Source organism: Hymenobacter pini (genome assembly GCF_020421205.1).
GTDB lineage: Bacteria > Bacteroidota > Bacteroidia > Cytophagales > Hymenobacteraceae > Hymenobacter > Hymenobacter pini.
This window is the reverse complement of the sequence record NZ_JAIZZH010000001.1, coordinates 571,711-802,396: the sequence shown is the minus strand read 5'-3', so window position 1 is coordinate 802,396 and position 230,686 is coordinate 571,711. Positions and strand designations below refer to the sequence as shown.

Sequence of the window (230,686 nt, the reverse complement as noted above, 5' to 3'; positions counted from 1 at the left end):
TGTTGTAGTTCACGGCCCGGCCCAGGCGCAGCGCGTACTCGTACAGCAGGTGGCGCAGGTGGTCGGGCAGGTGCAGGGACGGGGCCACTTCCACCACTTTCTGGTAGCGGCGCTGCACCGAGCAGTCACGCTCGTAGAGGTGGGTGAGGCCACCGTAGTTGTCGGCCACCAGCTGCACCTCAATGTGCTTGGGCCGCTCCACAAACTTCTCCAGGAACACGGTATCGTCGCCAAAGGCTTTCAGGGCCTCGTTGCGGGCCTCAAAGAAGCCTTTTTCCAGCTGTTCATCGTCGCGGATTACGCGCATGCCCCGGCCCCCGCCCCCGCTGGCCGCTTTCAGCATCACGGGGTAGCCAATGCGGTGAGCTTCCGCCAGAGCCACGTCGAGGTCCGTCAAATCCTGCTCGCTGCTTTCGATGATGGGCACCTGGCACTCCACGGCTACCCGCTTGGCGGCTACCTTATCGCCGAGGGCTTCCATCACTTCCGGCCGCGGGCCCACGAAGATGATGCCTTCCTCGCGGCAGCGCCGGGCCAGGGTGGCGTTTTCGCTCAGGAAGCCGTAGCCGGGGTGAATGGCGTCGGCCCCGTTCTCCTTGGCCACGCGCAGGATGGCCTCAATATCGAGGTAGGGCTTCAGCGGCTCATCGTCGCGGCCCACCTGGTAGGCCTCATCGGCCTTGTAACGGTGCAGGGAGTAGCGGTCCTCGTAGGTGTAGATGGCAACGGTCTGGATGCCCAGCTCGGTGGCGGCGCGCAGCACGCGAATGGCAATTTCGCCCCGGTTGGCGACCAGCAGTTTGCGGATGTTCATCGGTTTCAGGAGAAGGTGAAAGGTGGAACAGGGAAGCGGTGCAAGCTACGCAACGGGGCGGTAATCGTTAGCGAATTTTTGCTGAAAGTTTATTTTTCGCAATAGTAAGTACAGTGAAATGTTAGCTGGATAAACGCGGCAATTCACGTATCTGCGTTGTGGATGTTGTTTAGGCTGAGTAGATTGGGTCGTTCAGTGTGAGAGGCACGCGAAGTGTCGCGTTTCTACAGCGCGTCGTTAGTTTTCCTGATTGATAAGATTGACTACCAGCTTCACCATCACATCCTTGTCCTCCGGCTTACTTTCGGCAATGAGCAGGGTCAGGGCCACCAGGGCATTGTCGGCGAGGCGGCGGGAGCCGTCGGGTTTGTAGAGGCAGTGGTTCTTATCCATGAACCACACGAACAGGAAGGCCGCGATGCGCTTATTGCCATCGGAAAAGGAATGGTTTTTCACCACAAAATAGAGCAGGTGAGCCGCTTTTTCCTCCACGCTGGGGTACAGCTCTACGCCGTCAAAACTCTGGTAAATCGTGCGCACGGAACTTTGGAACGACTCGTCCTTTTCCCGCCCGAACAGCACGCTGCCACCGAACTGCTGGCGCAGGCCATCCACAGCCTGCAGGGCGGCTTCGTAAGTCAGCTCGAAGGGTGTATCGGGCGAGGTGGCCGTGATGCGCAGGCGCTGGTGGTCGTACTGGTCGAGCACGTCGAGGGCCCGGGCGTAGTCGCTGAGCACCCGCAGCAGGGCCGTGGTCTGGTCGGGCGTCAGTTCCTGGTTTTCCAGCAGCTCGCCCTGCAGCCGCAGCAGCCGCTTGAGTTCGGTAAGCTGACGGGCGTTTTCGCGCAGGCGCTTCTCGTTCAGCACGAAGCCCTGCACCAAGTACTGCCGCAGCACCTGCGTGGCCCACTGCCGGAACTGCGTACCCTGCCGGGAGTTCACCCGGTACCCGACGGAGATGATAACGTCGAGGTTGTAGTAGGTCACGGGCTTGTCGGAAAAAGCAATGTGCATTTTTTGCACATTGCTTTCTTCGTCCAGTTCACCAGTCTGAAAAACAGTGCGCAAGTGCTTGGTAATCACACTTCGCTCCCGGCCAAATAGCTCCGCCATCTGGGCCTGGGTGAGCCAGACGGTTTCGTTCTGTAGGTGCACTTCCAGCCGGGCGTGGCCGTCGGCCGATTGATAGAGGAGGATATCCGGAGTGGGCTCCATAGCGAGGATACGAACGTAAAACAGGCAGCAACTCAGCAATATGCAGAATCAGCGGCGGGAAGCCAAGCCGGCGGCCACCGCGGCTACGAAAGCCAGCGTCCAAAACTTTCCTGCCACGGTTCAGTTCTGAACCCACTTCCCTACCTCTGACTTTATCCGCATGCAATTCTCCGGCAAGAACATCCTTATCGTGGGCGCTTCCTCGGGCATCGGGCTGGCTACGGCCCGACTGCTGCACGGCCTGGGTGCCAGCCTCTACACGGCTTCCCGCCACCAGTCGGCCGAGCTGGCCGAGCTCAGCACCACCTTTTTGCCCCTTGACGTGACGCAACCCTTCGGTACGGCGCTGGATGCGCTGCCGGAGATGCTGCACGGGGTGGTGTATTGCCCCGGCAACATCAAGCTGCGGCCCTTCGAGCGGATTCCGGTGGAGGATTTTCGCGGAGATTTTGAGTTGAACGTGCTGGGTGCGGTGCAGGTGCTGCAGGCCAGCATAAAGCGGCTGAAGAAGGCCGGCGGGGCCTCGGTAGTACTGTTCAGTACCGTGGCGGCCGATACGGGCATGGCCTTTCATGCCAGCATTGCTACCGCCAAAGCGGCCGTGGAGGGCCTCACCCGCGCCCTGGCCGCCGAGTACGCCGCCAGCAATATCCGGGTGAATGCCGTGGCTCCCTCTCTCACTAATACGCCCCTGGCCGCCGCTCTGCTCAACACCCCTGAAAAGGTCGAAGCCAGCGCCAAGCGCCACCCCTTGCAGCGCATTGGCGAGCCCCAGGATTTGGCCTACATGGCCTCCTTCCTCCTCTCCGACCACAGTTCCTTTATCACCGGCCAAGTGCTGCCCGTGGATGGAGGTATGGGCCGGTTGAAGTAGGGCGTAGCAGATTACAGCAAGCTGCCTGAGTAACCGTAAAAGGCCTCGTCTACTCTTAAGCGAGCAGAGACGAGGCCTTTTACGGTTATCCGGGAAACCTGCTACTCAATCTGCAGCCGCTTGTTCACGTGCAGGCCGTTACCGCGGAACTGCACGAAGTACAATCCAGCCGGCAGCCGATGCGTGTCCAGCGTGGTTTTGAGGCCGGTGCTGCTCATCGTGAGCGTGCGTTGCTGTACCACTTGGCCCAGCCCGTTCACAATGTCACACCGAATAACGCCGCCGGCTCCTATTAAGGGCATTGATACGTGCACATTTTCGCGGGCGGGGTTCGGCACCAGCTCTACCTGCCCAGCCAAAGCGGCTGAGGCACTTGTGGTAACCGTTTGAATAGTCACTGTAATGGTATTGCTGATATTGAATGCCTGACAGGCCCCCGATACCACCAGACGGCGGAAGTAAGTCGTCTGGCTCAGCAAAGGCGGGTCGTAGCTTTGGCTCACGGCTCCCGCAATGGAAATGAACGTGCTGTTATCAGCCGAGCTTTGCCACTGGTAGCTGTATTGGTTGTTGCCACCGGTGGGCTGGCTTCCAGAAATAGCCCCTGGATCAGCGGGGCCGGTAAATACGGCCGGCTGAGGTGCCGTCAGCGAGTTTCCAGCCAGTACGGGCTGCACTGCTACCGTTACCGTGTTACTGGTGGAAGTCTGCCCACCCGAGCTTACCGTGCGCCGGTAGTAGGTAGTCTGGCTGAGGGTTGGCGGGTCGTAGCTGGCAGCGGTTGCCCCGGCAAGGTTTGCGAAGGCAGTATTATCAGAGGAAGACTGCCACTGGTAGGTGTAGGTACCGTCGCCGCCGGCGGGGACCTGCCCGGTTATTACGCCAGGGTCGCCGCTACCGCAGAAGGCATCGAGCGAGGGGCCGGCAATAGTATTGTTGCTGATGGCGGCTACTGTTACCACAAAACTACCCGACGATGAGGCGGTACCACTGGGCGTGGTAACAGTAACCGGGCCGGTAGTAGCGCCGGCCGGTACCACCGCAGTAATGGAGCTTGATGATATAACGGTAAATGAAGCCGCATCCTTACCATTGAATTTTACAGCCGTAGCGCCCGTAAACTCGCTCCCCGTAATGGTAACGGTGGTGCCTGGGCTACCACTGGCCGGGGCTACCGAAGCAACGGTAGCGGCAGCAGCATTCTGGTAGCGAAAAATCTGCAGGGCGGAACCATCCGTCAGCACGTAGGCGTAATTGCCTACCCCGGCAATGTCATAGGCGGTACCCGTACCGGTTAGGGTTCCTTTTACCGTGGGAGTTCCCGGGTTACTTACATCAAAGGCCTGCAGGGTGAAACTAGACGCGCCGCCGCTGGCAGCAAAATAGCCGTATACCATCGTGCCACTCACGGCAATGTCGCTGAGGGTAGTACCGCTGGGAATGGCTACTGAGCCCTGCGCAACCGGAATTTCGGGCGTGCTCAGGTCGTACACCTGCAGAACTCCGTTCAATACCCCATATCCTTTGTTGCCATTGATGGCTTGGATGTACCCGGTAGTTGACTGGCGAAGGATGGGTTGCTGCGGGTTGCTTACGTCAAACACTTTCAGCACGCTTCCGTCCCGCACGTACGCAATGTTTCCATTCACGGCGGGTTTGCTGATTTGATAAGCATCGAGCGTAACTTTTGCGCCGGGAGTCAGATCGGGGGAAAACGGCTGGAAGTACGTAACGGGTGGCGTACTGGTGGTGCTGGTGGTAATGCACACCACCGTGGCGCTGGCCCCCACATTCAGCGGGTTGCCGGTAATGGTGGTACCCGCCGGAGCACCCGGGGTAGCGGGGTTCTGCAGGCTGAACCCAGTGAGCTGACTGCTGTTGCTGGAGCCAATCCCAAAATTCGTACCGTACAGCCTGTCCCCACCGACTGCTACCTGCCGAATTCGGCTGAACGCGGCGGAGACCGTGCTTTTGGATACCGGCGACTCCGGGCTGGTTATATCTAGCGTTTCGAGGGTATTCGAGCTGAAATTGGCCAGGTACAGGTAGTTGGCTTTGCTGTCCAGGCCGGAGGCCCCGCCACTGGTGGCAATGCTGGTGACCTTCTGTAGGCTTTGCGCACTGGCTGTTTCGGCACTGCACAACGCAATAAGAGCCAGCTGCAGCACGGCTATTCGGTGTAGGTATGTCTTCATAATGAATTAGGAATGAGTATTCGAGTCAGGCTACTTGTAACAGGCCGGCAAAGTTGTCGACTGGCTGGTTAGCCCACGAAATTTTGCATTATTTTTCTATAGCCTGACATTTTAATTTACCGGTTTCCATCCGCAACGTCAGCGGCCGGGTTATACAACTTAATGCCGGATATCCGGGTTATGCTACTATGGAACCGCAACCTACTTCTACCGCCGAATCGGCCGCCGGGCTAAAAGCCCGCATCAAGCAAGCTTACCTGGAATACGTGCAGCGCAAGGGTACGCCCCCAGCCTCCGTGTTTAAGCTTACCGATAAGCTGGGCCTGCCGGAGCAGGAATTCTACCGTTTCTACGCCAATTTCGAGGGCATTGACCGGGAAATCTGGGCCGACTTTGGGCGGGATGCGCGGGCCCTGGCGGCTCAGGAACCCGTGTGGGAGCAGTACGGTAGCCGTGAGAAGCTGCTGGGCTTCTACTACACGCTCCTGGAGTTGCTGAAACGCAACCGCAGCTACGCTCTGCAAAGCCTGCACCGCTCCCTGCACACCATGCCCGGCCTCACGCCCCGCGTGCTCGATGATTTCCGCCAGGAGTTTGAGCTGTTCGTGGGCGAAATTCTGCGGGAAGGCCGCCGCACCGAGGAGGTAGCCAGCCGCCCCCTGGTGCAGGACCAGTATCCGCGCGCCTTCTGGCAGCAGATGCTGTTCGTACTCGGCTTCTTCGCCAAAGATGACACCGTGGATTTTGCCCGCACCGATGCCGCCGTGGAGAAGGCCGTAACCCTGAGCTTCGACCTGGTAGGCCGCAATACCCTGGATTCGGCCATTGATTTCGTGCGGTTTCTGGTGCGGCGGTAAGCCAGAACATTGCTCCGGGCACACATTGCCAGTTGCCATCCTGAGCATGTGGCGAATCAATTGCCTCGTTAATATCCCCATGGACGATATTCCCAATCAACTTTCCTCCCTGCCTACTTCCAAAGTGGCGCGGGCGGCGCGTTTTGCCAAGACCGGCCTGAATGTGGGGGCCAACTATGTGAAGCACTACGCCAAGCGGGCCGTGGGGGCTGAAAGCACCACCGACGACCTGCACGCCGCCAACGCCGCCGAGCTATACGGCACCCTCAGCGAGATGAAAGGCTCGGTGCTGAAGGTGGCCCAGATGCTGGCCATGGAGAAAAACCTGCTGCCCACGGCCTACGCCGACCAGTTTGCCCAAGCCCAGTACCAAACGCCGCCGTTGTCGGGCCCGCTGGTGGTGAAGGCGTTTCGGGATGCGTTTGGAAAGTCGCCGTTTGAGGTATTTGAGGAATTCGACATCAACGCCCGGCAGGCGGCCAGCATTGGGCAGGTGCATTTTGCCCGGAAAGCCGGCCAGCAACTGGCCGTGAAAGTGCAGTACCCCGGCGTGGCCGACAGCATCCGTTCCGATATCCGGCTGGTGAAGCCTATTGCCTTGCGCGTGCTGGGCCTCGACGAAGCCACCGTGCGGCCCTACATGCAGGAGGTGGAAACCCGCCTGCTGGAAGAGACCGACTACGCCTTGGAGCTGCGCCGGGGCCAGCAAATTGCCGCCGCCTGCGCCCACTTGCCCCACCTGCAGTTTCCGCAGTATTACCCGGAACTGTCGTCCAGCCGCATTCTGACGATGGATTGGCTGCCGGGCCAGCACCTCAAGGAGTTGTTAGCTACCAGTCCTAGCCAGACAACGCGCAATCAACTGGGTCAGGCCCTATGGGACTTCTACATGTTTCAGCTGCACGAGCTGCGCCAAGTACACGCCGACCCCCACCCCGGCAATTTCCTCTTGACGGATAATGACGGCGGCACGGTGGGCGTGCTGGATTTTGGGTGCGTGAAGGAAATTCCGGCCGATGTGCACCACCTGTTCACGGCGCTATTGGCCCCCGAAACCCTGGCGGATTCAGCCCGCCTCACCCAGTTGCTTACCGAGGCTGGTGTAGTGCGTCCCGAGGATACGCCCACCCGACAGGAGTTCTACGTAAGCACTATGCATGCCTCTTTGGAGCTAGTGGGCCGCCCATTCCGCCAAGCCACCTTCAATTTCGGCGACCCTGCCTACATGCAGCAACTGTACGCCCTCGGCGACGACCTGATGCAGCAGCCGGAGTTGCGCCAGCAGCGGGAGCCCCGCGGCTCGGAGCATTTCATTTATCTAAACCGCACCTACGTGGGCTTGTACGCGCTGCTCACTGAGCTGAAAGCAGAAGTTACCACCCATTTCTAGGTTGACTTTGCCAATGGAAAATTTGGCGCCTCGACAACCAAGTACAGCCTGACTGGTTATATCAGCCGATTACGACTAATTCCGTAATCGGCTGATTCATTTTCTCCCACCTCATCTCCCCTATTCATGAAAAAACTCTGGACCCTCTGCGCCCTGCTGCTGGGCCTGGCTTCAGGTGCCACCGCTCAAACAGCCCTGAGTTGCTGCGCCAAACCCACGGCGGGCCAGAATGCAACCGAAGTGTTTGCCATGCTGGCTTCTAACGAAGATTTCTCCGGCGGCCACGATGCGCCGCTGCCTTTCACCTACGCCGGCGAAGGCAGCATGATTGAATTCAAAACCACCGACGGCCAACCGGGCAAAGCGTTTGAAATCAAGAGCAAAACCAAGTCAGACAAGTACCTGCTGGTGATTCACGAGTGGTGGGGTCTGAACGACTACATCAAGCAGGAAGCCGCTCGTTTTGCTGAGGAGCTGCCCGGCGTGAACGTGCTGGCCCTTGACCTGTACGACGGCCAGGTAGCCACCGACGCCGACCAAGCCGGTAAACTGATGCAGGGCGTAAAAACCGAGCGGGCCCAGGCCATCATCAAAGGAGCCCTGCAATACGCCGGCCCCAGCGCCCAGATTGCCAGCATCGGTTGGTGCTTCGGCGGGGGTTGGAGCATTCAGACGGCTTTGCTGGCCGGGCCCAAGGCCAAAGCCTGCGTGGCTTACTACGGCATGCCCGAGAAGAATGTAGCCAAGCTCAAGATGCTGAACACCGACGTGCTATTCATTTTCGCCAAGCAGGACAAGTGGATCAACCAGGAAGTGGTAGACCAGTTCCGCAAAGACATGGCGGTAGCCAAGAAGGGCCTCACTGTGAAAACCTACGACGCTGATCACGCCTTCGCCAACCCCTCCAACCCTAAGTACAATAAGCAATTTGCCGCCGATGCCCACGCGGCGTCAGTTGCCTATCTTAAGAAAAATCTGAAGCTGAAATAAGCGCCTCATCTGCGCTGCGGCCGTGCACACAGGCCATCCTCCCGGCGAGGATGGCCTGTTGTTTTTGGTACCAACTTCAGCCATCAAGCAGGCAGTTTTTGAAGTATTCCGGAAACTGGTATCTTTTAGCTCCCACACAACCTGCTACTATGACCTCCGCCCTGATTTCGCCCGTTCAGCGTCTATTGAATGAGTACGCCGAAAGCCACCAGAACCCCACTAACAAGCTGGTGCATTGGGTATGCGTGCCGCTTATCATGTTTGCCATTCTGGGGCTGTTGTGGTCGGTGCCGGTGCCGGCCGGGCTGCGGGCCAGCACACCTTGGCTGAACTGGGCCACCGTAGCAATGGTACTGGCCGTCTTGTACTACCTACGCCTGTCGGGCCGGCTGGCAATGGGCATGGTGCTGGTATGGGCGGTAATGGCCCTGGTCCTGCGCGTAGTGGATGCTACGGCCGTTCTGCCCCTGTGGGCCGTGTGCCTGATTATTTTCGTGCTGGCCTGGGTTGGGCAATTTTGGGGGCACAAGGTGGAGGGCAAAAAACCTAGCTTCCTGAAAGACCTGCAATTCCTACTGATTGGCCCGCTGTGGCTGCTGCATTTCGTGTACCGCCGCTTGGGGTGGCGCTATTAGTCTGCCACTTTATCACGTCCGGCTATTCTTATTCTACACTTCTAAGCCCCTTTTGCACCGTGCGGCTCCTCCCCTGCCTGCTGACCAGCTTGGGTTGCCTGGTTGGCCATTTCTGCTTCGCGCAGCCAACGTCTCTACTTGATAGCCTGCAACGCTTGGTACAAACCAGTACTCGGCCCGATACCGTGCGGGCTAACCGGCTGGATGAGCTAGGCTGGGCCCGCATGCAGGCGGGCCAATATCCGGCCGCCGAGCAGGCTTTCCAGGAGTCGTTGCAGTTGGCCCGGCAATTGCGTTTTGTACCGGGGCAGATTCGGGCTCAGCTGCACCTGGGGGAAAACTTCTGGCAGCAGGCCCGCATGCCGGAAGCGCGCCAGGCCGTGCAGCGCGGCAGCGAACTGGCCCGCACCGCCGGCCGCGCCACCGACCAGCTAAAGGCTCTGCACCGGCTGGCTACCATCGACAACGCCGAGGGCCGCTACGCCCAGGCCGTGGAAACCGCCATGCAGGGGCTACGTTTGGCTGAGCGCACGCGCGACACCCTCCGCTCTACCAAGTTCCTCAGCGACTTAGGCGACACCTATTCTGCGCAGGGCGACTTTCCGCGCGCCCTGCGGAGCTACCTGGAATCGGTGCGGCGGCTGAAACTGATTGGGAATGACACCGGCCTGGGCAGTGACTATGCCAGCATCGGCAACGTGTACCAAAGTCAGGAGCAGTACCGCCGCTCTTTGCCGTATTATGACCTCGCCATTCAGACGTTGCGCCGGGCCGGCGACTCCAGTTCAGTGGCCCGCTGCTACGTGAATGCCGGGGTTGCCCTCCGTAACCTGCGCGAATACGACCAGGCCGCCCGCCTGTTTCGCAAGGCCGAAGCCAACTTCACGGCGCTGCACCAGCCCGTTAACGTGGCCGCAGTGCTCGAAAATCTGGCCATCCTGTATCTGCGCCAAAACCAGCCGGCCCGGGTAATTCCGCTCATGGATCATTCGTTGCGGCTACTGCGGCCGGGCGGCGACCAAACCCTGATAGTATCGGCCCTGTTCAACCAGGCCCAGGCCTATTACCTGCTGCGCAACTGGGCGCAGGCGGAGCGCTACGCCCAGGAGTGTTTGCAGCTGACCCAGAAAATCGGCATTCTGCCCGACCAGTACAACGCCGCCGACCTGCTAAGCAAACTGGCCCGCCAGCGGGGTGACTTCCGGGAGGCGCTGCGGTTCCGCGAGGTGGCCGTAGCGGCCAAGGACTCCACCTTCAACCACGAAAAATCGGAGGCGCTGGGCCGGCTGCAGGGTGATTTTGACCTGAGCCAGGAGCGCCACCGGGTGCAACTGCTGCGCAAAGACCAGCAACTGCAGGAGCAGCGGCTCCGGCAACAGCGCTGGGTAGTGCTGGGCCTGACTGGCGGGCTGTTGCTGGTGCTGGGCGCCGGCATTGGGCTGTGGCGCGTGAACCGGCTGCTCGATCAGAAAAACCGTAAGATTGAGGAGCAACGGGCCCTGCTGGAACAACTTAACCGCACCAAAGACCGGCTGTTTAGTATCATCGGCCACGATTTGCGCGGGCCACTCCATTCGCTCCACGCGTTTGTTGCGCTGCTCAACCTCAAGCAGTTGCCGCAGGAAAAGCTGGCCCAATACTCTCAGCGTCTCGACCAGACGCTTAACCAAGTGCTTGGCCTCATCGACAACTTACTCAGCTGGGCCGCCGTGCAAATGCAGGCCTCCGACAGGGTAAGTCCCTCGGCGTTTCCTTTGCAGGAGTCAGTGGAGGAGAACTTCCGGCTGCTGCGTACGGCGGCCGAAAACAAGGACCTCACCCTCAGCAGTACCCTCACCGGCGAAGAAACCGTGTGGGCCGACGCCGACATGGTGCGCCTGATTCTGCGTAACCTGCTCAGCAATGCCATCAAGTTCACTCCCGCCGGGGGCACCATCCAGGTGGGTGCTACCGAAACGGCGGCCGGCGACTGGCAGGTGGCCGTAACCGACTCGGGCGTGGGCCTCACGGCAGAACAGCTGCATGCCCTGAGCCAGCCCACCCCGCCACGTAGTACAGTGGGCACAGCCCAGGAACGGGGTACCGGCCTGGGCCTGGTGCTGGTGCGCGACTTTGTAGAGCGTAACGGAGGCCGCCTGCGGGTGGAAAGCGCCGGGCCCCAGCAGGGCACTACGGTAGTGTTCAGCCTGCCCCGCGCGGCGAAGCTTAGCGTAGTGGCCTAACGCCGCCGGGTTATCAGCCGGTTTTGCACCACCCGCTCCGTTACCGCATCCCGGTACGACAGGCTCAGGGGCACCAGCTTTTTCTGCACCTGCACATCCTGGCCGGTAATGACGTCAATCTTGTCGGCGTTGACCAAGAACGACCGGTGGGTGCGCATGAAATGGCGGGCGGGCAGCTGTTCCTCCAGGTGTTTTAGGTTCACCAGAGTAATGTGCACGGTACCATCTACCAAGTGAAGCTTGGTGAAGTCGCGCATAGCTTCCACGTACAGCACATCGGCGTAGCGCAGGCGCACGTACTGCAGCTCCGTCCGGATAAAGAAGTCTTCCGGGTGCGTTTCCAGGGCGGGCGGGCCAGCCTCCGTTGGCTGCTGCCATTGCTGCCGCGCCCGAAACATCAGCAGGGCTTTATCCACGGCCCGCAGGAAACGCTGGAAAGCCAATGGCTTCGGCAGAAAATCTACGGCGTCCAGGTCATACGTTTGGGCGGCGTAGTGCGCGTGCGAGGTAATGAAGATGACCAGCGGGGGCTGCCGCAAGGAGCGCACTAGCTCCAGCCCGCTCAGACCGGGCAGTTCAATATCGGAAATCAGCAAGTCAACGGGGTGCTGGCTCAGGTAGTCGAAAGCCGCCACGGGGTGCTCGAAGGCTGCGGCCAGTTGCAGACCGGGCACTTGCTCCACAAATCCCACTACCAGCTCCCGAATCAGCAGGTCATCTTCCAGGATTACGCAGGTCAGCGGTTTTTCAGTGGTGGTGGGCTGCATGGTGAGCAGAAGCAAAGCGAAAAGTCAGGTGCAAATTTTACTTGGTATACCACAATCAAGATTCAACGATTTTTCGTCTGGCCTCATCGATTTGCGGAGAGCGTCTCAGGCAGCAGCCGATACATTCAACCCAGAAAACGCGACTGAATGTACGCATTTGCTGCTTTTATTCTTCACTCTTCCCCCCCACTACCATGTACCTCACCACTACCCGCCGTTTCCGTTCTGTAGCTGCCGCCGGGCTGCTGTCGGCTACCGCCCTGGCCAGCACTAGCTGCGACAAGATCAAGGATGCTGTGAAGATCAACTTCGCCTACAACGTGGCCGATGTTGATTTCACCATCAACCCTACCAACCAAACTACCTTTAGTACCACGGCCAGCAAAACCTCCACGCTGCAGGCGGAGCTGGACAAGAACAAAGCCGCCGTACAAGCCGTGAAGCTGAAGTCATTGCAGTTCACACTGCTCTCTACCAACAGCAACAACTTCGGGCTGATTTCCAGCGGCGAGGCCTACCTGTCGGCCAACGGCAGCTCCGTGAAGCTGGGCGAGTTTCAGAACCCGGCTACCAACACGCAAACCATTACGGTACCCGTTCAGAACAGCGACGACCTGAAGCAGTACCTACAGGCCTCGCAGTTTACGGTAGAACTGCGCGGTACTACTCGCCAGCCTATCACCCAGCCCATGCAGGTGCGGGCGGCCATCGGCTTCGATGTGACAGGCAAGGCCAAGTAATTCCCCGAATGTGCCCTGCCTGGCCGGCTGCCCACCCGCGTGGGCAGCCGGTTTGCATAGCGGGCAGTGCCTGCGTCAGGTGGTGGCTTACTTTACCGGTTGCAGCTCCCAGCCCGACGACAGCAGAGCCGCCAGCTCGGCCACACTTTCAGTGAGCTGCTCCCAGCTACTGAGTATAAAATACTGCTCCTGTAGGTGCGCCTCGCTGTAGGGAGTGCCCAGCACCGTGGCCAGATCGAACGGGAAGCGGCGGGTTACGTCGCCAATGCAGTGGTGAATTTCGCCGGACGACGACAGCAACCCCGCACCGTACATCCGTGTGTGGCCCTGCTCCTCTACCAAGCCAAACTGCACCGTGAAGCCGTACAGGCGCTCCAACCGGGCCAGCGCTACGGCATCGTGCAGGTGCTGGGCGGCTACTTGGCCCAGAAAATGCAGAAAATCGGCAAAAGCCGGGTCCATCAGCAGCGGCACATGCCCAAATACCCCGTGAAACAGGTCGGGCTCCTCGATGAAGTCGAACTGCTCCATTTTCCGGATCCACACCGTAGCGGGAAATTTACGCTGGGCCAGCAGCCCAAAAAACTCCGCATCATTCAGCATGCCCAGCACGGGCTCCAGCTGCCAACCAGTGGCCTTTTGCAGGCGTTGACTCACCTCCTGAAAATCGGGAATAGCATTGCGGTGGAAGCCCACGGCTTCCAGCCCCTTTCCGAACGCCGAGCAGGCCCGCTTGTGCAGCAGGGCGGTTTGGCGGTCAAACAATACTTTCCAAACCAGCTGGTCCTGGGCCGTGTACCGGTCGTAATGTTGCTGAATCATAGCATACAGGCAGAAAAAAAGCCCGGCTCCTGGTGGGAGTCGGGCTCTTGAGTAGATTTCAGAGTAGGAGAAACATGCCGTGTTTTACCCATCATATCCGCAAAAGCGCCCGACCTTGCCCTGGACGGGGCAATTAATGGTCATAAAGCGTTTCGCGTTTAGGGTCAGCATGCTGCAAATATAGCACTACTCATTATTAATCCTAATTCACACAACACATTATTTTTCAGGGGCTACTCGACTGTTTTACATCTATTTTCACAGCACCCCCTTTATAACTACCCTGATTTCTCCTAAAACACACGGTTTATATATGAAAATGACCTCAAAAACTACCCCATTTTGGCAGTATGCCAGCATTCCTGCCAGTTGGGTAATTCAACACCTAACGACCATCCTAATGCAGATTAACAGGCGCTGACCTACGGCAGCGCTAGATCTTCCTATTTGGCTCATAGGTCATGCTCAACCGCGTGTCGCTAGTAATCCGGAGGTCTACTCTGGCTTGCTGGCCTGATGGATTAAGCAACAGAGCCGTGGAGCCGGCCTTAAACCGCAGCGTAGCCCGTGCCCCAGGTGCTAGCGTCGTCTTGCCGAAAATACCAACGCCCCGTGGGCGCTCCTTGAACTCCACTGGCAGCTTACCCACGTTGTGAGCCTCTACCCTGAAGCTGCCCGGCTGCCCACCGCCCAGCACAAATTGCTTCCCCAATTCAATGAGCAGATTGGATGTAATGCCCGCCCAGTAGGCAGTAACGACCAGGAACACGGCAACGAAAATGGCCGCAGCCGCCGAGTGGGCAGGAAGAAAAGCACGCATAATAATTGCGGATTGAGGTGACACGATGCCTCAAAAAAACCATCCTCATCACTCCCAACCGCCCCAGCTTAGAGTCTGAGACACCCCACTGTATAGTTTGACACCCGGCAGATGTATACCAGTCAGGCAATGATGAAACGCAACCATGCAACGCTACAGCTGCCGGGCGGCTTCGCTGGGTGTCTGGCCGCGCAGCTTTTTGAAGACGCGGTTAAACGTGGATTTAGAATTGAAGCCGGCTTCCAGCGCCACAGCCAGCAGGGTGTAGTGCCGGAACTGCGGGTCGCGGAGGAGACGCTCGGCCTCGCGCACCCGGTACTCGTTCACGAAGTCGTTGAAATTCTGACCGCAACCGGTGTTGATGACCCTAGACAGCCAGGACGTGTTGGTGCGCAGCTGGGTGGCCAGCTCGCCCAGCGTCAGCTCGGGGCCCAGGTAAGGCCGGGCAGCTTGCATGTGAGCCAGCAGGCGGGTAGTCCAGCGACTAAGCTCCGCATCAGGCTCGGCCACCGGGGCTGCTTCCGGGACAACTCCGCCCAGCGGCTCCCGGCCGGCCGCAGCCAGGGTTTCAGACTCCACTGGCAGCCTCTGACTCCCGGCCGCTTCGGCCAGCATGGGCATAGCCGGAGCGGCAGCTGATTCAACAGGCGGCAGAGTAGCCGGCGGAGCCGTAGCAGGCAGCTGGAAGCGTAGGGCGGCCAGGCGGTAGCCCGTCAGCAGCCCCGAGATGCTGAGGTAGTAAATCAGCAGCCCTGTGAACAAGTAATCGTACCAGTTCTGCACGTAGTTGAGAGGCGTAACGAAGTAATTTACCAACCCGAACACCAGCGTGACGCCGGTGCCCACTACCACGGCTACCAGCACGTTCCGCAGCCACCGGAACCGAAGCTGCTCGGTGTCGGAGAAGTTGTCGTTGAGGTAGCGGGCGTAGGCACGGTAGGCGCGCAGCGTGTGCACCGCGTAGGCCAGCACGGAGCAGTAGCCCAGGATATCGGCCAGCAGCCCGATGGGATGATGGGCGGCCCAGCTGGCCAGGGGGCCTTTGGTGCCGAAGTGGGCGGGCAGCGGCTGGCCCTGCAGCCCATGCCACCAGCCAATATCGTAACCGAATACCACCACTAGCCACGCCAACATCGCCAGCGCGGGCGCAAGGTGCCACCAATGCCGCCGCTGCAGCCGGAACTCCTGGTTGGTGAGGCTGCGGAAGTAGAAGTACAACGCGGGTCCCACCATCAGCCAGTTACTGAACGGCCAGTAGAACATGAACGTCGAACGGGCGTCGTGCGAGTCGTACCAGCCGGCGAAGCCCAGCATCCACTGGGCCAGCCGCAGGGTAAACAGCAGCAGCAGCAGGGCCAGCCAGCCGTCGGCAGCCGTATCCTCGCGCCGCCGACGCGCCCACAACACAGCCGCCACAATGATGCCTTGCAGGAAAAACGGCAACAACAGGCCGCTATAAGTGTTGAAGCCAAAGAACATGAGGCTGCTTTTCGTGGTTGGTTTTTCGTTTTTCTAGTGGATGCCGGGACAAGTAAGCAAGGTTTTAAAAAGCACAACGCCCCCTGCTGGTCAGTAGCAGAGGGCATTGCACTTTCGAATGAATTACGGCCGGGTATCAAGCGAAAAACCAGCCACTAAAAATCAAAAAACGGGCTTCAAAAACCACCTTACTCCAGTTCCTGCCTTACCTGATACACCTTGCGCAGATTGCGAATCAGGCGTTCCGATTCCTGGAAGTTCAGCGTCTGGGCTCCGTCCGAGGCGGCTTCCTCAGGTTTCTCGTGGGCTTCGTAGATGATGCCGTCGGCCCCGGCCATCACGCCGGCCAGCGCCATAGTGGCCACATGGTCGCGGATGCCGATGCCGTGCGAGGGGTCAACGATAACTGGGAGGTGAGTTTTCTCCTTTAGGATGGGCACCGCATTCAGGTCCAGCGTATTGCGGGAGGCTGTTTCGAAAGTGCGGATGCCCCGCTCGCAGAGAATCAGCTTCTCGTTTCCGCCCGAAAACACGTATTCCGCCGATGACAGCAGCTCTTCCAGGGTGCCCGAAATGCCGCGCTTGATCATCACCGGTTTGTCTACGCCGCCCAGTGCATCCAGCAGGTTGAAGTTCTGGGTGTTGCGGGCCCCTACCTGGAACACGTCCACGTAGTCGTGCATTTCCTCCACCTGCGACACCTGCATTACCTCCGTTACGATTTTGATACCTCGCTCCCGGGCCATCTGGTGGAACAGCTTCAGGCCTTCCATCCCCAGCCCCCGGAACGAGTACGGCGACGAACGAGGCTTAAATACGCCCCCGCGCATAATGCGCACGTCATTGTCTAGGAGATGCTGCATAATGCGCTCCATTTGCGCCTCGCTCTCGATGCTGCACGGGCCGGCGGCCAGCGTGAGGGTGCCTTCCCCGATACGCACGCCGTCGCCGAGGTCGAGCACGGTAGGGCGTACCCGCCACTTGCGGCTCACCAGCTTGTACTCGTCCGACACGCGGTGAATATCCAGAATGCCAGGTAGCTGGCCAATGCTGCGCAGGTCGATGTCGGCTTTGCCGATGGCAACCAGGTAGTGGGCACGCTGGGTTTTTACTTCGGTGGTTTTGTATTTGAGGCCGTTAATGCGGGCCAGGATATCCGCTTTGGCGGCTTCAGAAATGGTGGGTTCGAGCTGAATAATCATGTGCTGGTGGGGTTCCCGCAGAGGACGCATAGAAAGCAGAAGAACGACCTCCACGTCCTCTGCGGGAAATTTTACTAAAGGATAGAAGAAACAAACCGCTTCGCCGCGGCCGGGGCATCGTCGGCGTCCTCCAGAGCCCGAATGAAAGCCGTACCGATAATGGCACCCTCAGCATACTGGCAGGCCCGCTGGAAAGAGGCTCTGTCGCCGATACCGAACCCGATGAGGCGCGGGTTGCGCAGTTGCATGTTCTCGATGCGCTGAAAGTAGGCTTCCTGGGCACCCGCATCCTGGCCGGTGTTAGAGCCCGTGGTGCCAGGGCCCGATACTAGGTACAGAAACGAATCCGTCAGCTCGTCGATGCGGCGGATGCGCTCCGGGGCCGTTTGCGGGGTAATCAGAAACACCGGGCGCAGGTTGTGGCGGCGGAAGATTTCCTGGTACTCAGTAACGTAGTCGTCTAGGGGCAGATCGGGTAGAATCACGCCATCTACCCCAGCTGCGGCGGCTTCCCGGCAGAAATTCTCCACCCCAAACTGCATTACGGGGTTGAGGTAACCCATCAGCAATACCGGCGTGTTGGGCACGGCTTGGCGGAAATCCTGCAGCTGACCGAACAGCACCCGCAGGTTCATGCCGTTTTGCAGGGCCACCGTGCTGCTTTGCTGAATCACCGGGCCATCGGCCAGGGGGTCAGAAAACGGCATACCGATTTCGATAAGGTCGGCGCCGGCTTGGGCTAGGCTCTGTAGCAGGGGCACGGTATCGTGCAGGCGGGGGTAACCGGCCGTGAAGTACACGTTGAGCAGGTTGCGGCCTTTCCGTTGGAAGGCCTCTTGAATCCGATTCTGCATGATTACTGCTGATTTTTCGTCGGGGCCAGGGTTTCGGCGTGTTTCATATAGGTGTCCAGATCTTTGTCGCCACGGCCTGATAGGTTAATCACCACAACGTCATCGGGGCCGGCACCCAGCTGCTCCAGGGCCGCTAGGGCGTGGGCCGTTTCCAAGGCCGGAATAATGCCTTCCAGCCGGCTCAGCTCGGCTACGGCTGCCAAGGCCTGCTCATCCTCAATGCTGATAAAGCGGGCCCGACCCGAATCGGCCAGAAACGCGTGTAACGGCCCGATGCCCGGATAATCCAGCCCCGCCGACAACGAGTACGGCTCCGTAATCTGGCCGTCTTCATCCTGCATGAGCAGGGTGCGGCTGCCGTGGATAATGCCCGGCTTGCCCAGCACCGACGTAGCCGCCGAATGCCCCGAATTAACGCCGTGGCCGGCCGCTTCCACGGCCACCAGTTTCACCGCAGGTTCCTCCAGGAAATGGTAAAAAGCGCCGGCTGCGTTGGAGCCACCGCCCACGCAGGCCACCACGTAATCGGGCAGCTCAGAACCGGTTTTTTCCAGCAGTTGCTTGCGCATTTCCTCGCTGATAACGGCCTGCAAGCGGGCCACCAGGTCGGGGTACGGGTGGGGTCCTACTACCGAGCCGATGATGTAGTGCGTATCCACGGGGTTGCTGATCCAGTCCCGAATGGCCTCGTTGGTGGCGTCTTTGAGGGTGCGGCTACCGCTCAGGGCGGCCCGTACCTCGGCTCCCAGCAGGCGCATGCGGTACACGTTGGGTTTCTGCCGCTCCATATCCACCTCGCCCATGTACACGATGCACTGCATGCCCATGAGGGCACACACGGTGGCCGTGGCCACCCCGTGCTGCCCGGCACCGGTTTCGGCAATAATGCGCGTTTTGCCCAGGCGCTTAGCCAACAGAATCTGGCCCACGGTGTTGTTTACCTTGTGGGCACCGGTGTGGCACAAATCCTCGCGCTTGAGGAACACCCGCGTATTGTAGCGCGCCGACAACCGCTTGGCCTCAAACAGCGGTGTGGGGCGGCCTACATAGTCGCGCAGCAACTGCTGGTACTCCTGCTGAAACTCGGGGTCGGCCAGGATGGACAAGTATTGCTGGCGTAGCTCCTCCACGTTGGGGTAGAGCATTTCGGGAATGAAAGCGCCGCCGAACTGGCCGTAGTAGCCGCGCTCCGTGGGTTGTTGGTAGGTCGGGGTCATGGTAGTAAAAAGCTGAGAACAGCTAATTGTTAGTCGTTGGCTTGTGGAGAACTGTTGCCGGTTGAGGCCGTCGGGCGAATAGCCTCGAACATCTGCCGGAGCTTGTGTACGTCTTTTTGGCCCGGAGCAACCTCAAACCGGCTGTTGAGGTCCAGCGCAAACAGGCCGGGCAACTGCTCACTGTCCAGTGTAGCCGCGTGTTCGGGGCCAATACCGCCTGCCAAGAAGTAGGGTACCGGCAGCGTATACTGCTTCAGCAGCTGCCAGTTGAATGCCGTACCGTTGCCGCCGGGTTGTGGGCCTTTGGTGTCAAAGAGAAAATAGTCAACGTCGGCGGCGTAGGTTTGCAGTTCCGCTTCGGGCAGCTCCTCGCCTACCGCAACGGCTTTTATAACCGTGACGCCCGCCGCGCGTAACGCGCGGCACTGCTCTGGCGGCTCGGTCCCGTGCAGTTGCACCGCATGCAAGCCCAGCTCGGCTACCCGGGCCAGAATCTCAGCGGTGGACGCATCCACAAACACACCTACTTTCTGGGTGCTGGCAGGCAAGTGGGCTACGGCATCCGGCGTGAGGTGCGAACCGGCGTAGCGCCCCGATTTCGGGTAGAAGATGAAGCCCATGAAATCGGGCTGCAGAGCGGCTACGGCGGCTATGTTGGCGGGCTCACGCATACCGCACACTTTCAGGCGCAACCCGGCAACTGGCGTTTGCATTGACACGGCGGGCTTAGAGCAGCGTAATGGCTTCGGTGGCGCGGAGCTGTTGCACCAGCGCCGCGCAGGCTTTTTCGGGGCGGGCGTGGCGCATAAACGTTTCACCCATCAGGAAGCCCCGGTAGCCCACGGCGCGCAGGGCTTCGATGTCGGCGGCAGTAGTCAGGCCACTTTCGGTCACTTTCACAAACTCATCGGGGATGCGCTGGGCCAGTTCGCCGGAGATGTCCAGGCTCACTGAGAAGTCGTGCAGGTTGCGGTTGTTCACGCCCACCAGGCTTACCGCGTCAGGGTGCAAGGTGTTGTCCAGCTCCTCGGCGTTATGGATTTCGAGTAGCACTTCCAGGCCCAGGCTTTTGGCCAGCCGGCCCAAGCGCAGCACTTCCTCCCCGCTCAGTACGGCGGCAATCAGCAGTACGGCGTCGGCCCCAATGCTTTTGGCTTCCAGAATCTGGTATTCGTCCACTACAAAATCCTTGCGCAGAATGGGGCAGAAATTAAAGCGCCGGGCGGTAATCAGGTCCTCGTTTTTACCGCCGAAAAATTCGGTATCCGTGAGTACCGACAAAGCTGAAGCGCCGGCCTGCATGTAACCCAGGGTGGTGCGCTCCACGGGGGCATGCGCATTAATGACGCCCTTGCTGGGTGATTTGCGCTTGAACTCGGCAATAATGCCGCTCAAATCGTCGCGCAGCAAGTAGCGGCGCAGGCTGAGCGGCTGTGAGTTCATGTACAGGCTTTTTTCCAGCAGCTTAACCGGCACCAAGCTTTGGCGTTCGGCTACTTCCTGGCGTTTATGGGCAATGATTTTATCGAGAATGGTCATCTTATAAGCTGTTTGGTGTTGCGAACTGCCGCAAGCCATTGTTGAGTGTGTCCTACTGGTGGTTATCAACCGAGAAATCCTGTCGCCGTTTGTTAGTAACAAGCCACCAGCTCCCGCAGTGTCTGCCGGGCCCGGCCCGAATCCAACGATTCCTGAGCAGCGGCCAGGGCCTCGGCGAAACTGAAGCCGGGTTCCATGCAGCGGATGGCCAGGGCGGCGTTGGCCGTTACTACGTTGCGCTGAGCCGTAGTAGCCTGCCCGTCGAGCACCGCCAGAAACAGCTTGGCCGATTCGGCGGGGGTGCGGCCACCGGCCAGCTCCTCCGGCGTAGTGGCGGCCAAGCCCAGGTCGGCGGCCGTTACCAGCTGCTCGCCGGCGGCGGTGGCTACTTTGGCCGCCGCGGTTAGCGAGAGTTCATCGTAGCCATCGAGGGCGTGCACCACAGCGTAGCGCGTATCCGTTTGCTGCAACAGATAATGATACAGGCGCAGCAGCTCTAAGCTAAAGGTACCGGCCACTTGGTAGCGTGGGCGGGCGGGGTTTACGAGCGGGCCCAGAATATTGAAAAAGGTGCGCACGCCCAGTTCCCGCCGCACCGGGCCGGCGTGGCGCATGGCCGGGTGAAAGGCGGGGGCGTGCAGAAAGCAAATATTAGCCTTCTCTAGCTGCCGCTGCAGCACCTCGTTGCTCGCGCCAAACTCCACACCCAGCTGCGCCAGCACATCTGAGGAGCCACAGGCCGACGATACGCCAATGTTGCCGTGCTTGGTAACCTTGTATCCGGCCCCGGCCACCACAAAGCAGGCCAGCGTGCTGATGTTGAGCGTGTCCTTGCCGTCGCCGCCGGTACCCACAATATCCACGGTGTCGTGGGTAGCCAGCTCGGGGCTGCGGCTCAGGCTCAGCAGGGCTTCGCGAAACCCAGCCAACTCCGGCACCGAAATGGGCCGCATCCGATACACGGCCATAAAGGCGGCAATTTCGGCCGGGTTAGCCTCGCCTTGGCCGATGCGCAACATGGCTTCCCGGGCTTCGGCATGATTGAGGAGCTGCTGCTCAAACAACTGATTCAGTAAGTGTTTCACTGCGTGGGCTGGCTGTCAGCCATTGGGCGGCCAGCCAGTAGTTAGAATGCGGGGTGAATGAATGGGTGGGCGGAACCAGAGAGCTAATCAGCCAGCCAGTTCCGCAGCATCTGGTGGCCGTGCTCCGTCAGGATGGACTCGGGATGGAACTGCACGCCGCGCACGTCGTACTCGCGGTGCCTGAAAGCCAACACTTCGCCGTTGGCGTCGCGGGCAGTTACTTCCAGGTCAGCCGGCACACTCTCGGGGCGGATACTCCAGGAGTGGTAGCGCCCCACCCGAAACTGGCCGGGCAGGCCGGCAAACAACCGGTCATCGGCTACCACTTCCGCGTCGGTGGCCACGCCGTGCAGCACCGCGGGCAGGTTGTACAGCTCTCCGCCGAAGCTCTCCGCCAGCCCCTGGTGGCCCAGGCACACGCCCAGAATGCGCTTGGTGGGGGCGTATTGCCGAATAATTTCGGGCATCAGGCCGGCCTCGGCCGGTACGCCCGGTCCGGGCGAGAGCAACACGGCATCGTAGGCCGCCACGTCTTCCACGGCTAGCTTATCATTCCGGATAACCGTCACGGCATCCCCGTGGCCCAGCTCCCGCAGCAGGTGTACCAGGTTGAAGGTGAAGGAGTCGTAGTTGTCGAGAACCAGAATTTTCATTTCGAAGAGTTGTCAGTTGTCAACGGCCTAGTATCAACGGTGGCTGCAGTTATACTTGTTCGGCCTCTTGCAGGGCTTTGCGCAGGGCCGCCAGCTTGTGGTGCACCTCGTTCAGCTCCGAGTCTAGGTTGGAAGCGGCCACCACCCCGGCCCCGGCCTGGAAGTACAGCTGCCCCCCCGTGCTCAGCATCGAGCGAATCATAATGGCGTGGTTGAAGTCGCCGTTGAAGCCCAGGTAACCGATGGCCCCGCCGTAGTACCCCCGGGCAGTAGGCTCCAGTTCGTCGATGAGCTGCATGGCCCGGTGCTTGGGCGCGCCCGAAAGCGTACCGGCCGGGAAAGTATCGGCCACTACCTGTAGAGGGCTGGCTTTATCGGCTAATCGGGCCGTTACTTCGCTTACCAGGTGAATTACGTGCGAGTAAAACTGCACCTCCCGGAACACCTTCACCTGCACCTGGTCGCCGTGGCGGGCCAGGTCGTTGCGGGCTAGGTCTACCAGCATCACGTGCTCGGCGTTTTCTTTGGGGTCATCGGCCAGCTTCTGGGCCAGGGCCGCATCCTCGGCATCGTGGCCAGTGCGCCGGAAGGTGCCCGCAATGGGGTACAGGCTGGCTTGGCGGTCTTTGATGAGCAACTGCGTTTCGGGCGAGGAGCCGAAGATCTTAAAAGAACCGTAGTCGAAATAAAACAGGTACGGCGACGGGTTAATGGAGCGCAGGGCCCGGTACACGTTGAACTCGTCGCCGCTGAAACCTTGCTGAAACCGCCGCGACAATACAATCTGGAATACATTGCCGCGCAGGCAATGCTGCTGCCCAGCTGTGAGCACCCGCATAAATTCCTCGTCGGTTTGGTTGGTTTGCTCCTCTCCCACCCGCTGAAACTTGAAATCAGGCAACGAGGGGTTCCGAATCAGGTTTACCAGCCGCTGCAGGCCCTGCTCGTCCACCGGGTCGCCGGCGGGCGTGTGCTCAAACACAAACAGCTCGTTGCGGAAGTGGTTGATGGCAATAACGTAGCGGTAGGTGCAATACAGAATATCCGGAATCTGGCCGGCCGCCTGCTTGGCCGCGTCCAGCGTCAAATCCTCAAACGCCTGCACCGCCTCGTAACCCATGTACCCGAACAGGCCGCCCGTAATAAAATCGTGGCCGGTTGGCTCGGTCTGGAAAGCGGCGGCAAACTCCTGCAGCCGCGTCAGGGCCTCGCGCGGGTTGGCCAGGGTTTCCTCGTGCCGGCTGTCGTCGGGCAGCTCCAGGGTAAGCTCTTTGCCACGCAGTTCAAACCGGGCCAGGGGGTCGAAAGCCAAGTAGCTGAAGGCATTCTGCTGGCCGTGGTAGTCGGAGCTTTCCAGCAGCAGGCAGTTGGGGTACCGGTCGCGCAGGCGGAGGTACAGGCCCACGGGGGTTACCGTATCGGCCAGAACGCGCAGAAAGCGGGTGGTGAGCTGGAAGGTTTGCATAAGGCTACTGGTTGTGGAAGAAGGGGCCAGTGCCGGGCAACAAAAAAGCCCGGCTGCTCGGCCGGGCTTTCTGGTGAGGTATTGCGAAAAAGGTATTCAGATGACCTTAGCGCGCACACAGGTTGTCCCGTCCGGATTCTCCGTAGGGCCACCACCATGCTTGCAGGTTCATCGAAAGGGTCATGCGTTGAGTAGATCAGGTTTCAGGGCCTGAATGACGCAAAGGTACTAGCTGAACTGAAACCTGCAACAGGCTACCGCTTTTTTTTCGGGTTACTCCTTCATCAGCACTTGTGAGCCTTGGCGGGTTCCGGCCGTTAGCTGCAGCAGGTAGCTTCCCTTTTTCAGCTCGCTGATGCGCAGCGTGGCCCCGGCTTTCACCTTTTCCCGCAGCACCACGCGGCCCGCCATGTCCAGCACTTCTGCCCGGGCCTCCCGCACGTCGGCCGGCAGTTGCACCGTCAGGTGGTCCTTCGCCGGGTTCGGGTACGCACTAAAGGCCAGGGCCTGCAGCTTGCGGTTGCTCGTTACTGTGGCCGGCTGCATCAGCCACTGGTACGCCGCCGAAAACTCCCGTTTCCAGAACCACTCCGCGTGCTGGCCGTCGGCTTTGGCGTTGAAGCTTAGATTGGCGGTCGGCACGCCGCCCTTGGCCAGCGAGTCGCGCATGGCCTGCATCAGGGGCACCATCGTCTGGCTTTCCTGAGTACCGCTCACGAAGTAAAACCGGGTGGCAGGGTTGGCCGGATGCTGGCGCAGATACTGAAACAACGGCTTATCGGCAAACCAGAACGCGGGCGAGAAAACCCCCACTTTGCTGAACACCAGCGGGTATTTCAGGGCCGCGTAAGTGGAAATGAGCCCGCCCATGCTGCTGCCGGCAATGCCAGTAAACTCCCGGCCCGTGAGCGTGCGGTAGTTTTGGTCGATGTAGGGCTTGAGGGTCTGCACCAGAAAATCCACGTACTGGTCGCCCTGCCCGCCGCCGTATTGCGCATTATTCCAGGGAGAATATTCGTTGAGCCGGTCGGAGCCGCCGTTGTCAATGGCCACCACAATGGAGCCGGTAGCATCTATGCCCTGCTGCTGCAACTGGCTGAGGGTTTCATCCACGCTCCACTCCCCCGAAAAGCTGGTGCAGGTATCAAACACGTTCTGCCCATCGTGCAGGTACAGCACCGGGTAGCGCTTGGTTGAGGCTGCGGCGTAATCGTTGGGCAGGTAAATCCACACCTTGCGCGTGCGGCCAAGCTGGGGTATCTGAAACGCCGTATTTACTACTTGCACGTTGGGCTGCAACGCAGTGCTCTGGCAACTCCCACCCCCATTGCCCAAATCCTTCCACCTCACCACCTGCAGGTCCACAGTAGCCGGGCTGCTACCAATGGTGTAGCGTCGGTTACTGATGTCGTTGTTTTGCGCATCCGTTTCCACGGTAGCCCACGAGCCCCGGGTGAATTTAAACTCCACCGTGCCCGTTACGGTGGCCGGCAGTGTTACCTGATAAGTACCATCGGCGGCTTTGGTGAGGGCATATGGCGTGCTCCCGGGGTTCCAAGCGTTAAAGGAGCCAGCCAGGTAGAGCGTAGCGTTACCCGGCGTGGAAGCGGGCACGGCCGTCAGGCGTAAAGTTGTCTGAGCCTGGGCGTCAAGAACTACAGCCCCCAGTGCGAGCCCCAATAGAAAACGAGTCATAAAGTGGGTGGAAAGTGAGAAGAAGCAGCAAGCTACCAAACAAAACAGGTCGCGCCGCCTTCTTCCCGCTGAACCCATCTTATCGAGCAGTAAGAATTGTGATTATTAGATAAAGTCAACCTGTATTTTTCCGGGAAAATGCAGGCATCGTCAATAACATTCCGGTAACAGAATGCAGTAAGTAAGCCCTTACGGCCCGTCGTCTCACCAGCCCATCTCTGTCAAGCTGCTCAGCCTATAGGACAGAACTTCCAGACTAATATGCTATCCTCAGATTTATACAAAACACTTAGCTTCACCTAGTCAATTTTCCATCAATTAGAATGGTTCTTTGTTTACCTAAGCTATTGCTGCATTTGCAATACCGTTTAACCATTAGACTAACCCTATGCATAGCCGGGTACGCCAAAAACGCCTAAATTCTGCTGATACACTGTTTTTTCATATCAATACAATATCAACTACTGGTTTTAAGCCAATCTAGGAGCCCGCTATATTTTTTCCCGGGCAATTATCAATAAACAGCACAATACATCAATGCAGCATCAAAAAAAATCAATAAGGCCCTACGTTCTTCATGCAAATTTCAGCTGACAAAAAAGCTGTTCACCCTGCTTTGGGGCCTGTTTCTTACCATTCGGAGCCTGCCTGCAGCGCTGCTTTTTAGTCGCGCAGGTTGGTCTATTTACCGAGCGGTTCCGGGCAGCCGCCGAAAATGCAATTAGTACGAAACCTTCTTAGCTTCCTTCGCCCATTGTTTTTGTGTCTGCGAACCTTTTAACTTGCGCTGTTTCCTCATGATTTGGTGACGTTGAACCCGGGCGGTTTACACTGGTACAGAATGAATCACTCACCCCGTACCCCGCATTCCTCCGGGCCCCAGGACCACTAAATTCCCACTCCGGTTTGTCCGGAAAAATCCATTTCAACCCCTAACTCTTTTTCAATGAAACACCCCTATCTAGCGAAACTGGCGCTGCCCCTCCTCTGCGCAGGTGTGAGCGTGAGCAGCGCATACGCACAGGGTACTGGAACGGTGAGCGGCCGCGTACTCGACGAGAAGGGCGAAGGCATGCCGGGCGTGACCGTACTTATTGAAGGTACGAACCTGGGCGGCTCTACCAATTCGGATGGCACCTTCTCCATCCAGAACGTACCCTCGGGCCCCCATACCCTGGTCATGTCGTTTGTGGGATATACCACCCAGCGGCAGAGCATTACCGTAACTACCGGTCAGAACACGACCGTTAGTAACCTGACTCTTTCGGAAAACACGACGCTGCTGAATGAGGCCGTTGTTATTGGTTACGGTACCCAGCGCAAGCAGGATGTAACCGGTGCCGTTGAGCAGGTTTCGTCCAAGCAGTTCGTTCAGGGCCAGATTACGAACCCCGAGCAGCTGGTGCAGGGCAAAGTAGCCGGTCTGCAGATTACGACCAACAGCGGTGCCCCCGGCGCCGGCTCCAACATCCGGATTCGTGGTGGTGCTTCGCTGAACGCCTCCAACGACCCGCTGATTGTAATTGACGGTGTACCGGTTGATAACCGGGGCCTGTCGGGCACTTCCAACCCCCTGTCGTTGATTAACCCCAACGATATCGAGAGTGTAACCGTCCTGAAAGACGCATCGTCAACGGCTATTTACGGTTCGCGGGCATCAAACGGGGTTATCCTCGTTACTACCAAGCGGGGCCTGCAGGGCGAGAAGCTGCGCGTAAACGTAAGCTCCCAGAACTCCGTATCGGAAGCGCGCAACTACGTAGACGTGCTGAATGGATCAGAGTTCCGGGCGGTAGTTAACGCCATCGGCAACACCAGCCAGAAAGCTCTGTTGGGCAATTCCAGCACCGACTGGCAGCGCGCCATTTACCGCACTGCCCAAACCACTGACAATAACGTGAGCCTGACCGGCTCCGTTGGGTCGGTGCCCTACCGCCTGTCGGGCGGCTACCTCGACCAGGAAGGTCTGCTGCTGAAAAACGACCTGAAGCGCTATACTTCGTCGCTGAGCCTGACGCCCGTTCTGCTGAACGGTAACCTGAAGGTGGACGTGAACGTGAAGGGCTCGTGGGTGGATAACAACTTCTCGGGCCAGGGTGCCATCGGCTCCGCCGTGAATGCCAACCCCACGGTGCCCGTATACAACGGCAGCCCCTTTGGTGGGTACACCGAAGTATTGGCCACCGACGGTTCGGGCCAGCTCAACACGCTGGGGGTGCGCAACCCGCTGGGCCTCATCAACCAGCGCCGGGACCGGAGCACTGTAAAGCGGGGCATTGGTAACATCCAGCTGGATTACAAGCTGCCTTTCCTGGAAGGCCTACGCGCCAACCTGAACCTGGGCGCTGACTTGCAACAAGGCCGTGGTACTGTATTCGTGCCTAACTACGCAGCCTCCGACTACTTCCGGCAGGTACAAATCAACGGCACTACGTATCGGGGCGGTATCAACAACCAATACGGTCAGGATAAAATCAACAAGCTGATGGAGGTGTACCTTGCCTACGACCGTCAGTTGGGCATTGGCCGCTTCAACCTGATTGCCGGTCACTCCTACCAGAGCTTCCGCGACAAGAACTACGTTTTCTCGGATAATCTGGCCGATGGCAACGTGCTGACGCCGGCTCCAGCCCTGCTCAACAACGAGAACTTCCGGGACCCCCGCTACGTGCTGGTGTCGTTCTTCGGCCGGGCCAACTACAATATCAACGACAAATACCTGCTGACGGCTACGTTCCGGGCCGACGGTTCTTCTCGTTTCGCCAAAGACAACCGTTGGGGATACTTCCCGTCGGCCTCAGCCGCGTGGCGCATCAAGGGCGAAGACTTCCTGAAAAACAGCACCGCCATTTCGGAGCTGAAGCTGCGCGTGGGCTATGGCCAGACCGGCCAGCAGGATATTGGTGACCTGTACCCCTACCTAGCCCGCTACACCTACTCAGAAAACACGGCCCAGTATCAGTTTGGTAACGCATACATCAACACGCTGCGCGCCGCAGCCTATGATGCCGGTATTAAATGGGAAACGACGGCCACGTACAACGCCGGTCTGGACTACGGCTTCCTGGATGGCCGCGTGTATGGTGCCGTGGACGTGTACAAGCGTAAAACCACTGACCTGCTAAATACCGTACCTCTACCGGCACTGGCCAACCTCTCCAACGTACTGACTACCAACGTCGGCTCGCTGGAAAACAAGGGGGTTGAAGCCTCGCTGAATGTAGACGTGGTCCGCTCTGAAAAATTCAACTGGACGCTGAACGCCAACGTAACGGCGTACCGCATCAAAATCACCCAGCTCTCCAACGCCACCAACCCCGAGTATGTGGGTGACTTGACCGGTGGTATTTCTGGGGGGGTTGGTAACAACATCCAGGTAAACTCGGTGGGCTACACGCCCTACAGCTTCTTCGTGTATCAGCAGGTATACGGAGCCGATGGCAAGCCGCTGGAAGGCGTATATGTTGACCGCAACGGTGACGGAACTGTTGACTCGAAAGACTTGTATCGGTATAAGTCCCGGACCCCCACGGCTAGTTTGGGCTTCGGTTCTAACCTGACCTACGGCAAGGCTAGCTTAGCCTTCACGCTGCGCTCCAATATTGGTAACTACGTGTACAACAACGTTCGGTCGCAGTCCTTCTTCCCGGCTGGTGGCTCCAACGGGGTAATTAGCAACCTGAACCGTGACTTCCTGACCACGGGCTTTACTACGGCGCAGTACTTCTCTGACTACTACGTGGAAAATGCCTCCTTCCTGCGCATGGAAAACCTGACGCTGGGCTACAACTTTGGTAACGTCTACAAAGACAAGGCAAACGTTCGTTTGACGCTGGCAGCGCAAAACCTGTTTGTGATTACCAAATACAAAGGCCTTGATCCGGAAGTGTTCAGCGGTATCGATAACATCATTTATCCGCGTCCGCGCACCATTACGCTCGGTCTGAACATCGGCTTCTAAATCCCACCCCCCATGAAAAATAAATTCACTCGCACTCTGGCTACTGCCTTGTTTGCGGCAAGCCTGTTACCGTTCAGCTCGTGCGTAAAAGACCTGGATCAGACCCCGTCTTACGAACTGACCACGGACAACGTATACAAAGACCCGGCGCGCGTAAAAGAGGTCTTGGCCCGTTTGTACGCCACGCTGGCCGTGAGCGGCCAGGCCGGCCCCGCTGGTCAGCCTGATATTTCGGGTATCGACGAAGGCTTCTCCAACTATATGCGTCAGTATTGGATGGCGCAGGAGCTGACCACCGATGAAGCACTCATTGGCTGGGCCGACGGTAACTTGCCGGATTATAATAAACTCACCTGGAATGCTAACAACGAGTTCGTACGGGCTATGTACGACCGTGTTTTCTACCAGATTTCGCTTTGCAACGAGTTCATCCGCCAGACTACCGACAGCAAGCTGGCCGACTACGGTTACAGCGGCGCTGAGCAAGGCAACGTGAAGCAGTATCGTGCTGAAGCGCGGTTCCTGCGGGCACTGAGCTACTACCACGCACTGGATATGTTCGGGAACGTGCCCTTCGCTACCGAAACTTCCGAGGTAGGTAAAGACAAGCCGCAGCGTATTGAGCGCGCCGCGCTGTTCAGCTACATCGAAAGTGAGCTGAAGGCTATTGAAGGTGACCTAGCTGCTCCGCGCACCAACGAATTCGGCCGGGCCGACCAAGGTGCTGCCTGGACACTGCTCACCAAACTGTACCTGAACTCTAAAGTGTACAACGGCACCGACCACAATACGGACGCCATTACGTACGCCAACAAAGTGCTGGGTGCCGGCTACACGCTGACTTCCAACTACGCCAACCTGTTCAAAACCGACAACAGCAGCACGGCTGCCTCGGAAATTATCTTCCCGGTTCGCTTCGATGGCGTGCACACCAAGTCGTTCGGCGGCATGACGTTCATCATCCACGCGGCAGTGGGTGGCTCGATGCCAGCTACCGACTTCGGTATTGATGGTGGCTGGGGTGGTACCCGCACCAAGAAAAACCTGGTGTCTTTGTTCCCCAACGGCGAAACCGGCACCAGCACCGACAAGCGGGCTATGTTCTACACGGCTGGCCAGTCGTTGGAAATTAACGATGTTGCTACTTTCACCGATGGCTTTGCCATTTCGAAGTTCAAAAACGTTTCGTCTACCAACGTACCCGGCTCTAACCCCACTTTCCCGGATACCGACTTCCCGATGTTCCGCCTGGCCGACGTGCAGCTGATGTACGCGGAAGCAGTGGTACGCGGTGGCGCGGGTGGCAGCACTGCCACCGCCGTGAATTACATCAACGCACTGCGCCAGCGGGCTTATGGTAACACCAGCGGCAACATCACCGCCGGCGACCTGAACCTGAATCTGATTCTGGATGAGCGGGCTCGGGAACTGTACTGGGAAGGTCACCGCCGTACCGACCTGATCCGCTTTGGTAAATACACTACGGGCTATAATTGGCCCTTCAAAGCAGGTGTGCGTGCAGGTGCCGATGTACCCGCAACTCGGGCGCTGTTCCCCATTCCGACTACGGATTTGACGGCTAACCCCAACTTGCAGCAAAACCCTGGCTATTAAGCTGGATTTCTTTCCCAGACCGGGAACTAACGGAGGTTGGTTCCCGGTCTGAGGAGAAGTGTTTCACACCAAATTCCCATCTACACATGAATAATCTTTTTACTAAGCTGGCAGGCCTTGGCTTAGCAACTACTGTGTTGCTGGCTTCCTGCGAAAAAGAAGAGGACAAAATCACCATTGCTCCTGCTTCAGCTTCAGGCCTGACCGCCAGCACGGCTACTACTGTTTTGCTGCAGGCCAATGCTAATCAGAACGCTGTTACCTACACGTGGGCTCCCACTTCATACGGGTACCAGGCAGCGGTAAGCTACACGCTGCAGTTCGATAAAAAGGGCGGTACTTTTGCCTCGCCCATCGAAGTGGAAGCAGGTACTGCCACCAGCAAAACCCTGACCAACGCCGAGTTAAACAACGTATTGTTGAAGCTCAAAATGCAGCCCGGCTCTGCTGGTCAAGTAGATGTTCGGGTGAAATCGAGCGTAGGCAAACCGGTGAATGCCGCCTATTCCGCCGCTACTACGCTTACCGCTACCCCCTACTCCGAGTTCGTTACCTATCCGCAGATCTACGTACCTGGCAGCTACCAGGGCTGGGCTCCCGATAAGGCTCCCTTCTTGGCTTCGATGAACAGCAACCAGAAGTACGAAGGATACGTGAACTTCACGGACGCTTCCACCATGTTCAAGTTCACCCCGGCCCGTAACTGGGACAATGACTTTGGGGATGATGGCTCGAAAACGGGTAAACTGAAAGCCAAAGGTTCGGACATTTCGGTAACCGGCCCCGGCTACTACCGCTTCAATGTGGATCTGAACTCCTCGGCCATGACGTACACCTACACCAAAACAGCTTGGGCAGTAATTGGCTCGGCAACTCCTGGAGGGTGGAACACGGAAACGCCCCTGGTATACGATGCTACCAAAGGCACATGGTCGGTTACGCTGCCGCTAGTTGCTGGTGACTTCAAGTTCCGGGCTAACAATGCCTGGGATATTGACATGGGTGACAACGAGCCCGATGGCAAGCCCGACTACAAAGGCAAGGATATCAAAGGCCCTGGTGCTGGTACCTACACTATTACTCTGGACCTGAGCAAAGGTGAAGGCAACTACTCCTACACCGTGAATAAATAATTCACCCTGCCAGGCAACAAAAAAGGCCGGCTTCCTGAGGAAGCCGGCCTTTTTTGTTGCTGCAAATAGCAGGCTACAATACCGATATTTGCTGCGTAGTGGTTTGGTCACCAACGCGCAGCTTCACGAAGTAAGCACCTGCTTTCAAATTAGATAACGGCTGCACTTGTACCCCGCTACGACGGCCCAACGACAGGTTCTGTACGCGCTGGCCCAGAGCATTCAATACTTCTACCTGAACGTCCTGCTGGCCAGAAGGCACTTGATAGGTTACCTGAGCCCCACCAACACCGGGGTTAGGATACACATTGAATTGCAGGGCAGATGCAATAGCGCTGCGGTTTGCCAGTACCCCAGTACTCAGGTTATAGGTAACGTTCTGCCGGCCGGCCAGCGTAGAGAAGTTCGGGGAAGAGCCAAGATCAGTAGTTTGGCCAACTACCTGAGGCAGTACATCCGATGTAAAGGCGCCACCATCCTTCACGTAGCCAACCATCAGGTTGATCTGGCTGGTTGACGTCAGGCCCATAGCGGCCAGGTCAAACTCCATTTCTACACCAGAGCCAGCGGCCGTGGCAGCGGTTAGATCAGTAGATTTTAGCAGGGCAACCCGTGCACCCTGAAACGGACCAGTAGTTGCGGTAAAAGTTGAAACCGAACCATCTTTCTTACCTGAACCTTGGTAGCTATCAGGTACTGGTGCCGCATTACCGTTGGTGTAGTCCACAAAGCTGTAATACACATCGGTCATGGTGGAAGGCGACAACGTAGCCCGCACGCCGTAATCCGTTTCCATATCCATGGTGGGAGTGTGCTTGAGGGGGCTGTCACCGGCTGCCCCACCTTTCAGCTGGGTACCAGCCGCTACGCCCGTTTTGCCGGGCACGTTCAGGTATACTACATAACCGGGGTAATCCGTGGCCGTCTCAGCCGAGCCCACTATCATGACATACAGCTTGGTGCTGCTTGCCCCAATGTATAGGGCCTGCAGGCCTTTGCCGCTTACGGAGTGGGTACCGGTATAAGTGCTGGCCAGTTGGTAGCGGTTGGTGCCAGTACCAATTTCAGTGGCTGACACTTTGCCATCCAGTACAATTTGGGCGTTGGCCGAAAACGATGCGGCCGTCAGGAGGCCAAGGCAAGCCAGGGTAAAAGGTTTTTTCATGGGAAATAAAAAAATAGGAAGGGTGAAAACTGCTGCCAAATACCCGCAGGCTCGGCAGTTGGCTTAAAGTACAGAAGATACGTCGCTTATTATATATTAGTTATGAATATATTAAGCACTCACTCATACCCGGTTTCGCGGAAGCCGAAGTGAGGTGGCAGAATGCTAGACTATCTGATGAATACTATTTCCAGGCACCGTAATATTTTTCGTGTTTCGTTGCCGATAACTACGGAACTTGCGCATTCCGGCACCTCTGTGGCTGGCCGGCAAGTTCATTTTTTACCTACCTGACCCGATATGATTCTAATTGCCGACGGTGGCTCCACAAAAACCAACTGGTGCCAGCTGACTGACAACGGCCAACGCGTGTATTTCAATACCGAGGGCTACAACCCGTATTTCATCGATACGCCCGGCATTGCGGCCTCGATGGACAAGAACCTGCCCGACGATTTGCCACGGGAGGAAGTACAGGAAGTGTACTTCTATGGTGCGGGGGTTTCGGGTCCGGAAAAGGCTGGCGTTATCGCCGCCGCCATGCGCGAAATTTTCCCCAACGCGACGCGCGTGGAAGTAACCGAAGACCTGCTGGCGGCGGCTCGGGCCCTGCTTGGCAACTCGGCCGGCTTTGCGGCCATCCTCGGTACTGGCACCAACTCCTGCCTGTACGATGGTGAGAAGATTATTCACAACGTGGATTCGCTGGCCTATTTCTTGGGCGACGAAGGTAGCGGCGCGTACCTGGGTAAAATGTTGCTGCGTGATTTCCTGCGGGGCAGCATGCCCGAGGAGTTGCAGGAGGCCATGCGCACGGAGTACCACGCCGGTAACCGGGAAGAAGTATTGGACCGTCTCTACAACCAGCCCCTGCCCAACCGGTACCTGGCCAGCTTCGCCAAGTTTGCCTACGACCACAACAATACCAGCTACTGCCGGAGCCTGGTGGTGGAGAGCTTCCAGGCGTTCTTCCGGCACCTGGTTACACAATACCCCAACTACCAGGAGTATTCCTTCAACTGCGTGGGCTCGGTGGGCTACAACTTCCGCGACGCCCTCACGCAGGTGGCCCGCGAAAACGGGATGGAAGTGGGCAAAATCATCCGCTCCCCTATCGATGACCTGGTTTCCTACCACGAACAGAACCGCTCGTAGCGGCTGAATCACTCACGAAAAAAGGGCTGCCCCGCAATGGAGCAGCCCTTTTTGTATGGCCAGATGGTAGGCAGCTTAGTGCTGCACTACCAACCGGATGGTTTGCTGCTGTTCACCGGCAGTCAAGCGCACGAGGTAGACGCCGTTGCTCAGACTGCTCAGGGGCAGATCTACTTGCTTGTCGCCGGCAGCCTGTCGGGTGGCGGGCAGGGTCTGCACGGTGGCACCCAGCAGGTTCGTTACCGAAATCTGCACGTTGCCGGCCTGAGGCAGGGTGTAGCGCAATTGGGCTACGGTGGCGGCGGGGTTCGGCGCGGCAATCAGCTGCAGAGCCAAGGCGTCGCGGCGGGCTTTGCTGCTCAGTACCGTACCGGCCGGAATGGCAATGCGGCGCGAGGTGTACACGGCGTACTGACCGGGAGCCAGCGTAAGCGGGGCAGCGGGGTCGGTTACGGTAAGCATCTGGCCGGTCAGGTAATCATACCACGTGCCGGCGGCCTGGAAGTTAGGTACTACCGTGGCCGTTTGCACGCCGAAGTTGCCCACGATGGTTACGTTCAGGCGGGGGTCGGTAAGCTGCATGGTTTTCACGGCGCCGCCCAGGTTCTGGGTGAAGCTGGCCGGATTCTCAAATGCGGGCTCCTGGGTTTTGAGGGCAATCAGGCTGCGGTACACGTCGTAGAGGCGGCGACGGCTGGCGTTCTGGTAGTAGCTCCACTCGGGGGCCTTGTTGCTCAGCTTGCAGTCATCCTTCGGGTACGGCTGCGGAACGGTGCCATCGGGGCAGGAGAAAATGGACTTGTCGTAGCCCACTTCGCCAAATTGCCAGATCATTTTGGGGCCGGGCACCGGGAAGAAGAAGGCGGCGGCCAACTCCTGCCGGGCCAGGGCCGTGGGCAGATTTTTCACCGAGTAATTGCCGGAAATGTTGCCGTACGCCAGGTTTTTATACATCAGCCGCTCCTCGTCGTGGCTTTCCATATAGGTAATCAGGTTCGGAGCGCTCCAGCCGCGGCCACCCTGGGCCGTAGTGCCATAGTAGCCGTAGCTGAAGTTCGATTTGCCGTTCTCGTTGTAACCCATGGTGCCTTCGTTGTAGGCATCCGTCATCTTGCCCCACAGCATCAGGCCCATATCAGACAGGGCTTTTTCCTCGTCGTTGTTGCCCAGGTGTTCCAGAATGGAGTACGCCGTGGCATCGGTGCTCACCAGGAAGTCCCGATAGTCTTTCCAGATGTTCACGCGTGACTGGTCGTACTGGCTCCAGGAGCCGGCATCGGTGGTTACTTTCTGGGTGAAGCCTTTGCTCAGGTCGAAGCGGTAGCCGTCGATGTTGTATTCCTTCAGCCAAAACTCCATCACGCGCTTGCTGAAGTAGCGGGTGAAGGCGCTTTCGTGGTTGAAATCGTACCCTACATTGAAGGGGTGGGTAGCGGTGCGGTTAAACCAGGGATTGGAGGTGGAGGGGTTGCCATCCTCGAAGTACATCTGCACCATGGGGCTCTGCCCGAATGACTGGTTCAGCACCATGTCCAGCACCACGGCCATGCCGCGGCGGTGGCACTCATCAATGAAGCGCTTCAGCTCGTTTTTGGGGCCGTAGTACTTGTCTGGGGCGAAGTAGAACGAGGTGTTGTAGCCCCAGCTCTCGTTACCCTCAAACTCGTTCACCGGCATCAGCTCAATAACGTTCACGCCCAGGCGCTGCAGGTAGGCCAGCGTGTCCACCAGCGTCTGGTAGTCGTGGCGCGCAATAAAGTCGCGTGGGAGCAGTTCGTACACTACCATGTCCTCTTTCTTGGGACGCTGGAAGTTGGTGGTCTGGAACGTGTAGCCGGGGGCGTTACTTTGCAGCACCGATACAATACCGGTGGTCTGACCGGAGGGATAGGCCTTCAGGTTGGGATACGTAGCTGCCGAAATGTACCGGTCGTTGTTGGGGTCGAGCACCTTTTCGGTGAAGGGGTCGGGCACGCGCAGGCCGCCGTCTACCTGAAACTGGTAGGCGTACTCCTGGCCGGGCGTCAGGCCGTCAATCTGAATCCACCAGCGGCCATTCACCGAGTTATCGGCGGCACCGTTGGCGTCGGGGGTGCGCTTCATGTACGAAGCATCATTGGCCGTCCAGTTGTTGAACTCCCCGATGGCGTGGATAAACTGCTTGTTCGGGGCCGTAAGGCTCAGAATGGCTGAAGTACCGTTGTTGATGTAGGTAACCCCGTCGCGCTTGGCCCCGGCGGGCAAAGCGGCCAGCGTTACGGCCGGGCGGGTTTGCAGCACGAGGTCGGCGGAAGCCGTAGCGGTGCCGTTGGTAGCCGTCAGGCGCACCGTGTTGGTACCAGCCTGGGTGAGCGTTACGCTGGTGCTGATGCTGGTGGTATTGCTTTGCTGGGCAATTTGGGTACCGTTCAACGACAGCGTGAGCGTGGCGGGCACGGCCGAAGTTCCGGTAACCGTGGTGGGCGTATTCAGGGCCACAAACGTGGCACCGGGGCCCGTTGGAGCCGTAAAGCGTAGGTCGAACTGGTTTTGGGCGACGTCCACGTAGATGTCGCCGTTGGGGCCGCGGCCCACCAAGCTACCATCGGCATTCTTGAAAATCATGGCCAGCCGGTAGATGTTTGTGCCGGCCGGGATGGGGTAATACGTGTTAGGCGTGAACGTGATGGTGTACACGTTGGCGCTTACCCGGGTCATTTTGGCGGCGGGGTCGGGCTGGTTGAAGCTGGGGCTTTTCACGCTGGTCCACTGGGTACCGGTGGGGCTGTCAACCACCACGCCCGTCCAGATGTACACGTCGCCGGTGAAGTTGGCTAATGCTGCGTTGCCCTGGTTGGCATTGAAGGTGATGGTAACGGGCTGACTAGCCAGAAATGGCGAGGGCTGCGTTGTGACCACCTGTGCCCGCAAAACCGGCATTGCAGCCAGCATTGCCACCAGACTCAGTATAAGTCGAAGTGCTTTCATGAAAAAAGGAGTTGGGAATTTGAAAAATGGATGCTCATCTTTGATACCCTATTGACCATATCAAAAGCATCAGCAGACTCAATGGCGCAAGAGGGCATTAAAGATACGGTAAGTACTCACGTACTGCCAAGTCAATAGCGGCTTTTCTTGTAGATTTAAGCGCTTTTTAATTTCATTGAGCTACCCGCATGATAGTGTCGTCTGCCCCCAATTTTTCCGCACGGCAACCCGGGTTGCGAACTTGCTTTTTAGGAGTCGCGCTACTGGCCGCGCTAACGGTGCAGGCCCAGGCCCCAACCGTGGCCTTAGCCACTGTGCGGCAACCCGTAGCCCCTATTCTTGCCCACCCCGACACACTGCCGCCGCAGTCCATTTCCCGCCTCAACCAGCGGCTGCCCATCCTGGCGGGGGGCTTGGCGGTGTCGTACTCAGCCAGCATGTATCTGCTCAGCAAGGGCTGGTACACGGGCGAGCGGACGCGCTTCCACTGGTTCAACGATTTACCCGAGTGGAAGCAGATGGACAAGGCCGGCCACTTCTGGGGGGCTTTCCACGAAAGCCGGGGCGCGGTGGATATGCTACGCTGGGCCGGCGTGCCCGACCGGCGCGCCACGTGGTACGGGGGCTTCGTGGGGTTTCTGCTCCAGAGCCCCATCGAGTTGCTCGATGGCCGGGACCCGGAATACGGGGCATCGGCCACCGACTTGGCCGCCAACTTTCTGGGCTCGGCCGGCCTAATTGGACAGCAGCTGGCCTGGAACGAGGTGCGCATCATGCCTAAATACTCCTTCCACACTACCCGCTACTCCGCCCTACGCCCCAACGTGCTGGGCCGCAGCTTGGCTGAGAAACATCTCAAGGACTATAACGGCCAAACCTACTGGCTCTGCGCCGACGTGGGTGCTTGGCTGCCAAGCACCTCACGCTGGCCTCGGTGGCTGCAACCCGCGGTAGGCTACGGGGCCCAGCAAATGGTGTACAACGACGACGGTACCAACGCCGCCCTGGGCCTACGCCCCTACCGGCAATACTACCTCAGCCTCGACGTGGACTTGCGCCACATTCCGACCCGCAGCAAGCTGCTAAAACGGGTATTCTACGTGGCCAGCATCTTCCACCTGCCCGCCCCGGCCCTGGAATGGAACGCCCGGCGCGGCTTGGTGGCGCACGGATTGTATTACTAATCCAGCCGCCAGCAAACCACGTACAGCCTTTTCAACGCGGCCTGAATTTGCCCGCTACCTTTGCTTTCCTTTCCACCCGCATTTTTTAGTTAGTTGATATGAACGTTGGAGACCGTGTACGCCTGCTTACCGGGCGCGAAGAAGGTATTGTAACCCGTCTGCTCAGCGACGAGTTGGTGGAAGTTGCCATTGATAACGACTTTACCATTCCGGTACTGCGCCGCGAAGTAGTAGTGGTGGCCGCCGAAGAAACGAAAGCCTTCGGGCAGAGTGCCGCTGCGCTGGCCTCCGAGAAAAAGGCCGCCGCCACCGGCGCGGCCCACGCCGCCCGCGCCGCTAAAGCCTCGGGCAAGCTCGCACCCAGCCCCGCCCCGGTCAAAACTGAAGGCCCCGCCCCGGTGAAAGCCGACAAAACCGTAGCGCCACCCGTGCAGAAAGGCTTGTACCTGGCCCTCACGCACCAGTCGCCGGAGCTGCTGGCCCTGCACCTGGTCAACCACACCGACCGGGACGTGCTGTATACCTTCGGGGAGGAGCGCCAGGGCAAGTACCGGGCGTTGAAAGGCGAAAAGCTGGCTGCCAAAACGGCCAGCCCGGCCTTGGGCCACTGGCACCTCAAGGATTTTGATCAGTGGCCGGCGGCGGTAGTGCAACTGTTGCCCTTCCAGTTCAATGGCACGGAGGCGTACGAGCTGCTCACCAAACGTCTGCAGTTTAAGGCCGCCAGCTTCTACACCAGCCGCCAGCCCAACGTGCCGGTACTGCAGCGCGAGGCCTACCTGTTTCAGTTGGATGAGAAGCCCGCCGCCCCGGTAGCCATTGCCCCCGAGAAGCTGGCTGAGACGCTGAAAGCCCAGCTCAGCGGCAACGCGCCTGCTAAGCCCGCCGCCGTGGTCCCCACGCCCGAGCCCGCCAAAGCCATTGTGGCTCCGCCCCACGAGGTAGATCTGCACTTGGAAGCCCTGATGCCGGAAGGCGCCGAGGGCCTGAGCAACACGGCCATCCTCAAGCTCCAGCTCGAAGCCTTCGAGGATACTCTCAGCCGCGCTTTGGCTACCAACATGCACGAAATTATCTTCATCCACGGTTCCGGCAACGGCACCCTGCGCAAGGAGCTGCACAAGCTGCTCAGCCGCAACCGGGACATCAAGTTCTTCGAGGATTCGCGCAAGGAGAAATTCGGCTACGGCGCTACGCTGGTACGACTGAAGTAGCGAAATAATCAAGCCAATACATAAAACGGCCTGTCACCTTCTGCTTTATGCAGAACGACAGGCCGTTTTGTTGAATAATGACGCAGCCCCCCAGTTCTAACAAGCTACTTTAGCCCCTGAAATCAGTTCTACCGCATGAAATTTCCCGCGCTTCTCGCCGCTTCTCTCCTCCCCTTTTCCCTAACGGCCCAGCAACTCCCCGTGCCGCGCAACCTGCAGGCTACGTACGCTAAAGGCACCCGCGCCGAGAGCGGGCAGCCCGGCCCTAACTATTGGCAGAACTCTGCTGACTACAAGCTCAAGGTCAACTTTGATCCTGGCACGCGCCGCGTAATGGGCACCGTGGATATTGCTTATCACAACCAAAGCCCCGACTCCCTGCGGCAGCTGTGGTTTAAGCTCTACCCGAACTACTACCAGAAAGGGGCTCCGCGGGCCAGCGGCATCAAGGCCGAGGATGAGGGCGAAGGCATGAAGATTGAAAAACTGACTATCAATGGTCAGGCCGTAGATGCGGATAAATTACGGGCCGATTTTACGAACCTGACGGTACCAGTGCGCCGGGCTATTGGGTCCCGGCAAACCGCGCAAATTTCGGTTACCTACAGCTACACCCTCAACAAAGGCTCGCACACCCGTACCGGGGAAGTGGAGCCGGGTGCTGATTTTGTGGCCTACTTCTTCCCCCGCGTGGCGGTGTATGACGACATTGACGGCTGGAACCGCAACCCCTACATCGGCAGCCAGGAGTTCTACAACGACTTCGCCAACTTCTCCGCCGATATTACCGTGCCCCGCAACTTTGTGGTGTGGGCTACCGGCGACCTGACCAACGCTGACCAGGCACTGGGCAAGAAGTACGCCCAGCGCCTGCGCGAAGCCGAAACCAAGGACGGCATCACCTCCATCATTTCCGCCGCCGACCTTAAGGCCAAGGACTTCACCGCCCCGGCTGCCCAAAACACCTGGCACTTCGAGGCCAAGAACGTGACGGACTTCGTGTTTGCCACCTCCGACCATTACGTGTGGCAGGCCAGCAGCCTGGTGGTGGACCCCGCTACCAAGCGCCGCACCCGCGTGGATGCCGTGTACAACCCCGCCCACAAGGATTACGAGGAAGTGATACACTTCGCCCGCAAGACGGTGGAAGCCATGAGCTACACCTTCCCCAAATGGCCCTTCCCCTACGCCCACGAAACCATCTTCGATGGGCTGGACCAGATGGAGTACCCGATGATGGTGAACGACAACCCCACCAGCACCCGCGAGGACGCCATTACCCTCACCGACCACGAAATCTTCCACACGATGTTCCCGTTCTATATGGGCATCAACGAGACCAAGTACGGCTGGATGGATGAGGGCTGGGCCACCATTGGCGAGTGGCTGATTTCCAAAGAAATTGACCCCAAGCTAGACGACGACTACGGCATTGCTCCCTACGCCGCCGCCGCCGCTACCGAGGTAGATGTGCCCATCACCACACTCAGCACCCAGCAAACCGGTACTGCCTTCTTCCTCAACTCCTACCCCAAACCAGGCCTGGGCTACCTGTACGTGAAGGACCTGCTGGGCGATGAGCTGTTCACCAAGACCCTGCACACCTACATCCGCCAGTGGAACGGTAAGCACCCCATGCCCTACGACTTCTTCAACTCGATGAACGCCGGGGCCGGCCGCAACCTCAACTGGTTCTGGCAACGCTGGTTCTTCGACGGCGGCTACCCCGACCTGGCTATTCAAAAGGTGCAGAAAACCGCCACCGGTTATGATGTAGTAGTGGATTCCAAAGGGACTAAGCCCGTGCCCGTGGACCTAACAGTAGTGTACCAGGACAACACCACCGAGAAGCTGCACCGCACCATTGGCGTATGGGAGCAAGGCGCAAAGACCGTAACTGTGCCTCTTGCCACCACCAAGGCGGTAAAAGTAGTACGGCTAGGTGCCACCCTAGTGCCCGACAGCTACCCCAAGGATAATGTGTGGGAAGCACAGTAAGTCTGCTTCAGTATAAACGAACAGCCCCGCCCATATTCTGAATAGGCGGGGCTGTTCGTTTATATGACCTGACTCTGGCAATAGAATTTATTCGCGCACCACCTTGACAGTGCCGAACTGCCGGCCTTGCCGAACGCCGAACACGTAGGTTCCTACCGGCCAGGTCGCAACCTGCGGCAGCTGTAGCTGGCTATTGCCTTTCGTCAGAACAAGCGTCTGCTGCCAAACCGTGCGGCCTACGGCGTCCACCACGTGTAAGGAAGCAGGTCCAGATTCAGCAGCCTGTATCAGCACAGTGGCCTGGATTGAGAAGGGTGATGGATACACCTGCATGGTTAGTAGCTGGGCTTGGCTGGGCACCGATACGGTTTGCACCGGCGAAATGGCCACCGCCCCGTTCTGGTCTATCTGCCGCAGCCGGTAGTACACCAGTGGCACCTGGTAGCGTGCCAGATTCAAGTCCGTCAACTGATACTCATGGCGCTGGGTAGTGGTACCATGGCCCGCTACCCGGCCCAGCAGCTGAAAGGTACGGCCATCGGCACTACCTTCTACCTCAAACCACGCATTATTGAGTTCCTGAGCCGTCGTCCAGCGCAGCACCGCATCGGCTCCTACCCGCTGAGCCGTAAAGCTGACCAGCTGCATGGGCAGCGGGTTCTGAGCGTTGCTCACCGTGAAGCGCGACAACGCCGGTGTATTGACCGTAATGCTGCGGGCTGAGGCATCGGTGCGCGTACCAACCGGCTGCCACGCAGTCTGGTTATCGGGCAAGCGCCACACGTGCGCCTGCGCAAAATCCGTTAGCCCATTGTCATCGTCGGGCAGCCAGGACAGCGTGAGGGTGACCGGGACTGTAGGCTCCTGGTCCGCCGTTACGCGCCAGATTCGGTCGATGCTGCGCTGGTTGGCGTTGGCGGGGTTTTGGCCAAAGCTTACGTTGGCTTGCTGCAGGCCAGCAGTCCGCAGGATGCGCACTGTCCCCAGGCCGCTCCCGTTAGGATTTACCTGAGCTCCGAGGCCAAAATCTACTGCGGCACTACCCTGCACAGCCGCACGAGTGACCAACACATTGCCCTGTACATACCGGCCAGCGGTTTCGCCGGTTAGCACTGCCCCATCGGGCAGATACAGTGTTGCCGTGGCTGTAGTACGTGGCAGGCCGCTTACCAGCGTTAATTGCTGTAGCACGGTCAGGTCGGAAGCCAGCAGGATACGGTTTTGGCCGGCGGGGCCCGTATTGCGCACCTCTACCCGGCCCAGACTGGCCCCACCCACTGATAAGGTTTGGTCGGCCGAACCCGTTAGCACCACTGTGCCACTGACGGGCACCAGTGTACCGGCATTGATAAGGTTGCCGCCCACCTGCACAGTACCGCCGGTGGTCAGGGTAGCTCCCACTTGGTTAGTCAGGGAGCCGGGCACCATTAGTACCACGCCAGGCTCTACCATCAACTGGGTACCGGTATTGGTCATATCCTGGGCACGGGCCACAGCCCCGGCTAGTACCAGGGCTGCGGCTAAGGAATTACAAAACGGCCTGTACATTACTTCACCGATGCTTTAGCACCCAACAGGTTTTCCAGGGTCTGAAGCCGTTGCGACAGGTCGGCCGTGCGGGTGGCCTCCGTTTGCAGGGTCTCTAGCGTGGCCTGCTGCTGATTGAGGCGGCCTTGCTGGCTCTGGAGCTGTTGTTGCAGCGCGGCATTCTGCTGCTCCAGCAACGCCACTTTTCGAGCTAGCTCCTGGGTAGCCGACACATTCAGCATAGATAGTGCTTCGTAGTCCACGGTGCGTACATCGGAGTGCTCCAGACCGTACACGAAGACATCTTGCCCAGCCAGTTGCCGCGCACCGCGCACGACCAGCATGGTCCCGCGGGCAGATGTTACAGTGCCGGTTAGTTCACCGTTTTTGGTGATGAGCTTTACGCGCTGTCCAAGTGTAGCAGGCGTACCAGGCATAGCCGGCAGCGTGAGTGTAAGTAGTGAATCGGCCTGGATTTCGGCTTTGGCGGCTTGCACATAGATGTCGGGCAGGAAGCCGGTGTGCTGGTTAACAGCCTGCGGAAACACTTGCTCTACCTCTTGGGCAATAACCTTTTTGAAGTGGCGCTGCCCATACTGCACACGGTCCTTCATGGTGTAGTCAGTGATGCGCAGCTTACCGAGCAGGGCCAGATCTTCAGTAGCATTGCTCAACCCAATAATGGTTTTTAAACGACGGTCGGAAGTAGCGTTAAACTCGGTGGCCAGCACCCGGCCAGTGGCCCGAATGCTCACGGGGCCGGTATTATTGGTAGCATAGCCAGTAGAGCCGCCACCATTGAGGTAGCCATAGTTAAAGTTGTTAGGCGTTACTGAGCGCTGCACATCAAGCGGATACGCCGGGGCAGTAGTGCCAATTCCTACGTTGGTACCGCTGATAGTAATCCAGTTAGGCCCACTGGTATTGCCGCTAAAGGCTGCGCCATCCCCAATCTTGAATTTGAAGCTATCAGCCGCATCCAGGCCCATATGCATCCAAGAGTTGTTGGGCGAGTGCAGCACCATGTAGGGAGCATTCTGGCGAATTTCTAAAGGGGCATTCGGCAATGCTGCGTTGCTAAAACCCGAGCCAATGCCCAAACGCCCATTTTTGAGCACCATCTGCTGAGTTCCGCCGCCGGCATCAAACTGAGTATCATTATGCCCCCCGCCGGTGTACCAGGCAAAGGCCTCACCAGTGCGGAAGTACTGCGTGCCGCCCTGCACCCCAATGCCGTAGTCTGCATTGTAGAGATTCACCATCTGCCGGGTGCCGGCACCAAAGCTCAGGCTGCCGCGCACCAGCTGATTACCATTTACATCGAGCAAGGCAGTCGGTGCCGTGGTGCCAATGCCTACTCCGCCCGTGCCCTTGGGCATCAGGTTCACATGCTGGTCAGTATTGGAGCCGGCTGCATACAGCGAGTTGTAACCAATACCGATGCCCTGCGTGCCATTGAAGTGGCGAAATTCCGAGCCGCCGGCGGCCTGGTCGAAGTCGCCAGTCACGTATAGCGGCCGGCCCGAAGCGTGAGTGCCGGAACGGCCAGCGGTGGTTTGTACGTCGAGGCGGTTAGTAGGCGTGTTGTTACCGGTGCCGATGCCCACCGAGCCGTTGGCTTCAATACTCACGTTAGGCGTGGTACCCGCGTCATCGTCGGAGTAGAAGCGGATGGGGGCGTTATTGGTCACTAAGCGCATGTAGTTGCCATTCAGCCGCGAGTACAGGCCCAGGTCGGTAGTAGCCGTAATTGCCGCGCCGCCGCGCTGAATTACACCGCCCGGCACCAGTAGGCCACCGATACTGCTGATACTCAAACCTTGGTTGCTGCCGTTGCCTACCAGTTGGTTGGCACCCAGGTTTAGGTTTTGGGTGGCCGTGTGGTTACCCAAATTGTCGGCCCCGTTGGGCAGCGTCACCACATTGCCCCCACTGATGCTCAGCTGTTGCCCGCTCAGCGTCAGCGTCTGCGCGTCGGTAGGCAGGGGCTGCGTTCCGAGAGTTCCGTTAGCATCCGTGGTGACCATGCGGGCACCCGTACCGGCCAAGCTGCCGATGCGGGCATCACCGGCTATATGCAGCTTGGCTTGTGGGCTGCTAGTACCAAGCCCCAAACGAGTGCTGCTGTTGTCCCAGTACAGCTGAGCGGTATTGCCGGCCAGCTTCGAGCCATCACTGTAGATAACCGCGCCGGCTGCCTGCGAAGTAGTGGCGTTATTGAGGCTGATAACGGGAGCTTCGGGCTGGAAGCTGAAGTTAAGGCGGACGTAGCCGGCCCCGTTCTGGTAGCCTTGAGTGTGAATGACGTTGGTAGCCAGCACGGGGTCGGTGTACGACGAGCCGCCGCCGGCGCCGGCGTTGCCGTGGCTCATGCCGCCGCCGTAGTAGCCGCCGCCGCCGCCCGCGGCGCCCCAACTGGTGCCGCCAGTCAGGCTACCGCCCACACCCAGACCAGCCGGACTCGTGCCGCAGTAGCAGTACTGCTGCGGTGTGCCGCCCGTGGTGCCACCGGCCGATTGGCTGCCGCCGGTGCCGGGCGTCCCCGTTGGGTTGCTCCCCGTCGGCACCAGCCCGTCGCCACCGGTAAGGCCCCCGCCGGGGCCGCCCCGGGCGTAGTAGCCCGAGCCGCCACCGCCGCCGGCCACCAGCACCCGGTTGGAGAGGGCCGTGCCCCCAATGCGGATATCGGTAGCGCCGCCGCCCGGCTCGCTACCACGCCCGCCGCCGTTGTAGCCCCCATCCTGATAAAGTGTACTAGGATTATAGCCCCGGTCGCCACCGACTTCAATAGTCAGCACCTGGCCCGGCGTCACGGTCAGCGTGGCCTGAACGCGGCCACCCCGGCCACCCCGGTAGCAGTTGCTACAGTTATCAATAGTGCGGCCCCGGGCACCGGCCATATCCACCTGCACGCTGGTCACGTTGGGGGGTACGGTCCAGGTTTGGGTGGCACCGGTGAAGTTGAATGACACAGCCTGCGGGCCGCTGGCGCTGGCCGACAGGCCCTGCACCGGTTCGCTCCAGAAAAAGCCGTTCCAAGTATTGAGCTTACCCGCATCCAGATTATAGATGGTAAGGCCCTTCGCCGGGCTCGGAATGGCGTCCCGCTGAGCCTGAGTCAGGCGCGGGGGCAGCAGGCCCTTGTTGGTAGCCTGCACATCGAGCACGGCCGAGGCGTCGGGGGTAGTGGTACCAATGCCCACTCCGCCCGACGTTTGGGCCTGGGCAGTACGCAGCCCCAACGCTGCTGACAGAATCAGGGCGTAACGTAAAATTTTTCGCATAAGGAAGTTAGGTAGAGAAGAGCAAGCTGGCAGTGCCGCCATAGCGGCCATAGGTTCCGGCCTGCAAACCTCCTATTGACCATGTGATATTCCTAATGGGTATTGTACCGCATTTGGGGGTATTGCCAAGGTTGCTTGGGGGCCAGCAGAGCCCGTCCTTTGCCTGTATGAATTTTCCGATTCGATTGGCCCTGGTAGAAGATGACCCCGAAGTACGGGCCCTGCTGCACGGCTATCTGTGCCGACAGCCGGAGCTTGATTGTGTGCTTGTGGCCGACTCCGTAGAAGACTTTCTGGAGCAGTTGCTCCATGTGCGGCAGCTCCCTCAGGTAGTGCTGCTCGATGTGCACCTGCCCGGCTTAAGTGGCCTCGATGCCCTGCCACTCATCAAGCAGCGCCTACCCGAAGCCGACGTGGTAATGCAAACGGTGTTCGACGACGCCGACCGTATTTACCGGGCCCTGTGCGCCGGAGCAAGCGGCTATATCCTCAAGAATGCGCCCCTGGAAGAGTTGAAAGCCGCCGTTCTGGAAGTTTTTCGAGGGGGCGCCCCCATGAGTCGGGCCGTAGCCCGTAAGGTTCTGGCGCACTTCAAGCCCTCCCCTTCCGTGCAGTCTGATTTACTTTCGGAACGAGAACAGGACGTTGTTAAGGCTATTGTGGATGGATTAGGTGACAAGCAAGTGGCGGCACGCCTCGGCCTGTCCGTTGAAACGGTACGCACCTACGTGAAGCGTGTGTACAAAAAGCTACAGGTAACGGGCCGTACCGAGTTAGTGAGCCGGCACGCACGCGGGCAGTTGTAGCGCTACCAACGTAGCGCATTTAATGAGCCGGTACGAGCAGACGCACTCCAAAACCACCCTGCTCATGTGGCGCCGCTAGCAGCGTACCGCGTAAAGCAGCAGCTCGTTGCTGCATATTGCGCAGCCCCATACCACTACGGGCCGCAGTACCGCTGCTTCGTCCGTCATCATCAATGGTAAGCAGCAGATGTCCTTGCTGGCGGGTAAGGACCACCCGTAGCATGGTTGCGTGCTGGGCATGTCGCACGGCATTGGTAACCGCTTCTTTGAAGACTAAGTACAGGTGCTGCCGCAACTCAGGGGAAAGTGCTTCCTGGTCGGATAGTCCGTGCGTGATTAGTTCAGTTTCCAGGCCAGCGGCCGCCGCAGTCTGGTCAAGATGGTCGCGCATACGGTCCAGCAGGGCACCCACCGTATCGGCCTGAGCATCGATGCTCCATACGATGTCGCGCATCGTGCTGGCAGCAGCCCGGCTGTTGGACAGCAAACGGTCAAGAGCTGGGTCAGGCTTGTTCTGGCGCAGTAATTCGGCCTGCAGGTTCACACGAGTAAGTAAAGTGCCCACTTCATCGTGTAGGTCGGCGGCAATGCGGTTACGCATGCGCAGGGCGGCGGCGGCACTTTCCAGCAAATGCCGGGCCCGTTGCCGCACTAGTACCAGCACCAACATAATGCCCGCACCTACCAGAGCCGCTAGAAACAGTGTGGTACGGCGCGTGAGCTCAGCCTCTCGCAGGCGGGTGCCAACTTGCAGGTTGGCTATGCGCTGGCGCTGCTGGGCCAACTGCTGCTCCTTTTGCTGAGTCTGATACAGAGTTTGCAGCTCCCGTGCGTGCCGGGCACTTGATTCTTCAAACAGGCTGTCCTGCAGCACGGCGTAGCGCCGCTGGTGCTGCAAGGCCTCACGGTAGCGGCCTAATTTCTCAAGCGTAGGTACCAGCGTTTCTAACACGCTCATCTCGTCATGAATCTGACGATGTGCGTGACTCGTTTCCAGCGTAGTCTGGAGCAGTTGGGCTGCCGCCGCGTATTGTCCCTGCTCGTAAGCGAGGGCCCCCTTTAAATTATCCAAGGCAATCTGCACCCCCACATAGCGCGGCGGTGGGTAGGCGGCATAGGCCGAATCGAGCAGTGTAGCCATACGCGGCAACTGCCGCTGCTTATAGGCAATGGCGGCTAAGTTATTCAGCTCAACCGCAATGTTAGCCGTATCATGGTCGGCGCGGGCCAACTGCAGCCCTTGCCGGTCGCAATAGGCGGCCAACTTGTAATCGGGCGCGATAAGTGCGCAGGATGCCAGGTTAGCGTATATACTTCCTAACTCCCGATAACCAGCTGGGGTATACCGGGGCACCAATTGCAGAGCCTCTCGGCCATAAGCAATACCCGGCTGGGGTTGCTTAAGCAAGTAATATGAGTAGCACAGCCACTCACAAGCCACAGCCGCTCGCAACGAATCATGGTCTTCCAGAGCCATACGCCGGGTTTGCAGCATCTGCATAATGGCCAGGCTAGGTTGATTCTCGTGCAGATAATAGCCCGCCAGGTTGGCGCGAAGCTCTGCCTGTACACGCCGTGGAATATCGGGGCGCCGCAGCAGCCCAGTAACCACGGGCGCGGTAGCAGGCGTTATACTGGCACCGGCCAAGCGCATCTGCTGCTGAAATGGCCACCGCCACAGCTGCCGCAGGCTATCAACTGCCATACGTGGCCGGGCCACCGCCAGATCAGTGCAGAGCAACAGCACGGTACATACCAGGGGAGCTATGCGAACAAAACGGCTCATACGGCAAGTTAAGCGCTTATGACTCCCGGGCCTAGAATTTCTACTACTCTGGATTGTACGTAGTCTACTGCTGATACATGCCCGCCTGCGTAGGCTATGCGCCACTTATGCTGCGTACTTGCGGCCAAATATCTACCTTTGTCCGCAGTGATGGGTCGCCCCACCGCGGCGCTGCAAGGCGACGAGGAAAGTCCGGGCAACACAGAGCACCCTGCTTCCTAACGGGAAGGACGGCGTGGCGTAAAGCTGCGCCGGACAGCCAGTGCCACAGAAAACTACCGCCTACGTTGCCTTCGGGCAGCCGGTAAGGGTGAAAAGGTGCGGTAAGAGCGCACCAGCGGCTGGGCGACCATGCCGGCTGGGTAAACCTCAGGGGTTGAAAGACCAAATAAGCTGGCACGTCGGTCCTTTCGGGGGCGGCACCGGGCGGCTCGTCCGGCGCCAGCGGGTAGGTTGATGGAGCCCGCGCGCGAGTTCGGGCCTAGATAAATGGTGGGGCCGCGCCTTCGGGAGCGGACAAAACCCGGCTTACAGACTCATCACCCCATAGCAAACGGCCGCTGCAACTTCGGGTGCAGCGGCCGTTTTTGTGCGCGGAATAGTGTTATTTCGCATGCACAAACGTTTGCATAATGCCTGATTTTCTTCGCCTGCTATCCTCCATATTCTGCCGCTGGCTGGCCGCCGGCTTGGGCTGTCTCCTGCTGCTGGCCGGCGCACTTCCGCTGGCCGCCCAACAGGCCCCGCCCAAAGCGGCCGATGTATACGTAGACCCTAAAGGCGTACTGCGCTGGCAGGGCAGCAAACAGGAGGTGGCCCTATTCGGGGTAAATTACACGACGCCGTTTGCCCACTCCTACCGGGCCCACCGCCGCCTGGGCATCACGCCGGAGCAGGGCATCGACCAGGATGTGTACCACCTTTCCCGCCTGGGCGTGGATGCCTTTCGGGTACACGTGTGGGATGTGGAAATCAGTGATACGCTGGGCAACGTGCTGCAGAATGACCACCTGCGCCTGCTCGATTACCTGCTGCAGCGGCTCAAGCAGCGGGGTATCAAAATCGTGCTGACACCCATTGCGTACTGGGGCAACGGCTACCCCGAACCCGACACGGCGCAGACGGGCTTCTCGGCCATTTACCCCAAGGGCCGGGCCTACAACAACCCGCGCGCCGTGCGGGCCCAAGAAAACTACCTGCGGCAGTTCCTCAACCACCGCAACCAATACACGGGCCTGCTCAACCGCGAGGACCCCGATATCATTGCCTATGAAGTGTGCAACGAGCCGCACTACCGCCAGCCGGAGGCCGAAGTGAGCGAGTTTGTGCAGCGGATGGTGGCCGCCATGCGGGCTACCGGCTACACCAGGCCCATCTTCTACAACCTGGCCGAAAGCCCGGCCGTGGCCAACGCTATTTTGAGCAGCCCGGTGCAGGGCTTCACGTTTCAGTGGTACCCTTCGGCGCTGGTGAACGGCCACACATTGCGCGGCAACCTGCTGCCGCTGGTAGACCAGTATCCGATACCGTACGCTACGGACCCACGCTTTGCCGGTAAGCCCCGGCTGGTGTACGAGTTTGAGTCGGCGGATATTCTGCAGCCGGTAATGTACCCGATGATGGCCCGCAGCTTCCGCTCGGCTGGCTTCCAGTGGGCTACCCAGTTTGCCTACGACCCCATGGCGTTGGCCTACGCTAATACCGAGTATCAGACGCACTACCTGAACCTGGCCTACACCCCCGCCAAAGCCATCAGCCTGCTGATTGCGGGCAAGGTATTCCGGCAGGTGCCGCGCAATCAGCGTTTCGGTGCATACCCCCAGGATTCCACGTTTGGCAATTTCCGGGTTAGCTACCGCAACGGCCTGAGCGAGCTGAACACGCCTGAAGAGTTTTATTACACCAGCAGTACCACTACGGCCCCGCGCAAACCGGCGGCCCTGCGCCGGGTGGCTGGCACGGGCTCTTCCCCGGTTGTTTCCTATGAAGGCACCGGGGCCTACTTCCTCGACCAGCTGACTACCGGCGTATGGCGGCTGGAGGTAATGCCCGATGCCATTCAGGTGCGCGACCCGTTTGCCAAAACCTCCCTGCGCCAGCCCGTCACCCGCATTGTGTGGAACACTCAGCCCATGCGCCTCGCGTTGCCCGGTTTGGGCGCTGATTTCACGGTGCGGGGCCTGAACGACGGCAATACCTTTCAGGGCCAGGCCAGCAACGGTACCGTAGCCCTGCGGCCGGGTGTGTACGTGGTGGCTGCCCGGGGCAAAAACACGGCCGCCTACACGGCGCAAACTCAACTGGGTGCTATCAAGCTGGGCGAGTTTGTAGCCCCGGCCGCTACCCCTCTGCCCGCCCAGGTAGTGCACACGGCCGCCGCGCAAGTGGTAGCCGGGCAACCGGCTGTGCTGCGCGCCACGCTGGCCGGGATGGAAGCCACTGATTCGGTGCTACTGATTGCCCAGCATTTCTACGGACAAACGCGCGCCATCCCCATGCGCCGCCCCACCCTCACCACCGCCGAAGCCACCGTGCCGGCTGAACTGTTGTATCCCGGCCTGCTGCGCTACTGGGTAGTGGTGAAGCACGGCTCCCAGACCACCACCTTCCCCGGTGCATTTACCGGCAGCCCCCGCGACTGGGACTATGCCCCGCAGGACCACTGGGAAACGGCCATTGTACCGGCCGGCGCCCCGCTTCCCGTATTCCGAGCGGCCCAGGACCAAAACCGGGTGGAAGCTGGCGGCGTGAACGGCGCGGGCTGGACGGATTACGTAACTACCAGCAACGGGCAGCTGGCCCTTCGGCTGATTCAGGCACCTACCCCAGCCAGCCCCGTACCGTTTTTCGATGCAACGGCCCCGGTTGCCTTTCTGCGGACCTATTTCGGCGACCGTCTGGCAGCGCGGGCCAATGAAGCCGGTACTTTCCGAGAAGTGGTACTGCGGGCCCGGCGAGGCGGCGGGGCCGGCCCCGTGCGCCTGGTATTCACCACCCGCGACGCCGCAGCCTACTCCGCCGAAGTAGCCATTGGGGCCGAACTACAGGAAGTGCGGGTACCGTTGACGGCATTTCAACCTGGCAATCAGGTCCTGCTACCCCGCCCCTACCCCAGCTTCCTGCCGATGACCTTCCAAAGCAGCGGGCCGGCCGCTCTGCCCCTGGCCCAGCTGGAAGTGCTGCAGGTACTACTGCAACCCGCCACCACCTCCGGCCCCAACGAGCGGCCTTACCTGGATATTGAATCGGTGGAGTTGCGGTAAATAGGCTGAGGGCGAAACCCATAGAAACGTCCTGCTGAGCTTGTCGAAGCATCTCTCCCGCAACAGTAATCCAACGAAGCGGTAGTGATGCATTGGCAAGCTCAGCCGGGCGCTTCGGTTGTCAGGCACCATTCCACCTCACATAACCCTGCACCTGAGCGGCGCGTTTTGTACCTTTCGCGGCTTACACTTTTGTACTTTCTATGCCCCGCATTCTGATTATTGACGACGAAAAGGCCATTCGGCACACGCTGAAGGAGATTCTCGAATACGAAAGCTACCAGGTTGATCAGGCGGAGGACGGCCCCTCGGGCCTCGACATGCTTATCCAGAATAAATACGACGTGGTGCTCTGCGACGTAAAAATGCCCAAGATGGATGGCATTGAAGTGCTGGAGCGGGCCCGCATTCTGGCTCCCGGCGCTACGTTCATCATGGTATCGGCGCACGGCAACGTGGAAATGGCTGTGGATGCCACCAAGAAAGGCGCCTACGATTTTCTGCAGAAGCCACCAGACCTGAACCGCCTGCTGGTAACCGTGCGCAACGCCCTCGACCACAGCAAGCTTGCCACCGAAACCACCAAGCTCAGCACCGAGAACAAAACGCTGAAGAAAAAGCTGGCGAAAAACTCGGAAATGATTGGCGACTCGGAGGCCCTCTCAGCGGTGCGCAAAGCCATTGAGAAAGTAGCCCCCACCGACGCCCGCGTGCTCATCACGGGCCCCAACGGCGCGGGTAAGGAAATGGTGGCCCGGCAGCTGCACGAGCTCAGCAACCGCAGCAACGGCCCGATGGTGGAGGTAAACTGCGCCGCCATTCCATCGGAGTTGATTGAATCGGAGCTGTTCGGGCACGAAAAAGGCTCATTCACCTCGGCTGTGAAGCAGCGCATCGGCAAGTTCGAGCAGGCCGATGGCGGCACGCTGTTCCTGGACGAAATCGGTGATATGAGCCTCTCAGCCCAGGCCAAAGTGCTGCGCGCCTTGCAGGAAAACAAGATTACCCGCGTGGGCGGCGAGAAGGAAATATCGGTAAACGTGCGCGTGCTGGCGGCTACCAACAAGAATCTGCTGCAGGAAATTGCCGACAAAAACTTCCGCGAGGACCTCTACCACCGTCTGTCGGTTATTCTCATTCAGGTGCCCGCCCTCAACGACCGGCGCGACGATATTCCCGCACTCATTGAGAAGTTCCTGAAAGATATTGCCCAGGACTACGGTTCCAAACCTAAGAAAGTGGATGCCGCGGCTCTCAAGTACCTGCAAAGCCTCGACTGGCGCGGCAATATCCGGGAGTTGCGCAACGTGGTGGAACGACTCGTAATCATGAGCGACGACACCATTACGGAAGCCGATGCCCGCGCTTTTGCCGGTAAGTAAACGCGGCTGAGCCGGCCATTGAGCCGCTTCTTACGTATCAGAAACCCCGGACGGCCGAGTCGTCCGGGGTTTTGCTTGTATTGGGGCCTTACTGTTTACCTGTCGCCAATGAATTCCTTTTTCACTGACTTATTCGGGTTACAGGCCACCGCCGATACCATCAGCATTGGCCAGACCTGTGCCCGGGCAGTACTGGTATTCGTGGTGGCGCTGGGGTTATTGCGGCTTTCGGGGCGGCGCACCTTCCGCGGCAACAGCGCCCTGGATATGGTAGTGAAGTTCATGTTCGGGGCCCTGCTGAGCCGGGTTATCATTGCCGATGCGCCCATGCTCATTACGTTTGTGGCGGCGGGGGCGCTGGTACTGGTACACCGGGCATTGGCGGCACTGCTGTACTTCTCCCCCACGCTGCATCGGCTGGTAAAGGGCTCTGCATCGGTGCTGGCTGAGGGGGCGAATGTGCAGCATGAGCAGCTGCGTCGCGCCAGCCTCAGCGAGCAGGATATGCTGGCCGGCGTCCGGGCCGCTGCTGGCACCGACGACCTGCATACCCTCGAAAAAGTACGGCTGGAACACGATGGCAGCATCACCGCCGTTAAAAAGCCGGAATAACCACGCCGCTGCGGTGGCCTGCGTACCTACATGTTGCGCAGCCGCAACGAGTTCAGCAACACTGACACCGAGCTTAACGCCATAGCCCCCGCCGCCAGCATAGGCGACAGTAGTAGGCCGGTGAAGGGATACAATAACCCCGCGGCCACTGGAATTCCCAGTGTATTATACACAAACGCAAAAAACAGGTTCTGACGAATTGTGCGCATGGTTTGGCGTGAGAGGCTGATGGCCGTTACCACGCCTTGCAAATCGGAGCGCATGAGGGTGATGTCGGCGGCTTCCAGGGCTACGTCGGTACCGGAGCCAACGGCTATACCCACGTTGGCCTGCGCCAAAGCAGGCGCATCGTTGATACCGTCGCCAACCATGGCTACCAAGCGGCCCTCGGCTTGCAGCTCCTTCACTTTGCTGGCTTTATCGGCGGGTAGCACTTCGGCAAAAAATCGGGTAATGCCCACCTGGGCGGCAACCTGGGCGGCCGTTTGCGGATTGTCACCGGTCATCATTACCACTTCCAAGCCCTGCTGCTGCAACTGCCGGATAGCCGCTGCTGAGGTAGTACGCACGGTATCGGCCACGCCCAGCAGCGCCGCCGGCTGCCCGTCAACGGCGGCGTACAGCACGGTACGGGCCTGGGCCAGCAGTTGGTCGGCCGCCTGCTGCAACTCGCCGGGCAGTTCAACGCCTTGCTCCGTCAGCAGCCGGCGGTTGCCAATCAGTACTGTTCGGCCGGCCACTTGTCCACTGGCTCCTCGCCCTTCGTGGGCTTGAAAACCTTCTACCTCCAGCACTGGCCCGGCACTAACACCCTCAGCGTAGCGCACCACGGCTTCGGCCAGAGCGTGCTCACTGTGCCGCTCCAGTGCCGCCAGCAGAGGCAGCAGTTCGGCGGGTGCCCACCCTGAGGCGGGCAAAAAGTCGGTAACTGTGGGAGTGCCTTGAGTGATGGTGCCGGTTTTATCCAGCAGCACTGTGTTTACCTGATAGGCCTTTTCCAGTGCCTCGGCGTTCCGAATTAGTACGCCCTGCTCGGCTCCGCGGCCAGTGCCCACCATAATGGCCGTAGGCGTAGCCAGCCCCAGCGCGCAGGGACAGGCAATGATGAGCACCGCCACAAAATTGACTAGCGCCAGCGGTAGCCGCTGGCCCGGCTCGCCCAGCAACAACCATAGTGCAAACGTGCTGATGGCAATCAAAATAACCACCGGCACAAACACGGCACTCACCCGGTCGGCCAGGCGCTGAATGGGCGCGCGGCTACCCTGGGCTTCTTCTACCAGCCGCACAATCTGGGCCAGCATGGTCTCAGCGCCTACTTTAGTTACCCGAAAACGGAAGGCCCCGGTTTTGTTGAGAGTAGCACCGTACACGGCGTCGCCAGCCCGTTTTTCCACTGGTAGGCTTTCTCCGGTCAGCATGGCTTCGTCCAGGCTGGAATGCCCAGTGAGGATGATGCCATCGGTGGCCACTTTCTCACCGGGCCGCACCAGCACCTCGTCGCCTACCTGTACCTGGTCCAGCGGCACATCTACCTCCTGCCCGCCCCGCACTACCCGGGCCGTTTTGGCCTGCAGGTTCATCAGGGCTTTGATGGCGGCCGAGGTTTGCTGTTTAGCCCGACTTTCCAGCAGCTTGCCCAGCAAAATCAGGGCAATGATGGTGGCGGTGGTATCGTAGTACACTTCCGGCATCAGCCCCTGGCGCATAAAGAAATGCGGCGCTACAGTGGCCGCCAGACTGTAGAGGAAAGCTGAGCCCGTACCCACCGCAATAAGCGTATCCATGCTGGCGGTGCGGTGGCGCAGGCCGTTCCAGGCGGCCACATAAAACTCCCGCCCGCTGTACAGCAGCACAGGCAATGTGAGCAGCAGCAGCGCGTAGTTGAGCAACGGGGTTGAAATGCGGCTCATCAGGCTGGGCCACAGCATCAGCATACTCAGCGGCATAATAATGGCCGCCAGCGCCGCAGCCACCCAAAACCGCCGCTTCAGGTGGGTATAGGCTTCGGCTTTGCGCTGCTCTAATTCGGTATCAGCGGCCAGAGGCGCAGTGGCAGCGGGCGGAGCCACTGGCTCATACACACTGTAGCCAGCCTGCTCTACGGCGGTTTTCAACCCAGCCCGATCAATTTGAGCAGGCGTGTACTCCACCGTGGCTTTTTCAGAGGCCAGGTTAACGGTGGCCCGCTGCACGCCGGGCGTGCGGCTGAGGGCCCGCTCCACAAAGTTGGCGCAGGAGGCGCACGTCATGCCCTCAATGGTAAGCACCTCGGTACGCATAGCCGGGGCTGGCTCCGGCACAGGCGTGAAAGAGGGGGAAGAATCAGGGGAGTTCATTGAAATACAATCGGCTGATGACATCAGAAAGAATCTAACCTCTATATAACCACCAACGCCCGCCACCGGATGTGCAGAATTCGTGAGCTGCGGGTACAATATTCACGCCGCAGGTAGCTGTTTTACAGAACTGCTTCGGCCCGCGCCTCCCGAAGCTTTAGTATTCTTTCTGGCAATTACACCATCTGGTTGCAGCCGCGCACATCGGAGTTATCCAAGCGGCCCAGCACTTCAAAAGAACCATCGGGATGCATGCGGGCCAGGTCTTTGGTTTCGATAAAGGCGCAGCTGTCCACGTTGGCTAGGTCGATGACGTTGAGGGCCCCGGCCGCCCGGTTTTCCGACACGGAGAATGGGTCAGAAGGGTCACGCAGCAGCACCCGCAGCTGGGGTGGCGCATGAAACCGACCGTCGCCGAAGCTGTAGGCCTGGCCTAACAGCTCCGTCATGCCGTACTCGGAGTGGATGCCGGCCGGCCCAAACGCCTGCTGCAACTCCTGGTGCAGCTCCTCCCGAATCATCTCGCGGCGCCGGCCCTTCATCCCCCCGGTTTCCAGCACCGTGAGGTCCTGCAGCTCGGGTCGGCCGGCGTAGGCGGCTGCAAAATCCAGCAGGGCGTAGCTCACCCCAATCAGCAGCACCCGGCGGCCGGGCTGCTGCCTGGCCTCGACCAGTGCCGCCAGCAGGGCCGCGTGGTCGTGCAGGAAAAATGCCGGCTGCCGCTGCCCCGAAACTTCGGCAAAATGCTCCACCATGGCCACCAGGGAAGAGTTTCCCTGCTCCAAGTACGAGGGCAGCAGGGCCAGCACCGTCCAGCCCGTAAGCGGACCGTAAAACTGCTCAAAAATGCGGGCCGCGTGCTGGCGGTACAGCTGCGGGTCGCGCACGAAATGCTGACTACGGCTCTGACGGGTGGTGCCACTGCTCAGGAAGGTTTCCTGCGGGCTCCACTCGGCCGCGTCGGTACGCACGTCCTGGGTTTTAAAGAACTCAATGGGCAGAAACGGAATATCCGCGAGCTGCTGCACCTGCTCAGGCTGGCAGCCCAGCGCTCCTAAGTAAGCGGCGTATGGCGCGCAATGTTGCGCTTGGTACCGGAACAGCGCCAGCGCCGCGGCCGGAGCCGTGTTGGGGGTGAGCGTGGGCAGTTGCTGCAGAAAGTGGTGACGGAAACTCATTCGGGGCGGTAAAGGTTAGCGGAAAGGAGAACAATGCGGCCCGCACTTCGTTCGTTCAGATGTTGTACCTTCCCGGCTGTTGAGGCTGTTGTAGCCCAGCTGATTTTTCTGGCACTGTATGTTTATACCTCATACGCTTCGTAATGCCTCGTTGCTGGTAGTTGCTGGCTTGGCCGCATCCTCCTGCATTAGCCCGCCTGAATACCCGGAAACGCCGGAAATCGAGTTCAAGCGCATCACGCAGCAGCGCATCAACGATAACACCGGCACGTACGACAAGCTTGTCATCACCATCGGGTACAAAGATGGAGACGGGGACTTGGGCATCCGCACCAACGAAATTGACCCCAACCAGTCAACCAATCCCAACAGCTACAACTACGTGTGCACGCTGCAGCTGCGGAACAGTAACAACCAGTTCGTCGATTTCAACTTTACGCCCCAGTTCCCCGGTTACAGCGGGCAGTACCCGTACCTGCGCCCCGCCGAGCAGGGCGACCGGAAAGCCCCGCTCAAAGGCGACCTGGACTATAATATCAACCTATTTCAGTCGCCACCCTACATTCAAGCCGGCACGGTGCTGCGCTTCAAGGTAAAAATCAAAGACCGGGCGCTGCACGAGAGCAACGAGGTAGTAACCTCCGCAATAACTATTCAGCCGTAGCCGCGCCGTAAAGAGTGCTATACTAATCCGCCGGCCGCTTCTCCGTACCGCAAGGGTGCGGGCGAGGCGGCCGGCGGATTTCGTTACGGGCAGTTAGTAGATGGCCGGGAACCGCTTGGGGTCAGCCTCCTGCATAATTTCGTACACAGCGTCAAATACGTCCTCCACGTTGGGCTTGCTGAAGTAGTCCCCGTCGGAGCCGTAGGGCGGGCGGTGGGCCTGGGCCGAGAGGCAGCGCGGCTGGGAGTCGAGGAAGCGGTACGCCTGCTGCTCGTCAAGCACCTGCTGCAGCATGTAGGCGGTAGCGCCGCCGGGCACGTCTTCGTCGGCAAACAGCACGCGGTTGGTGCGCTGCAGCGAGTCGGCAATTACGTGGCCCACGTCGAAAGGCAGTAGGGTCTGCACGTCAATCACCTCCGCCGAGATACCCACTTCGGCCAGTTGCCGGGAGGCCTCCAGCACAATGCGGCACATGGAACCGTAGGTAACGATGGTGATGTCGGAGCCGGCCTGCAGCGTTTCGGGCTGGCCCAGGGGTAGCGTGAACTCGCCCACGTTCTGCGGAATTCGCTCTTTAAGGCGGTAGCCGTTGAGGCACTCAATCACAATGGCCGGCTCATCGGAGCGCAACAGCGTGTTGTAGAAGCCGGCGGCCTGCGTCATGTTGCGGGGCACGCACAGGTGCATCCCGCGGATGGAGCCCAGAATCATCTGAATGGGGGAACCTGAGTGCCAGATGCCTTCGAGGCGGTGGCCGCGGGTGCGCACAATCAGCGGCGCTTTCTGTCCTCCTTTGGTGCGGTACTGCAGGCAGGCCACGTCGTCAGAGAGAATCTGGATGGCGTACAGCAGGTAGTCGAGGTACTGGATTTCGGTGATGGGGCGCAGGCCACGCATGGCGGCCCCAATGCCCTGCCCCACAATGGTGCACTCCCGGATACCGGTATCCGTCACGCGCAACTCCCCGAATTTCTCCTGGAGGCCGGCAAACGCTTGGTTTACGTCGCCGATGCGGCCCACGTCCTCGCCGATGGCGAAGATGCGCGGGTCACGCTGGAAATTGGCGGCGAAGCAGGCCTGCAGCACCTCGCGACCGTCCACCTGCGGGGCGTCGGCGGCGAAGGTGGCTTTCACTTCTTCGATGTTACCAATGGCTTCTTCGCTCTGACTGAACAGGTAGGAGTTGTAGCGGTCGGCGTTTTCGGCCAGGGCCTGCTCCAGCCAGTTCTGCAGCTCGCGGCGGGCGGCGCTGCGCTGCCCGCGGGCCTGGCGCAGGGCGCGGCGCACGGTGCGCACCAAATCGGCGCGGATGGGGGCCGGGTTGTGGGCCAGCGTTTCCACCAGCTCATGCAGCTGATTTTCGGTGCCGGTTTCCTTTACCAAGCGGTTCAGCAGTTCCACCACCTCGGCGGTTTCCTGCTTGATGGGGTTGAAAAACGCGTTCCAGGCGGCGGCGCGGGCCACCTTCACTGTTTCCTTGGCTTCGGTTTCAATCTGATTCAATTCATCCTCCGAGGCGTGGCCTTCTACCAGTAACCACTCGCGCATTTTGCGCAGGCAGTCATGCTCTTCCTCCCAGCTCAGGCGGTCTTTGCTCTTGTACCGCTCGTGCGAGCCGCTGGTGCTATGGCCTTGGGGCTGGGTTACTTCCTGCACGTGAATCAGCACGGGTACGTGCTGAGTGCGGCACACCTCGGTGGCGCGCTGGTAGGTATCAATGAGGGCCGGATAATCCCAGCCGCGCACCCGGAAAATCTCGAAGCCGTCCTGACCCTCGCCTTCGCGCTGGAAGCCTTTCAGGATTTCGCTGATGTTCTGCTTGGTGGTCTGGTACTCGGCGGGCACTGAAATGCCGTAGTGGTCGTCCCACACGCTCACCAGCATCGGAATCTGGAGTACGCCGGCCGCGTTGATCGCTTCGAAGAACATACCCTCCGAGGTGCTGGCGTTGCCGATGGTTCCAAAGGCCACCTCGTTGCCGTTTACCGAAAACTGGGAAAACTGGTGCAGCTCAGGGTTCTGGCGGTAGAGTTTGGAAGCGTAGGCCAGGCCCACAAGGCGGGGCATCTGGCCGCCGGTGGGCGAGATATCAGCGGAGGAGTTTTTGCTTTCGACCAGGTTCCGGAAGTTCCCGTCCTCATCCAGGTGGCGGGTGCCGAAGTGGCCGTTCATGGCGCGGCCGGCAGTGCTGGGCTCGGCTTCCACGTCGGCGTGGGCGTAGAGCTGGGCGAAATACTGCTGCAGCGTCAGCTCTCCAATGGCCAGCATAAACGTCTGGTCGCGGTAGTAACCCGCGCGCCAGTCGCCGGCCCGGAAGGCGCGGGCCATGGCCAGCTGGGGCACTTCTTTGCCATCACCGAAGATGCCGAACTTGGCCTTGCCCATGAATACTTCCTTGCGGCCCGCCAACGAGGCGTGGCGGCTTTCCCAGCCCAGGCGATAGTCGCGGAGCAGGTCTTCTTTGCTGAGGGAGGCGACGCTGGTCTGCACGTCGGCGGCGGTTTCGGCAGTGGACATAAAATGCGGAGTAGAAGCGGGCGGGTGGATGGTAACCGGAGGTACGAAAATGGGTGGGAAGATAGCCCGACCGGTTAACGGGCTCCCAAAAGTACGGATTTGCCGCCGATGCGATGATAGGGCTTTTGTGGCTATCTTTGGAGGAGTTAGAAGTCAGAATCTAGGAGCAACACCTATTCTGCTTACCAGCTCCTGACTTCCAACTCCTAAACTCCTATTTCCATGAAATACTTCTTCTCCCTTCTGCTTACCGCGCTGGTAACCGTAGCCGCCCAAGCCCAGGGCGTCCTCACCTTCGAAAAGGAGCTGCACGATTTCGGCAGCGTGCCCGAAGGTACTATGGCTACCCACGAGTTCCGCTTCAAGAACACCGGCAACCAGCCCATCATCATTGCCAACGTGCAGGCCAGCTGTGGCTGTACTACCCCCGATTGGACCAAGACGCCCGTACTACCCGGCAAAACTGGCATCGTGAAGGCCGTGTACAGCAGCGCCGGCCGCCCCGGTATCTTCAACAAAACCGTTACGGTAACCAGCAACGCCAGTACGCCCAGCACGGTGCTCACCATCAAAGGCAACGTGCTGAACAAGGAGCAGATGAAATCCTCGCTGACGCCGGCCCAGTTGGCTCAGTCGCCGCGCCTGACGCTGGACCGCACCGTGCATAATTTCGGCAAAATGGAAGCCGGCCAGACGGCCTCGGCCAAGTTTACGGTGAAGAACACCGGCAAGCAGGATCTGGTGCTGGGGGCCATTACCTCGCAGTGCTACTGCGTGGGCTACAAAAACGTGCCTTCGCCCATTAAGCCCGGCCAGAGCGCCGTGGTGGAGCTGGTGTACAGCCAGCGCAAGCTGGGCAACCAGAACGAGCCCGTGGTGATTACCAGCAACGACCTCACCGGCGACGCCAAGCTGACGCTGAAAGCCCTGATTGTGCAGGATTTGAACGCCAATAGCATGGTGAAGGAAAGCGGCGCCAGCGTACCGTTTAAATAAAAGCTCGTAAGAGCGAGAAAGTAAAAAGTCGAAGCGCTGACGGGGCCGGTTACATGGCTTGGGTCAGCGCTTCTACTTTTTACTTTTTCTCTTTGTCGCCGCAGCCCCGCTTCTGCGTATCTTTGCCCCGCCTTTTCCGGGCAATCCTCATCCACCCCATTTTCACACCCGTTTCGAGCCATGCTAATCGGCGTACCGAAAGAGATTAAGAACAACGAAAACCGCGTTGGCCTGACCCCGGCCGGCGTAGCTGAATTCCGCAAGCATGGCCACGAGGTGTACGTGCAGGCCACGGCCGGCAACGGCAGCGGCTTCTCGGACGCCGAGTATGAGCAGGCGGGCGCTACGGTGCTGCCTACCATCGAGGACGTGTACGCCAAGGCGGAAATGATTGTGAAGGTGAAGGAGCCGATTGCCTCGGAATATCCCCTCATCAAGGAAAACCAACTGCTGTTCACGTACTTCCACTTTGCCTCAGGCGAGGAACTGACCCACGCCATGATTGAGCGCAAAGCCGTGTGTCTGGCATACGAAACCGTGGAGCTGCCTACTCGCGCGCTGCCCCTGCTCATTCCGATGAGCGAAGTAGCCGGCCGCATGGCTCCGCAGGAAGGTGCTAAGTACTTGGAGAAACCCCTGAAAGGCCGCGGCATTCTGCTGGGCGGCGTGCCCGGCGTGAAGCCCGCCGAAGTGCTGGTACTGGGTGCCGGCATCGTGGGTACGCAGGCGGCTAAAATTGCCGCTGGTCTGGGTGCCAAGGTAACCGTTATGGACATCAGCCTGAACCGTCTGCGCGAGCTGGACGACTTCATGCCCAAGAACGTGGTTACCCAGTACTCCAACGAGTACAACATCCGCGAAGCCATCAAAACCGCCGACCTCATCATTGGCGCGGTATTGATTCCGGGTGCTAAGGCTCCCCACCTCATCACCCGCGACATGCTGAAGACCATGCGTCCCGGCACGGTGCTGGTGGACGTGGCTGTGGACCAAGGCGGCTGCATCGAGACCTGCAAGCCCACCACCCACGAAAACCCGACCTTCATCATCGACGACATCGTGCACTACTGCGTGGCCAACATGCCGGGTGCTGTGCCGTACACCTCTACCCTGGCCCTGACCAACGCTACGCTGCCCTACGCCGTGAAGCTGGCCAATCTGGGCTGGCAGGAAGCCTGCCGCCGCGACGAGGCCCTGCGTCTCGGCCTGAACGTGGTGCACGGCAAAGTGGTGTACAAAGGCGTAGCCGACGCTTGGGGTCTGCCCCTGGAATCGGTGGAGTCGGTAATGGAAGCCGCTGCGGTTTAAGCCAGCACTAGCAAGCCAACCGTGAAAGTTGAGTGTTTGGGGGCAGCAATGCGCCGGAACACTCAACTTTTACTTTTTAGCTGTCGTCCGCAGTTCCGTACTTTTCCTACTACTTTTCTCTTTCTTCCCTTGAGAGGCATTCTTTATACCGGCGGTGAGCTGACGGACCTGGTGACGTTTGCGAAGCTGCCCACCTACCTGCAGGCCTTTTTGCGCGAGCAGAACGGCGTGGTGGCCTACTTCGGCGGGCTGCACATCCGGGGCTGCGTAGCGGCGCCCGGCTGGCACTCCCTGGCCAGCGTGTGGCAGGGCGAGCGGGCCCTGTGGCGCACCTACGATGCCGTGCAGAAAGCTGATATTCCGTTTGCCCAGGACTGCGCAGGCAACCAATTCCTGCTGCGCGGCGACGCCGTGCTGTGGCTGGACACCGAAACCGGCGAGCTGGCCGACCTGGAGGTGGATTTCAAGCACTTCCTGTTTGGGGCCGAGAAGTTTCCGCTGGACGCCCTGGGCATGCAGCCGTTGCGGGCATTTCAGCAGGCCGGCGGCGTACTGCAGCCGGGGCAGTTGCTGAGCTTGTATCCACCGTTGTGCATTACCACCAAGGGCCAATCCAAACCCAGTGCCAAAGCCGTATCGGTAACGGAGCGGCTGGCGTGGCTGGCCGAGTTCCACCGGCAAATCAAGGACCTGCCCGACGGCCAACAAGTACGGCTGCAACCTTTGTAGCCGGCCGCGTCTTTCCGCCGCTTTCCTTTCCTGCTCTGAATCTGATGGGGCGTTGCCTCCCGTGTCTGACGTATGCCTTCCGAGTTTCTGCGCCTGCTGGTTCGGCGGTTTTCTCTGCTGCTGGGTGTGTACCTGTTGCTGCGACTGGGCTTCTACTTGTTCAACCAGGCAACTTTTCAGGCCCCGCCCGGCGAGGTGGCGTTGGCTTTCTGGCACGGGTTCCGGTTTGATATTGCCGCCCTGCTCCTGCTGAATCTGCCGTGGGTGGTGCTGAGTCTGGTGCCCAGCCGCCACCCGGCGTGGCAACGGATGCTGCGTGTGGTGTGGTTGCTGCTCAACAGCCTGGGCGTGGCCCTCAATCTGATTGACGTGGAGTACTTCCGCTTCATCGGGCGGCGCACCAGCAACGAGCTGCTGACCATTGGGGATGATGTGCGCCGACAGGCCGGGCAGTTGGTCCTGCAATACTGGTTTTTGCTGGTACCGTTTGCGGTGCTGCTGGCGGCCATGTGGTACTTCTACCCCATGCCCCAACAAGCTTCAACTGCCTCCACAACCTTGTCCCGTGGGCGGGCGGTGGGGCGCTATATGGTGCAGATGCTGGTGATGGGCGGGCTGGTGGTGCTGGGTATCCGGGGCGGGGTGCAGCTGAAACCCTTGCGTACCGGGCACGCCTTTATGCAAACGCCGCCGGTGCTAGGCCACGTGGCCCTCAACAGTACGTTTACCTTCCTCAAAAGCTTGGGCGCTGAAACGCTGGAGCGGCGCGAGTTCTTCACTTCCCCTGATTCGCTGCACCGGGCCTTGGCCGCCTTGCCGCCCAGCCCCCGCCCCGGTGCCCCGCACGACAACGTGGTGGTGCTGCTGCTGGAGAGTTTTGCCTCGGAGTACACCGGCATCGAAAATAACGGCCAGGGGTACACGCCGTTCTTCGATTCGCTGGCTACCAAGGGGCTGTTTTTCCGGGACCATTACGCCAACGGCCGCCGCTCCATTGAGGCGCTGCCAGCTGTACTGGCCGGGTTGCCGTCCCTCAATGAGCACCCATTCATCACCTCCCCTTTTCAAACCGATGAACTGCATGGGCTGGGCGAAATTCTGGGCCGGGCGGGCTATGCTACGTCCGTGTTTCACGGGGCCCAGAATGGTACGATGGGTTTTAACACGTTCAGCGGCATTGCAGGCGTGCAGCAGTACTATGGGTTGAACGAGTACCCCGGCGCCGAGAAAAGCCCGGACTTTGACGGGCACTGGGGCATTGCCGATGAGCCTTACCTGCAGTATTTCGCCCGGCAGCTAAGCCGGCAGCCGCAGCCGTTTTTCAGCACGGTGTTCACGCTCAGCTCGCACGAGCCGTTTGAGGTGCCCTGGCAGTATGCGAAGCGTTTTCCGGAGGGGACGCTGCCCATTCACCGGGTTATTGGGTACACTGATTTTGCCCTGCGCCAGTTCTTCAAAACGGCCAGCCGCCAACCCTGGTACCGAAACACGCTGTTCATTCTGCTGGCCGACCACACTTCTCAATCTGATAGGCCCGACTACCAGAATACGCTGGGTAACTACAAGACGCCGCTGCTGCTGTTTCACCCGGGCCGCCAGTTGCCGGCCGCCAACGTGCACCGCATTACCCAGCAGGCCGATGTGCCGGCCACCGTGCTGGATTACCTGAACATTCCGGCCGGTCGGCAACTGCTGCCGTTTGGCTACTCCGTGTTCGATGACAGCACTACGGGCCGGGCATTATTCCTGAGTGGGGGTTCCCTGTTCCTGGTGCATTCCGATTTTGTGACGGAGCTGACAGCCGATAACGCCGTGCAACTTTACCCCTACCGCACCCACCAACTGCCCCCCGAGCCCCTGGCCAACCCCAACCCGCGCACCGCACAGCAGTACGGCAACGAGCTGAAAGCCGCCGCCCAATATTTCACCGACGGTCTACTGGATAACCGTCTTTACCGCTAAGCCTAAGCGCTGGGCTCATCGTCGGTCAGCTCTGCCTGAATAGCTCTGATTTCTTCGGTATCGATGGGCTTATGAATCAAACCCGATACCAAATCATATTCCCGGGATTTTTCTAGGTCAGTAAGCGCCAGCGAGGAGGTGAGAATGTAGATGTGGCAGCGCCCCAGCAGGTCCTGCCGGTAGGGCTGCAGCGCATCCAGAAACTGCCATCCATCCATCACGGGCATATTCAGGTCCAGAAATACTACCTGGGGCGGGGTATCCCTAGTTTCCTGCACCAAGCGGCCCAACGCCTGCTGCGCCGAGTGAAACGTGCTGATGGAATCGGAAAATCCTTCGGCCCGCAGCAGCTGCTCCGTGAGGTAGATGCTGAGCGTATCATCGTCGATGAGGTAGGTTTTCACGGGCATAAAGCTAGAACAGAAGCGTGAACTGCGTACCCGCATCCTCAGCGCTCCAGACGCTGATGCGCCCATTCATTGCTTCTACGTGGGCTTTCACCAAATAGAGGCCGATGCCCCGGCCCGGCGTTTCGGGGTGGAACCGCCGATACAGCTGAAAAACGTCGCCCTGGTTTGGATTGAAGCCCTGGCCGTTGTCCTGCACCACCAGCTGCACCTGCCCATCCGGAAGCTGGGTGGCCTCTATCACTACGCGTAAGGGGCGGGCGTCGGAGCGGTATTTAATAGTGTTCGACAAAAGGTTGTGGAAAATGCTGTGGAAGTACGCCCGACTACCCGTAATCCGCAGCCCGGCCGGAATGCGGCATTCTACCTGTGCTCCGCAGGCATCCAGCTGCTGTTGCAGCGTGTGTAGCGCCTGCTGGCATACCTGAGCAATAGCAACCGGCTCGGTTCGCATGCTACCCTGCTGGTCGCGCACTGATAAGATGGTGGTTACATCGGCTACCACGGCATCCAGCAGTTGCAGGCTGGTTTGCAGATGTTTGAGCGACTCATCAAATACCGCCGACGCCTTATCCGTCTTGCCCAGCAGGGAGGCGTAGCCCAGCGAGTTGGCCAGCGGGGCGCGCAGGTTATGGGATACGATGTAGGTGAACTGCTGTAAGTCGGCGTTTTGCTTTTCCAGCCGCTTCAGCAGCAGTTGCTGCTGCTCCTCGGCCTCTTTCTGCGCCGATACGTCCTGCATGGCCCCGATCATCCGGAAGGCCCGGCCCTGCTCATCACGCAGAATATAGCCCCGGTCAAAGACGTGTGCCCAGGAGCCATCGGCCCGCTGGAACCGATACCGCTGCTGCCAGAACTCGTTGGTGGTTTCAAAAGCCGTATGGCGCAGGCCGGTCACTACCCGGTCGTGCTCATCAGGTGCCACAAAATCACCCCATTTGCTGAACGGGGTGGGATTCTCCTTCAGATGATGCCCAAACAAGGTTTCAAACCCTTCGCCCCAGTATAGGGTATCGGCGGCAATGTTCCAGTCGTAGAGCGCATCAGTGGTGGCTTTCAGCACGTACCTGAACCGCTCGTTGCTGACTTCCAGCCGGGCCTCGGCCTGCTTTTGCCGAGTAAGGTCGTGCACGATGCCTACCAGCTGACAGCTGCCATCGGCCGCAAACACGGGAGTTACGCTTACTTCACCGGTTTTCTGGCCAGTGGGGTAATCAGATACCTCCAACCAGCTTACCCGCTCACGGGTAGTAACGGCCTCCTGATAATACTGGAGTACTTCGCTCAGGGAATGTTGCGGGATAATGTTGTTTACCAACTGCCCCACCACCTTTTCACCCGGTAAGCCGGTGGTCGTTTCAAATGTTTTATTCACGTACACAAAGCGGTACTGCTCCCCTTCCTTGTTCAGCACGAACACTACATCGGCCGTGGCATCCAGAATGGTGGCTAAGTGCCGTTGACGTTCCAGAGCGGCCTGCGTAACCACCGGAGCCATAGCCTGCACCACGCCGTATAGCTGCGGCTGCTCTCCCGCCGCACTAGGCAAAGGCAGCAACAGGATGGTTATGGCCCCCACCTGCCCAGGCAACTCGGTTGTGAAATCAGTGGGGCGGCCAGACAGGGCCTGCTGTAGCAGTTGGGGCAGCAATTGCGCTTCGGGCGCGGAAAGCAATGCGGCCAAGTTGGTGCCCAGCAGTTCAGCAGCTGGCAGTTGCACCAACTCGGCGAAGCCTGCGGTAACCCGCAACACCATGCCGGTGGCATCCACCACCACCGCCCGCGGATTCATCACAAACTGAGCTTGCTCGGGTATGGTGGCAGTAGTGAACATAGGCAGCAACAACCAGCGTGCCAGCCGATTTGGCCGGCTCTACACGCAGATCCGAGCCTAAAGAAAGCGAATTACTATCACTCAACAGCAACTATCCGTTGTGGTAATTTCCTATTTCGTATTGCCGGAATACCAAGGCATCTCCGCCAGTTGCTGGTTGGTACGCAGCTCAAAGTTCACGCGCCAGCAAAAATGCTGCAGCCCATTGGTCAGCAGCAGCAGCGGAGCCCCAATGGTTTGGTTGTAAGTAGCCGCCTGCATAGCCACGGCGGCCGTAATGGGTACCGTGGGACGCTTGCATTCTACCAGCAGCAGCGGCTGGCCGGCGGCGTCCAGAGCAAGCAGGTCGGTGCGTTTCTGGCGTTGGTTGTAGCGGTGGCCCCGCTCTAGGCTCAGCAGGCCCTTGGGATAACCACGGTGGTTGATGAGGTAGTGCACCACGTGTTGGCGCACCCATTCCTCGGGCGTCAGCACTACATTTCGGCGGCGCAGCACATCCCAGATTAGCAAATTTTCGCTGGATTGTGTAACTTTGCAGTCGAAAGGCGGCAGGTTTAACTCTTGCATCACCTCCAAAGGTACGGCCCTGGGCACACAACTCCCGCTTTTCGCTCCGTACCGTCGCACCCCATTCCGTGGGTTCCGACGGTTTTTTTGTACCTGAATTTTCCGGCTGAGGGCTCCGGGTAGCGGCACGCAAGCTGCACCCGGTAAGCTCGCAGCCTTTTTCCAAGCAACAAACCTATATTTCCCGTATGAAGACTAAATCTGACATCGTCGAGAACTGGCTGCCCCGCTACACCGGCGTGGCTCTGAACGAGTTTGGGCAGTACATCCTGCTCACCAACTTCATCAACTACGTGCACATGTTTGCCGAGCAGTTCGGCACCGAAGTGCGCGGCCTTGATAAGCCCATGCAAACGGCTACGGCGGGCGGCATCACCATCATTAACTTCGGTATGGGCTCGCCCATGGCAGCTACCGTTATGGATTTGCTGTCGGCCATCAAGCCTAAAGCGGCGCTGTTCCTGGGTAAGTGCGGCGGTCTGAAAAACAAAACCAAGCTCGGTGACCTGATTCTGCCAATTGCTGCCATCCGGGGCGAGGGTACTTCCGACGACTATTTGCCGGCCGAAATTCCGGCCCTGCCGTCGTTCCGCCTGCAGCGGGCCGTGAGCAGCATGATCAAGAAGCACGAGAAGGACTACTGGACCGGCACGGTGTACACCACCAACCGCCGCGTGTGGGAGCACGACGAGAATTTCAAAGAATACCTGCGCCAGATCCGGGCTATGGCCGTGGACATGGAAACGGCCACCATTTTCACGGTAGGCTTCGTGAACGAAATTCCCCACGGTGCTCTGCTGCTGGTGAGCGACAACCCGATGACGCCCGAGGGCGTGAAAACCTCCGAGAGCGACAAGAAGGTAACGGCCGACTTCGTGAAGGCCCACCTGCAAATTGGCATTGACTCGCTGCTGGAACTGAAAAACTCCGGCGAATCGGTGAAGCACATGCGCTTCGAATAAGCGGAAAAAACTGCTACTTGCGGGGCCTGGGTTTCCTATGTTCTTGGGGAAGCCCAGGCCCTTCCGCTTCTGCCCGCGCGCACCTGCACCTATGCCCGAAGTTTCCTCGCCCCCGTACCTGTACATCAACTACGAAGGCCGCCGCCGCACCCTGCTGAGCCGGTGGCAGCGCTCCGTAATGCCGTTTGAGCTGCACCGGGGCTATGGACAACTGCTGGATACGGCCGCCGAGTACGAGTGCCACTATTGGCTGGTGGACATCACCCGACGCCTCTCGCCCCTGAGTGCCACGGACGTTTCGTGGCTGATGGAAGACTTTTTTCCACGGCTGCAGCCTCGCCTGGGTGCTACCGTATACCTGGCGTACGTAATGGCCTCGCACCAGCTGGCAGGCATGCTGGCTACCTCGTACACGCCTTACCAGGCCGACGAGCCCAACCTGCCCTATTATTTTCAGCGGTTCACCGATGAAGAAAGTGCCCGACAGTGGCTACGGCAGTGCCGCCGCAAAGCCCGCGCCAGGCAGTTGCGGTGAATGAGGCCCCGCTGCGTACATTCGCGGCATGACGTCGTTGCTCCTGAACTTCTGGCGGCCGGTGGTGGCCGTATCTGCCGCTGCCCTGACCCTTTCGGGCTGCCAAACTACCTCCCGCCAGCCCGCCGATGTAGTTGTGTACAATGCCACCGTGTACACCGTCGACTCGGCTTTTAGCACGGCCCAGGCCTTTGCCGTGAAGGATGGCAGGTTTGTGGCCGTAGGCACGGCCGAAGATATCCGGGCCCGGTACCAAGCCAAGCAGGAAGTTGACGCGCAGGGGCAGTTCATCTACCCAGGGTTTTACGATGCGCACTGTCACTTCTACCGCTATGCCCTGGGCCTGCGCGACGCCGATTTGGTGGGTACTACCTCATGGGCCCAAGTGGTGCAGAAGCTACAGCAGCAACGGCAGCAATACCCACAGGCCACCTGGCTAACGGGCCGGGGCTGGGACCAGAATGACTGGGCTAACAAGCAGTTCCCCACCAAGGATACCTTAGACGTCCTATTCCCAAATACGCCCGTATTCATCATTCGGGTGGATGGGCACGCCGCGCTGGTAAACCAGAAAGCCCTTGACCTGGCCGGCGTTACAGCCCGCACGCCCATTAGCGGCGGCACCATCACTAAGGATGAAACTGGTAAGCTTACCGGCTTGCTGGTAGATAACGCGGTACGGCTGGTGGCCGGCAAAATTCCGGAACCCACCGCCACTGAAGCCGAAACGGCTTTGCTGGAAGCCCAAAAGCGCTGTGTAGCCGTGGGCCTCACCAGCCTTGCCGATGCGGGCCTCGAGAAAGGTAACATTGACCGCATGGCCGCCTTGCAGGATGCGGGCAAGCTGAAGCTGCGCCTATACGCTATGCTGGCCCCTACCAAAGAGAATAAGGACTTTTACCTCAAAAATGGGCCGGTGTTCAAGGACCGCCTCACGGTGTGCTCCTTCAAAGTGTACGCCGATGGGGCCCTTGGCTCCCGGGGTGCCTGCCTGATTCACCCGTACTCTGACCGGCCCAAGGAAACCGGCTTCCTGCTTTCGTCGGTAGCCGATTTTCGGAATCTGGCGAAAGAGCTGGCCGCCAGTAAATTTCAGATGAACACCCATGCCATCGGCGACTCCTCGAACCGGCTGCTGCTGGATATTTACGGCGAAGCTCTCCGGGGCCAGAAGGACCGGCGTTGGCGCATTGAGCACGCGCAGGTGGTAAGCAAAGCCGATGTGCCTAAGTTTGGCCAGTACGGCATCGTGCCTTCGGTGCAGCCCACCCACGCTACTTCCGATATGTACTGGGCCGGTGAGCGGCTGGGCGCGGCCCGCCTTAAAACGGCCTACGCCTACAACGACCTGCGCAAGGAGTATGGCCAGGTAGCCCTGGGGTCTGATTTTCCGGTAGAAGATATCAACCCGCTGTTCGGCTTTCACTCGGCCGTGGCCCGGCAGGATGCCAAAAACTACCCGGCCGGTGGCTTCCAGATGGAAAACGCCCTGAGCCGGGAAGATGCCCTGCGGGGTATGACCACCTGGGCCGCCCACGCTGCCTTCGAGGACAAGCAGAAAGGCAGCATCCGCCCCGGTATGGCCGCCGACTTTGTGCTACTCAACACCGATTTGCTGAAGGCACCCAAGGCGTCCCTGCGCGCCGCTCAGGTGCAGCAAACATGGATAGCCGGGGAGCGGGTGTTTTCCCGCTAGGAAATCAGCGTCCCTTATTCTTTCTCAACCCAGTCAGTTACCGGCATACCTGAAAGGCCCACCACAGTACCGTGATGGGCCTTTCAGGTATGCCGGCTCTTATTTTCACTGCACCACAATGCGCCGCCGTACCCAACCGGCGGAGGCATATTCTACCTGAACTAAATACGTACCAGCCGCAACACGAGCCAGTGGAAGGATAAGCCGGGCCGCAGGCTGCTCCAGTGTCAGTACCGGTCGTCCCAGGGCGTCCAGCAGCTGCACCCGTTGCGGTTTGCTGGCGGCGTCCAGCTCCAGCTGTAGCACATCGTGCGCCGGAACCGGCCAGGCCGCCGTGCGGGTTTCAGTTACCGAAGGCCGTACCTGCAGTACGTTAGCATCCAGAATACGGACCAGCCCAACCGCACCAGTTACTCCCGTACCCGTCAGGGCGGTGCCGGCTAGTATAATGGCCCCATCCGGCTGTACCAACAACCGCCGAATGACACCTCCCAGGCCGGTGATGAAACTGGCATCGAAGCTACCGTTGGGCAACAGCCGCTCTACCCCATTTGCCTGAGCCACCAAGAGTCGCCCGTTTGGCTGCAGGGCTATGGCTGAGATAGGGCCGGCGTACTGCGAAGCAAACGTTCTGGGGTAAGCAAAGCCCGTATCAAGGGTGCCATTGGGCAGGTAGCGGCGCAAAACAGCATTACCAGGCCCGTTCTGAAACATTCCGCCTGCATAAATTTTGCCCGTAGCATCCAGTTCCAGCGTATTCACCTCTGAGGTGAACGTGCTTTCGAGGGTGGTGAAACCTGAATCCACCGAACCATCGGGGCGGAGCCGGGTGAGCATGAAGGCCTGCCGGTAAGATGGCCCATTACCTCCCATCAGCACATGCCCATCGGGCTGCAGGAATATAGTTCTGGGGGAAGTATCCGGGGTTGGGAGCGTAAACTGAAAGCTGGGGTCATATTGACCGGTACTGCCGTTCAGCCGCACAATATACTGGTCAGCCTCACCCGCCCCGCGCAGATTAAACAGCCCCGATACCAGCACCCTACCATCGGGCTGTACCAGCACCTTGCTTACCCCGCCCGATGTTCTGGCAGGTGGCGTGTACGGCGCGAAAGACGCGTCAAGTGCCCCAGAAGCCTCCAGCCGGCCTACATAGGTGCGGGGCGAGCCAGCCAGCGTGGTAAAGCTTCCTCCTACCAGAAGGCGGCCATCGGGCTGCAGTGCCAGCGAAGTAACCGGCCCGTTGGCCTGGCAGGCCGTGGTAAAGGCTACATCAAGGGTACCATTGGACTCCAGCCGGGCCAGTCTCGATGCCGCCACGCCGTTGATGGCTGTAAAATTGCCCCCTATGATGTATTTCCCATCTGCCTGCCGCACAACATCCTGTATGGTAGCAGGCAGCAACGTCCCGTTTTCAACCAACGTAGCCTGCACCGGCGGAAAAGCCGGGTCGATGCGGGAGGTTTGAGCTCTGGCAGGCCCATGCAGCATCCATACCGCGGCTAACACCGCAACACAATGGGTGATTCGGGTACAGCGTATCAGCATATAACAGAAGTAAGATAAGGCTGTTAACTTCTGGCTGAATATACTGTTTTATCTCACTCCCGTCATATAGCAGTCTGGCTTCTATCCCCAGCCCTGCTCGTCGGCGCTGGGGCCGTACATGCCAGGCAGCGGGATATCCAGCAGGCGCAGGTACACCGACAATTGCCCCCGGTGGTGGATGCTGTGGTTGAGGCCCATGATGCGGATGGCAGCAGCTTTGGGGCGCTCCATCAGGGTTTGCTCCCCGCGGTGCAGGCGGAAATTCTGCGTCAGCGTCTCATCCGATGACGCTTGTAGGGCTTGCCGTAGCGTGGCGCTGTATTGGTCGAAGCGGGCCAGCAACTCCTCGGAGCTAGTGGGCGTGGGGCCGGGTTTGGGCCCGTTGGGGTCAAGGAAGTCACGGGAATCAGCCTGCACAAACAGCTGGTTGAAGGCTAGCAGGTTCACAATGTGCGTGGCCAGCTGCCACAGCTTCATGCTTTTGGGGTGGGGCTGATAATCGGCTTTGTCGTAGGGTACGCGTTCCAGCAGCTTGCGAGTGGTAGCCAGCTCGTGGTCGAGTTCTGCCAGAATGTTTTGTTGGAGGGAAGTAGTGTGCATGCGCGGAGTAAGGTAGGTGGGGGAATAAATGCAAACGAGCATTGGGTTGCTCCCAATGCTCGTGCAAGTAACCAATACCAGGCAACTTATTTAGCGGGCTGGCACCGCCACGTTGGGCGTAGCCGGAGGCGGGCCAGGTACGTCATCGGGCGCGGTGGTAGTATCCCGCAATTTTTTACCCCGCAACTGTAGCAGGAAGATCAGCCCCAGAATAAAGAACACAATCAGGGCTAGAATGCTGTAGCGCATGTTGCCACCCGTCAGCTGTGAAATACCGCCGAATACGACCAACCCAACCACGATTCCCACTTTTTCCGTGACATCGAAGAAACTGAAATAAGCTGCGGAGTTTGGGGTGTTCTCAGGAATAATTTTAGAATATGTACTTCTAGACAGACTCTGAACTGCACCCATTGTCAAGCCGATAATAGATGCCAAAACGTAGAAGCTCCAGCCGGCCTGCACAAAATAGCCGGCAATACAAATCAGCATCCAGATGAATACTGCCCAGCTCAGGGCTCGGGTATTGCCAATGCGCTCTGAGAGCTTGGCAAACAGATACGCCCCCAAAATACCTACAATCTGCAACAGCAAAATGGTAATGATAAGCGACTTGCTGTCCAAGTGCAGTTCCTCGTCGCCGAACAGCGTAGCCACATACATCACCGTTTGCACGCCCATATTGTAAGTAAAATAGGCCAGCAGAAACCGCTTCAGATTTGGTTGGTGCTTAGTTTCTTCCCACACCTTTCCTAATTCCCGGAAACCGTTCAGCAGCCAGCCCGAATCGGTTGCCGTGCCGGCGGGACGGCCGGGGTCAGCGGGCAGCGTGAAGAAGGGAATCTGGGCGAAACCGGCCCACCAGATGCCCGTAAGCAGAAAGCTGTACCGGGTAGCTTCGCCCGCCGTGAGCCCAAACATGGGTGTACCGGAAAGCGTGGGCCCCTGAATGAGCATTAGGCAGAGAATCAGCAGCAGTACGGACCCAATGTAGCCCATGGAAAACCCTCGGGCCGAGAGCGAGTCGAACTTTTCCTCCGAAGAAATATCGGGCAGGTAAGAATTGTAAAATACAATAGACCCGGAAAAGCCTACTGTGGCCATTATGAACACAAACACACTGATAGTGAATGTGCTGGGCTCAAAGAAATACAGCCCGGCGCAGGACAGCGCGCCGATATAGCAGAAGATCTGCAGAAACAGCTTCTTACGGCCGGAGAAATCAGCCAAAGAAGTAAGCAGCGGACTTATCAACGCAATGATGAGGAAAGCCGCCGATACAGAATAGTTCTGCAGAGAAGTACCTGGAATGTGCATTCCCAGAAACTCAACCGGGGTTTTGCCACTGTCGGTGTTGGTAACCGCTTTTACCATGGAGCCCCAGTAAATAGGGAAAATACTGGAAGTGATTACCAGCGGATATACCGAGTTAGCCCAGTCGTAAAACGTCCAGCCAGTAGTAATACGCTTGTCATCCTTCGGAACGTGGTACAAATCAGGGGCGGCGGTAGCGTCGCTCATAAAGGCAATGGTTGAGGTAGGTTGCGAGCAAGATAACGGGATTTGGCGGTTGAAGTTGGCCCGTCCTGCTGCATCCTCTCCCGGGACTATTCGCTGGCCCGAAGCGCGGCCAGCTGAGCGGGGGTATCTACATCAAAAGCCCCGTCCGGAAACTCAACCGTGGCCACCAACTCAGCGTGTTGCCGAAGCACCTGCCCGGCCCCGGCCGCATCGGGAAGGGCAAGCAACAGTGGCAGCATGGAAGCCGCGAAAAACACGGGTACCCCCACGGTGCTGGCATAGGCCGAAGCCACAATTGGCTGGCCTGTTTGCTGGTGCACTCCCTCCAGTTCTTGCAACAGTTCAGTAGTTACCAACGGCTGGTCACAGAGCATTACGACAAAGCCGGTTGGGTTGCCAGTTGATGCTGATAACTGCGTGAGGCCGGTTTTCAGGGAAGCGCCCATGCCCTGCTCCCACTCCGGGCACCGCACCGCTTGCACAGGTAAATCAGTCAGCTCAGGCAGCAGTTCCTCGTGCAACGCTCCGGTAACTACCAGCACCGGCAGCCCTGCGGCGGCTGCCACGGCGGTTTCGGCGGCGCGGCGCAGCAGGCTTTTTCCCCGGAACTGCACTAATTGCTTAGGCTGCCCCAGCCGCGTAGAAGCTCCCGCTGCGAGTAGTATAACAGCTGGCACGGCCTCTCTCACTACAGACCGCACACGGCGTCTACCCGGCCTTCGGCAACTAGTGGGGCATCGGCACGCAGGGGCGGATGGATGGGATGCGGAGAATCGCGCAGGAAGCCAGCGGGCCGGCCGGTAAGTACCGCCTGAATTTCTGCTACTACCGATAAGGCAATTTCCTCGGGAGTCTCAGCACCCAGGTTGAGGCCGACCGGGCTGTGGATGCGCCCCTGCAGCCGCGCGGCGGCATCGGGCGTGTCTTGGTGCAAGTCTTCCAGCAGCCGCTCGTATTTTTTGCGGGGCCCCAGCAGCCCAATGTACCGGGTGGAAGCATCGGGCAGCAGGTGGCGCAGTACCTCCAGGTCGTAGTAGTAATTGTGCGTCATGAGCAGGGCCAGGCTACCGTCGTAGGGCTGCTCACGCACTTGAGCCAGCGGTATTACCTCCACGGCGGCGGCGTCCGGGAAGCGTGTGGGTTGAGCCTGGGCCGGGCGACCATCTACCACGCGCACCTGCCAGCCGAGGCCGGCAGCCAGCCGCACTAGCGGCTGCACATCGTTGCCGGCTCCGTACACCGTGAGGCGCACCGGGGGCCATAGTATTTCCAGGCTTACCCGCACAGCCGCATAGTGGTGCGTGGCCGGTTGCCCGGCCGCCAGCGCCTCCTGGCAGGCGGTCAGCAGCTCCGGATACAGCCCGGCCTGCGCGGGTATGGTTCCCTCGAAAGTACCGTTGGGCAGCAGCGCCAGCCGCTGACCCACGGCCACTCCAGAAGCAGAACCAGCCGTGGCAAATACGGTAGCAACGACGGCCGGCGAAGTAGCTTGCTCAGCCCAGCGTCGCAATTGCTCCATGGGGTTATCCGGATTCTGAAAATCCAGCGGCTCCAGCAGAATCTGCACGATGCCCTGGCAACCCAGCGCGGCCCCAAACTGCAGGTCGTCGTCGGGGTCCGTGGAGTCGTAGGTTACTACTGTGGGGCGACCCTGCTGAATGGTGCGGCGGGCCCGCTGGCGGGCGTCCCCTTCCAGGCAGCCGCCGCTAATAGCCCCGGTCAGCTGGCCCTCATCAGTAACGAGCATGCGCGCGCCGGGCCGACGATAGGCCGAGCCGGCTACATCTACCACCGAGGCCAAAGCGCAAGCCCGGCCAGCAGCTTGGTGCTCGTCGTAGGCAATCAGCAGACGTTGAAGTTCAGTCATAGTACAAAAGATACGGCAGGAAACCGATGGCGTTGGCCTGAACAGACAGAAAAGCACGTCATGCTGAACTTGCCGAAGCATGACGTGTGCTAACGTTGATTTACTATTTCAACATCAGCACGCGAGATGCTTCGGCAAGCTCAGCATGACGTGCAATAATCAGCATAATCTATGCCTGTGCGGCCTTCGTTTCCAGTATTTTATCAGGCGTAATGGGCAGGCTACGCACCCGCTTACCGGTGGCGTGGAACACGGCGTTGGCTACGGCGGCGGCCACGCCTACCATCGAAATTTCCCCGATGCCCTTCACGCCCATGGCGTTGATGTAGGGGTCTTTCTCGTCGATAAACTCTACCGTCATTTCCGGAATGTCGGCATTTACGGGAATGTGGTAATCGGCCAAGGTAGCGTTGGTGTAGCGGGCCATCTTCGGGTCGCGCGTGGTCTGCTCCATCAGGGCTGAGCCGATACCGAAAATGCTGCCCCCAATAATCTGGGAGCGGGCGGTTTTGGCGTTGAGGATGCGGCCAGCCCCATGTACGCTCACCCAGCGGGTAACGCGCACGGTGCCCAAATCAGGGTCCACTTTCACCTCGCAGAAGTGCGCCCCAAAGGAGTGCATGGAGTGGTTGCCCGCCTCATCTTTCTTGGTAGGATCGGCATTGGCGGCCGACTGGGCATCTTCGTAGCCGCTGCCGTAGCGGCCCTGGCCGTTGCCTTCCACGTCGGTCATTTCGGCCCGCTTCATCAGGTCGGCAAAGCCCTCCCCTTTCTGCGGGTTCGATTTCAGCTGCAGCCGGCCCTGCTTCACCTCCACATCGGTAGGCTTGGCCCGGTACAGCGGCGATTTCTTGTCCAGCACCGCCACCTTCGTCAGCTTCTGCCAGAGGTCCTGCACCGCCATGTACACCGACGACGATACCGTACCCGCCGCTACCGAGCCACCCGAGTTGGGTGCCGTGGGTAGCTTGGTGTCGCCTAATTCAAACCGGACTTTGTCAACGGGCAGCCCCAAAGCATCAGCGGCCACCTGCGTCATTACGGTGTAAGTACCGGTGCCCAGGTCGGTAGCGCCGGCCTGCACCACGGCGTGACCATCGGCGTAGAGGCGGGCCCGGGCCGTGCCTTGCGAGTTGTGCACCGGGTAGCTGGCCGTGGCCATGCCCCAGCCTACCAGCATTCTATCGTCGCGGGTAGCGCCGTTTTTGGGGTTGCGTTTGCTCCACCCAAATAGCTCGGCCCCGCGGCTGTAGCATTCCTTCAGGCTTTTACTGCTCCAGGGCTGGCCCGTGCTGGGGTCCTTATCCGCATAGTTGCGCAGCCGGATTTCCAAGGGGTCGATGCCGAGCTGATAGGCCAGATCATCCATGCTGCACTCCAGCGCAAACGAGCCGGGAGCCTCCCCCGGAGCCCGCATGAACGTGGACGTCATCACATTGGCCCGGGCCAGCTGGTACGAGGCCTCAAAGTTGGGGCACTCGTACAGCAGGTTGATAATCTTGCTGTTGGGCTCGGCGTAGTTGTCCCAGGGCGAGGTAGTGGAGGTTTTCTCGTGAATGAGGGCCGTAAGTTTCCCGTCCTTGGTGGCCCCTATTTTCAGCGTCTGGGTCTGATCCTCGCGGTGGCCCATGCTGGTAAACATCTGGGGGCGCGTGAGAGCCAGCTTTACGGGCCGCCCTACGGCCTTGGCGGCCTGCACCGTTAGCACAGTGTGGGGCCAGGTAGAGCCTTTGCAGCCAAAGCCGCCGCCGATGTACTTTGTCACCACCCGCACTTGCTCCGCCGACAAGCCCAGCATGGTGCTCAGTGCCTTCTGGGTGCGCGTTACGCCCTGCGTCGACTCGTACACCGTCAGGCGGTCGGGGGCTTCCCAATGGGCGGTTGTGGCCCCGGGTTCCATGGGGTTGTGGTGGTTGATGGCATGGTCGTACTTGTGGGTAAGCTGCACCGGAGCCGCCGCAAACGCCGCCTGCGGGTTGCCGCGCACCGTGTGCCCCTTAGTTTTGCCGTCCTGCACCTTTTCGGGGTCGAATAGCTGCGCCTTCTTATCCTCGAAAGACACTACCGGAGCTTCCGCCGCCAGCTGAATTTTCAGGAGCGTGGCGGCGTATTGCGCCCGTTCCAGCGTATCGGCCACTACCACGGCAATGGGTTGGCCAGCGTAGTGAATCTGGTCGGTGGTGAGGGGCAGGAAGCCCATGGGTGCCCCAATAGCCTTCTTGCCATCCGCGTCGTTGGGCGTTTTGGCCAGTTTGGGGATGTTCTGGTGCGTGAGCACCGCCAGTACGCCCGGCTGCTTGAGCGCCGCGCTGGCATCAATGCTTTGAATGCGGCCTTTGGCCACGTCGCTGGTACGCAGCACGGCGTGAGCCATGCCGGGCAGGTTGTTGAACTCGGCGGCATATTTGGCCTGGCCCATCACCTTTGCCCGACCATCAACGCGGTTCAGGGGTTGCCCAACCACTCCCGGCTGGGGATTGGTCTCAAAAAAAGTTGGTTCCGAAAAATCCATAGTTCAGGGTGGGTTAGAGTCAGGCAATTTTCAGCAGGGCCTGCACCAGCGTATTCTGGGCCAGCTCTACTTTGAAGCGGTTATGCTCCCGGGGCTGGGCGCCGCGCAGGGCGGCGGCAGCAGCGGCCCGGAAGGTAGCCTCGGTGGCCGGAGCACCCGTCAACACTTTTTCGGCTTCCAGGCTGCGCCAGGGTTTGGTGCCTACCCCGCCCAGCGCCACCCGGGCCGAGCGGATGGTACCGCCCTGCACATCCAAGCCCACCGCTGCCGAAGCCAGCGCGTAGGCGTAACTGGCCCGCTCCCGCACCTTTAGGTAGGTGGAGCGGCGGGCGTGGTTGGTAGCCGGAATCATCACCGAGACAATCAGCTCGCCGGGTTCCAGCACGGTTTCTTTCTGCGGGGTTTTGCCGGGTAGCAGGTAGAACTCGGTTACGGGCACGCGGCGCTGCTTGCCCTTGGCATTTTCCAGCGTCAGCACGGCATCAAAGGCAGCCAGGGCCACCGATAAGTCACCGGGGTAAGCGGTGGCAATGCAGCTGTCGGAAGTCCCCAGAATGGCCAGGTTGTGGTTGTCGCCTTCTAGGGCGGGGCAGCCGGAGCCCGGCACGCGCTTGTTGCACGGAAACGCCGCGTCGCGGAAGTAGCCGCAGCGGGTGCGCTGCAGAATATTACCCCCGATGCTGGCCATGTTACGCAGCTGGGGGGAGGCCGCCAGCAACAACGACTCCGATATAGCCGGGCACTGCTGCTTTACCACCTCGTTTTCGCCTACGTCGCTCATGCGCTCCATGGCCCCAATTACCAGCCCGTTGCCGGGGGCACTATTCAGCGAAATTCCCTTGAAGGGCAGCATGTTGATATCAACCAACTGGGAATGCTCTTCCAGGTTGGCCTTCATCAAATCCAGCAGCGTGGTGCCGCCAGCAATGTAGGCCGCCTCGGGCTTGTCCTTGCGGATGCCGGTGGCTTCCTTAGCCGTGCTGGCCTGGGTATAGCTAAAGTTGTTCATGTTTTAGAGCTGAGAAATCAGAAGTTAGAATTGAGATTTTACTGAATAGAATGAGGCAGGACTATCTAAGTTCTTTGCTCTCATTTCTCAGTTCTTACCCCTTCCCAGCTACTTCCCGCACGGCGGCTACAATGTTGGGGTAGGCCCCGCAGCGGCAGAGGTTGCCGCTCATCCACTCCCGGCACTGGTCGTCGGTGGTGGCGTGGCCCTCCTGTACGCAGGCTACCCCGCTCATAATCTGGCCGGGGGTGCAGTAGCCACACTGGAAGCCGTCGTGCTTGATGAAGGCTTCCTGCATGGGATGCAACTCCTCTCCTTTCGCCAGACCCTCGATAGTGGTAATTTCCTTACCCTGCTGCATTACGGCCAGCGTAAGGCAGCTGTTGATGCGCTTGCCATCTACGTGCACGGTGCAGGCGCCGCACTGGCCATGGTCACAACCTTTCTTGGTGCCCGTCAGGTCCATGTACTCCCGCAGGGCGTCCAGCAGCGTTACGCGGGGCTCGGCCTGGATAGTGCGCACGGTGCCGTTTACTTTTAGCTGCAGCGGCGTTACCCCTTCTACAACTTTGGAATAAGCTGCCAGCCGCTCGGCGTGGGTTACGATGGGCGGAGCCAGCGCCAGCCCGAGTATACCACCGGCCTGTTTCATAAAGGAGCGGCGCGAGCCATCGGCTGGCTGCGGGTTGGAAAGCGTCCCGTCCGGGGTATCAGGGGGAAGAAAAGTAGACATAGCAAGTCAGTAAAAGCCGGAATTATGTAGCTGCCCAGATAGCATCTTCTACACCGTACACAGGCGCGTACAGCAGTGTATAAGGCAAAATGCGCCCTTAGAAGTCCTCAATAGCAGGTATAGAGGTTGTACGCTAACCCCAACGCATAGTTGAGGTAGGTACATGGGTCCGTTTTTTTCCCTGAGAATGTCCGTTTCGTGTGAGCTACCGGCTAGCCACCAACTGCAGGTAGCTGACGATGGACAGGTAGTTACTTTTTACATCTTTGCCGGGCAAGTGCACCAAAACCGCCGTGCACCGGCTGGAGGCTGCCGTACCATCGGTTTCAAACGCAATACCGGCGCGGGCATTATCGTAGAAATAGTGCGGCGCAGCCCCGGGCTTCGGCCGGTAGCTGCCGGCCAGCACCAGCGGCCCGCACGCCCTGCGTATTTCCGCCAGCGTAGAGCCGCTCCCGATGCCACCAGCCGTGTGAAAGAACGGCGAGGTAGCCCGCACTGCCTGAATGGATTTGCGCATATCGGGGCCGGAGGCCGCCGTGTACACATCGAGTTGGGTACGCTTGGCAGCCGTGCCCCCGTACCAGGTAGCCCAGGCTTTTTGCATAGCCGCGTCGGTAGTGGCGGCGGGCCCCAAGCTGGTCAGCGTTTCGGGCGAAGTACCGAGCTTAATGTTGCCCAGACTCTTGCCGGGGCCGATGAGCGGGTTGGCAGCCGATACCGTCAGGCCGAGCAACCCAAACACGAGGTGTAGCATATTCTTTCTGCAATGAACCCTCGCTAGTACGGCCCCATCAGCTCAACAGTTTAACAAAAAAAGGCTTCTGCCGCAGTGGCAGAAGCCTTTTTTGGTGCGCGGGCAAGTGCGCTTACATGGTCGATTTGTCCATCTTCATTTTGCCTTTGCCCTTCTTGTTATTCATTTTGGCTTTGCCATCCATCGTCTTCATCTTATCCTTTTTCATATTTGACTTCATCTTCGTCGTGTCGCCCTGCATGGGCGTGGTTTGGGCGAAGGAGGCGGAAGCAGTACCCAACAGGAAGGCCCCCAGCAGGGTGGCAGCAAGAATCTTTTTCATGATGGATTGAGAGGGGGAATGGTGAGAGACACTATCAGCCGGCCACTATGGGCCGGCCGTTTTCTTCACACGCGAAAACTCAACAAAGGTTGCCTGGTACCGTCCGCATAATCAGGGCGTAATCAAAAGCTAACAAACATTAGTTTGACAACCTAGAATGCGTACTTTAGTGCCCGATTCGGCAACTCTGGGCTAGCCCAACTGCCACCTGCTGCCTCTCGCCCTTTCCCGCTGCTGACTTGCTATGCTGACAACGCGCAAAACCAACCGTCGCCAACTTATACTGGATGAAGCGGCCAAGCTGTTTAAGCAAAAAGGGTTTGGCGGCACCTCCATGCGCGACCTGGCCCGGGAAGTAGGCATGGAAGCGGCCAGTATGTACAACCACATCAAGAGCAAGGACGAAATCCTGGAGCTGATTTGTACCCGCATTGCGCACACCTACATCTCCCAGCTGGCCGACATTGAGCAGACCGACGCCAGCTATGCCGACAAGGTAAAGGCTCTGATCCGGCTGCACATACGGCTGATGATTGAGGACGGCGCGGCCGTATCCGTCGCCAACCACGACTGGAAGTACCTGCCCGAGCCCCAGCTTACGGAGTTCAAGCAGGCCCGCAAAGACTACGAAAAAGGCTTCGCGCAGCTGATTGAGAAAGGTATTGCGGCCGGCGAGTTCCAACCCGTAAACGTATCGGTGGCCCTGTTTACCATCCTCTCGGCGGTACGTTGGGTGGAGCTCTGGTACCGCCCCGGCCGGGAGCTGTCGGCCGAAGAGCTCGAAGACCACATCATCACCATGCTGCTCACCGGCCTGGCCAAATGAGTTTCTGGTTTCTGGTTGCTTGTTTCTGGTTTTGCCCGAATCACAAGCAGATCAACCAACTAGAAACCAGCAACCAGAAACCAGCAACTTATTCCCCATGAGTCGTTTTCACACCGTTAAAGTTAAGAGCATCACCCGCGAAACGCCGGACTGCGTGAGCGTGGCCCTGGATGTGCCCGCCGAGCTGCGGGAGACGTTTCGCTTTACCCAGGGGCAGTACCTCACCTTCCGCCGCCACCTGAACGGGGAGGAAGTGCGCCGCTCCTACTCTATCTGCAGCAGCCCCCTGGATAATGAGTGGCGCGTGGCCATCAAGCAGGTGCCCGAGGGTCGGTTTTCTACTCACGCCGTGCAGCAGCTGCGCGTGGGCGAGGAGTTGGAGGTAATGCCGCCCATGGGCCACTTCACCACTGAGCTGCATGCCGAGCAGCAGAAGCTGTACGTAGCGTTTGCCGCCGGCTCGGGCATTACGCCGGTGATGTCCATTGTGAAAACCATTCTGCTCACCGAGCCCGGCAGCCAGGTGTACCTGGTGTACGGCAATCGGGGCCGCAACTCCATCATTTTCAAAGAGCAGATTGAGGCGCTGAAAAATCGGTTTGTGGACCGCCTCAGCGTGTATCACATCCTAAGCCGGGAGCACGGGGAGGCCGATTTGTTTTTCGGCCGCATCAACAAGCAGAAGGCCCAGCAGTTTCTACAGAAAATCATTCCGCCCCAGGAAATCGACGAGGCCTTCATCTGCGGACCCGAGGAAATGATTCTGGGCGTTAAGGAAGCCCTGACGGAAGCTGGTGTAACCCCCGAAAAGGTGCATTTCGAAATGTTCACCTCCGCCGAAGGGGCCAAGCGCAAAGCCGAGCGCCAGGCCCAACGCCCCACCGGCCAGGACGATAAACAGAGCGTGGTTACCGTGCAGCTGGAAGGCACCAAGTACCCGCTGCCCATGTCCTACTACGGCGACACCATTCTGGATGCCCTGCTGGAGCGCGGCGTGGATGCCCCCTACTCCTGCAAAAACGGCATGTGCAGCACCTGCCGCTGCCGCGTAACGGAAGGCACCGTGGAAATGGACGTTAACTACTCGCTCTCCGAAAAAGAGGTGGCCAAAGGCTACGTACTCAGCTGCCAGGCCCGCCCTACTTCCGAGAAGGTGAGCGTGGATTTCGACCAGTAGCAAATCAGCAAAATCAGGACTTCATGCAGAGCTTGCCGAAGTATCTCTACCTGTTCCTTTCAGGAATGCTTCTGGTCAGTAGTTGCGGTGAGGTTGGAAACAATCCTCAAGCCGAGCGAAGAGTAGTAGCTGGCAAACCGTTCGTGTTACTTACCGGCCAACGACGTCGAATGGTGCATGACCCACTGTCTGCTCTTTTCAACAAGACTTTTAAGGATAGCATCTTACTGCCTTTGCCACAAACAGAGAGAGGAACTTTGCCAGGTCATCTTATCCCCTATAAGCGAGGAGATTATGGCTATAAGGGGGAAATTACCGTGAATGGCACCATCCTGAAAGTGAATTTATTCTATAACGATAACGACTATGGGAGCAATAGCCCGGTCAGTTGGAATGGAGAATATCAGCTAAGTAGACCATAAGGCTACATCAACACAAACTTTTCTCTACATTTAACTAACGATTGTTAGTTACTCTTTGTTGAAGAAGCATGGAAACGCTAGAACTCACCCAGGAAGAACAGTTTCAGGCCCGCATCGACGAGGACATCCGCATCGAGCCCAAGGATTGGATGCCGGAAGCCTACCGCAAAACCCTGATCCGGCAGATTTCGCAGCACGCGCACTCCGAGTTGGTGGGCATGCTGCCCGAGGGCAACTGGATTACCCGCGCCCCTTCGCTGAAGCGCAAGTCTATTCTGCTGGCCAAGGTGCAGGACGAAGCCGGCCACGGTCTCTACCTCTACTCGGCCGCCGAAACCCTGGGGGCCTCCCGCGACCAAATGCTGGCCGACCTGCACTCGGGCAAGGCCAAGTACAGCAGCATCTTCAACTACCCCACCCTGAGCTGGGCCGACATGGGTACTATTGGTTGGTTGGTAGATGGCGCGGCCATTCTGAACCAGGTGCCACTGTGCCGTACCAGCTACGGCCCTTATGCCCGCGCCATGGTGCGCGTGTGCAAGGAGGAAAGCTTCCACCAGCGCCAGGGCTTTGAAATCATGCAAACCCTGTGTGAGGGTGCGCCCGAGCAGAAAGCCATGGCGCAGGAAGCCCTCAACCGCTGGTGGTGGCCCACGCTGATGATGTTTGGCCCCAAGGACGCCGACTCGCCCAACACCGAGCAGAGTATGAAGTGGCGCATCAAGCGCTTCACCAACGATGAGTTGCGTCAGAAATTCGTGGATATGATGGTACCCCAGGCCGAATTCCTGGGCCTGACCGTGCCCGACGATAAGCTCAAGTGGAACGAGGCCAAGCAGGGCTACGACTTTGGCGACGTGGACTGGGCCGAGTTCTGGGACGTGGTAAAAGGCAACGGCCCCTGCTCCCGGGAACGGCTGCAGGCCCGCGTGGATGCCTGGGACCAGGGTGCCTGGGTACGCGAAGCCGCCCTGGCCCACGCCGAGAAGCGCAAGCAGCGCGCCGAGGCCGCTTAGGCATCAGCTACAAACAGAACGTCATTCCGAGCTTGCCGAGGAATCTCGCGTGCTGACGTTGCCAAACTAATTTGATTACCCACTGGCGAGATTCCTAGGCTACGGCTTTGCCTCCGCTCGGAATGACGCTCTTCAAGAACACCGATAGTATGTCTCAGAAAGAATGGCCGCTGTGGGAAGTATTCATCCGCAGCAAGCAGGGCCTCGACCATAAGCACGTGGGCTCCTTGCACGCCGCCGACGCCGAAATGGCCATCCAGAACGCCCGCGACGTGTACACCCGCCGCCTCGAAGGCGTGAGCATCTGGGTGGTGGAAAGCAAGCACGTGCACGCCTCCAACCCCGACGAATCGGCTGCTTTCTACGAGCCGGCCAACGACAAAATCTACCGCCACCCCACGTTCTACACGGTGCCGGACTCCATCAAGCACATGTAACTGGCGGGCCGCTATGCAAGATTCCCACACTATTGTAGTGCCCGACGTGACGCCCGAGCTGCGGCAGCAGCTATTTGAGTATGTGCTGCAGCTGGCCGATACCAGCCTCATTCTGGCCCACCGCCTGAGCGAGTGGTGCGGGCACGGCCCCATTCTGGAGCAGGATTTGGCCATGGCCAACATTTCCCTCGACCTGTTGGGCGAGGCGCGCAGCTACTACCAGTACGCGGCCGAGCTGGAAGGCCGGGGCCGCACCGAGGACGACTTGGCCTACTTGCGCAATGCGGTGGAGTACCGCAACGTGCTGCTGGCTGAGCAGCCCAACGGCGACTTCGCCCACACCATTGTGCGGCAGTTTATCTATGATGCGTTCCACTACCACCTGCTGCTGCACCTGCAAACCGGCCCCGATAAGCAGCTGGCCGCCATTGCCGAAAAATCGGTGAAGGAAGCTGCCTACCACGTGAAGTGGAGCGCTGAGTGGGTTATCCGGCTGGGTGATGGGACCGAGGAAAGCCGCCGCCGAGTAGAGGCCGCCATTAATGCCCTGTGGCGCTATTCGAGCGAACTAACCACGCCTTCGGCCACCGAGCAGGCCTTGCAGGCCGCTGGCTTCCTGCCCGATTACGCCGCTATCCAGCAGCAGATTGACCAGCACGTGGAGCGGGTGTTTGCCGAAGCCACGCTGCCGGTGCCGCAGGGCGTGTTTATGCAGAAAGGCGGTAAAACCGGCCGCCACTCAGAGCACTTGGGCTACCTGCTGGCGGAACTACAGTACCTGCAACGTACTTACCCCGGCTTGCAATGGTAGAGCATGCAACGGCACCCACCGAGGAGCGCATCTGGCAGCTGCTGGAGGAGGTTTCTGACCCCGAGGTGCCGGTGCTCAGCATCCTGGACCTAGGCATTGTGCGCGGGGTAGAGCTGCGCGGCGACGAGGTGCACGTGACTATCACGCCCACCTACTCCGGCTGCCCGGCCATGAACACCATTGCCACCGATATCCGGTTGCGGCTGCTGGCCGAAGGAATTACCAAACTCCACATCCACAACCAGCTCAGCCCGGCCTGGACGACGGCGTGGATGTCGGAGGCCGGCAAGCACAAGCTGGAAGCCTACGGTATTGCCCCGCCCCAGGACGCCACCGGCCACGTGCTCAACCTCTTCGGGCAGGAGCCCGTGCTGCGCTGCCCGCACTGCAAATCCACCAACACCCGGCTTGTTAGCCAGTTCGGCTCCACGGCCTGCAAAGCACACTACCAGTGCAATGACTGCCTGGAGCCCTTTGACTACTTCAAATGCCATTGACCTCACCCCCTAGCCCCCTCTCCTCGGGGAGAGGGGGGAACTAGTTTCTAGTGATTCTTAACCCTAATTCCACTCGCCCCCAAGCCAGCTCTACTTTCTAGAAATATAAAAGCTAGAGCTAGTTCCCCTCTCCCCGAGGAGAGGGGGCTAGGGGGTGAGGTCCCTCCCACATATGACCGACTCTCTCCATTTCTCCCTTGATGGCGGCGTAGCGACCATCCGCTTCAACCGGCCGCAGGTATTCAACAGCGTCAATAAAGACGTGGCGCTGGCGCTGCAGCAGCATTTGCGCGAGTGCCAGCAGAATCCCGAAGTGCGCGCCGTGTTGCTCACCGGCACAGGCAAAGCCTTCTGTGCTGGCCAGGACCTGGCCGAAATTACCGGCCCCAATGCTCCCGAGGTGGCCGACATCGTGGAGAAGCACTATAACCCCATTGTGGAACTGATTCGGGCGTTGGACAAGCCGGTGGTGGCGGCCGTGAATGGCATAGCCGCCGGCGCGGGGGCTAACCTGGCCCTGGCCTGTGATGTGGTAGTGGCGAAGGAGTCGGCCTCGTTTATTCAGGCGTTCAGCAAAATCGGGCTGATTCCGGATAGCGCCGGCACCTACTTCCTGCCCCGCCTCATTGGCATGCAGCGCGCTTCGGCCCTGATGATGACCGGCGACAAGGTATCGGCCCAGGAAGCCGTGCAGATGGGCATGATCTACAAAACCTTCCCCGACGACACCTTCGAGCAGGAGGCCGACGCCCTGGCCCGTAAGCTGGCCGCCATGCCCACCAAAGGCCTGGCCTACACCAAGCAGCTGCTCAACCAAAGCTTCGGCAACGACCTCACCCGCCAGCTGCGCGCCGAGGGCGACTACCAGCTCCGCGCCGGCAGCACCGCCGACTACAAAGAAGGCGTTGCCGCCTTCCTGGAAAAACGCCAGCCCACGTTTACCGGAAATTAGTTGTCAGTTGCTGGTTGTCAGTTGTCAGGCTTATATCATACCCCACAATTGACAACCACTCACTAACAACTGACAACCAATAACTGACAACTACATCATGACTATCGGAATTATTGGCAGCGGGGCCATGGGGGCGGGTATTGCGCAGGTGGTAGCCCAGGCCGGGCACCCGGTGCGCCTGCTCGACCAGAACACGGCCGCCCTGGACCGGGCCGTGGCCGGCATCCGCGGCGGCCTGCAGAAGCTGGCGGAGAAAGGTAAGCTCACCGCGGAAGCGGCCGAAGCCGCCGCCGCCCGCGTGCAGCCCACCACCGAGCTTGGCCAGTTTGCCGACTGCGGGCTGGTGCTGGAAGCCATTGTGGAAGATCTGGGCGTGAAGCAGCAGCTGTTTCGGGAAGTAGAGCTGGTGGTTTCGGCCGACTGCGTGCTGGCGTCCAACACGTCGTCGTTGTCCATTGCCAGCATTGCGGCGGCCTGCCAGCGGCCCGAGCGGTTTATCGGCATCCACTTCTTCAACCCCGCCCCGCTGATGCAGCTGGTGGAGGTGATTCCAGCGGTGCAGACGCGCGCCGGACTGGCCGAGGAAATCCGCCAATTGGTGCAGAGTTGGGGCAAGCTGCCGGTGCTGTGCAAAGACACGCCGGGCTTCATTGTGAACCGCATTGCCCGGCCCTTCTACGGCGAGGCCATCCGGCTGCTGGAAGAAGGCGTAGCCGACGCCGCCACCATAGACTGGTCCTTGACCGAGCTGGGTGGCTTCCGCATGGGGCCGTTTCAGTTGATGGATTTCATCGGGCACGACGTGAACTACCGCGTCACGGAATCGGTGTTCACTTCGTTCTTTTTCGACCCGCGCTACAAACCCAGCTTCACCCAGAAGCGCCTGTTTGAGGCCGGTTACTATGGCCACAAGTCGGGCCGCGGCTTTTACGACTACCGGGACGGGGCCACCCTGCCCGAGCCCACCCGCGACGAGGCGCTGGGCCGCCGCATTGTGCAGCGCGTGCTGGCCATGCTCATCAACGAAGCCGCCGACGCCCTGCACCTGCGCGTCGCCTCGGCCCCCGACCTGGAGCTTGCCATGACCAAGGGCGTGAACTACCCCAAGGGCCTGCTGCAGTGGGCCGACGAGTTGGGCCCCGCCACCGTGCTGGCCACCCTCGACGCGCTGTACGAAGAATACCACGAAGACCGGTACCGCGCCAGCCCGCTGCTGCGCCGGCTGGTGAAAGCCCATCAACCCTTCCTGCAGCATGAGCCAGCCGACGCCCGCTGAGCTAGTGGCCCGCGCCGAGGCCGTGAAAAACCGGATGCTGGAACACGACGCCTTTAGCCAGTGGCTGGGGCTGGAGGTGGCGGAGATGGCCCCCGGCTACTGCCGTCTGCAGTTTCGGGTGCGGCCCGAGATGTTCAACGGCTTCGGCATTCTGCACGGGGGCGTGGCCTTCGCCGCCGCCGATTCAGCTTTTGCCTTCGCCTGCAACAGCCACGGCCGCCAGAGCGTGGCCCTGAGCGTCACCATCGACTACCTGGAGCCCGGCCGCCTCGACGACCTGATTACGGTGGAAGCCCGCGAGGAAAGCCTCCGCCACAAAGTGGGCGTGTACCAGCTACGCCTCACCAACCAGCACGGCACCCTGCTGGCCCTGTTCAAAGGCACCGCCTACCGCAGTAGCATAGAAGTATTATAAGGCTGTTTTTCGTTGTTGGTTTTTCGGATAAGTAATGACTCTGGTCATCCTTCTTAAAACGCGAATCAATTTGACGAAAAACGAGAAACCAACAACGAAAAACGAGTTATAATGACCACTCTCGAAAACTACACCCTCGGCCGCTGGGCGGCGGGCTCCGGCGACCAGCAGGAACTCTACGATGCCTCCACCGGCGAAGTCATTGCCTTGGCCCACCCCGAGGGCTACGATTTTGCCTCCATCCTCGACTACGGCCGCCGCGTGGGTAACCCCGCGCTGCGCAAACTCACGTTCCACGAGCGGGGCCGCATGCTCAAGGCCCTGGCCTTTTACCTGCAGGAGCGCAAGGAGCAGTTCTACGAGCTGAGCTACCGCAGCGGCGCCACCCGCGCCGATTCCTGGATTGACATTGAGGGCGGCATCGGCAACCTGTTTGCCAATGCCTCGCTGCGCCGTAAGTTTCCGGATAAGCCGTTTTACGTGGAGGGCGAGCCGGTGGGGCTGAGCAAGGGCGGCACCTTCATGGCCCAGCACCTGCTGGTGCCCAAGGAGGGCGTGGCCGTGCACATCAACGCCTACAACTTCCCCATTTGGGGGATGCTGGAGAAAATTGCAGTGAACCTGCTGGCCGGCATGCCCGCCGTGGTGAAGCCCGCCGTGCCCACCGCCTACCTCACCGAGGCCGTGGTGCGCGAAATCATCAAATCCGGCATTCTGCCCGAGGGCGCGCTGCAGCTGGTAGTGGGGTCGGGCCAGGGTATACTCGACCACGTGACTTACCAGGATGTGGTAACCTTCACCGGCTCGGCCGCCACCGGCCGCAAGCTGCGCGCCCACCCGCGCATTGTGGAGGAGGCCGTGCCCTTCACCATGGAGGCCGACTCGCTGAACGCCGCCGTACTGGGCCTCGATGCCAAGCCGGGTACCCCGGAGTTCGACCTGTTTGTGAAGGAAGTACGCAAGGAAATGACGGCCAAATGCGGGCAGAAGTGCACCGCCATCCGCCGCATCATCGTGCCCGAAAACCTGCTGGAAGACGTGCAGATTGCCTTGGGCAAGGCCCTGAGCCAAACCACCGTGGGGCACCCGCTGGCCGAGGGCGTGCGCATGGGCGCGCTGGCTGGCCGTGAGCAGGCCGCCATTCTGCGCGACAAAGTGCGCCGCCTGGCCGAGCGCACCCCCATCGTGTACGGCGACCTGGACAACGTGAATATCCTGGGCCAGGAGCGCGGGGCCGATGCCGCCAAGGGCGCGTTCATCTCCCCCATCCTACTGCTGAACGAGCGTCCCTTCGAGCACCTCGACTCGCACGAGGTAGAGGCCTTTGGGCCGGTGGCTACGCTGATGCCTTATAAGGACACCGCCGAAGCTGTGCGCTTGACCAATATGGGCCGCGGCTCACTGGTGACCAGCATTGCCACCAACAGCGCCGAGGTAGCCCAGGAATTTGTACTGGGCGCGGCCACCCACCACGGCCGTATTCTGGTGCTCAACGAGGAAATGGCCAAGGAAAGCACCGGCCACGGCTCTCCCCTGCCCATGCTCATCCACGGCGGCCCCGGCCGCGCGGGCGGCGGGCAGGAAATGGGCGGCATCCGGGGGGTGGAGCATTTTATGCAGCGCGTGGCTTTGCAGGGCTCGCCTAGCATGATTACGGCCATTACCCAGGTGTACCAGCCCAAGGCCAAGCAGATTGAGAAGGACAAGCACCCGTTCCAGCACTACTTCGAGGAGCTGGAAATCGGGCAGGCCTACGTGACGCACAAGCACACCGTCACGGAAGCCGACATTACCAACTTCGCGCAGGTTTCGGGCGACAATTTCTACGCCCACGTGGATGAAACCTCGCTGGAAGGCACGCTCTTCACCGGCCGCGTGGCCCACGGCTACTACATCCTGAGCAAGGCCGCCGGCATGTTCGTGGACCCGCGCAAGGGCCCCGTGCTGCTCAACTACGGCCTCGACGAGTGCCGCTTCACCAAGCCCGTGTACCCCGGCACCACCATCGGCGTGACGCTCACGGTGAAAGAGAAAATCGGCCAGGAGAAACGCGACGAAACCGACGTAGCCAAGGGCATCGTGCGCTGGCTGGTAGAAGTAACCGACCAGACCGGCGAAACCGTGGCCGTAGCCACCATCCTCACGATGGTGAAAAAGAAGAACCAAGAGTAGTTATGCCTGACTTCTTGACGAATATGCCGGTAAATAGCCGGGCAGATTTCGCTAAATTCCTGATACTTCTACATCAGGATTTACTAACGAATCCGCATAAATGGGAAAACCAGACGCTGGAAAGGTTTCTGGAAGCCATGGCCGCTTACGCTGAAGACATTCAGGGCTTCTACGATAACACCCGTCAACCACTCAACGCCGATGAACCCACTTGGCAAAATTTCACAAATATTTTGCGGGGTGCCAGCGTGTACGAATAGTCTGTTTGCTACAACACCTACCCCTCACCCCACCCATGAACGACATTCTTAACGCCGGCAAAGTAGAAACCACCACCGATGACCGGGGCGTGGCTACCATCAGCTTCTTCCACCCCAGCCATAACTCCCTGCCCGGAGTCCTGCTCACGGAGCTGGCCGAAACCATCACCCGCGTAGGCCAGGAGGCGGCCACGAAGGTTATCGTCCTGCGCAGTGAGGGCGACAAAACCTTCTGCGCCGGGGCATCCTTTGATGAGCTGATGGCCATTGAAGACGAGGCCCAGGGCCAGGCCTTCTTTTCGGGTTTTGCCAAGGTGATTAACGCCTGCCGCACCTGCCCCAAAATTATCATTGGCCGGGTGCAGGGCAAAGCCATTGGCGGCGGCGTGGGCGTGGCCGCGGCTACCGATTACTGCTTCGCCACCCAGCAGGCCTGGGTGAAGCTCAGCGAGCTGGTGGTGGGCATTGGTCCGTTTGTGGTGGGTCCGGCTGTGGAGCGTAAAATCGGGAAGGCGGCCTTTGCCCAGCTGGCCCTGGATGCGGCCGAGTTCCGCACAGCCACCTGGGCCTGCAACCACGGCCTGTACGCCGAGGTGCACGACACCATCCGCCACCTCGACGAGGCCGTAACCGCCTTTGCCGGCAAGTTGGCCAGCTACAATCCCGAAGCGCTGCGCGAGCTGAAGCAGGTACTCTGGCAGGGCACCGAGCATTGGGATTCACTGCTGGTGGAGCGCGCCGGCATCAGCGGCCGGCTGGTCCTGTCCGACTTCACCCGGCAGGCCCTGCAGCGGTTTAAAAGCTAACCCGCTATAGCTGACAAGAAAAACGTATCGGGCTCAGCGAAAGCCGGTACCGGAAGTTGCCAGGAGCAGCTTCCGGTACCGGCTTTTTTCAGCTTGCCCATCTACCCAAAAGGCTCCTATTAGCTTCAAACGGGCTTTCATCAGAAAATCTTACCCTCTAATCCGTTTCTAATCTACCTCTAATTCAGCCCTAATACGGGGGGCGTACTCTTGCATAACCAACCACCGAATCCGGTTATGCAACGCTCTGTTTTCGTGCTGATGGCGGCCCTGCTGCTCGGCCTTCTTACCCCCCCCGCCGCGGCCGCTCCCCTCATCGGCGATACGGTGCGGCTTACCCTCTCCGACGCCGAACAGCGGTTCGTACAGAACAACCTGAACCTGCTGGCTCAGCGCTACAACGTGTCGGCCGCCGAGGCCCAGATTCTGCAGGCCCGGCTCTGGGACAACCCCACGGTTTCCATCGAGCAGAACGCCTACAACCAGTTCACCCACAAGGTGCTGGATGTGACCAAAACCGGCAACTCCATAGTGCAGGTGCAGCAGTTGTTTGCCATAGCCGGCCGCCGCAAAGCCGCCGCCAGCGTGGCCCAGCAAAATGCGCTGGTGGAGCAGTTCACCTTTCAGGATTTGCTGCGTACCCTGCGCTATCAGCTCCGCAGCACTTTCTACGACCTGTATTTCAAGCAGCAGAGCGTGGGTGTGTACGATAAGGAAGTAGCCAGCTTTCAGCGCACCGTGAGCCTGTACCAAGGGCAGTACGACAAGGGCAACATTGCCCTGAAAGAAGTGATTCGGCTGAAAGCCTTCCTGTTTCAGCTCCGCAACGAGCGGCAGGCCCTGCTCAACGACATTGCCTCTCAGCAGGCCGACCTGCGCACCCTGATGCGCGACACCACCGGGGCCTACTACCTGCCCCAGGCCGACCAGAACCGCCTGAAAGCCCTGAGCCTGACTGGCCGCACCGAGGCGCAGCTCATCGACTCAGCCCAGGTGAACCGCGCCGACCTGAAAGCCCGCCAGGCCGCCGTGCAGCAGCAAACCCAGAACCTACGCCTGCAACGCGCCCTGGCTACCCCCGACCTGGCCGTGGGCTACGTGTACGACCGGGCCGGCAACTACATCCAGAACTACAACGCCGTTACGCTGGGCGTGGCCGTGCCCATTTTCAACCGCAACCAGGGCAATATCCGCACCGCCCAGAACCAGATTGAGGTAAGCAAGGCCCAGTTGGGCCAGCAGCAGCTGCAGGTGCAGAACGACGTGCAGGAAGCCTGGCGCCTGGCCCGCCAGAACGATCAGCTCTACCAGGGCACCGACCGGGAAACCTCCGACTTCGACCGCCTGATGAAGGGCATTGACGAGAGCTACGCCAAGCGCAACCTCACCATTGTGGAGTTCCTGGATTTCTACGAGAGCTACAAGAACAACCTGGTGCAGCTCAACAGCCTGCGCGCCAACCGGGTGCGCGCCTTCGAACAACTCAACTACGCCGTGGGCCGCCCGGTGTTCAACGCCGAATAGCCATGCAGCCAGCTTCCCAACCTTCTCTTTCTCCCCTCAAACGCTCTTTCCCGATGACCCGCTTTGCCACTTTGGCCACTTCCCTGGCCCTTCCGCTCGCCCTGGGATTGGCGGGCTGCTCGAAATCCGAAGAAACCGACGCCCCGCAGAAGGCCGAAGCCGGCTTCTCGATGTCGGACCAGATGCTGCGGGAACTGAAGATTGACACGGTGCGCCGGGAGCCAGTGCGCGACGAACTGAACCTCTCGGGCCAGATTGCCACCGACGGCGACAAAACCGTGAAGGTGTACCCCCTAGTGGGTGGCGTGGTGGAGCAGCTGAGCGTGGAGTTGGGCGACCATGTGGAGAAAGGCCAGGTGCTGGCCGTTATCAAGAGTGGCGAAATAGCTGATCTGCAGAACCAGAGCAGCACCGCCGGCACCGACCTGGATATTGCCCGCAAAAACCTCTCGGTGCTGGAAGACCAGTACAAGGCCGGCCTGGCCTCGGAGCGGGATGTGAGCCTGGCCCGCCAAGAACTGCGCAAAGCCCAAAGCAACGTGGGCAAAACCCGCAAGCAACTGGGTGTGTACGGCGTATCGGCCGACGGTACTTACACGCTCCGGGCCCCCATTTCGGGCTTTATCACGGAGAAGAACGTGACCGACCACATGCAGTTCAATGCCGATAACGTGGGCAACTTGTTCACGGTGAGCAACCTCGACGACGTGTGGATACTGGCTAACGTGTTTGAATCGGACATTGCCAAGGTGCGGGAAGGCTACCAAGCCGATGTAACCACCCTCTCCTACCCCGACAAGCACTTCCAGGGCCGCATTGACAAGGTATTCAACGTGCTCGACCCCGAGAGCAAGGTGATGAAGGTGCGCGTGAAGCTCAACAACCCCGGCTACCAGCTCAAGCCCGAGATGTACGCGCAGATTAAGGTGCTGAACACCGAAGATCAGCAGATGCTGGCCGTACCCGCCAAGTGCGTGGTGTTCGACAAGGACCGCAACTTTGTGATGGTGTTCAAGGACCGCAACCACGTGGAAACCCGAGAGGTGCAAATTGCCAAAACCGTGGGCGACGTGAGCTACGTGCAGTCGGGCCTGAAAGACGGGGAGCACATCATTGCCCAAAACCAACTGCTGGTCTACGACGAGCTGAACGACTAGAGCTAGAAAGCTAGCTCCCCTCCTCAGATGAGGAGGGGTTGAGGGTGGTTGACCGGAGCGCCAGTCCGTCATTAAGTACTAGCGCTAAGAACTATCTAACCGATTATCAACCACCCCCGACCCCTCCTCATCTGAGGAGGGGAGCTAGGCTAGCACTGCTTTTTCCAGCTCAAGTCACCGCCCTCTAGCTTCTCCAAACGCCATGAATAAATTCATCCAGGGCATTATTGCCTTTTCGCTCAAAAACCGGGGCTTCGTGTTCCTGATGACGTTTGCCGTCATTGTGGCCGGGGTGATGAGCTACCGGAATACGCCCATCGAGGCCTTCCCCGACGTTACCAACACCGAAATTACCATCATCACGCAGTGGCCCGGCCGCTCGGCCGAGGAGATTGAGAAGTTCGTGACGGCCCCCATCGAAATTGCGCTGAACCCGGTGCAGAAGAAAACCAGCATCCGCTCGACCACGCTGTTTGGGTTGTCGGTGGTGAAGGTGATTTTCGATGACGGCGTAGACGACGCCTTTGCCCGGGTGCAGGTGAACAACCTGCTCAGCCAGGCCGACCTGCCCGAAGGCGCCGACCCCGACGTGCAGCCGCCCTACGGCCCCACCGGCGAGATTTTCCGCTACACCCTTAAGAGCAAGGACAAAACCACCCGCGAGCTGAAAACCCTGCAGGACTGGGTGGTGGAGCGCAACCTGAAAGCCGTACCCGGCGTGGCCGACGTGAACAGCTTCGGCGGTGAGGTGAAGGACTACGAAATCAGTGTGAACCCCGGCAAGCTTCAGGACCTGGGCCTCACCCCTTTGGACCTCTACAACGCCATCCAGCGCAGCAACATCAACGTGGGCGGCGACGTGATAAATGAGGGCCAGCAGAACTACGTGGTGCGCGGCATTGGTCTGCTCAACAACATCGGGGATATCAACAACACCGTCATCAAGAACGTGAACGGGGCGCCCATCCTGGTAAAGGACGTGGCCATCGTGCATGAATCGGCGTTGCCAAAGCTGGGCAAGGTAGGCCGGGGCTTGAACGACGATGTGCTGGAAGGCATTGTGGTAATGCGCAAGGGCGAAAACCCCTCCGAAGTCATTGCCCGCCTCAAAGACAAAGTGGCCGACCTGAACGAGAAGATTCTGCCCTCCGACGTGAAGATTCAGACCTTCTACGACCGGCAGCAGCTCATCGACTTCAGCACCGAAACCGTGATTCACAACCTGCTGGAAGGCATTATTCTGGTCACGGTTATCGTGTTCGTGTTCATGGCCGACTGGCGCACCACCATCATCGTGTCGGTGATTATTCCGCTGGCCTTGCTGTTTGCCTTCATCTGTCTGCGGCTGAAGGGCATGTCGGCCAACCTGCTCAGCATGGGGGCCATTGACTTCGGGATTATCATCGACGGGGCCGTGGTGATGGTGGAAGGGCTCTTCGTGGCCCTCGACCACAAGGCCCATAAGATGGGCATGGAGCGCTTCAACAAGCTGGCCAAGCTGGGCCTCATCAAGAAAACCGGCCGCGACATGGGCAAGGCCATTTTCTTCTCCAAGGCCATCATCATCACCGCGTTGCTGCCCATTTTCTCCTTCGAGAAGGTGGAAGGCAAGGTGTTCTCGCCCCTGGCCTGGACGCTGGGTTTTGCCCTGCTGGGCGCCCTGATTTTCACGCTCACGCTGGTGCCGGTGCTTACTTCGCTGCTGCTCAAAAAGAACGTGGTGGAGAAGGATAACTTCTTCGTGCGGGGCATCAACCGCGGGGCTGATCGGTTTTTTTCCTTCACCTACGCCCGCAAAACCGCCAGTCTGCTGGTAGCCACCGTGGCTGTGGTGCTGGGCATGGGCGCGTTCCACTTCCTGGGCTCCGAGTTCCTGCCCGAGCTGAACGAAGGCTCCATCTACGTGCGGGCCCAGCTGCCCCTGAGCATCAGCCTCGACGAATCAAACAAGCTCTGCAACGAAATGCGCCGGGTATTCCTGAGTTTCCCGGAGGTGGGCGACGTGGTGAGCCAGACCGGCCGCCCCAACGACGGCACCGACCCCACCGGCTTCTACAACAACGAGTTTCTGGTGCAGCTGAAGCACACCCCCGCGGTGGAGGCCGAAATGAAGCACAAGGACAAGCGCGAAGCCCTGATTGAGCACATGAAGGAAAAGCTCAACCGCTTCCCCGGCGTGGATTTCAACTTCTCCCAGCCCATTACCGACAACGTGGAGGAAGCCGCCTCGGGCGTGAAAGGCTCCATTGCCGTGAAGATTTACGGCACCGACCTGAAGCTGATGGAGGAAAAGGCCCGCCAGGTGTACGGCATCCTCAAAAAGGTAAAGGGCATCGATGACCTGGGCGTGCTCCGCAACATCGGTCAGCCCGAGCTGCACGTGGATTTGGATGAGCAGCGCATGGCCCAGTACGGCGTGAGCAAAGCCGACGCCAACGCGGTGCTGGAAATGGCCGTGGGCGGCAAGCAAGCCTCGCAGATGTACGAGGGCGAGCGGAAATTCCCCATCCGGGTGCGCTACCAGGAGCAATTCCGCCAGACGCCCGAGGAAATTGCCGCCCTCATGGTGCCCACCCAGAACGGCACCACCATTCCCCTCTCCGAAATTGCCACCATTGGCGACGTCAACGGCCCCTCCCTCATCTACCGCGACGATAACCAGCGCTTCGCCGCCGTGAAGTTCAGCATCCGGGGCCGCGACATGGGCAGCACCATCGAGGAGGCCCAGAAAAAAGTAAACGCCGTGGTGAGCCTGCCCAAAGGCTACAGCATGAAGTGGACCGGCGACTTCGAGAACCAGCGCCGTGCCACCCAGCGCCTCACGCAGGTAGTGCCGGTGTCGTTGGCCCTCATCTTCTTCATCCTGTTCATCCTGTTCGGCAACCTAAAAGATGCCGGGCTGGTGCTCCTGAACGTGCCGTTTGCCATCATCGGCGGCATTGCGGCGTTGCTCATCACGCACACCAACTTCAGTATCTCGGCCGGTATCGGGTTCATTGCCCTGTTCGGTATCTGCATCCAGAACGGGGTGATTCTGATATCGGTTTTCAAGCAGAATATGGTGCGCAAACTCAGCCTCGATACCAGCATCCACGAGGGCGTCACCAGCCGCGTCCGGCCCGTGGTGATGACGGCCCTGATGGCCACCATCGGCCTGATGCCCGCCGCCATCAGCACCGGCATCGGCAGTGAAACCTCCAAGCCCCTGGCCATTGTGGTAATTGGCGGCCTCATCACCGGCACCGTCCTCACCCTGTTCATCTTCCCCCTGATTTTCGAGCGGGCCTATCGCGCCCAACACACCCACTACGGCGACGACCCGCAACTGCACCCCGAACGGCAGCAAGCCGTACTGGCCCATTAACCCCACAAAGCAAAACGCCCGGTCATTGACCGGGCGTTTTGTTTGACGTCTGTCATTCCGAGCGTCGCGAGGAATGACAACCTAGATTTATTTCACCGCTACCCCACCCTGCTCCAGCACTTTCTGGAAAAACAGTACGTGGTAAGGCAGCGCGTTTTGCCAGTACTCCCAGGTGTGGGCGCCGGGCCGCTCGGTATAGTCGTGGGGGGTGTGGTTGTACACGAGGCGGCGGTGCACTTCCCGGTTGATTTCGATGAGGAAGTCATCCACGCCGCAGTCAATGATGAGGGGCAGGCCGTTGGTATAGAGCGCATTGGCCATGTTCACGACCGAGTTGGCTGTGTAGATGCTGGAAGTAGGCGTTTCCGGGCCGAGCACTGGCTCAAACAACGCCCGGCGTCCCTTATCTTCTTCAGGGCTCAGCTTACGGTTGGAAATACTCAGATCCAGAGCCCCGCTCATGCTGCCGGCCGCCGCAAACAGCTCCGGATGCCGCCCCGAGAGGTACAGCGCCCCGTGCCCGCCCATGGACAGGCCCGAAATAACCCGCCCTTCCTTGCGCGCCACAGTGCGGTAGGTCTGGTCGATTTTGCCGATAACCTCTTTGGTAATGTAGGTTTCAAACTGACTGGCCTTGTTGACCGGTGAGTCGAGGTAGAAGCTGAACGTTTCACCCTCCGGCATCACAATGATGAGGTTGTACTGGTCGGCGAGGCGGTGGATGAGGGTTTTATCGGGCGTTTTGCTGCTCCAGTCGGAGAAGTGTCCGTAGGCGCCGTGTAGCAGATAGAGCACCGGGTAATTGGCCTTCTTGTTTTTGGCGTAGGAGGCCGGCAGCGCCACGGCGGCGCGGTACGTACGCTGCATGGCGGCGCTGGGAATGTCCAGGGTATCCACCTTGGCGGCCAAGGCGGCGGGGCCCAGCAACAGCAGGAATATTAGGAGGCGAAGAGCGTTTCTCATAGTAATGGAAAAGGAAGTGGGTAACAGAGACGCAGATTTAATAAAGCTCGTTGCGAATATCCCATTTACAGACCAGAAACACCCGGTTAGTTAGTGCAGCTCAACATGGCAACGTGAATACGCGTCTCTACTACTACGTTTCACCCTTGATGTACCCGTTATGCCATCTTCCGCTACTACCGCCTGGCCGGAGCTGCCCGTAGCCGCCTGGGCCGACACCCTCGCCACCCTGCACATGTACTCGCAGATTGTGGGTAAAATCCGGCTGGCTACCACGCCGCTGGTTAATCATTGGTGGAACGTACCACTCTACGTTACCGCCCGGGGCCTCACTACCTCCGCCATGCCTTATCAGGAGCGAAACTTCCAGATTGATTTCGACTTCCTGGACCACCAGCTCATCATCCGGTGCAGCGACGGGGCCGAGCGGCGGTTGGCGCTGGAGCCTCGTTCGGTGGCGGCGTTTTATCAGGAAGTACTCAGCTTGCTGCAGGAGCTGGGTATTACGGTGCGCATCTGGCCGGTGCCGGTGGAAATTGAACACCCTATTCCCTTTGCGGACGACGAGCAGCATGCCAGCTATGATGCGGAGGCGGCTCAACGGTTCTGGCGCAGCCTTACGCTTATAGCGCCGGTGCTGGAGCAGTTCCGAGCCGATTTTATTGGCAAGTGCAGCCCCGTACATTTCTTCTGGGGCTCGTTTGATCTGGCCGTTACGCGCTTTTCCGGCCGGCTGGCCCCACCCCGGGAAGGGGCAGATTCGATTACCCGCGAAGCCTACTCCCACGAGGTAATCAGCCACGGGTTCTGGCCCGGAGGCAACGGGCAGGAAGCGGCCTTTTACGCCTATACTGCCCCGGCTCCGGCTGGCTTTGCCGAGGCACAGGTGCAGCCGGCCGCGGCCTACTACAGTCAGGAACTCGGCGAATTTCTGTTACCCTACGAAGCTGTGCGCACTGCCCCCGACCCCGCTGCCACGCTCCGCGAGTTTCTGCAAAGTACCTACGAGGCCGGAGCCAACCTGGCACACTGGAAACGGGCGGAGTTGGAGCGCCACTAGCCCGCAAGAAGGAGCCCGCCGGACTGCCAGTAGGCAACTACCAAGGTCACCACTGCATCTGTGCCGAAAAGTTTGCAACTAGCAGTCCGATTTCACTTCCCCATTACCCGTAGCTATGACCAAAGCTTTCCTGCTGAGCCTGGGCCTGCTGGCCGCCGCCCCCACCCTGGCCCAGCAAGCCGCCCCCGCCGACACGGCCGCCCTGAAGATGTACCGCGAATCGGCCCGCAAAATCAACGCCCTGGTACACACCAAACTCGATGTACGCTTCGACTACGCCAAGCGCCAGCTCATGGGCAAGGAGTGGGTGACGCTGCAGCCCGTGGGCTACGCCACCGACTCGCTGCGCCTCGACGCCAAGGGCATGGATATTAAATCGGTGACCTTGGTGGACGGCTCGAATACCAAGACGCTGAAGTACCGCTACGACAACCAGCAGCTGGACATCGACCTCGACAAAGCCTACCTGCCCGGCCAGCAGTACACCGTGTACCTGGAGTACGTGGCCAAGCCCGACGAGCTGAAAGTGAAAGGCTCGGCTGCCATCAACGATGCCAAGGGCCTCTACTTCATCAACCCCGACAGCACCGAGGCCGGCAAGCCCCGCCAGATCTGGACGCAGGGCGAGACGGAGGCTTCCTCGGCCTGGTTTCCCACCATCGACAAGCCCAACCAGAAAACCACCGCCGAAATCAGCCTGACGGTGCCCGCCCGCTACGTAACGCTGAGCAACGGGGCCCTCACCAGCCAGAAAAACAACGCCGACGGCACCCGCACCGACACCTGGAAGCAGGAGTTGCCCCACTCGCCCTACCTGTTCATGATGGCCGTGGGCGACTTCAAAATCACGAAGGATACGTGGCGCGGCAAGGAAGTGAGCTACTACCTGGAGCCCAAATACGCCCCCTACGCCAAGCAGATTTTCGGCAACACGCCCGAAATGATGGAGTTCTTCTCGCGCCGTCTGGGCGTGGACTACGCCTGGAACAAGTACGCCCAGGTAGTGGTGCGCGACTACGTGAGCGGGGCCATGGAAAACACCTCGGCCACCCTGCACGGCGAGTTTGTGCAGAAAACCCCGCGCGAGGCGCTGGATGCCGAGTACGCCAACGGCGAGTCGGTTATTGCCCACGAGCTGTTCCACCAGTGGTTCGGCGACCTGGTAACGGCCGAAAGCTGGAGCAACCTGACGGTAAACGAGTCGTTTGCCGACTTCTCGGAGGCGCTCTGGGCCGAGTACAAGTACGGCCAGGACGCCGGCGACGCCCACGCCTACCAGAACATGCGCAACTACCTGCGCAGCCCCCGCGACGCCCAGAAGCAGCTCGTGCGCTTCCACTACGCCGACAAGGAGGACATGTTTGACCTGGTGAGCTACCAGAAGGGCGGCCAGATTCTGAACATGCTGCGCAGCTACCTCACCGACGACGTGTTCTTCGCCGGCCTGAAAAAGTACCTCACCGATAACAAGTTCGGCAACGGCGAGGCCCACCAGCTGCGCCTGGCCATGGAGGCCGTATCGGGGCAAGACCTCAACTGGTTCTTCAACCAGTGGTACTTCGGCGCGGGCCACCCCGTGGTAACCATTGATTACGGCTACGATGCCAGTGCCAAGCAGCAGACGGTTACCATCAAGCAAACCCAGCCCGGCACCGTGTTCCAGCTGCCCATTGCGGTGGATGTGTACGTGAACGGCAAGCCGGAGCGCCACCAGGTGTGGATGCGCCAGCGTGCCGAAACCTTCCGCTTTGCCGCCGCCAGCAAGCCCAGCCTGGTGAACGTGGACGCCGAAAAGGTGCTGCTGTGGCAAAAAACCGACAACAAGCCGTTTGCCGATTTCGCCTACCAGTTCAAGAACGCCCCCCGTTACGTAGACCGGCGCGAGGCCATTGCCGCCGCCGCCGCCCTGCCCCCTACCGATGCCGCCGCCCGCCAGGTGCTGCTGGCTGGCCTCACTGATAAGGCCACCGGCATCCGGATGTCATCCATTGCTGCCCTGAAGCTCGATGACAAGGCTGTGCAGAAAGCTGCCGCTCCAGCCCTGCGCAAGCAGTTGGCTCAGGAGAAAAACACCAACGTGCAGGCTGCTCTGTTGGGTGCACTGGCGAAGGTGAAGGACAAGAAGGATGAAAAGCTGTTCCTCAAGTCACTCGAAAGCCAGTCGTACGCGGTGGAAGGCGCGGCTCTGCAAGGCTTAGCCGAGGTGCAGCCCAAAGCAGCCCTGACCCGCGCGAAGTCGCTGGAAGCTACCAAGAACGGCACGGTAGCCGCCGCCGTGGCCAGCGTGTACGCCGAGCAGGGCGACGCCAGCAACTGGCCCTTTGTGCGCCAGCAGTTTGATGCCGCTGGCCCGCAGGGCAAGTTCCAGATGCTGGAGAGCGTAGCTGATTTCATGGCCCGCCTCAACGATGCTACCGTGGTGAATGAAGGGGCTGAGCGCCTGCAGAAGCTGGGTGTGCAATACAAGCGCTACGGCGTGGATGAGCCCATCCTGCAAATGCTAACCAAGGCCAAGCAGGGTAAGCCCGCCGACCAGCAGGCCGTGCTGGATGCTGCCATGGAGGCTATCAAGAAAGCGGAATAGAATAGAACTTTCCCGCTAAAAGTAAAAAAGACCGAAGCCTGCTTCGGTCTTTTTTGTGCTGCATAAATTCCTCAAATCTGGTGACTTAAGGCACTGTTCAGTAGAAAATTGGGCAACGCATTTTGCCGGGCAAGGTTACATCTTCTTCAAAAAATCGAACTTTTAAAAGAGACCGGGCGTCGATAAGACATGCGTACGACCACTCTGCTGACCGCCGGAGCCCTGCTGCTTGCTGGCCCGGCCCGCACCCTGGCCCAGACCACCGACCCCAACCTCAACAACGGCGACTCGCCCTTTGTGCGGCTGATTCGCCCGGACCGCCCGGGGCAAACTATCACCACCAACATGCTGTACCCGGGCCAGTTCCAGCTGGAAACCGGCCTGAACCGCTACGATGCGGGCAGCAGCGTGGGCTACGCCGGCCGCTCGGCCTGGGGCAGTACCCTGCGGGTGGGTTTTTTCAACCACATTGAGCTGCGCGCCACCCAGAACTATCTGCTCACGCCGGCGGTGCGGCCTTCATCTATTGAAGGCGCGCCGGCTACCTACACCGGTCCGGCCGGGTTTGCCCCGCTGAATGTGGGCGCTAAGTTTCTGGCCTCCACCGTGCAGAATGCTCGCTCCCAGGTGGTGGTGCTGTTCGATATGAATCTGCGTAACGGCGACGCCAGCTTCCCCGACAAACAATTTGAGCCCGGCGCGCGCCTGCTAGTGTCGCAGCAGTTGGGGCAGCGGTTTGGGTTGGAAGGTAACTTCGGCTTCCGGCAGCGCGGCTTCAAGGCTGAGGGCACCAAGCAGGGCCAATACCTGACTACCCTGGCGCTCAACGGCCCTATTGGCTCCTCGCCCCACCTTGGGTTCTTTGCCGAAACCTACGCCACCTGGCAGCGGCAGCAGGGCTGGCGGCCAGGCCTCACCTCCGGTCTGTATTTCCGGCCCGCCGCCGGTGTGCGGTTGGATGTTACGGCTGGCCACGGCCTCACCCCAGCCGCTGGTGGCTTCAACGTGGGCGCCGGCTTGGCATTGCGGGTAGGGAAATAAGCATTATTTCCTCTTCCTAGTATCGAACGTCATGCTGATCCCCGCGAAGCATGACGTTCTGGTGGCAGGCGGCTACTTCAAAAGCAACTCCGCCCTCTGATAAGCTGCCATCAACAAAAGCGCCGACTACCTCTTGGCGGAGAAGTAGTCGGCGCTTTTGTTATTTGCCGGCTTTGCGCACCATACGCACGGTGGCTACGCACCGGAAGCCCAGCCAGTTCTGCGGGGTTTGGTAGGGCTGCCGGTCCTTCAGCGTGAGGCCTTGCACGGACGTTTTAAACGACCCACCTTTGGCCACACCTCGGGCGGCCGTCATTTCGGCCACGTTTCCAACTACATTCTGCAAGCCAAACCCATTGGGCGGACCAATGGTAACGGGCTGCAGGGGAAACTCGCGCTTGGGCGGCGGGCAGCTGAATACTTGGTTGCTGCCGGCTAAAAAGTAGTTTTCCCGCAGGTTATAAGGCAGCTCGTAGGCGGTTTCGGTGGCTGGGTGCGCCAGTTGCTGGGCATCCAGGCAAGCCACCAAATCCTCCGATTCGTTGAGCTTCATGGGTTTGGGCTTGCGTACTGAGCGGGTTTGCACCAACTCAAAAGGCCGTGGCCCCGCCGGCAAGCCACCTGCGGCGGCTTGCTCCCATTCCGCCTCCGTAGGCAGACGGTATTCCACCGTCACGTCGTAGTCGCGGAGCTCGGGGTGCTGCTTCCGAAACTCGGAGCCTTGGAAGTAGCTGCGGTTTACCACCGCGCTGCGCCAGCGGCAGTAGGCCCGGGCCTGCTCATGACTAACGCCGGTGGCCGGGTGGTAGCGATAGGCTGGCGCCCGGAAATACGATTGGGGCGGGGCCGTTTGCTCAGGGTCGGGCACGGGCTGCCAGCCGGTAGAGTCGGGCAGTTGCGCGCGGTATATAGCCGCTGAAGAGTCTCGCCGGATGAAATGCAGGTACTCCAACCAATGAATATTGGCCACCTCGGTTTCATCCATAAACAGGTTGGTTCCTACCCGAGCCGTACCTGGGGGCTCCGGCAGCGCCGGACTACCACCCGCGCTATTTTGCGCCATCAATTCCACCGGATACAGGGCAACAGCTACCAGGCTGCCAATCAGAAATTTGTTGTTCATACGCTACACCTGAGCCGCACCGCCGTGGGCAGCTTCCCGCAAGATACCACACGCCGGGCTTTCGGGCAGTACGAGCCAGCCGGCCCGAGTGGCTACCCTATTGCGGCGAAAATTGCGCGCCGCACGTACTGTCTGTAAGGCATTTGTTCAGTAGCACGTATGTGGGTCGTATTTTCTTTACTGGCCGCCCTATCGGCCGCAATTGTGGTAACGCTTTCTAAGGTAGGCGTCAAGAACACAGAATCCAGCGTAGCCTTCGCCATTCAGTCGGTGCTGATTGTGGCGGTGGCGTGGAGCGTGGTAGCCTGGCAAGGCCACTTGGGGCAGGTAGCCGAAATTGACCGGCGCACCTGGGTGTTTCTGATAGCCGCCGGCATCATCACCTGCCTTTCCTCGCTGTTTTCCTTTCAGGCACTCAAGCTGGGGCAGGCCTCGCGCACCTCCTCATTCGATAAGATTTCGCTGGTTTTCTCCATTCTGCTGGCCGTATTCTTTCTGAAGGAGAAAATTACCTGGCAGGTCATTCTGGGGGCTACTCTAATGGCCGGTGGGGCTTTGCTGATTGCCTTCACCCGGGAGAGTACCTAGGCTACAACCTCAACAACTCGTGGTTGACGAACGCCCCTGCCCGGTTGCCCGCGGCCACGGCATTAGCTACCGAGCGCATGGGGGTAGTGGCATCACCAGCGGCATACACCCCCGGCACGGAAGTTTTCTGCCAGTCATCCACCTCCAGGTGACCGGCTGGAGTAAGTTGGCAACCCAACTGCGCTGACAGCGCACTGTGCTGCCGGAAGGGGACGTGCGTGAACAGGGCCGTTAAGGGGAACTCCGTACCATTGGCCAATTTCAAGCCGCGCATGTACCCGTGCGTGTGCTGCACGGCTAGCACGGGAGCTTCTTCGATGGCAATTTTCTGCTGCTGTAACTGCTGCACCTGCGTTTCGGTGAGGGTGGCGGGCCCATTGGTGAACAGGGTGAGGTTCGGCGTCCAGTTGCGGATGAGGCGAGCCTGCATAAAGCCGGCGTCGCCGTTGTTGAGCACACCCAGCGGCTGGCCGTGCACCTCGTAGCCGTGGCAGTACGGGCAGTGCAGCACCGAAATTCCCCAGCATTCGGTCAGCCCCGGCAACTCCGGCAGCAAATCCTCAATGCCCGTGGCCAAAATCATTTTCTGAGCCACAAACTGCTGGCCATCAACAGTACCAACAGCAAAGCCCGACGGCGTGGCTTTGGCCGTCATGGCTTCGGCGGCTATTATTTGCACCGTGGGGTACCGCAGCACCTGCTCCAGCGCCCGCGCCCGGATAGCAGCGGGCGTCTGGCCATCCTGCGTTAGGAAGTTGTGCGAATGAGGCGTTTGGCGGTTGCAGGGCCGGCCACTGTCCAGCACCACCACGCGGCGCAACGCCCGCCCAAGAGCCATGGCTGCGGCTAGCCCGGCGTAGCTGCCGCCAATAATCAACACATCGGTTTCCTGTGCATGCGTCATAGTTGCTGGCTAAGTAGAGTATCCCGCAGAACTAGCTGCGAGGATGGGGTTATCAAACGCACAAAGCTACACAAATGCAACTAAGTTGCATTTGTGTAGCTTTGTTTTGTTACGCTTGCTTCCCTACTCTACCGTCAGCACAATTTTGCCAGCGGCGCGGCCGGTTTCGCTGTAGCGGTGCGCCTCGGCAGTTTCCTGCAGCGGGAAGGTCTTGTCGATGATGACGCGAAGGGTACCAGCCTGAAGCCAGGCCGAAATCAGGGCCAGGTCGGTGCCCCGCTCTTTGGCGAAGAACATGTGGGCCGATTTGGTGCTGAGCGCGGCGGCTAGTTTATCGGTAATCAGCACACTGGGCTCGGGCGTGGTGGTCACGTAGCGGCCGTTGCGGCGCAAAGCGTGCTGGCAGGCTGTGAAGCTACTCTTGCCCACAGCATCGAACACAATATCGTAGTGGCTCCGGTTTTTGGTGAAGTCGTGCTCCTCGTGGTTCAGCACCCGGTCGGCCCCGAGGCTGCGCACCAGCTCCATATTATCGGGGCCGCACACGCCGGTTACCTCCCCGGCTCCCAAGGCTTTGGCAATTTGCACGGCAAAGGTGCCCACCCCGCCCGACGCCCCGTTCACCAGTACCCGGTCGCCGGAAAGCAGTTGGCCATGGTCGTGCAGGGCCTGAAGAGCCGTAAGGGCCGCCAGCGGCACCGCTCCGGCCTCTTCAAAGGAAATTTTTTCGGGAATAAACGCCGCTACTGATTCGGCCAGCAGGGCGTACTCCGCGTTGGCACTGCCTACGCCATCATTGGGCATGCCGTACACCCGGTCGCCCACTTTAAAACGGGTTACGTGGTTGCCCACAGCGGCTACTTCACCGGCTACGTCGCGGCCCGGAATTTTGGGGAAGCGCTGGCCGGTAATCAGCTTCATATCGCCGTTGCGGACTTTCCAGTCGATGGGGTTGATGCTGCTGGCCCGCACCCGCACCAGAACCTGGTCGGATTTAGGCGTGGGCGTGGGCTGTTCGCCGTAGCGCAGTACATCAGCCGGGCCGTATTCGGTGAAATAAATGGCATTCATTCGCTATATACTCAGTTGGTGAGGGAGCTTCTGCCTACGCAGAACCGTTGGGCTTAGGTCCAGTTTGGGCTATGATTTCTTACCCTGCCGCTGGAACAAGCCCAAAGCAAGTGCAAAAACGGGCCACAAAGATGAGCGTACGCCGCCAACTTGCTGCCGATACCAAGCCCTCAGTGGCTGATGCCGGCCGGACAGCCGCACGAACATCCTCGGTTTTCACTGCGAAATACCGCCGCCCGCTGCTTCTGATGTAGACTAACACTCAGTACCTTCGTGGGGAAGTGTGTCTGTTACGTGATTCTATGACCCTACTCTACAAACTACTGTTACTGACGGCTGGTACTACGGCCGCCCACTGCGCGTGGGCCCAGGCTCCCGTGCTACAGGAGATGCTGCCCCGCGCCAATGCCGTGGCGGTACCGCGTACTGGTTCCGTGCAGCTTACGTTTTCGCAGCCCATGAGCGCGCAAGCCGCCTCGCCCGATGCCGTACGGGTGACAAGCCTTTGGCGAAGCCAGGTGCCTGGTACTTTCCAAGGTGCGGGCACGTCCACACTCACCTTCACCCCCACCAAGCCATTCATGGCCGGGGAGCCGCTGCGGGTGAGCGTGTCCGAGCGGGCTACCAGCACGGCCGGCACCGGGCTGGTAGCCGGAGTGGTTACTGGCTTCACGGCCGCTACCAGTCCCAGTTCGGGCCGGTTTCTGGATGAAGACGTGGATGTGGGACTGCAGCCCCGTTGCATGGCCGTGGCCGACCTGAACCACGACGGTAACCCGGACTTTGTAGTCGGCAGCCCGGCAAAGCCCATGCTGGCGGTACGGCTGGGAGACGGGCAGGGCGGCTTTTTGCCACCAGCGGCTGCCGCTACCACCTCCAGTGGCGTAAACAGTCCTCTTGACCTGCAGGTGGCCGACATGAATAGCGACGGGCACCCGGATATTCTGACCATTGACCAGACCTACTCCTACGTGAGCCTAGCCTTTGGCGATGGTAGCGGGCAGTTTAACAATCCGTCGGCGGGCCGTTTCATTGTAGAAAACAACATGCGTGGGCTGGCCGTGGCGGACTTCAACGCCGACGGGAAGCTGGACTTTGCGGTGGGCCTGAGTCGGCTGTCGGCCGTTGCCATCCGCCTCGGCGACGGGAAAGGTACTTTTAGTACGCTACCCAACATCAGCTGCGGGCCGGCACCAGCGGGGCTGGCCGCCGCCGATGTAAACCACGACGGCCGGCCCGACCTGGTGGTGCTCAACAGCAACTTGACCGTTAACACGGCTACGGTGCTGCTGGGCAACGGCGCGGGCGGCTTCACGGCTCTGGCAGCGGTGCCCGTAGCGGCCGGAGCCACCGATGTAGCGCTGAACGATATCAACGCCGACGGCCACCTGGATGCGCTGGTAGTCTGCGCTACTGCCAAAGTCGTGTCGGTACTGCTGGGTGACGGCACTGGCAGCCTGAAGGCCCCTGCGGTACCGGAGATAAAAGTGGGCACAAGCCCACAAGCCATTGCCGTAGCCGATATCAATAGTGATGGCCGCCCCGATTTTGCCGTCAGCAACTCCAGCAGCTCCAGCTTCACGGTTTCGCTGCGCCTGGGCGATGGGGCCGGTGGGTTTCAACCAGCTCCCGTACCGGAGTACCCCACAGGGCTAGGCCCGTACGCCATTGCCCTCACGGACGTGAACCGGGACAGCCAACCCGACTTACTGGCCGGCAATGCGGGTGTGGCCTACGCCAGTACGTCTGTTTCTTATCTGAGCGTATCGGTGCGCTTGGGTGACGGGGCCGGCCGGTTTGTGGTACCGGCCATGCCCCGGGTAGCGCTGGAAAAATACGTGACCAAGATGGCGCTGGGCGACCTGAACAACGACGGCCTGCTGGATATGCTGAGCGTGAACTTTAGTGGCTTTGCCTGCGTGCGGCTTGGAGCCGGCCAGGGCCGGTTTGTAGCTCCTGCGACGCCAAACGCCAGCCTGGTTACCGGCGTGGGACAGTTTCTGGCTTGCCTGGCCCTGGGTGACCTGAACAATGATGGCAACCTGGATTTCATTACGAACAACAGCGTGAACGGCTCCCAGCAGCTGGCCATTTATTTTGGCAACGGGCAAGGTGGCTTTACCAGGCAGTCGGCCACGGAACCCGTTGTGCCCATCGGCTTCGACCCCATGGATATGGTACTCACGGACTTGACCGGGGACGGCAATCTGGACCTGTTAACCTGTAGCCGTAAGAACGGCACCGTTTCCGTGCGCATTGGCAACGGCCGGGGAGGCTTTACCGCCCCAGCGCTGCCCGAAGTGCAAGTGGGTAACGCCCCCATGAGCGTGGCCACCGGCGACTTTAATGGCGACGGGAAAATGGATTTTGCTACCGCCAATTACGAGTCGCTCATGAATGGCAGCGTGTCTATCCGGCTCGGCGACGGCCGGGGTGGGTTCACCAAGCCAACAGTTGCCGAGGTGATACTGGGCGAAAACCAGCCCAACGATATTGCCCTGGGTGACCTGAACAACGATGGCAACCTGGATTTTGCAACTTGCAACGTGGAAGGCCTCAATGCGGCTGGCAACAATATCTCAATACGGCTAGGTGATGGTAAAGGCGGCTTTACCGCTCCGGCTGTGCCCGAAACCAAGGTCCGCCCCGACCCCACCGGCATTGCCTTGGGCGACGTAAATGGCGACGGTAATCTGGATGCCCTGGTTTCGGAGGAGTACGCCAGCCGCTTGTCGGTACGCTTCGGCGACGGCAAAGGCGGACTTACGGTGCCCAAGAACGGGGCTGATATTAATGTGGGCCGCCAGCCATCGGATGCTCTGCTGGGAGATGTAGACAACGATGGTGACCTGGACCTGGTAGTGCCCAACGCGGCGGAAATCAGCGTATCCGTGCGCCTGAACGACCGGTTTACGGGGTCTGTGCTACCGGTGAAGCCAAGTGTCCCGGTAGCTACGGAATCCCGTTTGCGGCTATATCCCAACCCGGCTTCCGCGCACGAACAGGTGCAGGTAGAAGGCGCTGCCTCGGCAACACTACAACTCCTGGATCTGACCGGACGCCTTATCCGCACGCAGCCGGCCCGGCAAGCCCTCCGGACACAGGGCCTTACCCCTGGTATCTATTTGGTTCGGGCTGGCAGTCTGGTTTCACGCCTCGAAATTCGGTGAGTTAGTCTGAACTCATGCTATGAGAAAAGCCCCGGTTTTGTGCCGGGGCTTTTTCCATTTACGCTATTGGAGTTGGTGTGGAATTCCGCTGAGAAAAACCTACGAGGTAATTTCATCCAGCATAGTCCGGCTTTCGTGCACGCCAGTGTATTCAACTACACTAACAACGCCGGCTTTTCCCGGTATACTTTCCACAGAAATTCCCCAAACAGCGTGTTGGCCCAGGCAAACCAGGCCCGCGTGAATTTGCTGGCGTCGTCCTTGTGGAAGGCTTCGTGCATGTAGCCGGTACCGGCGTGGGTGGCACGCAGGCTCTGCACGCAGCTTCGGATTTCGTCGTCCTGCAGGCTGGTGAGGCCGCGCATGGTAATGGCAATGGGCCAAATCATATCCTGCCCCACGTGGGGGCCGCCAATGCCTTCGGCGGCTTTGCCTTTGAAAAAGAACGGGTTGTTTTCGGACAGCAAAAACCGGCGTGTGTTCTGATATATAGGGTCAGAAGCGGGTACTGCGCCCAGGTACGGCAGAGCCAGTAGGCTGGGCACGTTGGCATCGTCCATCAGCACCTGACTCCCGAAACCATCTACCTCATAGGCATAGATGCGGCCGTGTTTTGGGTGGTCGACAATAGCGTACTGGCGCAGGGCGGCTTCTACCTCGTCGGCCAGGGCGGTGAGCTGCTGGGCCGTAGCGGTATCCTGGGCCAATTGGGTGAGCATCTCGGCGGCCTGGCGCAGGCTGGTGACGGCGAAGAAGTTGCTGGGCACCAGGAAGGAATAGAGCGTGGCGTCGTCGCTGGGCCGGAAGGCCGAGCAGATCAGGCCCACCGGGCGCACGGGGTAGCCGTAGCCGTTCATGGGCTGGGTATCGGTGGCCTTGGCCGTTTCGCGCTGGAATTTGTAGGGGCCCAAATCTGCTTTGCGCTGCTGCTCCCGGAAGGTCTGCAGCACCAGCTTGATAGCCTGCTGCCAAGTGGCATCGAAGGGTCCGGTATCATGTGTGGCTTTCCAGTAGTGGTAGGCCAGCCGGATGGGGTAACACAGCGAGTCAATTTCCCATTTCCGCTCGTGCACGCCGGGCTGCATGGCGGTCAGGTCCGACTTCCACTCCCCCACCCGCGTATTGTCGCCATAAAATGCGTTGGCGTAGGGGTCTTTCAGAATGCAGCGGGTTTGGCGGTTGATAACGCCCGCCACCAGCTGCCGCAGCTCCGCATCCTTATTTACCAGTTGCAAGTAGGGCCACACCTGGGCCGAGGAGTCGCGCAGCCACATGGCATCAATGTCGCCGGTGATGACGTAGGTATCCGGCCGGCCTTCGCGCAGGGCGTAGGTCACAGTAGTATCCAGGGTACTGGGGAAGCAGTTGCCGAACAGCCAGCCCAGTTCCTGATTGGGCACCTTCTTCTGAAACTCCCTGATGGCCGCCTCCACCGCGCGGCTCCGGAACCGCCGCTTCGCCTCAGCAGGTCGCACCACCGGAAAATTCGGGGTCATGGCCAGCAAGGAAGTTGGGTGCAGCAGCGCGCCACCAGAAAGCAGCGTAAGTCCCTGAAGAAAGTGGCGGCGGTTCATAGTGGTGATGGTAGTTGGTTAGGCTGGTATGAAAAATACAAAAACGTCATTCCTCGGCTCCGCTCGGAATGACGTTCTTCTACGCACTCGGCGGAATACTTCGACTTTTTGTTACAGCACCGACTTCGGCCGGTCGGTGGGAGCCACGCCCCAGGTGGGGCTGGGGTGTGGTCCCATTTCGAAAACCAGCGTACCGCCCTGCACTAAGTCCTGGTGGGTGATGTAGGATTTGGCGTAGGGCCGGCCGTTGCGGGTTACGCGCTGGATGTATTTGTTGGCCGCGCTGTTGTTTTTGGCCTCAATAGTGAGCGTTTTGCCGGCGGCCAACTGCAATGTGGCCCGCTCCACGGCCGGGCTGCCGAACACGTACGCCCCGTTGGCCGGGTTCAGCGGGTAGAAGCCCAGCGTGGACAATACGTGCCAGGCCGACATCTGCCCCACGTCCTCATTGCCGATGATGCCGTCGGGCCGGACCGTGTAGAAGTTATCGGTGATGAAGCGCACCTTCTCGGCCGTTTTCCAGGGCTGGCCCACGTAGCTGTAGAGGTAGGTGATGTGGTGGCCCGGCTCGTTGCCGTGGGCGTACATCCCAATCAGCCCCGAGATATCCGGGGAGGCCTCCTTGCCCATGCTGCCCTGCACCAGAAACAGCGAGTCCAGCTTCTGGCTGAACCGCTGCTCCCCACCCAGCAGCGTAATCAGGCCCTCCACGTCCTGGGGCACCAGCCAGGTGTATTGCCAGGCGTTGCCCTCGGTAAAGTCGCTTTTCATGTGCACCGATTTGAACGGGTCGAAGGGCGTGCGCCATTCCGTTTGCGAAACCCGGCCGCGCATGAAACCGGCTTTCTTGTCGAAGTAGTTCTGATAGTTCCGGGCGCGCTGGCTGAAGTAGGCGTAATCGGCCTGTTTGCCCAGTTGTAGGGCCATCTGGGCAATACACCAATCCGCCAAAGCATACTCCAAGCCTTTTGACACGCTTTCCACCTCGGCGTTGGCCGGAATGAAGCCCTGGGCCTTCACCGCTTTAAGCCCGAACTCGTCGCGCATGGCGGTGGCCTTTACGGCTTCGTAGGCCAGCTTTTCATCGAACCCCTTGAAACCTTTCAGGTAAGCATCCACCACCACAGGCACGGCGCTGTAGCCCACCATGCAGTTGGTTTCGTTGCTCATCAGGTGCCACACGGGCAACTTGCCCTGCTGCCGGTAAATGGCCAGCATAGAGTTCACCATGTCATTGACCCGTTCGGGCTGCAAAATGGTGAACAGAGGATGCGCGGCCCGGTAGGTGTCCCAGAGCGAAAACGTGGTGAGGTTGGTAAAGCCGGGGTTGCGATGCACCTGCTTGTCGGTGCCGCGGTAGTCGCCGTTGTGGTCGTTAAACACGGAGGGCGCAATCATGGTGTGGTAGAGGGCCGTGTAGAAGGTTTTGCGGCGGTTCTCGTCGGCCTGAATCTGCACCTTCTGCAGCTCCCGGTTCCAGGCGGCATCGGCCTGCGTTACCACTTTTGCGAAGTTCCAGTGCGGAATTTCGGCCCGAATGTTTGCCAAAGCCCCATCCGCGCTGACGGGCGAAATGCCTACTTTCAGCTTCACCCGCTCCCCAGCCTGAGTGGCGAAGGTAAGCACTCCCTTGAGGCGGTTGCCGGTGGCGGCGGGCTTGGTGTTGCCCAGCGTATCGAGTACCTGCACGCTGTTAAAGCTGCGGATAGTCTTGGAAACAATGGCCGCGAAGTACAGCCGCTGGTCTTCGGCCCAGCCTTTGGAGTTGCGGTAGCCGATGAGGGTGCTGTCGTTGAGCTGCTCGATGTGGGTGTCAGTGGCCAAATCCCAGCCGACGCCCTGCTGCAAATCAAACACCAAATGCGAGGCCTCGGACTTGGGGAAGGTGTACTGGTGGAAGCCCACCCGCTCGGTGGCCGTCAGTTCGGCCCGGATGTCGTAGCGCTTCAGGCGCACGGCGTAGTAGCCGGGCCGGGCCTCTTCTTCCTGGTGCGAGAAAAACGACAGCAGGCCCCGCTCCGGGTTTTTCGGCCGGCCTTCCGTCACGCGTACCGGCCCCGTAGTCGGCATTACCGTCACGTCGCCCAGGTCGCCGATGCCGGTGCCGCTCAGGTGAGTGTGCGCGAAGCCCACGATGGTAGAATCGGAATAATGGTACCCCGAGCACCAGTCCCAGCCCTCCGTTACGTTGACGGGCCCCAGCTGCACCGCCCCAAACGGCACATTGGCCCCCAGGAATACGTGCCCATGCCCGCCCGTGCCAATATAGGGGTCCACGTAGCGCGTGAGGCTGGATTCCGGGGCCTTGGTTGTTACCGCCGACGTACTGGCTGGCTGGGTGCGGGTGCAGGCTACCGTGGCGGCAACGCAGGCGAGAACCGCAGTTGAAAGAGGGAAACGCTGCATGGGTGGGCTTTTTGGAGTAGGCTAAAAATACTTACTGGTTAACTTCTTGAGTGTCATTCCGAGCGGAGCCGAGAAATCTCGCGTGCTGACGTTGAGATACTAACTCCTGCATCAGCACGCGAGATTCCTCGGCTCCGCTCGGAATGACGTTCTTTTTTCCTCTTACAGCCAGTTACTTGACGGCCACAGGCACCAGCTGCTTCACCACATTCCAGCCTTCCACGGCCACCACCGGCGCGGGCACGTCGGCAGTGGGCGTGTAGTCCAGCAACACGGTTTTCCGCTCCCCCGGCAGCACCGACACGTAATTATCAGAATAGAACACGGGCAGGATGCGCTTCTGAGTGGCGGGATTCACGAGGGCCAGGCGGTTGAAAAAGGCCACGGGGGCTCCGGCCGGGTTGGTCAGCACCACTTCCACCTTGCCTGTACCTACTGACTTCGCAACCACTTGCGGGGTTGCTTTGGGCATGATTTTCAGGCCGGAATATTCGCCCTTGCTATCGGGCAGCCAATAGAGGTTCTGACTGACGGGCTGCTTGCTGAGGTTCAGGAGCTGCAACGACAGGAACAGGCCTTTCTCCCGGGCCAGCTGCCGTACCACGCTGTTGATGGGCAGGTATTTTTTCGACATCGAGGGGTTGATTTCCACGACGACCTGGGTGATGCCCGTCTTTTTGCCCGCCATATCGTAGGCATCCACCACCAGCATTAGGTCGCGCTGCACCTCGAAGCCGTTGTTGGTCAGCATCACCACGCTATCCACGGGGTTGTACTGCACGTGCACGGGCTCACTGCCGGTGCGCAGGCCGTAGAGGCAGGCATTGGGGTCGAGGTAGTAGTCATACATCTGCCCGCGCAGGGCCGTCCAGGGGTTCTGGGTTTTCCAGATGATGCTGCCCGTGTACCAGTCCCACATATGGGCGCTGAAGCCTTCCATTAGGGCCCGATACTGCTCGTAATTCACCAGCTGGGCTTTGCGGCCGAAGTCGCGGGCATCGGTGGGCGCGCCGTAGGGCAGCAGGTAGTTTTCGTAGCCGATGTACTTGTGGTAGTCCCACACCGAATCAACCTTCTCAGCGGGCCTGGCCGGGGTGCCCACAAACTGCGGTGGCACCAGGTTGGCGGCCGGCAGAAACCGCTCCAACGACTCCACGTCGCCCACGCCCACGGAGCCCACTTCCGAGTTGAACGGGTACGTACGCTGGCTCCAGAATCGGCCGATGGGCTGAATAGTGTAGGGTCCGTCGCCGCCCCCGCCCAGCGTGTTCATCGACATGCTGTCGGCATTGGAGTAGGGCACAAACCAGCGCGTGCCATCCAGTTGGGGCAGAATGGAATCTTGCAGGGCGGCGAGGATGTCGCGGGGTGGGGTAATTTCGTTGCCCCCGCACCAGATGGCCAGGGAGGCGTGGTTGCGTACCAGCTTCACTTGGTCGGCGGCGGAGCGCAGGAACAGGCGGTGGTCCTGGGGGTACTGGCGGCGGGCATACTGGTCGTCCAGCTTCAAGGGGTCCACCCAGCGGCCATTGGCGTCGCCCGTCATCCAGAAGTCCTGCATCACCAGCAGCCCGTATTGGTCGCAGGCCTGGAAGAACTCCGGGCGTTCCAGCAGCGCCCCGCCCCACACCCGAATCAGGTTCAGATTCATGTCGCGGTGGAAGCGAATTTCGGCATCGTAGCGGGCCTCCGAGAAGCGCAGCATAGCATCGGAGATAATCCAGTTGCCTCCCTTAATGAAGATGCGCTGCCCGTTCACCAGCACCTGCATACTCTGGGTGCGGGCGTTCCACTCGGGCCGGATTTCGCGCACCCCCACCGTCACCTCCTCTGCATCCGACACGGTCCTACCCACCAGAAACTGCAGCTGCGAGGAATACAGCGGCTGCGCACCGTAGCCGTTCGGCCACCACAGTTTGGGGTTGGGAAGCGTAAGCGTAGGCAGGCGCACCAGTTGGGTGGAGCGGGCCGGTAGGGTTACTTTTTGCGCCACTGTCTGCCCGTCAATGGTGTACTGGAGCGTACCCGTCACCTTTTTACCTGTCGGGTTTTCCAATTCGGCCGTCACGTCGAGCAAGGCAGGCTGCTGGGGGGCGGTGGGTTTGCGCAAGCCGGGCACGTGGGTGATAATGTGCGGGTTTTTCAGGTTGATCTGGCCGGTTTTTTCGATGGTGACCTTGTCCCAGATGCCCGTATTCCGGTCCCGGATGGGCTGAATCCAGTCCCAGCCGGCCACGTACTGGTGGGTCACGCTGCGGGCAATGGTGCCGTCGCCGGCTTGGCCGCCGTTGGGGTTGCCCATGGGGTCAGGCGGGTATACCAGCACGGCCAGGCGGTTGCGGCCATCCGGGGCCAAGCGGGGCGTGATGTTGTAGCTCTGGCGCAGGAACATGCCGCGGTGGGTTTGTTGGTTGAGCTTCTGCCCGTTCAGAAATACCTCACAGCTGTAGTTCACGCCCCGCAGGTGCAGCCACACCTGGCCAGTGCCGACGGCCGGCGCTTCCTGAAAATCCTTGACAAACCAGTAGGTATAATAGCCCGGCCCGGTACGGTAGATGTCGGGAATGCGCTGGTTATTCATCCCGAAAAACGGGTCGGGCACCTGCTTGTTGGCTAATTGAGTAGTCAGCACCGTACCCGGCACCACGGCCGGCAGCCAGCCCGCCAGCGGGTAACCAGGCTGGGAAAGCTGCGGCCCTTCCGCCTGCACTTTGGCAATGGGTTGGGCCAGCCAGCCCGAATTCAGCTCGTAGTGCTGTTGCGCGGCCAGGGGCCAGACAACCAACGTCAGTAGCAGCGCAAGTAGATGTTTCTTCATCCGACGGAGTTCAGCAAAACCAGACACCACGCTACTGCACCGCAATTTCATCCACGAACAGCCAGGTATCGGGCTTGGTGGTGCCGGGGGCCTGGGCATTTTTGGCGGTGACGCGAACAAACCGGGCCTTGGTCTTTTTCACGTCGGCCTGCACTTCGCTGATGCCGGGCTTTGTCCGCGTGTCTGAAGTGGCGACGGCGGCGTACACCGTCCGGTACGTCTGTCCGTCCGTCGACACGGCCACTTCCATGCTGATGGGCAGCCGGATGCCGGAACCCACGGCCTGCAGGAAGGTGGCCTTCACGGTGCTGATGTCGGTAGCTTGCTGCAAGTCGAGAGTAGCTATCAGGTCAGTGCCATAGAAGCCCAGCCACTGGCCATCAGTATGGTTGGTGGTGCCTTTTTGGCCGTCAACCAACGTGAAGGGGCCGGTGCCGCGGTAGCTTTTGTTAGGTTCGCTGGTCAGCGCTACGGGCTTGGCGAAGGCCTGGTGTACGAGCAGCTCCCGCGTCGTAACCTTACCCGTCATCTTGCCATCTTCAAAGGAAGCGGCTTTGATAACGGCCGAATTGGCTACCGGGAAGGGCTGGGTGTAGGCCGTTGACGAAGCCGTGGGCGCGGAGCCATCCAGGGTGTACCGGATTTGCGGGCCGGCGGCGTCCATCTGCAGGGTCACGGTGGTGGTACGTTGGGCGGGATTGAGGGTGAGCTGCTGGCGCACGTTGAACGCGCTACGGGCGTAGTTGGCGCCCCAGGCCTCGTAGCGACGGTACTGCTGGCGCATGCGCTGCTGAAAATCGGACCAGTTGCGCAGCCGCGCCGGCGACCAGAGCGCCTCGGCCAGCGCCGACATGCGCGGAAATGCCATGTACTCCACCTGCTGCTCCGAGGGAATGTATTCGGTCCAGATGTTGGCCTGCCCGCCCAGAATGTACTGCTGCTCGGCGGCCGTCAGCTCCTTGGGCGTGGGCTCAAAGGTGTATACTTTCGACAGCGGCAAGTAACCGCCGAAGGCCAAGGGCTCCAGCTCGGGCAGGCCCTGGTAGTGGTCGAAGTAGGAATGCGAGCCGGGCGTCATCACCACGTTGTGCTGCTGCCGGGCCGCGGTGGTGCCGCCCTCCTGCCCGCGCCACGACATCACCGCCGCATTCGGCGCCAAGCCGCCTTCCAGGATTTCATCCCAGCCGATGATACTTTTGCCTTTGGAGTTGACGAATTTCTCCATGCGCTGCACAAAGTAGCTTTGCAGTTCGTGCTCGTCTTTCAGCCCTTCGGCCTTCATGCGGGCCTGGCATTTGGGGCAGCTGTGCCAGCGGGTTTTAGGCGCTTCGTCGCCGCCGATGTGCACGACTTTGCCCGGAAACAGGGGCATTACTTCCGTCAGCACGTCTTGCAGAAAGGTGAACGTCTGCTCGTTGCCGGCGCAGAAAATATCGTCGAACACGCCCCACAGCCGCTCTACCTTAAACGGCCCGCCGGTGCACGACAGCTCCGGGTACGCCGCCAGCGCCGCCACCGCGTGGCCGGGCATCTCAATTTCCGGCACCACGGTGATGTAGCGTTCTTGGGCGTAGCGTACTACTTCCTTTATCTGCTCCTGGGTGTAGAAGCCGCCGTAGCGCTGGTTGTCGAACTGGTGGGGCTGGTCGGTGTAGTGACCGATGAGCGTGCCGTCGCGCCAGCCACCCACCGAAGTCAGCTTGGGGTATTTCTTGATTTCGATGCGCCAGCCCTGGTCGTCGGTAAGATGCCAGTGGAAGGTGTTCAGCTTGTGCAGGGCCAGGTAGTCGATGTACTTCTTCACAAACTCCACCCCGAAGAAGTGGCGGCTCACATCGAGGTGCATACCGCGCCACTGGTAGCGGGGCTTGTCCGTCACCTCTACCGCCGGCAGGTTTAGGACTGTGATGCGCTCAGTGGGAAGCAATTGCCGGATAGTTTGCAAGCCCCGGAATATGCCTTGGGCGCTGCCGGCAGTCAGCATCACTTGGGTGGGCTGCACACTGAGCATGTAGCCCTCCGCACCCAGACTATCCAGGGCCGGCCGCAGACTTAGCCGGATGCCACCGGCGCTGGCTTTTCCCGGCGTGGCCGCTACTACCTGAGGCTGCACGCCCGAAGCTCGTTTGATATCCTGGCTCAGCGTTTCGCCAATGCGACGCAACTCCTCATTTTTGGGGTCGACGTAAATTCTGGTGGCCGACGTAACGGCAAAGCTCCCGGTGCCAGCCGTAAGGCGCACTGGCTGCGGAATAATGGAAACTGCTGAATTCGGGGCAGGTTGCTGAGCGTATGCGGCGGCTCCAGACAGCCCTAGTAGTGCGGCCAGTGGCAGCCAGATTTTCTTTCTCACAGGGAAGGCGCAGTAGAATAATGGGAAGGTAACTCCTGCTTGAGGTGGCACAAGGCCGCGGCACCCAGGACGGCCGCATTATTGAGGGTGGAAGGCGCAACCACCAACTGCTCCACCACCTTCGAAAAAGGAAATTCGCGCAGTGTCTCCTGCAAGCCGCCCCAGAAATACTCAAAGCATTTGCTGACAGAGCCACCCAAGAAAACGGCCTGCGGAGCCACCGTACACAGTATACTCTTGATGAGGTGGCCCAGGTGTCGGCCGTACTCCGTGAGCACCGCCAACGCCTCCGCGTCGCCCTGCTGGGCCAAGGCGTGCCACTCGGCCCCCGAGCGGCCGGTTTGCTGGGTGAAGAACTTGCCGCTGCAGTATTCCTCAAAGGTTTTATCCCGGTAGGGCAGGCAGCCAAACTCCCCGGCGCTGGACAGCACCCCGGCGTGAACATCGTGGTTGAGGATGAGGCCCGCCCCTACGCCGGTACCCAGCACCAGCCCAACCAGGTGGGCAAACGGCCGGCCCTGTCCGTACATCTTCTCGCCCACCGCAAAGGCGTTGGCATCGTTGGTGATGTATACGGGCTTGCCGAAGCGGCCCGCGAGGAACTGCTTGAGCGGTACCTGCTGCCAGGACGGGATATTCTGCACGTTGTAAATGATGCCGTTGGCCTCATCTACTAGTCCCGGCGTGCCAATGCCAATGCCGGCCACCTCTGCGTCTATTACCTCTTTGAGGTGGCTTGCTAGCTCGGCCAGAATGTATTCTTGCGGGGCGGTAGCAGCCGTTTCAAACCGCTTTTCCTGCATCACAACGCCGTTCTGCACTACCCCAATATGGATTTTGGTGCCGCCGATGTCGATGCCGATGTACTTGGGGTGATGCATGCAGGTTAGCGCCTGAGTAGGCTTCGGGTTTCAAATTACTGATAAGGCCGGGCGCTCCGGTAAAATAGTTACAAAAGGACGGTAAGCAGGCCAAAATATGATGCCGCTGGCATTAACCGGCAACTCCTGTTTTGCCCGTGCCTCATGTTCCGGCAGCGTACGGCATGGCGTCTTAGCGTTTATGGACATAGTCGCCACCATGCTTATTTCTGCTGTGTAGTAGTCGCCACGGTAATGGCCTGGGTCACGCTGAATTGCCCCTGCAGCCGTATATCATCCGAAGCGGTACCTACCATTACTGTAAAAGCGCCGGGTTCCACGGCCCACTCCAGGCGCTGGTTCAGCAGCATCAGGTCTTCGGCTGTTAGCTCGAACGTTACCTCGCGCTGCTCGCCGGCTTGCAGGTGGAAGCGCTGGAACTTACGCAGCTGCCGGTCGGGCGTCACTACGGAGCTTACCTCGTCGCGCAGGTAGAGCTGGGCCACCTCGTCGCCGGCGCGGGCGCTGGTGTTTTTCACCTGAAAGCTCACCGCCACCTTCACCGCGCCGCTGGTTTCAGTGGGCGTCAGGCGCAGGTCGGAGTAGGCGAATTGGGAGTAGCTCAGGCCGTAGCCGAAGCTGTAGAGCGGTTTGGCATCCATCTCCACGTAGTTCTGGCGGGCGGGGCGCGGGGCGTTATAATACACCGGCAGCTGGCCCACGTGCCGGGGCACCGAAATGGGCAGGCGACCAGCCGGGTTGTAGTCGCCGAATAGCACATCGGCCACGGCGTTACCGCCTTCCTGACCGGGGTACCAGGCGTCGAGCACGGCGGGCACGTGGGCAGCCATCCAGTCCAGGTTCAGTGGCCGGCCCTTGATGAGCACCACCACCACCGGCGTGCCCGTCTTCACCACGGCTTCGAGCAATTCCTGCTGCAGGCCCAGCAGGTCCAGGGTGGCCCGGTCGTAGCCTTCCCCGCTTTCCATGTCACTGAGGGCTTGGTGGCCGCTGGCTACGGTGGCGGCGCCGGTGCTCTGATATTCGGTTTTGAAGTCGCGGGCACTGGAACCGCCCACCACCACCACGGCAACCTGGGCCTGGCGGGCGGCGGCCACGGCGGCGGCAATGTCGGCCCCGGCAGTATCCCGAATGGCGCAACCCTTCACGTAGGTCACCTTCGCCTCAGCGGGCATCTTCGCCCGGATGCCTTCCAGCACCGTCGTCACGTTGCTCTCGGGCTGGGGGGCGGTGTAGTCGCCGAGCTGATTGTAGACATTATCAGCGTTGGGGCCGATGACAGCAATGCGCTGCAGCGACCTAGACAGCGGCAGCACGTTTCGTTCGTTTTTGAGCAGCACCATCGACTCCCGTGCCACCTGCCGGGCCAGTTGCACGTGGGCCGGGCTGTTCACCTGCCGGGCCGCTTTCCGGGCATCCACGTAGGGATTCTCAAACAGGCCCATCTCAAACTTCAGCCGCAGCACCCGCCCCACGGCTCGGTCCAGGGTTTCTGTGGAAACGAGCTTCTGGTTGATGGCCTCCAGTAAAGCCTTGTCGTAACCGTAGCCGCTCAGGTCGTCGTCGAGGCCAGCGTTGATGGCCAGGGCTGCCGCTTCGGCCGGGGTAGCCGCCACGTGGTGGCTGGTCCGGAGGCCGCTGATGCTGCCCAGGTCCGACAAGGTAAAGCCCTGGAAATCCCACTGCCGGCGCAGCACATCCGTCAGCAGAAACGCATTGGCTGAGCATGGCACCCCATCAATGGAGTTGTAGGAAGTCATGATGGACTGTACCCCGGCTTTCACAGCGGCGTGCACCGGCGGTAGAAAACTCTGGTACAGTTCCCGGTAGCCCGTGCTGATGCTGCCGCCGTTGTGCCCACCTTCCGGCACCCCGTAGGCGGCAAAGTGCTTGAGCGTAGAAATGACGTTGTAGCCGCTTTGCAGGCTGCTACCCTGCATGCCCTGCACCACAGCCACGCCCAACTGGCTGATGAGCACCGGGTCCTCGCCGTAGGTTTCCTCCACCCTCGACCAACGCGGCTCCCGGGCCAGGTCCAGCACCGGGCCGTAGCCGATATGGCCACCCTGCACCCGCACCTCGGTGGCAATGGCCGCCGCCATCTGCCGCAGCAGGGCGGGGTTCCAGGTGCTGCCCTGCCCAATGGCCGTCGGGAATACGGTGGTACCGATGGCCATGTGGCCGTGCGGGCACTCCTCGGCCAGAAACAGCGGAATGCCCAGCCGGGTGTGTTCCACGGCGTACTTCTGCAGGGCATTGGTGGCCTCGGCGGCCTGAGTAGGGTTCAGGCCGGTGGTCAGGGTTTTGCGGGTCCAGGGGTCGGCGCGCAGCGTGGCCCATAGGCCTCCGATATGACGTTCATCTACCGCCCTACGGTAGGCCACGCTGGTACTTACTTGTTTACCGGTTTTCTCATACATTTCCCAGCCCAGCACCGTGGAAAGCTGGCCCACCTTCTCCTCCACCGTCATACGCCCGAGCAAATCCCGCACCCGGGCTTCAGTCGGCACTTTGCTGTCCTTATACAGCGGTCGGGCCTGTTGGGCGTGGGCCGCCGTGCTGAGGAAGTATAGCCCGAGGAGTAAAAGTTTACGCATTCGTGAATACAGTGTAAGACTTGCCCAAAAACCGTCATGTAGAGCGCAGCATCTCGCGTGCTGATGTTGCAGTAGTAATTCTGATGTCAGCACGCGAGATGCTTCGCTGCGCTCTGCATGACGTGCTCATCAACAGACAGCACCGGCTACTGCTCAGGGATAAAAGCAAACGCTAGGGCCGGATACGCCCCGGCTTGTTTTGCCAGCGCCGCGGGTAGAGTTACCTGCACCTGGTTGCCTTGTCGGGTCCAGGTTATGGGTTTGCCGGTTTGCAGCAGGGTCATCCGGCTGCCTTTTTTGGGCACGTTTCCGGTCCATTCAATACGGGTAGGCGCGGGCTTATCTTCTGGTAAACAGGCAATGGCGTAGCGCGTACCCTTCTTGCTTTGCGTAAAGTAGGTGCGGCCATCCTGGTACTGCTCGGTAGTACGGGTATTGTAAATGGCGGCCCCGTTCACCTGCAACCACTTCCCTATTTCCTGGAGCCGCGTCACGGCTTCGTCGGCCAGGGTGCCGTCGGGTTTGGGGCCCACGCCCAGCAGCAGGCTGCCACCTTTAGCCACCACTTCTACCAGGGAGTGAATGATGCGGGTGGGCGACTTATACTGGTCGTTAGGTACGTAACCCCAGTTGTTGGCCAGCGTCAGGCAGCTTTCCCAGGGGTTATCCAGTTTGTGGTCGGGTACACGCTGCTCGGGGGTTTGGTAGTTTTCGTAGGGACCGTGCACGGTGCGGTCCACCAGCAGGATGCCGGGCTGGGCCTCGCGGGCCATGGCGGCAATACGGGGCATGTTTACGTCCTGGCTGAACTCCGGAATGGGCGCACCCCAGGCACGGACTTCGGCATTCACGGTTTCGCGGGGCCGCACCCAGCCCCCATCCAGCCACAGAATGTCCAGGGAGCCATAGTCGTGCACCAGCTCGCTGATCTGGTTGTAGGTGAACTGCTGGTACTGCTGCCAGCGCCAGGGATACTTCCGAATGTCGTAATTCACGTTGCGGTCGGGCGTAGCGTACTTGGGCCACCAGAAGTTCTGGGAGTGCCAGTCGGGCTTGGAGAAGTAGGCCCCCAGCATAAAACCTTCTTTGCGGAACGCCTCAAACACGTACTTGGCTACGTTGGCCCGCGGGTTATTGCGAAACGGGCCGTGGGTGATGCTAAAATCCGACTGCCTGGTGTCGAACATGCTGAAACCGTCGTGGTGCTTGGTGGTAAACACCAAGTAGCGCATGCCCGCCTGCTTGGCCACGCGGGCCCACTGCTCGGGGTTAAAGTTCACAGGGTTGAACTGCTGACTCAGGCCCCAGTACCACTTCTTGTAGTCCTCGTAGGCCACGGTGCTGTCCCGCTCAATCCAGCTTTCCGAGCACAACTCCCACGACTCGATAATGCCCGGCACGGCGTACAGGCCCCAGTGCAGAATCAGCCCAAATTTCTGGTCCTGCCACTTCTCCAGCTTCTGCCGCACCAGCGGGTCGGTAGGCGCTTCGTACTGAGTAGACTGCTGGTGCACGCCTTGCTCCTGGGCCCGCAGCGGCAGCACCGTGGGCGCGGTGCACAAGGCCAGCGCAAGGGTAGCTTTCCTGAAATTCATACGCCGTTAAGTGTAATAGGAGGAATTTGTAAGCTAATGCTGGTTGGATATACCCTAGGATGCACAATTCAACTCTCAAACAGTAGCTGCCTCACCAGCTCCCATACAACGGCAGCATCAGTTTCCCAGCGCGGTGCGTCAAATTCTGTGGCTTTGGCTGCGGGAGGAGCGGCAAGCAGCTTTTTTGCGCTGGCGTGGAACTCCTCAGCGCCCGTACTGCGCGCAACCTCCCGGATGGTAGCTGGCGTAATGCCCGAACCCGGCATAATGCTGATGCGCCCGGCTGCCTGCCGCACTAGGGCGGCCAGTTGAGCCTGCCCTTCCGGGGCGGTAGCCTTCCCCCCGGAGGTCAGGATCCGCTGGCAGCCCAGACCGATGACGTCTTCCAGCGCCTGGGCCTGGTCGGGACAGGCATCAAAAGCGCGGTGAAACGTAACGGGCAACGGTCCGGCAGCTTCCATCAGCCGCTGGCAGGCCTCTACGGCCACGCGCCCGGTTTCATCCAGCACGCCTAATACCACGCCCGCGCAGCCCAGCGCCCGGCACTGCCGGATATCAGCTTCCATAATAGCTAGCTCCTGCGTATCGTACACGAAGTTGCCCGGCCGCGGCCGAATCAGCACGAATACAGGAATGGTGAGTTGAGCCAACGCGCGCTGGATAGTGCCGTACGACGGCGTAATGCCCCCCTGCTCCAGGCTTTGGCAGAGCTCAATTCGATGGGCGCCCCCAGCTTGCGCCGCCACGGCCGACTGCACCGAGCCCGCACAGATTTCCAGCACGGGCATCCTCATGTCAGCAAGTAGCCCGCCTGGATGAGCTGCTGCTGGTTTTGGGCGTCGCACACGGCGTAGCTGAACCCCTTTTGCAGGGCAAATGCCCCATGCTGCCCCTGCGCGTTAATGGCAATGAAGCACACCTGGATTTCCTTGGCCTTGTCGCCTTTGATGCGAGCCACCCGCTCCACAGCTGCTTTGCAGGCTGCCGTGGGGCTCATGCCCTGGCGCATAAATTCTACCACCGTGTGCGAGCCCGCAATGCGGATAATGTCTTCGCCCTGGCCGGTGGCGGCGGCGGCACCCACGGCATTGTCCACAAACAGGCCCGAGCCAATCAGGGGTGAGTCGCCGAGGCGGCCGCGCATTTTGAAGCCCATGCCGCTGGTGGTGCAGCTGCCGCTCAGGCGCCCCTGGGCATCCTGAGCCAGCATGGCAATGGTGTCGTGGTTGTTGGGGCCGCCGCCTACCGGACCGTTTTTGCGGTTACCCGAGTTTTCAATGTTGATAACGGGCTTATACTGGCTGGTTTTCAGCCACTCTTTGTAAGCCTTCTCCGCATCGGGGCTGAGCTTCTGAGGCTCCAGAGGGAAGCCCTGCGCCACGGCAAACTGCTGGGCGCCTTCGCCCACCAGCATCACATGCGGGGTGCGCTCCATTACGCGCCGGGCCACGCTAATGGGGTGCTTGATGCGCTCCAAAGCCGCCACGCTGCCGCAGTTGAACTGGTCGTCCATGATGCAGGCGTCGAGCGTCACGATGCCCTCCCGGTCGGGGTTGCCGCCCAGGCCCACGCAGCAGTTTTGTGAGTCTTCTGTCACCATCACGCCGGCTTCCACGGCATCAAGGGCCCGGCCGTTTTTACTCAGCACTTGCCAGGCACCCAGGTTGGCTGCTAAGCCGGTGTCCCAGGTCGAAATCACTAATGGCTTTCCTTTGGCAGGCAACGGAGGCAGGCTGAACGCTTCTACGGATGGACTGGCGGCCAGCGCGGCCACGCTGGCTGCAGAAGAGACCAGAAATTTACGGCGAGTAGGCATACGGGAGAAAGTCGAAATGGGCGTCCTCAAAGAAACTGATTTTCGGGTGATGTTTCACCCCGGTTGAGCACCTCGGAAAGTCTAGTTTTTCAGTTGGCTCACCAGTGTAGTCACCGATTGGGGTGCTACGTGCAGCAGTTCGCCGCCTTTCAGGTCCTGGCCTGGAGCGAGGTCCGTAGTGGCGGAGGTAACGTAAGATTGACCTTTGTCTGAGGGCTTACCGGCCACCTCCAGGCGCAGGTCGGCGGCGGTAGCGGCGGGGTTTACCACCACCGTAATAAGCTGTCGGCCGTTGGGACTACGGTAGGCCGATACCAGAGGAGCATTAGCCGGTGCGCCTTCGAGCGTGGCGGTGAGGCGTACGGCCCCGGGGCGCACAAAGCGGCTATAGTTGCCCAGTACCCACAGCATTTTGCTGGAGTAGTAGTTGCCGTCGGTCTTGTTCTTGTCCACGTACACCAGCCCATCTTTGTAATCGTAGGGAGACACGGCCAGCCACCACTGCCACGCCGTGGCGTTGGCCACCGTGAGGTCGGTGTGAATTACCCGGGCAAGGTAGAGCGCCGCCGTCATGCCCAAATCACGCGGGCCGCCGTTGATTTCGCCCGCGTTATCACCCAAAATACAGTACTCCGACTGCCAGAACGCCAGCCCCTGCACAGCGGCCACCTGGGCGGCCAGCTGCTCACGAGTAGCCACGGCCACCGTTTGGGGCGAGGTGGTGAAGTAGCTATGCCCGGCTATGATGCGCGCCACCCGGGGCGTATTCCCTAAGTAGGTTGAAGCCGCGGTATTCCCGAAAAAAGCGGCTATCTGGCTGCCCTGCTCGGGTTTATCGGCCGGGCCGGTGAGGTAGTCGAGCTTGCCTGCTTCGGTGATGAGTATTTGGGTGGGCAGCTTACTGGCTTGCAGCTTCGGGCCCAGTGCCCGGGCAATGCCGCTGATGTCGTCGTTGCGGAAGGGCGTGCCTTCCTGGCCTCCGTCGCTCCAGTCCCACTGGGGCTCGTTTACGGGGCTGAGGTACTGGAAGGTGATGCCCGTTTTCTGGCGCAGGCCTTCCAGCACCCGCACGCAGTAGTCGGCTAGGGCAGCCTGGCGCTCGGGGGCCAGGTTGGGTTGCTTGGCGGTGGCGTAAGCTTTGCCATTGCGGGTGAGGCTCACGGGTGGGCTGTTCAGGAAACCCAGGAACTGCTCTACGCCCCGCTTACGGGCGGCTTCCAGAAACCAGCGCTGCCCGGCCAGCCGGTTCCAGTCGTAGGTGCCGGCCGGGGTCAGGAACGACTCAGCGCGCCGCCATTCATCCTTGATACCGCTTTGCTCGCCCTGCTCGGCACTACCCGCCCCAATATTGAAGCGCCACATCGAGAGGCCAATGCCCCGGGGCTGTCCGCCGGGTCCGGTGGCGGTGCTGAACAGCAGGTCGGCAATGGCTTCTTTTTTGGCCGCGGGCCAGTTGCCCACAAACTGGCAGGCCCAGGCATCGGAAGCGGCGAAGTTGGCAATGGTTTGCCGGGGCTGGCCGGGCTCGATGCGGACGGTGTAGGTGGGCACCGACTGACTGTAGGCCGGCTGCGCCAGCAGCCACAAGCTGCCGATTACGCCCGCCGCCAGCCCACGAACCTGTTGCATGGAAAAGATTGACATAGAACGGAAAGCGGCGGCCACTACTAACTCGGTAGCAGCCGCCGATAAGGTGGAAAGGGAAAGCACAAAGAAAAGTGGTTACTGCTGCCACACCAGCCACTGCTGGCCGGCGCTGTTGGTGCCGGCCGCCTGCATCACCCCCGCCGCCGTGGTGGTAGAGGCCCCGCTTCCATCCAGCACCTGGCTGGTGCTGCGGTTTTTGAGGGTGTAGTAGCCAACCTCGTTAGCCGTAAGCTGCCACTGCTGGGTTGGGGCGCTGTTGTCGGGGTTTTGCACTACCATGGTGGTAGCCACATCGAGCAGCTGGCCGCTGTTGCGGTTTTTGAGCGTGTAGTAGCTGCCGGCCGAGGTGAGCTGCCACTGCTGGTTGACGGCCCCGTTGGAGTACCACTGCACCACGGGGGCCATGGGCTGCTTGCTGGCCCCGTTCACATCGGCTACCTGCCCGCTGCTGCGGTTGATGAGGCGGTAGTAGGCGTTGGGAAACAGCTGATTGGTGCCGCCCAGCCCCTCGCCCCAGGCAAACTGCACCCGGCCCAGGCCCGAGCCGTTAGTCACGGTGGTGTTGGTGCCATCAAACTGCAGCAGGCTGTACTGGTCGCCGCTGCGTAGGCCGGGCCAGTACACGCTGGCAATGTTGTGCTGGCGGCAATAGTTGCTCACGCCCAACACGTAGGCCTTCTTTACGTCGTTATCAATGGCCGAATAGTAGTTCACGCCGGTGGTCATGAACGCGCCCCATTCGGTAAAAACCGTGCGGCTGGCGTTGTTGCCCAGCTTGCTGGCAAACACGGCTTCCCAGCCCGCCGCCGTGGTGGCGGGGCTGCCGTAGAAGAAGTCGTAGAGGTGCAGGGAAAGCAGGCAGTTGCTGAAGCGAGAATCGGTGCCCAGCCTGGTCAGGTCCTCGGAGTAGCCCGTGCCGCCCAGCAGCACCCGGTTCTGAGGCACTGCCGGAAAACGGCTCAGCCAATCGGCGTACAGGGTGCCCAGCTCGGCGAGGGAGTAGCCGTAGGGCTCGTTGAACACCTCGAAGTACACCTTGGGGTTGGTGCCGTACTTACCCACCACCGTTTGCCACATGCTGATGAACTGCGCCGGGTCGTCCACGCGGCCGTCGCGGCGGGAGCTGCTTTCCCAACAGGCCAGAATCACCTTCATGTTTTTGGCCAGGGCCTGGTCGATGGCGCCGGTGTAGGCTTCCCAGGTAGCGCCGGTAGCCGTGGCCGGGTTGATAGGCAGGCGCACGGTGTTGGCCCCGGTGCTGCCCTGCAGGCCGCCGATGATTTTGGCCGATTTGGTTTGCACGGTGGCGTAAGTGTCGCCGGCCTGCAGGCCCGAGAGCACTAGGGCATCGTCCACAAAGTTGTCGCGGGGGTCGGCCCAGTTCAGGCCGGCAATGTTGCCCGCGCCCAGCCCGGCGGCCAGCACGGGCTCCGCGGTAACGGGCGGGGTTGGCGCGGGGTCCGGGGAATTAGAGCCACAGCCCGCCAGCGCCAGCAGGAGGGCTGTGGCCGATAAGCGGGACAGAATAACTGAACGTATCATGGGAATAAACTCAACAGAGAGAAGCCAGTAACAACCAAATGCCCGGCGCAGAAACAATCTGCGCCGGGCACTAGGCATTCAATTCGGGTTAGTAACCGGGGTTCTGGGTTACCACGCCGCCCGAGAGCTGAATCTGGGGAGTGGGAATCGGGAACAGGTTGTTCTTCTCCGAAATCTGGTCCTTCACCTTGCCGCCGTCGTATTGGTCGGTGTTGGTGCGCTGGGAGGCGTTGAAGGCCTGCATTACCTGTACCAGGCGCTTCTGCCGCACCAGGTCGTAGTAGCGGTGGCCTTCCATGGCCAGCTCCAGGCGGCGCTCCAGCCAGATATCGGCCAGCAGCTGCGAGCCGCTGGAGGTGCGGGGCAGTACGGTGCCGGGCTCCAGGCGGTTGGCGCGGGCCCGCACCAGGTTCAGCGAGGTAAGGGCTTTGCTATCCTGGCCCAGGCGCTGCGAAGCCTCGGCGTGAATCAGCAGCAAATCGGGGTAGCGCATTTCGATGCGGTTAAGCGGGGAATGCTCCCGCTCGTTGGCCGGACGGTCGGCCAGGGGCACGAACATCTTGCGGCTGATGCGGCCCGACTCGTTTTCCGACGGTTTGGTGTCGTACTTGGAGTAGTCGAAGCTGGCCGTTTTCGGGCCCACGTTGTCGCCCTCCTTGATGATGGTCCACTTGCGGCGGGGGTCGTTGCCGAAGGCCTGCTCCAGGTTGCTAGTAGGTGTGTTGAAGCCCCAGCCGTTGTCGGCGCGGCTGCGCATCACCACCGTCAGAGCCGTACCCAGGTTGAAGGTTTGGTTAGCGTTGTAGTTCAGCTCAAAAATGGACTCGTTGCCGTTGTGGTTGTTCACGTTCCACACGTAGCTGAACTCATCGTTGAGGTTGTACTGGCCCGAATTGATAACCAACTCAGCCGCTTGCTGGCTCAACGACCATTGCTCGGTGAACAGGTAAGCTTTAGCCAGGTAGGCGTTGGCAGCCCCTTTGGTGGCACGGCCTTTCTCGCTGCTGGGGCGGGCGGCCTTTTCAGGCAGCGCGGCGGCGGCATCCTGCAAATCCTTGATGATCTGGGCGTAGCAGTCGGCAGTGCTGGAGCGCTGGATGGTAAGGGCTTGGCTCGGCGACACCGGCGTGAGCACCAGCGGCACCCCGCCGTAACCCTTCACCAGCTCAAAGTAGTTGTAGGCGCGCAGGAACTTCAGCTCGCCCAGCAACTGCTGCTTCAAGGTGGCGTCAATGGGGGCCTTCTCCACTCCTACCAGCGCGGCGTTGCAGTTGCCGATGGCCTGGAAGATGAAGGTGTAGCGGTTATCGAACCACTCGTTGTTGGGCAGCCAGAAGAAGCGCGAGAAGTCGCCGAACTCGCGCTGGTCGCCGGCAATGGAATTGCCCTTCCAGGCATCGTCCGAGCCAGCGTCGCCGAACATGCGGGTGCGGTCAATTTTCCACCAGTCGTCCTGGTCGGTGAGGGCGTAGCAGCCCATTACGGCCGCTTTACACTCGTCGGCGTTGGTGTAGAAGTTGGCGGTAGTCTGCTGGCCGTTGGGCAGCTGGGTCAGGAAATCTTCGCAGCTCTGCAGCGCGAGGCCCAGAGAAACCAGGCCCACATATAGACAGTATTTTTTCATGACAGGGAGCGGGTGGGAAGCGTTAGAACGTGATGTTGGCACCGGCCAGGAACGTGCGGTTGGTGGGGTAGTTGCCCAGGTCTACGCCGCGGTTCAGGGCAGAGGCCCCGTCGGTGTAGGAGCGGCCGTAACCCAGCTCGGGGTCGAGGCCGCTGTACTTGGTGAAGGTGAACAGGTTCTGGCCGCTCACGTACAGGCGCAGGCTCTTCATGCGCATGGTGTTCACCAGGCCGTTGTTGAAGGTGTAGCCCAGCTGCAGGTTCCGGACGCGGGCGTAGGAGCCATTTTCCACGTAGAAGTTGGAGAAGCGCGTCAGGTTCTGGTTGTTGTCGTTGGCCACCACGCGCGGCACCGTGTTGCTGGTGCCTTCGCCGTGCCAGGCTTTATCTTCGAGGCCGGCAATCTTATTGTAGTTGTAGCTACCCGAGTACCACCAGCCTTTGTTGGCATTCACAATGTCGTTGCCGAAGCTGCCCACCAGCGAGGCCTGCAGGTCGAAGCCCTTGTAGCCGGCCGTGAGGTTTACCCCGAAGGTCAGGTCCGGGAAGGGGTTGCCGATGAACTTCTGGTCGTTGGCGTCAATCTTACCGTCGCCGTTGAGGTCGGCAAAGCGGAAGTCGCCGGGCTTGGCGTTGGGCTGAATGATTTGCCCATTGGAGGCTTTGTAGCTGTCAACCTCGCCCTGATTCTGGAAGATGCCGTTGGTCTGGTAGCCGTAGAACGCGCCCACGTAGCCGCCTTCCTCGGTTTTGGAGGGCCGGCCGAAGATGGGCGTGTTGCCCGAGTAAATGGCCTGCCCGTTGGCCAGCTTGTCAATGCGGCTGATGGCGCGGGTGCCGTTCACGCTCACGCCGTAGGTGAAATCACCGGCCGATTTGTTGTAGCCCACCGTGAAATCGAAGCCGTTGGTGTGCATGCTGCCCACGTTGGTGATAGGGCTGTTGTAGCCCGCCCCCACGTGGCCCGGAATAGCCTGGTACATCAGCATGTCGTAGGTATTGCGGCGGAACACGTCGGCCGTTACCGTGAGCTGGTTGTTGAACAAGCCCAGGTCGGTACCCACGTTGTAGTCCTCCACCGTTTCCCACTTCACGTCGGTGTTGGGCACGTTGCTTTGCACCACGGCCACCTGCTGGGTGGCATCCACGCCGGTTACGTAGTAGGTTTTGGCCAGGGTGCCGATGAAGGCGGTGTTGCTGATGTTCTGGTTGCCCACCCGGCCCCAGCTGGCGCGCAGCTTCATGAAGTTCAGCGTCTCAAACGACTTCAAGAACGACTCATCCGACACCAACCAGCCTACCGACAGCGAGGGGAACGTGCCCCAGCGGTTGTTGGTGGGGAACACCGAGGCCGCGTCGCGCCGCACGCTGGCCGACAGCAAATAGCGGCCTTTGTAGTCGTAGTTCACGCGCCCAATCAGGGAGGCAATGGTATTCACGTAGTTGTTGCCGTAGGCCGCGTAGTTGGCCGTGGCGGCATCCAGGTAGCGCAGGCTGGGGTCGTTGCTGGGAATGGCCTGGCCCGAGCCCGACTGGGTGCGGTTGTCGAACTTCTCCAGCGTACCGGCGGCCAGAGCCGTGAAGTTGTGGTCGCCCAGCGTTTTGGTGTAGGTGAGCGTGTTGGTGTTGTTCCAGTAGATGCCCAGGTTGTGCTCCCGGGTTACGGAGTTTACCAGGTTCTGCTCGTTGCCATCAATCTTGAAAAACGGGTAGAACGAGTCCCGCTCGTAGATGTTGGTGTTGGTGCCCACGCGGGTTTCCAGCACCAGCCCGTCGATGAACTCGTAGTTGGCGTACAGGTTGCCCACCACCGAGTAGTTGTTGCGCCGGTCGTCGTTGCGCTCCACTACGGCCAGCGGGTTGCCAATGTCGGTGGGCGAGGCACCGTAGTAGTCGTAGGGGTTGCCGGAGGTGCCGGGTACGCGGGCCTTCGTGATGGGGTCATCGTTGAAGGCGTCGCGGAACAGGCTGCCGCTGTTCTGGTAGTGCTGGCCGGTGGTGGTAAGGGTCAGGTCTTGCCCCACTTTCAGCCGGCGGGCGGGCTGGTACTGCGTTTTCAGGCGCAAGGACAGCCGGTCGAAATCCGAGCCCAGAATCAGGCCCCGCTCCTTGAAGTAGCTCAGGCCCGTGGAGTACACCAGCTTGTCGCTGCCGCCCGAGAGGCCCAGCGAGTAGTTCTGGGTGATGCCGCGCCGGGAAATTTCCTTCCACCAGTTCGTGGTTTCGGTGAAGGAAGCCGGGTTCTGGTACACGGCCGGCAGGCCCGAGTTAGAAGCTGCTAGGTTCATCAGGCGGGCGTACTCGCTGGCCGAGGCCATATCGGGCACCCGCGTGGGGCTGGATACGCCGGTGGTGGCATCCACCGCAATAACCGACTCGCCCTTGGTGCCGGTTTTGGTGGTAATCAGGATAACGCCGTTGGCAGCGCGCGAGCCGTAGATGGCCGCCGAGGCCGCATCCTTCAGCACCGAAATGGTGGCAATATCCTTCGGGTTCAGGAAGTTGATGTTGTTCACCGGCAAGCCATCCACCACGTACAGCGGCGAGTTGCCATTGATGGTAGAAATACCGCGGATCAGAATCTGGGGCGGAGTGCCCGGCTCCGAGCCTGCGCCCACAACCGTTACGCCGGCGGCCTTACCCTGCAGGGCCGAGCCCACGTCGCTCACCGTGAGCTTGGAGAGCTCCTTACCGGCCACGGTGGTTACGGCGTTGGTTACAGTGCGCTTTTCCTGGCTACCGTAACCTACTACTACTGCTTCGTTCAGCAGCTGCGTATCGGGGCTGAGGGCCAGGGACAGCGTGGCCTGGTTGCCCACGGCCACCTCCTGCCGAGAGTAGCCGATGGAGGTGAACACCAAAGTGGGGTTGGCGGTACCGGCCGGAATTTGCAACGAGAAGTTGCCGTTCTGGTCGGTAGTGGTACCCACAGAGGTGCCCTTCAGGATAACCGTTACGCCGGGCATACCGGCACCCTTTTCGTCGCGGACGGTACCGCTTACGGGGCCGTCGGCTACTACGGCTTCCGTACCGGGCTTGCTTACGGGAGCAGCCGAAGCCAGGGCGGGAGCAGCGGCCAGCGGCAGGAGGGCACTGCATAGCAAAATAGAGGTTCTCTGCATGTGGGAGGAAATTGTGGGCCGGCGGGGCAGCCCCGTGAGGGAGGGAAGTGGTGGCGGGAGTGAGTGGTTACTGGACTCAAAGGAGTACTGCAACCCGAGCTGTTGTAAGCTGGGGTAAAACTACCGGGAGGTTGCGGCGAAATCGGGCGGTATTTCGGGCTATAAGGGGGTAGAGATTCGCCGCCCCACTTGGTTGACCCATTTGCTACCCCTCACAGGTGCCATTCAGAGGGCCTAAGCACCTACCACCTACTGTTCAGCTACACACATGGGCACGCAACAGCTGGTCGCCGACTCATAGCGGGCAGAAGAAGCCGCACATCTGCCAAGGGAAGCGCAGTAAGGGTAACAGCCCATACCAGCGGTGCGGGTGCCAGCTAGTGGTATCCCCTGAACCCTCGCTCTTCACTGGCCCCACTCCTCATACTGAGGACCTGATACCATCAATCCACCGGATTTGGCGGATTTACCGCCCATTATCGCAGGATTTGGCACGCTCTCCGGTTGGCTGCTGCCTCTACCTTTGAGCCTACCCCGAACCGGAGCCGGCGGCCTGAGAATTCGCCTGCATTGTTTGTTGTGCCGCCCTCCGCTTCTCCTTCCGTACTGCTCTGGCATAGCAGCACTGCTGCGCCCCACTCCACTCCTTCCAAACCTTATTCGCCACATCTCCTTTCTAGCACGTGATGATAGGAAAGCATATTGCCGGACTGCTCCTGAGCGGTCTGAGCCTGACCACGGGTGCCCTGGCTCAATCCACTGCCCCCAAGCCGGCCACGGCCAAGCACACCTTTGCCCTAGGCGACGAACAGTTTTTGCTCGATGGCAAGCCTTTCCAGATGATTTCGGGGGAGCTGCACTACCCCCGCATTCCGCGGGAAGCGTGGCGGGCCCGCATGAAAGCGGCCAAAGCCATGGGGCTGAACACCATTGGCACCTACGTATTCTGGAACCTGCACGAGCCGGAGCCGGGCAAGTACGACTTCAGCGGCAACAATGATATTGCTGCCTTTGTGCGTACGGCTCAGGAAGAGGGCCTGTGGGTGGTGCTGCGCCCCAGCCCCTACGTATGCGCCGAGTGGGAATTTGGGGGCTACCCCTACTGGCTGCAGAAGCAGAAGGGCCTGGAGGTGCGCAGCCTGGAGCCGCAGTACCTGGCCGCCTACGGCCGCTACCTGAAGGAAGTAGCCAAGCAGCTGGCACCGCTGCAAGTCAACCACGGTGGCCCTGTGCTGATGGTGCAGGTAGAAAACGAGTACGGCTTCTACGCCAGCGACAAAAAGTACCTAGCCGAAAACCGCCGCATGTTCCAGCAAGCCGGTTTTGATGGACTGCTCTACACCTGCGACCCAGGCGAGAAAGTAACCGAGGGCCACCTCGACGGACTGCTGCCGGCCGTGAACGGCTGGGACAGCCCCAAGAAGGTAAAAAACGTGGTGCGCCAGAATCACGGCGGCAAGGGCCCCTACTACATTGCCGAATGGTACCCGGCCTGGTTTGACTGGTGGGGCACCCCGCACCACACCGTGCCGGCCGCCCAGTATAGCACCCGCCTCGATTCGGTGTTGGGTGCGGGTATCTCCATCAACATGTACATGTTCCACGGGGGCACCACCCGGGGCTTCATGAACGGGGCCAACTACAAGGGCGGTGATACCCGCTACGAGCCCCAGACCAGCAGCTACGACTACGATGCCCCGCTGGACGAGGCCGGCAACCCTACGGCTAAGTTTATGGCGTTCCGGCAGGTTATCGAGAAACACCTGCCCAAGGGCCAGCAACTGCCGCCGGTTCCCGCGGCCAAGCCGGCCATGCGCCTGCCCGCTATCAGCCTCACCAGCAGCACCAGCCTGCTCACTGCCCTGCCTAAGCCGGTAGCCAACGCCCAGCCTCTCACCTTCGAGGACCTGAGCCAGCCCTACGGTTACGTGCTGTACCGCACTACCGTACCTGGCGGCCGCACCGGCGCCCTGCAGCTCAAGGACCTGCGCGACTACGCCGTGGTGCTGGTGAACGGCCAGCGCGTGGCCACCCTCGACCGTCGCCTCAACCAGGAGCAGGTAGAGCTGAAGCTGCCCGCCGGCTCGGTTACGCTGGACATTCTGGTAGAAAACATGGGCCGCCTGAACTTTGGGCCCTTCCTCAACCAGAACCGTAAGGGCCTAACCGGAGGCGTGAGCTTTGCCGGGCAGCCCCTCACCGCCTGGCAGCACTACCCCATGCCCTTCACCACGCCGCCCGCCGCAGCTAAGGCCACGGCTAAACCTAGCAGCAACGCCCCAGTACTGCGCCGCGGCTCCTTCACCGTTGCCAAACCCGCGGATACCTACTTTGATATGAGCAGTTGGGGCAAAGGCTGCGTGTGGGTGAACGGCCACCACTTGGGTCGCTTCTGGGAAATCGGGCCAACGCAGACCATGTACGTACCTGCCGAATGGCTGAAAAAAGGCCAGAACGAAGTGGTCGTGCTGGAGCTGCTGAAAACCGACCAGGACCAGCTCACCAGCCTCGATAAACCTATCCTGGACGTGGTTCATCCCGACGGCGAAGCCCGCAAATAAACATCCTGACAATAAATAATGAGGCGGCACCCTGATGCCGCCTCATTATTTATTGTCAGGATGGAACGGGGTAGCTTGCTGTACTTGCTGCAACCGGCTTCCACATTCGTAAACCCATTTCCCGAAATGTTGGAAGCAAGAAGTAATGTCCGACTGAAATCGGGCCGGTTATGCTCATCGATGGCAATCTACAGGCAGGAAATTAATCGTATATAGAATCTGCGTTATCTATCCTGTATGCCACACCACCCACGCCGGCCGAAACCGTTTCACGCCAAAGAGCTTTTCGCCTGGCTGATAGCGGGAATTGCTTTCGTTCTGCTGGCCGTGTTGGTGGTGCGCTTTGGCTGGTAGCTGGTTTACCGAAAAAGCCGTGTCTCGGTTCGGCGAAGTGCCCCCTTATTGTTTACCGTGAAGCTTATCCCAGGCGTCAAAGCCGATGTCGGCCCAGGGCGTCCCCCGGCTGAAGCGGTACATCCACGGATAGTGGGTACCTTCCTGCTCTTTTGAGCGAATTTCCCGGATATCCCGCTGCACTTTAGCCGGACTGCCCACGGCAAAGCTATAGTCAGGAATATTACGGGACACCACGGAGTTAGCACCAATCAGACAATTCGCGCCAATAGTCGTTCCCGGCAGAACTACGGAGTGGACCGCAATGATGGTGTAATCACCAATCGTTGGTCCTTTATACACGTTCGAAGGAGGAAGCGGGTCGTTGGTGAAGATGGTATAGGGATACAGAAACACATAGCTACCAACCGTGCTGAACTCACAGATGTGCACGTTGCTGTAAATGCGCACGTAGTCACCAAAGGTAGAATTGCCCTGAATATCAACTAACGTGCTAATCAGGCAGTTGTTGCCGAATACGGCTCCTTCCCGAACTGTAATGCGATGCCCTGTAACCAAGCCCTCGCCAAAGGTGCTGCCCGCATAAATGATGGCATGGCTTCGGATAAAGGAGTTAGCTCCGATAACCGTAGGCGGGTTAACGTAGTCAGGATCTTTGTAGTAGGCATATAGCGGGTCGCCGATAACACAGTCGTTGGTGATGACAGTGTTGTCCCCGATGATGACATTGTCATAAATGGTCGTATTGTCGCCGATTCGGACATTCTCTCCTATCTGGACATTATGTCCAATACGGACATTGTGGTTAGTAAATTTCATTAGAACTCGTTTAGGGTGGAATATGCGGTAATAATAGGCCTTTTCACTGTGGCTGGTTAACTAGCAGCCACTATTCATGCTTCCTTTCCTATGACAATCTTCCACAACATCGTGACAGACCTCAACGAGCGGGGAATATTCACGCTTACCATCAACCGCCCCAGCAAGTACAACGCACTGAATCATCAGACGCTTGATGAGTTGGAGGCCGCGTTTGTATACGCCATTGGTGAGCCTCAGGTGAAAGCTATCCTCGTAACTGGAGCTGGGGAAAAAGCCTTCGTAGCGGGAGCCGACATTGCGGAGATTCAGCAGCTCAGCGCCGAAAGTAGTCTGCCATTTGTATTGCGGGGCCAACAGGTCTGCCACCTTATCGAGAACTGTCCCAAACCGGTTGTGGCCGCCGTAAACGGGTTTGCCTTAGGCGGCGGCACCGAGCTGGCCATGGCCTGCCACATCCGGGTAGCAAGTGAAACCGCACGATTTGGCTTGCCAGAGGTAAGCCTGGGAATTATGCCCGGGTACGGTGGCACGCAGCGCCTGCCTGCGCTCATCGGCAAAGGCCGGGCCTTCGAATATATCTTCACCGGCAAGCAAATACCAGCTGCCGAAGCTTATCGGATAGGTCTGGTGAACCAAGTGGTGGCTCCCGATGAACTGGTACCTAGCTGCCATGCACTATTGGAAAGCATACTCACTAATTCCTTGTCAGCTATTAGCCAAGTAGTCAAAGCCGTAAACGCACACTTTACGAACCCGAAAACTGGCTACCAGGTAGAAGTCGAATCGTTTCAGAGATGCTGTGAGGCACCGGATTTTCAGGAAGGAACCCGTGCTTTCGTAGAGAAGCGGCGACCCACATTCCAGGCAAATGCTATTCAATAGCTCAGCAAAAAGCCCCGCCCTGCCTGGCGGGGCTTTTTATTTTTCTCCACTCGTTGCTTGCAAAACAGCTGCTCTTACCGGTATTGGCATGTGTAGCTGGCCAGGGTTTGCAATACACCTGGAGTTTACCAGACCAGACAAATCACCTGCCATTCATACCCTTGATAAGCAGATAGATAAAATTCTCCCGTACACTCGTGGTTGCGCGGCACTAACTGAACAGGCGCAGTTGCAGCAAGGGCCAGCCGTAGCAGGGCGCAGCATCGGTTCAAATAAATTAACGGTAACTTACGTTATACAGGCAGATGGAAGAGAGTGGGGAGGTGTGGGCACGGCCCACGGTAGCGACTCGCTGACGCGGATTTTCTGTCTATTTCTCTGGCGAAACGTGTGGACGAATGACTCCGAAAATTTCAGTAATCATCCCGAATTACAACCACGGGCTGTACTTGGCGCAACGCATCCGCAGTGTACTTGGGCAGACGGAAAAAAACCTGGAAATCATCGTGCTGGATGATTGCTCCACCGACAACAGCCGGGAGGTAATTGCCCGGTTTGCCCGGCAAGATGCCCGCATACGTGTCACGCTCAACGAGCAGAACAGCGGCAACACCTTTGCGCAGTGGAACAAGGGGCTGGCCCAGGCAACCGGAGAGTACGTGTGGATTGCGGAAAGCGACGATTTCGCCGACCCCCGCTTTCTGGAAACGCTGAGCTCCGTACTGGAAAAGAATCCCTCTGTTGGCTTAGCTTACTGCAATTCGTGGCACGTGGATGAATCGGGCCGGCGCGTGGTTGTGCATACTGAAACCGGTGCCGAATTCAAGATTGAAAACTGGCAGCGCGGCTTTACGGCCGCAGGGCAAGGCTTTATTGAGGAATATCTATGCAATGGCAACGTTATTCCTAATGCCAGCGCGGTGTTGCTGCGGCGTAGCATTACAGAGGAGGTTGGGCCAGCAGAAACCAACTTCAAGCTGGCGGGGGACTGGATTTACTGGATTCGGGTGTTGGCCCGCTGCGACGTAGCCTTCGTTGCCAGGCCCCTGAACTTCTTTCGGCGGCACGCCTGCAACGTCCGGAGTACCACCAAACCACTTACCGTTCTGCTGGAGGGTGCCAAGATGATTAAGCGGTTACGCCGACACGTTTCCCTGGGGCCCTGCTTCGAGGAGCACAGAGCCCGGCAGGTAGTGCGGGACTGTTTTCACGCAGTGCTGTACGATAACATGCGGATTGCAAAGGTGAGAAAGGTGCTGGCCGTATTACGCAAAGCCTTGCCCAATTACCGATCAGTTTGTCTGAAAGAAATAATGCGCATTCTGCTTGCAAACCGTTTCAGCGGATTACGCCAGGTTTTGGGCGATGGAATACTGTACAGGCTATTTCGGGGGAAACAAAAGCCGGCGTTGTTGTAGTGGCCGGGTTTGATGTTCAGCTGCCCATAGCCTGCGGCTCCGCTTACTACACTCTTTTGTCCGGACGGGTCCGCTGCCCTACGCCTTTACTTTGCCAGATACTTTCTGGTGGGCCTGTGTACACTCTTACCACACGCAAAAAACCACCATTTCCAAAGGAAATGGTGGTTCCACACATCGAAAGCGCACTCCCCTCAGACTACGCCCGATGATAGTTGCGCGCTACACCAGGGAGATTACTAGCCCCGGGTGCGCTGTACTTTGCGCGGCAGATATACCCCGCGCACTGTTTATAACTGACTGTTTCGCGTGGCAACGGTTGCAGCATACTACTCATTAATGCCCCAGCACCTGCACTTGCGGGATGGCGCGCAGCTCCAGGCGGATACCTCGCTCGGGCGCGGCCTGCCGGAAATTTTCAATGGCCTCCAGCACGTCGTAATCAATGAAAGAAGAGTCGGAGCCGTCGATGAGCACCTGGGTATCGTCGGGCAGTTCGTCCAGCACTTTCACAATGCTGGCTTTATTCAGGAAGGTAACCTGCTCGGAAAGTTTGAGGTGAATGGGCCCGGGCTGCATGGCGGCGGGCTTGCTCAGGTAGTACGCCGATTCGTAGTTGGCCTTCAGGATGTAGAAGATACCCACGGCCAACCCTACCGACACCCCTTTTAGCAAATCCGTGAACAGGATGGCGATGATGGTGACGATGAACGGCAGGAACTGCTGCCAGCCCAGCTGCCACTGCGTGCGGTACAGGGCCGGTTTGGTGAGCTTGTAGCCTACTACCAGCAACACCGCCGCCAATGCTGAGTACGGTACCTGATTGAGCACCGACTCCAGGAACAACAGGCTGATCAATAGCAGAATGCCGTGGAAAAAGGCCGACATGCGGGTTTGGCCGCCGGCATTGATGTTGGCGGAGCTGCGCACAATAACTGCCGTGAGCGGCAGCCCGCCCAGCAGGCCGCTGATGATATTGCCGGTGCCCTGCGCAATTAGCTCCCGGTTGGTAGGTGTAACGCGCTTGTGCGGGTCCAGCTTATCCACGGCTTTCACGCTCAGCAACGACTCCAGGGAAGCTACAATGGCGAAGGTGAAGGCCACTGCAAAAAAACCGGGCCGCTGCAGAGCCGACCAATCGGGGCGGGTGAAAGAGCCCACGAAGTCCTGCCAGGAAGAAATATCGGGCAGATTAACCAAGTGCTGAGGCCGAATACGCAGTACCGGAGCGGCCACGTCCAGCAGGTTGTTCAGCCCGATAGAGACGAGTACCACCACCAGCGCGCCCGGCACCAGCCGCAGAAAGCGTACGTGCTTGGTCACTTGCTGGTCCCAGACCAGCAAAATGCCCAACGACACCAGCCCTACCAGCGCCGAGCCGGCCCCAATACCTTCCATAGCCCGCTCAATGGCCGAAAACGTGTTCTGGCCATCAAACTGCAGGAACGTCATGTCCTCGAAGTAGTCGGCATCGGCCCCCACGAGGTGCGGAATTTGCTTCAAAATGAGCGTGAGCCCAATGGCGGCGAGCATGCCCCGGATAACGGATGTGGGGAAATACATACCCACAATACCGGCCTTCAGCAGCCCCATTACCACCTGTATAACGCCGGCAATCACCACGGCCGCCAGTACTGCCTGAAACGACTGCAACGACTGCAACGACGCCAGCACAATGCTGGTGAGGCCCGCCGCCGGCCCACTCACGCTCAGCGCCGAGTTACTCACCCACGATACAACCAAGCCTCCCACGATACCGGCAATGATGCCCGCCAATAGTGGGGCTCCCGAGGCCAACGAAATGCCCAGGCACAAAGGCAATGCCACCAAGAACACCACCAGCCCGGCCGGCAGGTCTTTACTCAGGTGTTTCCAGGGCGAGGAGGGAATACCGGTGGGCGTATGAGCCGGTGCGGTTGCGGTGGGTTTAGCAACGTCAAACATAGGAACGAGGGGAGGCAAGAGAGGTCGATAAACCCAATCAGCCAGTTGCCCACCAGGTTTAGTGCAAGTCTAGGGTGCCCTCGTTAAGACCCAATTAAAAGAGAATTAAAATGTAATTAAAAATCAAATATCTCATCATCAACACTTTATAAGCAAATGCTTATATAAGCAAGTTTCGCAACTGTTCAGGTTCGCAGAGCGGGCAAATCTAGCGTTACAGCGGTGCCCTGCCCCAACTGACTTTCTACCCTGATTTCGCCCTCGTGCAGCTCCATGATTTTGGCAGTAAGGGGCAGGCCGATGCCGTGGCCAGGTACGGTGCGAACGGCCTCGGCCCGGAAAAAGGGCACGAACACCTGCTGCCGGTCGGCTTCCGTCATGCCCATTCCCCGGTCGCGCACGGTGAGTTGCACCCGGCTGCGCGAGGCCACCAGCGTGGCCAGCACCGCCTCGGTGGAGCCGGCCGAAAACTTGCACGCATTTTCCAGGATATTCAGGAAGGCCGACAGCAGCAGCGCTTCGTTGCCCAGCACGGCGTACGGCACCGCCTGCCGGGCAGCCGGCGACTCCGTAAAATCCAGGTCGATGCGGCAAGTGGGGTGGCGGCGGTGCACCTCCTCGTGGGCCAGGAGCAGCAGCTCATCGAGGCGTACAAGGGTGCGGGGCACTTGCGAGGGGTCGTCGGAAGCGCGGGCAATCTGCAGGAGCCCATTGGTGAGGTCTTTAAGCAGGCGGGCCGCATCGAGGGTACTTTGCAGCACCCGGCGGTACTCCTGGGGACTGCGTTCCTGCTGCAGTAAGGCCACTTCCAATTGCCCAATAACAGCCGCCAGCGGAGTGCGCAGTTCGTGGGAGGCGTCGCGCACGAAAGTGCGCTGGCCGGCAAAGGCTGTTTCGAGTCGGTTGAGCAGGCTGTTGAAACGCTGCGCCAGCAGGGATACCTCGTCCTGCCCGTCGGCCTGCGACAGGCGGCGGTGCAAATCGGAAGCCGTGATGCTGTCGACTTCCTGAATGATACGCTGCATAGGCTTCAGTGCTTGGCCGGCAAAAAACCAGCCGCCAATGCCCACTATCACAAACGACATCAGCAGTCCGGAGGTAAGCACAGTAAGCAGATCCTGCATTTTCGCGCGGCTGTCGGCGTCCACGGAGGAGGCCACCACCACAAAATCACCCCGCACGGCGTCGCGGTAGCGCAGGCCCACGGTTTGACGGTAATTGTCTTCCAGTAATACCTCCCGGGCATCGGCTCGCACGGCGCGGAGCAACTCTACTGGCACGGTTTCCGGGCCCGTTAGCCCCTCCCGAAAGACTACCTGGTTTTGGGAGTCGAATACCCGAACCTCCTCGTCGGGCAGGGTGCGGTAGAACTGGCGCAGATACTGGCGGTAGGAGGCGCGGCTGGCCTCGTCGCTGCGCCGGGTTCCATCCAGGTATACGTGGGCCACAATGCGGGCCCGCGCAAACAGGCTTTCGGTGAAGGCCTCCCGCCTCGACTGGTAGGTAAAAAAGTATATCACCGCCGAAAACAACAGCAGCGTTACCACCAGAATGGCCACAAACTGCAGCGTGAGGCGGGTGCGAATAGACATAAGGTAGTTTCTGGTTGCTAGTTTCCAGCTACTGGTTGTCAGCTATGTAACATTGCTCTGGCAACTAGAAACCGGAAACTAGCAACCAGAAACTTATTTACTCTTCCTTCATCACGTAACCCATGCCCACCAGCGTGTGGATAAGCTTGGGTGTGAAGTCTTTATCAAGCTTTTTGCGCAGAAAGTTGATGTACACGTCGATGACGTTGGAGCCGGTGTCGAAAGACGTTTCCCAGACGTGTTCCAGGATATCCACCCGTGACACCACCCGGTTCTGGTTGCGCAGCAGATACTCCAGCAAAGCAAACTCGCGGGCGGTGAGCTGAATGGTTTGCCCGGCCCGCTGCACCACCTTGCGGCCGGGGTCCAAGGTCAGATCGGCCAGGCGCAGCACCGCTTCGGCCGAGGGCGACTCGTGCCGGCGCCGGGTGAGGGCCCGAATGCGGGCCAGCAGCTCCTGAAACGCGAAAGGCTTCACCAGGTAATCATCGGCCCCGGCGTCCAGCCCGCGGATTTTATCGTCGGTTTCGCCCAGGGCCGTGAGCATCAGAATGGGCACGCCGGTATCCTGGGTACGCACTTGGCGGCACACTTCCAGCCCACTCAGACCGGGAAGCAAGGTGTCCAGAATAATCAGGTCGTAGGGATTGGTCTGCGCCAGGCGCAACCCCAATACGCCGTCGGCGGCCAAGTCAACGGTGTGATGCTGTTCGGTGAGGCCCTGGTGCAGGAAGGAGGCCACCTTTGGTTCGTCTTCGACCAGCAGAATTTTCATGAGTACGGGTGGTTGGTTACTGGCAAGGTAGTACGGCCGGTGCGAGAATTCAGAACAACACCGCCTTAATAGCCATTTCGCCGTACTGATGTGCCTCTATACTCAATACAAAAAAATGTCAGAATAATTTAAAATTTACTTGACTTTACAACTTCAATCCAATACGTTTATGGAAATATTCTATACCAGCGCTGTGCGCTGCCCGCATTTTTTAGGAAGTCAGTCGCTCACGCTCTTTGTTTCATCCCCTCACTTTCTACATGCCGTACGCCGCCTGCTTCCGTTTTTGTGTGCTGTTGCTGATGCCCTTGGTACTGGGGCTGGGAGGGTGTGTTTCGCAGAAGAACCTGCCCTACCTGCAGGGCTCAACCTACAATACCCGCACGCCCGTAACGGCCGAAAACGCCCGGCAGCAATACCGCATCCAGCCCGGCGACGTGCTGAGCATTCGGGTGCAGAGCGTGCAAACCCAGCTCAACGATATGTTTAACACGGTAGATGCCCGCGCCGTGTTCAACGGTGACCCGGGCAACCTATATCTGACGGGCTATTCCGTGGATGAGGCGGGCAATATTGCCCTGCCCACGGCCGGCGTACTGAAGGTGGAAGGCCTTACAGTGGAAGAAACCCAAGCCGCCGTGAAACAGAAAGTGAGCACGTTTGTACGGGATGCCAACGTGCTGGTGAAGCTCCTCTCCTTCAAGATTACCGTGCTGGGTGAAGTGCGTAATCCGGGCCGGTACTTCGTGTACAATGCCCAGTGCACGGTGCTGGAAGGCCTGGGCCTGGCCGGCGACCTGACGGAATTCGGTAACCGCCGGAATGTGAAGCTGATTCGCCAGACGGCGAAGGGCTCGGAAGTAGTGCTGCTGAACCTCACCGACCCCGGCCTGCTTACCTCGCCCTATTTCTACCTGCTGCCCAACGACGCGCTGTACGTGGAGCCCATGCAGGCCCGCACCAACCGCGGCAATGCCGGCAACCTGGCCCTGGTATTCTCCGGGGTATCAGCCTTAGTGCTCATTCTCAACTATCTGAAAGTGCTCTGACCCACCTTATCCGCCGCTTTCCTCCACTTTATCACCGCCTACCGGAATGGAACAACGCCCGCACTCCCCTGCCGATGAACTCGACCTGCACGAGCTTTTTTTCCGGCTCCGACACCGTTGGCCCCTGTTTCTGATATCGTTGCTGGTGGCCGGGCTGGCGGCATTCTTGTACCTGCGCGTGAAGCAGCCGGTGTACGCCTTCCGCTCCACCATGCTGCTCGGCGACCAGGGCACGGGCTCCAAACAGGCCCAGGAGCTGCTCAAAATTCTGGAGGTGAAGGACAAGGGCACCAAGATGGAGGATGAAATCGGGCTACTTACCTCGGCCGAGATGATTCATCAGGCCTTGGGGCGGCTGCCGTTTGAAACGTCGTATTTCGTAGCCCCCACTACCTGGCTGAATACGGCCAAGGACATTCAGCTGCAGGAGCGTCCCGTAGGGTCGGTGCCCTTCCGGCTGCGGCCCCTGGCCTCGGCCCCCCAGCTGACGGACGTGCGGATTTACGTGGAACCGCTGGGCGACGGGCGCTTCCGGGTGCAGGCGGATGCTGACAAAGGACGCCTGTTTAGTTTGTCGACCGGCGAGCTAGTGCGCGACGTGCTGAACCCGCACCTCAACGAAACGGTACGCTCCGGCGACACCCTCCGCACTCCGCTACTAACGGCCGTGCTGGAAGTTGAGCCCGGCTACCCACCCCAAAACCTGACGGAGCGGTATTTTGTGCAACTCCGCGACCTGAACAGCCTGACGGGTGAATACCAGCAGCGCCTGACGGTGCGGCCCATCGACCGTGAGTCGCGCATTATTGAGCTGATCACCAAGGGCACCGTGCCGCAAAAGGAGGTGCAGTTTCTGGACACGCTGATGCGGGTGTACGTGGAAAACGACCTGCGCATCAAAAACCTGACCGGCCAGAAAACCGTGGCCTTCCTAGACAAAGAAATCGGGCACCTGTCCGATTCGTTGCGCCGCTCTACGGCGGCGCTCAGCTCTTTCCGGGCCGCCCGGGGCGTGGTGGATGTGGGGGCGCAGTCGGCCAGCGGTATTCAGCAGCAAAACGAGTTGCAGATGCTGCGGGCCAAGGTGGCCACCAACCGCAAATACTATCAGAACATGCTCAGCTACCTCAGCTCGCACCAGCAGGCGGGGCAACTGGCCGCGCCCAGCAGCATTGGTATTGAGGACCCCGTAGTGAATAACCTGATTCTGCAGCTCACTGACCTGAACAGCCAGCGGGCCGCCCTGGGCGTGAATGCCTCGCTGGAAAACCCGATGGTAACGATACTGGACGAGCGAATCCGGGTGGCCAAGGAAAGCCTGCAGCAGACGCTAACCAACATGACCCACGCCGCCGATATTGCCCTGCGTGACCTGGACAGCCAGCTGAGCCGGGTGCGCGGCACCATGAGCCAGCTCCCCGAAAATGAGCGGCAGCTGGCTTCCCTGAAAAGCAAAACGGACTTCAACGACAAGAACTACCAGTTTTTGATTGAAAAGCGGGCCGAAGCCGCCATTGCCCTGGCTACCAACGCCACCGACAAAAAAATTGTGGACGTAGCTGCCATGAACGGAGACGGGCCGGTGGCTCCCAAGCCGGGCGTGGTGCTGCTCATTGCTATGGTGGCGGGCCTACTGCTGCCGCTGGGTATTTCGGTGGTGATTGATAAGGCCAACCGCCGCATTCAGAGCAAGGAAGACCTCTCGCGCATTACCAACATTCCGCTGCTGGGCGTGGTAACCCACGGCAGCAAGCACGATAAGGAGGTAATGCTCTCCAGCCCCAAAGGGCCCATTGCAGAATCGTTCCGGTCTATCCGCGTCAATCTGCAGTACCTCTCGGCCGGGCTCGACAAGAAGCTGATCGGAGTAACTTCCTCAGTGCCCGGCGAGGGCAAAACCTTCTGCGCCGTGAACCTGGCCGCCGAAATGGCGCACAGTGGCCGCAAAGTGCTGCTGCTGGAGTGCGACCTGCGCCGCCCTACCGTGGCCGGCTACTTCAACCTGCAGGCCGACTGCGCGGAGCATGGCCTGAGCAGCTACCTAATGGGCTTGAGCACTTTCGAGGAATGCCGCCACCCAGCTCCCCAGGTACCCAACCTGGATGTGCTGTGCTGCGGCCCCATCCCGCAAAACCCTACCGAGCTGCTGGAAGGCACCCGCATGGAGGAGCTGATGGCCCGTCTACGCCAAGAGTACGACTACGTGATTGTGGACACCCCGCCCACGGGTTACGTGGCCGAGTTCTTCATGCTGCTGCGCCATCTAGATGCCAACGTGTACGTGGTGCGCCAGAACTACACTGATAAAGGCCTGATCAGCCAGATCAACGAGCTGCACCACGAGCAGAAGGTGAAACAGATTTATATGGTCATCAACGACATGCACTTCACCAAAACCTACGAGTACCGCTACAAGGAAAAAGCCTACACCTACGGCTACTAACCCCACCGACCAGGGCAGCAGCCGTAACAGCTGCTGCCTTGGTCGGGCCGCCCGCTCCTGCACTACCCGCCCGCCCTCTGTCCGTTGCACCTTTCTCTTGGATGGCACCTATGGCATCTTCTTCTACCGAAAACCTGACAACCGCCGCTGTGCACGGCGTAAAGTGGACCACCGGGGCCACTATCACCACGGCCCTGCTGCAGATTGGCTACACGGCCACCATGGCGCGGCTGCTGAGTCCGGCTGCCTTCGGGCTGGTGGCCCTGGCGGGCGTTATCCTGCGGTTCGGCTCCTATTTCGCCCAGATGGGGATGGAACAGGCCATTATTCAGAAAGCCGAGCTTACCCGCGCCGATGTGCGGGCGGCTTTTACTTCATCGGTATTGCTGAGCCTGGTATTCGGGAGCCTGCTGGTGGTGGCGGCTCCGCTGGCGGCCGGCATTGTGCAGCAGCCCGAGGTGGTGCCGGTGGTGCGGGTGCTGGCCGCCGGGCTGGTGCTTACCGGGCTCAATGCCACGGCCTTGAGTTTGCTGCGCCGCCACATGCGCTTCCGCACGCTGGCCAGCATTGAGGTGGCCTCCTACGTGCTGAGCTACGGCGGGCTGGGCATTGGGCTGGCCTTTCAAGGGTTTGGGGTGTGGAGCCTAGTGGCTGCCACGCTGGGCCAGAACCTGCTGTTAACCATATTGAGCTACCTGGCCGAGCGCCACGACATCCGCCCCCTGTTTGAGTGGGAAACCTACCGCCCCTTGGTGGCTTACGGCAGCCGCATGTCGGCTATCAGCTTCCTGGAATTTGTGACCGGCTCTCTGGACACCTTACTGATTGGGCGGCTATTAGGAGCGGCGGCCCTGGGCATTTACAGCCGCGGCTGGATGCTGATTGGGCTGCCCGTGTACCTGCTGACCACCAGCGTATCGAAGGTGGTGTTTCCATCCTTCAGCCAAGTGCAGGCCGACCGCCCCCGCCTGCGCACCGTGTACCTGAGCAGCATCACCCTGATTGCCGCGCTGGTGATTCCCATTTGCGCGGGTGCCGCCGTGGCCGCCCCGGAAATTGTGCGCGTGATGCTGGGCGCGGGCTGGACGGCCGCCGTGCCGATTTTGCGGGTGACGTGCGCCGCCTTCGCCCTGAGCATGGTCACGATGTTTGCTGGGGTGGTGTGCGATGCCACGGCCACCCTCACGCCCAAGCTCTGGCTGAATTTACTGTACGTGGTGCTACTAACGGGCCTGTTTATGGGCCTGAGCCGCTATGGCTTGCTGGGCGTGGCCGGAGCGGTGGTGGCCGGAGAGGTAATCCGGACGGTATTGTACCTGTGGCTAATGCGCCGAGTGCTACAAGTAACGGTGGCCCAGGTGCTGGGCAGCTACGTGCCGGGGCTGCTGGCCGGAGCTTTGGTAGCGGGCGGCATTGCGGCGGTGCGGTGGCTGGTGCCTGCTGGCACCGTGCCCGCCACTGCGCTTTTGTTGCTGGAAATATTGGCCGGGGCCGTGCTGGTCTTTGCTTTTACAGTGGGTGCCCCGCCCGCTCGGTTACGCCACGTGCTGCGCCACTTGCTGCACCGGCTGCTGGAAGGCAACGCGGCTACCGGGCGCGCCCAACAACTATTGCAAGCCTTTTGGGCCCGGCTGACGCACCTGGATGGGGAGCGGCCGGCCTCTTCACACTCTACCGCTACAGCCCCGCGCCCCCACCCCGCGCTCCTACCCGACCCCGAAACTGAACTGGTGTAATCATGCGCGTTCTGTACGACCATCAGGCGTTTACGCTCCAGGATTTCGGGGGCGTATCCCGCTACCACCATGAGCTGCTGTGCCATGCCAGCTGGCAGTCGGAGCTGGCGGTGGCGCTGAGCAACAACCTGTACCTGCAGGACCGGCAACACTCCCGCCACCTCACCTTCCTGCCCGCTTCGAGCCTGCCAGCCCGGTGGCGGGTTATCCGGTTTTTCAACGACCTGGCCTCGCGGCGGGCCCTGCGGCAAGGCGCCTACGACGTGTTCCACCCTACCCTCACCGATGACGACTATTTCCTGAGCTTGCTCCCGCCGGACCGCCCGCTGGTGGTAACCATTCACGACATGATTCCGGCCCTGTTCCCGGCGCACTACCCCGGCCGTGACGGGCAGGTGCTCAACCGCATCGTTCAACGGGCCAACCGCATCATCGTCGTCTCGGAGCACACCCGCGCCGATGTGCTCCGGCTGCTACCAGTAGAGCCCGAGAAGGTGGAGGTAGTGTACCACGGCTATGCCGCGCCCCAGTACACGCCTGCGGCGGCCCTACCGGTACCAGAGCGGTATGTGCTATTTACGGGCAGCCGGGCGCTGTACAAAAACTTTGGCTGCCTGGTGCAGGCACTGGCCCAGCTGCCTCCAGCAGTTGCCCAAGGCTTGCACTTGGTTTGTGCCGGGGGCGGTGCTTTCACCGATGCCGAGCAAGCACTACTTCGGCAGGCGGGCTGCGCCGAGCGGGCGCACCAGTTTGGGCCGGTTTCTGATGCGCAGCTAACCTATTTGTACCGCCATGCGAAGGTATTCATTTTTCCGTCCGAGTACGAAGGGTTCGGGTTACCTATTTTGGAAGCCTTCGGCCAGCAGTGCCCGGTAGTGCTCAGCCATGCATCCTGCTTCCCGGAAATTGCCTGCGAGGCCGCCCTGTACTTCCCGCCTAATGAGCCAGCGGTCCTGGCCGAGCAGCTGGCGCGGGTACTCTCGGATGCTGCCTTGCGCCGGGAGCTTGTGCAGCTGGGCCAGCTACGACTGCTGGATTTCACGTGGCACCACACGGCCCGCCGCACCCGTGCGGTGTATGAGCAGGCCTGCGCGCGCCTCCGTGCGCCCGCTGCGGCCCAACATCCAATATCAGCGCTGGAACTATGAAACTAAACTTCCGCTTCCGCCATGTGCTGCCGGCCCTGTTGGTGCTGCTTACCGACCGGGCCTTTACCGAGTTTGTGATAACCGACCCCGACGACCCGGCGCTGGGCCTGTACAACTACGCCATAACGGGGTTTTCCCTGCTGCTGCTGGCGCTGTATTTCCGGTACCTGAGCCCGGTAATGCGCCGGTGGCTGCTGGTAGTGGGGTTTGGTATTGCAGCGCTGGCGCTGGAGTCGTACAACGGCTGGGGTACGCCGTTCGTGTACCCGCACGTGTTTGCCAAACTGCTGGCACTGCTGCCCATATTTGCCCTGTTTGCCTACTACCGCCGCCATCCGCTGCCCATGGGGCTGCTAATGTTTTTGCTGGTAGTAGGCCTGGCGGGCAGCCTGGCCATTTTTCACCCTGATGCACTGAGCCTTAGCGCTTTCCTGGAAACCGAACGGGGCTTTAACGTAACCTCCGCGTTTCTGCTGATGCTGCCGGCCCTGTACTATTTCAATCAGTATGTAACCCAGGGCGGGCTGCTGCGGCTGGGCGTGTTCTTCGGACTGCTGGCCCTGATTGTGTTTCTGCAGCACCGCACCGTGTGGCTCACAACCGGGCTGGCGCTGGCCCTTACTGGGGTGCTGATGCTAACGGGCCGCCTGCAAGGGGCCCGCCTCACCACGCCCCGGCTGCTGCCCATTCTGGTGTTGCCGCTGCTGGCCGTGGCGTTGGGTGGCACGGCGCTAGTGCTGGACGACCCGCAGGTGCTGCGCAAGCTGGAAAGCAACGTGGAAGACATTGCCCACGCCGATAAGCAGGGCACCGGCAGCTGGCGCCTCAAGCAGTGGGAGTCGTATGAATCCTTTGTGCAGGGGCATCCGGTAGCCGGCATGCGGCTGGAAGGCTTCGAGTTGCCCATGCAGTTTTACGGTGACGGGGACCATCCCGTGTGGGCTGACCGCACCGGGCACCACTTCCACAGCTTTTACCTTGACCGGCTTTTTTACTTCGGCATTCTGGGAGTGTTGCTGGTAGTGGCCGTGCCCATCTGGCAGCTTCTGAAGCGGGCCTTGCAACCTATACCATTCTCGCCCGACACTGCCGCCCTGCTGTGCTTCAGCAGCTGCGCCCTGCTCTACGGTGTTTCGTACGACTGGCCCCCCTACCTCTACGGCATCATTGGCCTGACGATGGCCGTGGCCGCCCCGGTGCCCGCTACAGCGGCTCACCGTCCACCCGCTCCGACCCCGGCTCCTCCACCGCCGGTACCCGCCACCAGTCTGGCCCTGCCAGCTTAGCTTCTCCCTGTTTCGCCGCTACTGCTATGCAACCTGCCCCCGACACTACATCGCACCTACACACGGCCGTACTGCTACTCATTTTTAACCGCCCCGAGCCTACCCGGCGCGTGTTTGAAGCGGTGCGCCAAGCCCGGCCGCCTCGGCTGTACATTGCCGCCGACGGCCCCCGCACTACCCACCCCGACGACCCGGCCCGGTGCCAGGCCGCCCGCTCTATCGTGGCTGATATCGACTGGCCCTGCGAAGTATTTACGCTGTTTCGCACCACCAACCTTAACTGCGGCGTTGGTCCGGCTTCGGCCATTGATTGGTTTTTCCGGCAGGAGGAGGAAGGTATCATTCTGGAGGATGACTGCGTGCCGGCCCCCAGCTTTTTCCGGTTTTGCGAGGAACTGCTCACCCGCTACCGCCACGATACCCGCGTGATGCACATTGGCGGCAACAACTTCAGCCGGGAAGCCCGCCGGGCCCACTCAGACTCCCCCGAATCCTACTATTTCTCTACGCAGGTGAACAGCTGGGGCTGGGCTACCTGGCGCCGGGCCTGGCGCCTCTACGATTTTCAGCTCAGCCGTTTTCAGGAACTCCGCGAGCAGGGCAAGCTGCAAAACCTCTACGGCACCCCGCTGGAGAACCGCTACCGGCTCAGCAAAATCGAGAGTGTGCTGCACCTGCCCCAGCCCCCCGATGTGTGGGACTACCAGTGGCACTTTGCCATTGTGGCCAACTCCGGGCTGTGCATTGTGCCCGCCACCAACCTGGTGGGCAACATTGGGTTTGGTGAGCAAGGCACTCACACCCTCAACCCCGACGATGAATTTGCCGACGTGCCAACCATCGACGTTCGTTTTCCGCTGTGCCACCCCACCACCGTACTGGCCGACCGTCGGCGCGACAACCGCCGGTTCCGGGAGTTTCTGTGGGGGCGCATGGTAGCCCGCCTGCGCCGGCTGGCCACTCGTCGCTCGGCACCACCTGCTCCGGCCACTGTTCCGGCCTACACCCCACCCGTACCGGTCCTCACCTCCGCAACTCACGCCTAATCTCTATGAAGATTCTACTTTCGGCTTACGGGTGCCAGCCCGACAGCGGCGGCGAAGATGGTCACGGCTTTAACTGGCTATGGGAAACCGCCGAACTGGGCCATGATGTATGGTGCTTCACCACGCCCCTGCACAAGGAAGGCTCCCTCGACAAGTGCCTGCAGGAGCGTGCCCAAGAGCCGGCCGCTCAGCGTATTACAGTGGTGTATGTGCAGGTGCCGGCACTGCTCAACTTCTTGTACCGCTGGCAGTTTGGCGTGTATCTGCACTATATCTTCTGGCAGTTTCGGGCGTGGCGTAAGGCCCGGCAGCTGGATGCACTGGTGAATTTTGACATGGTGCACCACATCACCTACAACAGCCTGCAAATGGCCTCTTGGATGTGGCGCCTGGGCAAGCCGCTGCTGCTGGGCCCCCTGGGCGGCGGCATGCAGGCTCCAGCCTCGTTGCGCAGCTACCTACCCGATTGGTTTAAAACCGAAACCATGCGCAATTTCATCAGCTGGCTGCTCATCACCTTCGACCCCAACGTACGGCAGTCGTTGCGACACGCTACGCTGGTGCTGGCCGCCAACCGGGAAACTGCCGAGCTGGCCCGTCGGCTGGGAGCCCGCCGGGTGGAGTTGGCCATGAGCACCGCGCAGCCGGTAGATTTCTACCCCGAAGCCTACACCCCTCGGTCCCTAGCCCCCAATGGCGAAATGCGCATCCTATGGCTAGCCCGCTTGTTTCCGCGCAAAGGCCTGCATTTGGTGCTGGATGCGCTGGGCCGGGTGCACCCGCGGGTAAAATTTCACCTGACCATTATGGGCGACGGACCGGTGGCTCCCCATTTGCCCGGCTGGATTGCCGCCGCTGGCCTGCAGGACCGCGTTACCTGGCACGGGGCCGTGCCGTACGCCCGGGGGCGCCAGGCTTATCTGGAGCACGACCTGTTTATGCTCTGCAGCCTGCGCGACACCTACGCCTCGCAGTACATCGAGTCGATGGCGCTGGGCCTGCCCATCCTCACGCTCGACCACCACGGGGCTACCGACTTTATTCCGGATGAGGCCGGGTGCAAAGTGCCGGTGGGTACGCCCGCCGAAACAGCTGAGTCCCTGGCCCGCGCCGTGGAGCACCTCTACGACCACCCCGCTGAGCTGGAGCGGATGGGCCGGGCCAGCTTTGCCTACGCCCGCCACCACAACTGGCCCGCCCTGGTGGCTCATCACCTGGGCCGCATGGCCGCCGCCGACCCTGGCCTTCACGCGCTGGCTACGCCGGCTGCGGCCTATGCCACCCACGAGCTTACCCCGGCTGAGTAACCTACCGCTTCCCCATTCCCACCCCACCGTTGCGCCGGCTTTACCTCGGCCGTTACCCCTCCTTCCCTATGAACGTCCTGCTGTCAGCGTATGCCTGCAACCCTCAGTTTGGGGGCGAGGATGGATTTGGGTTTAACTGGACGTGGCAAACCGCCCGCCAGGGGCACCGCGTGTGGTGCGTTACCAACCCGTGCGGCCGGGCCGGCATTGCCGAATTTATGGCTCAGCACGGGCACGAAATAGGCCCTAATCAGCTGCAGTTTCTGTTTGTGGCGGTGCCGGCTTGGGTGCAGTTTCTGCACCGGTGGCAGTTTGGTGTGTACCTGCACTACTGGGTGTGGCAGTACCGGGCGTGGCGGGCCGCCCGCCGGCTCAGCCAGTCCGTCAATTTCGACTACGTGCACCACGCCACCTACGGCAGCCTGCAAATGGGCTCCTGGATGTGGCGCCTGGGTAAGCCGCTGGTATTTGGGCCGGTGGGTGGCGGGCAACGGGCACCCGTGGTATTCCGGCGGTTTATTCCCGACTGGTTTAGGTCGGAAACCATGCGCAACCTAGTGGGCTGGCTGCTCACCACGCTGGATCCCAATGTGCGCCAAACGCTCCGGCACGCCACTGTAGTGCTGGCCACCAACTCCGAAACGGCTGCCCTGGCCCGCAAGTTGGGAGCCCGCCGCGTGGAGCTGTTTCTGGACTCCGGCTTGCCCGAGGATTTTTTCTCACCCACCCTTCCGGTACGCACGCCCAAGCCTGAGTTGCGGCTGTTGTGGCTGGGGCGGCTGTTTCCGCGCAAGGGCCTGCACTTGGTGCTGGAAGCTCTTTCTAAGGTTGACCAGGGGGTACCATTCCATCTTACCATCATTGGGGATGGCCCGATGCGTGACCGGCTACCCGCGCAAATTGCCCGCTACGGCCTGCAAAACCACGTTACCTGGCGCGGAGCAATACCGTGGCAGCAGGTACGGGCCGCCTATTTGGCCCACGATGTATTCCTGTTCGGGAGCCTGCGCGACTCGTTTGCCTCGCAGTTTCTGGAGGCCATGGCTACCGGTTTGCCCATCATCACCCTCGACCACCAGGGCGCGCACGATTTTATTCCGGCGGAGGCAGCCGTTAAAGTGCCCGTAACCTCCCCGGCCGCTACGGCACTGGGCTTGGCGCAGGCCATAGAGCACTACTACCACAACCAAGCCGCCCGGCACGCCGCGGGCCAGGCGGGCTTCGACTTTGCCCGCACCCACACCTGGGACCTGCGCGCCCAGCGCCTGCAAGCCCTGCTGCAGGAGGCGCTACCCCGGCCGCTTACGCTCCCTCCCGTGCTAGTGAATTCGCCCACCGCTCCCCAGGAGCCGCACCTGGCCCGGGCCTAACCGTCCCGAACTACTCACGCTGAACCGTTATGCTGTACATCGTAATTCCCGTTTTCAACCGCAAAGAGTTTACCCGGGCCTGCCTGCAGTCGTTGCGTCATCAAACCGCCCCTGATTTTCAGGTGGTGGTGGTGGATGATGGCTCCACCGATGGCACGGGCCAGATGCTGCAGGAGGAGTTCCCGGAGGTGCTGGTCGAGCAAGGCGACGGTAACCTGTTCTGGACGGCGGGTGTGAATATGGGCATCCGGCGGGCCTTGCGGGAAGGCGCCCAAAGCGTGATGACGCTGAACAACGACGTGCTGGCGGCCCCCGGCTTCGTGGAAGATATGCTGGCCAAGGCCGCGCTGCACCCAACTGCGGTGCTGGGAGCCCTGGAGCTGGATGTGGCCACCGGCCAGCCCGTGTACGGCGGCGAAACCCTGGACTGGCGCACCAACACCCGCCACGATTTGCTGGCCGAGCTACCGCCCCACCAGCGCCGGGGCCTGCACCCGGTAACCTATCTACCCGGCCGGGGCTTGCTTATTCCTCGGGTAGTGCTGGAAACCATTGGCTTATTCGATGAAAAGCGCCTACCCCACTACCTCGCCGACTTCGACTACACCAGCGTAGCCCGCCGCCACGGCTTTCCGGTGTACTGCAACTACGACGCCCACCTGAGTACCTATCCTGATGAGAGTGGTCAGGAAATTACCCGCCGCCACCGCAGCGTCCGGGGATACTACCAGCACCTGTTCGGCATCCGGGGGGGCGGCAACCTGCGCAACTTCACGTGGTTCAGCCTCAAAAACTGTCCCCGGCCCTACTTACCCTATTTTCTGCTGAATGGCTACGCCCGCCGACTGGTAGGGTATTTCCTGCATTAGCCTAGTGCTTATCTGCTTGCTTACTCTGGCTGCCGCATGCTCTTTTCTTTCCTGCCCCGCGTAGTGCTCTTACTCGGCCTGTTGCTGGCAGGAATGACGTGTGCCTTGCGCTCCGGCTCCGATGCGGTGCTGGTTATCCGGCAGGGCGGCACCTACACGGGCCGCTACCACAGCACCCACTCCGGGCAGGCGTGCGTGCAGATTGCCACTACCGAGCCCGTGGTACTGGAAAATTGTGAGTTCAGCGGCCCGGGCTTGCTGGTTGACGCCCGTATGGGCGGGGCCAACCTGACCATTCGCAACTGCCGGGGCATTGGCGAGCTGCCCACGGTGGATAACCAGGCTAGGGGCCGTTTTCTGGAGCTGAATGATGGCGTGCAGCTGCTGGCGGAGCACAACTACCTGGAGCACACGGGCGGCCTGCTGGTATATCGTTGGCAAGGCAATGGCACACCCAGCCAAACCATTACGGTGCGCTACAACCAAGCCCGGAACATTGACGGCCGCTACCGCAACGGTGGAGGCGCGAAGGTCAGCTTTCTGCAGCTCAATGAGGTGCATGGGGTTGAAAACATCAGCATCAGCTGGAATGAGGTAGTGAATATACCCGACCAAAGTTTGGTGGAAGACAACATCAACCTGCACAACTCCTCTGGCACGGCCCGCCACCCCTTGGTAGTGCAGCACAACTATATTCAGGGCGCTTATCCGGTGCCCGCTACGGCCCCTAAATTCACCGGTTCCGGCATTACCACGGACGGGGACGCCTCCTCGGCCCTGACCACGACGGCCTACGTGGAGGCACATCACAATACCGTGGTAAGCACCTGCAACGCCGCCATGAACATTGCCGCCGGCCACCATAACTACTACCACGATAATTACCTCGTAACCAGTGGCCTGCTGCCTGATGGCCGGCGCTTGGCGGCCTTTTACGCCGGCACAGCCATTTTCAACGCCTATGAAAAGCCCAACGACGTATTTTTTGCCAACCGCATGCACCACAATACCATCGGCTTTGTGAGTTGGGGGCGGCAGAGCCCGTACCCCGACCGCCACGACTTAAGCATTGATGCCTGCACGCCCTGTACGGAAACCCAGCACTTGCCACAGCCAATTACGCTGCAACTGGAACAGCAGGCACATAAGCTATGGCTACACCAAGTGCGCCAGACCGGTCAAACCGTGGGATTAAGCCATTCACTGGCAAGCAATTGACCAAGGTTAGTATATAATTTTGGCATTCGGACAGTAATGAGAAAAGGCTTACCAGCAGCGGGTAAGCCTTTTTTGATTTTGAGTTACTAACGAACCCATAAATAATACAAAATACTTGTTCGGCGGGAGCAGTTGTATATGCAAGTAGTTTTATACATTTGCAATGAACCCCACGCACCGATTTAGTATTATTTCAATACTTCAATTGGTCTGGCACTTAGCAAAACCTTCCTGATAATCTGGAATACCTGATTTGGATAGGATTGAGCTGAGAGCCGAACGTTCCGGGCCTTCAGTAAGGCTTTCAAGTGGCTGCAGAGAGGATTGTGCGAGATGATAAACAGGTTTGCCACACGTGTTTAAGCAAAATGGGAATAGTACTCCCAGTAATTAGTCGAGCAGTAGGGCCACGTGGCAGCAGGCGCACAGTACGCCAAATAACGCCCAAGCACCCGTTCCTACTACTGGCTAACCGGCTTAAAAAGGACACTTTTACCAATAGCACAAAATTTATCTGTTCCACTGGAACAAATTGGACAGGGAATGCATTTAATCGATCATTCCTATATAGTTTTTCTTGTGTAAAGGCACACAGAATGCAAAAAGCCCTCAGAACTACATTTCACCTGATGACTCAAAGCAACCGCTCTGGCGCCCGCATGCTGCCGCTGTTGGCAGCAGTAGTTTCCTTGTTCAGCCTCACGCCCGCTACTTCGCAGGCCCAAGGCCAGTACCCCACCAACATCACCTATTCGGCCCCCATTACCATCACGCAAGGGGGCACGTACACGGGCAACTTCCGCAGTACCGATTCTAACACGCCCTGTATCCGCATCCAGACCACCCAGCCCGTAACCATTACCGGCTGTGTATTGGTAGGCGCCGGCGACCTGATTGATGCCAAGAATGGCGGCTCTACGCTGGTAATCACCAACAACAAAGGCTACGGCATTCAGCAGAGCGTGGACAACAAGCGCCACGGCCGCTTTGTGGAGGTAAACACCGGCCGCTCGGTGCGCATCGAAAACAACTATTTCGAGCACACGTCTGGCATTGCCGCTTACCAGTGGAGCGGGGATGGCTCGGCCTCCCAAACCCTGACGGTGCGCTACAACCAGGCCAAGAACATTGACGGCCGTTACCGCAATGGCGGCGGCGAGTACGTGCAGTTCTGCGGCATGAACCAGGTGCGCAACGTGGGCAACATTGAAATTGCTTGGAACCAGGTAATCAATGAGCCCAACAACAGTCTGGTAGAAGACAACATCAACTTCTACAACTCGGGCGGGGTGCAGCAAAGCGTAGCCCGCGTGCACGACAACTTCATTAAAGGCGCTTACCCGTACCCGGCCAATGGCAACACATTCACCGGTACGGGCATGACGACGGACGGCGACGGCTCGTCGGCTTCTACTACGGCGGCCTTCATTGAGGCCTACAACAACCAGTTCATCAGCACGTGTAACGCGGCTATGAACATTGCGGCCGGCCACGACGTGTACTACCACGACAACCGCATGATTACTGCCGGCCAGATGCCCGATGGCTCGGCCATGAACGCCAACTACGCTGCCACGGCCGTGTTCAACGCCTACCAGCAGCCCGGCTCGGTATTCTACAACAACCGGATTCAGAACAACACCATTGGCTTCGTGAAGAACGGCTACAACGTGCCCTTCCCGAACCGCCACGACTTGAGCACGGGTGCCTGCTCCACTTGCTCGGGTACCACCCACCTGCCCAATCCCATCACGCTCCAGACGGAAGCAGATGAAATGACGCGTTGGCAGCAGAAACTGCAGCAGAACAACATCGCCCTGGGCGCCGGCGGCACCAACACGGGTGGTACTTCTACCCCAACTCCTACTCCGGCTCCTACGCCCGCTCCGGCTCCGGCCCCAGTTGACCCCACAAACGCTACGTTTGTGCGCGCCATCAACGTGAACGGCGGTGCTACTACCATTGATAGCCGGGCTTGGGAAGCGGGTGGCAGCGCCACGGGTTTCCAGGTGAATGGTAATACCTTCTCGAACCAGGGTATCACGCTGAACCCGGCCACCGATGCGGCTCGGGCCGACATGATTCGCTCGTCGGCGTATAGCAACGCCCTGACGGCCAATGTGACGGTGAGCAACGGTGCGTACGTGGTGTATGCCTACGTATGGGAAGACAACAATGCGGAAACCTTTAGCCTGGCCCTGGAAGGGCAGACGGTGCAGAGCAACTACAACAGCGGCTCGGCGGGCACCTGGAAACGTCTGGGCCCGTTCACAGCTAACGTCGCTGACGGTAACCTGACGCTGACCTCAACCGGAGGCACAGTGAACCTGTCGGGCATCGAAATCTGGAAGGCCAACACGGCCACGCAGAACCAAGCCCCAACGGTGAGTTTGGCCGCGGCCAGCTCCTCGGTGACGGTCAACTCGGCCCTGGCCCTGACGGCCACCGCCGCCGACGCTGACGGCTCAGTAGCCAAAGTGGAGTTCTTCAACGGCTCGACCAAGCTGGGCGAGGACACCTCCGCCCCCTACCAGCTGAGCTGGACGCCCACGGCGGCCGGCAGCGTGTCGCTCACGGCCAAAGCCACTGACAACGCCGGGGCCAGCACCACCTCTGCCGCCGTAGCTGTGACCGTGAATCCGGCCACAGTGGCCACGCCTTCGCCCACGTTTACCGGGCCGGCTAACTCCACGTTCTTCCGCGCCATCAACATTGGCGGCTCGGCCGTAACGCTGGATGGTAACAGCTGGGAAGCTTCGGCCGGGGCGGCTAACGTGCAGCTCAGCGGCATGGTGTTCAGCAACACCTCCACTACCCTGCAACCCAGTGCCGATGCGGCCCGCGCGAGCATGCTGACTACCGCTATTGGTGGTACCAACGTGGGCGCTACCGTGAGCAACGTACCCAACGGCACGTACAGCGTGTACGCCTACATCTGGGAGGACAACAACCCCGAAACCACCAACATTGTGCTGGAAGGGCAGACGGTGCAGAGCAACTACAACACCGGCTCGGCGGGTACCTGGAAACGCCTGGGCCCGTTCACGACCAACATCACCGATGGCAACATTGTGCTGGCTACTTCGGGTGGCCACCCCAACCTGTCGGGCATTGAAATCTGGAAGGCCAACACGGCCACGCAGAACCAAGCCCCGACGGTGAGTTTGGCCGCGGCCAGCTCCTCGGTGACGGTCAACTCGGCCCTGGCCCTGACGGCCACCGCCGCCGACGCTGACGGCTCAGTAGCCAAAGTGGAGTTCTTCAACGGCTCGACCAAGCTGGGCGAGGACACCTCCGCCCCCTACCAGCTGAGCTGGACGCCCACGGCGGCCGGCAGCGTGTCGCTCACGGCCAAAGCCACTGACAACGCCGGGGCCAGCACCACCTCTGCCGCCGTAGCTGTGACCGTGAATCCGACCACAGTGGCCACTGCCACGTTCTACCGCGCCGTTAACCTGAACGGTTCGGCCACTACGCTGGACGGCAACACCTGGCAGGGCAGCACCGCCGCTAACTATACCACCAACGGTACGCCGTTTGCCAACCAGGGCATCACGCTGAATCCGGCCACCACTACGGCCAACGCGCAGATGATTCGTTCCTCGGTGTACGGCCGCAACCTGAGCTTCTCGATGACCAGCGTGCCCAACGGTACCTACGACGTGTACGCTTACGTGTGGGAGGACAACGCGGCGCAGACGGTAAGCATTGCCCTGAACGGCCAAACCGTACTGAGCAACTACAACACCGGCCCGGCTGGCAATTGGAAGAAGATTGGTCCGTTCACGACGACTGTTTCGAACGGCACCCTCACGCTCACCAGCTCGGGCGGCGACCTGAACCTCTCGGGCGTGGAAGTGTGGAAGAAGTCGACGGGCACGGCCTTCCAGCTGCTGAACCCCTTCCAGCCACAGGCCACCACGCTGGCTACGGTACTGGCCCCCGCTGCTGGTACGCCCGCTGGCGTATCGGTAGTGCGTCCGCAACTGGTAACTACTTTGCCCGCCGCCTCGCGGCAGCGCGCAATTCCCCGCCAAAGCTAAGCCCTCGCCTTTCCTGATTGGGAATTCATTGAAACCCGGCTCCTACGCAGGAGCCGGGTTTTTTGTTGACTAAACGACATTATTTACCTTAAACAATATTTTTAGTAAATATTTCAATAGAATTGATTGGATATATGAATTATAATGCAATTATTTGTCGTAATAGTTCTAATAGAACTTGTGTTGTTGGTTTGCTCACTCACTCCTCACTACGCATCTATGAAGCGCGCACTCATTACGGGCATTACAGGTCAGGATGGCTCTTATCTGGCAGAACTGCTACTGAGCAAGGGTTACGAAGTACACGGGATTAAGCGCCGCTCTTCCATGTTCAACACCGAGCGGATTGACCACCTCTACCAGGACCCCCACGAGCAGAACGTGCGCTTTAAGCTGCACTACGGCGACCTGACGGACTCCACCAACCTGATTCGGATTGTGCAGGAGGTGCAGCCCGATGAGATTTACAACCTGGGGGCCATGTCGCACGTGAAGGTCTCGTTTGACACGCCCGAGTACACGGCCGACGTGGACGGTATTGGCACCTTGCGGCTGCTGGAGGCGGTGCGCATTCTGGGCCTCACGCACAAAACGCGCATCTACCAGGCCAGCACCTCCGAGCTGTACGGGCTGGTGCAGGAAGTGCCCCAGCGCGAAACCACGCCCTTCTACCCCCGCTCGCCTTACGCCGTAGCCAAGCTCTACGGCTTCTGGATTACGGTAAACTACCGCGAGGCCTACGGCATGTACGCCTGCAACGGCATCCTGTTCAACCACGAAAGCCCGCAACGGGGTGAAACCTTCGTGACGCGCAAGATTACCCGCGCCGCCACCCGCATTGCCCTGGGCCTGCAGGACAAGCTGTACCTGGGCAACCTGGACGCCAAGCGTGACTGGGGCCACGCCAAGGACTACGTGGAGGCCATGTGGCGCATGCTCCAGCAACAGCACCCCCGCGACTATGTGGTGGCTACCGGCGTAACCACTACGGTGCGCGAGTTTGTGCGGCTGGCCTTTGCGGAGTTGGGTATTGAGCTGGGTTTCAGCGGTACCGGGGCCGAAGAAAGGGGCATTGTGGTAGCCTGCCAGCACCCGGACTTTCAACTCCCCATTGGCCAGGAAGTGGTAGCTGTGGACCCCGCTTACTTCCGTCCCACCGAGGTTGAACTGCTGATCGGCGACCCCACGCGGGCCAAAACCGAGCTAGGCTGGGAGCCCCAGTACGATTTGCCGGCCCTGGTGCAGGATATGGTGCAGGCTGACCTGCGCCTGTTCCGCCGCGACGCAGTGCTGCTGGAAGCCGGCCACCAGATTATGTACCACGACGAATAGCACCCCGGCCTGCCGGCTCCTGGCTGCTGTTCAGCTGGTTCCACGTCCTCGGGCCGTGTCCCATACTTCTGTCACCAAGCATTCTCTCCCCCAATGGATATCAACGCTAAAATTTACATAGCCGGCCACCGGGGCATGGTGGGCGCGGCCTTGGTGCGGCGGCTGCGGCAAGCCGGCTACCATAACCTGGTATTGCGCACCTCCCAGGAGTTGGACCTGCGCGACCAAGCTGCCGTGGAGGATTTCTTCGCCCTGGAAAGCCCGGAATACGTGCTGCTGGCCGCCGCCAAAGTGGGCGGCATTGTGGCCAACAACACCTACCGGGCCGATTTCCTGTACGACAACCTGCAGATTCAGAACAACGTGCTCAGCCAGAGCCAGCGCCACGGCGTGCGGAAGCTGTTGTTCCTGGGCTCCTCGTGCATCTACCCCAAGCTAGCCCCGCAGCCCATCAAGGAAGACTATCTGCTCACCGGTCCGCTGGAGCCCACCAACGAGCCCTACGCCATTGCCAAAATTGCCGGCCTCAAGCTGTGCGAGGCCTACCGGCAGCAGTACGGTTGCAACTTCATTTCGGTGATGCCCACCAACCTCTACGGCCCCGGCGACAACTACGACCTGCAGAACTCACACGTGCTGCCGGCGCTGTTGCGTAAATTCTCCGAAGCCGCCGCGCTGGGCCTGCCCCGGGTGCAGGTGTGGGGCACGGGCACGCCCCGGCGGGAGTTTCTGCACGTAGATGATTTGGCCGATGCCTGCCTGCACCTGCTGCGGCACTACGACGGGGCCGAACCCATCAACATTGGCACCGGCCGCGACATTAGCATCCAGGAGCTGGCTGATTTGGTATCGGAGCTGACCGGGTACGCGGGGGAAATCCTCTTTGATTTTGCCAAGCCCGACGGCACGCCCCGCAAGCTCCTGGATGTAAGCAAGCTTACGGCGCTGGGCTGGCAGCACTCCATTGGCCTGCGCGAAGGCATTGAGGCCGTGCTGCAATCGGCCGACTGGAAACGAGCCACGCGGCACTCAGAGCCCCAACTGGCATAGGCCTCCCTCCTTCCCCTCACGTAACGCGCTTTGCTATGCATGACCTTGTGATTCGGACTCAGCGCAAAGTGGCCCGCCTGCTCCGGGAGTGGGTGCCCTACAACCTGCATCAGCGCCCCACTGGCGTGCACTACAGCAGTCAAGAGCTGGCCGCCCAGCCGGGCAGCGGGGCTACTTACCTGGAGATAGTGCCCGCGTACACCTCGCAGCTGGATATTCCGCCGGCATTCTACGCGCTGGCCTCGGAGTACGCCGGCTTGCACGACAAGCCCCACACGACCGAGCAGGTGCCGCCCGCCTTCGTAGTAGCCCTCACCAATGGCCGACTGTACGCCGACAACTTCGACAGCGTAGCCATTATTACGGCTGATAACCAGCTGGTCGGCGACGCCTCTTTCCAGTACAGTAGCCACGAGTGGAACCTGACCCCGCCGGAGCGCAACAACATTTTCCAGCAACGCTACTTTCAGGAGCCGCTGGATATTCCGGGTACGGTGTGCAGCCTGCTTTCGGGCGGTGGGGCGGCCAGCGGCAACTACTACCACTGGCTGGTTGACTCCTTGCCCCGGCTGCACCTGGTGCAAGCCGCCGGCCTGCTGGACGAGGTAGACTACTTTGTGGTGTATGACGCCAGCAAGCAGTTTGTGCTGGATACGCTGGCGCCCCTGGGCATTGGGCCCGAGCGGCTGCTGGATGTGCGCACTACGCCCCACCTGCGGGCCCGGCAACTCTTGGCCACGTCGGCCGTGCGCGGCCGCCTCACGCACACCCCCGAATGGGCCTGCGAGTTTCTGCGCCGCACACTGCTGCCCGCCCCTTCCGTGGGCCGCACGTTCAGCCCCTACATCTACATCAGCCGCCGCGACGCTCCAGGCCGGCACATCCTCAATGAGCCTGAAATGGAGGCGCTGCTGCAGGAATACGGGTTTGAAACGCACGTGCTGACGCCTTACTCCCAGGCCGAGAAGATTGCCTTGTTTGCCCAGGCGCGGGTGGTAGTGGCATCGGTGGGGGCTGGTTTGGCTAACCTTGTGGTGGCACCGCCCGACGCGCAGTTGATTGAGCTATTCCCGCAAAGCTTTGTGGTGCCCGATTTTCTGGAGCTGACGGCCCGTCTCGGCATCGGCTACCAGTATTTAGTTGGCACTACACCGCACGCTAGTTCGGCCCGCGTGAATGCGCAGCGCGACGACCTGCTCGTTGACCTGCCGCAACTCCGGGCGCTGCTTGAAACGGCTTTGCAGCAACAGGCTGCCCTGACCTGATTTTTCGGTGCCCCTTTCCTCAATTTCCTATGCCTGCCGTTCTGCTTTCCGTTGTTACCTGGAATAGTGCCGCTACTATTGAGGCGTGTTTGCACTCGGCCCTGCAACAGACGTTCACGGATTTTGAGTTATGGGTGGTCGATAACGACTCCCACGACGATACATGCGCGCGGGTAGCCGCGCTGGCCGCCCTCGACGGCCGCATCCGCCTCTACAGACAGGCGCAGAACACGGGGTTTTGCGGGGGCCACAATTTCTCCCTCGACCGCACCACGCACCCCTGGGTGCTGCTGGTAAATCCCGACGTGGAAATGACACCCGATTATCTGGAAAAGGCCCTGGAAGCCATGCAAGCTAATGAGCAGGTTGGTACCGTGTGCGGCCTGCTGCTGCAGAGCCTCGGGCCCGAAGCCCGCATCGACAGCGCCGGTATGATGGCCTTACCCGACGGACGCTTTAGCCTGCGGCTCCACGGCCAGCCACTCAACGAAACCGAGCCCCTGCAGGGCACCTACGTGGATGGGGCCGACGGTGCCTTGCCGCTGTACCGCCGCACGTTTATTGATGATTTGCGCGTTCAGGGTGAGTTTTTCGATTCTCGCTTCTTTGCCCACAAAGAGGACTGGGACATTGCTTGGCGGGGCCAACTGTTTGGCTGGCGCACCTGGTTTGAACCTGCCTGCCGGGCGCTGCACCCGCGCGTGTTTCAGCCGGCTAACCTAAAGTTGCGCCGCCGCCTGAACGGGGCCATTAAGGTGGATGCCGTGAAAAACCAGTGGCTGCTGCTGCTCAAAAACACGCCGGGCCGCAAGGCGCTGGCCCTGCTGGCCCGCACTATACCCCGCCAGTTGGCCATTATTGGGTATGCGCTAGTGGCCGAGCCCCGCTCGTTGCAGGCCGTGCGGTACTTGTGGCAGAACTGGCGCGGCGTGTGGGCTTCCCGCAAAATGGTGCAGCATCGGGCAGCCCTACCTTGGCAGGCAGTCAGCCACGCCCCCACGGAGCCCCTGCTGAGCATTTGCGTGCCCACCTACCAACGACCCGAACTGCTGGCCCGGGCACTCCGCTCCATTGGGCCGTTATCGGCGGAAGTGGAGGTAGTGGTTTCTGACAACTCCACCCAAAATGACTATAGTGAGCAGATAACCACCCACGTGCTGGCCGACCAGCCAGCCGCCCAGTGGCGCTACTACCGCAACGCCCCGGGTTGCAATGCCGCCACCAACTGGGTGGCCTGCGTAGAGAGGGCACGGGGGCACTACATTCTGATGCTGCACGACGATGATTACCTGCTACCTGGCGGCCTGGCTACCATGCTGCAGACGCTCCGGCTGGTGCAGCACACCAACCACGCGGTGCTGTTTGGGGTGAGTGTGGTGGATGCTGAACGCCGGGAAGTACTCCGACAGCTGCCGGAACGCACCACCTATCTGCAGCCCCGCGCCGCCGTGCAGGCCCTGCTCACCGACTCGGCGTTGGTGCGCATACCGGCTCTGGTAGTTAGCCGGGAGGCGTATCTGCGCACTGGCGGCCCCGACCTCTCGCAGCACGACACCGACGACACCGACCTCTGGCTCCGGGTATTTGCCTACGCTGGGGTGTTGCAGGTGCCCGCCCTTACGGCCGCGTACACCGTGCACGAGGGCGCACTGACTACCGGCGTATTTCACGAGCAGAATATTCACCTGCTGCTGCGCATCTTTCAGAAGGCCCGCGCCCTGCAGCTCCTTCCGGAACGGCAGCTGCTCCGGGCCGAGGGGCGCTTCTTTCACCAGTTTGTGCTGGCGGGTGCATACCGCGCCCTGCGGCGGCACGATGCTGCTGCCGCTCAGCGCGTACTGAAACTACTGGCCCTGCCGGAGCTACGGCACTTGCCGGTACCGGCGCAATGGCTGCCGGTGCGGCTGGGGTTGCAGGTACTGGCCCGGCTGCAGCTCACACCCCCGTCGCTGCGCCGCATCGGCTGGCTACGGCCATCAGTGTAGCAGTGCCTGTATTCATCTAAACCAAGACCCAGTGCCCGGCTCCAGAACCTGTTATTCCTGGAGCCGGGTACTGGGTTTTTGGGCGCTTTGCGCTGGTGGTAGCCGTTAGTTATAGCGCCGATATACCACTTTCAGCGGCCGGCCCTCCAGATATTTATCTACCCCCTCGTGCAGGGCCTGGCTATATACTGCCAGTGCCTCGTGCAGCTTCTCCACCGTTTCATCGATGATGGCCTCCGTCATGGAATAATTGGTGATGAAGGAAGGACACATGATACCTCGCCGCATGGTTTCCTGCAGAAACAAGGCCCGTAAGGCCTGTGAGGGTTGCCCGGCTTCGTCGCGGGTGGCGTAAGTGAGGCAGCACGGGCGGCCCAGCAGCTGCACGTGCTGCTGCAAGCCTTGGCTGACAATTGCCTGGTTGAACCCCAGGGCCAGCCGTTCGCCCAGGGCATATAGCTGCTCCACCACGGGCTCCTGCTCGTACACCTGCATTACGGCCCGAGCGGCGGCCAGCGCGTGCGTTTCGGCACCGTACGTGGTGGAAAGTAGAAAAACTCGCTCGTGGGGGTGTTCCAACCCGCCCCGCTCCATCAGCTCCCGCCGGCCGGCCAAGGCGGCCAGGCTGAAGCCATTGGCCAGGGCCTTGCCGAAGGTGGACAAATCGGGCTGGATACCGTGGCAGTGCTGCGCCCCCCGGTTGTGCCACCGGAACCCGGTAATAATTTCGTCGAAGATGAGCACCACCCCCTCGCGGCGGCACAGGGCCTGCACGGCTACCAAGTAACCGGGTAGCGGGGGCTGATCCTTTTCTACTTCCATTATCACGCAGGCCACCTGCCTTGGGTGCAGGGCCAGCAGGGTTTCAAGGCTTGCCAGGTCGTTGTACCGGAATGGCACGCTGAGCTGGCGCACAGCTTCCGGAATGCCGGCCTGCATGGGCGTAGTGCCCATAAACCAGTCATCTACGGAGAAAAACGGATGGTCCTGGCACACGGCCACCAAGTTGCGGCCGGTGTAGGCCCGGGCCAGCTTGACGGCGGCGCTGGTCACATCGGACCCGTTTTTGGCAAATTTCACCATGTCGCCGGCCCCTGTGAAGGCCAGGAATTCCTCAGCCGTTTCCAGCTCCAGCAGCGCGGGCCGGCCAAAGTTGGCTCCTAGCTCAAGCTGCCGCTGCGCGGCCCGCACCACCGGCTCGTAAGCATGGCCCAGCGTTACCGAGCGCAGGCCGGCCCCAAACTCCACAAACTGGTTGCCATCTACGTCCCACACATGCGTACCTTTGCCCCGCACAATGTAGGGTGCCATATTTTCCGGAAACTGGTCGTCGCCCTTGGCATAGGTGTGGCTCCCGCCTGGAATTGCGGCATTGAAGCGCGGCCGCAGCTGCTGGGAGCGGATGAACAGGCGGGCCGCGGGCTCAATATCCAGAGTCGTGGCGGGTGCGGGATAAGTGGATTTCAGCATGGCGCGGAGAATGACAACACAGGATAGATGAAAAAAGCAGAGACAGCGCGCCGCTAGGGCACGGGGGCCAGCAGCTCGGCGGCCTGCAAGGCCAGGGCCGCCCGGTGCAGCAACGCCGGCGGCAGGCCAGCCTGCCCGGCAATGGCCAACAGGCTGTGCTGGCCATCTGAGAGGTTGAGCAGCCACAGCAAAGCCATCTGCCACTCGGCCCCTTCCTGCCCGCCACCGACTCCCTTGTACAAGCCCCGGCGGCCCAGCTGCGGCTCGCCGTAGGGCTGCAGGTTGCGGTAGGTGCGGTTGGCTTCCAAGGTTTCGCACAGGACCTGGACCACCTGCAAACTCTCCGAAAGCTGCGCGGGCTCTACAAACTGCACGTTATCGGCGGAGGTGTGGTACTCCGGAAACTCGCCAAACGGGGTGCGCGATAGGCAGCCCACCGGCAAGTTGAACCCAGGGGAGCAGTATTGCCGCTCGTCGTAGCCGTAGGGTAGCCAGGGACGTATGGCGTACGGGTGCCCGCTGTGTTGCAATACAAGGGCGGCGGCCTGGTCAATTTCGGACGTGCTCCGGCGGCTTTGCTTGTAGGTGAAGTGACCGGGGCCGCCCAGCAGCGTGAGCACCAGCCCGTGCCGAATCAGGCCCACCGTATCCCGGTGCTGGCTTAGCCACGCAATGGAGCCAATGGTACCCGGCCCGAAAACAAACCGGTAGGTGTAGCGGCGGGGCTGGCGGGCCAGCTCCAGGGCCAGAAACACCGCCACCACCAGCCCCGACAGGTTATCGTTGGCTAGCGAAGGGTGACAGCAGTGGCAGGACAGCAGCACTTCATCGGGACTAGTGCCGGGCAGCAGCAGCTCGCCGTAGGTCAGGAAGCCATTTTCGTCCAGCGAGCTGTCGATGCACACTTCGTAGTACTCATCCTGCAGCTGGTCGCGCTGGTGCTGGCTGAGGCAAAAGCCCCAGTTGGGCTGATAGTAGCTGGTGCGGTAGGGTATCAGGTCCGGCTGCCCGGGCAGGGAAAACAGGTGCGCGTCCAACTCCGCGCGCGAAAACCAGCCGTGCACCGGCGTGCTGTACTGCAGAATGTGCAAATTGTGCTGCCGGAAATCAATGACCCGCTCACCGGCCGCATTCTTCACCCACGCGTCCCGAATATTCCACTCGGCGGGCACCTTCCAGTCGAGGGCGGGCGTACCGCTGGGCACTTCGTGCACCCGCAGCTCAGGCAGGTATTCGCGCAGGATAGCCAGCGTCTGCCGCACCCCGTCGCCCGTGATACTGCGGCAGATGGGGTACAGACGCTCCAGCAGCGCGTGCATGGCCACGCCGGGCGTGGGGGCTGCGGCGGCAGCGGGGGGCGAAGGAGCGGAAGAAATCAACATAGCCATACAGGATGCTGGTATCCGGTGATTAGCAACAACTCAACATTCCGGGTTACTGCCACACCAGCTTGCGGGCGTAGAATGCTTCGGCGTAGGGCGTGGCGCTCTGGATACCACGCAGCCGGGGCAGGGCCCGAAAGGTTTCGTCGTCGTACCAGTGCTTGCCGGCCTGGCTCGGAAACCCTTCGCGCAGCAGGTGCAGCTTCCGGTCAAGCACCGAAGCCGGCAGGGGCACAAACACGGCCGGATTGCCCAGGTCTCCATCGTACTTCGGAATTTCGTACTCCAGAATCAGGTGGCTGCGAAACGTGTTCCAGGTCAGCTCCGAAACCAGGCGGTGGTCCTGGTGCAGGTCGTGCTGGTAGTGGGTCAGAATCAGGTTAGGCGCAAATGCTTTCAGTTTCTCAAACTCTGCCTTGATGGCGCTACGCTCGGCCAGCAACGAGCCATCCGAAAACCGATGCACGGTGATGGAAACGGCCCCGGGCGGCGCGGCTTGCAGGAACAGCTCGGCGCTGGCCGTGGCCTCCCGGGCCCGCTCGTCGGTGGCGGCCCACACCACCCAGTGCACGGCCTCCACCCGGCCCTGCTGCAGCCACTGCAGTACGGTTCCCCCCGCGCCAATCTCCACATCGTCGCAGTGGGCGCCCAGGCACAGCAGGCGCAAGGGCGCGGCGGGTAGCAGTCCTAGCATACGGCCATGCGCGCAGGAGTGGCATATGGGCGGTGTTTGGGGGCGGTGGCCCACACTTCCCAGGGGGCAGCGCCGTGCGCGGAAAGCTTCTCCAGTTCCTGCTTATCCTTGAGCGTATCCATCGCCGCCCAGAAGCCCTCGTGGCGGTGGGCCTGTAGCCGGCCACCCCGGATCAGGCGCTGAAACGGCTGCTCCACCAGCTCCTCGCCGGGCCCCAGGTAGTCAAAGATTTCCTGGCGGAAGGCGAAATAACCCGCGTTGATCCACAGGCCGGAGCTGGCAATAGGACTGATGGACGCTACCTCATCGGAGTCCCCGAACGATACCACGTGAAAGCTTTGCGTAGGTTGGTAGGCCATAAAGCCTGCCACCGCGTCGGAGGCTGAAAAATCGGCCATCTGCTGGTGCAGGTCCAGGTCCGTCAGTCCGTCGCTGTAGTTGGCCAGAAACATTTCCTCGCCCTCCAGCAGCGGCTGCACAGCCTTCAGCCGCTGGCCAATGTTGCTGTGCAGACCCGTATCCACGAAGGTGATGTTCCAGTCGTCAATATCCGCGCTAAGCAGCTTTACCTCCCGCCCCTTTGAGAGCACAAAGTCGTTGGAGGTGCATTCGTTGTAGTTGAGGAAGTAGTTTTTTATTTCATCGGCTTTGTATCCAAGGCACAGAATAAAGTCTTTGTGGCCAAAGTGCGCGTAGTAGCGCATCACGTGCCACAGTACCGGGCGGTACCCCAAGGGCACCAGAGGTTTGGGCAGGTGGTCGGAAAACTCCCGCAGGCGCATTCCCTGCCCGCCGCAAAACAGAACGACTTTCATGATTGGTTGGTGTGGTGGTGGCAGAGGCGACACCGGCCCGACGGGGCCGTACTATCCGGGCTGGGGCAGGCAGTCCGGCACTAAGGGAAGCAAGGTGGCTGGGTGTTCTAGTCAAATACCTGTACTTCCGGAATGGGCACCACAAAACGGCCACCCCACTCCCGGATATCCTGCATCTGCTCCATAATTTCCTCGCGCAGGTTCCAAGGCAAAATCAGCACGTAGTCGGGGCGCGTCTGCCGGATTCGGTCGGGGTGGCAGATGGGAATGCGCGTACCCGGCAGGAAATTCCCCTGCTTGTGCGGGCTCACATCCACGGTGTAATCCAGAAAATCAGTGCGGATGCCGCAGTAGTTGAGCAGGGTATTGCCTTTGCCGGGGGCCCCGTAGCCTACCACAGTTTTACCGTCGCGCTTGGCGGCAATCAGGAATTCCAGCAGCTTCCGCTTGGTTTCCTTGGCTTTCTCCTCAAAGTTGGCGTAGTAAGCCAGGTCGTTGACGCCGGCGGCCAGCTCCCGCTCCCGCAGCTCAGCCACCCGGCTGGTTACGGGGTGCGCGGCAGAAGCCGTGTGGCGGGCGTAAATGCGCAGCGAGCCGCCGTGGGTGGGCAGTTCCTCCACGTCAAACAGCGTGAGGCCGTGGCAGGCAAAAATCTGCTCCACGGTGAAAAACGAGAGGTAGCTGAAATGCTCGTGGTAGATGGTATCAAACTGGTTGCCCTCCATCAGCCGCAGTAGGTGCGGAAACTCCATGGTGATGATGCCATCTGGCTTCAGCAGCAAGTGCATACCGGCCACAAAATCATTGATGTCTGGTACGTGGGCCAGCACGTTGTTGCCCAGCAGCAAATCGGCCTTCCCGCTCAGCTCCGCCACGTAGCGGGCCGTGTCGCTGCCGAAAAAGCGCACTAAAGTGTTGATGCCCTTGGCCTGCGCGTAGCTGGCCACGTTGGCCGCCGGCTCAATGCCCAGCACCGGAATTTTCTTCTCCACAAAGTACTGCAGCAGGTACCCGTCGTTGGAGGCCACTTCAATCACTAGGCTATCGGGGGTCAGCTGGAACCGCTCCGTCATCATATCGGTGTAGCGGCGGGCGTGCCGCAGCCAGGAAGCCGAGTAGGAGGAGAAATAGGCGTAATCGTTTTGGAATATCTCCTCGGAGGTAACAAACTCATCCAGCTGCACCAAGAAACATTCCCGGCACACGCGGGCGTGCAGCGGGTAGAACGCCTCGGCCCGGTTGAACTCGTGGGGCCGCACGTGGTCCTGGCACAGGGGCGAGGTACCCAGGTTCACAAACGTAAAATCGAGCGGAGCCCCGCAAAACCGACACGGACTAGCGGGCGGCTCAACAGGGTTTGTCAGCAGCATTTCTGCTTCCAGGGTACCTACCAGCGGAGATTCGGGCCGGGGCAGAGTGACTACGGGCGAGAACGACGTTACCTGTTCCATTGCCATACAGGAAGAAAGGGTGTAAGCAAAAATTTAGGCCGCAACTCCTTGCGCGGCAGGGTCAGAGGACGGAGTGAGCTGCTGCATGCGCTGGCTCGGCCGATACCGCACGAAAATACTCTTCCTGCTCCCGGCGCAGCCGGTCAATAAGGCGCCCCTCAGGCACCAGCACGTCATCGTAGGTCAGCACGTGGTCCTTGGGTACGTCGTGGCGCAGGATACAGCCCTCGGCTACGCCAAGTGGCAATAGATTTTCCTGCTGCGTTACGTCGGCGTTTTCGGCCAGGCCGTAGGTGTGGTAGTGCCCGATGCCATCCAGGACTTGGCCGGCTTGCAGGGGCACTTTGGCGGCCGTTACTACCTCCACGCACATGGGGCCGGCCGGGGCCAGCGCCGCATCCTGAAACAGCACCGCCCGCGCCACAGTGGTAGGCGTTTCGAAGTGGCACAGGTGATATGGCGTGTAGAAGCAGTACAGCGGCCCAGGGCCCAGCTTATAGAGTTTGAGGTAGTGCTGCTGCACGGGGTCATCAATGGTGCCCAGCACAAATACGCCGGGGCCGGGCTCGGCCCCCACCACGTAGTCCACTATGCCGGGGCCACCGCTTAGCAGCAGCTCCTGCGGGTACCACTCGGCCGCTTTGGTTATAGGCGTGCCGGGCTCCACGGTGGGGCCCAGCATGCCGCGCCGCGCCACCCGCATGCCCAGGGCATTGGCAATAACGGCCTGCTCGAAGCTGATTTTGCTGCCATCGGCGAAGCTGGTAACCATGCTGGGGTTCTGGCCCCATTGCCGGGCAAAGCCCTCCTGGGTAGTAGGGTTGCGGTACGGGTCGTGCAGGCCTTTGATGTTGCCGCACAATACCGGCGTTACGCCCAGTCCTTTCACAAAACGCGCCAGGTTCAGCGTCACGCCCGGCTGGTCGCCATCGGCCACGGTGTATACTACCCCGGCCCGGTCGGCGTATACTTTCAGGATGGGCCCCACGGTGCCGTCCAGCTCGGCGTTCAGCAGAATGATGTGCTTGCCGTGCCGGATGGCCTCCAACACTACCTGGGCTCCGTGCTCCACGGCTCCGGTCACCTCAATAATGGCCTCGATACCCCCGGCCCGGCTGAACAGCAGGGCATCATGCGTAATGGCCGGGCGCCCTTCAGCAATGCAGGCTTCCAGCTCCGCCTCGTTTGCTACTTCGGTTACGTCCGTTACGCCAGCTTCGGCATAGATGGCCCGGGCTTTCTCGGGGGTGCGGTTGGCAATGGCTACCAGCTCCATACCGGGTACGTAGCAGCAGATCTGGCGGGCTACGCCTCGCGCCATAAACCCGGCACCTACCATGGCCACCCGAATCGGGCGGCCTTCGCGCTGGCGCTTTTGCAGGGCAGTATCAACTATGAGCATGAGTGAGGTTGTGAGTAAGCTGGGTAACTGATTGAAGAGCGGAAGGCGTTTGGTAGTCGGCTTACTCGACGCTCGCCGGAACCCGTAGGTGGAAATCCGGGTGGTGCTGGTCTTTCTCCGAAATCAGGGTAGGTGCAATGGGCCACTGAATCCCAATGGCAGGGTCGTTCCAGCGCAGGCCCCGCTCAAAACCGGGCGCGTACTTGGCCGACACTTGGTAGCACACATCCGTGTTGTCCTGCAGGGTTACAAAGCCGTGGGCAAAGCGGCCCGGTACAAACAGCATCCGGAAGGAGTCGGCGGTGAGCTCCACACCCAGCCACTGCCCGTACGTAGGCGACTCTTCCCGCAGGTCCACAATCACATCGTAAATAGCGCCGCGGGTGCAGCGAATCAGCTTGGTTTCCTCGTGTGGCTGCAGCTGATAGTGCATGCCGCGCAAGGTGCCCTTCTGGGGGTTCGACGACACATTGGCCTGCAAGGGCGGCATCAGAATGCCGTGGGCAGCAAACTCGTCTTCGCACCAGGAGCGGGCAAAAAAGCCCCGCTCGTCGGCCATACGGTCCACATCAATAATGTAGGCGCCGGCCAGCTCGGTTTCGGTAAAAATCATGGCGGTGGTGATTTGGTGTGATAGAACGGTGGATAGGCAGCGCGTTGGTTAGCCAACCAGGGCTGGCTGCAGTACGGGGCGCACACTGTTGGCCCGCACCCAGTTCAGGTCGTCGCCCAGTTCATGAGCAGTGCGCAGGCTGGTGAGCACCCGCAGGCGCATCAGCTCCGATGAGCGGAAGGACGCATCCCGGAAGTTCATGGCCAGCAGTCCGTCGCGCAGCTCGGCAATGGAGTCGGCCAGGGTGCGCTGAGGCTGGTGGGCCGGGGCCAGTTCCCGGTACAGGCTGAAATCCACGCGGTAGGAGCGTTTGTCGGGCGGGGCGGCAGCGTTCAGGCTTACGCGGGTACCGGGCAATGCATCAGCCACGGCGTAGGCCAGGTCGCGCACCTGGTAGTTCCACTGGTCGGAGCCGGTATTCACGGCCAGGAAGTTCCCTCCTACTTCGGCCGGGCGGCCCAGGGCCCACTCAATGGCCCGGGCCATATCCTGCACATGAATCAGGGGCCGCCAAGGCGTACCGTCACTCAGAATACTGATTTCGCCGGCGGCCACGGCCCCAGCCACAAAGTCGTTCACCACCAAATCCAGCCTCAGCCGGTCGCTCCAGCCGCAGGCCGTGGCAAAACGCAGGCAGGTTACTACGAAAGAGTCATCGGCCAGGGGGCGCAGGTCCTGCTCGCTCAGGGCTTTGGAGCGGGCGTAGGCGGTTAGGGGGTTGAGCTGCGAGCTTTCGGTTTTAGCACCCTCCCCCCCGGCCCCGTACATGCTGCATGAGGAGGCAAACACGAAGCAGCCCACACCAGCCGCTTTGGCCTGCCGGGCCAGCTCAATGGTAGCCAGGTAGTTCACGTCCAGCGTCACCTGCTCGTAGGTCTGGCCCATGGGGTCGTTGCTGATGGCAGCAAGGCTGACTACGGCATCAACGCCTTCCAGCAGCCCCTCCGGCAACTGGCGCACATCACCAAAAATCTGGCGGTCGAGGCGCGACTCCGGCAGGCGCGTGGCTCCGGTCAGGCAGTGGGCAAAGTAGCCCATGTCGTAGCCAATCAGCTCGGCCTGCGGAAACTGCTGCCGCAGGTGGCGCACCACGCCGGGCCCCACGTAACCCATGTTACCCGTGATTAGAATCCGTTGCATACGGTGAAAGGTGAAATTGTGAAGTAGTGAAATGGTGAGGGAATTGTGGGCGGCGGGAGCAGCCGGCGTGGTGTATGGAAATCAGCCTGAACGGCAAATTCACCACTTCACAATTTCACCGCTAGTCGGCGGGCATAATGGTGGGAGCAGCTACCCGCTCAGACGGGGGCGCAACCAGCGGGGAGGCCAGTATTTCGGCCAGTACGGGGTCGGGGTCAGTGGGCTCGGGGGAATTGTCCCATACTTTCCATTTGGCCCGGCCCTGCTGCCACATTTCTTCCAGCATGTTTTTATCGCGCAGAGTATCCATGGGCTGCCAGAAACCGGTGTGGCGGAAGGCGGCCAGATGGCCTTCCTGGGCCAGGCGCTCCAGCGGGGCTTTTTCCCATACCGTGTCGTCATCGGTAATGTAGTCCAGCACCTCGGGCTCCAGCACAAAAAAGCCGCCGTTAATCCAGGGCGTTTCGCCGCCTTCGGGCTTCTCCGTGAAAGCGCCAATGCGGCTGTTGTCGTCGGAGAGGTTAAACACCCCAAAGCGCCCCGGCTGGCGCACCGCCGTGAGCGTGGCCAGCACCCCTTGCTGGCGGTGGTAGCGCACGGCTGCCCGGATGTCAATGTCCCCTACCCCGTCGCCGTATGTCAGGCAGAAGGTTTCGCCGGGAGTCAGGTAGTCCCGCACGCGGCGCAAGCGGCCGCCCGTCATGGTTTCCTGGCCAGTATCTACCAGCGTCACCGTCCAGGGCTCGGCGTGGTTACGGTGAATCTGCATTTCGTTGCGGTCCATGCGGAACGTCACGTCCGAGTTGTGCAGAAAGTAATCGGAGAAGTACTGCTTAATCAGGTGCCCTTTGTACCCACAGCACACTACAAAATCCCGAATGCCGTGGTGGGCATATATTTTCATGATGTGCCACAGGATGGGCTTGCCCCCGATTTCCACCATGGGTTTGGGCCGCACGCCGCTTTCCTCACTGATGCGGGTACCGTAGCCCCCGGCCAGAATTACTGCTTTCATACGCGTCAGAAGTTGAAAAAGCCGATAGTTGAGAGAAGACGGCAGAACAAGCCCAAACCAGGAATTCAGGCGGTAGCTACTACTAGCTAAGGTTTCTGAAATATAGTGCATATTATAATATTGTCAATAAAAACTATTACTATTTTTTCAATAAGATAAAAAATAACTTTCTATAGTCCTGCAATAACAATACACTTACTCATATGATGATACCACGCGTCGAATCCTGAAGGGTGCTGCTTATCCGATAGCCCGGGGTGCCGGGCGGCCCACCAACTGCGCGGTTACGCGCCGCGCCAACAGGTACACAAACCGGGAATTGGTAACCAAGTACCGACGCCACAATCGGCGGGGCTCCAGCCACAGTCGGTAAGCCCATTCCAGCCACAACTTGCGTGCCCACACGGGCAGGCGGCGCTCTAAGCCAGCATACACCGGAAAAGCCTGCCCTGCCCCCAGCATGCACGCCCGAATGGCACCTTGGTGGGCTGCCATCCAACGCTCCTGGCGCGGGCAGCCCAGCGCTACAAACACTAAATCAGGGTCGGCGGCGTTAATGGCAGCTATTTCGGCGGCGTCCTCCTCCGGTGTAAGCGGGCGAAACGGCGGCGAGCAGGTGCCCGCAATGCGCAGCGTGGGCAGCTCCCGGCGGGCCCGGGCCACCATGGCCGCCAGCACTTCCTCGGTAGTACCGTAAAAGTACACCGACTGCCCGCTGGCAGCGGCGGCCTCCAGCAGCAGGGGCAGCACATCCATGCCGGCCACCCGGGGCTGGGGGGCGCTGCCCGGGTTGAGCTGGTGCACCGCGGCGGCCACCGGGCTACCATCGGGCGCTACCAGGGCGGCTCCGTGCAGGATCTGCCGAAAAGCCGCGTCCTGCTGCGCTTCCACCACCATGTGCACGTTGGCAAAGCACACATAGGCCGATGTGCGCATGGCACCCAGCCGGAGGATGGCCGCCACAAACTCGGCCGGCGTACCAGTCGAAATCCACGAATCCAGAACGGGCAGCTTGGGCAGCATCGGTGGAATAGTGAGATGGTGGAGGTGGTAGAGCAGTGAGGCAATGAAATGAAAGCGCATCGTTTGCGTCACCTGTACAGGTGGCACGCCAAACTCACCGTTTCACCTCTTCACTATTTCACCGCTAATAGGCGTTTTTCTCGCCGCGTACCATATTCCAAATGGTGAGGAAGATGATTTTCATATCCAGCCCAAACGACCAGTTCTCCACGTATTTCAAATCGTACTCCACGCGCTTTTCCATGGTACCGGCCTCACGGGTTTCGCCCCGGAAGCCGTTCACCTGCGCATAGCCCGTAATACCGGGCGTAACGGCGTGGCGCATTTGGTAGGTGCGGATGTGCTTGCTGTACTCTTCCAGCTGCGAAATCATGTTGGGCCGGGGCCCCACCACCGACATGTGGCCCAGCAGCACATTGAAGAACTGGGGTAGCTCGTCGAGATTGTATTTGCGCAGGTAGCGGCCTACCCGGGTAATGCGGGCGTCGCCCTTGGTGGCTTGTAGCTCCGTTTGGCCGTGGTTGGTACGCATGGTGCGCAGCTTGTAGCACGGAAACAGCTGGTTGCGCTTACCCGGCCGCATTTGCTTGAAGAATATGGGCCCCGGCGAGTCGAGCTTGATGAGGATGGCCAGGGCCGTGAGTACCACCGGAAACAGCAGCAGAATTACGGCCAACGAAAACACGATGTCGAACATGCGTTTCACTGCCTGGTTGGCGCGCATACCCAGCGGCTCGTGCCGAATGGTCAGAATGGGCAGGTGGTCGTAGAAATATACATTCACGTCTTTACGGACGGTGCCGCGGAAATCGGGTACAATTCGGAACGCCAAGAAATGGTCGTCGGCGAAGCGCGACAGGTCTTCAATAAGCTGGCGCCGGTCCAGCGGCATGGCGAAGTAGATTTCGTCAATCTGCTCGTGCAGGCAGTACGCTTTCAAATCGGCCAGCCGCCCCTGCACAAGCTGTTGCGAGGTAGCGGGCAGCGTAGCGGGCGTATCCGTGAAGAAGCCCATAAACTGATTCCCAATGGGGTCATGGGACTCCAGAAACCGGTACAGCTCCTGTCCGCTGGGCCCGGCGCCCACAATTACAAAGCGGCGGCTGGGGCGGGCTAAGTGGCGGTGATACGTCCGGTACAGAAATGTAATCAAGAAACGCCCGGCCACCACGGCGGTTATCGAGAAGCTGTAGGCGGCAAACAAATACTCGGCGGGGGGCCAATACAGCTGCAGCGCCAGAATCACAAGCAGTACCACCCCGGCGTGCAGCAGAAACGTGCGAATCAGGTACAGCAACTTTTCGGGATAAGTAATCAGCCGGTCGGTGCGGTAAATGTTGGCAAACTGCCCCGACAAAATCCACCATAGCAGGGCGAATATGGCGTAGAAAAACGGGTAATAGCCACTAAACTCCCAGGAGCCCAGGTGCTGGTAGCCCGCCAGCCGAAAAGCTCCAAAAACAAGCAGCACGTCTACCAAGGGCAGAATGATGCGGGAAGCGTCAGTGTAGTGCCGATAACGTTCCATGTGACGGAGAGGAGAAGTGTGTGCAGGTGATTCAGGCAGAACGGGCGGGTTGGAACAGAATAGAGCAACTTTCTGTGTACAAAGGAAACATTATTTATGTTTTAAACAATAATTTATATGACTTTTTTACATAAAAAGACTAAAATTTATAGGATTGATCAAATGAAAACCAGTATGCACATATGCCTGTGAGCGTTGATAAAAAGTCATAGTATTTTTATTAAAACACTTATAATTCAGGCAATTACACACAAAATTCTAGTTGTTGCGTAGTAACTAAGGCTTAGTACAGGAGTAAGTTATCGGCCTACTTCTGGCGTTTGACGGGGTGACTTCTCTGCTTCCGGTGTCAGCCAATGACACGAATGTGGCCGATGTGAATGAAACCACTGCTGCCATTAGCCTCAAACGAGGCAAATAAGCACACATCATAAAAGTCTGTAGATCAGATTATATTAAACTTTTATGGTGTTTTCAACCTGAATTTATAACGCTCTATCGAGCTTTTACGTAGTTTCGTCTTGCCGGACAGTTACAGGTGTGTGTCTGTCGGCAAGAGCTTCCTATTGCAACACAGAGGCCCTGGCTGACGAGTCGGGGCCTTTTTTGTGCGTATGCACACCGCATTACTACCGAGGTCAGAAGCCGATTTGCCTGTAGCAAACTCCGTATCTTTGCTGCGTTATGACCGCTCCCGATTCGATTGCCCAAACCCTCACCCGTCACAAGCTGCGCCACACGCCCGTGCGCCGGGCCGTGCTACAGGTGTTGGCGGCGTCGCCGTTTGCGCTGTCGGGGCACGAGGTAGAACAGCAGCTGGGCGGCGACGTAGACCGGATTACGCTGTACCGTACGCTCAAAACCTTCGAGGAAAGCGGCCTGATTCACCGGGTTATCGACACCAGCGACACCGTGCGCTACGCAGCCTGCTCCATGGAGTGTAGCGCCCTCGCCCACCTCGACGACCACGTGCATTTCAAATGTACTCAGTGTCAACACATCTACTGCCTTAACCAAGTAGCCATTCCGGCCGTCACGCTGCCCGACAAGTTTCAGGCCCAAACCCGCGACTATCTGCTGGCCGGCGTGTGCCAGGATTGCCAGAAATAGACAGTAGAACTCTGCTTCCAGAAACAGCAACGGCCCACTCCTGCGAGTGGGCCGTTGCTGTTTCTGGAAGCACGCTCATTATTTGACCGAAGCGGCTAAACGGGCGTAGGTCAGGGCATCCACCGTGAGGCCCCCGGGGGCCCGGAGGCTGAGCGTGGTGAGCGGCTGTTTCGGGAAGAAAATATCCGTCAGCGTGGTCAGGCCGCCATCGGCAAAAACTTCCACCGAAGCGGCGTCGAAGAGGAGCGTGAGGTCGGCGGCGGGGCCGGTAGCCAGGCGCGGACCGGGCGCACGGCCGGCAAACTTCGGGCTGAAGCTAGCGTCGCCCACCTTGCTTCGGTCGATGTAGTACTGGTTTTTGCCCTTGTCGAAGCCAACCACCAGTTCCTCGCCCTGGGCATTGCCGAATATCAACTGAAAATCCTGCAGCTGCCGGGTGCTCATTTTGAGTTGAAACTGCGGGCCGGGGCTGGGCAGTTGGTCGGCCAGGCTCAGCTCGTTTTTTACCGTGAGGTTGGTGAGTTGCCTGGCGGGCTGGGCCAGCTTGGCTACTTCCGGTACGGGCTGCGAGGTCAGGTAGATTTCCGAGCCTACCTGCCGCAATGCCAGGTCACGCGGGGCGGTCATGGCGCTGCGCCAGGGCGAGGTGGGCACCTGGTTGGCGTATTCCCAGTTGCTCATCCAGCCCAGGAAAATCTTGCGGGCCCCGGTGTTGCCCCAGGTTACGCCGGCGTAGTTGTCCTTGCCCCAGTCCACCCACTTTTCGGTGGTGGTAGTGGGCGTGAACTTCTTGCCATCAAACTGCCCCACGAAATACTGCGTAGCCGAGCCGCCGTTGGGTCCGCCGGGGTTGATGCTTACCAGCAGCACCCAGTGGGTTTTGCCGTTCAGGGTCAACGGGAACAAATCGGGGCACTCCCACACGCCGCCGTGGGCCCCCACCTTCTCGCCAAACTCGCTGAGCTTGGTCCAGGTTTTCAGGTTGGGCGAGCCGTAGAAGGTAATCCGGTCTTTGGTGGCCAGCGTCATCACCCACTGCCTGGCCACCGGGTTCCAGCTAACTTTCGGGTCGCGGAAGTCCTGAATGCCGGGGTTGGGCAGCACGGGGTTACCGGGGTATTTCGTCCAGGTTTTACCCTCGTCGAGGCTGTAGGCTATGCCCTGGTACTGGTGCTTGTTGGTGCCTTTTTTCTCTTCGTCGGGGTTGTGGTAGGTGAAGATGGCCACCAGCGCGTTCTTGCCGAAGCCGGCCGTATTGTTGGCATCCAGCACCGCCGAGCCCGAGAAAATCATCCCCAGCTTGTCCGGGAACAGGGCAATAGGCTGCTCCTGCCAGCTCACCAGGTCGCGGCTGGTGGCGTGGCCCCAGTGCATGGGTCCCCACACCATCCCGTCGGGGTAGTGCTGGAAAAACAGGTGGTAGGTGCCGTTCACGTACACCATGCCGTTGGGGTCGTTCATCCAGTGCGCGGCGGGCGTGAAGTGGTAGGCGGGCCGGTACTGCGGCGTGGCGGGCGGCACCGGCGCGGCCGGGGCCTGGGCCCGCGCCAGCTGAGCGCCAAAAGCCAGGGCCAGCGGTAGCAGGAAGGATTTTTTCATCGGGAGAAATGGGTGGGGTGAAGAATGAGGTTGTTCCGTATGCTGCGCTGGTTGTGCACCTGTTCGTCATCCAGAGCCGAAGACGAAGCATACTGCGTGCTGATGAAGTTGTTGTAAAGAATTATTTGAACGTCATGCAGAGCGCAGCGCAGCATCTCGCGTGCCGAAATTGCTATGGTAATCCTGACGTCAGCCGAGCGAGATGTTGCGCTGCGCTCCGCATGACGTTCAGCGAGTTGTAATGTCAGCACGCGGAATTCCTCCCATGGTTCGTAATGACGTTCTAGGATTAGTGCGTCGCTACACCGCCGACACCGCTTGCAGGGCGTGCACGTCGGCTTCGGTGAAGGTGGGCGTGGCCCCCTGGTGGGTGGCTACCAGCGCCCCGGTGGCGCAGGCAAAGCGCAGGGCTTCGCCGGGCTCCTGACCGGCCTGCCAGCCTTTGAGCAGCGCCGCCAGAAACGCGTCGCCGCTGCCGATGGTGTCGCGCACCGGCACCGCTACGCCGGGTGCCTGGTACAGCTGGTTGTTGGTCCAGAGCAGGGCCCCATCGGCACCGCAGGTTACGCACACGGCCTGCAGCCCGAACCGCTCGGCCAGCCACCGCATAGCCGTAGGCCGGTCGGTTTCCTCACTGAACCAGGCCATGATTTCGGCCAGCTCATGGTGATTCATCTTCACCAGGTCGGCCTTTTCCAACAGGTACTTCACCACTTCCTTGGTATAGTGCGGGGGGCGCATGTTCACATCGAACACCTTGAAGCGGGCGTGCTCCAGCAGGCGGTACAGGGTTTCGCGGGTGCCGGCCTGCCGGGCAGCCAGGGAGCCAAACACCAGCATATCGGCCTGGGCCACCAGCTCTTCCAGCGCGGGCTCGTACTGGATGTAGTCCCAGGCCACGGGCTGCACAATCTTGTATGTCACCTCGTTGGCGTCGTCCACGTTGGCTTTTACTACGCCGGTAAGGTGGGTTTTGCCCTGTTGTAGGTACGCAGTGGAAAGGCCTTTGCTGGCCACAAAATCGGTGAGCTCCTGGCCCAGCTCGTCGTCGCCGACGCGGCTGATGAGCGCCACGGGCAGGCCCAGCTGGTGTAGGTGCACGGCCACATTGAAGGGCGCACCGCCCGGCTGCTTGCCGGTGGGCAGCACGTCCCAGAGAATTTCGCCGAAGCAGACTATTTGATTAGACATCTTACTTGAAAATTGGGTCTCAAAACGGCTGTCATGCTGAGCTTGTCGAAGCATCTCTACCGCTTAATTAGAGCTGTTCAACAAAGCGGTAGAGATGCTTCGACAAGCTCAGCATGACCGTTATAACAACTAATGCAGCACCAGCGTCTTTTCCATCTGCTCAAGGCTGGTGCCTTTGGTTTCGGGCATAAGGCGCCATACGAACAGCAGTTGGAGCAACATCATGACGCTGAATAGACCGAAGGTTAAGGCTCCACCCATTTTCTCTGAAAGCGGCACAAAGGCAAAGGAAATCAGAGCGGCCATCACCCAATGGGTACTGGAGCCCAACGCCTGTCCTTTAGCGCGAACTGAATTGGGAAATATCTCGGAGATGAAGACCCAAATAACGGCGCCCTGTGAGAAGGCGAAGAAGGCAATGTAAACAAACAGCAGACCTGGGACTAGCATGCCGCCAAACGCTTGAAAGCTATGCGTGGCATACGCCCACGACACCAAAGCCAATGTAACAATCAGGCCTACTGACCCCACAAACATCAACTTACGACGACCAAACTGGTCAATGATCTGGCGAGCCAGCAGGGTAAATATCAGATTTACCAGGCCCAGTCCAGCTGATGATAACAGTGCGGATTCAGCTCCCAGGCCAGTTTCTTTGAAAATGCGCGGGGCGTAATAGATGATGGCATTGATACCCGACACTTGGTTGAACACCGCGAATAGCACCGCCAACAGTACCGGCATGCGGTATTGCGGAGCCAGCAACGAAGCGCCGCCCTGGGTTTGGTCATTCGTATTCGTGGTCAAAATTGTAGTTACCAGTTCATCAGCCGATGCCGGATCAACTTTTTGCAAAACAGCACGACCTTCCTCTACCCGCCCCTGCCCAATAAGCCAGCGCGGGCTTTCGGGCACAAGGAACAACAGTCCAAAGAATGCTGCGGCCGGCACAGCTTGCACCCCTAGCATCCAGCGCCAATCATTCTGCCCGGTGCCGGCCAGCAGGTAGTTTGACAAATAGGCAATCAGAATTCCGAACACGATGTTGAACTGGAACATGGCCACCATCTGCCCGCGCTTAGCCGCCGGGGCTATTTCTGATATGTACAGCGGTGCCGTAACAGATGAGGCTCCTACGCCCAAACCACCCAGAAACCGGAATACCATAAACAGCACCCAGTTGGACGTAACCGCCGCTCCCAGCGCCGACACGAAGTACAGCACGGCAATCCAGATCAGGGTTTGCCGGCGGCCCAGCTTATCCGATGGGATACCGCCAAACATGGCCCCGAATACGGTACCAATAAGGGCCACAGAAATGGTGAAGCCATGCTCTACAGAGTTGAGAGCCCACAGCTTTTGGATGGCTTGCTCAGCCCCGGAAATAACGGCCGTATCGAAGCCGAACAGAAAGCCCCCTAGCGCTACCACCAGGGACCAGAAGAATACGTTGTTGTTTTTCATTGCTAAGCTGTTAGCTAGTAGCTGCTGGCTAGTAGCTTGTGAGGTGAAAAACGAAGCTACTCCTTACTCCATCTTGCCGGAATAGATGCTAACAGCTAACAGCCATCAGCTAACAGCTTCGCCCAGTTACCAGCCCGGGTTCTGTTTATACAGGCCTTTGCTGAAGTTAATCTGATTTAGCGGAATAGGCAGGTACTCGTCGCGGCCGACGGTGAAGCGGGCGGTTTGCAGGTACTGGCGCTTGGTTTTCTCCTTGTCGAAGTAGGTGTTCAGGTACGGCCCAGCAATGCCCCAGCGCACTAAATCAAAGAAGCGGTAGCCCTCCATGGCAAACTCCAGGCGACGCTCGAAGCGCAGGGCCTCGCGGGCATACTGCTGGGTCCATTGCCCACTCTGGTACTGCCCAATTTTGTAGTTGGAGGTGCTGGTGCCGGCCGTGGTCTTGAGGCGGGCGGTGCTGTTGGCGGCCCGCTGCCGAATCTGGTTGATGATGGGTAGGGCTTCCGACTGCCGGCCCAGCTCAATCAGCGCCTCGGCCTTCCACAGCAGCACATCGGCGTAGCGGATGAGGGCCCAGTTCTTGGACGAGCCCATGAAGGGCGGCGTTTTCTGGAAGCTGGGGTCCGAGGGCAGCACCGTTTCCTTCATCGACATGTACACGCCGTAGGTATTCTGGTCGCGCAGCCAGGAGGTTTCAAAGATGAACGGCGGCGAGTATTTGTAGGGGTGCGACGGAATGGCCACCGTGTGGTCGAGGCGCGGGTCCACGGTGTTGGTCTGGAAATCCTGGGGCGTGGTCAAATCAGAGTTGTTGAAGGTGGTGAACAGCGGCAGGCCCTGGGCATCGGTCTTGAAGGAGTTCACCAGGTTCTGGCTGGGCTGGTGGAAGCCGCAGCAGCCGTAGTCGGGGTTCATGGGGTAGGCCAGCTCATTGCCGCGCTGCACCCGCCCCTTGGGCGTGCCGTCGTTGCGCGAAAACTGAATGGCGAATACCGATTCCACCCCATTGTCGCCCACGGTGAGGAAGTTGGTGGCGAAATCCGGGTGCAGGGCGTACTTGCCCGAGCTGATAACGGCATCGGTCAGCGACACCACTTCCTGCAGCTTGGCCGCATCCACGGAGGTTACGGCGTGGGTTTCGTTCTGCACGTAGGCCTGGTACAGCAGCGTTTTGGCCAGGTAGGCCTGCGCCGCCGACTTGGTAGCCCGCCCGATTTCAGGCTGGGTTTCGGGCAGGTTGGCCACGGCAAAGCGGAAGTCGTCGGCAATCTTGCTCCAGAGCTGGTCGTTGGTCAGGTCCACGTTCGATACGTCGCCGTACTTATCGGTGGGCACCGACTGGTCGATGTAGGGCACGCGCTTAAACAGCTCTTTCAGCAGGAAGTAGTAGTGCCCGCGCAGGAAGCGCATTTCGCCCTGGCGCACGGCTTTGTTGGGCATGGCCGAGGCATCCACCACATCCAGCCGGCGCAGCGCATCGTTGCAGCGCGACACCCCGATGTAAATCAGGAACCACAGCTCGTCGGTGTTGCCCACGTCCACGCGGTTAAACGAGAAGGTTTCGTAGAAGTGGAAGGCGTCCACGTCGGCCGTGCCGTTGCCGCCCTTGTAGGCGTCGCCGCCGCGCACGTTGCCGTAGGGCCACATGCTGGTGTAGGGGGCCCGGTACACGTCGTTGCCGAGCTGGGAGTAAGCCGCAATAACCTGTTTTTCGATGTTGGCGGGCGTGTTCAGCTGGTCGTCGCTGAGAGCCCCGATGGGCTCCACGTCCAGAAACTTACTATCGTTACAAGCCGTGGCCGAAGCCAGCAGGCCCAGGGCCAGTATGGTGGGTTTGAGGAATTTCATGGTGGGAGTAGTGAGAATTGAGTAGTGAGTACTGAGTGAATAGCGGCCGGCATGAGGAATAGTGAGTCAGAAACTCACTACTCAATACCAGCTACTCACTACTTAAAAAGTCACGTTCAGGCCAGTGGAGAAAATGCGGGGAACCGGGTACTGGTAGTTGGTTACCTCGGGGTCGGGGCCGGTGAATTCCTTGCTCTTGATGGTGAAGAGGTTCTGACCCTGCACGTACACCCGCACGCCCTGCAGTTTCAGCTTACTGGCAACGCCCTCGGGCAGCGAGTAGCCCACCTGCACGTTGCGCAGCTTCAGGTAAGAGGCATTTTCGATGAAGTAGGTGGAGGCGCGGCCCTCGTTGTTGGTGTTGATGAGCGTGGCGGCCGGAATGGTGGAGCCGGTGTTGGTGGGCGTCCAGGCATCGAGCAGGCGGCGGCCCCAGTTCTCGCCGGTAGCCAACGAGGCGAAGTCGGTGCGGAATTTGGAGTTGTTGAAGGCTTGAATGCCCTGCACGCCCTGGAAGAACACCTGCACATCGAAGGCCTTGAAGTCCGCGCCCAGGTTGAGGCCGTAGTTGAAATCCGGAACACCCTCGGTAATCCAGGTCTGGTCGAAGTTGTCCACCTTGCCGTCGCCGTTCAGGTCTTTGTAACGGATGCGGCCGGGAGCTGCGCCAATTTGCGTGGGGCCTTCGCTTACCTGCTGCGTGTTCTGGTAAATGCCGTCGGCCACGTAGCCGTACACCGCGTTGATGGAGTGACCCAGGCGGGTTACGTCCTGGCCGTTGCCGCCGTAGGCGTTGATTACCTCGGCCGGCAGGTAGGTGAGCCGATTCCGGTAGCTGGCCAGGTTACCCGAAATATTGTAGCTGAGGCCGTTATCGAGCTTGTTCTGGTAGCTGAGCAGGAACTCCCAGCCTTTGTTCTCGATGGAGGCACCGTTCACAAACTGGTCGCCGCCCTCCCCTACCACCGCCAGGTACGGCAGGTTCACCAGAATGTCCTTGCTGTTCTTCACGAAGTAATCCACCGAGCCCGACAGGCGGTTTTCCAGGAAGCCGAAGTCCACGCCCACGTTGGTTTGGGTGGTGGTTTCCCACTTCAGCGCGGGGTTGGCCCGCTGGAAGCGGCGGTAGCCCGAGGGCAGCGCCGTATCGTTGCCGTAGATGTCGTAGGCCGTGCCCCGGTCATACTCAAAGTTGGGGTCAATGGTGCCCAGCAGCGACTGGTACAACCCGCGCGAGGCAAAGTTGGCAATGTCCTGGTTGCCCGTCTGGCCCCAGCCGGCCCGCAGCTTCAAATCCGACAGGAAACCGGCGTTATCCTTCACAAACGTTTCCTCGCTCAGGCGCCAGCCCGCCGATAGCGCCGGGAACACGCCAAACCGGTTATCGGCCCCGAAGCGGGAGGAACCGTCGCGGCGTAGGGTGGCCGAGAGCAGGTACTTATCGGCGAAGCTGTAGTTGAGTTTGCCGAAGTACGAGGCCAGCCGGTAAGCCGTGGCCCCGCCGCCGTTGTCCTTGTTGGCCGCGCCGGCGTCGAGGTAGGCGTAATTGGGGTCTTCGGAGGCAAAGTTGGTGCGCGAGGCGTAGCTGCTCTCGTCGTAGTAGCTGATGCGCTCCGAGCCCACCACCACGCCCAGCTGGTGCTTGCCGGCCAGCAGCACGTCGTAGTTCAGCGTGTTCTGCCACACCCAGTTGCCCCAGAACCGGTTGTTGTCCGTCACGCGGTTGTTCTGCTCCGACAGGAAGCCCGCCTTATAGGTCTTGTAAATCTGCCGGAACTTGTAGAGGCTGTAGTCGATGCCGAAGCTGGTGCGCAGGTGCAGGCCCTTCAGAATCTCGGCGTCGGCGAACAGGTTGCCGAAGGCCCGGCCGGTGTTGGATCGGTTCTGCTTGTTATCGGTGAGCAGGCGCAGGGGGTTGTCCCGGTCGCTCATGCCGGCCACGGGGCCGCCCCAGCCCACGCCATCCACGGTGTGCACCGGCACAATGGAGGGCAGCTGGGTGGTCCGGTCGCGCACCAGGTTCAGGTCGTACTCCGCCCGTTGCGACTTCACAATGGTGAGGTTCTCCCCCACCTTCAGCTTGCCGCCCAGGAAGTTGTAGTCAGAGTTCAGGCGGGCCGTAATCCGGTCGAAGCCGGTGTATTTCAGCGTGCCCGAGTTGTCGTAGTAGTTCAGCGAGAACAGGGCCCCGCCCCGCTCACTGCCGCTGCTCACGTTCAGGTTGTAGCTCTGGATGAGGGCGTTCTGCTGGGTTTCCTTGAACCAGTCGGTATCAGAGGCGCGCATGGTTTTATCGGCGTCGATAAATTCCGGCGTACTCACCCCGTTCAGCACAATGTTGCCGTTGGCGTCGCGCGAGGTCTGGAAGTTGTAGTACGGCAGGCTGGGCACTTTGCCGTCGTTGATGGCCGCCCGGGCGTACACCGTGCCGTAGTCCAGGGTGTTGAGCATCTGCAGGTGCGGGCCCGGCGTCTGCACGCTGAAGAAGGTCGAGAAGTCAACCCGGGTTGCTCCCTTCTTGGCCTTCTTGGTGGTGATGATGATGACCCCGTTGCCGGCCCGTGAGCCGTAGATGCTGGCGGCCGAGGCATCCTTGAGCACCTGAATGCTCTCGATGTCGTTCTGGTTGATCTGGTTGATACCCTCCTTGGTCGGGATGCCGTCGATAACGTACAGCGGGTCGTTGTTGCCCAGCGTACCGAAGCCCCGGATGCGTACGGTGGCGGCGCTGCCCGGGGCCCCGTCGGTGGTGATTTGCACGCCCGGCACGCGACCCTGCAGGTTGCGCGTCACGTCGTTGGAGGCCATGTCCCGGATTTCCTCGGTTTTCACCACGGCCACGGCTCCGGTTAGATCGGCTTTGCGCTGGGTCTGGTAGCCAGTTACCACCACTTCGTCGAGGGCGGCGGCATCGGGGGCCAGCGTAACGCTCAGGGGAGCGCCACTCACCGGCACCTCCTGCGACTTGTACCCCACGAAGGAGAACAGCAGGGTGGTCACGTTGTCGGGCACCGAGAGGGTGAAGTTGCCGTCGGCATCGGTGGAGGTGCCCAGGGCGGTGCCTTTGGCTACCACTGTTACGCCGGGCATACCGGCGCCATTTTCGTCCACCACGCGGCCCGATACTTTCACGTCGGCCAGGCGCGGGGCGCGGACTTCAGCGGGGGCCGCTGTGGCGGGAGTTGCGGCCGCAGCCGCCAGGGCCGAGAGCAGCGTCAGGCCAACTGCCGGGCGCAGCAGGGGGTACTTGTCTTTCATGAAGCGGGAATTGGAAAGTGTGGGATTCTGAAGCCACCGGCCCGCCGTCTGGGGAACTGCGGCCGGGTCAAGCCGAGCTAGATTGCCAGCCGACTTGATGCCCAAATATTCACTCCCTCCTTCCCACCCGCTTCTTCTATTCGCTCAAAGTATTTCGATTTTGATTCACAGTAGAATATTTCAATTAATTACTGACAATCAATTATTTAAACACAATAATATTCACGCCTGTACCAGATTGAGTTTCGATTTTGATACCTAATTTTTAAAAATTGAAGCCCTGATGCGCATCGTGCATAGTAGTGCGGCTCCGCTCCGCGCACGAGCCGCAGGCGAGTTCCCGGAGCGTAAGCACTACACGCCCGTTACTCGCTCCGCTAGTGCGCGAAGCGGAGCTGCGCGCTACTACGCCGTAGTGTGCAGCGCCCGGAACTCGGAGGGCGACACTTGGTAGCGGGCTTTGAAGGACGTGGAGAAGTACGAGGGCGAGGAGAAGCCCAACTGATACGCCACTTCGGCAATGGTCAGCTCGTCGGAGAGCAGCAATTGGCGGGCTTTGGTAAGGCGGATGCCCTGGATGAAATCGGTGACGCCGGTGCCCAGCACAGCCTTCACCTTGCGGTACAGCTGCACCCGCGAAATACCCAGACTGCGGGCTACGTCTTCCACGCTCAGCTCGGAGCGCGAGAGGTTAGCTTCCACAATAGCCGTGAGGTCGGCCAGAAACTTCTGGTCCACGCGCTGCGGGGCCACGGTGGCGGTGCTCACCGACAGCTCCCGGCGGAAATGCTCGCGCTGCTTGTCCCGGTTGCTGAGCAGCGTGCGGATACTTTCCAGCAGAAACGTGGGGTTGAAAGGCTTGGTCAGGTACAAATCGGCGCCGGCCTGCACGCCTTCCACTTGCTGCTCCGACGCGCCCCGGGCCGTGAGTAGCACCACCGGAATGTGCGAGGTGCGCCAGTCGTTTTTCAGCCGGGCTACCACCTCCAGCCCGCTCAGCTCGGGCAGCATCACGTCGCACAGAATCAGGTCGGGGATGCTGTCGGCGGCCAACTCCAGGCCCCGGGCCCCGTCGAAGGCGGTAGTTACCTGGAAGTGGGGCCGCAGCTTCTGCACCAGAAAGGCATTCACCTCGGGGTTATCTTCAATGACGAGCACCAGCGCCTCGCTCCCACTCACCGCCGCCTCTGGCTCGGGGCGGCTGGCCGGGGCCAGTTCTTCCTCCACCGAGAAACCCAAGTTGGCGGGCGCTACCGCCTCCGTTGATTTCAGTTCCTGGGGCAGCTCCAGCGGCAGCGTGACTACAAAGGTGCTACCCCGGCCGGGCTGGCTGCTGAAGCTCAACGTACCCTGGTGCAGCCGGGTGAGGCCCAGCGCCAACGCCAGCCCCATACCGGAGCCCTTGGCCGCCGACTGCTGGCCCTGGTAAAACCACTCGAAAATGTGGGCCCGGTCCTGCTCCGAGATACCCCGGCCGGTGTCCTCCACGCTCACGCGTACGGCGTTTTCGGTAGGTACGCGCTGCAGGCTCACGGTAATCTGCCCGCCCTCGGGCGTGAATTTGAGGGCGTTGCTAAGCAGGTTGAAGAATACCTTGTCGAGCACGTTGGTGTCAAACCACAGCGGCAACGCCGGCTCAGCGGGCAGAAACCGGAGCCGGATGCCTCGTTGCCGGGCCGGGCGCTCAAACACGTCCATGATTTCGCGCACGAAGGCCACCAGGTTGCCCTCGGTGGCGCGCACCGGCATCTTGCCCACGTCAATCTTGCGGAAGTCCATGAGCTGGTTCACCAGCTGTAGCAGGCGCTGGGCGTTGCGGCGCACCAGGCCCAGGTCGTGGCGTTGGGCGGCGGGCAGGTTGGGGCCGCTAGTGAGCATTTCCTCCACCGGACCCAGGATGAGCGTGAGCGGGGTGCGCAGCTCGTGGGAAAAGTTGGTGAAGAAGCGCAGCTTGGCCTCCGTTTCCACCCGGGCCTGCTCGGCAAACTCCTGAATCTGGTTGCGCTGGTCGAGGATTTCGTGGTTTTGAGCCTCAAGGCGCTGCGTGATGCGCCGGTTGGCCCGGAAGGCCCGCCACACCAATACCCCAAGCCCAGCCGCTCCCAGCAACGCCGCCGCCAGCACGTACAGCACCGTTTGCTGGCTGGCATAGGTATCCTGCTGCCGCCGCAACAGCCGCTGCTGGCGCTGAATATCCTGCTGCTGGCTGCTGAGCTTCTCAGTTTGCAGCTTCATCGTCAGCACGTTGGTCGAGTCGATGACCATCGTACTCAGCGGGTTTTCCTTCTCAAAGGGCTGACGCTGCAGGATGCGCATGGCCGTGCGGATGGCCTCTTCCCCACCCGGCGAGTACAGCAGCGTGGAGTTGATAATGCCATCCTGCACCAACTGAATACCGCCGTGTGGGCCTGGCAAACCATCCACGCCCACAATACGCACCTGCGGCTCGCGGCCCAATTGCTTGCACACCTGGTACGCACCCAGGGCCAGCCGGTCGTTGTGGGCAAAAATCAGGTCTACTTCGGGGTGTTGCCGCAGCACGGCGGGCAGACGTGCCAGCACCGAGGGCCGCTCCCAGTTGCTGTTCACCTGGGCTACTAGCTGCAGTTGGGGGTACTCAGTCAGGGCCTGCGCGAAGCCCCGGTGCCGGTCGATGGCGGGGCTGGAACCGGGGGCCCCCAGCACTTCCAGCACCTGCCCGCGCCCGCCCAGCAGGCCGGCGGCGTAGCGGGCGGCCGTCTGGCCCACTTCCAAGTTGTTGCCGCCCACGTAGGCGGTGTAAAGCTTGGAGGTAGTACGCCGGTCCAGAATCACTACCGGAATGCCGCGGTTGTACACCTCCTCCACAATGGGCGTCACGGGCTCGGTTTCGTTGGCCGATACAATCAGCAGGTCGATACCTTCCCGCAGAAACTCCTTGATCTGTTGCTCCTGCAGGGCCGAGCTGTACTTGGCATCCTTCATCCGGAAGCGCACTTCCGGGTAAAAGCTCAGCTCCTTCTGCATGCCCGCCAGCATGGCCTGCCGCCAGGCGTCGCCGTTGGTGCACTGCGAAAACCCGATGGTATACTGGCGCTTGGGGGCCGAGCGGGAGCAGCTCATCAGTACAAGCAGCACTGCGCACAGCCAACCGACAGAGCGTTTCAACCAGAAAGGAAATGGAAAGGGGGGCATTGCCGAAAGATACACAGAACAGTACTTTCGGGTAACATTCTGAAATACCTGACTCAGCCGTTTACATGGACCCCGATGTACAGATCATCCTCTGGTTTATAGCTGGTGCTATGGGCCTGATTTCAGGAAATTCGCTTCGCAACAAATATCAACGGTTACAAAAGAATGGGCTGGAGGCTGACGGCTTAGTAACCCAGGTGATTGATGACACCTGGTTTGCATTTCTGGACGGCAGAGGCCTCTACCAATACTCTATTCGGTTCGTGACAGCAGACAAACGCTGGATAACAAAGAGCTACACTCAGTTAGCATCACAGGAAGACAGCTTGTATAAAGCGGGGGAAACGCTGCGTGTTCTCTACAACCCGGTCAATCCAGAAGAATTTATGATTCACCATGGTAGAGCGAACCTGGCTGCTTATACCATGATGTCATCGGGGACAGGTTGTATTGGTTACTGCTTCTGGCTTATTTTTCAACAGCTATAGCACATCTACTTCATAAGATGCAGACTACCTCTCCACCTGCTTGCATCGACCTACGCACCTTCGACGGCGGCCGCCTCACCATGGTGCTGCTATGTAGCTTTTTGGGGCCGCTGCTGCTCGGCCTGCCCTTCCTGTTCCTGCCCGATTTTCATCTGGCTTATCACACCGGCTTAGTAGCGGTAGGCAGCACTCTGGCTTTACTGGTGCTGGCCGTGGGGCTGGGCGTTTGGTGGAGCATCCGGCGGGTGCGGTTGAGCTTACTGGGTGATGAACTGCGCCTTGACTGGCTTGACCGACGCGGAACTCCCACGCAGACATTCACGGCCGAACGTGCATCCATACGCCACGCAGCAATTGAGCAAGGCGAGAAGCCAGAACAGTATTACCTGAAACTGGAAGTAGCAGAAGCCAAGCCGATTGTCTTGACGCTTGTTTCAACCGCCCGCCACCGCACCGAACCCGAAACCCTGTTACGAAACTGGATGCTTGGTTCATAGTTATCTGACTAGCAGCGCGTTATTAGCCATACAGAGGCGCAGCCGAAGCATCTCGCGTGCTGACGTTGTAAAGCTAATCCAAACATCAGCACGCGAGATGCTTCGGCTGCGCCTCTGCATGACGTTCACTTTTGAAGCAAATCAGCCTATAGCTCTAACAAAACACAAACGCCCGACTACTCAGGTAGCCGGGCGTTTTTTCTAGCTCGTATTGGGCTGTGCGCTATGGCAGGCCTTTACCGCCGGCGGCACCATACACCTGCCCGGTGGCGTAGCTGGCCTGCGGGTCGGCGAGCTGCACGTAGATGGAGGCCAGCTCGACGGGTTGGCCGGGGCGCATCAGGGGCGTGTCGCCGCCGAATTTCACTAGCTTTTCCTGAGTGGCACCGCCGCTTACCTGCAGGGGCGTCCAGATGGGGCCGGGCGCTACGCCGTTCACGCGAATACCTTTCGGAGCCAGCTGCTTGGCCAGGGAGCGGACGTAATTGGTGGTAGCGGCCTTGGTTTGGGCGTAATCGTACAGGTCCTCGGAAGGGTCGGTGGCCTGCTCGGAAGTGGTACCGATGATGGCTGAACCCGGCGGCAGGTGGGGTAATGCGGCCTTAATAATCCAGAACGGCGCGTAGATGTTGGTTTTCATCGTGGCGTCGAAATCCTCAGTGGTCAGGTCGAGGATGGACTTGCGGGTTTGCTGGCGGGCGGCGTTGCTTACCACAATATCCAGTCCGCCCAGCTGCCGCACGGCTTCCGCCACCAGCTTTTTGCAAAAAGCCTCGTCGCGCAGGTCGCCGGGAATTGCCACGCCCTTCTGGCCGGCCGCTTTAATCAGGGCTATTACCTCTTTGGCATCAGCTTCTTCGGCGGGCAGGTAGTTGATGGCTACGTCGGCTCCTTCGCGGGCGTAGGCAATGGCGGCGGCCCTGCCCATGCCGGAGTCGCCGCCGGTAATGAGGGCTTTGCGGCCCTTAAGGCGGCCGGAGCCTTTGTAGCTCTGCTCGCCGTGGTCGGGTTTGGGGTCCATCTGGCCGGCTAGTCCGGGCCAAGGCTGCTGCTGGCTTTTGAACGGCGGCTTGGGGTAGGCGGTGGTTGGGTCTTTGAGGGGCATAACGGGAAAGGATGGTTCGGCCGCATCGGCCGGGAGTATGGGGCTTACAGCGGCCACGGCTAGGCTGGCGCCCAGGCCGTTGATTACCTGGCGGCGGCTGAGTTTATGGTCTTCGTTCATACTTGTGCCAACGCAAGCCGGACTGTTTGGTTAGGTTGAGCTTGCCCGCTGAGGTATGGCCCCTATAAACCGGATGCGTACCTTTGGCCAGCCGTGCTTTCAGCTACCAGCCTGCGCTGCTTTCACCTACCGATTCATGCGCCCCACCTTATGGCTCATTTCCTGCTGATTGACTGCCCCGACGAGCCGGGGCTGGTGTACCGGATTACCGAAATTTTGTACCGACATGGCCTGAACGTGCTGCGCAACGGCGAATTTGTGGAGCGCGACGACCAGCATTTCTTCATGCGCACCGAGTTTGAAGGGGCCTGTGAGCAGGAGGCGCTGTTACGCGACCTGCGGGCGGCACTGCCCGCCGCGGCCCGCGTTCGGCTGCGCGACGACCGGCCCCGCCGCATCGTGGTGCTGGCCACCAAAGAGCATCATTGCCTATCAGAGTTGCTAATCCGCCATTTCTTTGGGCAGCTGCAGGCCGAAATTCTGGCCGTTATCAGCAACCACAACAACCTGCGCGAGCTGACGGAGCGACTGAACGTGCCCTACCACCATATCAGCGCCGAGGGCATTTCGCGGGAGGCCCACGAAGCGGCCGTATTGCAGCAGATTGAGCACTACCAGCCGGAGTTTGTGGTGCTGGCCCGCTACATGCGCATTCTGTCGCCGGAGTTTGTGGCCCATTTCCCCGAGCGGCTCATCAACATTCACCACAGCTTTTTGCCGGCCTTTATTGGGGCCAGCCCGTACGCGCAGGCCTACGCCCGGGGCGTGAAAAGCATCGGAGCCACCGCCCACTTCGTCACCGACCAGCTCGACCAGGGCCCCATCATTGCCCAGAGCGTCATTCCGACGGACCACACCCAGAATGCTCACGACATGGCCCAGGCCGGCCGCGACGTGGAAAAGCTCACCCTGGCCCGGGCCCTCACGCTAGTATTCCGGGAGCAGGTAGCCGTCCACCGCAACAAAACCATCGTGTTCGAGTAGCGGCACAAGGCTGATACTCTTCAAAAGGCTGCCCAGCTTGGTAAAATACCGAGCTGGGCAGCCTTTTTTGCTGCATCCCAGGCACTGCTGGTAGTATCTTTAGGATTCTTTTGACGACTTGCCTTCTATCTGGATGAAACACGTTCTACTTATTACCCTACTGCTGAGCAGCGTCTGCGCGCGGGCTGTGCAGCTTACTTTCCGGGTGGATATGCGCCAGCAGACAGTAGCAGCCGGCGGCGTGCACGTGGCTGGCAATTTCCAGGCGGCGGCCGGCTACGGGGCCGACTGGAACCCGGCCACTACCCTGCTCACCGACCCCGACAACGACCGGGTGTACGAAGCAACGGTGGACGTACCGGCCGGCACTTACCTCTACAAATTTGTGAATGGCAACGGCTGGGGCGGGGCGGAACTGCCGCCCGCCAGCTGCGGGGTGGCCGATGGCAGTGGCAATGTGAACCGGCAGGTGGTAGTGGGCGGTAGTGCCGTGCGCTTGCCGGCGCTGACTTTCGGGGGCTGCAATACGCAGGTACGGTTTGCCGTAAACATGCGTGGCTTAACTGTTTCCAGGGCCGGGGTGCACGTCATCGGCAACTTTCAGCCCCTGGCCGGCTATGGCCTGGAAGGTGATGCCAATGCCCTGCCCCTGACCGACGACAACGGCGACGGTATTTACGAGGTGCAGATTGCCCTACCCGCGCCAACGCGTTTTCAGTACCGCTTCGTGAATGGTAACACGATGAGCGGCGTGGAAACGGTGCCCGCCACCTGCGGTACCGCCGATGCCAACGGTGCGCTAACCCGCGTGTTTGACGCCACGGCCGCTACCAATACTACCCCGGCTGTGTGCTTCGGGACCTGCCAAACCTGCACGCCCTCCCTCACTGACTACACCACCCACTGGTGGAACGACGCGGTGTTTTACGAGGTGTTCGTGCGGAGCTTCTACGACTCTAATGGGGATGGCAAAGGCGACTTTGCGGGCCTGACCCAGAAGCTCGACTACCTTAACGACGGCAACCCCGCTACCACTTCCGACCTGGGCGTTACTGGCATCTGGCTGATGCCCATGATGGAGAGCCCCAGCTACCACGGCTACGATGTGACCAACTACAAGGCTACTGAGCCCGATTACGGCACCATGGCCGAGTTTGAGGCTTTTCTGGCGGCGGCCCACCAGCGCGGTATCAAGGTGATTATCGACTTGGTGCTGAATCATTCCTCCGACCAGCACCCGTGGTTTCAGCAGGCGGCCAGCAGCCCTACCAACGCGTACCGGGACTGGTACCGGTGGTCGAGCAGCGTACCCGGTACCGGGCCGGGTGGCGCTCCGGTGTGGCACCCACGCAACGGCAGCTACTACTACGGGGTGTTCTGGAGCGGTATGCCCGACCTTAACTGGCGGAATCCGCAGCTGAAAGCGGCCATGTGGGATGCCTCCAGGTTCTGGCTGCGCAAGGGGGTGGATGGCTACCGCCTCGATGCAGTAAAATACCTGGTGGAAAACGGCAACACCCTGGAAAATACGCCCGAGACAATGGGTATTCTGGAGGAGTTTCACGACTCAGTGCGGGCCGTAAATCCCAAGGCCTTCACCATTGGTGAAGCCTGGACCAACACGGCGGCCGTGGTGCCCTACGTGCTCAACCAGCGCCTCGATGCCTGCTTTGAATTTGACCAGGCGGCGGCCATCATCAGCAGCCTGAACGCTGGTAACCCCAACGCCCTGCGCACGCAATTAACCGTGGTGGACCGTTCCTACCCGAAGCTGCAGTACGGTACCTTCCTCACCAACCACGACCAGAACCGGGTGCTCGACCAGTTGGGCGGCAACCTGGGCCGCATGAAGCAGGCAGCTGCCCTATACCTGACGCTGCCGGGAGTGCCGTTTCTGTACTACGGTGAGGAAATAGGTATGCAGGGCTCGGGCGTAGATGAAGACAAGCGCAAGCCCATGCAGTGGACGGCCGGAACGCAGGCCGGTTTTACTACCGGCTCGCCCTGGCGGGCTGTTAACAGCAACTACGCGCAGTTTAACGTAGCCACCCAGCAAGCAGACCCAGCCTCTCTGCTCAACCATTACAAGCAGCTCATCCGGCTGCGCAACACCCACGAGCCTCTGCGCAAAGGCTATCTGCTGCCAGTGTCTTCGCCGGCTGCTAGCGTGCTGGGGTACGCCCGGGTGTACCAGCAACAAGCCGTGTTGACGGTAGCCAATATGGGCACTTCGGCCAGTCCGGCGCTTTCCCTGGCCCTTTCTACGCTGCCCGCGGGTGTATACCAGGTTACGGAGCTACTCACGGGGCAGGCAGCTGGCACCGTCACGCTTGATGCACAGGGCGGTTTCAGCAACTGGACCTCGAACTTGGCGGCGCTGGGAACCAACCAAACCTGGCTGCTGCAACTCACGCCCACGCAGATTACGGCTACGGCCGGTGCTAGAAATGGCTTTGCGCCTCAGCTCTACCCTAATCCTGCCACCGGGCAGGTAATGCTAGAAATAGCCTTCCCTACTTCGGCCCAGCTGCAGGTGTACAGCCTGCAGGGCCAACTGCTCCGGACGCTGCCACTAACCGGCCGGCGTACCAGCTTCGACACCAGCACCTGGCCCAATGGCACCTATCTGCTACGCATCCGGTCAGGCGCGGCGGTTTCGGTGCAGCGGCTGGTAGTGGCCCATTAACTCGTGGAAGGTAGTAGAGAAACAAAGGCCTCAGTGTTTGCTGAGGCCTTTTTGCATGCCTGGAATGGCACAAGCTATTTTGTTTCCCTTACCACATTGCCTTTACCGGTCGTGCTGATGTATGGTCTGGTGCCACGCCAAATAACGGTGTTATTGTCGCCGGTTATTTCAATGTCTTTCACGTTATCCAGCTTTACGTCGTTGGAGTTTCCGGTCAGGCTGAACACCTTACTTTCCCCTGCGAAGGTGACGCGGTTACCATCTCCTATCAACTGCACAGTTTGGCTGTGTATCGTGCGCGTCTGTATTAAGTTGTTAGCGTTGATGCTCACCTCGGTTTCATCAGCCGTTCCAGTGCTAGAATCTGTTCCGGCAGCTGCATCCCGTGCTATGTCAGCGGTAGATGAGGTGGATGCGTACCCTTGCTCGCGAGGCGTGAACCTGCCATCAGAGCTGGTCTGTGAGCAAGCACCTAACGCAGCTGCAAGGGCTGCTATTACCAAGCATGTATGTGGTTTGATACGCATATGTGAAGAATAATTGAACGTTCAGGTTTCGTGTGGTAGAATTTACGATTCTAGAGACACGCGTATTATACCTCCCGGCTCAGCAGCTCCAGATGGGCCAGGTGGTGGCGACCGTGCCAACTGTACTGCACCAGGGCCTGGTCGAGGGTGTACGTGGTATCATATAAGGGGTGGTAGAACGTGCGCTGCCACTGCTCGTCGGTGAGGTGCCAAAGCAGCGTAACCCAACGGGAGTGCACGGCCTCCAGCAGTTGCAACGACACGGTTACGGGCACCGCATCATTATCGGGCAGCTGGGCCCAGGCATTCATGTCGAAGGGCCGAATGGTGGGGTTATCCTCGGTGAGGGCGAGGCGGTAGCGCAGATAGAAATTCAGGTGTACATCGGCCAGGTGGTGAATCACCTGCCGGCCCGTCCAGCCACCGGGGCGGTACGAGTTTTCGAGACGTACGCCCCCCGCCTCGCGGGCCGCAGCCGTGAGCTGGGCCGGCAGCGCGCCCAGCTGGTCGAGGTACGTTTTCCGCTCGGCGGATGTGAGGGGTGCGGTGGGCAGCGTAGGCTTACCGATGGGGTATTGCAGATCAATATAAGACGGTTGCATAGGCTGTAAACATACCACCTCCCAAACACATACGTACCCGCCCTACCCCGCCGGCGGCCAGCATACGTCATTTCTCTCGTTCTGGGCATTCACGCAGAGCTTCACCTATCCGCTCAGGGTTGAGTAAACGTGTAGTGCTCGTCAATAGCCCGGTCCATCGATTCCCGGAAAGTGCTCAGCAGCCGATTACGCTCCTGCTCCGGCATGCTCTGCAAGGCCTGCTCAAAGGTCTGCCGGTATACCCGCGCCATAAAGGCAGCCCCGTAAGTTGTAAAGAATCCGTCGTGTACTTTGGCAAATGCCTGTTTTTCGGCGGAAGATATGGAAAGAGATAGGGCCAGCCATTCCTTGGCATTATTAGCCAGGCTTTCTTGTAAGTCTTGGTCCATAGTAGTACCAACTGGGGTGTTTAGTAAATTAACAATTGACTTGACGCTACAGCTTCCGCCGGTAAGGCCGAAACACGTTAGGTGTAACCTGCGGAGCGGCCAGCCCTAGGCCGCCGTGCGCCACAAAAAATGCTTGGATAGCTGCTTCCAGGCCCGGCCGGTCGTGTAAGGCCACCGTGGCGGCCACGTCTTGGGCCGAAAGTGGAGCAGGCAGTTGGCTGAGTCGACAGGCATCAATACCCAGCGGATGCTCGATAAACAAGCAGCTACCATCGTGGGCCAGCGTATCGTGCTGGTAGCGCCAAGACTGAGCAAAGGCCGGGCGCTGGGTTCCGTGGGAGTCATCAATAGTGACAAAGCCCAGGCTTCGTAGGTAGGAATCCGTCATGAGAAGAGAGAAAAAAAGAGATAGGTGTCCATTATGCAGCTCGTACCTCGGCTGGCCAGTTTACTTGCCGCAACAACACCCGCAACTCCACCTCCGAAGATACTCGCCCCTGAAAACAATAGAGTAACTGTCCATGCACAGCCTCCAGTAGCGTTAGCTCTCCATCCGGGTAGAGTACCATCGTTTCCTGCCCGCACTCACTGGGACGGCTGTAGCGAGTTTGCCCCGCTGGCGAGGCAAACTGCGTGAAGCCAAATGCCTGCAAGAGTACCGCAGTTGGCTGGTAGAAGGAATCCATGGAGGTAACCCGTAAATGGGACGCCAAGCCGGTAGGCGGGGCGATAAGAAGCCGGCTGAACGCCGTGGCAGCGACCGAACTCGGCCGCAGAAAAGCAGCAACCAGCCAATACCACCCAAAATGTCGGGGCTGGTTCTGAAAGGTACACAAATTCTGCCCGGCATCAGGCAGAGACAGATTTGGGACAGGTTAGAAATAGGAGGCCACTGCCACGTTGCTGAACGATGGCGAAGCAGAGCGACCAACAACACACAGCGGGTTGATGCTCCGCTTCCACTTTGCAACGGCCGCGCCTCAACACCGTAGCTACTCACCCTGGGCTTGCATAAACCGCTTCAGGAATGGGGCGGTTTTGCTGTTTTTGGCGGCGGCTACTGTGGCGGGCGGGCCCTGGGCTACTACGTGGCCACCTTCGTCGCCGGCGCCGGGTCCCATATCAAGTACCCAGTCGGAGGCAGCTACCACGCGCATATCGTGTTCTACTACCACCACGGTGTTACCTGCGTCGGCGAGGCGCTGCAACTGCACTAACAAGCGCTCCACGTCGGCGGGGTGCAGGCCGGTGGTGGGCTCGTCGAGCACGTAGAGAGAGTTGCCACGGCCGGTGCGCTGCAACTCGGTGGCCAGCTTGATGCGCTGCGCCTCGCCCCCGCTCAACTCGGTGGCCGGCTGGCCGAGGCGCAGGTAGCCCAGACCCACTTCGCGCAGCACCGTAAGGGCCCGGTGCACAGCGGCATCCTCCCGGAAAAACTCCCAGGCCGCGTCCACTGTCAGGTTCAGCACCTCGGCAATGTTCTTGTCCTGATACTGGATTTCGAGGGTTTTGGCATTATAGCGGGCCCCGTGGCACACCGGGCAGGGCGAATACACGGAGGGCAGAAACAGTAGCTCCACCATCACAAACCCCTCGCCCTGGCAGTTCTCGCAGCGGCCCTTGGCCACGTTGAAGCTGAAGCGGCCGGCATCGTAGCGGCGCTTGCGGGCCTCGGGGGTGGCGGCAAATAGCTTGCGCACGTGGTCAAACAGGCCGGTATAAGTGGCCATGTTGGAGCGCGGGGTGCGGCCGATGGCTTTCTGGTCCACGCGCACCATGCGTTTGATGGTTTCGAGCCCGGCAACAATACGGCCGCCGGTTTCGGGGGCGGCAGCTTGTTCCAACGGGTCGGTTTCGGTTTCTTCTTCCGCTTCCACCACTTGGCCTAACTGCTCGGCTACCAACTCTACTAGCACCTGGCTGATGAGGCTAGATTTGCCCGAGCCCGACACGCCCGTAACGGTGGTAAACACGCCTAGCGGCAGCTGCACCGCCAGGTTCTGCAGGTTGTTGCGTCGCACGCCTTCCAGCTGCAGCCAGCCCAGCGGCTCACGCACGGTGCGGGCCGCGGCAGTGCGGGCGGTTGGGTACAGAAACCGGCGGGTGTGGGAAGGCTCCACGCCAATTAACCCTTCGGGTGGGCCGCTGTACAAAATTTGCCCCCCTTGCTCCCCGGCAGCCGGGCCTACGTCCACCAGCCAATCGGCCTGCCGCACCACATCCAGGTTATGCTCCACCACGAACAGTGAATTACCGGCCTGGCGCAGACTAGCCAGCGCTTTCAGCAGGGACTGAGTATCGGAAGGGTGCAGACCGGCCGAGGGCTCATCGAGCACATACACTACCCCGAATAGGTTGGAATACAGCTGCGTGGCCAGCCGCAGCCGCTGCAGCTCCCCCGGCGACAACGTGGGCGTGCTGCGCTCCAATGACAAATACCCTAGCCCCAAGTCGAGCAGTACCATAAGGCGGGCGCACAAATCCTGGGTGATGCGGCGGGCTACCTCGGCCTGCTCGGGGTGGTCCTGGTCGTGGGCCTGGGGCTTGGCCTTGCCCTCGGCGAAGGGCCGGATGAGGGCTTCTACCCGCTTGAGCGGCAGGGCCGAAAAATCGGCAATGTCCAGCCCGGCAAACGTGACGCTCAATGACTCCCGGCGCAGACGTTTGCCGTGGCAGGTGGGGCACTCGGTGCTGAGCATGTATTGCAGGGCCCGTTTCTTCATGAGCGGGCTCTGGGTGGTGGCGAAAGTGTGCAGCACGTGCCGCCGGACGCTGGTGAAAGTGCCCATGTAGTTGGGCGGCTCCTTGCGCTTGAGGGCCCGCTGGGTTTCCTCGGGCGAGTAGCCGGGGTACACCGGCACCACAGGCTGCTCCTCCGTGAACAGAATCCAGTCGCGCTGCTTTTGGGGTAGGTCCTGCCACGGAATGTCCACGTTGTAGCCCAGAGTTACCAGAATGTCGCGCTGGTTTTGGCCTCCCCAGGCCTGGGGCCAGGCAGCAATGGCCCGCTCCCGGATGGTAAGCGTAGGGTCGGGCACCATACTCTGCTCGGTTACCTCGTAGATGCGCCCCAGCCCGTGGCAGGTGGGGCAGGCACCTTCGGGCGTGTTGGCCGAAAAAGCTTCGGCGTAGATGATGCCCTGGCCCGCCGGGTAGTCGCCGGCCCGGGAGTAGAGCATGCGCACCAGGTTTGACAGCGTGGTAACCGAGCCCACCGAGGAGCGCGTGGTAGGCGTGCCCCGCTGCTGCTGCAGGGCCACGGTCGGCGGCAGTCCCTCAATGGCCTGCACCTGCGGCACTGACATCTGGTGAAACAGCCGCCGCGCATACGGCGACACCGATTCCAGGTAGCGGCGCTGGGCCTCGGCGTAGAGGGTGCCAAACGCCAGGCTGCTCTTGCCCGAACCCGACACGCCGGTAAACACCACCAGCGCATCACGCGGAATATCCACATCCACGTTTTTGAGGTTGTGCTCCCGCGCCCCGCGCACCCGCACGAAGCCGTTCTGGTTGGTAGTCGATGGAGAGAAATCAGGCATGGCCGCAGAGTTGGGTGGCGGCTTAGTATACGGCTATGGAATAGAAGCATCTACCCAGCCTTGCCTTATGATTACGTGCACTGATGATGGATTAAACCACCGTATTCCAATAAGCTACTACTAGTAAGACCGTTGCATAGAAAAACACCGCTTCATACATTGGCCTCTCAAGAAAATTTTACCTATTGTTCACTCTTATATACTTCGTATGCGTCTCGTCTTACTCTCTCTATCGACCCTACTCTTAGCCGCTGGCTGTCAGGAGGACGCGCAGCCGGCCCAACAGCTCCAACAGACTCGCTGGATGCTGAGCCAAGTGGAGGATTTTCCTATCAACCTTTCCAGCTACACCGACTCCTACCGCACCTATGTGCAGTTCAGCCCCGACAATACTACCACAGGTCTGTCGCCCTGCAATTCTTTCAGCGGCACCTATTCACTACATACCTCAAACGGTAAGCTGGCTATTAGTCAGCAAACAGCCACTCAGACCAGTTGCGCTGTTCAAGCCCTGGAAAACCGGTATTTGAACGCCTTACCCCGCACAGTACGCTATGAGTTAGTTGGGAAAGAGCTACGGCTGTACGAAGACGGGCTTGCCAAGCCTCATCTGATTTTCACAGCCGCCCAATAATCAATAACCGGACGCAGCACACTGCCGATAGAGCTATGAAAATTGTAGTTCTATCGGCAGTGCTGTGTCTAGCTTTATTACACCGCCTCCACCAACCCACCAACTGCCACGGCCCGCGGCTGACGCTGCATGAGCAGCACATAGAGCCCGCCCGAAAGGAAGAAGCCCACAAACCAAGCGTAGCTGTACAACCCCGCCAGCCAGGGCCACACCGCGCCGGTGGGCACGGCGCCCACCGCCTGCAGGAATCCAGGCAGATTGGGTAATACCCCGATAACCAGCGCCAGCACGGCCCGGTAGTTCACGCCGTTCTGGTAGCCGTAGCGGCCCTCGTAGCGGTAGAGGTCGGGCACATCAAGCTGCTGATGGCGCAGCAGGTAGTAGTCGGCTATCATTATGCCGCCGATGGGGCCGAGCAGCGCCGAGTAGCCCACCAGCCAGGTAAAGATGTAGCCTGAAGGGTCGGCAATGAGTTTCCAGGGGAAGATGAGCAGGCCGATGACGCCGGTGATGTAGCCCCCGGTTTTGAAGGTAATCTTCTGCGGATTGAGGTTGGCGAAGTCGTTGGCGGGACTCACGATGTTGGCGGCAATGTTGGTAGCCAGCGTGCTCAGGGCCACGGCCAGCATGGCCACGCTCACCAGCACCCGGCTCTCAAACTTGCCGGCCAGCACCACCGGGTCCCAGATGGTTTGCCCGTAAATCACCAGCGTGGCCGACGTAACCACCACGCCCACAAACGAGAACAGCGTCATGGACGACGGCAAAGCCAGCGCCTGGCCCAGTACCTGGGCCCGCTGGCTCACGGCGTAGCGCGTAAAATCCGGGATATTGAGGGAAAGCGTGGCCCAAAAGCCCACCATACCAGTGAGGGCTGGAAAGAAGTACGCCCAGAACTCCGAGGACGACGCAAACTTGGCCGGCTGGCTCAGAATCGGGCCCAGGCCGTGGCCCGCCGCAATGGCCCACCACAGCAGCGCCACTGCCGCCACCGGCAGGAAAAACGCCTTGAATACCAGCAGCTTCTTGATGCTCTCCACGCCCAAATACACCACGGCCATATTCATCAGCCAAAACAGCACAAACACCACCGCCGGCCCAGTAGCTAGGCCCCAGCTGGCCGGAAACACCGGCGGCAGTTGCCCCAGCGCAGGTACCCACAGCACCGCCATCTGATACAAGGCATAGCCCCCAATCCACGTCTGAATACCAAACCAGCCGCAGGCTATAATAGCCCGCAGCAAAGCCGGCACGTTGGCCCCGCGCACCCCAAACGAAGCCCGCGCAAACACCGGAAACGGAATACCATACTTGGCCCCCGCGTGGCCGTTGAGCAGCATGGGCACCAGCACCACTGTGTTGCCCAGAAAGATGGTAAATAGCGCCTGCCACCAGTTCATTCCGCCCCCAATGAGCGAGCTGGCCAGCATGTACGTGGGAATGCACAGGCTCATGCTAATCCAGAGGGCCGCGTAGTTGGCCGTGGTCCAGCGGCGGGCCGCGGGGGGCACGGGGGCCAAGTCTTCACTAATCAGGCCGGCGCTGGCAGGCGCATCGGGGAAGGCAGCGGTAGTGGTTAGGTCCATTGCAGAGAGCAAGTAGGTTCTCTCCTAAAGAAAGCAGATTGCGCAAGCATTTCACAATCAGGCGTCAGCCGCCTGCACTAGGCTCACTGAATTGATGCAGTACCGCAGCCCGGCCGGAGCCGGGCCATCAGAAAATACGTGGCCCAGGTGGCCACCACACACGTTGCACACGGCCTCGATGCGGTGCATGTGGTAACTATCGTCGAAGTGGTAGCGGATAGCGCCGCGGGTAGCGGGCTGGGTGAAGCTGGGCCAGCCGGATATGGCGTGGTACTTGGTGGCCGAATCGAATAACACGGTGCCGCAGCCAGCGCAGTGGTAGCGGCCAGGCTCGTAGCTGCGGCAGTAGGCATTGCGGTAGGGTGGCTCGGTACCTTTTTCGCGCAGTACCACAAACCGCTCAGCTGGCAGTAGCTGCCGCCACTGCTGCTCACTATATTCCACCCGGTGTGGCGGCTCGGGGTTGCCGTAACGGGCGTAGGTCAGAATATCAATCCAGCGAAGCATGGGCGTGCGTACATGTTGCGTTTTTTAGCCTATATTCCCGTACTACCGCCGTTCAGGTTTCTCTGACTGGCTTACCTGCGCCCCAGCATATGGAGCAACTCTACGACACGCCTGCCCTGTCCATCTCCTTTGACGCCGACAACCACTGGCTCTACGTAGAATGGAAGGGCGTCCATGATGCCCAATCGGCCCGCGCGGGGGGCGAGTTGGTGCTGGAGTTTCTGCTGCAACATCCCTGCCGCAAAATGCTCAACGACAACAGCCAGGTTACCAGCGACTGGGAGCAAGGGGCCCGTTGGGTGGGCAGCGAATATTACCACCAGCTGGCCCGGCAAGGCATTCGGCACGTGGCCTGGGTGTACCCGCCGTACTGGCCTGCCCGCAAATCCATGGAAACGGCCATGCGGTTTGTCACCACCCCCACCGTCCTGCTCTTCGACGACGTAGCCGCCGCCTATGCCTGGCTGCTGCGGCAAGCTTGACTTTTTAGTTTCTGGTTGCTAGCTGCTGGTTTCTAGTTTGAACGACAACTAGCGACCAGAAACTCATTTTAAGAACTGCAGGAAAGGGTGGCGCTGCCGGGCTTGGTGCGGGCCCACTCGGGGCGCTTGGCGGCCAGATCCTCGTAGGCGGGATGCTCGGCGAAGGGAGTTTTGAGTACGTGGTACAGACGTTCCAGGTCGGTCAGGTCGGCGGCCTCGGCGGCTTCAATGGCCTGCTGCGCCAGGTAGTTGCGCAGCACGTACTTAGGGTTGATGGCTAGCATACCGGCCTGGATAGCGGCGGGTGTTGCGGTTTCCTGGGCAAGCCGCACTGCATAGCGTTTCAGCCACTCCCGTAGCGCCTGATGCGGCGCACCGTGCGGGTTGTAGCTCACCTCTTCAATGAAAGCCTGGAAACTAGCTTCCAAGTTGGCGGGCTCCGTTAGCAGCGAGGGTGCCAGGTGCGAGAGGCGCCGGAAAAACAGCGTCATATCCACCTCCGAGGTTTCCAGGGCTTTGTCCAGAGCGGTGGCCAGGTCCAGATCAGGGGCGGCATCCGACTGCGGTGTGAGGCCCAGTTTGCGCAGCATCAAGGCCTGGCGGGTGTGGTTGAAGGTAGCTACATACTCATCTAGGGCCGGGCGCAGGTCTTCGTTGGGCGAAGACACCAACGGCGAAAAGGCCTGGGCCAGTTGCATCAGGTTCCAGAGGGCCACGCGGGGCTGCTGCCCGAAGGCGTAGCGGTAGGTACTGAAGTCGGTGGTGTTGGGGGTCCAGCCGGGCTCGTAGGGCTCCAGCCAGCCGTAGGGGCCGTAGTCAATGGTCAGGCCCAGGATGCTCATGTTATCAGTGTTCATCACCCCGTGCACGAAGCCCACCGTCATCCAGTGCGCAATCATGACGGCCGTACGCCGGCAGATTTCCGCAAACCACTGCTTGTACACTGCTTCCGATGGCGCGCCTAGCTCCGGGAAATGGTGCCGGACAACATAGTCAGCCAGTTGGCGCAGGTTGTCCAGCTCCTGGTGGGCCAGCAGAATCTGGAAGTTGCCGAAACGCACAAACGAAGGTGCCACCCGGCACACAATAGCCCCCGGCTCGGGACGAGCGTTGCCATTATAAAACATGTCACGTACCACCTCGTCACCGGTACCTACCAGGCTCAGGGCCCGGGTGGTAGGCACGCCCAAATGGTGCATGGCCTCGGAGCACAAAAACTCCCTGATAGAGGAACGCAGCACCGCCCGCCCATCGGCCCGCCGCGAGTACGGCGTGGGGCCCGCACCCTTCAGCTGCAGCTCCCAGCGGCTGCCGTCGGTGGCTTGCAGCTCGCCCAGCGAAATGGCCCGGCCGTCGCCGAGCTGCCCGGCCCAGTTGCCAAACTGGTGCCCACCGTAGCGGGCGGCGTAAGGCTGCATGGTAGCGGCCACGCGGTTACCCGCCAGCAGCTCCACGGCTTCCCCGTGCTCCGCGGGGCGCGCAAGGCCCAAAAAGGCCGCCAACTCATCGGACCAGGCTAGTAGCCGCGGCGCAGCTACGGGCGTGGGCTGCACCGGCGAGTAATGGTAGCCCGGCACTTGGCGCGGTATGTTTTCCAGCGAAGCATCTCCCCGTAGTTCTTCTACAAAAGAGTTAGTGAAAGTGGCTTGCTCGAGCGGTTGGGCGGGTGAATTCATAAGCAGGTAACAACGGCAGCCAGGAAATAATGCCTGCAAGGTACCAGCAACTGATTTGATTGTTTCCGAGGCCCGGCCAACTCGTGGGCAGGGCTGCGGCGTGGCCTGACAATCGGCATAGATACGCAGTGCAGCTAGAACCCCTCCCCCTGCTCGGTTTTAGGTGCGTACTACAGTCAAGATTAAAATTGCAATAAATCAATAAATAATAGTTGCATTTGAACAAGAAAGCTGGTATATTTTCTAACACATTCCGTTGACGGCCACTTAGTTGATTTACCTGCTGGCCGCCCAGTTTTTCAGCCCTCGTTTCCTATGAAAAACATCCTCGTTCCCACCGATTTTTCCCAGGAAGCGCACTACGCCTTCGAGGCCGCGCTTCAGCTGGCTCACCGCAGCGGCGGCCACGTTACATTGCTGCACGTGGTAGATGCGCCGTCGGCCTCGGGCATTGCTACCTCGGGCGGCATGCTCAACGGCGACGGGCTCAGCAACGTGTACATGCTCAAGCTTCTGCAGGCCACCAAGCGCCGCATGCATGAGTGGATGACCGAGGCCCACCAGCGCATGCCCGATGTACCCGTGCGCGACCTAGTGTTGACCGCCGAGCTGGAGCCCGCCGTGCTGGAAACCATCCAGGAGCACCAGATTGACCTGGTGGTGATGGGCGCGCACGAGCAAACTTCCTGGACGCGGTTTTTCCTCGACTCCCACACCGAGCGGATTATGCGCCTGGCCCCGTGCCCGGTGCTTACCATCAAGCACCCCGCCCCCGATTTTACGGTGCAGCACCTAGTATTTGCCTCCGACTTTACGGCGGAGGCCGACCGGGCCGTACCGGGTCTGAAAGAGCTGCAGGCCCTGTTTCCGGAAGCCACCCTGCACTTGCTGGACGTGGTACCTTCCGCCGACCGGCACGGGGCGGCCCTGCATGCTATGGAGGCCTTCGCCCGCCGCCACCAGCTCACGCATTACGAGGCCGATGTGTTTGACGCCCCCCGCGTGAGTACCGGTATTCCCCGCTTTGCCGAGCAGGCCCACGCCGATTTGGTCGTGATGCTCACCCACGGCCGCTCCGCCCTCAGCCACTTGTTCCAGAGCAGCACCTCCGAGGCCGTAGCCCTGCACGCCTCCCAGCCCGTTATGACGGTACACGCCTGAGGCAAACCGGCATGTTTTCGGGCCTGAATTTTTTAGCCCCGGTACTCAGCGTGCCGGGTTTTTTCGGTGGGGGCGGGCTGCTCCTTGATGAGTAGAGCCTCACGCGCAGCTGCGGCTCCCCGCAAAGGCTCCGACTTTCTAATCGGTAGTTTTACCGGCTTCTAAATCAGGGTTTTCCGAGCGGCTAATTACGGGTTATCTGAGGAATATTGCTGACTCCGGCACGGTTTACCAAGGGTCGGCACACAGCCAGCAACGCCACTCACCAATTACACCCAATGCTTTCTTCATCATCCATCACGCAGCTGCTTCTGCACAGGATACCCGCTGGCAACCGGCTTGATTTCAGCCCGCAGCCGGGTTTGTTTGCCTACGTGTATCGGCGCCACGGCCTGCAGTGCTGGCAATGCGTGGCTCACAATGCCTGCAGCCCCTTCATCGACCGGATGCCGCCCGCTTCCAACGAACCGTTGGAGTACGTAGTCTGCTTCTGCGATGCGCAGGGCTCCATCAGGGCGGCCACCGCACTGGCACAAGCCGATCAGGCCGTATCACTGAACCTGGCCGTGAACCATGCCGGACAGCTGGTCAAGCGCTAATTAAACAACCTTGGTTACCGGGGCCGCTGGCACAACTACCGCAGCTCAAGCCTCGTGGACGGCTACAGATTTTTCATCCAAGCTTCCCGCAATGCCAGCTGGGCGGGCGTGGCGCTGGGATTTTGCGTGAATACGTAGCGCTTCACTTCCTCGGTGCTGCCCAGCTTCACCCGCACCGTTTGCTCCTGGCCGTTGCGCACAATGGTAATTGGCAGCTCGGAGCCGGGGGCGCGGCTACCGGCCCGGCGCAGGCCCGTAAAGTCGTTGCGCACGCCATCCACGGCCACCAGCTGGTCGCCTACCTGCACGCCGGCGGCCTGCAGCGGCCCGCCTACCCGGGTGAAGTACACGCTCGTTTCGCGCGGGGCCAGGCCCACCGGACCCAGCGTGGCCACCTGCTTGCCGGTGTGTACAATGGGCTGGTAGTTTACGCCTACTCTGGCGTAATACTCGGCCAGGGGCAGCGGCTCGGCCCCTTGCACGTAGCGCTTGAAAAAGTCCCCGATTTCGGGGTAAGTGAGCTTGGTGAAATCTTCGAAGAAGTTCTTTTCGCTGAAGGGCTTGTTGGGACCGTATTGCTTAGCCAGTTGCAGCAGCACATCCCGGAAGCCCCGCTTACCGCCGCTCAGCTCCAGCAGACGCAAATCGAGCAGGCCGGCTGTGAGGGCCCCGCGCTGGTAGATGTTGCCGTACTGGCGCTGGCCTTCATCCGAAAACGAATTCAGGCCCAGTCGGCTCAGGCTGTACGTAGTATCGGAACGGGTACGGTCGTACTGTACTTTATCGTGCAGGGTGCTCAGGTAATCGTCCAGGGGCACCAGGCCGCCGCGCAGCTGCATCATGTGCGAGGCCCACTCCGTAGTGCCCTCGTACAACCACAGGTGCTCGGAGCCGGTGGGCTGCACAAAGTTGAAGTGCTCAATCACCTCGGAGTGGATGTTGAGCGGGGTCATCACGTGGAAGAACTCGTGGGCCGCAATGTCCACCACGCCCTGCGCCGACTCAGGTGTGAGCGGCTGCTCGGGCAGCACGTACTCGGAGCTGTAAGAATGCTCCCACGCTCCGGCCGAACGGTCGGCGAAGTGGTAAAGGAAGGCGTAGCGGTTCACGGGCAGCTGGCCTCCGAAGAAGCTCTGCGCGGCTGTCAGCATCTTCTGCATGTAGCCCAGCAGGGGCTCGGCCTGCACCTTATCGGTGGCCGAGTAGCAGTACAGGGCCACATCGGCGTTGCCCAGTTTGGTGCTGGCTTCCGTGAGGCGGCCCAGCAGAATGGGCGAGTCCACGGCGTGGTCGTAGTCCTCCAGGTGGAAGTAACCTTCCTTATCGGCCTGCAGCACTGTACCCACTTTCCAGCCGCTGGGGTATTGCAGCTTCAGGCGCAGGGGCTTGGCCTGCATGCCCTGCGGAAAGCCCAGCAGCGTCTGCCCGTTGAGCAGGGCGTGGTCCATCTCCAGCGAGGAACCACACATCCGGTAGATGTTGTGTTCCTTTACCGGGGTATCCCAGGTTTCAGCAATGGTGTAGCGGATTTCCCGGGTTTTTTCGGGCTGACTGAGCTGCCACTGGTTGGTGTTCAGCTGCTTTACTTCTAGGGCTTTGCCTTTTTCATCAAAGGCCTGGAAGTTGCTCACGAAGCGGCCCATGTCCATCACCTGGTAGGTGCCGGGGGCGGTAGCCGCAAACTGGTAGATAGCCTGGTCTTTTTTGAGCCTGGGCAGCTCCAGCTTCACCTGAAAGGCGTTGCTGTTGGTGGCCGGGTCCATGCTCACAGTGTAGGTCAGCTCTCTGGGGGCTTTGGCCAGAGCCGGCGCGGCCAGGCCCAGCAACGCGGCTAGGGCGGCCGAACGGAAAATCGGATTCATGCAGGATATAACGGGTGAAAAGTGCGCTAACAGACGCGGCCCGGCTCCAACCGTTGCGTTGGCACCGGGCCGCGCAGGCCACAAAGATTACCCGATTTTGGGGAGCGGCTACGGCAGCTTCATCCGGAACAGGCGGAACGGGTACTCCACCCGATCCTGGCCGTTGTTCCACTTGGGGGTACGCTCAATCTGGGCGGCCGTCAGGTACAGGTACCCGTCGCCGCCCAGCCCAAACGAATCGGGCCAGAGCAGGCGGCCATCCTGCACCACCGTTTGCAGCTGACCGGCGGGCGTTACGCGGCGCACCGCGTGCCCCGGCGAGTCGGTGAGATACACGTTGCCGGCCGCATCGGCAATCATGCCGTGCGAAATGCCCACCTCCCCTATCTCCTCTACCTGCGCGGCCACCTGGGCCGGACTGAGGCTGGCGTTGCGCAAAGCTTCGGTGGAAATGCGGTAGAGCTTTGTCTGGTTGATGGCGCGGTAATAGAGGTAGCGGAAGTCGTGGGTCAGGGCAATGCCGTTCACGTTGCTGCTGAAGGGCTTGCCGTTCTTATCCTTTACCTCTTTCCCGTCAATCCGCAACACGAAGCCCGGCGCGGCCAGCACCGACTTGTGCCCCTGTAACACCAAACGGCTGCGGCCGGTGCGCAAATCCAGCACCACCAGCGCGGCCAGCTTGGGGTCTGATAGATACGCTACTTGCTGCTCGGTATCGACTCGCACATCGTTCAGACCGGAGCGCTCCAGGGGCAAATCTTCGAAGCGGTAGATGCGCTCGACTTTATTAGCCGCCAAGTTGATATGCACCAGCTTCACGCCTTCTTTCAGGGGCGCTTCGTCGTCGGGGTTGGCGGGGTCCAGCACCCAGAGGTGGTCGTTGCGGTCCACGAATAAGGCCTGCACGTTTACCCAGCGACTGGCAGCTTTCGTTGAATCCCACTGGTTCCAGCCGGCATCGGGGAAGGGCCGGCGCTGCCCGTTCACGATTTCTGCCAACCCGAAGTCGTAGTCCTTCGGCTTCTTGGGGAAGGTCACAAAAATGCGGTTCTGCTGCGACACGGCCACTCCGATGGGCTGGTGGCGGCCAAACTCGGCCACCGGCTCCAGGGTGGAAAGTGGCTGCATGAGTTGGGCGGAAGCATCGGAAGCGGACATGAGTAGGCAGGCGGTTAGCGACAACAGGACACGGATGATTTTCATGACGAACGGCGCGGGGTGTGGCCGCGGGCGAGAGTCAGTTCCTACGCGGCCTTTCGCACGCAGGTTGACAACGGCTACCATAACCTCCCGGCCCACCCATCGGTACACGCAGACAGACTCCGTCTTTCTTCTTTGCCCCGCTTATGCGTTTTTCCTTTCTTGCCGCGCTGCTACTGCCTTTGCTGGCTCCGGCCCAAGCCTCGCGCTTTACTACCATCGGCCGCGTAGTGGCGCAGGTGCCCGCCTTCAACCAGCTCATTGCGCCCGGCACGCCCATTGAAATTGTAGCGTCCGGCTTCAGCCACGCCGAAGGCCCACTGTGGGTAGCCGATAGCGCGATGCTTTTATTTTCCGATTCGCCCACCCGCACGATTTACCGTTGGTCGGAGCAGCGGGGGCTCAGCAAATTTCTGGAAGGCAGCGGCTTTACCGGGCGCATGCCCTACGGCAAAGAGCCCGGCACCAACGGGCTAGCCTTGGACGCCCAGGGCAACCTGCTTCTGGCCGAGCACGGCGACCGGCGCGTAGCCTTGCTGCCCCTGGGCCAGCCCAACGGCAAGCGCACCCTGGCCGATGCCTTTGAAGGCCGCCGCTACAACAGCCCCAACGACCTAGTGATGCATCCCAACGGCTCCCTGTACTTCACTGACCCACCCTACGGCCTACCCCAGCAGGCCCAGAGCCCTTTGCGCGAGCAGCCCGGCAGCTACATGTACCGGCGCAGCCCCAACGGCCGCGTTACCCGCGAAATCACCGATCTGACGCTGCCCAATGGCCTAGCCCTCACAGCTGACGGCCGGCAGCTTTTCGTGGCCCAGTCCGATTCTTTGCAGCCTATCATTAAAGTGTACCCGGTGCGCGGCACTGGCAAGCTGGGGCCGGGCAAGCTGTTTTTCGATATGCAGGCCCTGCCCCGGCGGGCCAAGGAAGTGCCCGACGGGCTGAAGCTGGACCGCGCCGGCAACGTGTGGGCCTCCGGCCACGGGGGCTTGGTAGTGCTTTCGCCCCAAGGCCAGCACCTGGGCACTATCGAGGTGGGCGAAGTCATTTCCAACTGCGCTTGGGGCAACGACGGGCGCACCCTCTATTTTACGGCGGGCTCTATGGTGTGCCGCGTCAAAACCCTGGTACAGGGTACCACCGGCGGCCGGTAAGCTACTCGCCCAGCCTGGCCAGCAGTTCCTCTATCTGCCGCTCCAGCCGCGTTACCCGGTCCTCGATGCGGGACGGGGGGCGCAGATGGGTAGTGAAAACGGCCTTTACTTCCCAGATTTCCAGGGCCTGGTCCAAGGCAAATTCCTGCGCACCGTAATCGGGGTTATCGGCTCGTAGTTTGAGCACCGTGGCCGAGAGGCGCTCGGCCAGCCGCCGTACTAGCAGGCTGCTTTGCGTGACGAAGGCATAGATACGGCCGATGCGGAGGCTGCTGGCCGCCGCTTTATCCACGCGGCAGCACAGCACCACATCCTGGTGACGCAGGCCCTGCTGCTGATGCTGCATTTCGGCCCCAATAATTTCAAAGGCACGAGTGGTAGGGCCCAGCTGATGCGGGAACGTGAGGGAGGGCAGTGCATCCACAAACGCTGTGTTGTGATGCTGCACAATGTATTCGAGCAGGCGAGTGGCGGGTACAAACGGTGTTAGAGCTGCTTGCTGATCAGCATGGACTGTTGTATCATTCGTTGGAGCAGGCACTTTTTCCTGCTTGAAAATATCAAAATGGTACAGCTCATTTACGGTCAATTCTTTCGTCAGTAGCAAGTCTACCGACAAGCCAAAATGTTGAGCAATTTGAATAAGCGTCTCCATTTTGGGCTCGGAGCGCCCTTCTTCGTAGGCACCTACACTGGGCCTAGCAAGGCCGAAAAGCTCCGCAAATGCCGCCTGACTGAGCTTTTTGACCGTTCTGATCTTCCGGATGTTCTTGCCAACGTAGGACATAGCGCAAAAAAATTATTCGCTCACAATTTGAGCATATCTCAAACTTTGAGTACACTTGCATCGTAAAGCTACTACGAATACTGTCAGCCGCTCCTATCCTTCGCTCTTTTTTTGAGCAGCCACTTGTTACTGCTTCCGGGACCAGCCAGTTAAGCCCGGGCTTTTATTTCATCTTGGCCACTTCTACACCTTCTTTCTCAATGGCCAACTCCTACTTTTTAAAAATCCAGACCTACCTGCTCGAACTAGGGTTTGATGTTCAGCACCAGGACCCCGCTAACAACCTGCTGGTAGTGAGCAAGCCGGAGTTGGGCATCGACCACCTGGTGCTGGGCTGCGGCGACCCGCTTCTGATTCTGGAGCAGTACCTGCTGGAACTGCCCGCGCCCAACTGCGACATCTACCAGCGGCTGCTGCAGAAGAACCGGGACATCATCCACGGGGCTTTCGTGCTGGATGAGTCGGGCCGCAAGGTCATTTTCCGCGACACGCTGCAGCTGGAGCACCTCGACCGGCCGGAGTTGGAGGCCGTTTTCAACTCGCTGGCTCTACTGTTGAGCGAATTCGGCGACGAGCTGATTGCGTTTTCGAAAGAGGGACTCAGGGACTTGGGGGCTTAGGAACTTGGCAATATGCCGTCGAGGCAGACTAAATAGCCACACTCTTAACAAACTGAGCCTCCACGCTCCCCCTACCCAAGTCCCCAAGTACCTTTCAAACCAAGTCCCCAACCGCCATGAACCTCTTCAACCGCATCTTCAAAATTGGGCAGGCCGAAGCGCATTCCGCCGTTAATCAGCTCGAAGACCCCATCAAAATGACCGAGCAAGGCCTGCGCGACCTGCGCCAGGACCTCGACAAAGCCCTGCACGCTTTGGCTGAGGTGAAGGCGCTGGCCATCCGCAGCCGGAACGAAGGCGAGGCCGAACGGAACCGGGCCCTGGACTACGAAAACAAGGCGGTGCTTTTGCTCCAGAAAGCCCACCGCCAAGAGCTGGAAGCTACCGAAGCCGACCGCCTCGCCACCGAGGCGCTGCTGAAGAAAACCCAGCACGAAGCCCAAGCTGCCCGCGCCGCCCAAGACCAGCAGAAGTTTGAGGCCTCGGCCCAACAGCTCGAACAGAACGTGCAGCAGCTCAAAAGCACCATTTCGCAGTGGGACAACGAGCTGAAAACGCTAAAAGCCCGCGTAACAGTAAGCACGGCCACCAAAACCATCAATCAGCAACTGGCCCAGCTGGATTCGTCGGGTACGGTGGCGCTGCTGGAACGCATGAAGGAAAAAGTAGCCACAGAGGAAGCCCTGGCCGAATCGTACGGGCAGATTGCTACCGAAAACAAGTCCATCGACCAGGAAATTGACAAGGCGCTGGGTAAAGACGGCAGCGGCCAGGCTTCGGCCGATTTGCAGGCGCTGAAGGCAAAGCTGGGGCTGGAATAGCCATACCACTATATTCCATTCTCGTTCGGCGCTGGCACCCTATTTACTACTCTTATTCCTGCCTGATCTGCCTATGACCGAACTTCTACACGCGGCGGTTTCACCTCCCAGTCTGCTGCCCACCACGCTGTTGGTGTTTGTGCTGCTGTATTGGCTGACCGTTATTTTGGGTCTGCTCGATTTCAAGACGGTGGACCTCAGTACGGACCACGACTTCGACCTGGCCCATGACACCCACGCCGCCCCCGACGCGGCCAGCATGGGCGTGAGCTGGCTGAACCACGCCCTGGCATTCTTCAACCTGGGCCGGGTGCCCCTGATGGTGTTTGTAAGCTTTGTGGCCCTACCCCTCTGGGTGGGCAGTATCCTGCTCAACTACTATTCCGGTAACACCTCCTGGCTGCTGGGGCTTGGCTTTCTGGTGCCACTGTTTATCGGCAGTCTGCTGCTGGCCAAGGTGCTCACGCTGCCTTTCGTGCGTCTGTTTGCCGCTATGCAACGGGACCATGACACCGGAGCCAAGCCGCTGGGCAAAGTATGCACGGTGCTGCTACCCACTACGGCTTACCGCCTGGGCCAAGCTTCAGTGCCGGTTCTGCACGGGGCCCCGCTGGTGCTGAATGTGCACGCAGCCTCCCCCACCGCCGAACTGCGCAAAGGCGACACGGCGCTGATTATTGATTATGACCCCGCCCGCCGCTGCTACCTGATTGAGTCCTACGACGCTCCGTAGCACGCAGCAGCGCAGGGCCAGCTGAACAGTTTTTTCGCGCAGCTCAACCAGTTACTTCTCCCTTTCACTTCCTTTGCGCTTGGTTGCCGGCGAAGTAGCCGCTTCGTTCAGCAGGCCTAATTCCGCATTTCACTCTCTTGATTCTACTCCTACTCCTTACATCCATGTTAGAACAACTTTCCCTGGTGGTGATTGTCATCGTCGCCGTCCTGTTACTAGGTTTTATTGCCATCGTGGCGCGCATGTATCAGAAAGCCGTGCAGGGCGAGGCCCTGGTACGCACCGGTATGGGCGACACCCAAGTATCATTCAGCGGCATTTTTGTGGTACCCGTGCTGCACAAGCTGGAGGTGATGGATATCAAGCTGAAAACCATCGTCATTGCCCGGGCCGGCTCCGAGGGCCTAGTGTGCAAAGACAACATGCGGGCTGATGTGAAGGTGAACTTCTTTGTGCGCGTCAACAAAACCCACGACGACGTGCTGAACGTGGCCCAGAGCATCGGGGCGCACCGCGCCTCCGACCCGGCGGCCCTGGAAAACCTCTTCGACGCCAAGTTCTCCGAAGCCCTCAAAACCGTGGGCAAGCACTTCGACTTCATTGAGCTGTACAACTCCCGCGAGCAGTTCAAGCAGGAAATCCTGCGCATCATCGGCACCGACCTCAACGGCTATGTGCTCGACGACTGCGCCATTGACTACCTGGAGCAAACCCCGTTGGCCGCGCTGAATCAGGATAACATTCTGGACGCCGAGGGTATCAAGAAAATCATTGCCCTGACCTCGGAGCAGAAAATTCAGGCCAACTCCATCCAGCGCGAGCAGCAGAAAACCATCAAGAAGCAGGATGTTGAGGCCCAGGAAACCATTCTGCAGCTGGAAAAGCAGCTGATTGAAAACCAGGAAAAGCAGAAGCGCGAAGTAGCCAACATCAAGGCCCGCGAAATGGCCGAAGCTGAAAAAGTGCAGCAGGAGGAGCGGCTGAAATCGGAAAAAGCCCGCATTGCCACCGAGGAAGAAGTGCGCATTGCCGAGCAAAACCGGGACCGGCAGGTGCTGGTAGCCGAGCGCAACAAGCAGCGCACCGACGCCGTGGAAACTGAGCGGGTAGCTCAAGCCAAAGCTCTGGAGGCCAACGAGCGGGAGCGGATTGTGGCCCTGGCCCAAATTGAGAAGGAAAAGGCCCTGGAAGAGGAGCGCAAGAACATCCAGACCATCATCCGGGAGCGGGTGGTAGTGGAAAAAGCCACCGTACAGGAAGAGGAACGCATCAAAGATACCCGCGCCCAAGCCCAGGCCGAGCGGGAAAAGCTGGTGGCCCTCACCGCCGCCAAGCAGCAGGCCGAAGCCGCCACCGTAACCCTGGTGAGCAACGCCGACATGGAGCGCCAAGCCGCCGAGTTCCGCGCTAAGCAGGCCCTGATTGATGCCGAAGCCGAAAAAGCCTCGGCCGAATTCAAAGCCCAGGCCATCCGGACCCTGGCCGAAGCCGAAGCCAGCAAAGCCACTGCCGTCGGGCTGGCCGAAGCCCAGGTGATGCAGGCCAAGGCCACGGCCCGTCAGAAAGAGGGCGAAACTCAGGCCAACGTGCTTCAGCTGACCGCCGCCGCCGAGGCCCAGGCCATTCAGGCCAAAGCCGGGGCCCAGGCCGAAGCCGACGAGAAGCTGGGCCTGGTAGCCGCTAAAATCAACCGGGAAAAAGGCCTCGCCGACGCCGACATCATCCAGGCCAAAGCCGACGCCGACCAGAAGAAGGGCCTGGCCGAAGCCGCCGTGTCGGAGCAGAAATTCGCGGTGGAAGCCAAGGGCATCGAAGCCAAGGCCGACGCCATGAAAAAGCTCGACGGGGTGGGCAAAGACCACGAGGAGTTCAAGCTGCGCCTCGACAAGGAAAAGTCGGTGGAGCTGGCCCAGATCAACATCCAGAAGGACATTGCCGCCAGCCAGGCCGACGTTATCGGCGAGGCCCTCAAAGCGGCCAAAATCGACATTGTGGGTGGGGAAACCATGTTCTTCGACCAGATCATCGGCTCCATCACCAAAGGCAAAATGGTGGACCGCGCCGTGCACAACTCCGAAGTGCTGGGCACCGTGAAAGACGCCTTCTTCAGCCCTGACGGCGGCGGCGACTTCAAAACCAACCTGCGCCGCTTCGTGGATCAGTTCGGCCTCAGCTCCGACGACCTGAAGAATCTGAGCGTCTCAGCCCTGCTCCTGAAGATGATGAACCAAGCCGGCGACGACGCCACCCGCGCCACCATCACGCAACTGGCGAGTACGGCACAGGTAATGGGCATTGGTGACAAGAAGGTAGGGACGCTGGAGTTGAAGTAACCCCACCCCCCGGCCCCCTCCCCTCCGGGAGAGGGGGAGCCACGGTGGCGCAGAGGATTGTTTTTCAATTATTCCTCATGAATAATGATTTATGAGTCCATACTATAATTCGGAAAGCTCAGACGATAATCGTCAGGCTCCCCCCCTCCCGGAGGGGAGGGGGCTGGGGCGTGGGGTCTCGGAAGTGAACGAGTCTTATCGCATGTACACCACGGACGCTAAGCGGTGGGTCAGGAGCTTGAAGGCGTATGCGCGGGCTAACCGCAAGAATCCTACTCTGGCTGAAAAACATCTGTGGCAAGAACTGCGCGACCACAAGCTGGGCGTGCAGTTTCGCCGTCAGCACGCCATTCAGCAGTTCATTGTTGACTTTGTGTGCCTGCCAGCTTGGCTAATTATTGAAGTTGATGGCAGCATTCACGATGAAGCGGGTCAAGTGGAGTACGATGGCAGCCGTACCCACAACCTGCAGGAAGCCGGCTTTCTGGTCCTGCGCTTCCCGAACAAAGACGTGTTATACAACACGCCGCAGGTTATACAAACCATTACCGAGCACCTGAAGACGCTCCTCCCAACTCAACAAGGATAGCTGCCTCAGCTTATCACGAATCTAAAAACAACCACCTAACGTCAGGCTCCCCCTCTCCCGGAGGGGAGGGGGCCGGGGGGTGGGGTCCCACCCATGGAACAACTCGAAACCGGCACCTACGAAATCCTGCGCAACCGCCTGCTCAAGAGCAGCACCGACCTGCGTCAGCGGCTGGATAAGCTGAATGCGGAGCGCAAGCAGGTGTTCGGGGCCGTGGATACGCGCCTGATTGGCACCGGCCGCATTACCACGGAAAACAACTGCGTGCCCTGGGACATGGTGCCGGTGGGGCAGCGGTTTATTTTCGGCTACAACGTAACCTTGGGGCTGAAGGCGGAGCCGGATTTGGCCGACGTGTTTGGGGTGTACGAGTATACGGAGCACGACTTCCGGCCGCTGGGGCTGGAGTTGCTGCAGAACCCGCAGTTTCTGGAGGAGTTTCGCAACCTGTACCGCTACTACAAGAACACCCAATTCGTGAAGTTTGCGGTGCTGGGCACCCACCTGTTCATGGTATTTCGGGTGGGCAAGAGCGCCTCGGATGTGAAGACGTTCAAATGGCTCCTGCAGGGAGATACGCTCACCTACCTCGACAACCGCTCCGACCACGAGTACACCTTCCCGCCTCAGCACGAGTTTCAGTGGAAGCGCGCCACCCGTGACATGCAGCGCGGCGGCAAGCACCCGCACATCAGCATCGAGGACAAGGTGTTCGTGGAAACCATCGGCGGTGACTTGACCATCAAAGTCGAGGACAACACCAGCACCGGACAGGGCATTCTGAGTGAGCCGGTGGACGACAAGGATCAGACCCTGGACGACTCGGAAATTTACTTTGCGGTGGTGGGCAACCTGATTCTGCTCAAAATCCGGCCCTACCAGGAGCAGCAGTACCGCTACTTCATTTTCAACTTCAAGCTCAAAACCGCCCAGCGCCTCGATGCTCTGGCTGATGCCTGCGTGCTGCTGCCCGACGGGCAGGGCCTGATTTTCCCGCACGGCTTCTACCTGCAAACCGGCGACAACAAGCTGTTCGACAACGGGCTGCGGGAGATGCTGTTTGAAAAGCGCGTGGTGTCGCCGAACGGGGAGGATTTCCTGTACGTGTTCTACAACAAGGACCAGGGCACCTACCTGCTGCTGAGCTATAACCGCATTGCCCAGCGCGTCGACAACCCCATTGTGTGCCACGGCTACGCCCTGTTTGAGAACGGGGAGCTGTGCTACTTCCGGGCCGACGACGAACCTAAAAAGCACCACGCCGTGCAGATCTGGCAGACGCCCTACACGGCCCCGGATTTCGAGCTACCCGTCACCTCCGATTCCTACCTCTACAAGCTGGGCAACAAGGAGATTGTGCGGGCCATGAGCGAGGTGCAGGAGGTCCTGACCCTGACCAGCAAGGACGACTCCTACGCTGGCCTCTACCTCGACCTGATCCGCCAGACCACCGCCCTCACCGACGCCTACCACTGGCTGCGTGAGCCCGCCGCCCAGGCCCTGGCCGAGCCCCTGGGCGAAATCCGCCAGACGGCCACGGCCGCCGTGGAGGAGTTTGAGAAGGTGCAGAGCATCCGCAAAAACACCGCCCAGCAAACCCAAACTGTTTTCCAGAGGGCCGACGAGCTGGTGGGCCGCATCCGCCGCTCGGCGCCCGATACCGTCACGGAGTTTGTGCAGCTGCTGGGTGAGCTGCGCGGGGTGCGGGGCGAGGTCATTTTCCTGAAGGAGGTGCGCTACGTGGAGCTGCCGGCCGTGGAAAAGCACGCCAACGACCTGGAAGCCCTCAGCAAGGAAGTAGCCACCCAAACCGTGGATTTCCTGCTGAAAGCCGATGCTCTCTTGCCCTACGCCCAGCGCGTGCAGGCCATTGCTGACGGCGTGGAACAGGTGCAGAAAACCGTGGAGGCCGACCAGCGCGAGCAGGAATCGGCCGCCGTGGCCCAGGAGCTGGAGCTGCTGATTGAGGTAGTGAGCAACCTGCCCATCCCCGACCCGACCCAGACCACGGCCATCATCGACAACATCTCGACGGTGTATGCCCGCTTCAACCAGATCCGGGCGGCGCTGAAGCGGCGGCGGCAGGCCCTGGCCGGCACCGAGGCCCAGGCCGAGTTTACCGCCCAGCTCAAGCTGCTGGAACAGGCCCTCACCAACTACCTCGACCTGGCCGACACCCCCGCCAAGTGCGACGAGTACCAAACCAAGCTCATGGTGCAGCTGGAGGAGCTGGAAGGCAAGTTTCCCGACTTCGACCAGTTTATCGAGCAGCTCACCACCCGGCGCGAGCAGGTGGTAGAAGCCTTCGAATCAAAGAAGACGGCCCTGGTAGCGGCCCGCAACCAGCGCGCTACGGCCTTGCTGCAAAGCGCCGAGCGGCTGCTGAAAGCGGTGCAGAGCCGCCTCGCCCGCCTGGAATCGGTGGCGGATATCAACGGGTACTTTGCCGCCGACGTGATGGTAGAGAAGGTGCGCCAGACCGCTCAGGAGTTGCTAGGCCTCGGCGACTCGGTGAAGGCCGACGACGTGCTGAGCCGCCTCAAAACTCTGCGCGAAGACGCCGTGCGCCAGCTCCGCGACCGGGCCGACCTGTTCGCCGACGGCGGCCAGACCCTCAAGTTCGGCCCCCACGCCTTCACCGTCAATACCCAGCCCCTGGAGCTGACCGTGGTGCTGCGCGACGATGCCCTGCATTACCACCTCACCGGCACCAATTTCTTCCAGAAGATAACCGACCCCGCCCTGCTGGCGGCTAGGCCCGTGTGGGAGCAAACCGTGGTGTCGGAAAACCAGGACGTGTACCGGGCCGAGTTTCTGGCTTGGCGCATTCTGCAGGCGGCCCAGCACCCCGCGCCCGCCGACGCGGAAGCCGGCCGCCCCGCCGTGCTGTCCGTAACGGAGCTAGGCCACCTCAGCGCCGCCGAGCTACTGGCCTACGTGCAGCAGTTTATGGCCGCGCGCTACCAGGAAGGCTACCTCAAAGGCGTGCACGACCACGACGCGGCCCTGCTGCTCACGGCCCTGGTGCGCCTCACCCGCACCGCCGACCTGCTCCGCTACCCCGCCGACACCCGCGCCGCCGCGGCCCTCTACTGGCTGCGCTTCGCCGACCCCGACCAGCGCGCCCACTGGGAGCGGCAACTGCAGGGCATCGGGGTGCTGCTGCAGGTATTCCCCGATTCGCAGGAGTTCGACGAGCTGAAAACTGAGCTGCAAGCCGCCGTGGACACCTTTGCCCAGCAAACTGGCCTCTTCACCCTAGGCCAGGTAGCGGAAGCCGGCGACTACCTCTTCCACGAGCTGACCCACACGGGCACCTTCATCATTGCCGCCGAAGCCGCCGAGCTGTACCAGCAGTTCCAGAAGCAGCTACAGGAGCGCCAGGCCACGGAGCTGTTCCAGCAGTCGGTGACGGGCCTGCAGGACCAACCCGCGGCCCAGCTGCCCCTGATCCGGCAGTGGCTGCAGGCCTACCTGCGCCAGGCCCCGGCCGCTGCTACCCTCTCTGATTTCTGCAACGAGTGCGCGGTGCTCCTGCTCACCGGCACGTATGATTCGGCGCGAGTGGTGCACACGCCCCTGCGCGAAACACTCAGCGGCTTCCAGGGCAGCCACCCGCGCATCGTCACGCCGGAAAATCCAAGCCCCCAAGACCCGAAGGCCCCTACCCCCAGCTACCACCTCAACTTCCCCGACTTCCGGCGCCGGCTGCTGCACTACGACCGGGTGCTGGTGCCGCAGTTCGAGCAGTTTCAGGAGCTGAAGAAGCAGCTGCTGGTACGGGCCGCCCAGGAGTTGCGCCTGGAAGATTTCCGCCCGCGGGTGCTCACCTCGTTCGTGCGCAATCAGCTGATTGACAAAGTGTATCTGCCGCTGATTGGGGCCAACCTGGCCAAGCAGATCGGGACGGCGGGTGAGGGCAAGCGCACCGACCTCATGGGCCTGCTCCTGCTCATCTCGCCGCCTGGCTACGGCAAAACTACGCTCATGGAGTACGTGGCCAACCGCCTGGGCCTCATCTTCATGAAGATCAACGGGCCGGCCATTGGGCACGCCGTAACCAGCGTAGACCCCGCCCAGGCCCCCAACGCCGGAGCGCGGCAGGAACTGGAGAAGCTGAACCTGGCCTTCGAGATGGGCGACAACGTAATGATTTACGTGGACGACATCCAGCACTGCAACCCCGAGTTTTTGCAGAAGTTCATCTCCCTCTGCGACGCCCAGCGCAAGATTGAGGGCGTGTACGAGGGCCGCGCCCGCACCTACGACTTCCGCGGCCGCAAGGTGGCGGTGGTGATGGCAGGCAACCCCTACACCGAAAGCGGCGACGTGTTTCAGCTGCCCGACATGCTGGCCAACCGCGCCGACATCTACAACCTCGGCGACATCCTGAGCACCGGCTCCGAGGAAGCCTTCCGCCTCTCCTACCTCGAAAACGCCCTCACCAGCAACGCCGCCCTGGGCCGCCTCGCCACCCAAAGCCCCCAGGACGTGCCCGCCCTCATCCGCCTCGCCGAAACCGGACAGCAGGACGGCCTGAGCCTGGAGGGTAACCACTCGCCCGAGGAGCTGAACGAGTACGTGGCGGTGCTGCAAAAGCTGCTGCGCCTGCGCGACGTGGTGGCCCGCGTGAATGCGGCCTACATTGCCAGCGCCGCTCAGGCCGACGCCTACCGCAACGAGCCGCCGTTCAAGCTGCAGGGCTCCTACCGCAACATGAACAAGCTGGCCGAGAAAGTGCGCCCCGTGATGAACGATCAGGAAATAACCGACCTGCTGGCCGCCCACTACGAAAGCGAAGCCCAAACCCTGACCAGCGCCACCGAGGCCAACCTGCTCAAGCTGCGCGAGCTACTCGGCTGGCTCACCCCCGCCGAGGAAACCCGCTGGCAGGAAATCAAAGCCACCTTCCGCGACAACCTCCGCAACTCCGGCGCCGGCCAGCTTCTACAGATGCTGGATAAGCTGGAAAGCATTGCCGGTGGCCTGAGTGGGATTCGGGAAGTGCTGAAACGGGGGTAAACACTTTTAATTTAGAAACAGTAAATCTGTTATGATCAATATATATGATGCCGATTGGCTTGCTGATTTCTTTCGTCTAAATCAGCAAGGGCGCCTGGTTCGCCGCGAATCCGTTACTACTGAATTCAAGCGTGAGTTTGACTGGGCTAGTAAAGAAAGCCGATCCAAGTATGCTAAATCAATGGCTGCATTCGCTAATAACAAAGGCGGCTGCTTAGTATTCGGGATTAAGAATGCACCTCATGAAGTAGTGGGCGTATCCGACTTCATGACTGTTGATGATGCAGTAATTACTACTTTCCTCAATGAATTGTTCACGCCTTACATTGAGTTCGAACGCACGGAGTATGAGGTCGACGGTAAAACTATAGGCATCATCTGGGTAAAAGAAAATCAGACTAAACCAGTTGTTTGCATTAAAGATTCTGCAGTTACGTTCGGGTCTGATATTTACTTCCGCTATGGCGCAAAATCGGAAAAGATAAAAGCTGGTGATTTAGTAAATATTATTAACCAGGTAAGGGAAGATGAAACTCGCAAATGGAGAAATATTTTTGAAAAGTGCGCTACTATCGGAGTTGACAACATAGGTTTCTTAAACAAGAAAACTGGCGAAATAAAATCGAACGCTAATACATTTATTCTTGACGAAGCCCTGCTGACTCAGATACAGGTTGTAGATAAGTATTCAGAAAAGGTAGAAGGGTCCCCAGCCTTGCGCATAATTGGTGAGATACCAGAAGTAGCACGAGTAATAACTCGTGCTAAGCCATTATATGAGGAAGACTTAATTAAAGCGTTTAGTACTGGTCATTTAGAAGCCACTCCTCAAGATTACATTAGAGCTATTGTACATGGCAACACAGTTAATGTTCCTGTTTACTTTCTCTTTCACGCTATGCAACTCGACATTCAGCAGTCTATTGCTTTTGTAAGCAGTTTGACTACTACTCACCGTCAAAAAGAAAATCTGTTGAAACGGCTGCGTGACATACTAGATATGAATAGAAAACATGCGGTTCATACATTGGGTGGCACTCCTCATGCGGAAAAGCGCAAGGAATATTTCGAATTAATAGTAAGCTCTCAACCTGTTGAGATAACAAGTGTTGAAGAAGCAGTGAGAGTATCAGAAAGCCTATACTCACTAAGAGGCGATATTTATTCTCACGCACATTGCCTTCCTATTATGGAAAAGCTCCGCAGCTATTATTCAGAAATGAAGCAAAACCAACGTTATGCTTTCAGAGGAGCGTTGACTTATCTTGATGCACTGCATTTTCGGTCGCAAATTGACTCATCCTACACTTGTCTTTCCTGATCGGCAGAGGATAACAGGTGACCAGCGTGAAATGCAGGCTGTGCCCTAATATCCAACGACCCTACCCTGCTACCCAGCTAAATTCCCCTTCCACATGGGTAAGCAATACCCCGCCATCAGCGCCGACATTCAGGCGTTTATCGAGCAGCAGCATGTGTTCTTCGTGGGCACAGCCGCCGCGGATGGACGCGTCAACATCTCGCCCAAGGGCCAGGATACCCTGCGCGTGCTCGATGCCAACCGCGTGGCCTGG

The 230,686-nt window shown here is 60.0% G+C and carries 169 protein-coding genes and 1 other RNA gene (2 of these 170 running past the window's edge); 83 read left to right on the top strand and 87 right to left on the bottom strand.

The genetic code is table 11. The features are described 5' to 3' along the window. Together LF252_RS03430 and rhuM are read right to left on the bottom strand one after the other, a co-directional pair. Positions 1–814, bottom strand: the 5' end (the start) of a protein-coding gene (locus LF252_RS03430) for a pyruvate carboxylase (protein WP_226267554.1). Its footprint begins 2,636 nt before the window's first position; only the first 814 of its 3,450 coding nucleotides appear in the window; the start codon lies at positions 812–814; its stop codon lies beyond the left edge, outside the window. A gap of 237 nt (positions 815–1,051) precedes the next feature. Continuing rightward, positions 1,052–2,029 carry a virulence protein RhuM/Fic/DOC family protein gene (rhuM, locus tag LF252_RS03425; RefSeq protein ID WP_226267552.1) on the bottom strand — a complete coding sequence of 326 codons (978 nt, stop codon included), beginning with the start codon at positions 2,027–2,029 and terminating at the stop codon, positions 1,052–1,054. 160 nt (positions 2,030–2,189) lie between these two features. Here rhuM and LF252_RS03420 point away from each other — a divergent pair, with 160 nt between their 5' ends. Continuing rightward, the gene (locus LF252_RS03420; protein WP_226267550.1) at positions 2,190–2,903 is read left to right on the top strand and encodes an SDR family NAD(P)-dependent oxidoreductase; all 714 of its coding nucleotides are present in this window, start codon (positions 2,190–2,192) and stop codon (positions 2,901–2,903) included. 101 nt (positions 2,904–3,004) lie between these two features. Here LF252_RS03420 and LF252_RS03415 read toward each other — a convergent pair whose 3' ends face one another. Further along, complete coding sequence (locus LF252_RS03415; RefSeq protein ID WP_226267548.1) at positions 3,005–5,098, bottom strand: T9SS type A sorting domain-containing protein; 2,094 nt, start codon at positions 5,096–5,098, stop codon at positions 3,005–3,007. Positions 5,099–5,286: 188 nt separating this feature from the next. Between LF252_RS03415 and LF252_RS03410 the strand changes: the two genes are divergently transcribed. The 5 genes from LF252_RS03410 (at position 5,287) to LF252_RS03390 (ending at position 11,192) form a co-directional block, all read left to right on the top strand. After that, the gene (locus LF252_RS03410; RefSeq protein WP_226267546.1) at positions 5,287–5,955 is read left to right on the top strand and encodes a TetR/AcrR family transcriptional regulator; all 669 of its coding nucleotides are present in this window, start codon (positions 5,287–5,289) and stop codon (positions 5,953–5,955) included. A 79-nt stretch (positions 5,956–6,034) separates the two neighbouring features. Next, on the top strand, positions 6,035–7,345 hold the full coding sequence (locus LF252_RS03405; protein ID WP_226267545.1) for an ABC1 kinase family protein: 1,311 nt from the start codon (positions 6,035–6,037) through the stop codon (positions 7,343–7,345). A 126-nt stretch (positions 7,346–7,471) separates the two neighbouring features. Then, positions 7,472–8,335, top strand: coding sequence for a dienelactone hydrolase family protein (locus tag LF252_RS03400; protein WP_226267542.1), 864 nt, complete (start codon positions 7,472–7,474; stop codon positions 8,333–8,335). A gap of 149 nt (positions 8,336–8,484) precedes the next feature. Continuing rightward, the gene (locus LF252_RS03395) at positions 8,485–8,970 is read left to right on the top strand and encodes an Mpo1 family 2-hydroxy fatty acid dioxygenase (protein ID WP_226267540.1); all 486 of its coding nucleotides are present in this window, start codon (positions 8,485–8,487) and stop codon (positions 8,968–8,970) included. 59 nt (positions 8,971–9,029) lie between these two features. After that, positions 9,030–11,192, top strand: a complete 2,163-nt coding sequence (locus LF252_RS03390; protein ID WP_226267538.1) for an ATP-binding protein — start codon at positions 9,030–9,032, stop codon at positions 11,190–11,192. Here LF252_RS03390 and LF252_RS03385 read toward each other — a convergent pair. Next, positions 11,189–11,974 (bottom strand): LytR/AlgR family response regulator transcription factor, encoded by a 786-nt coding sequence (locus LF252_RS03385; RefSeq protein WP_226267536.1) that lies wholly within the window; start codon positions 11,972–11,974, stop codon positions 11,189–11,191. The genes LF252_RS03390 and LF252_RS03385 overlap by 4 nt on opposite strands. A gap of 179 nt (positions 11,975–12,153) precedes the next feature. On the opposite strand from LF252_RS03385, the gene LF252_RS03380 reads away from it, so the two are divergent. Beyond that, positions 12,154–12,699 carry a hypothetical protein gene (locus LF252_RS03380; protein ID WP_226267534.1) on the top strand — a complete coding sequence of 182 codons (546 nt, stop codon included), beginning with the start codon at positions 12,154–12,156 and terminating at the stop codon, positions 12,697–12,699. Positions 12,700–12,786: 87 nt separating this feature from the next. Here LF252_RS03380 and LF252_RS03375 read toward each other — a convergent pair whose 3' ends face one another. From LF252_RS03375 to LF252_RS03320, 12 genes are all read right to left on the bottom strand, one after another. Continuing rightward, positions 12,787–13,521, bottom strand: a complete 735-nt coding sequence (locus tag LF252_RS03375) for a phenylalanine 4-monooxygenase (RefSeq protein ID WP_226267532.1) — start codon at positions 13,519–13,521, stop codon at positions 12,787–12,789. 433 nt (positions 13,522–13,954) lie between these two features. Next, a complete protein-coding gene (locus tag LF252_RS03370; RefSeq protein ID WP_226267525.1) occupies positions 13,955–14,341 on the bottom strand; it encodes a hypothetical protein in 387 nt (128 codons plus the stop codon). Between the two features lie 153 nt (positions 14,342–14,494). Beyond that, a complete protein-coding gene (locus LF252_RS03365; RefSeq protein ID WP_226267523.1) occupies positions 14,495–15,820 on the bottom strand; it encodes a helix-turn-helix domain-containing protein in 1,326 nt (441 codons plus the stop codon). A 188-nt stretch (positions 15,821–16,008) separates the two neighbouring features. Further along, on the bottom strand, positions 16,009–17,022 hold the full coding sequence (gene aroF / locus LF252_RS03360; protein ID WP_226268705.1) for a 3-deoxy-7-phosphoheptulonate synthase: 1,014 nt from the start codon (positions 17,020–17,022) through the stop codon (positions 16,009–16,011). 74 nt (positions 17,023–17,096) lie between these two features. Then, positions 17,097–17,876 carry a tryptophan synthase subunit alpha gene (trpA, locus tag LF252_RS03355; protein ID WP_226267521.1) on the bottom strand — a complete coding sequence of 260 codons (780 nt, stop codon included), beginning with the start codon at positions 17,874–17,876 and terminating at the stop codon, positions 17,097–17,099. A 2-nt stretch (positions 17,877–17,878) separates the two neighbouring features. Beyond that, a complete protein-coding gene (gene trpB / locus LF252_RS03350; RefSeq protein ID WP_226267510.1) occupies positions 17,879–19,093 on the bottom strand; it encodes a tryptophan synthase subunit beta in 1,215 nt (404 codons plus the stop codon). Between the two features lie 29 nt (positions 19,094–19,122). After that, a complete protein-coding gene (locus LF252_RS03345; RefSeq protein WP_226267508.1) occupies positions 19,123–19,806 on the bottom strand; it encodes a phosphoribosylanthranilate isomerase in 684 nt (227 codons plus the stop codon). Positions 19,807–19,819: 13 nt separating this feature from the next. Further along, a complete protein-coding gene (trpC, locus tag LF252_RS03340) occupies positions 19,820–20,632 on the bottom strand; it encodes an indole-3-glycerol phosphate synthase TrpC (RefSeq protein ID WP_226267506.1) in 813 nt (270 codons plus the stop codon). Between the two features lie 92 nt (positions 20,633–20,724). Continuing rightward, a complete protein-coding gene (gene trpD, locus LF252_RS03335; RefSeq protein ID WP_226267505.1) occupies positions 20,725–21,717 on the bottom strand; it encodes an anthranilate phosphoribosyltransferase in 993 nt (330 codons plus the stop codon). Between the two features lie 83 nt (positions 21,718–21,800). Then, the gene (locus LF252_RS03330; RefSeq protein ID WP_226267494.1) at positions 21,801–22,370 is read right to left on the bottom strand and encodes an anthranilate synthase component II; all 570 of its coding nucleotides are present in this window, start codon (positions 22,368–22,370) and stop codon (positions 21,801–21,803) included. Positions 22,371–22,419: 49 nt separating this feature from the next. Then, positions 22,420–23,835 carry an anthranilate synthase component I family protein gene (locus tag LF252_RS03325; RefSeq protein WP_226267492.1) on the bottom strand — a complete coding sequence of 472 codons (1,416 nt, stop codon included), beginning with the start codon at positions 23,833–23,835 and terminating at the stop codon, positions 22,420–22,422. Between the two features lie 273 nt (positions 23,836–24,108). Further along, positions 24,109–25,530, bottom strand: coding sequence for an alpha/beta hydrolase-fold protein (locus LF252_RS03320; protein WP_226267490.1), 1,422 nt, complete (start codon positions 25,528–25,530; stop codon positions 24,109–24,111). A gap of 946 nt (positions 25,531–26,476) precedes the next feature. Between LF252_RS03320 and LF252_RS03315 the strand changes: the two genes are divergently transcribed. From LF252_RS03315 to LF252_RS03305, 3 genes are all read left to right on the top strand, one after another. Then, positions 26,477–29,491: a SusC/RagA family TonB-linked outer membrane protein gene (locus LF252_RS03315; protein WP_226267488.1), complete on the top strand. Its 3,015-nt coding sequence runs from the start codon at positions 26,477–26,479 to the stop codon at positions 29,489–29,491. A gap of 12 nt (positions 29,492–29,503) precedes the next feature. Beyond that, the gene (locus LF252_RS03310) at positions 29,504–31,105 is read left to right on the top strand and encodes a RagB/SusD family nutrient uptake outer membrane protein (protein WP_226267486.1); all 1,602 of its coding nucleotides are present in this window, start codon (positions 29,504–29,506) and stop codon (positions 31,103–31,105) included. Between the two features lie 86 nt (positions 31,106–31,191). After that, positions 31,192–32,238 (top strand): SusE domain-containing protein, encoded by a 1,047-nt coding sequence (locus tag LF252_RS03305; RefSeq protein ID WP_226267484.1) that lies wholly within the window; start codon positions 31,192–31,194, stop codon positions 32,236–32,238. Positions 32,239–32,311: 73 nt separating this feature from the next. Here the strand turns inward: LF252_RS03305 and LF252_RS03300 are convergent, their stop codons facing one another. Then, positions 32,312–33,403 carry a T9SS type A sorting domain-containing protein gene (locus tag LF252_RS03300; protein ID WP_226267482.1) on the bottom strand — a complete coding sequence of 364 codons (1,092 nt, stop codon included), beginning with the start codon at positions 33,401–33,403 and terminating at the stop codon, positions 32,312–32,314. A 300-nt stretch (positions 33,404–33,703) separates the two neighbouring features. On the opposite strand from LF252_RS03300, the gene LF252_RS03295 reads away from it, so the two are divergent. After that, positions 33,704–34,558: an N-acetylglucosamine kinase gene (locus LF252_RS03295; protein ID WP_226267480.1), complete on the top strand. Its 855-nt coding sequence runs from the start codon at positions 33,704–33,706 to the stop codon at positions 34,556–34,558. 75 nt (positions 34,559–34,633) lie between these two features. On the opposite strand, the gene LF252_RS03290 is transcribed toward LF252_RS03295, so the two are convergent. Then, positions 34,634–37,525 (bottom strand): DUF4961 domain-containing protein, encoded by a 2,892-nt coding sequence (locus LF252_RS03290; RefSeq protein WP_226267471.1) that lies wholly within the window; start codon positions 37,523–37,525, stop codon positions 34,634–34,636. A 233-nt stretch (positions 37,526–37,758) separates the two neighbouring features. Here LF252_RS03290 and LF252_RS03285 point away from each other — a divergent pair, with 233 nt between their 5' ends. From LF252_RS03285 to LF252_RS03275, 3 genes are all read left to right on the top strand, one after another. Then, on the top strand, positions 37,759–38,709 hold the full coding sequence (locus LF252_RS03285) for a YfiM family protein (protein WP_226267469.1): 951 nt from the start codon (positions 37,759–37,761) through the stop codon (positions 38,707–38,709). Between the two features lie 98 nt (positions 38,710–38,807). After that, positions 38,808–39,923 (top strand): Smr/MutS family protein, encoded by a 1,116-nt coding sequence (locus LF252_RS03280; protein ID WP_226267467.1) that lies wholly within the window; start codon positions 38,808–38,810, stop codon positions 39,921–39,923. Positions 39,924–40,058: 135 nt separating this feature from the next. Continuing rightward, complete coding sequence (locus LF252_RS03275) at positions 40,059–41,921, top strand: M1 family metallopeptidase (RefSeq protein ID WP_226267464.1); 1,863 nt, start codon at positions 40,059–40,061, stop codon at positions 41,919–41,921. Between the two features lie 87 nt (positions 41,922–42,008). Here LF252_RS03275 and LF252_RS03270 read toward each other — a convergent pair whose 3' ends face one another. Both LF252_RS03270 and LF252_RS03265 read right to left on the bottom strand, forming a co-directional pair. Beyond that, positions 42,009–43,415 carry a hypothetical protein gene (locus LF252_RS03270; RefSeq protein ID WP_226267462.1) on the bottom strand — a complete coding sequence of 469 codons (1,407 nt, stop codon included), beginning with the start codon at positions 43,413–43,415 and terminating at the stop codon, positions 42,009–42,011. A 53-nt stretch (positions 43,416–43,468) separates the two neighbouring features. Continuing rightward, the gene (locus LF252_RS03265) at positions 43,469–46,732 is read right to left on the bottom strand and encodes a tail fiber domain-containing protein (RefSeq protein ID WP_226267461.1); all 3,264 of its coding nucleotides are present in this window, start codon (positions 46,730–46,732) and stop codon (positions 43,469–43,471) included. 167 nt (positions 46,733–46,899) lie between these two features. On the opposite strand from LF252_RS03265, the gene LF252_RS03260 reads away from it, so the two are divergent. Continuing rightward, positions 46,900–47,538 carry a response regulator transcription factor gene (locus tag LF252_RS03260; RefSeq protein WP_226267444.1) on the top strand — a complete coding sequence of 213 codons (639 nt, stop codon included), beginning with the start codon at positions 46,900–46,902 and terminating at the stop codon, positions 47,536–47,538. A 19-nt stretch (positions 47,539–47,557) separates the two neighbouring features. On the opposite strand, the gene LF252_RS03255 is transcribed toward LF252_RS03260, so the two are convergent. Further along, the gene (locus LF252_RS03255; RefSeq protein ID WP_226267433.1) at positions 47,558–49,324 is read right to left on the bottom strand and encodes a sensor histidine kinase; all 1,767 of its coding nucleotides are present in this window, start codon (positions 49,322–49,324) and stop codon (positions 47,558–47,560) included. A 147-nt stretch (positions 49,325–49,471) separates the two neighbouring features. On the opposite strand from LF252_RS03255, the gene rnpB reads away from it, so the two are divergent. The 4 genes from rnpB (at position 49,472) to LF252_RS03235 (ending at position 54,581) form a co-directional block, all read left to right on the top strand. Beyond that, an RNA gene (rnpB, locus tag LF252_RS03250) (RNase P RNA component class A) lies at positions 49,472–49,871 on the top strand. An 85-nt stretch (positions 49,872–49,956) separates the two neighbouring features. Continuing rightward, complete coding sequence (locus LF252_RS03245) at positions 49,957–52,587, top strand: glycoside hydrolase family 5 protein (RefSeq protein ID WP_226267431.1); 2,631 nt, start codon at positions 49,957–49,959, stop codon at positions 52,585–52,587. Positions 52,588–52,790: 203 nt separating this feature from the next. Then, positions 52,791–53,969: a sigma-54-dependent transcriptional regulator gene (locus LF252_RS03240; RefSeq protein ID WP_226267429.1), complete on the top strand. Its 1,179-nt coding sequence runs from the start codon at positions 52,791–52,793 to the stop codon at positions 53,967–53,969. Between the two features lie 108 nt (positions 53,970–54,077). Further along, entirely contained in the window at positions 54,078–54,581 is a 504-nt protein-coding gene (locus tag LF252_RS03235) for a DUF421 domain-containing protein (RefSeq protein ID WP_226267427.1), read from the top strand. Positions 54,582–54,607: 26 nt separating this feature from the next. On the opposite strand, the gene LF252_RS03230 is transcribed toward LF252_RS03235, so the two are convergent. Further along, entirely contained in the window at positions 54,608–56,920 is a 2,313-nt protein-coding gene (locus LF252_RS03230) for a heavy metal translocating P-type ATPase (protein WP_317197836.1), read from the bottom strand. A 176-nt stretch (positions 56,921–57,096) separates the two neighbouring features. Further along, positions 57,097–58,098 (bottom strand): long-chain-fatty-acid--protein ligase, encoded by a 1,002-nt coding sequence (locus LF252_RS03225; RefSeq protein WP_226267425.1) that lies wholly within the window; start codon positions 58,096–58,098, stop codon positions 57,097–57,099. Between the two features lie 118 nt (positions 58,099–58,216). Between LF252_RS03225 and LF252_RS03220 the strand changes: the two genes are divergently transcribed. Further along, positions 58,217–58,762 carry a hypothetical protein gene (locus LF252_RS03220; protein ID WP_226267423.1) on the top strand — a complete coding sequence of 182 codons (546 nt, stop codon included), beginning with the start codon at positions 58,217–58,219 and terminating at the stop codon, positions 58,760–58,762. 93 nt (positions 58,763–58,855) lie between these two features. Here the strand turns inward: LF252_RS03220 and LF252_RS03215 are convergent, their stop codons facing one another. Further along, positions 58,856–61,279 (bottom strand): alpha-ketoacid dehydrogenase subunit alpha/beta, encoded by a 2,424-nt coding sequence (locus LF252_RS03215; RefSeq protein ID WP_226267421.1) that lies wholly within the window; start codon positions 61,277–61,279, stop codon positions 58,856–58,858. Positions 61,280–61,501: 222 nt separating this feature from the next. On the opposite strand from LF252_RS03215, the gene LF252_RS03210 reads away from it, so the two are divergent. From LF252_RS03210 to LF252_RS03195, 4 genes are all read left to right on the top strand, one after another. Continuing rightward, a complete protein-coding gene (locus tag LF252_RS03210) occupies positions 61,502–62,275 on the top strand; it encodes a DUF1573 domain-containing protein (protein WP_226267419.1) in 774 nt (257 codons plus the stop codon). A 180-nt stretch (positions 62,276–62,455) separates the two neighbouring features. Continuing rightward, positions 62,456–63,583 (top strand): alanine dehydrogenase, encoded by a 1,128-nt coding sequence (ald, locus tag LF252_RS03205; RefSeq protein WP_226267417.1) that lies wholly within the window; start codon positions 62,456–62,458, stop codon positions 63,581–63,583. 129 nt (positions 63,584–63,712) lie between these two features. Continuing rightward, a complete protein-coding gene (locus LF252_RS03200; RefSeq protein WP_226267414.1) occupies positions 63,713–64,312 on the top strand; it encodes an SMI1/KNR4 family protein in 600 nt (199 codons plus the stop codon). A 72-nt stretch (positions 64,313–64,384) separates the two neighbouring features. Then, positions 64,385–66,274: an LTA synthase family protein gene (locus LF252_RS03195; RefSeq protein ID WP_226267412.1), complete on the top strand. Its 1,890-nt coding sequence runs from the start codon at positions 64,385–64,387 to the stop codon at positions 66,272–66,274. Positions 66,275–66,276: 2 nt separating this feature from the next. Here LF252_RS03195 and LF252_RS03190 read toward each other — a convergent pair whose 3' ends face one another. From LF252_RS03190 to LF252_RS03180, 3 genes are all read right to left on the bottom strand, one after another. Next, entirely contained in the window at positions 66,277–66,684 is a 408-nt protein-coding gene (locus LF252_RS03190; RefSeq protein ID WP_226267410.1) for a response regulator, read from the bottom strand. 4 nt (positions 66,685–66,688) lie between these two features. Continuing rightward, positions 66,689–68,515, bottom strand: coding sequence for a sensor histidine kinase (locus tag LF252_RS03185; protein ID WP_226267408.1), 1,827 nt, complete (start codon positions 68,513–68,515; stop codon positions 66,689–66,691). 111 nt (positions 68,516–68,626) lie between these two features. Then, positions 68,627–69,010, bottom strand: a complete 384-nt coding sequence (locus LF252_RS03180) for a type I restriction enzyme HsdR N-terminal domain-containing protein (protein ID WP_317197835.1) — start codon at positions 69,008–69,010, stop codon at positions 68,627–68,629. A 260-nt stretch (positions 69,011–69,270) separates the two neighbouring features. Between LF252_RS03180 and LF252_RS03175 the strand changes: the two genes are divergently transcribed. The 3 genes from LF252_RS03175 to LF252_RS03165 all read left to right on the top strand — a co-directional run bounded on the left by LF252_RS03175 (position 69,271) and on the right by LF252_RS03165 (position 72,275). Further along, positions 69,271–70,044, top strand: a complete 774-nt coding sequence (locus LF252_RS03175) for an AMP nucleosidase (protein ID WP_226267404.1) — start codon at positions 69,271–69,273, stop codon at positions 70,042–70,044. A gap of 91 nt (positions 70,045–70,135) precedes the next feature. After that, positions 70,136–70,579, top strand: a complete 444-nt coding sequence (locus LF252_RS03170; RefSeq protein WP_226267402.1) for a hypothetical protein — start codon at positions 70,136–70,138, stop codon at positions 70,577–70,579. 28 nt (positions 70,580–70,607) lie between these two features. Further along, on the top strand, positions 70,608–72,275 hold the full coding sequence (locus LF252_RS03165) for an amidohydrolase (RefSeq protein WP_226267391.1): 1,668 nt from the start codon (positions 70,608–70,610) through the stop codon (positions 72,273–72,275). Positions 72,276–72,380: 105 nt separating this feature from the next. On the opposite strand, the gene LF252_RS03160 is transcribed toward LF252_RS03165, so the two are convergent. From LF252_RS03160 to LF252_RS03115, 10 genes are all read right to left on the bottom strand, one after another. Then, entirely contained in the window at positions 72,381–73,766 is a 1,386-nt protein-coding gene (locus tag LF252_RS03160) for a T9SS type A sorting domain-containing protein (protein WP_226267390.1), read from the bottom strand. 138 nt (positions 73,767–73,904) lie between these two features. After that, positions 73,905–74,423 carry a DinB family protein gene (locus LF252_RS03155; RefSeq protein ID WP_226267380.1) on the bottom strand — a complete coding sequence of 173 codons (519 nt, stop codon included), beginning with the start codon at positions 74,421–74,423 and terminating at the stop codon, positions 73,905–73,907. A 90-nt stretch (positions 74,424–74,513) separates the two neighbouring features. Further along, complete coding sequence (locus tag LF252_RS03150) at positions 74,514–75,944, bottom strand: MFS transporter (RefSeq protein ID WP_226267378.1); 1,431 nt, start codon at positions 75,942–75,944, stop codon at positions 74,514–74,516. 86 nt (positions 75,945–76,030) lie between these two features. Next, a complete protein-coding gene (locus tag LF252_RS03145) occupies positions 76,031–76,621 on the bottom strand; it encodes a nucleotidyltransferase family protein (RefSeq protein WP_226267375.1) in 591 nt (196 codons plus the stop codon). An 11-nt stretch (positions 76,622–76,632) separates the two neighbouring features. Next, positions 76,633–77,811, bottom strand: a complete 1,179-nt coding sequence (locus LF252_RS03140) for an XdhC family protein (protein WP_226267374.1) — start codon at positions 77,809–77,811, stop codon at positions 76,633–76,635. Between the two features lie 169 nt (positions 77,812–77,980). After that, positions 77,981–80,323: a xanthine dehydrogenase family protein molybdopterin-binding subunit gene (locus LF252_RS03135; protein WP_226267372.1), complete on the bottom strand. Its 2,343-nt coding sequence runs from the start codon at positions 80,321–80,323 to the stop codon at positions 77,981–77,983. 19 nt (positions 80,324–80,342) lie between these two features. Further along, positions 80,343–81,332, bottom strand: a complete 990-nt coding sequence (locus LF252_RS03130) for an FAD binding domain-containing protein (protein WP_226267370.1) — start codon at positions 81,330–81,332, stop codon at positions 80,343–80,345. Positions 81,333–81,426: 94 nt separating this feature from the next. Then, entirely contained in the window at positions 81,427–82,065 is a 639-nt protein-coding gene (locus LF252_RS03125) for a (2Fe-2S)-binding protein (protein WP_226267360.1), read from the bottom strand. 205 nt (positions 82,066–82,270) lie between these two features. Beyond that, entirely contained in the window at positions 82,271–82,822 is a 552-nt protein-coding gene (locus LF252_RS03120; protein WP_226267357.1) for a hypothetical protein, read from the bottom strand. A gap of 112 nt (positions 82,823–82,934) precedes the next feature. After that, a complete protein-coding gene (locus LF252_RS03115) occupies positions 82,935–83,144 on the bottom strand; it encodes a hypothetical protein (protein WP_226267355.1) in 210 nt (69 codons plus the stop codon). A gap of 244 nt (positions 83,145–83,388) precedes the next feature. On the opposite strand from LF252_RS03115, the gene LF252_RS03110 reads away from it, so the two are divergent. The 15 genes from LF252_RS03110 (at position 83,389) to LF252_RS03040 (ending at position 100,256) form a co-directional block, all read left to right on the top strand. Next, positions 83,389–83,970, top strand: coding sequence for a TetR/AcrR family transcriptional regulator (locus LF252_RS03110; RefSeq protein WP_226267353.1), 582 nt, complete (start codon positions 83,389–83,391; stop codon positions 83,968–83,970). Between the two features lie 97 nt (positions 83,971–84,067). After that, complete coding sequence (gene paaE / locus LF252_RS03105) at positions 84,068–85,147, top strand: 1,2-phenylacetyl-CoA epoxidase subunit PaaE (protein WP_226267352.1); 1,080 nt, start codon at positions 84,068–84,070, stop codon at positions 85,145–85,147. A 490-nt stretch (positions 85,148–85,637) separates the two neighbouring features. Further along, positions 85,638–86,585 carry a 1,2-phenylacetyl-CoA epoxidase subunit PaaA gene (gene paaA, locus LF252_RS03100; protein WP_226267350.1) on the top strand — a complete coding sequence of 316 codons (948 nt, stop codon included), beginning with the start codon at positions 85,638–85,640 and terminating at the stop codon, positions 86,583–86,585. 149 nt (positions 86,586–86,734) lie between these two features. After that, entirely contained in the window at positions 86,735–87,022 is a 288-nt protein-coding gene (paaB, locus tag LF252_RS03095) for a 1,2-phenylacetyl-CoA epoxidase subunit PaaB (protein WP_226267348.1), read from the top strand. Positions 87,023–87,035: 13 nt separating this feature from the next. Continuing rightward, complete coding sequence (gene paaC, locus LF252_RS03090; RefSeq protein WP_226267346.1) at positions 87,036–87,833, top strand: 1,2-phenylacetyl-CoA epoxidase subunit PaaC; 798 nt, start codon at positions 87,036–87,038, stop codon at positions 87,831–87,833. After that, positions 87,827–88,330 carry a 1,2-phenylacetyl-CoA epoxidase subunit PaaD gene (paaD, locus tag LF252_RS03085; protein ID WP_226267344.1) on the top strand — a complete coding sequence of 168 codons (504 nt, stop codon included), beginning with the start codon at positions 87,827–87,829 and terminating at the stop codon, positions 88,328–88,330. The genes paaC and paaD overlap by 7 nt, the downstream gene beginning before the upstream one ends. Before the next feature lie 172 nt (positions 88,331–88,502). Continuing rightward, entirely contained in the window at positions 88,503–89,282 is a 780-nt protein-coding gene (locus LF252_RS03080; protein WP_226267342.1) for an enoyl-CoA hydratase-related protein, read from the top strand. Positions 89,283–89,379: 97 nt separating this feature from the next. Further along, complete coding sequence (locus LF252_RS03075) at positions 89,380–90,558, top strand: 3-hydroxyacyl-CoA dehydrogenase NAD-binding domain-containing protein (RefSeq protein WP_226267340.1); 1,179 nt, start codon at positions 89,380–89,382, stop codon at positions 90,556–90,558. Next, positions 90,536–90,973 (top strand): hydroxyphenylacetyl-CoA thioesterase PaaI, encoded by a 438-nt coding sequence (paaI, locus tag LF252_RS03070; protein ID WP_226267338.1) that lies wholly within the window; start codon positions 90,536–90,538, stop codon positions 90,971–90,973. Before LF252_RS03075 ends, paaI begins: the two co-directional genes overlap by 23 nt. A gap of 111 nt (positions 90,974–91,084) precedes the next feature. After that, a complete protein-coding gene (paaZ, locus tag LF252_RS03065) occupies positions 91,085–93,145 on the top strand; it encodes a phenylacetic acid degradation bifunctional protein PaaZ (RefSeq protein WP_226267336.1) in 2,061 nt (686 codons plus the stop codon). Between the two features lie 2 nt (positions 93,146–93,147). After that, entirely contained in the window at positions 93,148–93,405 is a 258-nt protein-coding gene (locus LF252_RS03060; RefSeq protein WP_226267334.1) for a DUF7660 family protein, read from the top strand. 35 nt (positions 93,406–93,440) lie between these two features. Next, complete coding sequence (locus tag LF252_RS03055; protein ID WP_226267332.1) at positions 93,441–94,211, top strand: enoyl-CoA hydratase/isomerase family protein; 771 nt, start codon at positions 93,441–93,443, stop codon at positions 94,209–94,211. Positions 94,212–94,448: 237 nt separating this feature from the next. After that, positions 94,449–95,735, top strand: a complete 1,287-nt coding sequence (locus tag LF252_RS03050; protein WP_226267330.1) for a TolC family protein — start codon at positions 94,449–94,451, stop codon at positions 95,733–95,735. A 53-nt stretch (positions 95,736–95,788) separates the two neighbouring features. Continuing rightward, positions 95,789–96,892 carry an efflux RND transporter periplasmic adaptor subunit gene (locus LF252_RS03045; protein ID WP_226267328.1) on the top strand — a complete coding sequence of 368 codons (1,104 nt, stop codon included), beginning with the start codon at positions 95,789–95,791 and terminating at the stop codon, positions 96,890–96,892. A 202-nt stretch (positions 96,893–97,094) separates the two neighbouring features. Then, entirely contained in the window at positions 97,095–100,256 is a 3,162-nt protein-coding gene (locus LF252_RS03040) for an efflux RND transporter permease subunit (protein ID WP_226267326.1), read from the top strand. An 87-nt stretch (positions 100,257–100,343) separates the two neighbouring features. Here LF252_RS03040 and LF252_RS03035 read toward each other — a convergent pair whose 3' ends face one another. Further along, positions 100,344–101,219, bottom strand: a complete 876-nt coding sequence (locus LF252_RS03035) for an alpha/beta hydrolase (RefSeq protein WP_226267323.1) — start codon at positions 101,217–101,219, stop codon at positions 100,344–100,346. Between the two features lie 160 nt (positions 101,220–101,379). On the opposite strand from LF252_RS03035, the gene LF252_RS03030 reads away from it, so the two are divergent. The 3 genes from LF252_RS03030 to LF252_RS03020 all read left to right on the top strand — a co-directional run bounded on the left by LF252_RS03030 (position 101,380) and on the right by LF252_RS03020 (position 105,904). Next, a complete protein-coding gene (locus tag LF252_RS03030; protein WP_226267321.1) occupies positions 101,380–102,279 on the top strand; it encodes a DUF5996 family protein in 900 nt (299 codons plus the stop codon). 115 nt (positions 102,280–102,394) lie between these two features. Next, positions 102,395–104,863 (top strand): M1 family metallopeptidase, encoded by a 2,469-nt coding sequence (locus tag LF252_RS03025; RefSeq protein WP_226267319.1) that lies wholly within the window; start codon positions 102,395–102,397, stop codon positions 104,861–104,863. A 189-nt stretch (positions 104,864–105,052) separates the two neighbouring features. Further along, positions 105,053–105,904 carry a transporter gene (locus LF252_RS03020; RefSeq protein WP_226267317.1) on the top strand — a complete coding sequence of 284 codons (852 nt, stop codon included), beginning with the start codon at positions 105,053–105,055 and terminating at the stop codon, positions 105,902–105,904. A 160-nt stretch (positions 105,905–106,064) separates the two neighbouring features. Here the strand turns inward: LF252_RS03020 and LF252_RS03015 are convergent, their stop codons facing one another. Then, a complete protein-coding gene (locus tag LF252_RS03015) occupies positions 106,065–107,027 on the bottom strand; it encodes a formylglycine-generating enzyme family protein (protein WP_226267315.1) in 963 nt (320 codons plus the stop codon). Positions 107,028–107,186: 159 nt separating this feature from the next. Between LF252_RS03015 and LF252_RS03010 the strand changes: the two genes are divergently transcribed. Then, positions 107,187–107,615, top strand: coding sequence for an EamA family transporter (locus LF252_RS03010; RefSeq protein WP_226267313.1), 429 nt, complete (start codon positions 107,187–107,189; stop codon positions 107,613–107,615). Position 107,616: 1 nt separating this feature from the next. Here the strand turns inward: LF252_RS03010 and LF252_RS03005 are convergent, their stop codons facing one another. Further along, positions 107,617–108,519, bottom strand: coding sequence for an NAD(P)/FAD-dependent oxidoreductase (locus LF252_RS03005; RefSeq protein WP_226267311.1), 903 nt, complete (start codon positions 108,517–108,519; stop codon positions 107,617–107,619). 123 nt (positions 108,520–108,642) lie between these two features. Next, a complete protein-coding gene (locus tag LF252_RS03000; RefSeq protein ID WP_226267309.1) occupies positions 108,643–109,590 on the bottom strand; it encodes an NAD(P)-dependent alcohol dehydrogenase in 948 nt (315 codons plus the stop codon). 302 nt (positions 109,591–109,892) lie between these two features. Here LF252_RS03000 and LF252_RS02995 point away from each other — a divergent pair, with 302 nt between their 5' ends. Continuing rightward, positions 109,893–112,760: an FG-GAP-like repeat-containing protein gene (locus LF252_RS02995; RefSeq protein WP_226267308.1), complete on the top strand. Its 2,868-nt coding sequence runs from the start codon at positions 109,893–109,895 to the stop codon at positions 112,758–112,760. A gap of 155 nt (positions 112,761–112,915) precedes the next feature. On the opposite strand, the gene LF252_RS02990 is transcribed toward LF252_RS02995, so the two are convergent. From LF252_RS02990 to LF252_RS02930, 13 genes are all read right to left on the bottom strand, one after another. Next, entirely contained in the window at positions 112,916–114,334 is a 1,419-nt protein-coding gene (locus LF252_RS02990; RefSeq protein ID WP_226267297.1) for a glycoside hydrolase family 125 protein, read from the bottom strand. Positions 114,335–114,445: 111 nt separating this feature from the next. Then, positions 114,446–116,740 carry a GH92 family glycosyl hydrolase gene (locus LF252_RS02985; protein ID WP_226267296.1) on the bottom strand — a complete coding sequence of 765 codons (2,295 nt, stop codon included), beginning with the start codon at positions 116,738–116,740 and terminating at the stop codon, positions 114,446–114,448. A gap of 172 nt (positions 116,741–116,912) precedes the next feature. After that, entirely contained in the window at positions 116,913–119,558 is a 2,646-nt protein-coding gene (locus LF252_RS02980; protein WP_226267293.1) for a glycoside hydrolase family 2 protein, read from the bottom strand. Positions 119,559–119,589: 31 nt separating this feature from the next. Further along, on the bottom strand, positions 119,590–121,911 hold the full coding sequence (locus LF252_RS02975; protein ID WP_226267291.1) for a glycoside hydrolase family 20 protein: 2,322 nt from the start codon (positions 121,909–121,911) through the stop codon (positions 119,590–119,592). Beyond that, positions 121,908–122,792: an ROK family protein gene (locus tag LF252_RS02970; protein ID WP_226267289.1), complete on the bottom strand. Its 885-nt coding sequence runs from the start codon at positions 122,790–122,792 to the stop codon at positions 121,908–121,910. Before LF252_RS02970 ends, LF252_RS02975 begins: the two co-directional genes overlap by 4 nt. 203 nt (positions 122,793–122,995) lie before the next feature. Further along, positions 122,996–125,389 carry a glycoside hydrolase family 3 N-terminal domain-containing protein gene (locus LF252_RS02965; RefSeq protein ID WP_226267287.1) on the bottom strand — a complete coding sequence of 798 codons (2,394 nt, stop codon included), beginning with the start codon at positions 125,387–125,389 and terminating at the stop codon, positions 122,996–122,998. 146 nt (positions 125,390–125,535) lie between these two features. After that, positions 125,536–126,984: an alpha-L-fucosidase gene (locus tag LF252_RS02960; RefSeq protein WP_226267286.1), complete on the bottom strand. Its 1,449-nt coding sequence runs from the start codon at positions 126,982–126,984 to the stop codon at positions 125,536–125,538. A gap of 68 nt (positions 126,985–127,052) precedes the next feature. Continuing rightward, complete coding sequence (locus LF252_RS02955; RefSeq protein WP_226267283.1) at positions 127,053–127,772, bottom strand: copper homeostasis protein CutC; 720 nt, start codon at positions 127,770–127,772, stop codon at positions 127,053–127,055. Positions 127,773–127,774: 2 nt separating this feature from the next. Next, complete coding sequence (locus LF252_RS02950) at positions 127,775–128,800, bottom strand: N(4)-(beta-N-acetylglucosaminyl)-L-asparaginase (protein ID WP_226267281.1); 1,026 nt, start codon at positions 128,798–128,800, stop codon at positions 127,775–127,777. A gap of 81 nt (positions 128,801–128,881) precedes the next feature. Further along, positions 128,882–130,429: a glycoside hydrolase gene (locus LF252_RS02945; protein WP_226267279.1), complete on the bottom strand. Its 1,548-nt coding sequence runs from the start codon at positions 130,427–130,429 to the stop codon at positions 128,882–128,884. Positions 130,430–130,522: 93 nt separating this feature from the next. Further along, on the bottom strand, positions 130,523–131,989 hold the full coding sequence (locus LF252_RS02940) for an RICIN domain-containing protein (RefSeq protein ID WP_226267265.1): 1,467 nt from the start codon (positions 131,987–131,989) through the stop codon (positions 130,523–130,525). Positions 131,990–132,077: 88 nt separating this feature from the next. After that, positions 132,078–133,613 carry a RagB/SusD family nutrient uptake outer membrane protein gene (locus LF252_RS02935; RefSeq protein WP_226267263.1) on the bottom strand — a complete coding sequence of 512 codons (1,536 nt, stop codon included), beginning with the start codon at positions 133,611–133,613 and terminating at the stop codon, positions 132,078–132,080. A gap of 22 nt (positions 133,614–133,635) precedes the next feature. Next, on the bottom strand, positions 133,636–136,734 hold the full coding sequence (locus LF252_RS02930; protein ID WP_226267260.1) for a SusC/RagA family TonB-linked outer membrane protein: 3,099 nt from the start codon (positions 136,732–136,734) through the stop codon (positions 133,636–133,638). A gap of 686 nt (positions 136,735–137,420) precedes the next feature. Here LF252_RS02930 and LF252_RS02925 point away from each other — a divergent pair. Next, a complete protein-coding gene (locus LF252_RS02925; RefSeq protein WP_226267258.1) occupies positions 137,421–139,295 on the top strand; it encodes a glycoside hydrolase family 35 protein in 1,875 nt (624 codons plus the stop codon). A gap of 399 nt (positions 139,296–139,694) precedes the next feature. Here the strand turns inward: LF252_RS02925 and LF252_RS02920 are convergent, their stop codons facing one another. Next, on the bottom strand, positions 139,695–140,468 hold the full coding sequence (locus LF252_RS02920) for an N-acetyltransferase (protein WP_226267256.1): 774 nt from the start codon (positions 140,466–140,468) through the stop codon (positions 139,695–139,697). 90 nt (positions 140,469–140,558) lie between these two features. On the opposite strand from LF252_RS02920, the gene LF252_RS02915 reads away from it, so the two are divergent. Together LF252_RS02915 and LF252_RS02910 are read left to right on the top strand one after the other, a co-directional pair. Then, positions 140,559–141,353 (top strand): enoyl-CoA hydratase/isomerase family protein, encoded by a 795-nt coding sequence (locus tag LF252_RS02915; protein ID WP_226267254.1) that lies wholly within the window; start codon positions 140,559–140,561, stop codon positions 141,351–141,353. 398 nt (positions 141,354–141,751) lie between these two features. Then, a complete protein-coding gene (locus LF252_RS02910; protein ID WP_226267252.1) occupies positions 141,752–142,771 on the top strand; it encodes a glycosyltransferase family 2 protein in 1,020 nt (339 codons plus the stop codon). Positions 142,772–143,107: 336 nt separating this feature from the next. On the opposite strand, the gene LF252_RS02905 is transcribed toward LF252_RS02910, so the two are convergent. The 3 genes from LF252_RS02905 to LF252_RS02895 all read right to left on the bottom strand — a co-directional run bounded on the left by LF252_RS02905 (position 143,108) and on the right by LF252_RS02895 (position 147,082). Continuing rightward, positions 143,108–144,715 (bottom strand): SulP family inorganic anion transporter, encoded by a 1,608-nt coding sequence (locus LF252_RS02905; RefSeq protein WP_226267250.1) that lies wholly within the window; start codon positions 144,713–144,715, stop codon positions 143,108–143,110. A 185-nt stretch (positions 144,716–144,900) separates the two neighbouring features. Further along, positions 144,901–146,307: a sensor histidine kinase gene (locus LF252_RS02900; protein ID WP_226267248.1), complete on the bottom strand. Its 1,407-nt coding sequence runs from the start codon at positions 146,305–146,307 to the stop codon at positions 144,901–144,903. Positions 146,308–146,404: 97 nt separating this feature from the next. Next, positions 146,405–147,082, bottom strand: a complete 678-nt coding sequence (locus tag LF252_RS02895; protein ID WP_226267247.1) for a response regulator transcription factor — start codon at positions 147,080–147,082, stop codon at positions 146,405–146,407. Positions 147,083–147,342: 260 nt separating this feature from the next. Here LF252_RS02895 and LF252_RS02890 point away from each other — a divergent pair, with 260 nt between their 5' ends. The 15 genes from LF252_RS02890 to LF252_RS02820 all read left to right on the top strand — a co-directional run bounded on the left by LF252_RS02890 (position 147,343) and on the right by LF252_RS02820 (position 170,229). Continuing rightward, positions 147,343–148,131, top strand: a complete 789-nt coding sequence (locus tag LF252_RS02890) for a polysaccharide biosynthesis/export family protein (protein WP_226267245.1) — start codon at positions 147,343–147,345, stop codon at positions 148,129–148,131. Between the two features lie 46 nt (positions 148,132–148,177). After that, positions 148,178–150,574 (top strand): GumC family protein, encoded by a 2,397-nt coding sequence (locus LF252_RS02885; protein WP_226267243.1) that lies wholly within the window; start codon positions 148,178–148,180, stop codon positions 150,572–150,574. A gap of 110 nt (positions 150,575–150,684) precedes the next feature. Further along, entirely contained in the window at positions 150,685–152,310 is a 1,626-nt protein-coding gene (locus LF252_RS02880) for a lipopolysaccharide biosynthesis protein (RefSeq protein ID WP_226267241.1), read from the top strand. Positions 152,311–152,312: 2 nt separating this feature from the next. Further along, positions 152,313–153,458: a glycosyltransferase family 4 protein gene (locus LF252_RS02875; RefSeq protein WP_226267239.1), complete on the top strand. Its 1,146-nt coding sequence runs from the start codon at positions 152,313–152,315 to the stop codon at positions 153,456–153,458. Next, positions 153,455–154,744: an O-antigen ligase family protein gene (locus LF252_RS02870; protein WP_226267237.1), complete on the top strand. Its 1,290-nt coding sequence runs from the start codon at positions 153,455–153,457 to the stop codon at positions 154,742–154,744. The genes LF252_RS02875 and LF252_RS02870 overlap by 4 nt, the downstream gene beginning before the upstream one ends. Positions 154,745–154,770: 26 nt before the next feature. Continuing rightward, entirely contained in the window at positions 154,771–155,790 is a 1,020-nt protein-coding gene (locus LF252_RS02865; protein ID WP_226267226.1) for a nucleotide-diphospho-sugar transferase, read from the top strand. A gap of 5 nt (positions 155,791–155,795) precedes the next feature. Continuing rightward, positions 155,796–157,097, top strand: a complete 1,302-nt coding sequence (locus LF252_RS02860; protein WP_226267224.1) for a glycosyltransferase family 4 protein — start codon at positions 155,796–155,798, stop codon at positions 157,095–157,097. Between the two features lie 68 nt (positions 157,098–157,165). Beyond that, the gene (locus tag LF252_RS02855; RefSeq protein WP_226267223.1) at positions 157,166–158,467 is read left to right on the top strand and encodes a glycosyltransferase family 4 protein; all 1,302 of its coding nucleotides are present in this window, start codon (positions 157,166–157,168) and stop codon (positions 158,465–158,467) included. 29 nt (positions 158,468–158,496) lie between these two features. Beyond that, positions 158,497–159,336 carry a glycosyltransferase family 2 protein gene (locus LF252_RS02850; protein ID WP_226267221.1) on the top strand — a complete coding sequence of 280 codons (840 nt, stop codon included), beginning with the start codon at positions 158,497–158,499 and terminating at the stop codon, positions 159,334–159,336. Positions 159,337–159,372: 36 nt separating this feature from the next. Beyond that, a complete protein-coding gene (locus LF252_RS02845) occupies positions 159,373–160,554 on the top strand; it encodes a hypothetical protein (RefSeq protein WP_226267219.1) in 1,182 nt (393 codons plus the stop codon). A gap of 629 nt (positions 160,555–161,183) precedes the next feature. Further along, complete coding sequence (locus LF252_RS02840; RefSeq protein WP_226267217.1) at positions 161,184–164,597, top strand: Ig-like domain-containing protein; 3,414 nt, start codon at positions 161,184–161,186, stop codon at positions 164,595–164,597. A 219-nt stretch (positions 164,598–164,816) separates the two neighbouring features. Next, complete coding sequence (gene gmd / locus LF252_RS02835) at positions 164,817–165,929, top strand: GDP-mannose 4,6-dehydratase (protein WP_226267215.1); 1,113 nt, start codon at positions 164,817–164,819, stop codon at positions 165,927–165,929. Positions 165,930–166,022: 93 nt separating this feature from the next. After that, the gene (locus tag LF252_RS02830; protein WP_226267213.1) at positions 166,023–166,979 is read left to right on the top strand and encodes a GDP-L-fucose synthase family protein; all 957 of its coding nucleotides are present in this window, start codon (positions 166,023–166,025) and stop codon (positions 166,977–166,979) included. Between the two features lie 35 nt (positions 166,980–167,014). Beyond that, positions 167,015–168,244: a glycosyltransferase family 61 protein gene (locus LF252_RS02825; RefSeq protein WP_226267211.1), complete on the top strand. Its 1,230-nt coding sequence runs from the start codon at positions 167,015–167,017 to the stop codon at positions 168,242–168,244. Between the two features lie 29 nt (positions 168,245–168,273). After that, positions 168,274–170,229: a glycosyltransferase gene (locus LF252_RS02820; RefSeq protein ID WP_226267208.1), complete on the top strand. Its 1,956-nt coding sequence runs from the start codon at positions 168,274–168,276 to the stop codon at positions 170,227–170,229. Positions 170,230–170,334: 105 nt separating this feature from the next. Here LF252_RS02820 and LF252_RS02815 read toward each other — a convergent pair whose 3' ends face one another. From LF252_RS02815 to LF252_RS02765, 11 genes are all read right to left on the bottom strand, one after another. Next, on the bottom strand, positions 170,335–171,699 hold the full coding sequence (locus tag LF252_RS02815) for a glutamate-1-semialdehyde 2,1-aminomutase (protein ID WP_226267206.1): 1,365 nt from the start codon (positions 171,697–171,699) through the stop codon (positions 170,335–170,337). Positions 171,700–171,752: 53 nt separating this feature from the next. Beyond that, positions 171,753–173,081 (bottom strand): DUF4910 domain-containing protein, encoded by a 1,329-nt coding sequence (locus LF252_RS02810; RefSeq protein ID WP_226267204.1) that lies wholly within the window; start codon positions 173,079–173,081, stop codon positions 171,753–171,755. Between the two features lie 52 nt (positions 173,082–173,133). Further along, positions 173,134–173,775 (bottom strand): PIG-L deacetylase family protein, encoded by a 642-nt coding sequence (locus LF252_RS02805; RefSeq protein WP_226267202.1) that lies wholly within the window; start codon positions 173,773–173,775, stop codon positions 173,134–173,136. Then, positions 173,769–174,590, bottom strand: a complete 822-nt coding sequence (locus LF252_RS02800; RefSeq protein WP_226267200.1) for a sugar phosphate nucleotidyltransferase — start codon at positions 174,588–174,590, stop codon at positions 173,769–173,771. The genes LF252_RS02805 and LF252_RS02800 overlap by 7 nt, the downstream gene beginning before the upstream one ends. Positions 174,591–174,697: 107 nt before the next feature. Continuing rightward, positions 174,698–176,047 (bottom strand): class I SAM-dependent methyltransferase, encoded by a 1,350-nt coding sequence (locus LF252_RS02795; protein ID WP_226267198.1) that lies wholly within the window; start codon positions 176,045–176,047, stop codon positions 174,698–174,700. Between the two features lie 55 nt (positions 176,048–176,102). After that, a complete protein-coding gene (locus LF252_RS02790; RefSeq protein WP_226267196.1) occupies positions 176,103–177,443 on the bottom strand; it encodes an NAD(P)H-dependent oxidoreductase in 1,341 nt (446 codons plus the stop codon). 61 nt (positions 177,444–177,504) lie between these two features. Continuing rightward, positions 177,505–178,056: a dTDP-4-dehydrorhamnose 3,5-epimerase gene (gene rfbC, locus LF252_RS02785; RefSeq protein ID WP_226267193.1), complete on the bottom strand. Its 552-nt coding sequence runs from the start codon at positions 178,054–178,056 to the stop codon at positions 177,505–177,507. Positions 178,057–178,104: 48 nt separating this feature from the next. Continuing rightward, entirely contained in the window at positions 178,105–179,196 is a 1,092-nt protein-coding gene (locus tag LF252_RS02780; protein WP_226267191.1) for an NAD-dependent epimerase/dehydratase family protein, read from the bottom strand. Positions 179,197–179,317: 121 nt separating this feature from the next. Beyond that, complete coding sequence (gene rfbF / locus LF252_RS02775) at positions 179,318–180,211, bottom strand: glucose-1-phosphate cytidylyltransferase (protein WP_317197834.1); 894 nt, start codon at positions 180,209–180,211, stop codon at positions 179,318–179,320. Between the two features lie 240 nt (positions 180,212–180,451). Then, complete coding sequence (locus LF252_RS02770; RefSeq protein WP_226267188.1) at positions 180,452–181,234, bottom strand: WecB/TagA/CpsF family glycosyltransferase; 783 nt, start codon at positions 181,232–181,234, stop codon at positions 180,452–180,454. A gap of 124 nt (positions 181,235–181,358) precedes the next feature. Next, the gene (locus LF252_RS02765) at positions 181,359–182,762 is read right to left on the bottom strand and encodes an undecaprenyl-phosphate glucose phosphotransferase (protein WP_226267186.1); all 1,404 of its coding nucleotides are present in this window, start codon (positions 182,760–182,762) and stop codon (positions 181,359–181,361) included. A gap of 684 nt (positions 182,763–183,446) precedes the next feature. On the opposite strand from LF252_RS02765, the gene LF252_RS02760 reads away from it, so the two are divergent. Beyond that, positions 183,447–183,872 (top strand): Fur family transcriptional regulator, encoded by a 426-nt coding sequence (locus tag LF252_RS02760; protein ID WP_226267184.1) that lies wholly within the window; start codon positions 183,447–183,449, stop codon positions 183,870–183,872. Positions 183,873–183,950: 78 nt separating this feature from the next. Here the strand turns inward: LF252_RS02760 and LF252_RS02755 are convergent, their stop codons facing one another. The 6 genes from LF252_RS02755 to LF252_RS02730 form a co-directional block, all read right to left on the bottom strand. Next, positions 183,951–185,471 (bottom strand): glycoside hydrolase family 32 protein, encoded by a 1,521-nt coding sequence (locus tag LF252_RS02755; protein WP_226267182.1) that lies wholly within the window; start codon positions 185,469–185,471, stop codon positions 183,951–183,953. Between the two features lie 300 nt (positions 185,472–185,771). Next, entirely contained in the window at positions 185,772–186,662 is an 891-nt protein-coding gene (locus tag LF252_RS02750) for a carbohydrate kinase family protein (RefSeq protein WP_226267179.1), read from the bottom strand. 129 nt (positions 186,663–186,791) lie between these two features. Beyond that, entirely contained in the window at positions 186,792–188,126 is a 1,335-nt protein-coding gene (locus tag LF252_RS02745) for a sugar porter family MFS transporter (protein ID WP_226267177.1), read from the bottom strand. Positions 188,127–188,252: 126 nt separating this feature from the next. Continuing rightward, positions 188,253–189,974 (bottom strand): RagB/SusD family nutrient uptake outer membrane protein, encoded by a 1,722-nt coding sequence (locus LF252_RS02740; RefSeq protein ID WP_226267175.1) that lies wholly within the window; start codon positions 189,972–189,974, stop codon positions 188,253–188,255. A gap of 102 nt (positions 189,975–190,076) precedes the next feature. Next, positions 190,077–193,232 (bottom strand): SusC/RagA family TonB-linked outer membrane protein, encoded by a 3,156-nt coding sequence (locus LF252_RS02735; protein ID WP_226267173.1) that lies wholly within the window; start codon positions 193,230–193,232, stop codon positions 190,077–190,079. 405 nt (positions 193,233–193,637) lie between these two features. Further along, entirely contained in the window at positions 193,638–196,334 is a 2,697-nt protein-coding gene (locus LF252_RS02730) for a substrate-binding domain-containing protein (protein ID WP_226267171.1), read from the bottom strand. A 137-nt stretch (positions 196,335–196,471) separates the two neighbouring features. Between LF252_RS02730 and LF252_RS02725 the strand changes: the two genes are divergently transcribed. Next, positions 196,472–196,894 carry a DUF3592 domain-containing protein gene (locus LF252_RS02725; protein WP_226267169.1) on the top strand — a complete coding sequence of 141 codons (423 nt, stop codon included), beginning with the start codon at positions 196,472–196,474 and terminating at the stop codon, positions 196,892–196,894. A 17-nt stretch (positions 196,895–196,911) separates the two neighbouring features. Then, positions 196,912–197,391: a hypothetical protein gene (locus tag LF252_RS02720; protein ID WP_226267167.1), complete on the top strand. Its 480-nt coding sequence runs from the start codon at positions 196,912–196,914 to the stop codon at positions 197,389–197,391. 223 nt (positions 197,392–197,614) lie between these two features. Here the strand turns inward: LF252_RS02720 and LF252_RS02715 are convergent, their stop codons facing one another. Beyond that, positions 197,615–198,616 carry an SDR family oxidoreductase gene (locus LF252_RS02715; RefSeq protein ID WP_317197833.1) on the bottom strand — a complete coding sequence of 334 codons (1,002 nt, stop codon included), beginning with the start codon at positions 198,614–198,616 and terminating at the stop codon, positions 197,615–197,617. A gap of 150 nt (positions 198,617–198,766) precedes the next feature. Here LF252_RS02715 and purU point away from each other — a divergent pair, with 150 nt between their 5' ends. Both purU and LF252_RS02705 read left to right on the top strand, forming a co-directional pair. Continuing rightward, complete coding sequence (gene purU, locus LF252_RS02710; RefSeq protein WP_226267165.1) at positions 198,767–199,600, top strand: formyltetrahydrofolate deformylase; 834 nt, start codon at positions 198,767–198,769, stop codon at positions 199,598–199,600. Positions 199,601–199,733: 133 nt separating this feature from the next. Beyond that, complete coding sequence (locus LF252_RS02705) at positions 199,734–202,286, top strand: alpha-amylase family glycosyl hydrolase (protein ID WP_226267164.1); 2,553 nt, start codon at positions 199,734–199,736, stop codon at positions 202,284–202,286. Between the two features lie 74 nt (positions 202,287–202,360). Here the strand turns inward: LF252_RS02705 and LF252_RS02700 are convergent, their stop codons facing one another. From LF252_RS02700 to uvrA, 5 genes are all read right to left on the bottom strand, one after another. After that, entirely contained in the window at positions 202,361–202,813 is a 453-nt protein-coding gene (locus LF252_RS02700; protein ID WP_226267162.1) for a DUF3060 domain-containing protein, read from the bottom strand. A 65-nt stretch (positions 202,814–202,878) separates the two neighbouring features. Next, positions 202,879–203,415: a YfiT family bacillithiol transferase gene (locus tag LF252_RS02695; RefSeq protein WP_226267160.1), complete on the bottom strand. Its 537-nt coding sequence runs from the start codon at positions 203,413–203,415 to the stop codon at positions 202,879–202,881. Positions 203,416–203,528: 113 nt separating this feature from the next. After that, positions 203,529–203,804: a hypothetical protein gene (locus LF252_RS02690; RefSeq protein WP_226267158.1), complete on the bottom strand. Its 276-nt coding sequence runs from the start codon at positions 203,802–203,804 to the stop codon at positions 203,529–203,531. Positions 203,805–203,850: 46 nt separating this feature from the next. Then, positions 203,851–204,192 (bottom strand): hypothetical protein, encoded by a 342-nt coding sequence (locus LF252_RS02685; protein ID WP_226267156.1) that lies wholly within the window; start codon positions 204,190–204,192, stop codon positions 203,851–203,853. A gap of 604 nt (positions 204,193–204,796) precedes the next feature. Further along, positions 204,797–207,343 (bottom strand): excinuclease ABC subunit UvrA, encoded by a 2,547-nt coding sequence (gene uvrA, locus LF252_RS02680; RefSeq protein ID WP_226267154.1) that lies wholly within the window; start codon positions 207,341–207,343, stop codon positions 204,797–204,799. Positions 207,344–207,551: 208 nt separating this feature from the next. Here uvrA and LF252_RS02675 point away from each other — a divergent pair, with 208 nt between their 5' ends. Further along, positions 207,552–207,977 carry an META domain-containing protein gene (locus LF252_RS02675; protein WP_226267152.1) on the top strand — a complete coding sequence of 142 codons (426 nt, stop codon included), beginning with the start codon at positions 207,552–207,554 and terminating at the stop codon, positions 207,975–207,977. A gap of 77 nt (positions 207,978–208,054) precedes the next feature. On the opposite strand, the gene LF252_RS02670 is transcribed toward LF252_RS02675, so the two are convergent. Together LF252_RS02670 and msrB are read right to left on the bottom strand one after the other, a co-directional pair. Beyond that, positions 208,055–209,563 (bottom strand): NCS1 family nucleobase:cation symporter-1, encoded by a 1,509-nt coding sequence (locus LF252_RS02670; protein ID WP_226267150.1) that lies wholly within the window; start codon positions 209,561–209,563, stop codon positions 208,055–208,057. Between the two features lie 57 nt (positions 209,564–209,620). Continuing rightward, on the bottom strand, positions 209,621–210,070 hold the full coding sequence (msrB, locus tag LF252_RS02665; RefSeq protein ID WP_226267141.1) for a peptide-methionine (R)-S-oxide reductase MsrB: 450 nt from the start codon (positions 210,068–210,070) through the stop codon (positions 209,621–209,623). Positions 210,071–210,159: 89 nt separating this feature from the next. Here msrB and LF252_RS02660 point away from each other — a divergent pair, with 89 nt between their 5' ends. Further along, complete coding sequence (locus tag LF252_RS02660; RefSeq protein WP_226267139.1) at positions 210,160–210,552, top strand: SpoIIAA family protein; 393 nt, start codon at positions 210,160–210,162, stop codon at positions 210,550–210,552. Positions 210,553–210,620: 68 nt separating this feature from the next. On the opposite strand, the gene LF252_RS02655 is transcribed toward LF252_RS02660, so the two are convergent. Beyond that, positions 210,621–212,228, bottom strand: a complete 1,608-nt coding sequence (locus LF252_RS02655) for a protein adenylyltransferase SelO (protein ID WP_226267137.1) — start codon at positions 212,226–212,228, stop codon at positions 210,621–210,623. Between the two features lie 315 nt (positions 212,229–212,543). On the opposite strand from LF252_RS02655, the gene LF252_RS02650 reads away from it, so the two are divergent. Then, positions 212,544–213,389: a universal stress protein gene (locus tag LF252_RS02650; RefSeq protein WP_226267135.1), complete on the top strand. Its 846-nt coding sequence runs from the start codon at positions 212,544–212,546 to the stop codon at positions 213,387–213,389. Between the two features lie 278 nt (positions 213,390–213,667). After that, positions 213,668–213,988: a hypothetical protein gene (locus tag LF252_RS02645; protein ID WP_226267134.1), complete on the top strand. Its 321-nt coding sequence runs from the start codon at positions 213,668–213,670 to the stop codon at positions 213,986–213,988. A 62-nt stretch (positions 213,989–214,050) separates the two neighbouring features. On the opposite strand, the gene LF252_RS02640 is transcribed toward LF252_RS02645, so the two are convergent. Continuing rightward, positions 214,051–215,850, bottom strand: a complete 1,800-nt coding sequence (locus LF252_RS02640) for a M61 family metallopeptidase (RefSeq protein ID WP_226267132.1) — start codon at positions 215,848–215,850, stop codon at positions 214,051–214,053. Between the two features lie 108 nt (positions 215,851–215,958). Next, positions 215,959–217,008 carry an SMP-30/gluconolactonase/LRE family protein gene (locus LF252_RS02635; protein ID WP_226267130.1) on the bottom strand — a complete coding sequence of 350 codons (1,050 nt, stop codon included), beginning with the start codon at positions 217,006–217,008 and terminating at the stop codon, positions 215,959–215,961. 188 nt (positions 217,009–217,196) lie between these two features. Between LF252_RS02635 and LF252_RS02630 the strand changes: the two genes are divergently transcribed. Continuing rightward, positions 217,197–218,207, top strand: a complete 1,011-nt coding sequence (locus LF252_RS02630) for an SMP-30/gluconolactonase/LRE family protein (RefSeq protein ID WP_226267128.1) — start codon at positions 217,197–217,199, stop codon at positions 218,205–218,207. A 1-nt stretch (position 218,208) separates the two neighbouring features. On the opposite strand, the gene LF252_RS02625 is transcribed toward LF252_RS02630, so the two are convergent. After that, complete coding sequence (locus tag LF252_RS02625) at positions 218,209–218,994, bottom strand: XRE family transcriptional regulator (protein ID WP_226267126.1); 786 nt, start codon at positions 218,992–218,994, stop codon at positions 218,209–218,211. Between the two features lie 200 nt (positions 218,995–219,194). Here LF252_RS02625 and LF252_RS02620 point away from each other — a divergent pair, with 200 nt between their 5' ends. The 8 genes from LF252_RS02620 to LF252_RS02585 form a co-directional block, all read left to right on the top strand. Continuing rightward, entirely contained in the window at positions 219,195–219,614 is a 420-nt protein-coding gene (locus tag LF252_RS02620) for a YbjN domain-containing protein (protein ID WP_226267124.1), read from the top strand. Between the two features lie 116 nt (positions 219,615–219,730). Continuing rightward, entirely contained in the window at positions 219,731–220,435 is a 705-nt protein-coding gene (locus LF252_RS02615) for a PspA/IM30 family protein (protein ID WP_226267122.1), read from the top strand. Between the two features lie 73 nt (positions 220,436–220,508). Beyond that, the gene (locus LF252_RS02610; RefSeq protein WP_226267120.1) at positions 220,509–221,168 is read left to right on the top strand and encodes a hypothetical protein; all 660 of its coding nucleotides are present in this window, start codon (positions 220,509–220,511) and stop codon (positions 221,166–221,168) included. A 164-nt stretch (positions 221,169–221,332) separates the two neighbouring features. Next, positions 221,333–223,501: a flotillin family protein gene (locus tag LF252_RS02605; RefSeq protein WP_226267118.1), complete on the top strand. Its 2,169-nt coding sequence runs from the start codon at positions 221,333–221,335 to the stop codon at positions 223,499–223,501. A 184-nt stretch (positions 223,502–223,685) separates the two neighbouring features. Next, positions 223,686–224,090 (top strand): endonuclease domain-containing protein, encoded by a 405-nt coding sequence (locus LF252_RS02600; RefSeq protein ID WP_226267116.1) that lies wholly within the window; start codon positions 223,686–223,688, stop codon positions 224,088–224,090. 93 nt (positions 224,091–224,183) lie between these two features. Then, entirely contained in the window at positions 224,184–229,112 is a 4,929-nt protein-coding gene (locus LF252_RS02595) for a DNA repair ATPase (RefSeq protein WP_226267114.1), read from the top strand. Between the two features lie 31 nt (positions 229,113–229,143). Further along, on the top strand, positions 229,144–230,433 hold the full coding sequence (locus tag LF252_RS02590; protein ID WP_226267112.1) for an ATP-binding protein: 1,290 nt from the start codon (positions 229,144–229,146) through the stop codon (positions 230,431–230,433). Between the two features lie 94 nt (positions 230,434–230,527). Further along, positions 230,528–230,686, top strand: the 5' portion of a protein-coding gene (locus LF252_RS02585; protein ID WP_226267110.1) for a pyridoxamine 5'-phosphate oxidase family protein. It continues 378 nt past the right edge of the window; only the first 159 of its 537 coding nucleotides appear in the window; it begins with the start codon at positions 230,528–230,530; its stop codon lies beyond the right edge, outside the window.

What these genes read in the sequence shown, in the direction of transcription:
- rhuM (WP_226267552.1), bottom strand. Translation starts at nt 2,029, where the DNA reads ATGGAGCCCACTCCGGATATCCTCCTCTATCAATCGGCCGACGGCCAC.
- LF252_RS03420 (WP_226267550.1), top strand. Translation starts at nt 2,190, where the DNA reads ATGCAATTCTCCGGCAAGAACATCCTTATCGTGGGCGCTTCCTCGGGC.
- LF252_RS03415 (WP_226267548.1), bottom strand. Translation starts at nt 5,098, where the DNA reads ATGAAGACATACCTACACCGAATAGCCGTGCTGCAGCTGGCTCTTATT.
- LF252_RS03410 (WP_226267546.1), top strand. Translation starts at nt 5,287, where the DNA reads ATGGAACCGCAACCTACTTCTACCGCCGAATCGGCCGCCGGGCTAAAA.
- LF252_RS03405 (WP_226267545.1), top strand. Translation starts at nt 6,035, where the DNA reads ATGGACGATATTCCCAATCAACTTTCCTCCCTGCCTACTTCCAAAGTG.
- LF252_RS03400 (WP_226267542.1), top strand. Translation starts at nt 7,472, where the DNA reads ATGAAAAAACTCTGGACCCTCTGCGCCCTGCTGCTGGGCCTGGCTTCA.
- LF252_RS03395 (WP_226267540.1), top strand. Translation starts at nt 8,485, where the DNA reads ATGACCTCCGCCCTGATTTCGCCCGTTCAGCGTCTATTGAATGAGTAC.
- LF252_RS03380 (WP_226267534.1), top strand. Translation starts at nt 12,154, where the DNA reads ATGTACCTCACCACTACCCGCCGTTTCCGTTCTGTAGCTGCCGCCGGG.
- LF252_RS03375 (WP_226267532.1), bottom strand. Translation starts at nt 13,521, where the DNA reads ATGATTCAGCAACATTACGACCGGTACACGGCCCAGGACCAGCTGGTT.
- LF252_RS03370 (WP_226267525.1), bottom strand. Translation starts at nt 14,341, where the DNA reads ATGCGTGCTTTTCTTCCTGCCCACTCGGCGGCTGCGGCCATTTTCGTT.
- LF252_RS03365 (WP_226267523.1), bottom strand. Translation starts at nt 15,820, where the DNA reads ATGTTCTTTGGCTTCAACACTTATAGCGGCCTGTTGTTGCCGTTTTTC.
- aroF (WP_226268705.1), bottom strand. Translation starts at nt 17,022, where the DNA reads ATGATTATTCAGCTCGAACCCACCATTTCTGAAGCCGCCAAAGCGGAT.
- trpA (WP_226267521.1), bottom strand. Translation starts at nt 17,876, where the DNA reads ATGCAGAATCGGATTCAAGAGGCCTTCCAACGGAAAGGCCGCAACCTG.
- trpB (WP_226267510.1), bottom strand. Translation starts at nt 19,093, where the DNA reads ATGACCCCGACCTACCAACAACCCACGGAGCGCGGCTACTACGGCCAG.
- LF252_RS03345 (WP_226267508.1), bottom strand. Translation starts at nt 19,806, where the DNA reads ATGCAAACGCCAGTTGCCGGGTTGCGCCTGAAAGTGTGCGGTATGCGT.
- trpC (WP_226267506.1), bottom strand. Translation starts at nt 20,632, where the DNA reads ATGACCATTCTCGATAAAATCATTGCCCATAAACGCCAGGAAGTAGCC.
- LF252_RS03330 (WP_226267494.1), bottom strand. Translation starts at nt 22,370, where the DNA reads ATGAAAATTCTGGTTCTCGACAACTACGACTCCTTCACCTTCAACCTG.
- LF252_RS03325 (WP_226267492.1), bottom strand. Translation starts at nt 23,835, where the DNA reads ATGCAAACCTTCCAGCTCACCACCCGCTTTCTGCGCGTTCTGGCCGAT.
- LF252_RS03320 (WP_226267490.1), bottom strand. Translation starts at nt 25,530, where the DNA reads ATGACTCGTTTTCTATTGGGGCTCGCACTGGGGGCTGTAGTTCTTGAC.
- LF252_RS03315 (WP_226267488.1), top strand. Translation starts at nt 26,477, where the DNA reads ATGAAACACCCCTATCTAGCGAAACTGGCGCTGCCCCTCCTCTGCGCA.
- LF252_RS03310 (WP_226267486.1), top strand. Translation starts at nt 29,504, where the DNA reads ATGAAAAATAAATTCACTCGCACTCTGGCTACTGCCTTGTTTGCGGCA.
- LF252_RS03305 (WP_226267484.1), top strand. Translation starts at nt 31,192, where the DNA reads ATGAATAATCTTTTTACTAAGCTGGCAGGCCTTGGCTTAGCAACTACT.
- LF252_RS03300 (WP_226267482.1), bottom strand. Translation starts at nt 33,403, where the DNA reads ATGAAAAAACCTTTTACCCTGGCTTGCCTTGGCCTCCTGACGGCCGCA.
- LF252_RS03295 (WP_226267480.1), top strand. Translation starts at nt 33,704, where the DNA reads ATGATTCTAATTGCCGACGGTGGCTCCACAAAAACCAACTGGTGCCAG.
- LF252_RS03290 (WP_226267471.1), bottom strand. Translation starts at nt 37,525, where the DNA reads ATGAAAGCACTTCGACTTATACTGAGTCTGGTGGCAATGCTGGCTGCA.
- LF252_RS03280 (WP_226267467.1), top strand. Translation starts at nt 38,808, where the DNA reads ATGAACGTTGGAGACCGTGTACGCCTGCTTACCGGGCGCGAAGAAGGT.
- LF252_RS03275 (WP_226267464.1), top strand. Translation starts at nt 40,059, where the DNA reads ATGAAATTTCCCGCGCTTCTCGCCGCTTCTCTCCTCCCCTTTTCCCTA.
- LF252_RS03265 (WP_226267461.1), bottom strand. Translation starts at nt 46,732, where the DNA reads ATGCGAAAAATTTTACGTTACGCCCTGATTCTGTCAGCAGCGTTGGGG.
- LF252_RS03260 (WP_226267444.1), top strand. Translation starts at nt 46,900, where the DNA reads ATGAATTTTCCGATTCGATTGGCCCTGGTAGAAGATGACCCCGAAGTA.
- LF252_RS03255 (WP_226267433.1), bottom strand. Translation starts at nt 49,324, where the DNA reads ATGAGCCGTTTTGTTCGCATAGCTCCCCTGGTATGTACCGTGCTGTTG.
- LF252_RS03245 (WP_226267431.1), top strand. Translation starts at nt 49,957, where the DNA reads ATGCCTGATTTTCTTCGCCTGCTATCCTCCATATTCTGCCGCTGGCTG.
- LF252_RS03240 (WP_226267429.1), top strand. Translation starts at nt 52,791, where the DNA reads ATGCCCCGCATTCTGATTATTGACGACGAAAAGGCCATTCGGCACACG.
- LF252_RS03235 (WP_226267427.1), top strand. Translation starts at nt 54,078, where the DNA reads ATGAATTCCTTTTTCACTGACTTATTCGGGTTACAGGCCACCGCCGAT.
- LF252_RS03230 (WP_317197836.1), bottom strand. Translation starts at nt 56,920, where the DNA reads ATGAACTCCCCTGATTCTTCCCCCTCTTTCACGCCTGTGCCGGAGCCA.
- LF252_RS03225 (WP_226267425.1), bottom strand. Translation starts at nt 58,098, where the DNA reads ATGAGTTTCCGTCACCACTTTCTGCAGCAACTGCCCACGCTCACCCCC.
- LF252_RS03220 (WP_226267423.1), top strand. Translation starts at nt 58,217, where the DNA reads ATGTTTATACCTCATACGCTTCGTAATGCCTCGTTGCTGGTAGTTGCT.
- LF252_RS03215 (WP_226267421.1), bottom strand. Translation starts at nt 61,279, where the DNA reads ATGTCCACTGCCGAAACCGCCGCCGACGTGCAGACCAGCGTCGCCTCC.
- LF252_RS03210 (WP_226267419.1), top strand. Translation starts at nt 61,502, where the DNA reads ATGAAATACTTCTTCTCCCTTCTGCTTACCGCGCTGGTAACCGTAGCC.
- ald (WP_226267417.1), top strand. Translation starts at nt 62,456, where the DNA reads ATGCTAATCGGCGTACCGAAAGAGATTAAGAACAACGAAAACCGCGTT.
- LF252_RS03195 (WP_226267412.1), top strand. Translation starts at nt 64,385, where the DNA reads ATGCCTTCCGAGTTTCTGCGCCTGCTGGTTCGGCGGTTTTCTCTGCTG.
- LF252_RS03190 (WP_226267410.1), bottom strand. Translation starts at nt 66,684, where the DNA reads ATGCCCGTGAAAACCTACCTCATCGACGATGATACGCTCAGCATCTAC.
- LF252_RS03185 (WP_226267408.1), bottom strand. Translation starts at nt 68,515, where the DNA reads ATGTTCACTACTGCCACCATACCCGAGCAAGCTCAGTTTGTGATGAAT.
- LF252_RS03175 (WP_226267404.1), top strand. Translation starts at nt 69,271, where the DNA reads ATGAAGACTAAATCTGACATCGTCGAGAACTGGCTGCCCCGCTACACC.
- LF252_RS03170 (WP_226267402.1), top strand. Translation starts at nt 70,136, where the DNA reads ATGCCCGAAGTTTCCTCGCCCCCGTACCTGTACATCAACTACGAAGGC.
- LF252_RS03165 (WP_226267391.1), top strand. Translation starts at nt 70,608, where the DNA reads ATGACGTCGTTGCTCCTGAACTTCTGGCGGCCGGTGGTGGCCGTATCT.
- LF252_RS03160 (WP_226267390.1), bottom strand. Translation starts at nt 73,766, where the DNA reads ATGCTGCATGGGCCTGCCAGAGCTCAAACCTCCCGCATCGACCCGGCT.
- LF252_RS03155 (WP_226267380.1), bottom strand. Translation starts at nt 74,423, where the DNA reads ATGCACACTACTTCCCTCCAACAAAACATTCTGGCAGAACTCGACCAC.
- LF252_RS03150 (WP_226267378.1), bottom strand. Translation starts at nt 75,944, where the DNA reads ATGAGCGACGCTACCGCCGCCCCTGATTTGTACCACGTTCCGAAGGAT.
- LF252_RS03140 (WP_226267374.1), bottom strand. Translation starts at nt 77,811, where the DNA reads ATGACTGAACTTCAACGTCTGCTGATTGCCTACGACGAGCACCAAGCT.
- LF252_RS03135 (WP_226267372.1), bottom strand. Translation starts at nt 80,323, where the DNA reads ATGGATTTTTCGGAACCAACTTTTTTTGAGACCAATCCCCAGCCGGGA.
- LF252_RS03130 (WP_226267370.1), bottom strand. Translation starts at nt 81,332, where the DNA reads ATGAACAACTTTAGCTATACCCAGGCCAGCACGGCTAAGGAAGCCACC.
- LF252_RS03125 (WP_226267360.1), bottom strand. Translation starts at nt 82,065, where the DNA reads ATGTCTACTTTTCTTCCCCCTGATACCCCGGACGGGACGCTTTCCAAC.
- LF252_RS03120 (WP_226267357.1), bottom strand. Translation starts at nt 82,822, where the DNA reads ATGCTACACCTCGTGTTTGGGTTGCTCGGCCTGACGGTATCGGCTGCC.
- LF252_RS03115 (WP_226267355.1), bottom strand. Translation starts at nt 83,144, where the DNA reads ATGAAAAAGATTCTTGCTGCCACCCTGCTGGGGGCCTTCCTGTTGGGT.
- LF252_RS03110 (WP_226267353.1), top strand. Translation starts at nt 83,389, where the DNA reads ATGCTGACAACGCGCAAAACCAACCGTCGCCAACTTATACTGGATGAA.
- paaE (WP_226267352.1), top strand. Translation starts at nt 84,068, where the DNA reads ATGAGTCGTTTTCACACCGTTAAAGTTAAGAGCATCACCCGCGAAACG.
- paaA (WP_226267350.1), top strand. Translation starts at nt 85,638, where the DNA reads ATGGAAACGCTAGAACTCACCCAGGAAGAACAGTTTCAGGCCCGCATC.
- paaB (WP_226267348.1), top strand. Translation starts at nt 86,735, where the DNA reads ATGTCTCAGAAAGAATGGCCGCTGTGGGAAGTATTCATCCGCAGCAAG.
- paaC (WP_226267346.1), top strand. Translation starts at nt 87,036, where the DNA reads ATGCAAGATTCCCACACTATTGTAGTGCCCGACGTGACGCCCGAGCTG.
- paaD (WP_226267344.1), top strand. Translation starts at nt 87,827, where the DNA reads ATGGTAGAGCATGCAACGGCACCCACCGAGGAGCGCATCTGGCAGCTG.
- LF252_RS03080 (WP_226267342.1), top strand. Translation starts at nt 88,503, where the DNA reads ATGACCGACTCTCTCCATTTCTCCCTTGATGGCGGCGTAGCGACCATC.
- LF252_RS03075 (WP_226267340.1), top strand. Translation starts at nt 89,380, where the DNA reads ATGACTATCGGAATTATTGGCAGCGGGGCCATGGGGGCGGGTATTGCG.
- paaI (WP_226267338.1), top strand. Translation starts at nt 90,536, where the DNA reads ATGAGCCAGCCGACGCCCGCTGAGCTAGTGGCCCGCGCCGAGGCCGTG.
- paaZ (WP_226267336.1), top strand. Translation starts at nt 91,085, where the DNA reads ATGACCACTCTCGAAAACTACACCCTCGGCCGCTGGGCGGCGGGCTCC.
- LF252_RS03060 (WP_226267334.1), top strand. Translation starts at nt 93,148, where the DNA reads ATGCCTGACTTCTTGACGAATATGCCGGTAAATAGCCGGGCAGATTTC.
- LF252_RS03055 (WP_226267332.1), top strand. Translation starts at nt 93,441, where the DNA reads ATGAACGACATTCTTAACGCCGGCAAAGTAGAAACCACCACCGATGAC.
- LF252_RS03050 (WP_226267330.1), top strand. Translation starts at nt 94,449, where the DNA reads ATGCAACGCTCTGTTTTCGTGCTGATGGCGGCCCTGCTGCTCGGCCTT.
- LF252_RS03045 (WP_226267328.1), top strand. Translation starts at nt 95,789, where the DNA reads ATGACCCGCTTTGCCACTTTGGCCACTTCCCTGGCCCTTCCGCTCGCC.
- LF252_RS03040 (WP_226267326.1), top strand. Translation starts at nt 97,095, where the DNA reads ATGAATAAATTCATCCAGGGCATTATTGCCTTTTCGCTCAAAAACCGG.
- LF252_RS03035 (WP_226267323.1), bottom strand. Translation starts at nt 101,219, where the DNA reads ATGAGAAACGCTCTTCGCCTCCTAATATTCCTGCTGTTGCTGGGCCCC.
- LF252_RS03030 (WP_226267321.1), top strand. Translation starts at nt 101,380, where the DNA reads ATGCCATCTTCCGCTACTACCGCCTGGCCGGAGCTGCCCGTAGCCGCC.
- LF252_RS03025 (WP_226267319.1), top strand. Translation starts at nt 102,395, where the DNA reads ATGACCAAAGCTTTCCTGCTGAGCCTGGGCCTGCTGGCCGCCGCCCCC.
- LF252_RS03020 (WP_226267317.1), top strand. Translation starts at nt 105,053, where the DNA reads ATGCGTACGACCACTCTGCTGACCGCCGGAGCCCTGCTGCTTGCTGGC.
- LF252_RS03015 (WP_226267315.1), bottom strand. Translation starts at nt 107,027, where the DNA reads ATGAACAACAAATTTCTGATTGGCAGCCTGGTAGCTGTTGCCCTGTAT.
- LF252_RS03010 (WP_226267313.1), top strand. Translation starts at nt 107,187, where the DNA reads ATGTGGGTCGTATTTTCTTTACTGGCCGCCCTATCGGCCGCAATTGTG.
- LF252_RS03005 (WP_226267311.1), bottom strand. Translation starts at nt 108,519, where the DNA reads ATGACGCATGCACAGGAAACCGATGTGTTGATTATTGGCGGCAGCTAC.
- LF252_RS03000 (WP_226267309.1), bottom strand. Translation starts at nt 109,590, where the DNA reads ATGAATGCCATTTATTTCACCGAATACGGCCCGGCTGATGTACTGCGC.
- LF252_RS02995 (WP_226267308.1), top strand. Translation starts at nt 109,893, where the DNA reads ATGACCCTACTCTACAAACTACTGTTACTGACGGCTGGTACTACGGCC.
- LF252_RS02990 (WP_226267297.1), bottom strand. Translation starts at nt 114,334, where the DNA reads ATGAACCGCCGCCACTTTCTTCAGGGACTTACGCTGCTTTCTGGTGGC.
- LF252_RS02985 (WP_226267296.1), bottom strand. Translation starts at nt 116,740, where the DNA reads ATGCAGCGTTTCCCTCTTTCAACTGCGGTTCTCGCCTGCGTTGCCGCC.
- LF252_RS02980 (WP_226267293.1), bottom strand. Translation starts at nt 119,558, where the DNA reads ATGAAGAAACATCTACTTGCGCTGCTACTGACGTTGGTTGTCTGGCCC.
- LF252_RS02970 (WP_226267289.1), bottom strand. Translation starts at nt 122,792, where the DNA reads ATGCATCACCCCAAGTACATCGGCATCGACATCGGCGGCACCAAAATC.
- LF252_RS02965 (WP_226267287.1), bottom strand. Translation starts at nt 125,389, where the DNA reads ATGCGTAAACTTTTACTCCTCGGGCTATACTTCCTCAGCACGGCGGCC.
- LF252_RS02960 (WP_226267286.1), bottom strand. Translation starts at nt 126,984, where the DNA reads ATGAATTTCAGGAAAGCTACCCTTGCGCTGGCCTTGTGCACCGCGCCC.
- LF252_RS02955 (WP_226267283.1), bottom strand. Translation starts at nt 127,772, where the DNA reads ATGCCCGTGCTGGAAATCTGTGCGGGCTCGGTGCAGTCGGCCGTGGCG.
- LF252_RS02950 (WP_226267281.1), bottom strand. Translation starts at nt 128,800, where the DNA reads ATGCCTACTCGCCGTAAATTTCTGGTCTCTTCTGCAGCCAGCGTGGCC.
- LF252_RS02945 (WP_226267279.1), bottom strand. Translation starts at nt 130,429, where the DNA reads ATGCAACAGGTTCGTGGGCTGGCGGCGGGCGTAATCGGCAGCTTGTGG.
- LF252_RS02940 (WP_226267265.1), bottom strand. Translation starts at nt 131,989, where the DNA reads ATGATACGTTCAGTTATTCTGTCCCGCTTATCGGCCACAGCCCTCCTG.
- LF252_RS02935 (WP_226267263.1), bottom strand. Translation starts at nt 133,613, where the DNA reads ATGAAAAAATACTGTCTATATGTGGGCCTGGTTTCTCTGGGCCTCGCG.
- LF252_RS02930 (WP_226267260.1), bottom strand. Translation starts at nt 136,734, where the DNA reads ATGCAGAGAACCTCTATTTTGCTATGCAGTGCCCTCCTGCCGCTGGCC.
- LF252_RS02925 (WP_226267258.1), top strand. Translation starts at nt 137,421, where the DNA reads ATGATAGGAAAGCATATTGCCGGACTGCTCCTGAGCGGTCTGAGCCTG.
- LF252_RS02920 (WP_226267256.1), bottom strand. Translation starts at nt 140,468, where the DNA reads ATGAAATTTACTAACCACAATGTCCGTATTGGACATAATGTCCAGATA.
- LF252_RS02915 (WP_226267254.1), top strand. Translation starts at nt 140,559, where the DNA reads ATGACAATCTTCCACAACATCGTGACAGACCTCAACGAGCGGGGAATA.
- LF252_RS02910 (WP_226267252.1), top strand. Translation starts at nt 141,752, where the DNA reads ATGACTCCGAAAATTTCAGTAATCATCCCGAATTACAACCACGGGCTG.
- LF252_RS02905 (WP_226267250.1), bottom strand. Translation starts at nt 144,715, where the DNA reads ATGTTTGACGTTGCTAAACCCACCGCAACCGCACCGGCTCATACGCCC.
- LF252_RS02900 (WP_226267248.1), bottom strand. Translation starts at nt 146,307, where the DNA reads ATGTCTATTCGCACCCGCCTCACGCTGCAGTTTGTGGCCATTCTGGTG.
- LF252_RS02895 (WP_226267247.1), bottom strand. Translation starts at nt 147,082, where the DNA reads ATGAAAATTCTGCTGGTCGAAGACGAACCAAAGGTGGCCTCCTTCCTG.
- LF252_RS02890 (WP_226267245.1), top strand. Translation starts at nt 147,343, where the DNA reads ATGCCGTACGCCGCCTGCTTCCGTTTTTGTGTGCTGTTGCTGATGCCC.
- LF252_RS02885 (WP_226267243.1), top strand. Translation starts at nt 148,178, where the DNA reads ATGGAACAACGCCCGCACTCCCCTGCCGATGAACTCGACCTGCACGAG.
- LF252_RS02880 (WP_226267241.1), top strand. Translation starts at nt 150,685, where the DNA reads ATGGCATCTTCTTCTACCGAAAACCTGACAACCGCCGCTGTGCACGGC.
- LF252_RS02875 (WP_226267239.1), top strand. Translation starts at nt 152,313, where the DNA reads ATGCGCGTTCTGTACGACCATCAGGCGTTTACGCTCCAGGATTTCGGG.
- LF252_RS02870 (WP_226267237.1), top strand. Translation starts at nt 153,455, where the DNA reads ATGAAACTAAACTTCCGCTTCCGCCATGTGCTGCCGGCCCTGTTGGTG.
- LF252_RS02865 (WP_226267226.1), top strand. Translation starts at nt 154,771, where the DNA reads ATGCAACCTGCCCCCGACACTACATCGCACCTACACACGGCCGTACTG.
- LF252_RS02860 (WP_226267224.1), top strand. Translation starts at nt 155,796, where the DNA reads ATGAAGATTCTACTTTCGGCTTACGGGTGCCAGCCCGACAGCGGCGGC.
- LF252_RS02855 (WP_226267223.1), top strand. Translation starts at nt 157,166, where the DNA reads ATGAACGTCCTGCTGTCAGCGTATGCCTGCAACCCTCAGTTTGGGGGC.
- LF252_RS02850 (WP_226267221.1), top strand. Translation starts at nt 158,497, where the DNA reads ATGCTGTACATCGTAATTCCCGTTTTCAACCGCAAAGAGTTTACCCGG.
- LF252_RS02845 (WP_226267219.1), top strand. Translation starts at nt 159,373, where the DNA reads ATGCTCTTTTCTTTCCTGCCCCGCGTAGTGCTCTTACTCGGCCTGTTG.
- LF252_RS02840 (WP_226267217.1), top strand. Translation starts at nt 161,184, where the DNA reads ATGACTCAAAGCAACCGCTCTGGCGCCCGCATGCTGCCGCTGTTGGCA.
- gmd (WP_226267215.1), top strand. Translation starts at nt 164,817, where the DNA reads ATGAAGCGCGCACTCATTACGGGCATTACAGGTCAGGATGGCTCTTAT.
- LF252_RS02830 (WP_226267213.1), top strand. Translation starts at nt 166,023, where the DNA reads ATGGATATCAACGCTAAAATTTACATAGCCGGCCACCGGGGCATGGTG.
- LF252_RS02825 (WP_226267211.1), top strand. Translation starts at nt 167,015, where the DNA reads ATGCATGACCTTGTGATTCGGACTCAGCGCAAAGTGGCCCGCCTGCTC.
- LF252_RS02820 (WP_226267208.1), top strand. Translation starts at nt 168,274, where the DNA reads ATGCCTGCCGTTCTGCTTTCCGTTGTTACCTGGAATAGTGCCGCTACT.
- LF252_RS02815 (WP_226267206.1), bottom strand. Translation starts at nt 171,699, where the DNA reads ATGCTGAAATCCACTTATCCCGCACCCGCCACGACTCTGGATATTGAG.
- LF252_RS02810 (WP_226267204.1), bottom strand. Translation starts at nt 173,081, where the DNA reads ATGTTGATTTCTTCCGCTCCTTCGCCCCCCGCTGCCGCCGCAGCCCCC.
- LF252_RS02805 (WP_226267202.1), bottom strand. Translation starts at nt 173,775, where the DNA reads ATGCTAGGACTGCTACCCGCCGCGCCCTTGCGCCTGCTGTGCCTGGGC.
- LF252_RS02800 (WP_226267200.1), bottom strand. Translation starts at nt 174,590, where the DNA reads ATGAAAGTCGTTCTGTTTTGCGGCGGGCAGGGAATGCGCCTGCGGGAG.
- LF252_RS02795 (WP_226267198.1), bottom strand. Translation starts at nt 176,047, where the DNA reads ATGGCAATGGAACAGGTAACGTCGTTCTCGCCCGTAGTCACTCTGCCC.
- LF252_RS02790 (WP_226267196.1), bottom strand. Translation starts at nt 177,443, where the DNA reads ATGCTCATAGTTGATACTGCCCTGCAAAAGCGCCAGCGCGAAGGCCGC.
- rfbC (WP_226267193.1), bottom strand. Translation starts at nt 178,056, where the DNA reads ATGATTTTTACCGAAACCGAGCTGGCCGGCGCCTACATTATTGATGTG.
- LF252_RS02780 (WP_226267191.1), bottom strand. Translation starts at nt 179,196, where the DNA reads ATGCAACGGATTCTAATCACGGGTAACATGGGTTACGTGGGGCCCGGC.
- rfbF (WP_317197834.1), bottom strand. Translation starts at nt 180,211, where the DNA reads ATGAAAGCAGTAATTCTGGCCGGGGGCTACGGTACCCGCATCAGTGAG.
- LF252_RS02770 (WP_226267188.1), bottom strand. Translation starts at nt 181,234, where the DNA reads ATGCTGCCCAAGCTGCCCGTTCTGGATTCGTGGATTTCGACTGGTACG.
- LF252_RS02765 (WP_226267186.1), bottom strand. Translation starts at nt 182,762, where the DNA reads ATGGAACGTTATCGGCACTACACTGACGCTTCCCGCATCATTCTGCCC.
- LF252_RS02760 (WP_226267184.1), top strand. Translation starts at nt 183,447, where the DNA reads ATGACCGCTCCCGATTCGATTGCCCAAACCCTCACCCGTCACAAGCTG.
- LF252_RS02755 (WP_226267182.1), bottom strand. Translation starts at nt 185,471, where the DNA reads ATGAAAAAATCCTTCCTGCTACCGCTGGCCCTGGCTTTTGGCGCTCAG.
- LF252_RS02750 (WP_226267179.1), bottom strand. Translation starts at nt 186,662, where the DNA reads ATGTCTAATCAAATAGTCTGCTTCGGCGAAATTCTCTGGGACGTGCTG.
- LF252_RS02745 (WP_226267177.1), bottom strand. Translation starts at nt 188,126, where the DNA reads ATGAAAAACAACAACGTATTCTTCTGGTCCCTGGTGGTAGCGCTAGGG.
- LF252_RS02740 (WP_226267175.1), bottom strand. Translation starts at nt 189,974, where the DNA reads ATGAAATTCCTCAAACCCACCATACTGGCCCTGGGCCTGCTGGCTTCG.
- LF252_RS02735 (WP_226267173.1), bottom strand. Translation starts at nt 193,232, where the DNA reads ATGAAAGACAAGTACCCCCTGCTGCGCCCGGCAGTTGGCCTGACGCTG.
- LF252_RS02730 (WP_226267171.1), bottom strand. Translation starts at nt 196,334, where the DNA reads ATGAGCTGCTCCCGCTCGGCCCCCAAGCGCCAGTATACCATCGGGTTT.
- LF252_RS02725 (WP_226267169.1), top strand. Translation starts at nt 196,472, where the DNA reads ATGGACCCCGATGTACAGATCATCCTCTGGTTTATAGCTGGTGCTATG.
- LF252_RS02720 (WP_226267167.1), top strand. Translation starts at nt 196,912, where the DNA reads ATGCAGACTACCTCTCCACCTGCTTGCATCGACCTACGCACCTTCGAC.
- LF252_RS02715 (WP_317197833.1), bottom strand. Translation starts at nt 198,616, where the DNA reads ATGAACGAAGACCATAAACTCAGCCGCCGCCAGGTAATCAACGGCCTG.
- purU (WP_226267165.1), top strand. Translation starts at nt 198,767, where the DNA reads ATGGCTCATTTCCTGCTGATTGACTGCCCCGACGAGCCGGGGCTGGTG.
- LF252_RS02705 (WP_226267164.1), top strand. Translation starts at nt 199,734, where the DNA reads ATGAAACACGTTCTACTTATTACCCTACTGCTGAGCAGCGTCTGCGCG.
- LF252_RS02700 (WP_226267162.1), bottom strand. Translation starts at nt 202,813, where the DNA reads ATGCGTATCAAACCACATACATGCTTGGTAATAGCAGCCCTTGCAGCT.
- LF252_RS02695 (WP_226267160.1), bottom strand. Translation starts at nt 203,415, where the DNA reads ATGCAACCGTCTTATATTGATCTGCAATACCCCATCGGTAAGCCTACG.
- LF252_RS02690 (WP_226267158.1), bottom strand. Translation starts at nt 203,804, where the DNA reads ATGGACCAAGACTTACAAGAAAGCCTGGCTAATAATGCCAAGGAATGG.
- LF252_RS02685 (WP_226267156.1), bottom strand. Translation starts at nt 204,192, where the DNA reads ATGACGGATTCCTACCTACGAAGCCTGGGCTTTGTCACTATTGATGAC.
- uvrA (WP_226267154.1), bottom strand. Translation starts at nt 207,343, where the DNA reads ATGCCTGATTTCTCTCCATCGACTACCAACCAGAACGGCTTCGTGCGG.
- LF252_RS02675 (WP_226267152.1), top strand. Translation starts at nt 207,552, where the DNA reads ATGCGTCTCGTCTTACTCTCTCTATCGACCCTACTCTTAGCCGCTGGC.
- LF252_RS02670 (WP_226267150.1), bottom strand. Translation starts at nt 209,563, where the DNA reads ATGGACCTAACCACTACCGCTGCCTTCCCCGATGCGCCTGCCAGCGCC.
- msrB (WP_226267141.1), bottom strand. Translation starts at nt 210,070, where the DNA reads ATGCTTCGCTGGATTGATATTCTGACCTACGCCCGTTACGGCAACCCC.
- LF252_RS02660 (WP_226267139.1), top strand. Translation starts at nt 210,160, where the DNA reads ATGGAGCAACTCTACGACACGCCTGCCCTGTCCATCTCCTTTGACGCC.
- LF252_RS02655 (WP_226267137.1), bottom strand. Translation starts at nt 212,228, where the DNA reads ATGAATTCACCCGCCCAACCGCTCGAGCAAGCCACTTTCACTAACTCT.
- LF252_RS02650 (WP_226267135.1), top strand. Translation starts at nt 212,544, where the DNA reads ATGAAAAACATCCTCGTTCCCACCGATTTTTCCCAGGAAGCGCACTAC.
- LF252_RS02645 (WP_226267134.1), top strand. Translation starts at nt 213,668, where the DNA reads ATGCTTTCTTCATCATCCATCACGCAGCTGCTTCTGCACAGGATACCC.
- LF252_RS02640 (WP_226267132.1), bottom strand. Translation starts at nt 215,850, where the DNA reads ATGAATCCGATTTTCCGTTCGGCCGCCCTAGCCGCGTTGCTGGGCCTG.
- LF252_RS02635 (WP_226267130.1), bottom strand. Translation starts at nt 217,008, where the DNA reads ATGTCCGCTTCCGATGCTTCCGCCCAACTCATGCAGCCACTTTCCACC.
- LF252_RS02630 (WP_226267128.1), top strand. Translation starts at nt 217,197, where the DNA reads ATGCGTTTTTCCTTTCTTGCCGCGCTGCTACTGCCTTTGCTGGCTCCG.
- LF252_RS02625 (WP_226267126.1), bottom strand. Translation starts at nt 218,994, where the DNA reads ATGTCCTACGTTGGCAAGAACATCCGGAAGATCAGAACGGTCAAAAAG.
- LF252_RS02620 (WP_226267124.1), top strand. Translation starts at nt 219,195, where the DNA reads ATGGCCAACTCCTACTTTTTAAAAATCCAGACCTACCTGCTCGAACTA.
- LF252_RS02615 (WP_226267122.1), top strand. Translation starts at nt 219,731, where the DNA reads ATGAACCTCTTCAACCGCATCTTCAAAATTGGGCAGGCCGAAGCGCAT.
- LF252_RS02610 (WP_226267120.1), top strand. Translation starts at nt 220,509, where the DNA reads ATGACCGAACTTCTACACGCGGCGGTTTCACCTCCCAGTCTGCTGCCC.
- LF252_RS02605 (WP_226267118.1), top strand. Translation starts at nt 221,333, where the DNA reads ATGTTAGAACAACTTTCCCTGGTGGTGATTGTCATCGTCGCCGTCCTG.
- LF252_RS02595 (WP_226267114.1), top strand. Translation starts at nt 224,184, where the DNA reads ATGGAACAACTCGAAACCGGCACCTACGAAATCCTGCGCAACCGCCTG.
- LF252_RS02590 (WP_226267112.1), top strand. Translation starts at nt 229,144, where the DNA reads ATGATCAATATATATGATGCCGATTGGCTTGCTGATTTCTTTCGTCTA.